217 protein-coding genes and 4 tRNA genes (2 of these 221 cut by a window edge) are annotated in these 227,576 nt (G+C 61.2%); 105 read left to right on the forward strand and 116 right to left on the reverse strand.

The genetic code is table 11. The features are described from left to right. From ACR0DA_RS03815 to ACR0DA_RS03845, 7 genes are all read right to left on the reverse strand, one after another. Positions 1-87 carry the beginning of an ABC transporter substrate-binding protein gene (locus ACR0DA_RS03815; protein ID WP_170357493.1) on the reverse strand. Its footprint begins 1,653 nt before the window's first position, so the window shows 87 of its 1,740 coding nt (coding positions 1-87); the start codon lies at positions 85-87; its stop codon lies off the left edge, out of view. A 319-nt stretch (positions 88-406) separates the two neighbouring features. Then, positions 407-481, reverse strand: a tRNA-Glu gene (locus ACR0DA_RS03820). A gap of 24 nt (positions 482-505) precedes the next feature. Next, positions 506-580: transfer RNA gene (locus ACR0DA_RS03825), tRNA-Glu, on the reverse strand. Between the two features lie 109 nt (positions 581-689). After that, on the reverse strand, positions 690-2,432 hold the full coding sequence (recJ, locus tag ACR0DA_RS03830; RefSeq protein ID WP_480753012.1) for a single-stranded-DNA-specific exonuclease RecJ: 1,743 nt from the start codon (positions 2,430-2,432) through the stop codon (positions 690-692). 68 nt (positions 2,433-2,500) lie between these two features. Then, the gene (gene glpX / locus ACR0DA_RS03835) at positions 2,501-3,484 is read right to left on the reverse strand and encodes a class II fructose-bisphosphatase (RefSeq protein ID WP_480753013.1); all 984 of its coding nucleotides are present in this window, start codon (positions 3,482-3,484) and stop codon (positions 2,501-2,503) included. Positions 3,485-3,556: 72 nt separating this feature from the next. Then, entirely contained in the window at positions 3,557-4,843 is a 1,287-nt protein-coding gene (locus ACR0DA_RS03840; protein WP_170371483.1) for a homoserine dehydrogenase, read from the reverse strand. Positions 4,844-4,975: 132 nt separating this feature from the next. After that, the gene (locus ACR0DA_RS03845) at positions 4,976-5,224 is read right to left on the reverse strand and encodes a hypothetical protein (RefSeq protein ID WP_170339166.1); all 249 of its coding nucleotides are present in this window, start codon (positions 5,222-5,224) and stop codon (positions 4,976-4,978) included. 100 nt (positions 5,225-5,324) lie between these two features. Here ACR0DA_RS03845 and ACR0DA_RS03850 point away from each other — a divergent pair, with 100 nt between their 5' ends. After that, positions 5,325-5,912 (forward strand): TetR/AcrR family transcriptional regulator, encoded by a 588-nt coding sequence (locus ACR0DA_RS03850; RefSeq protein WP_170339745.1) that lies wholly within the window; start codon positions 5,325-5,327, stop codon positions 5,910-5,912. A 31-nt stretch (positions 5,913-5,943) separates the two neighbouring features. Here ACR0DA_RS03850 and ACR0DA_RS03855 read toward each other — a convergent pair whose 3' ends face one another. After that, entirely contained in the window at positions 5,944-6,855 is a 912-nt protein-coding gene (locus tag ACR0DA_RS03855) for a pirin family protein (protein ID WP_170368282.1), read from the reverse strand. A 158-nt stretch (positions 6,856-7,013) separates the two neighbouring features. Here ACR0DA_RS03855 and ACR0DA_RS03860 point away from each other — a divergent pair, with 158 nt between their 5' ends. Beyond that, positions 7,014-7,484, forward strand: coding sequence for a hypothetical protein (locus ACR0DA_RS03860; RefSeq protein ID WP_170371479.1), 471 nt, complete (start codon positions 7,014-7,016; stop codon positions 7,482-7,484). A gap of 3 nt (positions 7,485-7,487) precedes the next feature. Here the strand turns inward: ACR0DA_RS03860 and ACR0DA_RS03865 are convergent, their stop codons facing one another. The 3 genes from ACR0DA_RS03865 to ACR0DA_RS03875 are packed head-to-tail and all read right to left on the reverse strand — an operon-like array spanning position 7,488 to position 10,283. Further along, positions 7,488-8,072: a TadE/TadG family type IV pilus assembly protein gene (locus tag ACR0DA_RS03865; protein ID WP_093961744.1), complete on the reverse strand. Its 585-nt coding sequence runs from the start codon at positions 8,070-8,072 to the stop codon at positions 7,488-7,490. Further along, positions 8,059-8,565, reverse strand: coding sequence for a TadE/TadG family type IV pilus assembly protein (locus ACR0DA_RS03870; RefSeq protein WP_254430266.1), 507 nt, complete (start codon positions 8,563-8,565; stop codon positions 8,059-8,061). The genes ACR0DA_RS03865 and ACR0DA_RS03870 overlap by 14 nt, the downstream gene beginning before the upstream one ends. A gap of 50 nt (positions 8,566-8,615) precedes the next feature. Then, positions 8,616-10,283: a Tad domain-containing protein gene (locus ACR0DA_RS03875; protein ID WP_480753015.1), complete on the reverse strand. Its 1,668-nt coding sequence runs from the start codon at positions 10,281-10,283 to the stop codon at positions 8,616-8,618. Positions 10,284-10,713: 430 nt separating this feature from the next. Here ACR0DA_RS03875 and ACR0DA_RS03880 point away from each other — a divergent pair, with 430 nt between their 5' ends. From ACR0DA_RS03880 to rpoD, 9 genes are all read left to right on the forward strand, one after another. Further along, positions 10,714-12,144, forward strand: a complete 1,431-nt coding sequence (locus tag ACR0DA_RS03880; RefSeq protein WP_093961747.1) for a Glu/Leu/Phe/Val family dehydrogenase — start codon at positions 10,714-10,716, stop codon at positions 12,142-12,144. Between the two features lie 198 nt (positions 12,145-12,342). Then, positions 12,343-13,143 carry a hypothetical protein gene (locus ACR0DA_RS03885; RefSeq protein WP_480753016.1) on the forward strand — a complete coding sequence of 267 codons (801 nt, stop codon included), beginning with the start codon at positions 12,343-12,345 and terminating at the stop codon, positions 13,141-13,143. A 134-nt stretch (positions 13,144-13,277) separates the two neighbouring features. Next, positions 13,278-14,531, forward strand: coding sequence for a sarcosine oxidase subunit beta family protein (locus ACR0DA_RS03890; RefSeq protein WP_480753017.1), 1,254 nt, complete (start codon positions 13,278-13,280; stop codon positions 14,529-14,531). Between the two features lie 53 nt (positions 14,532-14,584). After that, entirely contained in the window at positions 14,585-14,848 is a 264-nt protein-coding gene (locus tag ACR0DA_RS03895; protein WP_480753019.1) for a sarcosine oxidase subunit delta, read from the forward strand. Next, positions 14,845-17,778 (forward strand): sarcosine oxidase subunit alpha family protein, encoded by a 2,934-nt coding sequence (locus ACR0DA_RS03900; protein ID WP_480753020.1) that lies wholly within the window; start codon positions 14,845-14,847, stop codon positions 17,776-17,778. Before ACR0DA_RS03895 ends, ACR0DA_RS03900 begins: the two co-directional genes overlap by 4 nt. Next, positions 17,771-18,316, forward strand: a complete 546-nt coding sequence (locus ACR0DA_RS03905; protein WP_170598152.1) for a sarcosine oxidase subunit gamma — start codon at positions 17,771-17,773, stop codon at positions 18,314-18,316. The genes ACR0DA_RS03900 and ACR0DA_RS03905 overlap by 8 nt, the downstream gene beginning before the upstream one ends. A 33-nt stretch (positions 18,317-18,349) precedes the next feature. Then, on the forward strand, positions 18,350-18,646 hold the full coding sequence (locus ACR0DA_RS03910) for a hypothetical protein (RefSeq protein WP_480753021.1): 297 nt from the start codon (positions 18,350-18,352) through the stop codon (positions 18,644-18,646). Between the two features lie 80 nt (positions 18,647-18,726). Further along, on the forward strand, positions 18,727-20,679 hold the full coding sequence (gene dnaG, locus ACR0DA_RS03915) for a DNA primase (protein WP_480753023.1): 1,953 nt from the start codon (positions 18,727-18,729) through the stop codon (positions 20,677-20,679). 114 nt (positions 20,680-20,793) lie between these two features. Continuing rightward, the gene (gene rpoD, locus ACR0DA_RS03920) at positions 20,794-22,782 is read left to right on the forward strand and encodes an RNA polymerase sigma factor RpoD (protein WP_170357505.1); all 1,989 of its coding nucleotides are present in this window, start codon (positions 20,794-20,796) and stop codon (positions 22,780-22,782) included. A 187-nt stretch (positions 22,783-22,969) separates the two neighbouring features. On the opposite strand, the gene ACR0DA_RS03925 is transcribed toward rpoD, so the two are convergent. Continuing rightward, positions 22,970-23,947, reverse strand: coding sequence for a helix-turn-helix domain-containing protein (locus tag ACR0DA_RS03925; RefSeq protein WP_480753025.1), 978 nt, complete (start codon positions 23,945-23,947; stop codon positions 22,970-22,972). A gap of 454 nt (positions 23,948-24,401) precedes the next feature. Here ACR0DA_RS03925 and ACR0DA_RS03930 point away from each other — a divergent pair, with 454 nt between their 5' ends. The 4 genes from ACR0DA_RS03930 to ribD all read left to right on the forward strand — a co-directional run bounded on the left by ACR0DA_RS03930 (position 24,402) and on the right by ribD (position 26,927). Then, on the forward strand, positions 24,402-24,803 hold the full coding sequence (locus tag ACR0DA_RS03930) for a hypothetical protein (RefSeq protein ID WP_170363710.1): 402 nt from the start codon (positions 24,402-24,404) through the stop codon (positions 24,801-24,803). A gap of 22 nt (positions 24,804-24,825) precedes the next feature. Continuing rightward, entirely contained in the window at positions 24,826-25,239 is a 414-nt protein-coding gene (locus tag ACR0DA_RS03935; RefSeq protein WP_170340078.1) for a secondary thiamine-phosphate synthase enzyme YjbQ, read from the forward strand. Between the two features lie 120 nt (positions 25,240-25,359). After that, a complete protein-coding gene (gene nrdR, locus ACR0DA_RS03940; RefSeq protein ID WP_039534475.1) occupies positions 25,360-25,830 on the forward strand; it encodes a transcriptional regulator NrdR in 471 nt (156 codons plus the stop codon). Continuing rightward, positions 25,827-26,927 carry a bifunctional diaminohydroxyphosphoribosylaminopyrimidine deaminase/5-amino-6-(5-phosphoribosylamino)uracil reductase RibD gene (gene ribD / locus ACR0DA_RS03945; protein ID WP_480753027.1) on the forward strand — a complete coding sequence of 367 codons (1,101 nt, stop codon included), beginning with the start codon at positions 25,827-25,829 and terminating at the stop codon, positions 26,925-26,927. The genes nrdR and ribD overlap by 4 nt, the downstream gene beginning before the upstream one ends. 9 nt (positions 26,928-26,936) lie before the next feature. Here the strand turns inward: ribD and ACR0DA_RS03950 are convergent, their stop codons facing one another. The 3 genes from ACR0DA_RS03950 to ACR0DA_RS03960 form a co-directional block, all read right to left on the reverse strand. Continuing rightward, entirely contained in the window at positions 26,937-28,937 is a 2,001-nt protein-coding gene (locus tag ACR0DA_RS03950; RefSeq protein ID WP_480753028.1) for a capsular polysaccharide biosynthesis protein, read from the reverse strand. A 3-nt stretch (positions 28,938-28,940) separates the two neighbouring features. Next, positions 28,941-30,074, reverse strand: a complete 1,134-nt coding sequence (locus tag ACR0DA_RS03955) for a polysaccharide biosynthesis/export family protein (RefSeq protein ID WP_480753029.1) — start codon at positions 30,072-30,074, stop codon at positions 28,941-28,943. 92 nt (positions 30,075-30,166) lie between these two features. Further along, positions 30,167-31,465: a capsule biosynthesis protein gene (locus ACR0DA_RS03960; RefSeq protein ID WP_480753030.1), complete on the reverse strand. Its 1,299-nt coding sequence runs from the start codon at positions 31,463-31,465 to the stop codon at positions 30,167-30,169. A 152-nt stretch (positions 31,466-31,617) separates the two neighbouring features. Here ACR0DA_RS03960 and ACR0DA_RS03965 point away from each other — a divergent pair, with 152 nt between their 5' ends. The 6 genes from ACR0DA_RS03965 (at position 31,618) to ACR0DA_RS03990 (ending at position 35,810) form a co-directional block, all read left to right on the forward strand. Next, on the forward strand, positions 31,618-32,205 hold the full coding sequence (locus ACR0DA_RS03965; protein WP_480753031.1) for a riboflavin synthase: 588 nt from the start codon (positions 31,618-31,620) through the stop codon (positions 32,203-32,205). Between the two features lie 116 nt (positions 32,206-32,321). Next, positions 32,322-33,443, forward strand: coding sequence for a 3,4-dihydroxy-2-butanone-4-phosphate synthase (gene ribB / locus ACR0DA_RS03970; RefSeq protein WP_170357514.1), 1,122 nt, complete (start codon positions 32,322-32,324; stop codon positions 33,441-33,443). Between the two features lie 2 nt (positions 33,444-33,445). After that, positions 33,446-33,997: a 6,7-dimethyl-8-ribityllumazine synthase gene (locus ACR0DA_RS03975; RefSeq protein WP_480753032.1), complete on the forward strand. Its 552-nt coding sequence runs from the start codon at positions 33,446-33,448 to the stop codon at positions 33,995-33,997. Further along, positions 33,994-34,476, forward strand: coding sequence for a transcription antitermination factor NusB (gene nusB / locus ACR0DA_RS03980; protein WP_170363703.1), 483 nt, complete (start codon positions 33,994-33,996; stop codon positions 34,474-34,476). Before ACR0DA_RS03975 ends, nusB begins: the two co-directional genes overlap by 4 nt. 67 nt (positions 34,477-34,543) lie before the next feature. Continuing rightward, complete coding sequence (locus ACR0DA_RS03985) at positions 34,544-34,840, forward strand: hypothetical protein (RefSeq protein ID WP_170441908.1); 297 nt, start codon at positions 34,544-34,546, stop codon at positions 34,838-34,840. A 538-nt stretch (positions 34,841-35,378) separates the two neighbouring features. Further along, positions 35,379-35,810 (forward strand): MmcB family DNA repair protein, encoded by a 432-nt coding sequence (locus ACR0DA_RS03990; protein ID WP_170357518.1) that lies wholly within the window; start codon positions 35,379-35,381, stop codon positions 35,808-35,810. 2 nt (positions 35,811-35,812) lie between these two features. Here the strand turns inward: ACR0DA_RS03990 and ACR0DA_RS03995 are convergent, their stop codons facing one another. Next, positions 35,813-36,001 (reverse strand): DUF6324 family protein, encoded by a 189-nt coding sequence (locus ACR0DA_RS03995; protein WP_093961768.1) that lies wholly within the window; start codon positions 35,999-36,001, stop codon positions 35,813-35,815. A gap of 70 nt (positions 36,002-36,071) precedes the next feature. On the opposite strand from ACR0DA_RS03995, the gene ACR0DA_RS04000 reads away from it, so the two are divergent. From ACR0DA_RS04000 to ACR0DA_RS04030, 7 genes are all read left to right on the forward strand, one after another. Further along, positions 36,072-36,563: a GNAT family N-acetyltransferase gene (locus ACR0DA_RS04000; protein ID WP_480753034.1), complete on the forward strand. Its 492-nt coding sequence runs from the start codon at positions 36,072-36,074 to the stop codon at positions 36,561-36,563. Between the two features lie 47 nt (positions 36,564-36,610). After that, positions 36,611-36,687 (forward strand) — tRNA-His (locus ACR0DA_RS04005). A gap of 364 nt (positions 36,688-37,051) precedes the next feature. Then, positions 37,052-38,035, forward strand: a complete 984-nt coding sequence (locus ACR0DA_RS04010) for a glycosyltransferase family 2 protein (RefSeq protein ID WP_170598120.1) — start codon at positions 37,052-37,054, stop codon at positions 38,033-38,035. A 5-nt stretch (positions 38,036-38,040) separates the two neighbouring features. Next, complete coding sequence (locus tag ACR0DA_RS04015) at positions 38,041-38,976, forward strand: hypothetical protein (protein ID WP_480753035.1); 936 nt, start codon at positions 38,041-38,043, stop codon at positions 38,974-38,976. Then, positions 38,973-40,967 (forward strand): hypothetical protein, encoded by a 1,995-nt coding sequence (locus tag ACR0DA_RS04020; RefSeq protein ID WP_480753036.1) that lies wholly within the window; start codon positions 38,973-38,975, stop codon positions 40,965-40,967. The genes ACR0DA_RS04015 and ACR0DA_RS04020 overlap by 4 nt, the downstream gene beginning before the upstream one ends. Before the next feature lie 164 nt (positions 40,968-41,131). Then, entirely contained in the window at positions 41,132-42,112 is a 981-nt protein-coding gene (locus ACR0DA_RS04025) for a glycosyltransferase family 2 protein (protein ID WP_480753037.1), read from the forward strand. Between the two features lie 44 nt (positions 42,113-42,156). Continuing rightward, positions 42,157-42,978, forward strand: a complete 822-nt coding sequence (locus tag ACR0DA_RS04030; RefSeq protein WP_480753038.1) for a hypothetical protein — start codon at positions 42,157-42,159, stop codon at positions 42,976-42,978. A gap of 8 nt (positions 42,979-42,986) precedes the next feature. Here the strand turns inward: ACR0DA_RS04030 and ACR0DA_RS04035 are convergent, their stop codons facing one another. Then, positions 42,987-43,289, reverse strand: coding sequence for a DUF6476 family protein (locus ACR0DA_RS04035; RefSeq protein ID WP_480753040.1), 303 nt, complete (start codon positions 43,287-43,289; stop codon positions 42,987-42,989). Between ACR0DA_RS04035 and ACR0DA_RS04040 the strand changes: the two genes are divergently transcribed. Next, the gene (locus ACR0DA_RS04040) at positions 43,288-44,331 is read left to right on the forward strand and encodes an RluA family pseudouridine synthase (RefSeq protein ID WP_480753041.1); all 1,044 of its coding nucleotides are present in this window, start codon (positions 43,288-43,290) and stop codon (positions 44,329-44,331) included. The two genes, ACR0DA_RS04035 and ACR0DA_RS04040, sit on opposite strands and share 2 nt — an antisense overlap. A gap of 124 nt (positions 44,332-44,455) precedes the next feature. Further along, positions 44,456-45,352: an RNA polymerase sigma factor RpoH gene (gene rpoH, locus ACR0DA_RS04045; RefSeq protein ID WP_170339682.1), complete on the forward strand. Its 897-nt coding sequence runs from the start codon at positions 44,456-44,458 to the stop codon at positions 45,350-45,352. Between the two features lie 60 nt (positions 45,353-45,412). Here rpoH and ACR0DA_RS04050 read toward each other — a convergent pair whose 3' ends face one another. Beyond that, positions 45,413-46,591 (reverse strand): dipeptidase, encoded by a 1,179-nt coding sequence (locus tag ACR0DA_RS04050; RefSeq protein WP_480753043.1) that lies wholly within the window; start codon positions 46,589-46,591, stop codon positions 45,413-45,415. 147 nt (positions 46,592-46,738) lie between these two features. On the opposite strand from ACR0DA_RS04050, the gene ACR0DA_RS04055 reads away from it, so the two are divergent. From ACR0DA_RS04055 to ACR0DA_RS04065, 3 genes are read left to right on the forward strand one after another with little or no spacing between them, the layout of a single operon-like run. Beyond that, the gene (locus ACR0DA_RS04055) at positions 46,739-47,713 is read left to right on the forward strand and encodes a Gfo/Idh/MocA family protein (protein WP_480753045.1); all 975 of its coding nucleotides are present in this window, start codon (positions 46,739-46,741) and stop codon (positions 47,711-47,713) included. A gap of 57 nt (positions 47,714-47,770) precedes the next feature. After that, the gene (locus ACR0DA_RS04060) at positions 47,771-48,040 is read left to right on the forward strand and encodes a DksA/TraR family C4-type zinc finger protein (protein ID WP_170339110.1); all 270 of its coding nucleotides are present in this window, start codon (positions 47,771-47,773) and stop codon (positions 48,038-48,040) included. Beyond that, complete coding sequence (locus ACR0DA_RS04065) at positions 48,037-48,924, forward strand: DMT family transporter (protein ID WP_480753046.1); 888 nt, start codon at positions 48,037-48,039, stop codon at positions 48,922-48,924. Before ACR0DA_RS04060 ends, ACR0DA_RS04065 begins: the two co-directional genes overlap by 4 nt. Positions 48,925-48,942: 18 nt before the next feature. On the opposite strand, the gene ACR0DA_RS04070 is transcribed toward ACR0DA_RS04065, so the two are convergent. From ACR0DA_RS04070 to ACR0DA_RS04085, 4 genes are all read right to left on the reverse strand, one after another. After that, positions 48,943-49,179 carry a hypothetical protein gene (locus ACR0DA_RS04070; protein WP_480753048.1) on the reverse strand — a complete coding sequence of 79 codons (237 nt, stop codon included), beginning with the start codon at positions 49,177-49,179 and terminating at the stop codon, positions 48,943-48,945. Beyond that, complete coding sequence (locus tag ACR0DA_RS04075) at positions 49,176-50,996, reverse strand: M3 family oligoendopeptidase (RefSeq protein WP_170371431.1); 1,821 nt, start codon at positions 50,994-50,996, stop codon at positions 49,176-49,178. The genes ACR0DA_RS04070 and ACR0DA_RS04075 overlap by 4 nt, the downstream gene beginning before the upstream one ends. 70 nt (positions 50,997-51,066) lie before the next feature. Continuing rightward, entirely contained in the window at positions 51,067-52,044 is a 978-nt protein-coding gene (locus ACR0DA_RS04080) for an alpha/beta hydrolase (RefSeq protein WP_480753050.1), read from the reverse strand. Beyond that, positions 52,044-52,334: an SCP2 sterol-binding domain-containing protein gene (locus tag ACR0DA_RS04085; protein ID WP_093961784.1), complete on the reverse strand. Its 291-nt coding sequence runs from the start codon at positions 52,332-52,334 to the stop codon at positions 52,044-52,046. Before ACR0DA_RS04085 ends, ACR0DA_RS04080 begins: the two co-directional genes overlap by 1 nt. 68 nt (positions 52,335-52,402) lie before the next feature. Between ACR0DA_RS04085 and ACR0DA_RS04090 the strand changes: the two genes are divergently transcribed. The 6 genes from ACR0DA_RS04090 (at position 52,403) to ACR0DA_RS04115 (ending at position 58,257) form a co-directional block, all read left to right on the forward strand. Then, a complete protein-coding gene (locus ACR0DA_RS04090; RefSeq protein WP_261392081.1) occupies positions 52,403-52,972 on the forward strand; it encodes a tetratricopeptide repeat protein in 570 nt (189 codons plus the stop codon). Positions 52,973-52,992: 20 nt separating this feature from the next. After that, entirely contained in the window at positions 52,993-55,794 is a 2,802-nt protein-coding gene (locus ACR0DA_RS04095; protein WP_480753052.1) for a helicase-related protein, read from the forward strand. Between the two features lie 6 nt (positions 55,795-55,800). Further along, positions 55,801-56,172 carry an RNA-binding S4 domain-containing protein gene (locus tag ACR0DA_RS04100; RefSeq protein ID WP_480753053.1) on the forward strand — a complete coding sequence of 124 codons (372 nt, stop codon included), beginning with the start codon at positions 55,801-55,803 and terminating at the stop codon, positions 56,170-56,172. 66 nt (positions 56,173-56,238) lie between these two features. Continuing rightward, entirely contained in the window at positions 56,239-56,577 is a 339-nt protein-coding gene (gene fdxA, locus ACR0DA_RS04105; RefSeq protein ID WP_093961788.1) for a ferredoxin FdxA, read from the forward strand. A 282-nt stretch (positions 56,578-56,859) separates the two neighbouring features. Beyond that, positions 56,860-57,369, forward strand: a complete 510-nt coding sequence (locus ACR0DA_RS04110) for a CarD family transcriptional regulator (protein ID WP_093961789.1) — start codon at positions 56,860-56,862, stop codon at positions 57,367-57,369. A 126-nt stretch (positions 57,370-57,495) separates the two neighbouring features. Continuing rightward, positions 57,496-58,257: an ion channel gene (locus tag ACR0DA_RS04115; RefSeq protein ID WP_170357534.1), complete on the forward strand. Its 762-nt coding sequence runs from the start codon at positions 57,496-57,498 to the stop codon at positions 58,255-58,257. Here the strand turns inward: ACR0DA_RS04115 and cobS are convergent. Next, positions 58,254-59,018, reverse strand: a complete 765-nt coding sequence (gene cobS, locus ACR0DA_RS04120) for an adenosylcobinamide-GDP ribazoletransferase (RefSeq protein ID WP_480753054.1) — start codon at positions 59,016-59,018, stop codon at positions 58,254-58,256. The genes ACR0DA_RS04115 and cobS overlap by 4 nt on opposite strands. Before the next feature lie 79 nt (positions 59,019-59,097). Between cobS and cobT the strand changes: the two genes are divergently transcribed. Continuing rightward, entirely contained in the window at positions 59,098-60,111 is a 1,014-nt protein-coding gene (cobT, locus tag ACR0DA_RS04125) for a nicotinate-nucleotide--dimethylbenzimidazole phosphoribosyltransferase (protein WP_170538331.1), read from the forward strand. A gap of 27 nt (positions 60,112-60,138) precedes the next feature. Here the strand turns inward: cobT and ACR0DA_RS04130 are convergent, their stop codons facing one another. Both ACR0DA_RS04130 and ACR0DA_RS04135 read right to left on the reverse strand, forming a co-directional pair. Next, positions 60,139-62,016: a monovalent cation:proton antiporter-2 (CPA2) family protein gene (locus ACR0DA_RS04130; protein ID WP_170339088.1), complete on the reverse strand. Its 1,878-nt coding sequence runs from the start codon at positions 62,014-62,016 to the stop codon at positions 60,139-60,141. Positions 62,017-62,035: 19 nt separating this feature from the next. Next, a complete protein-coding gene (locus ACR0DA_RS04135; protein WP_093961793.1) occupies positions 62,036-62,491 on the reverse strand; it encodes an Lrp/AsnC family transcriptional regulator in 456 nt (151 codons plus the stop codon). Positions 62,492-62,636: 145 nt separating this feature from the next. Here ACR0DA_RS04135 and hppD point away from each other — a divergent pair, with 145 nt between their 5' ends. Further along, complete coding sequence (hppD, locus tag ACR0DA_RS04140) at positions 62,637-63,734, forward strand: 4-hydroxyphenylpyruvate dioxygenase (protein WP_170339652.1); 1,098 nt, start codon at positions 62,637-62,639, stop codon at positions 63,732-63,734. A 61-nt stretch (positions 63,735-63,795) separates the two neighbouring features. Here the strand turns inward: hppD and ACR0DA_RS04145 are convergent, their stop codons facing one another. Continuing rightward, positions 63,796-65,820 (reverse strand): hypothetical protein, encoded by a 2,025-nt coding sequence (locus ACR0DA_RS04145; RefSeq protein WP_480753056.1) that lies wholly within the window; start codon positions 65,818-65,820, stop codon positions 63,796-63,798. Between the two features lie 164 nt (positions 65,821-65,984). Between ACR0DA_RS04145 and ACR0DA_RS04150 the strand changes: the two genes are divergently transcribed. Beyond that, a complete protein-coding gene (locus ACR0DA_RS04150; protein ID WP_480753057.1) occupies positions 65,985-66,680 on the forward strand; it encodes an SIMPL domain-containing protein in 696 nt (231 codons plus the stop codon). A gap of 2 nt (positions 66,681-66,682) precedes the next feature. On the opposite strand, the gene ACR0DA_RS04155 is transcribed toward ACR0DA_RS04150, so the two are convergent. The 3 genes from ACR0DA_RS04155 to ACR0DA_RS04165 form a co-directional block, all read right to left on the reverse strand. Beyond that, positions 66,683-67,393, reverse strand: coding sequence for a GNAT family N-acetyltransferase (locus ACR0DA_RS04155; RefSeq protein WP_480753058.1), 711 nt, complete (start codon positions 67,391-67,393; stop codon positions 66,683-66,685). A 6-nt stretch (positions 67,394-67,399) separates the two neighbouring features. Next, positions 67,400-68,692, reverse strand: a complete 1,293-nt coding sequence (locus ACR0DA_RS04160) for an O-acetylhomoserine aminocarboxypropyltransferase/cysteine synthase family protein (RefSeq protein ID WP_480753060.1) — start codon at positions 68,690-68,692, stop codon at positions 67,400-67,402. Positions 68,693-68,764: 72 nt separating this feature from the next. Next, a complete protein-coding gene (locus ACR0DA_RS04165; protein WP_480753062.1) occupies positions 68,765-69,760 on the reverse strand; it encodes a hypothetical protein in 996 nt (331 codons plus the stop codon). Positions 69,761-69,911: 151 nt separating this feature from the next. On the opposite strand from ACR0DA_RS04165, the gene ACR0DA_RS04170 reads away from it, so the two are divergent. The 3 genes from ACR0DA_RS04170 to preA all read left to right on the forward strand — a co-directional run bounded on the left by ACR0DA_RS04170 (position 69,912) and on the right by preA (position 73,413). Next, positions 69,912-70,544, forward strand: a complete 633-nt coding sequence (locus ACR0DA_RS04170; protein ID WP_480753063.1) for a cupin domain-containing protein — start codon at positions 69,912-69,914, stop codon at positions 70,542-70,544. 160 nt (positions 70,545-70,704) lie between these two features. Then, positions 70,705-72,039 carry an NAD(P)-dependent oxidoreductase gene (locus ACR0DA_RS04175; RefSeq protein ID WP_480753065.1) on the forward strand — a complete coding sequence of 445 codons (1,335 nt, stop codon included), beginning with the start codon at positions 70,705-70,707 and terminating at the stop codon, positions 72,037-72,039. A gap of 69 nt (positions 72,040-72,108) precedes the next feature. Further along, positions 72,109-73,413, forward strand: a complete 1,305-nt coding sequence (gene preA / locus ACR0DA_RS04180; RefSeq protein ID WP_170437211.1) for an NAD-dependent dihydropyrimidine dehydrogenase subunit PreA — start codon at positions 72,109-72,111, stop codon at positions 73,411-73,413. A gap of 43 nt (positions 73,414-73,456) precedes the next feature. Here preA and ACR0DA_RS04185 read toward each other — a convergent pair whose 3' ends face one another. Then, a complete protein-coding gene (locus tag ACR0DA_RS04185) occupies positions 73,457-74,065 on the reverse strand; it encodes a TetR family transcriptional regulator C-terminal domain-containing protein (protein WP_170538338.1) in 609 nt (202 codons plus the stop codon). Positions 74,066-74,236: 171 nt separating this feature from the next. Here ACR0DA_RS04185 and ACR0DA_RS04190 point away from each other — a divergent pair, with 171 nt between their 5' ends. The 10 genes from ACR0DA_RS04190 (at position 74,237) to ACR0DA_RS04235 (ending at position 83,535) form a co-directional block, all read left to right on the forward strand. Further along, on the forward strand, positions 74,237-75,487 hold the full coding sequence (locus ACR0DA_RS04190) for a Zn-dependent hydrolase (RefSeq protein ID WP_480753067.1): 1,251 nt from the start codon (positions 74,237-74,239) through the stop codon (positions 75,485-75,487). Between the two features lie 72 nt (positions 75,488-75,559). After that, positions 75,560-77,014: a dihydropyrimidinase gene (hydA, locus tag ACR0DA_RS04195; RefSeq protein WP_480753068.1), complete on the forward strand. Its 1,455-nt coding sequence runs from the start codon at positions 75,560-75,562 to the stop codon at positions 77,012-77,014. A gap of 51 nt (positions 77,015-77,065) precedes the next feature. Then, positions 77,066-77,863: an ABC transporter ATP-binding protein gene (locus ACR0DA_RS04200; protein ID WP_480753070.1), complete on the forward strand. Its 798-nt coding sequence runs from the start codon at positions 77,066-77,068 to the stop codon at positions 77,861-77,863. Continuing rightward, positions 77,863-78,294 (forward strand): GNAT family N-acetyltransferase, encoded by a 432-nt coding sequence (locus tag ACR0DA_RS04205; protein WP_170439568.1) that lies wholly within the window; start codon positions 77,863-77,865, stop codon positions 78,292-78,294. The genes ACR0DA_RS04200 and ACR0DA_RS04205 overlap by 1 nt, the downstream gene beginning before the upstream one ends. Then, complete coding sequence (locus tag ACR0DA_RS04210) at positions 78,291-79,208, forward strand: ABC transporter permease (RefSeq protein WP_480753071.1); 918 nt, start codon at positions 78,291-78,293, stop codon at positions 79,206-79,208. Before ACR0DA_RS04205 ends, ACR0DA_RS04210 begins: the two co-directional genes overlap by 4 nt. After that, a complete protein-coding gene (locus ACR0DA_RS04215; RefSeq protein WP_480753072.1) occupies positions 79,205-80,050 on the forward strand; it encodes an ABC transporter permease in 846 nt (281 codons plus the stop codon). Before ACR0DA_RS04210 ends, ACR0DA_RS04215 begins: the two co-directional genes overlap by 4 nt. Before the next feature lie 63 nt (positions 80,051-80,113). After that, positions 80,114-81,103, forward strand: a complete 990-nt coding sequence (locus tag ACR0DA_RS04220) for an ABC transporter substrate-binding protein (RefSeq protein WP_170450296.1) — start codon at positions 80,114-80,116, stop codon at positions 81,101-81,103. Between the two features lie 153 nt (positions 81,104-81,256). Beyond that, complete coding sequence (locus tag ACR0DA_RS04225; protein WP_093961810.1) at positions 81,257-81,970, forward strand: ABC transporter permease; 714 nt, start codon at positions 81,257-81,259, stop codon at positions 81,968-81,970. Then, complete coding sequence (locus ACR0DA_RS04230; RefSeq protein ID WP_170445467.1) at positions 81,963-82,697, forward strand: ATP-binding cassette domain-containing protein; 735 nt, start codon at positions 81,963-81,965, stop codon at positions 82,695-82,697. Before ACR0DA_RS04225 ends, ACR0DA_RS04230 begins: the two co-directional genes overlap by 8 nt. A gap of 19 nt (positions 82,698-82,716) precedes the next feature. Continuing rightward, on the forward strand, positions 82,717-83,535 hold the full coding sequence (locus tag ACR0DA_RS04235; RefSeq protein ID WP_480632946.1) for an ABC transporter substrate-binding protein: 819 nt from the start codon (positions 82,717-82,719) through the stop codon (positions 83,533-83,535). A gap of 6 nt (positions 83,536-83,541) precedes the next feature. Here the strand turns inward: ACR0DA_RS04235 and ACR0DA_RS04240 are convergent, their stop codons facing one another. The 10 genes from ACR0DA_RS04240 to ACR0DA_RS04285 form a co-directional block, all read right to left on the reverse strand. Continuing rightward, positions 83,542-84,414 carry a helix-turn-helix transcriptional regulator gene (locus ACR0DA_RS04240; RefSeq protein WP_170437233.1) on the reverse strand — a complete coding sequence of 291 codons (873 nt, stop codon included), beginning with the start codon at positions 84,412-84,414 and terminating at the stop codon, positions 83,542-83,544. Next, entirely contained in the window at positions 84,415-84,540 is a 126-nt protein-coding gene (locus tag ACR0DA_RS04245) for a hypothetical protein (RefSeq protein ID WP_261392079.1), read from the reverse strand. A 13-nt stretch (positions 84,541-84,553) separates the two neighbouring features. Continuing rightward, positions 84,554-85,816, reverse strand: a complete 1,263-nt coding sequence (locus tag ACR0DA_RS04250; RefSeq protein ID WP_170598071.1) for a c-type cytochrome — start codon at positions 85,814-85,816, stop codon at positions 84,554-84,556. Continuing rightward, a complete protein-coding gene (locus ACR0DA_RS04255) occupies positions 85,817-87,025 on the reverse strand; it encodes a formate dehydrogenase subunit gamma (protein WP_170339053.1) in 1,209 nt (402 codons plus the stop codon). Positions 87,026-87,096: 71 nt separating this feature from the next. Then, positions 87,097-87,690 carry a formate dehydrogenase FDH3 subunit beta gene (gene fdh3B, locus ACR0DA_RS04260; RefSeq protein ID WP_005983764.1) on the reverse strand — a complete coding sequence of 198 codons (594 nt, stop codon included), beginning with the start codon at positions 87,688-87,690 and terminating at the stop codon, positions 87,097-87,099. An 11-nt stretch (positions 87,691-87,701) separates the two neighbouring features. Then, on the reverse strand, positions 87,702-90,596 hold the full coding sequence (locus ACR0DA_RS04265) for a formate dehydrogenase subunit alpha (RefSeq protein ID WP_480753073.1): 2,895 nt from the start codon (positions 90,594-90,596) through the stop codon (positions 87,702-87,704). Between the two features lie 129 nt (positions 90,597-90,725). After that, entirely contained in the window at positions 90,726-90,914 is a 189-nt protein-coding gene (locus ACR0DA_RS04270; protein ID WP_005983760.1) for a twin-arginine translocation signal domain-containing protein, read from the reverse strand. Between the two features lie 61 nt (positions 90,915-90,975). After that, positions 90,976-91,587: a TorD/DmsD family molecular chaperone gene (locus tag ACR0DA_RS04275; RefSeq protein ID WP_149775837.1), complete on the reverse strand. Its 612-nt coding sequence runs from the start codon at positions 91,585-91,587 to the stop codon at positions 90,976-90,978. A gap of 4 nt (positions 91,588-91,591) precedes the next feature. Beyond that, complete coding sequence (locus ACR0DA_RS04280; protein WP_170450288.1) at positions 91,592-92,161, reverse strand: DUF3306 domain-containing protein; 570 nt, start codon at positions 92,159-92,161, stop codon at positions 91,592-91,594. Beyond that, entirely contained in the window at positions 92,158-92,712 is a 555-nt protein-coding gene (locus ACR0DA_RS04285; RefSeq protein WP_170339045.1) for a DUF3305 domain-containing protein, read from the reverse strand. Before ACR0DA_RS04285 ends, ACR0DA_RS04280 begins: the two co-directional genes overlap by 4 nt. 252 nt (positions 92,713-92,964) lie before the next feature. Between ACR0DA_RS04285 and ACR0DA_RS04290 the strand changes: the two genes are divergently transcribed. Continuing rightward, the gene (locus ACR0DA_RS04290; protein WP_480753074.1) at positions 92,965-94,920 is read left to right on the forward strand and encodes a 4Fe-4S binding protein; all 1,956 of its coding nucleotides are present in this window, start codon (positions 92,965-92,967) and stop codon (positions 94,918-94,920) included. Here the strand turns inward: ACR0DA_RS04290 and ACR0DA_RS04295 are convergent. Beyond that, on the reverse strand, positions 94,914-95,642 hold the full coding sequence (locus tag ACR0DA_RS04295) for a c-type cytochrome (protein WP_480753076.1): 729 nt from the start codon (positions 95,640-95,642) through the stop codon (positions 94,914-94,916). The genes ACR0DA_RS04290 and ACR0DA_RS04295 overlap by 7 nt on opposite strands. A 64-nt stretch (positions 95,643-95,706) precedes the next feature. On the opposite strand from ACR0DA_RS04295, the gene ACR0DA_RS04300 reads away from it, so the two are divergent. Genes ACR0DA_RS04300 through ACR0DA_RS04315 form a run of 4 tightly spaced genes read left to right on the forward strand, consistent with a single transcriptional unit; the run spans position 95,707 to position 98,133 of the window. Next, entirely contained in the window at positions 95,707-95,904 is a 198-nt protein-coding gene (locus ACR0DA_RS04300) for a DUF6494 family protein (RefSeq protein ID WP_170339600.1), read from the forward strand. Continuing rightward, entirely contained in the window at positions 95,901-96,962 is a 1,062-nt protein-coding gene (locus tag ACR0DA_RS04305) for an Mrp/NBP35 family ATP-binding protein (protein WP_480753078.1), read from the forward strand. The genes ACR0DA_RS04300 and ACR0DA_RS04305 overlap by 4 nt, the downstream gene beginning before the upstream one ends. Further along, positions 96,959-97,657: a biotin/lipoate--protein ligase family protein gene (locus ACR0DA_RS04310; protein WP_480753079.1), complete on the forward strand. Its 699-nt coding sequence runs from the start codon at positions 96,959-96,961 to the stop codon at positions 97,655-97,657. Before ACR0DA_RS04305 ends, ACR0DA_RS04310 begins: the two co-directional genes overlap by 4 nt. Then, entirely contained in the window at positions 97,654-98,133 is a 480-nt protein-coding gene (locus ACR0DA_RS04315) for a DUF6505 family protein (RefSeq protein WP_170437244.1), read from the forward strand. The genes ACR0DA_RS04310 and ACR0DA_RS04315 overlap by 4 nt, the downstream gene beginning before the upstream one ends. On the opposite strand, the gene ACR0DA_RS04320 is transcribed toward ACR0DA_RS04315, so the two are convergent. The 8 genes from ACR0DA_RS04320 to acs all read right to left on the reverse strand — a co-directional run bounded on the left by ACR0DA_RS04320 (position 98,134) and on the right by acs (position 107,540). Further along, positions 98,134-98,634: a flavin reductase family protein gene (locus tag ACR0DA_RS04320; protein ID WP_480753080.1), complete on the reverse strand. Its 501-nt coding sequence runs from the start codon at positions 98,632-98,634 to the stop codon at positions 98,134-98,136. It abuts the gene before it with no gap. A gap of 86 nt (positions 98,635-98,720) precedes the next feature. Next, on the reverse strand, positions 98,721-100,133 hold the full coding sequence (locus ACR0DA_RS04325) for a 3'-5' exonuclease (protein WP_480693965.1): 1,413 nt from the start codon (positions 100,131-100,133) through the stop codon (positions 98,721-98,723). Between the two features lie 2 nt (positions 100,134-100,135). After that, the gene (locus ACR0DA_RS04330) at positions 100,136-100,654 is read right to left on the reverse strand and encodes a hypothetical protein (protein WP_480753082.1); all 519 of its coding nucleotides are present in this window, start codon (positions 100,652-100,654) and stop codon (positions 100,136-100,138) included. Positions 100,655-100,684: 30 nt separating this feature from the next. Next, positions 100,685-102,508: a DUF294 nucleotidyltransferase-like domain-containing protein gene (locus ACR0DA_RS04335; protein ID WP_480753083.1), complete on the reverse strand. Its 1,824-nt coding sequence runs from the start codon at positions 102,506-102,508 to the stop codon at positions 100,685-100,687. A gap of 109 nt (positions 102,509-102,617) precedes the next feature. After that, the gene (locus ACR0DA_RS04340) at positions 102,618-104,402 is read right to left on the reverse strand and encodes a sodium:solute symporter family protein (RefSeq protein ID WP_170357571.1); all 1,785 of its coding nucleotides are present in this window, start codon (positions 104,400-104,402) and stop codon (positions 102,618-102,620) included. 15 nt (positions 104,403-104,417) lie between these two features. Continuing rightward, positions 104,418-104,702 (reverse strand): DUF4212 domain-containing protein, encoded by a 285-nt coding sequence (locus tag ACR0DA_RS04345; protein WP_093962930.1) that lies wholly within the window; start codon positions 104,700-104,702, stop codon positions 104,418-104,420. A 182-nt stretch (positions 104,703-104,884) separates the two neighbouring features. After that, on the reverse strand, positions 104,885-105,568 hold the full coding sequence (locus ACR0DA_RS04350) for an adenylate kinase (protein WP_480753085.1): 684 nt from the start codon (positions 105,566-105,568) through the stop codon (positions 104,885-104,887). 7 nt (positions 105,569-105,575) lie between these two features. Beyond that, positions 105,576-107,540: an acetate--CoA ligase gene (gene acs / locus ACR0DA_RS04355; RefSeq protein WP_170371215.1), complete on the reverse strand. Its 1,965-nt coding sequence runs from the start codon at positions 107,538-107,540 to the stop codon at positions 105,576-105,578. A 429-nt stretch (positions 107,541-107,969) separates the two neighbouring features. Here acs and ACR0DA_RS04360 point away from each other — a divergent pair, with 429 nt between their 5' ends. The 3 genes from ACR0DA_RS04360 to ACR0DA_RS04370 are packed head-to-tail and all read left to right on the forward strand — an operon-like array spanning position 107,970 to position 111,081. Continuing rightward, positions 107,970-108,986: a C4-dicarboxylate TRAP transporter substrate-binding protein gene (locus ACR0DA_RS04360; RefSeq protein ID WP_170340073.1), complete on the forward strand. Its 1,017-nt coding sequence runs from the start codon at positions 107,970-107,972 to the stop codon at positions 108,984-108,986. Positions 108,987-109,044: 58 nt separating this feature from the next. After that, positions 109,045-109,674: a TRAP transporter small permease subunit gene (locus ACR0DA_RS04365; protein ID WP_170371412.1), complete on the forward strand. Its 630-nt coding sequence runs from the start codon at positions 109,045-109,047 to the stop codon at positions 109,672-109,674. Between the two features lie 3 nt (positions 109,675-109,677). Continuing rightward, positions 109,678-111,081, forward strand: coding sequence for a TRAP transporter large permease (locus ACR0DA_RS04370; protein ID WP_170339016.1), 1,404 nt, complete (start codon positions 109,678-109,680; stop codon positions 111,079-111,081). 170 nt (positions 111,082-111,251) lie between these two features. Here ACR0DA_RS04370 and ACR0DA_RS04375 read toward each other — a convergent pair whose 3' ends face one another. From ACR0DA_RS04375 to rocF, 3 genes are read right to left on the reverse strand one after another with little or no spacing between them, the layout of a single operon-like run. Next, complete coding sequence (locus tag ACR0DA_RS04375) at positions 111,252-112,292, reverse strand: ornithine cyclodeaminase (RefSeq protein ID WP_480753087.1); 1,041 nt, start codon at positions 112,290-112,292, stop codon at positions 111,252-111,254. A 10-nt stretch (positions 112,293-112,302) separates the two neighbouring features. Next, complete coding sequence (ctlX, locus tag ACR0DA_RS04380; RefSeq protein ID WP_480753089.1) at positions 112,303-113,223, reverse strand: citrulline utilization hydrolase CtlX; 921 nt, start codon at positions 113,221-113,223, stop codon at positions 112,303-112,305. Further along, positions 113,223-114,143, reverse strand: coding sequence for an arginase (rocF, locus tag ACR0DA_RS04385; protein ID WP_170437258.1), 921 nt, complete (start codon positions 114,141-114,143; stop codon positions 113,223-113,225). The genes ctlX and rocF overlap by 1 nt, the downstream gene beginning before the upstream one ends. Before the next feature lie 86 nt (positions 114,144-114,229). Between rocF and ACR0DA_RS04390 the strand changes: the two genes are divergently transcribed. Beyond that, complete coding sequence (locus tag ACR0DA_RS04390; RefSeq protein WP_093961837.1) at positions 114,230-114,658, forward strand: Lrp/AsnC family transcriptional regulator; 429 nt, start codon at positions 114,230-114,232, stop codon at positions 114,656-114,658. A gap of 101 nt (positions 114,659-114,759) precedes the next feature. Continuing rightward, on the forward strand, positions 114,760-117,369 hold the full coding sequence (gene mprF, locus ACR0DA_RS04395; RefSeq protein WP_170339570.1) for a bifunctional lysylphosphatidylglycerol flippase/synthetase MprF: 2,610 nt from the start codon (positions 114,760-114,762) through the stop codon (positions 117,367-117,369). A 3-nt stretch (positions 117,370-117,372) separates the two neighbouring features. On the opposite strand, the gene ACR0DA_RS04400 is transcribed toward mprF, so the two are convergent. The 6 genes from ACR0DA_RS04400 to ACR0DA_RS04425 all read right to left on the reverse strand — a co-directional run bounded on the left by ACR0DA_RS04400 (position 117,373) and on the right by ACR0DA_RS04425 (position 122,138). After that, the gene (locus tag ACR0DA_RS04400; protein WP_480753091.1) at positions 117,373-118,965 is read right to left on the reverse strand and encodes an efflux transporter outer membrane subunit; all 1,593 of its coding nucleotides are present in this window, start codon (positions 118,963-118,965) and stop codon (positions 117,373-117,375) included. 2 nt (positions 118,966-118,967) lie between these two features. Then, positions 118,968-120,113 (reverse strand): HlyD family secretion protein, encoded by a 1,146-nt coding sequence (locus ACR0DA_RS04405; protein WP_480753093.1) that lies wholly within the window; start codon positions 120,111-120,113, stop codon positions 118,968-118,970. A 21-nt stretch (positions 120,114-120,134) separates the two neighbouring features. Next, on the reverse strand, positions 120,135-120,494 hold the full coding sequence (locus ACR0DA_RS04410) for a DUF3302 domain-containing protein (RefSeq protein ID WP_093961840.1): 360 nt from the start codon (positions 120,492-120,494) through the stop codon (positions 120,135-120,137). A gap of 34 nt (positions 120,495-120,528) precedes the next feature. Then, entirely contained in the window at positions 120,529-121,098 is a 570-nt protein-coding gene (locus ACR0DA_RS04415) for a disulfide bond formation protein B (RefSeq protein ID WP_170339003.1), read from the reverse strand. Positions 121,099-121,110: 12 nt separating this feature from the next. After that, entirely contained in the window at positions 121,111-121,266 is a 156-nt protein-coding gene (locus ACR0DA_RS04420; RefSeq protein WP_480753095.1) for a DUF5993 family protein, read from the reverse strand. 110 nt (positions 121,267-121,376) lie between these two features. Then, complete coding sequence (locus ACR0DA_RS04425) at positions 121,377-122,138, reverse strand: DeoR/GlpR family DNA-binding transcription regulator (RefSeq protein ID WP_480753096.1); 762 nt, start codon at positions 122,136-122,138, stop codon at positions 121,377-121,379. A gap of 218 nt (positions 122,139-122,356) precedes the next feature. Here ACR0DA_RS04425 and glpD point away from each other — a divergent pair, with 218 nt between their 5' ends. After that, positions 122,357-123,952, forward strand: coding sequence for a glycerol-3-phosphate dehydrogenase (glpD, locus tag ACR0DA_RS04430; RefSeq protein ID WP_480753098.1), 1,596 nt, complete (start codon positions 122,357-122,359; stop codon positions 123,950-123,952). A gap of 55 nt (positions 123,953-124,007) precedes the next feature. On the opposite strand, the gene ACR0DA_RS04435 is transcribed toward glpD, so the two are convergent. The 10 genes from ACR0DA_RS04435 to ACR0DA_RS04480 all read right to left on the reverse strand — a co-directional run bounded on the left by ACR0DA_RS04435 (position 124,008) and on the right by ACR0DA_RS04480 (position 137,298). Continuing rightward, a complete protein-coding gene (locus tag ACR0DA_RS04435; protein WP_170357584.1) occupies positions 124,008-127,145 on the reverse strand; it encodes an efflux RND transporter permease subunit in 3,138 nt (1,045 codons plus the stop codon). Positions 127,146-127,148: 3 nt separating this feature from the next. After that, complete coding sequence (locus ACR0DA_RS04440; RefSeq protein ID WP_170339557.1) at positions 127,149-128,327, reverse strand: efflux RND transporter periplasmic adaptor subunit; 1,179 nt, start codon at positions 128,325-128,327, stop codon at positions 127,149-127,151. Between the two features lie 239 nt (positions 128,328-128,566). Next, positions 128,567-130,285, reverse strand: coding sequence for a methionine--tRNA ligase (gene metG, locus ACR0DA_RS04445; RefSeq protein ID WP_480753099.1), 1,719 nt, complete (start codon positions 130,283-130,285; stop codon positions 128,567-128,569). Between the two features lie 69 nt (positions 130,286-130,354). Further along, positions 130,355-131,578: an MFS transporter gene (locus tag ACR0DA_RS04450; RefSeq protein ID WP_170363635.1), complete on the reverse strand. Its 1,224-nt coding sequence runs from the start codon at positions 131,576-131,578 to the stop codon at positions 130,355-130,357. A gap of 76 nt (positions 131,579-131,654) precedes the next feature. Continuing rightward, entirely contained in the window at positions 131,655-132,254 is a 600-nt protein-coding gene (locus ACR0DA_RS04455) for a YceI family protein (RefSeq protein ID WP_170338990.1), read from the reverse strand. Then, on the reverse strand, positions 132,251-133,465 hold the full coding sequence (locus ACR0DA_RS04460; protein ID WP_170339548.1) for an MFS transporter: 1,215 nt from the start codon (positions 133,463-133,465) through the stop codon (positions 132,251-132,253). The genes ACR0DA_RS04455 and ACR0DA_RS04460 overlap by 4 nt, the downstream gene beginning before the upstream one ends. 66 nt (positions 133,466-133,531) lie before the next feature. Continuing rightward, the gene (locus tag ACR0DA_RS04465) at positions 133,532-134,152 is read right to left on the reverse strand and encodes an ImuA family protein (RefSeq protein WP_170366968.1); all 621 of its coding nucleotides are present in this window, start codon (positions 134,150-134,152) and stop codon (positions 133,532-133,534) included. A 51-nt stretch (positions 134,153-134,203) separates the two neighbouring features. Next, on the reverse strand, positions 134,204-134,785 hold the full coding sequence (locus ACR0DA_RS04470; RefSeq protein WP_480753101.1) for a retropepsin-like aspartic protease family protein: 582 nt from the start codon (positions 134,783-134,785) through the stop codon (positions 134,204-134,206). Between the two features lie 42 nt (positions 134,786-134,827). After that, positions 134,828-135,448 (reverse strand): MarC family protein, encoded by a 621-nt coding sequence (locus tag ACR0DA_RS04475; RefSeq protein ID WP_093961850.1) that lies wholly within the window; start codon positions 135,446-135,448, stop codon positions 134,828-134,830. Next, the gene (locus ACR0DA_RS04480) at positions 135,445-137,298 is read right to left on the reverse strand and encodes an ABC-F family ATP-binding cassette domain-containing protein (RefSeq protein WP_170433047.1); all 1,854 of its coding nucleotides are present in this window, start codon (positions 137,296-137,298) and stop codon (positions 135,445-135,447) included. The genes ACR0DA_RS04475 and ACR0DA_RS04480 overlap by 4 nt, the downstream gene beginning before the upstream one ends. A gap of 106 nt (positions 137,299-137,404) precedes the next feature. On the opposite strand from ACR0DA_RS04480, the gene ACR0DA_RS04485 reads away from it, so the two are divergent. Both ACR0DA_RS04485 and ndk read left to right on the forward strand, forming a co-directional pair. Next, a complete protein-coding gene (locus ACR0DA_RS04485) occupies positions 137,405-138,607 on the forward strand; it encodes a multidrug effflux MFS transporter (RefSeq protein WP_480753103.1) in 1,203 nt (400 codons plus the stop codon). Positions 138,608-138,726: 119 nt separating this feature from the next. Beyond that, entirely contained in the window at positions 138,727-139,149 is a 423-nt protein-coding gene (gene ndk, locus ACR0DA_RS04490; RefSeq protein WP_027237357.1) for a nucleoside-diphosphate kinase, read from the forward strand. Between the two features lie 60 nt (positions 139,150-139,209). Here the strand turns inward: ndk and ACR0DA_RS04495 are convergent, their stop codons facing one another. Continuing rightward, on the reverse strand, positions 139,210-139,557 hold the full coding sequence (locus tag ACR0DA_RS04495; RefSeq protein ID WP_170339541.1) for a TfoX/Sxy family protein: 348 nt from the start codon (positions 139,555-139,557) through the stop codon (positions 139,210-139,212). A gap of 142 nt (positions 139,558-139,699) precedes the next feature. On the opposite strand from ACR0DA_RS04495, the gene ACR0DA_RS04500 reads away from it, so the two are divergent. Then, positions 139,700-140,878 (forward strand): cytochrome P450, encoded by a 1,179-nt coding sequence (locus ACR0DA_RS04500; protein WP_480753905.1) that lies wholly within the window; start codon positions 139,700-139,702, stop codon positions 140,876-140,878. A 25-nt stretch (positions 140,879-140,903) separates the two neighbouring features. Here ACR0DA_RS04500 and ACR0DA_RS04505 read toward each other — a convergent pair whose 3' ends face one another. The 9 genes from ACR0DA_RS04505 to ACR0DA_RS04545 all read right to left on the reverse strand — a co-directional run bounded on the left by ACR0DA_RS04505 (position 140,904) and on the right by ACR0DA_RS04545 (position 152,439). Further along, positions 140,904-142,274 carry a sensor histidine kinase gene (locus tag ACR0DA_RS04505; RefSeq protein ID WP_170363629.1) on the reverse strand — a complete coding sequence of 457 codons (1,371 nt, stop codon included), beginning with the start codon at positions 142,272-142,274 and terminating at the stop codon, positions 140,904-140,906. After that, positions 142,267-142,947, reverse strand: a complete 681-nt coding sequence (locus ACR0DA_RS04510; RefSeq protein WP_093961855.1) for a response regulator transcription factor — start codon at positions 142,945-142,947, stop codon at positions 142,267-142,269. The genes ACR0DA_RS04505 and ACR0DA_RS04510 overlap by 8 nt, the downstream gene beginning before the upstream one ends. A gap of 165 nt (positions 142,948-143,112) precedes the next feature. After that, entirely contained in the window at positions 143,113-144,549 is a 1,437-nt protein-coding gene (locus ACR0DA_RS04515) for a DegQ family serine endoprotease (RefSeq protein WP_170598016.1), read from the reverse strand. Positions 144,550-145,293: 744 nt separating this feature from the next. Next, positions 145,294-145,899, reverse strand: a complete 606-nt coding sequence (locus ACR0DA_RS04520; RefSeq protein ID WP_170598013.1) for a nucleotidyltransferase family protein — start codon at positions 145,897-145,899, stop codon at positions 145,294-145,296. A gap of 32 nt (positions 145,900-145,931) precedes the next feature. Further along, positions 145,932-148,349 (reverse strand): GcvT family protein, encoded by a 2,418-nt coding sequence (locus ACR0DA_RS04525; protein ID WP_480753105.1) that lies wholly within the window; start codon positions 148,347-148,349, stop codon positions 145,932-145,934. 94 nt (positions 148,350-148,443) lie between these two features. Beyond that, positions 148,444-149,751: an HlyC/CorC family transporter gene (locus ACR0DA_RS04530; RefSeq protein ID WP_170339536.1), complete on the reverse strand. Its 1,308-nt coding sequence runs from the start codon at positions 149,749-149,751 to the stop codon at positions 148,444-148,446. A 69-nt stretch (positions 149,752-149,820) separates the two neighbouring features. After that, positions 149,821-150,771 carry a site-specific tyrosine recombinase XerD gene (locus ACR0DA_RS04535; RefSeq protein WP_170433032.1) on the reverse strand — a complete coding sequence of 317 codons (951 nt, stop codon included), beginning with the start codon at positions 150,769-150,771 and terminating at the stop codon, positions 149,821-149,823. A gap of 2 nt (positions 150,772-150,773) precedes the next feature. Continuing rightward, positions 150,774-152,300, reverse strand: a complete 1,527-nt coding sequence (locus tag ACR0DA_RS04540; protein ID WP_480753107.1) for a hypothetical protein — start codon at positions 152,298-152,300, stop codon at positions 150,774-150,776. Continuing rightward, on the reverse strand, positions 152,290-152,439 hold the full coding sequence (locus tag ACR0DA_RS04545; RefSeq protein WP_170338962.1) for a hypothetical protein: 150 nt from the start codon (positions 152,437-152,439) through the stop codon (positions 152,290-152,292). The genes ACR0DA_RS04540 and ACR0DA_RS04545 overlap by 11 nt, the downstream gene beginning before the upstream one ends. Before the next feature lie 79 nt (positions 152,440-152,518). Between ACR0DA_RS04545 and ACR0DA_RS04550 the strand changes: the two genes are divergently transcribed. Together ACR0DA_RS04550 and aroB are read left to right on the forward strand one after the other, a co-directional pair. Then, on the forward strand, positions 152,519-153,106 hold the full coding sequence (locus tag ACR0DA_RS04550; protein WP_170528350.1) for a shikimate kinase: 588 nt from the start codon (positions 152,519-152,521) through the stop codon (positions 153,104-153,106). Beyond that, positions 153,107-154,219 carry a 3-dehydroquinate synthase gene (aroB, locus tag ACR0DA_RS04555; RefSeq protein WP_170338959.1) on the forward strand — a complete coding sequence of 371 codons (1,113 nt, stop codon included), beginning with the start codon at positions 153,107-153,109 and terminating at the stop codon, positions 154,217-154,219. It begins immediately after the preceding gene. Between the two features lie 9 nt (positions 154,220-154,228). Here aroB and ACR0DA_RS04560 read toward each other — a convergent pair whose 3' ends face one another. Both ACR0DA_RS04560 and ssb read right to left on the reverse strand, forming a co-directional pair. Continuing rightward, the gene (locus ACR0DA_RS04560; RefSeq protein ID WP_170363622.1) at positions 154,229-155,299 is read right to left on the reverse strand and encodes a site-2 protease family protein; all 1,071 of its coding nucleotides are present in this window, start codon (positions 155,297-155,299) and stop codon (positions 154,229-154,231) included. An 18-nt stretch (positions 155,300-155,317) separates the two neighbouring features. Beyond that, complete coding sequence (gene ssb, locus ACR0DA_RS04565) at positions 155,318-155,815, reverse strand: single-stranded DNA-binding protein (protein WP_170338954.1); 498 nt, start codon at positions 155,813-155,815, stop codon at positions 155,318-155,320. A gap of 204 nt (positions 155,816-156,019) precedes the next feature. Here ssb and ACR0DA_RS04570 point away from each other — a divergent pair, with 204 nt between their 5' ends. Continuing rightward, entirely contained in the window at positions 156,020-156,598 is a 579-nt protein-coding gene (locus ACR0DA_RS04570; protein WP_093961864.1) for a lytic transglycosylase domain-containing protein, read from the forward strand. 51 nt (positions 156,599-156,649) lie between these two features. On the opposite strand, the gene ACR0DA_RS04575 is transcribed toward ACR0DA_RS04570, so the two are convergent. The 5 genes from ACR0DA_RS04575 to miaA all read right to left on the reverse strand — a co-directional run bounded on the left by ACR0DA_RS04575 (position 156,650) and on the right by miaA (position 164,400). Then, on the reverse strand, positions 156,650-158,737 hold the full coding sequence (locus tag ACR0DA_RS04575) for a dipeptide ABC transporter ATP-binding protein (RefSeq protein WP_170366978.1): 2,088 nt from the start codon (positions 158,735-158,737) through the stop codon (positions 156,650-156,652). Positions 158,738-158,831: 94 nt separating this feature from the next. After that, on the reverse strand, positions 158,832-160,295 hold the full coding sequence (locus ACR0DA_RS04580) for an ABC transporter permease (RefSeq protein ID WP_170357600.1): 1,464 nt from the start codon (positions 160,293-160,295) through the stop codon (positions 158,832-158,834). 13 nt (positions 160,296-160,308) lie between these two features. Beyond that, entirely contained in the window at positions 160,309-161,355 is a 1,047-nt protein-coding gene (locus tag ACR0DA_RS04585; RefSeq protein WP_170339518.1) for an ABC transporter permease, read from the reverse strand. Positions 161,356-161,492: 137 nt separating this feature from the next. Beyond that, a complete protein-coding gene (locus tag ACR0DA_RS04590; protein ID WP_170338949.1) occupies positions 161,493-163,163 on the reverse strand; it encodes an ABC transporter substrate-binding protein in 1,671 nt (556 codons plus the stop codon). A gap of 340 nt (positions 163,164-163,503) precedes the next feature. After that, entirely contained in the window at positions 163,504-164,400 is an 897-nt protein-coding gene (gene miaA / locus ACR0DA_RS04595) for a tRNA (adenosine(37)-N6)-dimethylallyltransferase MiaA (protein WP_480753110.1), read from the reverse strand. Positions 164,401-164,498: 98 nt separating this feature from the next. Between miaA and pyrH the strand changes: the two genes are divergently transcribed. Then, a complete protein-coding gene (gene pyrH, locus ACR0DA_RS04600) occupies positions 164,499-165,251 on the forward strand; it encodes a UMP kinase (RefSeq protein WP_170338945.1) in 753 nt (250 codons plus the stop codon). 206 nt (positions 165,252-165,457) lie between these two features. Continuing rightward, positions 165,458-167,044: a BCCT family transporter gene (locus tag ACR0DA_RS04605; RefSeq protein WP_480753112.1), complete on the forward strand. Its 1,587-nt coding sequence runs from the start codon at positions 165,458-165,460 to the stop codon at positions 167,042-167,044. Between the two features lie 50 nt (positions 167,045-167,094). On the opposite strand, the gene ACR0DA_RS04610 is transcribed toward ACR0DA_RS04605, so the two are convergent. Next, on the reverse strand, positions 167,095-167,478 hold the full coding sequence (locus ACR0DA_RS04610; RefSeq protein WP_170437302.1) for a VOC family protein: 384 nt from the start codon (positions 167,476-167,478) through the stop codon (positions 167,095-167,097). Positions 167,479-167,735: 257 nt separating this feature from the next. Here ACR0DA_RS04610 and ACR0DA_RS04615 point away from each other — a divergent pair, with 257 nt between their 5' ends. The 8 genes from ACR0DA_RS04615 (at position 167,736) to ACR0DA_RS04650 (ending at position 177,102) form a co-directional block, all read left to right on the forward strand. Then, the gene (locus tag ACR0DA_RS04615) at positions 167,736-168,962 is read left to right on the forward strand and encodes an aminotransferase class V-fold PLP-dependent enzyme (RefSeq protein ID WP_480753114.1); all 1,227 of its coding nucleotides are present in this window, start codon (positions 167,736-167,738) and stop codon (positions 168,960-168,962) included. Between the two features lie 45 nt (positions 168,963-169,007). Further along, positions 169,008-170,432, forward strand: coding sequence for a cryptochrome/photolyase family protein (locus ACR0DA_RS04620; protein ID WP_480753115.1), 1,425 nt, complete (start codon positions 169,008-169,010; stop codon positions 170,430-170,432). Between the two features lie 69 nt (positions 170,433-170,501). Then, the gene (locus tag ACR0DA_RS04625; RefSeq protein ID WP_480635968.1) at positions 170,502-171,710 is read left to right on the forward strand and encodes a class I SAM-dependent methyltransferase; all 1,209 of its coding nucleotides are present in this window, start codon (positions 170,502-170,504) and stop codon (positions 171,708-171,710) included. A gap of 17 nt (positions 171,711-171,727) precedes the next feature. Then, on the forward strand, positions 171,728-172,168 hold the full coding sequence (locus ACR0DA_RS04630) for a TrgA family protein (protein WP_093961876.1): 441 nt from the start codon (positions 171,728-171,730) through the stop codon (positions 172,166-172,168). 21 nt (positions 172,169-172,189) lie between these two features. Next, positions 172,190-173,305: an NUDIX domain-containing protein gene (locus ACR0DA_RS04635; protein ID WP_170597990.1), complete on the forward strand. Its 1,116-nt coding sequence runs from the start codon at positions 172,190-172,192 to the stop codon at positions 173,303-173,305. 69 nt (positions 173,306-173,374) lie between these two features. Continuing rightward, the gene (locus ACR0DA_RS04640; protein ID WP_170338935.1) at positions 173,375-174,409 is read left to right on the forward strand and encodes a cysteine synthase A; all 1,035 of its coding nucleotides are present in this window, start codon (positions 173,375-173,377) and stop codon (positions 174,407-174,409) included. Beyond that, complete coding sequence (locus ACR0DA_RS04645; RefSeq protein ID WP_170597988.1) at positions 174,409-176,853, forward strand: DUF3772 domain-containing protein; 2,445 nt, start codon at positions 174,409-174,411, stop codon at positions 176,851-176,853. The genes ACR0DA_RS04640 and ACR0DA_RS04645 overlap by 1 nt, the downstream gene beginning before the upstream one ends. Positions 176,854-177,012: 159 nt before the next feature. Next, positions 177,013-177,102: transfer RNA gene (locus ACR0DA_RS04650), tRNA-Ser, on the forward strand. 131 nt (positions 177,103-177,233) lie between these two features. Here ACR0DA_RS04650 and ACR0DA_RS04655 read toward each other — a convergent pair. The 13 genes from ACR0DA_RS04655 to ACR0DA_RS04715 form a co-directional block, all read right to left on the reverse strand. After that, complete coding sequence (locus ACR0DA_RS04655) at positions 177,234-178,295, reverse strand: 2Fe-2S iron-sulfur cluster-binding protein (RefSeq protein ID WP_480753117.1); 1,062 nt, start codon at positions 178,293-178,295, stop codon at positions 177,234-177,236. A gap of 38 nt (positions 178,296-178,333) precedes the next feature. Then, positions 178,334-178,810, reverse strand: a complete 477-nt coding sequence (locus ACR0DA_RS04660; protein ID WP_480753119.1) for a hypothetical protein — start codon at positions 178,808-178,810, stop codon at positions 178,334-178,336. Positions 178,811-178,898: 88 nt separating this feature from the next. After that, a complete protein-coding gene (locus tag ACR0DA_RS04665) occupies positions 178,899-180,062 on the reverse strand; it encodes an aromatic ring-hydroxylating oxygenase subunit alpha (protein ID WP_480753121.1) in 1,164 nt (387 codons plus the stop codon). Between the two features lie 18 nt (positions 180,063-180,080). Continuing rightward, complete coding sequence (locus ACR0DA_RS04670) at positions 180,081-180,341, reverse strand: hypothetical protein (protein WP_170339481.1); 261 nt, start codon at positions 180,339-180,341, stop codon at positions 180,081-180,083. Continuing rightward, positions 180,338-180,928, reverse strand: a complete 591-nt coding sequence (locus tag ACR0DA_RS04675) for a TetR/AcrR family transcriptional regulator (RefSeq protein ID WP_480753122.1) — start codon at positions 180,926-180,928, stop codon at positions 180,338-180,340. Before ACR0DA_RS04675 ends, ACR0DA_RS04670 begins: the two co-directional genes overlap by 4 nt. Before the next feature lie 152 nt (positions 180,929-181,080). Then, entirely contained in the window at positions 181,081-182,169 is a 1,089-nt protein-coding gene (locus tag ACR0DA_RS04680; RefSeq protein ID WP_480753123.1) for a glycosyltransferase family 4 protein, read from the reverse strand. Between the two features lie 159 nt (positions 182,170-182,328). Further along, entirely contained in the window at positions 182,329-182,973 is a 645-nt protein-coding gene (otnC, locus tag ACR0DA_RS04685; protein WP_170597972.1) for a 3-oxo-tetronate 4-phosphate decarboxylase, read from the reverse strand. Next, positions 182,970-184,199, reverse strand: a complete 1,230-nt coding sequence (otnK, locus tag ACR0DA_RS04690; RefSeq protein WP_480753124.1) for a 3-oxo-tetronate kinase — start codon at positions 184,197-184,199, stop codon at positions 182,970-182,972. Before otnK ends, otnC begins: the two co-directional genes overlap by 4 nt. After that, a complete protein-coding gene (locus tag ACR0DA_RS04695; protein ID WP_170371355.1) occupies positions 184,196-184,993 on the reverse strand; it encodes an N-acyl homoserine lactonase family protein in 798 nt (265 codons plus the stop codon). Before ACR0DA_RS04695 ends, otnK begins: the two co-directional genes overlap by 4 nt. After that, complete coding sequence (locus tag ACR0DA_RS04700) at positions 184,990-185,277, reverse strand: putative quinol monooxygenase (protein WP_170597966.1); 288 nt, start codon at positions 185,275-185,277, stop codon at positions 184,990-184,992. Before ACR0DA_RS04700 ends, ACR0DA_RS04695 begins: the two co-directional genes overlap by 4 nt. Beyond that, on the reverse strand, positions 185,277-186,788 hold the full coding sequence (locus tag ACR0DA_RS04705) for a tripartite tricarboxylate transporter permease (protein ID WP_170338914.1): 1,512 nt from the start codon (positions 186,786-186,788) through the stop codon (positions 185,277-185,279). Before ACR0DA_RS04705 ends, ACR0DA_RS04700 begins: the two co-directional genes overlap by 1 nt. Positions 186,789-186,792: 4 nt before the next feature. Next, entirely contained in the window at positions 186,793-187,542 is a 750-nt protein-coding gene (locus ACR0DA_RS04710) for a hypothetical protein (RefSeq protein WP_480753126.1), read from the reverse strand. A 57-nt stretch (positions 187,543-187,599) separates the two neighbouring features. Continuing rightward, the gene (locus ACR0DA_RS04715; protein ID WP_480753127.1) at positions 187,600-188,607 is read right to left on the reverse strand and encodes a Bug family tripartite tricarboxylate transporter substrate binding protein; all 1,008 of its coding nucleotides are present in this window, start codon (positions 188,605-188,607) and stop codon (positions 187,600-187,602) included. A gap of 131 nt (positions 188,608-188,738) precedes the next feature. Between ACR0DA_RS04715 and ACR0DA_RS04720 the strand changes: the two genes are divergently transcribed. From ACR0DA_RS04720 to ACR0DA_RS04745, 6 genes are all read left to right on the forward strand, one after another. Next, entirely contained in the window at positions 188,739-189,830 is a 1,092-nt protein-coding gene (locus ACR0DA_RS04720) for an isocitrate/isopropylmalate dehydrogenase family protein (protein WP_480753128.1), read from the forward strand. Then, entirely contained in the window at positions 189,827-190,858 is a 1,032-nt protein-coding gene (locus tag ACR0DA_RS04725) for a Gfo/Idh/MocA family protein (protein WP_170363598.1), read from the forward strand. Before ACR0DA_RS04720 ends, ACR0DA_RS04725 begins: the two co-directional genes overlap by 4 nt. Further along, entirely contained in the window at positions 190,855-191,532 is a 678-nt protein-coding gene (locus tag ACR0DA_RS04730) for a GntR family transcriptional regulator (RefSeq protein WP_170419124.1), read from the forward strand. Before ACR0DA_RS04725 ends, ACR0DA_RS04730 begins: the two co-directional genes overlap by 4 nt. Before the next feature lie 114 nt (positions 191,533-191,646). After that, positions 191,647-192,501, forward strand: a complete 855-nt coding sequence (locus ACR0DA_RS04735; RefSeq protein ID WP_480753130.1) for a glycosyltransferase family 25 protein — start codon at positions 191,647-191,649, stop codon at positions 192,499-192,501. Between the two features lie 133 nt (positions 192,502-192,634). Then, a complete protein-coding gene (locus ACR0DA_RS04740) occupies positions 192,635-193,003 on the forward strand; it encodes a group I truncated hemoglobin (RefSeq protein ID WP_480753131.1) in 369 nt (122 codons plus the stop codon). Then, a complete protein-coding gene (locus ACR0DA_RS04745; protein ID WP_093961896.1) occupies positions 193,000-194,058 on the forward strand; it encodes an adenylate/guanylate cyclase domain-containing protein in 1,059 nt (352 codons plus the stop codon). The genes ACR0DA_RS04740 and ACR0DA_RS04745 overlap by 4 nt, the downstream gene beginning before the upstream one ends. Positions 194,059-194,061: 3 nt before the next feature. On the opposite strand, the gene ACR0DA_RS04750 is transcribed toward ACR0DA_RS04745, so the two are convergent. The 9 genes from ACR0DA_RS04750 to guaA all read right to left on the reverse strand — a co-directional run bounded on the left by ACR0DA_RS04750 (position 194,062) and on the right by guaA (position 203,402). Then, complete coding sequence (locus ACR0DA_RS04750) at positions 194,062-194,676, reverse strand: TetR/AcrR family transcriptional regulator (protein WP_093961897.1); 615 nt, start codon at positions 194,674-194,676, stop codon at positions 194,062-194,064. A gap of 123 nt (positions 194,677-194,799) precedes the next feature. After that, entirely contained in the window at positions 194,800-195,669 is an 870-nt protein-coding gene (ppk2, locus tag ACR0DA_RS04755; RefSeq protein WP_170592742.1) for a polyphosphate kinase 2, read from the reverse strand. 49 nt (positions 195,670-195,718) lie between these two features. Continuing rightward, positions 195,719-196,648, reverse strand: coding sequence for an alpha/beta fold hydrolase (locus ACR0DA_RS04760; RefSeq protein ID WP_170597939.1), 930 nt, complete (start codon positions 196,646-196,648; stop codon positions 195,719-195,721). Between the two features lie 13 nt (positions 196,649-196,661). Beyond that, positions 196,662-197,579: a homoserine O-acetyltransferase MetA gene (gene metA, locus ACR0DA_RS04765; protein WP_093961900.1), complete on the reverse strand. Its 918-nt coding sequence runs from the start codon at positions 197,577-197,579 to the stop codon at positions 196,662-196,664. Positions 197,580-197,616: 37 nt separating this feature from the next. Continuing rightward, positions 197,617-198,489, reverse strand: a complete 873-nt coding sequence (locus ACR0DA_RS04770; protein WP_480753133.1) for an ATPase — start codon at positions 198,487-198,489, stop codon at positions 197,617-197,619. A gap of 49 nt (positions 198,490-198,538) precedes the next feature. After that, positions 198,539-199,435, reverse strand: coding sequence for a DMT family transporter (locus ACR0DA_RS04775; protein WP_170357630.1), 897 nt, complete (start codon positions 199,433-199,435; stop codon positions 198,539-198,541). 130 nt (positions 199,436-199,565) lie between these two features. Next, positions 199,566-200,696: an OmpP1/FadL family transporter gene (locus ACR0DA_RS04780; protein WP_480753134.1), complete on the reverse strand. Its 1,131-nt coding sequence runs from the start codon at positions 200,694-200,696 to the stop codon at positions 199,566-199,568. Positions 200,697-200,838: 142 nt separating this feature from the next. Beyond that, complete coding sequence (locus tag ACR0DA_RS04785) at positions 200,839-201,744, reverse strand: DMT family transporter (RefSeq protein WP_170371167.1); 906 nt, start codon at positions 201,742-201,744, stop codon at positions 200,839-200,841. Positions 201,745-201,842: 98 nt separating this feature from the next. Continuing rightward, positions 201,843-203,402: a glutamine-hydrolyzing GMP synthase gene (gene guaA, locus ACR0DA_RS04790; RefSeq protein WP_480753135.1), complete on the reverse strand. Its 1,560-nt coding sequence runs from the start codon at positions 203,400-203,402 to the stop codon at positions 201,843-201,845. Between the two features lie 82 nt (positions 203,403-203,484). Here guaA and ACR0DA_RS04795 point away from each other — a divergent pair, with 82 nt between their 5' ends. Both ACR0DA_RS04795 and ACR0DA_RS04800 read left to right on the forward strand, forming a co-directional pair. After that, on the forward strand, positions 203,485-203,922 hold the full coding sequence (locus ACR0DA_RS04795) for a GNAT family N-acetyltransferase (RefSeq protein WP_480753136.1): 438 nt from the start codon (positions 203,485-203,487) through the stop codon (positions 203,920-203,922). Positions 203,923-204,062: 140 nt separating this feature from the next. Then, the gene (locus tag ACR0DA_RS04800) at positions 204,063-205,607 is read left to right on the forward strand and encodes a trimethylamine methyltransferase family protein (protein WP_480753138.1); all 1,545 of its coding nucleotides are present in this window, start codon (positions 204,063-204,065) and stop codon (positions 205,605-205,607) included. Here ACR0DA_RS04800 and ACR0DA_RS04805 read toward each other — a convergent pair. After that, positions 205,600-205,908 carry a DUF6477 family protein gene (locus ACR0DA_RS04805; protein WP_093961906.1) on the reverse strand — a complete coding sequence of 103 codons (309 nt, stop codon included), beginning with the start codon at positions 205,906-205,908 and terminating at the stop codon, positions 205,600-205,602. The genes ACR0DA_RS04800 and ACR0DA_RS04805 overlap by 8 nt on opposite strands. Positions 205,909-206,146: 238 nt before the next feature. Between ACR0DA_RS04805 and ACR0DA_RS04810 the strand changes: the two genes are divergently transcribed. Beyond that, the gene (locus ACR0DA_RS04810) at positions 206,147-207,250 is read left to right on the forward strand and encodes a DUF6456 domain-containing protein (protein ID WP_480753140.1); all 1,104 of its coding nucleotides are present in this window, start codon (positions 206,147-206,149) and stop codon (positions 207,248-207,250) included. Between the two features lie 60 nt (positions 207,251-207,310). After that, positions 207,311-208,234, forward strand: a complete 924-nt coding sequence (locus tag ACR0DA_RS04815) for a LysR substrate-binding domain-containing protein (RefSeq protein ID WP_170357636.1) — start codon at positions 207,311-207,313, stop codon at positions 208,232-208,234. Between the two features lie 48 nt (positions 208,235-208,282). Here ACR0DA_RS04815 and ACR0DA_RS04820 read toward each other — a convergent pair whose 3' ends face one another. Then, positions 208,283-208,831, reverse strand: a complete 549-nt coding sequence (locus ACR0DA_RS04820) for a peroxiredoxin (RefSeq protein ID WP_170338873.1) — start codon at positions 208,829-208,831, stop codon at positions 208,283-208,285. A 266-nt stretch (positions 208,832-209,097) separates the two neighbouring features. On the opposite strand from ACR0DA_RS04820, the gene lipA reads away from it, so the two are divergent. Together lipA and ACR0DA_RS04830 are read left to right on the forward strand one after the other, a co-directional pair. After that, on the forward strand, positions 209,098-210,048 hold the full coding sequence (gene lipA, locus ACR0DA_RS04825) for a lipoyl synthase (protein WP_005983549.1): 951 nt from the start codon (positions 209,098-209,100) through the stop codon (positions 210,046-210,048). Further along, positions 210,045-211,199 (forward strand): amidohydrolase, encoded by a 1,155-nt coding sequence (locus tag ACR0DA_RS04830; protein WP_480753141.1) that lies wholly within the window; start codon positions 210,045-210,047, stop codon positions 211,197-211,199. Before lipA ends, ACR0DA_RS04830 begins: the two co-directional genes overlap by 4 nt. On the opposite strand, the gene ACR0DA_RS04835 is transcribed toward ACR0DA_RS04830, so the two are convergent. Next, positions 211,189-211,362: a hypothetical protein gene (locus ACR0DA_RS04835; RefSeq protein WP_005983545.1), complete on the reverse strand. Its 174-nt coding sequence runs from the start codon at positions 211,360-211,362 to the stop codon at positions 211,189-211,191. The genes ACR0DA_RS04830 and ACR0DA_RS04835 overlap by 11 nt on opposite strands. Before the next feature lie 23 nt (positions 211,363-211,385). Then, positions 211,386-211,928 (reverse strand): hypoxanthine phosphoribosyltransferase, encoded by a 543-nt coding sequence (gene hpt, locus ACR0DA_RS04840; RefSeq protein ID WP_480753143.1) that lies wholly within the window; start codon positions 211,926-211,928, stop codon positions 211,386-211,388. Between the two features lie 75 nt (positions 211,929-212,003). On the opposite strand from hpt, the gene ACR0DA_RS04845 reads away from it, so the two are divergent. Continuing rightward, positions 212,004-212,450: a type II toxin-antitoxin system RatA family toxin gene (locus ACR0DA_RS04845; protein ID WP_170445678.1), complete on the forward strand. Its 447-nt coding sequence runs from the start codon at positions 212,004-212,006 to the stop codon at positions 212,448-212,450. Between the two features lie 38 nt (positions 212,451-212,488). Further along, positions 212,489-213,784 (forward strand): MmgE/PrpD family protein, encoded by a 1,296-nt coding sequence (locus ACR0DA_RS04850; RefSeq protein ID WP_480753145.1) that lies wholly within the window; start codon positions 212,489-212,491, stop codon positions 213,782-213,784. Here the strand turns inward: ACR0DA_RS04850 and pyrC are convergent. Then, complete coding sequence (gene pyrC, locus ACR0DA_RS04855) at positions 213,781-214,818, reverse strand: dihydroorotase (protein WP_480753146.1); 1,038 nt, start codon at positions 214,816-214,818, stop codon at positions 213,781-213,783. The genes ACR0DA_RS04850 and pyrC overlap by 4 nt on opposite strands. Before the next feature lie 144 nt (positions 214,819-214,962). On the opposite strand from pyrC, the gene ACR0DA_RS04860 reads away from it, so the two are divergent. Both ACR0DA_RS04860 and ACR0DA_RS04865 read left to right on the forward strand, forming a co-directional pair. Next, positions 214,963-215,871 (forward strand): AAA family ATPase, encoded by a 909-nt coding sequence (locus tag ACR0DA_RS04860; protein ID WP_480753147.1) that lies wholly within the window; start codon positions 214,963-214,965, stop codon positions 215,869-215,871. Positions 215,872-215,908: 37 nt separating this feature from the next. Next, positions 215,909-217,165 carry a vWA domain-containing protein gene (locus tag ACR0DA_RS04865; RefSeq protein ID WP_480753149.1) on the forward strand — a complete coding sequence of 419 codons (1,257 nt, stop codon included), beginning with the start codon at positions 215,909-215,911 and terminating at the stop codon, positions 217,163-217,165. 2 nt (positions 217,166-217,167) lie between these two features. Here the strand turns inward: ACR0DA_RS04865 and ACR0DA_RS04870 are convergent, their stop codons facing one another. Beyond that, entirely contained in the window at positions 217,168-217,668 is a 501-nt protein-coding gene (locus ACR0DA_RS04870; RefSeq protein WP_170338859.1) for a hypothetical protein, read from the reverse strand. A gap of 256 nt (positions 217,669-217,924) precedes the next feature. Between ACR0DA_RS04870 and ACR0DA_RS04875 the strand changes: the two genes are divergently transcribed. From ACR0DA_RS04875 to ACR0DA_RS04895, 5 genes are all read left to right on the forward strand, one after another. Continuing rightward, positions 217,925-218,893, forward strand: a complete 969-nt coding sequence (locus tag ACR0DA_RS04875; protein WP_480753150.1) for an XdhC family protein — start codon at positions 217,925-217,927, stop codon at positions 218,891-218,893. Beyond that, on the forward strand, positions 218,890-219,894 hold the full coding sequence (locus ACR0DA_RS04880) for a molybdopterin-binding protein (protein ID WP_480753151.1): 1,005 nt from the start codon (positions 218,890-218,892) through the stop codon (positions 219,892-219,894). Before ACR0DA_RS04875 ends, ACR0DA_RS04880 begins: the two co-directional genes overlap by 4 nt. 148 nt (positions 219,895-220,042) lie before the next feature. Then, the gene (locus tag ACR0DA_RS04885) at positions 220,043-220,528 is read left to right on the forward strand and encodes a (2Fe-2S)-binding protein (RefSeq protein ID WP_170357646.1); all 486 of its coding nucleotides are present in this window, start codon (positions 220,043-220,045) and stop codon (positions 220,526-220,528) included. Positions 220,529-220,609: 81 nt separating this feature from the next. Next, positions 220,610-222,970, forward strand: coding sequence for a xanthine dehydrogenase family protein molybdopterin-binding subunit (locus ACR0DA_RS04890; protein ID WP_480753152.1), 2,361 nt, complete (start codon positions 220,610-220,612; stop codon positions 222,968-222,970). Between the two features lie 100 nt (positions 222,971-223,070). Then, on the forward strand, positions 223,071-223,862 hold the full coding sequence (locus ACR0DA_RS04895; RefSeq protein WP_480753153.1) for an FAD binding domain-containing protein: 792 nt from the start codon (positions 223,071-223,073) through the stop codon (positions 223,860-223,862). A gap of 44 nt (positions 223,863-223,906) precedes the next feature. On the opposite strand, the gene ACR0DA_RS04900 is transcribed toward ACR0DA_RS04895, so the two are convergent. After that, positions 223,907-224,809, reverse strand: coding sequence for a MurR/RpiR family transcriptional regulator (locus tag ACR0DA_RS04900; protein ID WP_480753155.1), 903 nt, complete (start codon positions 224,807-224,809; stop codon positions 223,907-223,909). A gap of 88 nt (positions 224,810-224,897) precedes the next feature. Here ACR0DA_RS04900 and ACR0DA_RS04905 point away from each other — a divergent pair, with 88 nt between their 5' ends. Next, positions 224,898-225,659 carry a beta-keto acid cleavage family enzyme gene (locus ACR0DA_RS04905; protein WP_170600660.1) on the forward strand — a complete coding sequence of 254 codons (762 nt, stop codon included), beginning with the start codon at positions 224,898-224,900 and terminating at the stop codon, positions 225,657-225,659. Between the two features lies 1 nt (position 225,660). Beyond that, complete coding sequence (locus tag ACR0DA_RS04910) at positions 225,661-226,977, forward strand: aspartate aminotransferase family protein (RefSeq protein ID WP_480753156.1); 1,317 nt, start codon at positions 225,661-225,663, stop codon at positions 226,975-226,977. Between the two features lie 79 nt (positions 226,978-227,056). On the opposite strand, the gene infC is transcribed toward ACR0DA_RS04910, so the two are convergent. After that, positions 227,057-227,576 carry the 3' portion of a translation initiation factor IF-3 gene (gene infC, locus ACR0DA_RS04915; protein WP_311201685.1) on the reverse strand. The gene runs 56 nt beyond the window's last position, so only the last 520 of its 576 coding nucleotides appear in the window; its start codon lies beyond the right edge, outside the window; its stop codon occupies positions 227,057-227,059.

The following is a 227,576-nucleotide window of genomic DNA, read 5'->3' on the forward strand; positions in this document are numbered from 1 at the left end:
CTGTGCTGCGGCTTCGTCGGCCCAAACAGGACCGTGCCCCGCAATGACGGCAGCCGCCGCCACTGCGGACAAAAGATGTTTCCGCATCTTTCTCCTCCCAAAATTTATGGTTCTCCGGCGCGAACCGGATGACGAACAGCATCAGCGATTTTTCGCGAGTCTGTCAAACTAAAAAATTAGTAAATGGCGAAATTGGCCTGTTCGACCCAGCGAATTCAACGACTATAGCCTTGAAAATATATGGTTTTTAACCCACTCGACGTGGCGTCATCGGCTAGGTGAAAAGAGCATGCCGATGACCCTTCACTATGGGTTTTTCAGCGTCACCGCTTGGTCGAGCTGCAAATTTCGATGCATAAAGGCGCCGCAGTGGTAGCGCGCGATTTGCGTTTCTCGGGGGTGAAAATGGCAGCCCGTAGGGGAATCGAACCCCTCTTTCCAGGTTGAAAACCTGGCGTCCTAACCGATAGACGAACGGGCCACGTCAGCATTGCCCAAGCACAAGTGGCAGCCCGTAGGGGAATCGAACCCCTCTTTCCAGGTTGAAAACCTGGCGTCCTAACCGATAGACGAACGGGCCACGCTGGCTTGTGGAGGGCCTTTTACGGATTACGCCCCCCACCCGCAAGACGAAAAACGCACCGCCAGGAAACTTTTTTGCGGGTCAAAAAAGGCAGTGGCGTCAGCGGTCAATTTGCTTCGGCCGCGTCTTCTAGGCGCAACTGCACGCTTTGCCTGCCACCCCATGTATTGACCTCGAGCCGACCGGCAAAATGGAACCGCGCGCCACCGTGATTTGACAGCCTTTCGCCCAACGGTCCGTCAAAGGCACCAAATGCAATCGCGTCCAGCCCACCGCCCATTCCGTCGGAGAGCGACAGCTTCAAATGGGTTTCTCCGACCCGCTTGGCAAAGCGAACCTGCAGGTCGGGCATTGCAAATCGAGGGGCAGGGGCCCCGGCGCCAAATGGGCCGGCCTGCTCGATCTTTTCGATCAGATCAACCGAGGCCGCCCCTGGCATCAGCGCGCCATCCAGCTTGAGGTCGGCCGGACCGGCTTGGCCCGCCCCCTGTTTTGCCAGCAACTCCGAGAGCCGCTCCATCGCCGGTTCCAACTGGTCGCGCATCACGGTCAGACCTGCGGCCATCTTGTGACCGCCGCCCTTGACCAACAAACCCTCGGCGGCCAGCCGGTGGATTGATGCGCCAAGATCGACACCCGAGACCGAACGGCCCGAGCCTTTGCCTTCGTCACCGTCGAAACCAATCACGACGGCGGGACGGTTCGACGCTTCTTTAAGGCGAGCCGCCACGATCCCTACGACGCCGGGATGCCAGCCGTCACCTGCGGCCCACACCAGCGGCGCATCCAGTCCACGTTCTTCGGCCTGCGCCAGCGCCGCGGCTCGGACCGCGTTCTCGATGTCGCGCCGTTCGGTGTTCAGGTCATCAAGGCGCCGGGACAAGGCCTCGGCCTCGGTCACCGAGTCGGTGCTGAGCAGCCGCGCGCCGAGGTCTGCTTGCCCCACCCGACCGCCGGCATTGATGCGCGGCCCAAGCAGAAAACCCAGGTGGTAACTGTTGGGCGCCGAATCCATGCGTGCCACTTCGGACAGCGCAACCAAGCCGGGGCGTTGCCGCTGCCCCATCACTTTCAAGCCCTGCTGAACTAGCGCCCTGTTGACCCCGATCAGGGGTGCGACGTCCGCCACGGTCGCCAGCGCGACCAAATCCAGCATCGCCATCAGGTCCGGACCTTGGGCGTTGGCCTCGCGCAGTTGGCGCCCGGCCTCGACCAACATCAGAAAGACAACGGTTGCAGCACACAGATGGGCCAGGTCGCCGCTTTCATCCTGGCGGTTGGGATTCACCACGGCCACGCAATCCGGCAGCGTTTCGGCGCCCAGGTGGTGATCGAGAACGATCACATCGGCCCCCTTGGCTGCGGCAATTGCTTCGTGGCTGAGCGTGCCGCAGTCCACGCAGATGATCAGATCATGCGTTTCAGCAAGCTGGCTCATGGCGGGGGCGTTGGGGCCATAGCCCTCGTCGATACGATCAGGCACATACAAGGTCGCCTGACGCCCCATCTGCCTGAGCCAAACCAGCAACAGGGCTGCCGAGCTTCCACCGTCGACGTCATAATCGGCGAAAACGGCGATGCGCTGGTTGTCCCGCACCGCTTTCAGGAACCGCGTTGCGGCGATCTCCATGTCGCGCAGGCTGCGAGGATCGGGAAGAAGGTCGCGCAGTTTTGGAGACAGAAAGCTCTCGGCCTCCATCGGCGGGACACCTCGCCGTGCCAGCACCTGGCACAGGGGGCGGGGCAGGTCGGTCTGCTGGGCCAGCATCTCGGCGGCCCGGTCCAATTCAGGCGATGGACCAATCCACCGGCGGCCCGTCAAAGACTGTTCAACACCCAGAAAGCTCAATCCACTTCTCCTGAAAAGGGCCGAATCCTGTCGGACCCGGCCCTTGAATGGTTGTGTCTGCGGGCCGCTCAGCCTTCGACATGCGGCCAAATGGGGGTGCGGTAGGACATGCGCCGCACCGATCCGGTTTTCGAGCGCATCAGCAGGGTCGTCGTCTCGACCCAACCCGGTTCCCGCTTGATCCGCGGCAGCAGCGACCCGCCGGTGACACCGGTCGCCGCAAAGATCACATCTGCGGTGACCATCTCGTCGCGGGCATAGACACGATCCAGATCGGCAATACCGGCTTTGGCCGCCCGACCGCGTTCGTCCTCATTGCGGAACATCAGGCGTCCAAAGATCTGGCCACCCATGCATTTCAGCGCGGCGGCCGCCAGAACGCCTTCGGGCGCGCCACCCTGGCCCATGTACATGTCGATGCCGGTCGTCTCGGACTCGGCACAGTGCATGACGCCAGCAACGTCCCCGTCGGTGATCAGGCGGATCGCAGCGCCGGTTTCGCGCACCTCGGCTATCATCGCCTCATGGCGCGGACGTTCCAGTATGCAAACGGTAATGTCCTCGGGGGTGCATCCTTTGGCTTTGGCCAGCGCCTCAACCCTTTCCCGCGGGGACATGTCCAGTGTCACCACGTTATCGGGGAAGCCCGGCCCGATCGCCAGCTTGTCCATGTAGACGTCCGGCGCGTGCAGCATCGAACCGCGCGGACCCATCGCGATGACGGTCAAGGCGTTGGGCATATCCTTTGCGGTCAGCGTCGTACCTTCGAGCGGGTCCAGAGCGATGTCCACGCCGGGGCCGTTGCCGGTGCCGACCTCTTCGCCGATATACAGCATGGGCGCTTCGTCGCGTTCGCCTTCACCGATGACTACCACGCCAGCGATATCCAGCAGGTTCAGCTGTTCACGCATCGCGTTGACCGCGGCCTGGTCGGCGGCTTTCTCGTCTCCGCGTCCGACCAGCGAGGCCGAGGCCAGAGCGGCCTGCTCAGCCACGCGCGCAAGTCCTAGGGACAGAAGGCGGTCGTTAAAATCGATTTTGGCAGCGCTCATGCGATGTAATCCTTTGGTAAAGCGAAGACGTCCTGACTGGCATAGCCTGCTCGTAGCGCAGGCCGCAAGGGTTCAAACCTGCTCGATACGCAGAGCTACCGGTTCGCCCGCAACCACATCCGTGGTGCGCAAGTCCTCCAACGCAACGTCCAGCGTGGCGCGTGTGGTCTTGTGCGTAACGATCAGTACCGGCGCCGTATCTTCGGCATGTGCGTATTGGCGCATCCGGTCGATCGACACGCCGGCATTGCCCAGAATGGCGGCCACCTTGGCCAGCGCACCTGGTTTGTCCAGCAATGCAAGGCGCAGATAATATGGGGCGGGCAGGCCGGTGATTGCGGGCTTGGAGTCGACCAGCGACGTGGCGGGTTGACCAAAGGTGGAAATCCGCAGGCCCCGCGCCAGGTCGCAAACATCCCCCATCACCGCACTGGCCGTCGGGCCTTCGCCTGCACCGGGTCCCCGCAAAACGATCTGTTCGACGGCGTCGCCCTCAATGACCACCATGTTGGTGCCGCCTTCCAGCTGCCCCAAAGGCGAGTCACTGGGTACCAGGCAGGGTTGCATCCGTTGTTCAAGCCCGCGCGGCGTGCGCTGCGCAACGCCAAGCAGTTTGATGCGGTAGCCCATATCGTCGGCCTGATGGATGTCGTCCAGGCTGATATGCTGAATGCCCTCGATCTCGATCCCGTCGAAATTCGGCTTTGTTCCAAACGCGATCGAGGCCAACAGCGCCAACTTGTGCGCCGCGTCGATGCCGCCGACGTCAAGGTTGGGATCCGCTTCGAGATAACCCAACTGAGCGCACTCCTCGAACAGGGCGTTGTAGCCCAATCCCTGTGACTGCATTCGGGTCAGGATATAGTTGCAGGTGCCATTCATCACGCCCATGACGCGCTTGATGTCATTCCCGGCCAGCCCTTCGGTCAGGGATTTTATGACCGGAATTCCCCCAGCCACGGCAGCCTCGAACCGGATCACGCGGCCTGCGGCCTCGGCCTGTTCCGCCAATGCCTGGCCGTGAATGGCCAGCAGCGCCTTGTTTGCGGTGACCACATCCTTGCCGCTGGCCAATGCTGCCTCGACCGAGGCCTTTGCCGGGCCGTTTTCACCGCCCATCAACTCGACGAACACATCGATGTCGTCTCGTTTGGCCAAGGCCACCGGGTCGGTTTCCCACGCGAAGCCGGACAGGTTCACCCCGCGATCTTTGGCGGCGTCGCGCGCCGAAACCGCAACGATCTCGATCGGTCGACCAGTGCGTGCTTGGAGCAATTCGGCATGACGGCGCACGATCTTGACGACGCCCACCCCCACGGTTCCCAAGCCAGCAATTCCAAGCCGTAGCGCCTGTGTCATTCCGTGGGTTCCTTTCCGCTCGAAGTCTGCCTGTTGGACGCAAGGTCCTTTGTCGGCTGCCATAGCTGGTTCAACGCGGCGGTGCAATCCGTCAGGGACAGAGTTGTTGCGCAGTGGGCGAGCGTACGGGGCTTACTGGGTCTCGGCGTTCTGGAGTGCCTGTGCCTTTTGCGACAGCCGCTCGGCCCGTTGTTCCAATTCTTCTTCCACGGCGGCTGCCTCGTTCACCGGGTCGACGGGCGGCACGTTGACCTGGGTCAACGGGATCAGCTTGGGGTAGGGCGCGGCCTTTACCGAGGCCGCTTCGCTTCCCTCCAACTCGGGAATATCTGCGCACGCGGCCAAGAGAAGCAGCGGCAGGATGACGGAAACAGCTTTCATTTCGCGACCCGAACAGTGAGGAACCTGAACGTGATGCACTTTTTGCATGAACGGTTCAAGCGGGGTTCTATATGAACGTACGTTCATATACGATGGATCCATGGCACGTACTCAAGGCTCTCATTCCGATATCACCGGGCCCCGCATTCGCGAGGCCGCCTTGGGATTGTTTGCACGGCATGGCTATGCCGCTGTTTCCATGCGCCAAATCGCGGGGGAGGTCGGAGTGCAGGCCGGTGCGCTTTACAATTACACTCCGGACAAGCAAAGCCTTCTGTTCCGCCTGATGCAGGACCACATGCAAGAGCTGCTGGCGGCCTATGAAGCGTTGGAACCACAGGCGGATGCATTGGGTGCCTTGCGGCAATTCGTGGGTTTCCACATCCGGTTTCACATGCAGCGACCCGACGAAGTGTTCATCGCCTACATGGAGCTGCGAAATCTGACGCCTGAAAACTTCGCCGAAATCGAAAAGCTGCGCCGACGATATGAGGATGCGTTACAGAGCATCCTGCTGGCCGGCCAGAAGGACGGTCTATTCTCTGTTCAGGATGCGAAGATCGCGACGCTAGCGGTGATTGCCATGCTGAATGGTGTCATGACGTGGTACAGGGCCGGTGGACGGCTTTCGCTGGACGAGGTCGAGCAGATTTATTGGGATATGGTACGCAAGGCGGTCGCGGCCTGATTGGCCGCGCCACGTTACCGGTTGTCTGGAGTCAGTGCGCCGGCTTGATGAAAGTACCGTTGCGCAACTCCCGAAACGCCTGCTCGAGTTCGGCACGCGTGTTCATCACGATCGGGCCATGCCATGCTACCGGTTCATTGATCGGCGCACCCGAGATCAACAGGAATCGCACGCCTTCAGGCCCGGCCTGAACGGTTATTTCGTCTCCGGTGCCAAACCGCACCAGCGTCCGGTTGCCCGACATGTCGCGAATGTTCAGCTCTTGCCCGGCGACTTCCTTCTCAAGCAGAACGCCGGTCGGCTGCGAGGCGTCGGCGAAAGCGGCCTGCCCATCGAAAACATAGGCGAAAGCACGGCGATAAGTGTCTATCTTGAATGTCTTTTTCACCCCTGCAGGAATCGATACGTCCAAATATTGCGGGTCCGCGGCGATACCGTCCACCGGCCCGGTCTTACCCCAGAACTTGCCGACGATGACCCGCACCGTGGTGCCATCATCATCGATCACTTCAGGAATGTCCTTGCCCTGAACGTCCTGGTACCGAGGCGCCGTCATCTTTTGAGCCGAGGGCAAGTTGCCCCACAGCTGAAACCCATGCATCTGCCCGGATGCATTCCCCTTGGGCATTTCCTGATGCAGAATTCCGGACCCCGCCGTCATCCACTGGACGTCTCCGGCACCCAGTTGGCCGCTGTTGCCCAGCGAGTCGCTGTGATCGACGGTTCCTGACAATACGTATGTGATGGTTTCAATGCCGCGGTGAGGGTGCCAGGGAAAGCCGGCCTGGTAGTCCTGCGGGTGCTCGTTGCGGAAGTCATCAAACAACAGGAATGGATCCAGTTCGGACGGATCCTGAAATCCAAAAGCGCGGTGCAGCTTTACACCAGCGCCTTCCATCGTCGGAACGGCCTTGCGGGTTTCGAGTGTTGGTCTGAGCGACATGTGGATCTCCTGTCTCTGGACCCGTTATCTAATTTTCGCTGAAGTACGGTCAATTCGCGAGAAAGCACTGCTTCTGTGCAAAAATGCGCCGGGTGAGTCTTGGCCTGTTGCTTGTCGCTGAAAGCGGGTAAGGGGAGCAGGCAAAGGCGGAGTTGGAAATGCAAGAAGACGTACTGGCAACGATTCAGGCTTCATCGGCACGGCGGTGGATGGGGGTGGGAATGCTCGTTACCGTAGGTGTGTTCGTGACTTATGTCGCCCTGGCCGCACCGCCAGCGCCGGAATGGCAGCTGTTCCTGTTCGTGGTCGGAGGTGGCGCGCTTTGGCTTGCGCATCGCGTCTGGCATGCGACAGCGGACCGGATCGAGCTGACGCGCACGGAACTGAGGACAGGCAGCGGCAAGCTGATTGCCGAGGTTGGTGAAATCGAAGGGGTGGATCGGGGTGTATTTGCTTTCAAGCCGTCGAACGGCTTTCTGCTGACGACCCGTAGCAAACGGGGCAGGGCTTGGGCCCCGGGCCTTTGGTGGCGCGTCGGGCGACGTATTGGCGTCGGCGGCATGACGTCCGCCGCCGAGACCAAGTTCCTGTCAGAAATGCTTTCCGCGATGCTGGCCGAGGCCGAATAGCTCTCAGCACCCGCCCGGTGCGTCGATCTTGTCGTAGACGCGCGGGTGGGTGAATACGAAATTGTCCATGGCAAATTCGTTTTCGCCGTATCCGATGCGGAAGGGACGGCGATAGAAGTCCTTCACTTCGACCAGGATCATCTTGCCGTTGTCCGGCATGATGGGCAGCTTGTCTCGGATTTCGCTGATGGTGCCATCGGTCCAGGCCTCAAAGCTTTCGCCGCGAATACAGGACCACTGCACATAGTGCCGGTCATCCGGCAGGTCGAAGCGAAGAAACGAGATGCGCATCGACACGTCGGAGCGGTCCGACATCATCTGCTGCAGCAGGTCGTACAGCGTATCCATATAGGTCGCGTTGATGTCATTGCGTTCGCGGGAAATGACGTCGGCGATCGCATAAGACGCCTTGAGATTCCGCGAGCTCTGCTTGTACCCGTCGAAGAACGTGTAGGACGCACACATGCCCCAGAAGAGCAGGGGATAGATCATCACGGCCTCGACACTGATCACGCCGGATTCCTTGCGGGAAAACCGTTTCAGATACCGGACAGCCAGCGAGAAGATTGAGCGATCAGGTCGGTTCATAGACAAACACCGTTGTTGCGTGCAGTTCGTACATACCGTTGGGCTTTTTCCGCGCGATGGCGCCCAGAATGGTACCCCACCACAGCGGCTTTACCTCGACGCAGGCGCGGACGATCATCAGTTCATCCGACGTACCCGGCTCGAAGATCTGGCTGTTGCGGATCGTTGCGGGGGTATCGATGCAGTAGGGGTTCGGATCCAGCGTGTTGCCCATAAACGGGTCAACGCGGGTCATTTCCAGGATCAGGTTTTCCTTGCACTCAGGAATGTAGCCTGCCTTGTCGCAGACGATGTCCTTCAACAGAGTGTGGGTCCAGCCATCCTGAACGTTGGTGGTATACTTGTCGAGGTTGTTCAGGCGAACGTCACGGATCGTTTCGTCCAGACCACGCTCGAGATTGGCGTGGTTGAAGGCCCCGATTCCGACTTCGACGGCCGAATAGGTCGTCATGATGAAGATGGGGAACCAGAAGACGAACTCGATCGTCGCCATCCCATCTTCTCTCCGCCGGAACGTGCGGAATTGATGAAGCAAACGCTTGATCATTGGGTCAGCCTCAAATTGCGGATGGTCGATCCGATCGATGCAAATACGTCGACGATTTCGTCACCGGTCGCCTCGTAGTAGGCGCCATCATCGCTTTTGCAGTCTTTCAGAAGGGCCTTGCCCTGATCGGGAGCTTCGAAAGCGATAGTGAAGACTACGATGCCATTGGCGCGAGCGGCGGCACACATCGCGCGCGCGCGCGGATCCTTGGTGCCCGACCCGATCGAAGTGACCGCGTTGTTGTACCAGGTGTTGCCCTTCGTGTTCCCCAGTGCTTCGCGGAACAGGTCACGGATCGCGCGACGGGTCGTGCGCTCCCAGACCTGAGCCCAGGTCAGGTTGACCGATGTCGCCGGGTCGCCATTGTTGTCCAGAACAGTGCGGGTCTCGCTTCTGCTGTAGTCAAAGTTGTAGCAGACGCCGCCGGACCGGTAGGTGCAGCGATAGACAGTATACTCGTCGTTGCCGTAGGGATCGTCCTGCCAGATCTCGCGACCCCAGTACCAACCCTTGCTGCTGTCCCATTCGGTATAATCGACGTCGTGCCAGAAGTACTTCTCGGTCTCGTAGTCATAGGTCGAATAGGTCGACTTCTTGGCGTTCCACCACAGAATGGACGTACCCTCACGGTAGGGGTCGTTTACCATGTATTGAGTGGTGTTCGCGCCGTCCGTCATCAGCACCAGAACCTTCATCGAGTCGTTGCTGGAGTAGCTGTTGGGACGGGTAGCGAACTCTGCAGGCACTTCGTCGCCCGCCAGACGTGCGATCACCGGCTGAATGCTTTCGTCAAGCAAGGCAAGGCCCCACTTCAGACCGACGTCGATCGAAGTGTTGCCGCCGGCCGTAAAGCTTTCGATGTGATCTTTGAGAACCTGCGGATCCTTCTGCAGGACCGAGACTTCACGGTTGGCGAGTTCGTCACAGACTTCGCTGTAGACGTAGCCGTTGCTGGGGCGCCGGTCATAGGTGCTCCACGGCGTGAAGTGCAGTGTGCGTTGGCGGATCGTATCGGGGTCCAGCGCGGTGGTGTTGAACTCGCTGCTGGTGAAGTTGATGCAGTTTGCCCGGTTATTGGTGCCGGTCGTGCTGAATTCGTCCATCAGATAGTCGGGCAGCGACACCTGAGTTGCGTAGGGGATGATCGAGATCGACAGCTTCCCGTCCTCGGTCTTGTCCGACATCTCTTGCACGAAGTTTTTGGCCGCCACTTTTAGGTTAGCCAGGCGATTGTAGCTGTTCATCGAGCCAGAGACGTCGAGAACCAAAGAAATCTCAACGTCATCAATGGCTTCTTCGGCAACGCTGGTTGCTGCGCTCGCGATCGAGTCAACATCCCACCACTGCATGAAGTGCATGCCGACATCCATCTGGGCGCTCGCTTCGACCTTGCGGTAGCCTTCGATCGTAACGGCGGTCGCGCCGCAGACATTGGGTTCCACGATCGGGTCACCAACCAGGTACTGGTCCAAGCCTTCCTTCGCGAGGTAGTCGACAACCACGTCCTTGGGGCAAAGGTCCTGATCCAGGTCTGCCGCCGCCAGTACGGCGCGGTCCAGAGCATATTGCAGGCGCGCACGTTCGCGATCGTACCGCATCACGTCCACGGCGAAGCCCGCCGCGGTGAAGATGATCATCAGAAGGAAGAGGGCGAAGATGGTCATCGTCCCGCTTTCCGAGGTCACGAAAGACTCGACGGCGCCCCGGCACCGGTCTGCCTGGCGCGGTTTCTCCGACCGTGTCGATGTCCATTCAAAATTGCGCATAACGAAATCCTTTTGCCGGCCAAAAGCAGCGAAGCCAGTTCTTCGGAACTTTAATAATTTAGATGTGGATCGTGGCGAGAATTGGGCGTGATCGTCACTATGGTGCTCTTTTTGAATGAAAAACGGCGGCAGTCTGGCCGGGAAGGGTGGCTTTGTTTCGTTGCTCGGGACAATTTCCGCAAATTGTAAACGTCCGCGACTCGGCTCGGATGGTCGAAACGCGCTGTTCATAAATTGATGAAAAAAAGTGCAAATCGCGATTGCAGCTGCTTGCCAAGGGTGCGACAAAACGTCATGACGCTCGACGTCAACCGGCATGGAGGATTTTATGACGGCCATCAAGGAACCCAGCTTTCGGGAGAGTGTAGATCTGATGTTCAACAGGGCGGCTGCCCTGATGGATCTTCCGCCCGGGCTTGAGGAAAAGATCCGGGTCTGCAATGCGACCTACACCGTTCGGTTTGGCGTGCGTCTGCGGGGGCAGATCCATACTTTCACCGGCTATCGCTCGGTTCACTCCGAGCATATGGAGCCGGTAAAGGGCGGTATCCGCTATGCGATGGCCGTGAACCAGGACGAGGTCGAAGCGCTTGCTGCGCTGATGACCTACAAATGCGCTTTGGTCGAGGCTCCGTTTGGCGGGTCCAAGGGCGGTCTGCGTATCGACCCGCGCAAATACGAAGAGCATGAGCTGGAGCAGATCACCCGTCGTTTTGCCTATGAGTTGGCCAAGCGCGACCTGATCAACCCGTCGCAGAACGTCCCGGCCCCCGACATGGGCACCGGCGAGCGTGAAATGGCATGGATGGCTGACCAGTATGCGCGGATGAACACCACAGACATCAACGCGCGGGCCTGTGTGACCGGTAAACCACTGAATGCGGGCGGCATCTCCGGCCGGGTCGAGGCGACGGGGCGTGGCATCCAGTACGCGCTGCGCGAGTTCTTCCGGCATCCGGAGGACGTCAAGAAGGCTGGCATGTCAGGCTCGCTGGACGGCAAGCGGGTCATCGTTCAAGGCCTCGGCAACGTGGGTTATCACGCGGCCAAGTTCCTGAGTGAGGAAGACGGCTCTCTGGTTGTGGGCATCATCGAACGTGACGGTGCGATCTATAACCCCGAGGGGATCGACGTCGAAGCGGTGCACCAGTGGATCGTCAAACATGGCGGCGTGAACGGCTACCCGGATGCAACGCACACCGCCGAGGGCACTGCTGTTCTGGAGGAGGAATGTGACATTCTGATCCCGGCCGCGCTGGAGGGCGTGATCAACCTGTCCAATGCCGAGCGCATCAAGGCGCCGTTGATCATCGAGGCCGCGAACGGTCCGGTGACTGCCGGGGCCGACGAAGTGCTGCGCAAGAAGGGCACCGTGATTATTCCTGACATGTATGCGAACGCTGGCGGTGTGACGGTCTCGTATTTCGAGTGGGTCAAGAACCTCAGTCACATCCGTTTCGGTCGGATGCAGCGCCGTCAGGAAGAGGCACGGCACGAGCTGATCGTGAAAGAGCTGGAGCGGCTGGACCGCTACCTTGGCGATGCATGGTCGATGTCTCCGGACTTCAAGGCCAAATACCTCAAAGGCGCGGATGAGCTTGAGCTGGTGCGCTCGGGCCTGGATGACACGATGCGCATCGCCTACCAGGCCATGAGCGAGGTCTGGCACGATCGCGACGACGTCGATGACCTCCGCACCGCGGCTTACATCGTGTCCATCGACCGTGTCGCCAAGAGCTATCGGGCCAAGGGCCTCTGACGTCTCGGAAACCGGGTAATCGGGCTTTGACAAAAAGTCCGGTTGCCGCACATCCTGCGCTGGAGTTCAGGCAGTGAAACCAGCGAGGATCTCATGCAAATTACCCGTTCTGTAGCTTGGGCCGCGGCGATAGGGTCCGCGATCTTGGCGCTTGCGACTGCTGCCATTGCCCAACCCCGGCAGGGATGGACGCCGACTGTGGAAGGGTTGGCAATCTATCAGGGCAGCGCCGATCTTGAGGACGGCGGTGATTTCAGCGCATCGCGTGCATTTCTGCGGGCAGGCGGCATTTACAGCTATGGCGACGGGTCCTTTGTGGGTTTGCTGGCGAGTTTCGGTCAATTCTCATACGATTTCGGGTTGCCCGGAAACCAGCCGTGGGACGACATCCGCGACATTCGCCTGAGCGTTCCATTGCGCTTCACTCTGGACAACGGGGCTGCGGTGATCGTCTCGCCCCAATTGCGATGGGATTACGAGACCGGCGCCAGTGCCTCGGACGGCTTCACCTATGGTGCCTTCGCCGGCATTTCATGGGCGGTGAACCCCAATCTGCGCATCGGCCCGGCATTTGGCGTGTTCTCTGAGGTTGGAACCGATGACCTCGAAGTCTTTCCCGCGCTTCTGGTGGACTGGACCTTTGCCGAGCGCTGGCGTCTGAGCACCGGAAGCGCGCTGGGGGCCACTCAAGGCCCCGGCGTCACGCTGGAATACAAGGCTTCGGAAAGTGTCAGCGTGGGGCTTGCCGTTCGGTCCGAGAGGGTCCGCTTTCAGTTGAACGACAACGGGTTGGCACCGGGCGGCGTGGGCGAGGACAGCAGCATTCCGGTTGTTCTGTCGGTCGAATACGCGCCAAACCCCGGAGTTTCGCTGTCGGCATTTGCAGGCGCCGAGTTTGACGGCGAGTTGCGCCTGGACAACGCGGCAGGGCAAGAGGTCAGCCGGCAGGGCTATGATACCGCTCCGATCGTTGGCTTTGCCTTCCGTCTGCGGTTCTGAGGGCGAACTTGATTGCGACCGGTTTGGTCGCGCGTTGACAAGTTCTTGTCGAAAACGGATGCGGAGCCCCGAGCCCGGATTGCTACTCCTGTTGGAAGTTGGTTTGATGCCAGCAAACCCGCAGGGAGATCTGAATGCGCTTTTCCGGCTTACGCGTCCTGAAGGAAGGACTGACGGGCAACAAGGGTTGGACGGCGCATTGGCGTGACCCCGAGCCCAAAGCCGAGTACGACATCGTCATCATCGGTGGTGGGGGGCACGGTCTTAGCACCGCGTACTATCTGGCGAAAGAGCACGGGCTGACAAATGTCGCCGTGCTGGAAAAGGGCTATATCGGCGGCGGCAATGTGGGGCGCAACACGACGATCGTGCGCGCCAACTATTTTCTGCAAGGAAATTCCGAGTTCTATTCGCATTCCCTCAAGCTTTGGGAGGGGTTGGAAGAGGACCTGAACTACAACGTGATGCATTCGCAGCGGGGCATCATCAACCTGTTCCATTCGGACGGGCAGCGGGACGCGGCCGCGCGGCGGGGCAACATGATGATCAGCCAGGGCGACGATGCCATCCTGCTGGACCGCGATGCGCTGCGCGAGATGCTGCCCTATCTGAACTATGACGATCTTCGCTTTCCCATCTATGGCGGCCTGTACCATCCGCGCGGCGGCACGGCCCGGCATGATGCCGTGGCCTGGGGCTATGCCCGCGGGGCGGATCAGCGCGGGGTGGATCTGATCCAGAATTGCGAGGTCACCGGCATCGACATCGAAAACGGCGCCGTGCGCGGGGTGCAGACGACGCGCGGGGCGATCCGGGCCAAGAAGGTAGGGATTGTGGTTGCGGGCCGTTCGGGGCTTGTTGCCGGCATGGCCGGGATGCGCTTGCCGATCGAAAGCCATGTGCTGCAGGCCTTCGTGACCGAGGGGCTGAAGCCTTGCATCGACCACGTCGTGACCTTCGGCATGGGGCATTTCTACATCAGTCAATCCGACAAGGGTGGGCTGGTGTTCGGCGGCGACCTGGATTTCTATGCCTCCTACGCGGCGCGGGGCAATCTGCCGACGGTCGAAAGCGTGATGGAGGCCGGTGTGGCCCTGATGCCGATGATCGGCAAGGCCCGGGTACTGCGGTCCTGGGGCGGGATCATGGACATGTCGCCGGACGGGTCGCCGATCATCGACCGCACCCCTATCGACGGGCTGTATCTGAACTGCGGCTGGAACTACGGCGGGTTCAAGGCGGTTCCGGGCTCGGGCAACGTGTTTGCCCACCTGATGGCCACCGACCGGTACCACGAGAACGCGACAGGGTTCCGGCTGGATCGTTTCCGCACCGGGCGCGGGATCATCGATGAAGAGGGCAAGGGCTCTCAGCACAATCTGCATTAGGGGCGGGCCGGGATGTTTCGTTCGAAAATTTGTGAAGACCAGGAGGCGCGGCCATGAGGATCACCTGTCCCTATTGCGGCGAGCGTGACCGCCGCGAGTTCTACTATCGCGGGGCCGCCGTCGATCTGGACCGGCCCGCCCCGGATGCCGGGCCTGACGCTTGGGACGATTTCGTCTATCTGCGCGACAACCCGGCGGGCGAGACGCGGGATCTGTGGTATCACGAGGGCGGCTGCGGCGCATGGATCGTAGTGACCCGAAACACGCTGACCCACGAAATTTCGACGACCGAACCTGCGTCCGGGGGCAAGCGATGAGGGTCGCGGGCAGGGGGCTGATCGACCGCGGCACTCCGGTCGAGTTTTCCTTTGACGGAATCCGGTATTCGGGCTTTCAGGGCGATACACTGGCCTCGGCGCTGCTGGCCAATGGCGTGCGCCTGATGGGGCGGTCGTTCAAATATCATCGCCCGCGCGGCGTCCTGACCGCCGGCAGCGAAGAGCCGAACGCGCTGGTCACCATCGGCCGGGGCGCCGCGCAGGACCCGAATGTGCGGGCCACGATGCAAGAGATCTATCCGGGCCTCGAGGCGCGCAGCCAGAACCGCTGGCCCAGCCTGAATTTCGACGTGATGGCGGTGAACGATCTGGCCGCGCCCTTCCTGGGGGCGGGCTTCTACTACAAGACCTTCATGTGGCCCCGCAGCTTTTGGGAGAAGCTGTACGAACCGATGATCCGCCGCGCCGCGGGGTTGGGCGCGCTGTCCGGGCAGGCCAACGCCGACAGGTATGAAAGCGCCTATGCCTTCTGCGACCTGCTGGTGATCGGGGCTGGCCCGGCGGGTTTGATGGCTGCCTTGACGGCCGGCCGGGCCGGGGCGGATGTCATTCTGGCCGATGAAAGCAACCAGATGGGCGGGCGGCTGCTGGCCGAGACGCTCGAGGTGGATGGCAAGCCGGGTCACGTCTGGGCAGACGAGGTTCTGGCCGAGTTGCGTGCGATGGACAATGTGCGGTTGATGACCCGCACGACCGTGGCGGGTGCCTACGACCAGGGCACCTTTGCCGCGCTCGAACGGGTCATGCACCATACGGGCGACTGTCCCGCCGGTGCGCCGCTGGAAACCTATTGGAGGATCGCCGCCCGCCGCTCGGTTCTGGCGGCCGGGGCGCTGGAACGCCCGGTGGCGTTTCGAAACAATGACCGGCCCGGCATCATGACCGCCGGTGCCGTGCGGGCCTATCTGAACCGCTGGGGCGTCGCCGCTGGCCGGAGTGTCACGATCTTCGGAAACACCGATGACATCCACCGGACGGCCCGTGATCTGCTGGCCGCCGGGGTCCACGTTGCCGCCGTGATCGACAGCCGCCATGACGGGCCGGTGTCGACCGACTATCCGGTGCTGCGCGGGGCGCAGGTCTGCGGCAGTTCGGGGCGCAAGGGGCTGGAGTCGATCACCGTGCGCCGGGCCAGCGGAGAAGAGCGCATTCAGACCGATTGTCTGGCGATGACCGGCGGATGGAACCCCTCGGTCCACCTGACCTGCCACATGAACGGGCGACCGACCTGGCGGCGTGACATTGCCGCCTTCGTGCCCACGCCGGGCGCCGTGCCCGGGATGCGCCCGGCCGGGGCCTGCAACGGCGCGTTTTCCACCGCCGCCTGTCTGCGCGAGGGCATTTCGGCTGCGACCGAGGCGCTGGGTGATCTGGGCCTCAAGGCGCCCAAACTCGAGCCGCCGCAGGCCGAGGATCAGCTCTATGAAATCGCGCAGCTGTGGGCGGTGCCGGGCAAGGGGCGCGCGTGGCTGGATTTCCAGAACGACGTGACCGTCAAGGATGTCAAACAGGCCGCGACCGAGAACTTCCGCTCGGTCGAGCACATGAAGCGTTATACCACGCAAGGCATGGCCACCGATCAGGGCAAGAACTCGAATGTCGCGGCGCTGGCCATTCTTGCGGATGCCACCGGGCGGGCGATCCCCGAGACCGGAACCACCACCTTCCGCCCGCCTTACGCGCCGATTGCCATCGCCGCGCTGGGCGCGGGGGCCGAGGGGGCGGGGTTCAAGCCGCAGCGCTTCACCACCTCGCACAAGGCGTCAGTGGCGCGCGGGGCGCCGATGGTCGAGGCCGGGCTGTGGTATCGGCCCAGCTATTTCCCGCAGCCGGGCGAGACCACGTGGCGCCAGTCCTGCGACCGCGAAGTGCAGATGGTGCGCACGGCGGTCGGCGTGTGCGATGTCTCGACCCTGGGCAAGATCGACATTCAGGGGCGCGACGCCGCGCAGTTTCTGGATTTCGTCTATACCAACACGTTTTCGACACTGAAGGTCGGGCGCGTGCGCTATGGGCTGATGCTGCGCGAGGACGGGTTCGTCATGGATGACGGCACCACCGCGCGATTGAGTGACAGTCATTTCCTGATGACCACCACGACCGCCGCCGCTGGTGACGTGATGAAGCATCTTGAATTCGTGCGTCAGGGTCTGCGGCCCGATTGGGACGTGTCGCTGGTTTCTGTGACGGAGCAATGGGCGCAATTCGCCGTGGCCGGCCCCAAATCGCGCGAGGTGCTGAACGGCCTGCTGGACACCCCGCTGGATGATGCTGCGTGGCCGTTCATGGCCTGCGGGCCGGTTTCGGTTCTGGGGGTGCCGGGGCGTCTGTTCCGGATCTCGTTCTCGGGCGAACACGCCTACGAGATTGCGTTGCCTGCGCGGTATGGGGCCAGCCTGTTCGACATCCTGACCCGACAGGCCGAGGCGCTGGGCGGTGGCCTCTATGGGATGGAGGCGCTGAACGTCCTGCGGATCGAGAAGGGGTTCATCACCCATGCAGAAATCCACGGGCGGACGACGGCCTTTGACATCGGGATGGGCCGGATGGTGTCGCAGAAAAAGGACTGTATCGGCAAGACCATGTCCGAACGCCCGGGGCTTGAGGAGCCGGGGCGCGAGCGGTTGGTCGGCCTCAAACCCATCGGGGAAAGCCGCCAGTTGCTGGCCGGCGCCCATCTGTACAACGAAGAGGACGCGCCGGTGCGCACCAACGATCAGGGCTATGTGACCTCGGTCTGCTACTCGCCGACGCTGGGCAGCATGCTGGGGCTGGCGTTTCTGGCCGATGGCCCCGACCGTCATGGCGAGATCGTCAAAATGGTCGATCATCTGCGCGGCGTGACCACGCTGTGCGAGGTGACTGACCCGGTGTTTTTTGACCCAGAGGGAGAGCGTGTACGTGGATAAGCTGATTGCCCAGACCCCGTGTGACGGGCTGCTGCCGCTGACCATCGGAATGGTCTCGGTCACCGAGGTTGATCCGGGCGCGATACATGCGGTTTCGGCTTCTCGAGGGCAGACCAAAGCACTGTCCGAGGCGATGAAGGCGGCGCATGGCATGGCGCTGCCGGCCCCGAACCGGGCCACCGGGAAGTCGGGCGCGCGTGCGGTCTGGTTCGGCCCGGGTCAGGTCATGCTGATCGGCTCCACGCCGGACCCGTCGCTGTCCGCCCACGCCGCGGTCGTCGACCAGTCCGATGCCTGGGCCGTGGTGCGGCTTGAGGGCGACGGGGCCGAGGATGTACTGGCCCGTCTGGTGCCCGTCGATCTGCGCCCGCAGAACTTCAAACGCGGACATACGGCGCGCACGCTCCTGTTCCACATGACCGCGTCGATCACTCGGGTTGGCGAGAAAGCCTTTCAGATCATGGTGTTCCGGTCGATGGCCACATCGTTGGTGCATGATCTGCAGAGGGCAATGGAAGGTGTGGCGGCACGCGGTTAGACTGTTGCAAAGAACTGATTCCAAGGGGACCTTATGCTGCGCATCGCACTTGCCGCCACACTGCTTGCCACACCGCTGGCTGCCGCTGAAACCAAGGAGCAAAGCTGCCGCTATCAAGCAGACGTTGTGGCGGCGGTTCAAAAAGCCCGTCTTGATCGCGTGAAAGAAAGGGATGTTCCTGAAGCGGTGGCCAAGGCCGGCCCAACTTGGCCCGAGAACTACAACGCTGCAATCCCGTTGATCACCCCATGGGTCTACGAGCAGAAGATGCGCGACATCCGCAAAAAAGACCTTGGCGCCGCCTGGATGGAGCTGTGCCTGCAGCAGTAATCCACAGTGCCGCGAATTGGCTGTGGACAAAGGCCTGCCGCGCCCTTGGCGGGCGGCCCGGTTTCTGCCATGTATGACACATGTCTTTGCCCCCTGGATTTCTGGATGAGCTGCGCACCCGTCTGAGCCTGTCTCAGGTCGTCGGGCGCAAGGTCATGTGGGACAACCGCAAGTCCAATCCGGGCAAGGGCGACATGTGGGCGCCATGCCCGTTTCATCACGAAAAAACCGCCTCGTTCCATGTGGATGACCAGAAGGGGTTCTATTACTGCTTCGGGTGCCATGCCAAGGGCGACGCGATCAGCTTCGTGAAGGAAACCGAGAACGTCTCGTTCATCGAGGCGGTCGAGATCCTGGCCCGCGAAGCCGGATTGCCGATGCCCGCGCGCGACCCAAAGGCGCAGGAAAAGCAGGACCATCGGGCGCAATTGGCCGATGTCATGGAGCAGGCGGTACAGTTCTTTCGCCTGCAACTCAAGACCGGGGCAGGGGCCGAGGCGCGCGCCTATCTGGACCGCCGCGGTCTGGACGCTCAGGCGCTGGACGGATGGGAAATCGGGTTTGCGCCCGACGGCTGGCAGGCGTTGTGGGACCATCTGCGCGGCAAGAACGTGGCCGAGGACCTGATCCTGGGCGCCGGTCTGGCCAAGCCGTCAAACAAGGGTAAAAAGCCCTATGACACCTTCCGCAACCGCATCATGTTCCCGATCCGCGATCCGCGCGGCCGGTGCATCGCGTTCGGCGGGCGGGCGATGGACCCCAATGACAACGCCAAGTATCTGAACTCGCCCGAGACCGCGCTGTTCGACAAGGGGCGAAGCCTCTACAACCACGGACCGGCCCGTCAGGCGGCAGGCAAGGGGCAACCGCTGGTCGTGGCCGAGGGCTATATGGATGTGATTGCCCTGTCCGAGGCAGGTTTCGGCGCCGCCGTCGCACCGCTGGGCACCGCGATCACCGAACATCAGTTGCACATGCTGTGGCGCATCGCCGACGAGCCGATCATCGCGCTGGATGGCGATACGGCCGGTCTGCGTGCGGCGATGCGGGCCATCGACCTGGCGTTGCCGTTGCTGGTGGCCGGCAAGTCTCTGCGGTTTGCCCTGATGCCCGAGGGCAAGGACCCCGACGATCTGCTGCGCGCCGAAGGCCCGGCGGCGGTTCAGGCGGTGCTGGACGCGGCCATTCCGATGGTCAGGCTTCTGTGGCGGCGCGAGACCGAGGGCAAGGTGTTCGACAGCCCCGAGCGCAAGGCGGCCCTCGACAAGGCGCTGCGCGAAAAGATCCAACTGATCCGCGATCCTTCGATCCGGTCGCATTACGGGCAGGAAATCAAGGATCTCCGCTGGCAACTCTTCCGCCCGCAGCGGCAAGGGGCAGGGGCTCGAAACTGGCAGCCGAAAGGCAAATGGCAACCGCCAAAACCGTCGGCAACGCCCGATGCGCGGGCCTCGTTCCTTGCGTCCTCGGAGAATGCGGATATCCAACTGCGTGAAGCGGCAATCCTTGCGATTGCAATCCTGAACCCCGAGGTGGTCGTGCAATTCGAGCACCAACTGGAAGAGATGGAATGCCTGAACCCCGATCACGCGGCCCTGCGCGATGCGATCCTGCGGCACGCGATCGACGATCCCGACAACCTGAAAGAGCACATTGTTCAGTCTTTGGGGCCGGCCCCTCTTGAAAACCTGCTGGCCCTTCGCCATGTCGCTGTAATCCCCTGTGTGCACAAACCGGGCGACGTCGAAAAGGCACAGATGACTCTGGCCGAGGAACTCGCAAAAATCAAAGCGCTCCGGGGGCTGGATGCCGAGATTGCCGAAGCCGAAGAGGAGTTGTCCGAACTGGCGGACGAAGCGTTGACGTTCCGGTTGGCCCAGGCCGCCGAAGAGCGCAACCGTGCAAGCCGCAGCCAGAACGAGGACAGGGCCATTTTCGACATTGCGGACAACGGGGCGCGAATCAATCGTGACGAGAAAGACGCGTTTCAGGCGATCATGTCCGGTATCAAGTTCGAGCGGAAACGCCGCTGATGTGGTGTTTTCATAAAGCACTGGAAAAGAAAAACGGGTAAACGGGTGGCCGAATCACTTCTACGCGCTAATGATTCGGTTCCATCGAATCACCCATCCCTGCAGGAGCACTGAATGGCCGCCAAGGATACCAACGAGGAACGGAAGTCCGACGACCAGGAACAGGAAATCTCGCTGGACATGAGCCAGGCCCAGGTCAAGAAGATGATCGCCGAGGCTCGCGAGAAAGGCTACATCACTTACGATCAGCTCAACCAGGTCCTGCCGCCGGATCAGGTCAGTTCGGAACAGATCGAGGACGTGATGTCGATGCTGTCCGAGATGGGCATCAACATCATCGAAGACGAAGAGGCCGAAGAGGAAGAGCAGAAGGGCTCGACCGATCTGGTCACCACCGACAGTAACCGTGAGGTTGCGCTGGCCGGTGCGCAAACCGAAAAGCTGGACCGGACCGATGACCCGGTGCGCATGTATCTGCGCGAGATGGGGTCGGTAGAACTGCTGAGCCGCGAGGGCGAAATCGCCATCGCGAAACGGATCGAAGCCGGTCGCAACACCATGATCCTCGGGCTTTGCGAAAGCCCGCTGACCTTCCAGGCGATCTCGATCTGGCATGACGAACTGTTGTCCGAGGACATCCTGCTGCGCGATGTCATCGATCTGGAAGCGACGTTCGGCAATCAGATGGACGAGGATGGCGACGTAGAAGAGCCGGTGGTGGATACTTCGGCTGTCACGGCCGCCAAGCCCGCCAAGGACACGGGTCCCGAACTGGATGCCGACGGCAACCCGATTGCCAACGACGATGACGATGATGAAGACGATCAGGCGAACATGTCTTTGGCCGCGATGGAAGCGGCACTGAAAGATCAGGTTCTGACTCAGCTTGAGCGGATCTCGACGGATTTCGCAAAGCTCTCGGAGATGCAGGACAGCCGGATCTCGGCAACTCTGAACGAGGATGGGTCGTTCAGCGACAAGGATGAGCAGACCTATCAAAAGCTGCGCGCCGAGATCGTTGAACTGGTGAATGGCCTGCATCTGCACAACAACCGGATCGAAGCCCTGATCGATCAGTTGTACGGCATCAACAAAAGGGTGATGTCGCTGGACAGCGCCATGGTGAAGCTGGCCGACCAGGCCCGCATCAACCGCCGTGAGTTCATTGACGAGTATCGCGGTCGTGAACTTGATCCCAACTGGCTGTCCGACATGGCCCAAAAGCCGGGTCGCGGCTGGCAGATGTTCATCGAACGCTCGTCCGACAAGGTCGAAGAACTGCGCAACGACATGGCGCAGATCGGTCAGTATGTCGGTCTGGACATCAGCGAATTCCGCCGCATCGTGCAGCAGGTCCAGAAGGGCGAGAAAGAGGCGCGTCAGGCCAAGAAGGAAATGGTCGAGGCCAACCTGCGCCTGGTGATCTCGATCGCCAAGAAATACACCAACCGTGGCCTGCAATTCCTTGATCTCATTCAGGAAGGCAACATCGGCCTGATGAAGGCGGTGGACAAGTTCGAATACCGCCGTGGCTACAAGTTCTCGACCTATGCGACCTGGTGGATCCGTCAGGCGATCACGCGCTCGATCGCGGATCAGGCGCGCACCATCCGTATTCCGGTGCACATGATCGAGACGATCAACAAGCTGGTGCGGACCGGCCGCCAGATGCTGCACGAGATCGGCCGCGAGCCGACGCCGGAAGAACTGGCCGAAAAGCTGCAGATGCCGCTGGAAAAGGTCCGTAAGGTGATGAAGATCGCCAAGGAGCCGATTTCTCTGGAAACTCCGATCGGGGACGAGGAAGACAGCCAACTGGGCGATTTCATCGAGGACAAGAATGCCGTGCTGCCGCTGGACAGCGCCATTCAGGAAAACCTCAAGGAAACCACCACGCGTGTACTGGCCTCGCTCACCCCGCGCGAGGAGCGTGTTCTGCGGATGCGTTTCGGCATCGGCATGAACACCGACCACACGCTGGAAGAGGTTGGTCAGCAGTTCAGCGTGACGCGCGAACGTATCCGGCAGATCGAAGCCAAGGCCCTGCGCAAGCTGAAACATCCCAGCCGAAGCCGAAAGCTGCGGTCCTTCCTGGATCAGTGATCAAAAAGGCGCCTCGACCGAGGCGCCTTTTTTCATTTGAGCTGCGGTTTGGTTCACGACGGCCAAACGTGAATTCAGTTTGGCGGGAATTCGCAAGTGGTCAGAGCTTTCGCGGACCATATCGCTTGTGTCCACTCATGGGACAGGTCGGGGCGAGGCGGCAACGCTGATGACCCCCGGCCGCTTGTCAGGCAAGCATTCTGCGCCGGGACTTATCCTTGTACGCGCTGGGAGATTGCCCGGTCCAGCGTTTGAAGGCAGTCGAAAACGCCGCCTGGTCTGCGTAGCCAAGGCTGTATGAGATCTCAGATAGGCTCATGTCGTTCTTCAGAAACGTTCTGGCGAGGTCACAGCGCAGGTCGTCGACAATTTCGCGAAAGCTGGTGCCTTCCTCGGTCAGGCGCCGACCGAATGTCCGCGGGCTCATGCCCAGATCCTTGGCGACCTGTTCGGCGCGGGCGATGGCTCCCGGAAGCGATTGGGTGATCCGCCCTTCGACCCGCGACCGCAATGTCTGTTTTTCGTCACTGTTTTCACGCAGAAGACGGTCACCATATTCCATCAGGTGCTGTCGCAAGCTGGGGTCGTAGGTCGGGACAGGCACGTCGAGCGTTGATTGCGGCAAAATGATCTCGAGCTTTTCCGCGCCAAACACCACCGGGAATTTGCCGAGTTTGGAATAGTCTTCCTCTCGCGCGCCGACCTTGTGCTGAAACCGTAGTTCGATCGGTTGGATCGGGATCCCCGTCAGAGCACGCAGGCGGGCAATGCAGGCAAACATGAGGAACTCGGTTCGCCGGTGGTACCGCGAAAAGCTTGGGTCCTTCCACCTGGCCTCGATGGTTGCCGAATTTCCGGACTCATGCAGCCTCACGGCGATGGCCGGATCAATCAGCCGGTGGAAGTGGTTGGCGTTCTCCAGTACCTGCCGGAGATCCCGGGAATACTTGCTGATATAAGCGGTCAGGCTAGAAGTTGCGCTGAACTGCAAGCCCGTTCGCGCGCCGAACAGGATGTCGTTGAGTTCATCGCAAGCGTGGCGGGCAAACAAGGCCTCGCTATGGGCACTGTACAACTTTGCAGGCGGCGCGAGGTCTTGCGCACTCAGCCCGCTTTTGGCGAGGACTCGAACGACCGTATCAGTATTCCCTGCCTGATCCTGCAACGCGGACGCCAGCAGCTGAATTCTGGCGATATCGACTTGCATGCCACGCTCCGGAACCCACTGAATTGGCCGGATTATGTAGCGAATTTTGTCATTTGCATAGTTTTTGTGAGGTGACCGTTTCCACACAGGGTCAGACACGGCGCACTTACGTGCACCGGAAATGGCTTCAGATCACAAAGACGTGGCCGGGCAAAGAAAGACTCGATGGTACGGCCGTCATAGATCAGCCGCGTGCCGGGTCAGTCCCGTGGGGATCGGGCAGAGCCGAAGGATTTGGTTACACCAACCGATCTGTGGCTCCCCGGCACACATTGAATGCATGTCCCAGTTCCCCGGACGCAAGGCACCACTCGCGTGCGCACTGTTCCTGAAATCATCGTGAACGACGCTGTTCTGGGCTTGGTGAAAAACTAGGCTATGATGCGTGTCGAAATCAGGGAAGATATTTGCAATGAAACATATTCTGACATGCGCCGCGTTGGCGGCAATGGTTGCAGCCGCTCCGGTCGAGACTGACGCCGCCCCGAACGGGTACCGGACCGAGCCGATGAACAGCACCGATTTTGAGGTCATCCCCCGCGCCCGGCAGGACGTTGATGGGTATTGGTGCGCGGCGGCGGATTTTGCTCGGCGCAAACTGGGGGCCGGCTGGCAGCAGCGGATTTACGTTTTGCGCGGCTATGGGCCCAGTGTGACAACCGGGCGTCGGACCGCCGTGCAGTTTTCGATCAAACCGCCGACAGGCGGCGTGCCACAGCAACCCAGCGTAGTGGTTTCTGGATTTCAACCGGGCTACAGCATGTCGGTCCAAGGTGCGAATGCCCGGTGCAACGTGCGCCCATTCTTCAACTGACGCAAACAGGGCCACCCGGTTGATGCAGGCCGAATTCACCATCGAAACCCGAGGGCAGGGGCTGTACGAGTTCACCTCCGACATCCGTGACTGGCTGTCCTCAAGTGGGGCCGACGGATTGTTGACGCTGTTCGTCCGCCACACATCCTGTTCACTCTTGATACAGGAAAACGCGGATCCCGAGGTTCAGACGGACCTGCAGGCATTTTTCTCGCGGCTGGTTCCGCCCACAGATCATCCGTCGATGTCTTATCTGAAACATACGTATGAAGGGCCCGATGACATGCCGGCCCATATCAAGGCGGCTATGATGCCGGTCTCGCTTTCGATCCCGGTCCGACGTGGGCAACCTGCCTTGGGAACATGGCAGGGTATCTACCTGTTCGAACACCGGACCGCGCCCCATGTTCGCCGAGTTGCGGCGCATTTTGGGTGACCCTGCATATAGCGGTTGAAATTTCCGACTACCCAAACTCTAGCGGCTGCCCTATAGTTGTGGATAAGTCGGCCACAGCGCTGACAAAAAGAGGCGGAACAAGGGACGAGGAGACGGCGGATGCGCTGCCCGTTTTGCGGAAATATCGATACTCAGGTCAAGGACTCACGTCCGGCAGAAGATCACGTGGCCATCCGCAGGCGTCGGTTCTGCCCCGCGTGTGGGGGCCGTTTCACCACCTATGAGCGGGTCCAGTTGCGTGACCTTGTGGTCATCAAGACAAATGGCAAACGCGAGGATTTCGACCGGGACAAACTGGAACGGTCAATCCGTATTTCGATGCAGAAGCGCCCGATTGATCCGGACCGCATCGACCAGATGATATCCGGCATCGTGCGGCGCCTGGAAAGCATGGGTGAGACGGACATTCCGTCCAACAAGATCGGCGAGATCGTCATGGAAGCTCTGGCGCGGATCGACACCGTCGCCTATGTTCGCTTTGCGAGCGTATACAAGAATTTCCAGGCGGCCGATGATTTCGAGGAGTTCGTCCACGAACTGCGCCCGCCGCAGCCATCGACTGACGAGTGACCGAAACAGACAAGCGATACATGGCGCTGGCCCTGTCCTTGGGGCGGCGCGGACAAGGATCTTGCTGGCCCAACCCCGCGGTTGGATGCGTTCTGGTGAAAAACGGCAGGATCGTCGGGCGCGGTTGGACGCAGCCCGGCGGTCGCCCTCATGCGGAAACCGAGGCTTTGGCCCAGGCCAGCGAACAGGCGCGTGGCGCGACCGCTTATGTCTCGCTGGAGCCTTGTTCGCATCACGGCAAGACGCCACCTTGTGCCGAGGCTTTGATCAGCGCCGGAGTGGCCCGCGTGGTTTCGGCGATCGAGGACAGTGATCCGCGCGTCGCGGGGCAGGGTTTTGCCATGTTGCGCGATGCCGGGATTGAGGTCACGACCGGGGTTCTGAGCGATCAGGCGGCAATGGATCACGCGGGCTTTTTCATGAAGACCGAGCAAGGCCGACCGTTCGTGACGCTGAAACTTGCCAGCAGCTTTGATGGACGGATCGCAACCGAGACCGGGCAGAGCAAGTGGATCACCGGCGCCGAGGCCCGTCGGGCGGTGCATGCCATGCGTGCGCGGCACGATGCGGTGATGGTCGGCGCGGGCACCGCGCGGGCCGACGATCCTTCGCTGACGGTTCGTGATCTGGGTATCGACCGGCAACCCGTGCGTGTCGTGGTTTCACGTCACCTCGAATTGCCTTTGCTCAGCCAGTTGGCCCGAACCGCGTCTGATATTCCCGTTTGGCTTTGCCATGGCCCGTCGCCCGACCCCGAGCGTGCCGCGGCGTGGCAGGGACTGGGCGCTCGGCTGATATCCTGCGCGTTGCAGGATCACCGGATCGATGCTGCAGACATGCTCCACCAATTGGGGCAGGCCGGTCTGACCCGGGTGTACTGCGAGGGGGGCTCGGCATTGGCCGCGTCTCTGCTGGCAAATGATCTGGTCGACGAGTTGGTCGGTTTCAGCGCGGGCTTGGCCATCGGGGCCGAAGGCTTGCCCGCCATTGGCGCCATGGGGCTTGAGGAACTGGGCGACGCGCCCCGTTTTTCGCTGGTTGAAACCCGGGACTTGGGTGGCGATGTTCTGCATGTCTGGCGCAGGCCAGTGCGTTAGCGTCGCGCCCTAGCGCCACAGGTTCGCATGTGTTGCAAAAGCCCCCTGAAGCTTGGCCAGCAGCCGGATTGCCGGCCCAGCAGGTGAAATCGGGCCATGCGCCAAACGGTCTGCGACAACCTCCGCCGGGCAGGCATCGCGAGTGACTGGATCGAAATACCGTGGATAGTCGATGAGCGTGGCGTAGGCCAGGCCCAGTACCGTCGGTCGCGCGCCTCGTCGGGCCGGGACCGATCCAAGGTCCGTCGTCAGGCCCCAGCCGGCGTAGAACGGAGCCCCAAGCGTAGTGACCTTTATCCCGCGCAGCAAAGCTTCGAACCCAAGCAGTGAGGTCATAGTCCAGACCTCCTGAACCTCCGGCAGAACCAGTGCCGGGTCGACCTCGTAGAGGACGACATCGGCCAAACCCTCGGCGTCTATTCGACCGTCCCGAAGCCCGGCCTCAACATCCGGATGCGGTTTGTAGATCAGAACTGCGTCGGGATTGGCCGCGCGAACGGTGCTCAGCAACTCGAGATTTGTGCGGACCGTGCTGGTGCCCAACCGGATCGAGGCGTCGTCCTCTACCTGGCCAGGTACAAGAATTCGATGCCCGTCCGGCAGGGGCGGGCAACTGCCGCCCGTATTGTATTTGCTTAGTCCCGCCGCAGTTAGTTGCGTCACCAGGCGGCGTATCCGTATCTCCTGATCGGGTCGCAACTCTTCGCGAGCGGTGATCAGTTCTTCCAGACGGCTGGGTCGGGTGGGGTCGTAGTAAATTCCAAGGTCGTCGGTCACCAGTGAAAGCGGCGGCACAAGGTTGGCCCCCAACCCGCGCGAGCGCAGAAAACCATCTTCGACGCGGACCACATCTTCGGCATCCAGATCACGATTGGCCCAGACCATATGAGGCCTGTCGGATGCCGAGGGCCGTTCCGGTACGAAACGGACTTTTTTCCACTTCCCGAAGGTTTGCTGAATATGCCTGCGTTTCCACAAGCGCATTCCAGACGCTGTCCAGCCGTGCCTGTCCTGTCTCCAGGCGCGGCTCTGGGCCTCAAGCGTATCCAGCACCGTTTCAAGTTCACACAGCTGGTCGCGATAGGGATCGTACCACGTCGGGTACAGTATCATGGCGGCAGCGAATAGTTGAGCGCGGGTCAGATTGCGCTGCCGGCGCGGCAGCGGCATCTCGTCCTGCGTCAGACCCCACCCGGCATAGAAGGGTTGCCCAAAAACCCTAGGTTTGTGACCGGCCAGAATGGCCTCAAACCCCAGCTGCGAAGACAGGGTATAGACCCCAATCGCGCCTTCCAGCAACGACCAGGGGCTGATCTGATTCGCCAACAGGGAGACACGGTCAGTTTCGTCATCCGCCGAGAAAAAACCGCGCCGATGGCCCTGCAGTGTTTCTGGGTGGGTCTTGATGATCACGCGCGCGCCGGGGTTTTCCTCTTGGGCCATGATCAGCATTTCCAGAAACCGCGCCGGGTCGCCCCGGCTTGCCGTAACCGCCGCGTCGCCCTGTATCTGATCGACAACCAATACATAGCCCGGATCCGGGGGCGCGATATCCGGGTCGCATGCCGAATACTTGCTCAGATGCGATTCCTTCAACCGTGCGATCGCGCCGCGCGCCCGATCCAGCAGGGCGGTGTCATCCAGCGGGTGCGTGGCCAGCAGAGTTTCGAGGTCCGACGGCTGTGACGGATCGAAATGCATCGCACGTCGTTCCAGCAGCAGGCCAAGTGGCGGCTCGTTATCGCGCCCCGGCAGCAAGGATCGCAGGAATGCATCCTCGACCCGCAACAGCGGGATATCCCGGTCCTTTGCTACTCGGGTTCCGCGGTGCGCGGTCGGGCTTTCGCCCCAGATGCCCACCATGTCGCCCGAACGCGGAAGCCCAACGCGAATGTCGAATCCTGCCAGCGACAGGATGCGTCTGACCCTGCGTTGGGTCAGAAACCCGCCATTGTAGACATACAGGCGCGTTCGATCCTCGGCGTCCGCAGTGTCGGCGCCGGGATTCATGCCTCAGTTTCCGGTCAGCGTGGCGACGTTTGCAACGGGTGTCAGACCACCGGCAATCAGCGAAATCGACTTGGTCCACTGTGCATACGGGGCTTCGGTCACGTAAATCGTGTCGTCGTCGCGGATCACGAAATCACGTGCTACAAACAGACCGTTTGGCGCCGTGAGGTTCAGCAGGTAGATCACGCGTTGTTCGCCCTGAAGGTTCGGCTGGCCCAGCACTTTGCGTGCGATATCTTCACGCTCGTCCCTCAGAACGAAGATCCCCGTGGGATCCGAGGACAGCGATTGCAAGCCGCCGACCTGCGCCAGCGCTTCCAGCGCGGACAGATCCTGACTGTCGAAGGCGACCCGGGATTGCCCACCCGTGGCCCCCAGCGCGATATACGACCGGGTGTCCTGTTCGACCAGGATGCGATCACCACCGCGCAGTGCGATGTCGGTTTCAGGATTGCGGAACAGATCGTCATACCACACGGTGCCACGCTGATTGCCACGGATCACCGTGACCAGCGCAATATCCGGGGCGACCGCCACGCCGCCGGCCCTGGCAAGCATCGTCGACAGCGTGCGGGTCGGGCGCTCGATCGGATAGATGCCAGAGGCGCCGATCGTGCCGGTTACCGAGACCGTCGCACCGTCACCCGCCACGCGGCGGATCTGAACCTGCGGATCAGGCGTCTGCTCGCGCAGCTTTTCCGCAATCAGCGAGCGTAGCTGCTCGGGGGTATTGCCCGAGGCGCGCAAGCGGCCAGCATAGGGCACGAAGATAAAGCCTTCGCTGTCGACCTGAACCTCATCGAGATTGGTCGATGGGCCGGTTTCACCAGCCAGCAGACCGTCGTCGACGTTTTCCCAGATGGTCAGGCCAAGCACGTCGCCGGGACGAATGGTGTCGGATGTTACGCTTTGTGCTGACCGGAAGGCAGGGGGAAAGCCAAACTGTGGAACCGCAGAGCTGACGTGGGCCACCCGGTCATCAACTTCGACCACGTGGGCGTTGCCGCCATTGACTGTCGAGCCCGCAAGAATTTCGGTTTTGTTCGGCCCGGCCTTGGGCAGTTGGCACGCTGCCAGAAGGCCAATGGCTGCAACGAGGGACAACCCTCGTATCCATCGAGTAGGGAAACGCTGCACTGCCGAAATACCTCGAGTTTCGTATGTAGTCTTTTGGTTTGCGGTCAAACTAGCGGTTTCAAACTTCAAGTTCCAGCCAGCGAAGCACCGTGTCATTCAACGATTTTCAACTGTGGCGTGATGGTCGCGATTCCGGTCAGCGCGGCCTGATAAGGGTCGCGAGCCTGCAGCATCATGTCAGCGACTCGCCGCAGCAACTGGCGCCGTCCGCCGCGCGAGTAATAGCCGCCCGGCACCTGGCTGGTTTCCAACAGGAATTGGCGGTATGCCCGATAGGCCTCCGTGTCAGGTTTTTGCGGGTGCCTGAAAAATTCGTCAATCGGTTGATGCGAGACCAGTTCAGGCTTGTCGTAGACCGACTTTCCAAAGACACGCAGAGGGATGCCACGCCACAGAGCCTGCTGTCCGGCGGTGGAATTGATAGTCAGGGCCGAGCTCGCGTGATCCAGAAGTCGCGCCAGCTTTCCCCCGGGCACGTAATGCACGCGATCCGAGATGCCCAGTTCGCGCGCAAGTGCTTGGACGCGTCTTCTCAGCGGCTCGCGCTGGTTCTCAAGGGGATGTTCCTTGATGACCAGGCGGTGGTGGGACGGTGCGCCCTTGGCGAACCCTTCCATCACCGGGGTGATGAAATCGGCCATGCATGAAAAATCCGAATGCGCCTGGACCGAACTGTCGTGCCCCAGTTGCAGCAGCACCAGATGATACGGGAACCCGCCGCGCCTTACACGCCAAGTGGCGAGAACGCGCTGCAGTCGATGGATTGGCATGAGCGCCAAACGTTTGAAATACAGTTTGAATTCCTTTGAGACAGGCACTTCTCGGTGCGGGCGGAAATTCCGGTACCCGCGGTTCGCACACAGAACGAACCAATGGTACAGAGCGCCGTAGAAAATGTGTTGCCGCATATCCCCCCAATGTGACGGGGGTGGGGGCGTTTTGGCGCCCGAGCTTTGCAACGCTTGTTGCATCTGGGCGATTTCCAGATCCATCAGGCGAGAATGTCCGTTTGACCCATTGCGCTCATAGGTGACCCACCAAGGTCGAAGGTACCCTTCCTCGAACACATGAACACGAATGCCGTGGTGTCGCGCCGTACGGATCGCGTCGGCGTGCACCGGGCGAACATCGCCATAAAGCACGATGTCGGTAACACCGCGCGACAGGATGATGTTCGTCAGGCTTTCCGGCCAGTCGTCGAGCCGGCCGCGATAGGGGATATAGCTGGCGCGATCGAACCAAAAGTCCTGGTCCCCGGCGTTGAACCCGACACGCCACACCTGCGCGCCAGCCGCGCGCAACATGCGACCCAGGCCGCTGAAGAACGGCCCATGCGGCCCCTGCAGAAACAGGAATACGCGACTGTCGGTGGTGGCCTTCGGTTGCCTCATGCCAGATGCTCGAATTCTTGTTGCCCGTGTTTTGTTGAGCAAACTATGCCTTTTTGCGGCCAGCCGGGCAAGGCAGGGCTTGCTCCGCCCGCCACTTGGCCTTACCTCGGCGTGGATTGCATGGCACAGCTTAGGCGCAGAGGGTTAACGGAATGTTTACTGGGATCGTCACCGATATCGGCACAATCATCGAGTTGGAGCAGCAGGGCGATTTGCGTGCGCGCATTCGGACAGGCTATGATACATCCGGCATAGATATTGGTGCGTCGATCGCCAGCGACGGGGTTTGCCTGACCGTCATAGCGCTGGGTGATGACTGGTACGATGTTCAGATCAGCGCCGAGACCGTTTCCAAAACCAATCTGGACGGCTGGAAGGTGGGCTCAAGGGTCAACCTTGAACGGGCCTTGAAGGTGGGTGACGAATTGGGTGGCCATATCGTATCGGGACACGTGGATGGCGTCGCAGAGATCGTCGCCATGGCCGAAGAAGGTGACAGCACCCGCGTGACCCTGCGCGCGCCCAACGATTTGGCGCGCTTCATCGCGCCAAAGGGCTCGGTTGCTCTGAACGGCACTTCGCTTACGGTCAACGATGTCGACGGTTGCGATTTCGGGGTAAACTTCATTCCTCATACCAAAGAGGTGACGACCTGGGGCGCGGCGAAGGTCGGAGATCGGGTCAATCTGGAAATCGACACGCTGGCCCGGTACGTGGCCCGTCTGGCCGAGGTTTCGTGATCACCAGCGAAGAAATTGCGTCGCGTTAGGTACGGCCCACTTCGTTTGCGGACTGGCCTTTGCGCGCGCGCTGGTCTATCCCGCGATGCAACACCTGCTCTGTGAAAGGCTGCCCCATGAGCTTTGAAACACCCGGACCGGTCGAGGCCCAGCTGCGCGACGCGATCAGCCCGATCGAAGAGATCATCGAAGAGGCGCGCCAAGGCCGGATGTATATCCTGGTTGATCACGAGGATCGCGAGAACGAAGGTGACCTAGTGATCCCGGCGGAATTCGCCGATGCCGCAGCGATCAATTTCATGGCCACCCATGGCCGCGGGCTGATCTGCCTGCCGATGACGGCCGAGCGGATCGACCGTCTGGGCCTGCCGATGATGGCCGTGAATAACTCGTCGCGGCACGAAACCGCCTTTACCGTTTCGATCGAGGCGCGCGAAGGCGTCAGCACCGGGATCTCGGCCGCCGACCGGGCGCTGACCATCGCCACCGCGATCAACGAGCAGAACACCATGGCGCATCTGGCCACGCCCGGCCATGTCTTTCCGCTGCGCGCCAAGCGGGGCGGGGTGCTTGTGCGTGCCGGCCACACCGAGGCCGCCGTGGACATTTCGCGCCTGGCCGGGCTGAACCCCTCGGGCGTGATCTGCGAGATCATGAAGCCCGACGGCACCATGGCACGACTGCCCGATCTGGTCGAATTCGCCAAGGAGCATGGGCTGAAGATCGGCACAATCAGCGACCTGATCTCGTACCGCGCGCGCCACGACAATCTTGTGGTCGAGACCGCGCGCCGGATGGTCACGTCGGAATATGGCGGCGAGTGGGAGATGCGGATCTTCACCGATCAGACCCACGGGATCGAACATGTGGTGATGATCAAGGGCGACATCAGCACGCCCGAGCCCGTCCTGACCCGCACCCATGCGTTGCACGAGGCCTCGGACATTCTGGGCCTTGGTCCGAAGTCGCCGCAGGAACTGCCGCGTGCGATGGAAAAGATCGCCGCCGAGGGGCGTGGCGTGGTCTGCCTGTTCCGCAACCCGCGCAACTCGTTGTACGCGGCCGAGGACGAAGGCCCGCGCACCATCAAGCAAACCGGTCTGGGCGCGCAGATCCTGTCCAAGATGGGCATCAAGGAACTGGTGCTGCTGACCGACTCGCCGCAGACGAAATACCTGGGTCTGGACGCCTTTGGCCTGTCCATCGTCGGGACCCGCTCGATTCTCAAGGATGACTGAGCATGGCTGAGCAAGACAAACACGGCGTTCTGCCGACCCCGAAATTCGATGACCCGGTCAAGCTGCTGATCGTCGTGGCCCCGTTCTATCGTGCCATCGCCGACGACCTGGTTCGCGGCGCCAAGGCCGAGATCGAGGCCGTCGGCGGCAGCTGCGAGGTGGTCGAGGTGCCCGGCGCGCTCGAGATTCCGACCGCGATTGCCATGGCGGACCGCCAGTGCAACTTCGACGGCTATGTGGCGCTGGGCTGCGTGATCCGGGGCGAGACCACGCATTATGAAACCGTCTGCAACGATTCCAGCCGCGCGATCCAGTTGCTGGGCCTGCAGGGGCTTTGCATCGGCAACGGCATCCTGACGGTTGAAAATGACGCGCAGGCCGAAGTACGCGCGAATCCGGAAAAGATGAACAAAGGCGGCGGCGCGGCGGCTGCGGCCTTGCATCTGATCGCACTCAGACGTAAGTGGGGCGCTTCGAAAAAGGGCGTCGGATTCAAGCCGCCGTCCGAGTCCATCCTCGTGGCGGGCGACAGCAACGGATCAACGACAGCATGACCCAGACAGACACGCCGAAACCGGCAAACCGGAAACGCCTGATGAAATCCGCCGCGCGGCTGTATGCCGTGCAGGCGCTGTTCCAGATGGAGCAGTCGGGCCAGACGACCGAGCAGGTGGTCAACGAGTTTCTGGATCACCGGTTCGGCGCGGTCTACGAGGGCGACGAGATGCTGGAAGGCGACAGCTCGGTCTTCCGCAAGCTGGTGGATGACGCGGTGAACTATCAGGCGCCGATCGACCAGATGACTGACCGGGCGCTGGTGGCCAAGTGGCCGATCTCGCGCATCGACCCGACCCTGCGGGCGCTGTTCCGCGCGGCGGGCGCCGAGCTGAGCCAGAGCGACACGCCGCCCAAAGTGGTCATCACCGAATTCGTCGACGTGGCGCGTGCCTTCTTCCCCGAAGGCAAAGAGCCGAAATTCGTCAACGCGGTTCTGGATCACATGGCCCGCGAGGCCAAGCCCGAGGCGTTCTGACGCGCCACGGGCGATTTTACCCGGCATAAAATTGCGCTAGACTCCTGTCGTGTGAAGGAGGTGCGTCATGCCGAAACTGATCCGTCTTTACATCACCCAGGTCGCGCTCGGCTTTGTGATCTCGGCTGTGTTTGTCGCGGTGCTGCTGCTTTTGAACGTGGCCAACCTGCGTCACCTCATCACCGGGTCCGACATCGGTTTCGTCGCGCTGATCATGATCTGGTTCATGAACGGGATCGTCTTTGCGGGTGTTCAGTTCGCCTATGCGATCATGAGCATGGCCGAAAAGCCCAAAGGCCCGCGCGGCGGTACCTCGGTCGCGGTCAAGTTGGAGCCCGTGCGCGTCGAAGCGCGCAGGTCGTGATGGGCCAGAGCCGCTTTGCGCTTGTTTTGACCAATTTGTCGACAGCCACAGCCCTTTGCGCGTGAACACTTTCGCATCTTTAGAGCCGGAACTGTCGCAATCGAGTGCTCAATTGTTCCCGGAAGAAGACTGAGGAAACCTCTCAACGGCGGGACTTCTCGCGCGTCGGGTTTGAAGGACATGCCCTGATCAGAAGGCGGCGGGACCACCAGGCAACCGTGCGGTTTTGATTCCCGAGGACCTGTATGTACAGGTGGGCGCCAGGTAAACGGGCCAGGACCCGAACAGAGCCAGCTCCCTCGGAATTGCTTAAGGCCACCGGAATGCTACCAGTCACGAGAAGGGCAGAACCCGCCAAGCGCCTAAGTAGGGCGCAACACTCAGTTGCACAAGGGGCATGCTCAACAGTTTTTGGTCTGGGTCGTGCGGAAGTTGATTGTAGGGGCAAATCTTGGGCATGCGGGCCGGGTCAGATCCGGGATGATGATCAAAACCTGCCAACTTGACAATTTGTTCACTAATTGTTCACACTCTGCGCATGACAGTTGAACTTCAGCCCGGACAAAGACTGGCCAGGGGTGTCTCTAGACACCTAGTGACGCACGGCTTTGTTTCGATTGAGGAATTCGTCCCGACCCGCGGGTTGCGCGTTGACGTCATGGGGTTGGGGCCAAAGGGCGAGCTTTGGGTGATCGAGTGCAAGTCAAGCCGGGCCGACTATATGTCCGATTCGAAGTGGCAGGGTTATCTGGATTGGTGCGACCGCTTCTTCTGGGCGGTGGACACGGACTTTCCCACCGAGCTGCTGCCCGCTGAAACCGGACTTATCATTGCGGATGCTTATGACGCCGAGATCATCCGCATGTCCCCCGAGACCAAGTTGGCCGGGGCAAGACGCAAGAAGATGATCCAGAAATTTGCCATGGACGCCGCGCGACGGTTGCACGGCCTGCGTGATCCGCGGCTTTGATTTCAGCCTTTGACGGCGCGTGCGGCTTGTGCTGCGGCGCGGATCTCGTCGGCGATTTCCTCGGCTTCTTCCGGGTCGAAATCCATGGGGATTTCAAGCTCGCCCGCCTCGATGAACAGGCGCACCATTCCATGGTCGGTCGGACCGATCTGAAGGTTCGCTTCGATGTCACGTTCGGTATTGATGCCCATTCTCGCCTCCGGGGACTGAGCGTTTCTGCTAGCCTGCAACGCAATGGGAATCAAGCGGAGTGTGTGGCCGATGCTGCAAGGGGACAATGCTGAGATCCGGCCGTTTTGCGAAGATGACCGCGATTGGCTGGTCGAGCGCCACGGAACACTTTACGCGCGGGATGAAGGATTTGACGAGAGCTTCGCTCCGCTGGTGGCCCGTATTCTGGACGAATTTGTCGCCGGGCATGATCCCCAACGCGAGAGGGGATGGATCGTTGAAAGTGACGGAAAGCGCCTTGGTAGTATTTTCTGTATCGCGCAGGATGAAACTACCGCCAAACTGCGGCTTTTTTTGCTGGAACCCGACGCGCGGGGCAGGGGACTTGGGGCGCGGCTTTTGATGACATGCATGGATTTTGCACGATCCGCGGGCTATGCGTCGATGGTGTTGTGGACCCACGAAAGCCACAGGGCTGCCTGCAATCTGTACCAAGCGTATGGATGGCGCCTGACCGACAGCAAACCGGTTCATTCCTTCGGCGTCGATCTCATCGAACAAAGCTGGTCAATTCGACTTTAAGGCTCTTGCAATCCCCGAACGCGTTCGTTAAATCGCCCCTCACGAGTGCCGCCTTAGCTCAGTTGGTTAGAGCGCTGGATTGTGGATCCAGAGGTCCCCTGTTCAAGCCAGGGAGGCGGTACCATCTCCCCTCGACAAGACTGCTCGTCCGCCGCTTTTGACGTGCGCTGTTTTTCCGTTAGTAGGGTTGGGATTAACGAGGCCGGTCGCAAGAGATTTGCGGTGCAACTGGCGGAATTAGTTTGGTTTTTACTGGTCCCTTTTACGCCGTAACCCAAAATTCTGGGATTATTTGAGAGGGCAATCGACTCCAGATGGGACCTGTCGTCTGCTTCCGCGGTGCTTAGGGCGCTTGCGTCCGAAGGCCGGTTGCACGTGTAGCGGTGCACCAGTGGGCCCAGACATTCCCTCGTACGGAATTCGACCCTCGCAGCATTGGTGCGGTTTGTGTAAGAAGAAGGTCAAAGGCAGTTCGGGAACAGGCGTAAATGTCTCAGACCATTACCGTATTCACGACGATGAAAAACGAAGGCCCCTACATGCTGGAGTGGGTCGCGTTTCATCGGACTTTGGGCGTCGATCATTTTGTGATCTTCACCAATGACTGTGAGGACGGTACCGACAGAATTGCACAACGCCTTGAGCAGATGGGTTTGGCATCCCACGTCCCGAATGCTGTACCTGAGGGTGGAAACCCCCAGCACCAGATGCTCCGGCGGGCACGGCGACATCCCAAGATCCAAGAAGCCGATTGGCTGATGTGCCTTGATGTCGATGAGTTTTGGAACATTCGATGCGGCGACAACAGCTTCGCGGCCTTGATTGATGCCGTCGAACAGAAGGCAGGACAATCGGTGGACGCCATTTCGTTCGCATGGCGGTTGTTTGGGACGTCGGGCAATATCAGTTTTGACGACACGCCCGTGACACGGTCATTTTGCATGGCCGATCAGGAGTTTCCCTATCATTCCGGTCGCGCATATGGTCTGAAAACGCTGTTTCGGAACAATGGCAAGTTCACTCGGTTCGGACCGCATAGACCCAAGGGCATCGAAGAGGGCAAAGAGGCCGAGGTCGCATGGTCGGACGCGGGTGGGAATCTGTTTCCAGCCCAGAATGTCGGTTGGCGCGCCTGGCGGAATTTCGACCATTCCTTCGGACGGCTCCATCATTATTCCGTTCGATCTCTGGATGGCTTTCTTATCAAGCGGGACCGGGGGCGGACCAACCACGTAAAGGTGGATCAGGGGCAATCCTACTGGTCGGACATGAATGCTAACAAGGTTCAGGACACCTCGATCCAGCCGATCGCCCAGCGTGCAGCACCGTTGCTTGACGAACTCAAATCGGATCCCGAACTGCGCGAATTGCACGAACAGGCCTGCGAATGGCACCGCGCCAAAATCGCCGAGATCAAGATGCGCCCCGATTGGGTGGAATTCCGGTCTTGGCTGGCCGACAATCTGGTGTGACGGCCATGGCGGACGATCTGACCAAAGCGCAGCTGCAACCTGATCACCCGGATCGGAAGACCGGCTATGAACGCATTCTGACCGATCCGCCTCCGCCTTGGTTTGTCGAGATTTACCCCGGCGGGGACGGGACGGGGTTTCTGCAAAAGCTCGACCGCCATTCGGTTCTATTCCACCAGCGTGACCCGGCGCGGCTGGTCATCAGTTTTGACAATATTGCAAATGCCAATGACCTGTCCTTTGCCCGCGAGCCGTGGGGCTGGAAGTTTTTCCGGGACGAGGGGTGGTCCCATCTGGGCGTGATCGCCCGCACAAAGGCATGGTATCGCGACCCCGAAATCATCGGTTATTTCGAGGACAAGGCGCGCGAGGGGTTTTTTGACAAGTTCGATCAGGTCGTGTTTGCCGGGGCGTCCATGGGAGGGTTCGCCGCGTTGACCTTCTCAGCACTGGTTCCGGGTGCGATCGTCATTGCTTTCAATCCGCAAACCACATTGGACGAGCGGCGGGTCCCCTGGGAAACTCGCTATCGGTTCGGCCGTGTCCAGGACTGGGATCTGCCGCTGAGTGACGCTGTCGAAACCGTTCAGGCCGCCGCCCGGGCCTATGTGTTTTACGACCCGTTCTTTGACTTGGACAGGCATCAGGTCACACGGCTGCAGGGCGGCAATGTCGTTCTTCTCAAAACCTGGTTCGCCAACCACTTTGCCGCGCCCATGCTGCGGAAACTCAATCTTTTGAAACCGGTGATGCAGCAGGCGATGCGTGGGACCCTGGAGCCGTCCGAGTACTACAAGATGATGCGTGCCCGACGGAGACTGCCGATCTACATGCGCGGTATTGAAGCCGTGGGCGAAGAACGTCACCCAAAGCTGGTAATGGCCGCCCGCCAGCGGTTCCGGGCCATGCGCCGGGCTATGGCGGCAGGGGACGCGTCATGACGCCCAAACGGGGCGTGTTCATCGGCCAGCGCAAGGACCGCATGGGTGCCCGACTGCTGATGATGCTGACCTGCATACGCCTGGCCGAGGATTTTGACGCGGATTATCGGGTCAACTGGTTTCCACCGGGGGCCGATGCCCCAGAACTGGACAACCCGGAAGAGCTGTTCGATCCCGAATGGATCAAGTCTCACTTTCTGGATCAGAAAACCCACGATCGGCTGTCGAAGAATGGGCTGCCGGTCTGGAGCTTTTTGGGCGACGCGACGCCCGATCGGCTGACGGCGCATCTGGCCGCTGGCCGCTCGGTCTTGGTCGAAGAGGGGTTCGAAGTCCTTGCCTTTCCTTGGGAGGATATTGAGGCGATCCGCCCGCGCTACCGCGAGTTCATTCACCGTATCGGGTTCACTCCGCAAATCCGGCACATCATGGAGCTTGCCGATGCAAGGCTCTCGGGGCAGGGCGTTTCTGCCTACCATGTCCGGCGCGGTGACATCCTGAACGCGCTGCCCTGGAAGCACACTACCTGGCCGGCAAAGGTCGAGCCGGAAGAACTCTACGATATGCATCTTTCCAAGAGGCTGGACCGGCCCGCGATCATGTTCTCGGACCAGCCCGAGCTGATTGCGCGGTTTCAAAAGCGTTATCCGAACCTGATGCAGATGTCCGACATTGCGGACCTGTCTGGAATGACCCGAGCACAGCGCGACTTTCTCGAGCTTTTTGCCATGTCCCGGGCCGAACAGGTGATCGCTCCGTTCATCTCGGCCTTTTCCATGGCGGCTGCACGGATATCGGGGCAGCAAAGACTGGTATTCCGCGATGTCCTGACCGAGGCCGAATTGGACGAGGCGAACGAAACCGTCATCCGGCGCGTGGCGCAAGGCCCCGAGACTTTTCTGAACCCATCCGAGGCCGCCCATGTCTATGCCAAGGCTGCGCAATATCTGTGCGCCCAGGATCGGTGCCAAGAGGCTTTTGATCTGGGCCAGCCGATCCTCGATGCCGGGGCGGACAACGCTTTTCTGCCCCTGCTGCAGGCGTTGAACGCGTTCTATCTGGGCAAGTGGAAGGAAAGCGAGCAACTGGCCCGGGACGGGTTGGAAAACCCGCATCTTTGGCCCGAAGATCACGCGGTTCTGACCGCATTGCGGGGGGCCATTCTTGGCGCCAGAAAGAAACGCTGGGCTGCCGGGCGTCACTTTGCAAAAGCGTTTTGGGCCAAGCCGTTGCGACCCGATGTTGTGGTTTTGGGTTCGCGCATGCTGTACCGCGATCAACTGCCCGTTCGACTGTTTCCGCCCGTGGATTGGGCCCTGCAGCGAAAGTTGCGCCAACGTCGGTTTCCGCCGTTCAACAACCTGTACCTTGTCCAGCACAAGGTGATCGTGAGGGCGCCCTGCAATTTCGACATGATCCTGCTTGATTGGTCCGATCTTTCCCTGGACCAGCGCGCCAGGCGGCTGCAGGACAGCGGTCCGCGCCTGCAAGCTTTGTGGGCCGGGCTGACTGCGATCGACGACGTGCCAGAACAGGACCCCGCTGTGGAAAGCCTGTCATCGTTGCTGCAATGGCGCATGGGCGAGGTTGCCGTCGAGTCGGCAATTGATGCCGCCCGGGACGTGGTTCTGCGGTGCCCTGACAACCCCTTGTACCACAAACGTCTTGCCGAGCTTTATGCGGATGCGGGTGACCGACGACAGGCGCGATTGACTATGGCCGAGGCGCTGGCTTGTGACCCTGACAGCGCGTTTCTGGTTTTCGCGATGGGGCAACTCTTGGCGCGCATCGGCGCCGAAGAACAGGCCGAGGCGCAGATCCTTCACGCGGCCGAGCTGGACGACATCACCGCTGCCATTCAAGGGGCCGCGGGTCAGATTTGCCTGAAGCGTGGTGAAAAACAGCGGGCGCAAGTGTTTCTGCAACGGGCCAAGGCGTTGTGCCCAACCTACAAACGGTTTTCCAATCAACTCAAAAGGGCAGAAGGGTAACATGCGGGCCTTTCGCGATATCCAGCACCATTCAGGGTCATCTGTGTGCAAACACACCCAAGGTTTCGGCTTGGTCACCGCCTGCAATGGAATTAGTCTGCCGGGCAAACACTGGTCTTGCGTGCCCGCGTCCGGCCTGCATGGCACCAAAAACTGAGGCAAAAATGGTCGATCAGCCCCCCCGCTTTGTCAGCGTTACCCCGATGAAGAACGAAGGCCCGTTCGTTCTGGAATGGGTCGCGCACAATCAGGCTATTGGCATCGACCAGATGGTCGTGATGACGAATGACTGCACGGACGGGACGGATGCGCTGCTCGAGCGGCTCGACCAGCGCGGAGTTCTGATCCATGTGGACAATAACTCGAATAGACGGCGGACCAGCCCACAGCGACGGGCCTATCGGAAGTTTTTGGAAATGGAAGTGGCCGGCCCGAAGGATTGGGTTATACCCATCGATGCCGACGAGCAGATTTTTGTCAAAACAGGTGGCAACACGTTGCGGGATTTGACGGGTGCGGTTCCGCAAGCGCGCATGATATCAATGACATGGCGGATATTTGGAAATAGCGGCATTATTAAGTACGAGGATGCCTTCGTTTCGGAACAATTCCGTATGGCGGCTGCCGAGGGCTCACACAAACCGCCGCAGGCTTGGGGGATGAAGACTATGTTCCAGCTAGAACTCTGGGGCGTGCTGGGTGTTCATAGACCGAAGCTACCAAGGGTGGAAACCATTGCAGAATGCCATTGGTATAATGGGTCAGGGCAATTGATGCCTGATCGGTATTTCAACGGCAGTTGGCGGTCGGCCCGCGATTCAGTTGGCTATGATTTGGTACAGCTAAACCACTACGCGCTGAAATCGTGCGAGAGCTATCTGGTAAAGAAAATGCGCGGCCGTTCAAACCATATTGGTGATGAAATGGGGCTAGATTATTGGAACACCATGAACCTCAATCACGTCGAAGATAAGGGTATTGATGCTATTCTGGAGCGGAAAAAGCAGTGTTTCTCTGAGTTGCTATCCGACCCAATCACCGCAGAGTTGCACCATAATTGCTGCAGTCTGCATAGGCGGATCATAAAACAAATTCGGAAGACTCCGGATATCGAACAGCTTTGGGCTCAGATGACTATTAAATAACGAATAGTGTTCTTTGCGCAATGCGGTGAAATAGGGAAAGAAACATGAGCAGTATTTCGCAACGAAGTACACCGGCGTCGCTCTGGATCGGCAATCGATTGAGCTTCTTAGACCTCCTTTGCCTAAAGTCTTTCGCCGACATAGGGCAGCCCATAACCCTATACACGTACGGTGATGTTGGAAACCTACCCGACTATGTCATCCATGCGGATGCTCGCGAAGTGTTTGATCCTCCGGAAGTACTGCGCCAGAAAGTGGGAAGGCGACATCTTGTTGGCAGCCCAGCAATTCATGCAGACATATTCCGGATCCGCCTGCTGGGCATGACCGATCACTTTTGGGTCGATACTGACGCGTATGCAGTTAGGCCCTTGAAACCTAACGAGGGGTATCTGTTTTCGAGAGTTGGCGGGTACGTGCCAAATGGTGTATTGTCGCTTCCAAAGTCCAGCCCTGCATTGAGAAAGCTATCAGACTTCATGTCGCAACCGGGCTCAATACCCCCTTGGTGGAGCGAAGAAGAAGAACTAAGTTTTGTAAGATCGGGTGCGCCTTTGGACTTTAGGTTCATGAAGTGGGGTACATTGGGGCCCATCGCTCTTGGCTACTTTTTGTCGGAAACTGGGGAGGTTCGAAAATCGTCAAGTGCAGACGTACTTTACCCGATTCGTGCTCGCCACAAACATCGGTTTTTTGAGCCCGGATGGATCGATCTTCCATCGCACGTTCAATCAATCCACCTGTACGCATCAGGGCTAAGGCAGATTCTGAAAGATGATTATTGTGGCGTGCCGCCAAAAAACTCTCTGCTGGCCGAGATGTGTAGCAAACATAAGATTGATCCGCTGGCCTCGGCTCTAGAATAACGACTGCGTCATTCGATTGGAAAGTCTTGGCGGAGGCTACCCGTGGTCTTGTCGAAGATCAGGATGCGGTTGTCATCGGTCACCACGGCGAACCAGCTGTTTCCAATGGTCACGGCTTGGGCCTTTGCACCGTCCGGCAGTTCGATCTGATCGGGCAGGGTGGGGGTCCGGTCGGATAGACGGATGACAATCAAAGCGAATGTCACTAGAACCCCGCCAATCATCACCGCGGTCAGCAACATGACCATGCGGCGCAGAAGGCGCAGCTGAGGCGTTTCCTGCGGTTCTTGGGGATCTGAAGGGACAGTCATGGGCACCCGGCAAATAGACTTCGTTATCGCGGACGCTCCGCCGCCCCGCCTTGATAAGGCGCTTTCGCGGGATGTTCCAGCAGATGAAAACCTGTCGCGTACCCGGCTGGCCCGGCTGATCGAAGAGGGCGCGGTTCTGGTCGACGGCAAGGTCGTGCTCGACGCCAAAGCCAAAGTGCCGGAAGGCGCCGTTGTGTCCATAACCGTCTCCGAAGCGGACGAGAGTCACATCGGGGCCGAGGACATTCCGCTGGACATCGTGCATGAAGACGCTGACCTGATCGTGATCAACAAGCCTGCGGGCATGGTCGTCCACCCGGCACCGGGATCGCCCAACGGCACTTTGGTGAACGCCCTGCTGCACCACTGTGGCGAGGAATTGTCGGGGGTAGGCGGGGTCAAGCGGCCGGGCATCGTGCACCGGATCGACAAGGATACCAGCGGGTTGCTGGTGGTTGCCAAATCGGACGCCGCCCACCAGGGGCTGGCGGCCCAGTTCGAGGCGCACAGCGTCGAGCGCTACTATCGCGCGGTCTGCTATGGCGTTCCGGATGCCAATGACCCGCGGCTGCGCGGTGTCAAAGGCGTGAGTTTTGAGCCCGGCAACGTGATGCGCATCACAACGCAACTGGCCCGGCACAAACATGATCGGCAGAAACAGGCGGTGCTTTTCCATGGCGGGCGCCATGCCGTGACGCGTGCGCGCGTCGTTGACGTGTTCGGACAACCCGGTGCGGTATCATTGATCGAGTGCTGGCTGGAAACCGGACGCACCCACCAGATTCGGGTGCACATGGCACATGCGGGCCACGGCTTGGTGGGCGACCCGATCTATGGCGGCAAGCGTAGACTGTCGGCCCGGTCGTTTGATGCAGACGCTGTGGAGGCGGTGCGTGCGTTCCCGCGCCAAGCCCTGCACGCGGCCGTCCTGGGCTTTGTTCATCCCGTTTCCGGCGAGGAAATGCGTTTTGAGGCAGCATTGCCGCGAGATATCGAGGCACTCATCTCGGTTCTGAAACAACCTGCAAAGTCTCGTGACTAAGACTTTCTTAGCTTTCCTTTATCGTTCCTTAATCCCAGACTGTTAACACCTGCTCTTGAATGGTCCTGAACGTGGCCCCATATCCATGTTAAGGGCGTAAACATTTGTCCAAGGGACGTGATACATGGCAAATTACAAAAATCTTCCCGTGCCTACGCCAGAAGGTGGGCTGAACCGGTATCTGCAGGAAATCCGCAAATTCCCCCTGCTGGAGCCGGAAGAGGAGTACATGCTGGCCAAACGTTGGGTCGAAGAGCAGGACACCGAAGCGGCGCACAAGATGGTCACATCGCATCTGCGGCTGGCCGCCAAGATCGCCATGGGCTATCGCGGCTATGGTTTGCCGCAGGCCGAGGTGATTTCCGAGGCCAATGTGGGCCTGATGCAAGCCGTCAAGCGGTTCGATCCGGAAAAAGGCTTCCGTCTGGCGACCTATGCGATGTGGTGGATCCGCGCCTCGATCCAGGAATACATCCTGAGATCCTGGTCGCTGGTGAAACTGGGCACCACCTCGGCGCAGAAAAAGCTGTTCTTCAACCTGCGCAAGGCGAAAGCACGGATTGGCGCGTTGGAGGAGGGCGACCTGCACCCGGACAATGTCAAGCGGATCGCCAATGACTTGGGCGTGACCGAAGAAGAGGTCATCAGCATGAACCGCCGCATGTCGGGTGGGGATGCGTCGCTGAACGCCACGGTCGGGTCCGAGGGCGAAGGCACCATGCAGTGGCAGGACTGGCTGGAAGACGAAGATGCCGACCAGGCCGGCGACTATGAGGCCCGCGAAGAGCTTGAGGTTCGTCGCGAGTTGCTGACCGAGGCGCTGGACGTTCTGAACGACCGCGAAAAGGACATCCTGACCCAGCGCCGGTTGATGGATCAGCCCGTGACGCTCGAGGAACTGAGTACGCAGTACAATGTCAGCCGCGAACGCATCCGTCAGATCGAGGTGCGCGCCTTTGAAAAGCTGCAGAAAAAGATGCGTGAGTTGGCGCGTGAAAAGGGCATGCTGGCCACCGCCTGATCACGGCAATCCGATGAACAAGCGGCCCGGGGAAACCCGGGCCGTTTTTTTTGTCATGTCCTACTGCAGTTGCTGGCGGAATACCCGTACCATGTTTTCGCCCATGACCTTGCGGATCTGAGCTTCGGTCAGGCCCTCGTCCAACAAGGCCGAGGTCAGCGCCGCCAGTTCCGACGTGTCGAATGCGGTCTCGACCGAGCCGTCATAGTCGGACCCCAGTGCCACATGGTCTTCCCCGACCGTCTCGATGGCTGCTTTGATCATTTTTGCAATTCCCGCCGGGGCGATGTCGCCGCAGGTGACGTCGGCCCAGTATCCCATCCCGATGACACCGCCGGTCGCCGCGATTTCCTTCATCAGGTCATCGGGATAGTTGCGCTTGACCGGGCAGAACCCGTGCAGTCCGCCGTGGCTGACGATCAGCGGTTCGTCCGTCATGGCCAGCACGTCGCGCGCCACTTGCGGGCTGGAATGAGCCAGGTCGATCACCACAGGGCGCTTGGCCAGTTCGGCCACCACCTGCCGTCCGAATTCGGTCAGGCCCGTGTTCCCGGTGCCGTGCAGCGAGCCGCCAAGTTCGTTGTCAAAGAAATGCTGCAGCCCGAACACCCTGTGGCCGGCATCGAATATCGGGTCGAGATTGGCCATATCGCCCTCCAGCGGATGGGCGCCTTCGATCCCTAGAATGCCGCCTACGACCTGTTCGCCGCGCGCGCGGGCGTCGAGCACCGCATCCAGATCCGCGCGGGTCTTTATGACCTTGAGATGTCCGCTTGAGGCGGCCTCGAACCGGTGCAGTTTCTCGGCCTGATAAATCGCGCGTTCCTTCAGGCTGTCCCAGGTGCGCAGCGGCCACAGCTGACCGATGGCCAACAGCGTGATGTTGTCGAATGCCTCGGCCGAGTTCGCCTCGTAGTTCTGCCCGGCCGGAGACTTGGTCACGGCGGTGAACACCTGCAGGGCCACGTTGCCTTCGATCAGCCGGGGAATATCCACCTGGCCGCGGGTTCCGCGCTCGGTCAGGTCGCGGCTCCACAACAGCGGATCGGCATGCAGGTCGCCCACGATCAGGGTTTCGTGCAGAGCCGCGGCAGTGTCGGACACCGGATATGGGTCGTGGTCGATCACGTTGTTGCGCGCGTTTTCGACATATGGCGGCACTACCACGAAAAATATCACGGCCCCGATGACGACCACAGCCGCCGTGAGGCCTACCAGCCATTTCAGAAATCTTCTCACGTTAGTCCCTCCCGTTTGTCATGCGCAGATTACGGGTGTCCCGCGCACAGAAAAGCCTGACTTGGCGTCGCTTGGCTGATACAGAAGGCGCAACAGATGTTGGCGCAAACATTTCAGCGCGGAACATGGTCAAATACGGAGGAAACCATGCACAATCCGGTTCAATGGGGCATTCTGGGGGCGGCGAAATTCGCACGCCAGTTCATGGGTCCGGCGATCCATGCGGCCTCGGGCGCGCGTTTGTCTGCTTTGGCGACTTCGGATCCGGCGAAAGCCGGTCCATTCCAGGACTTCTGCCCGGACCTTACGGTCTTTGACGACTATGACGCGCTGCTGGCTTCGCCCGAAATCGAGGCGGTCTATATCCCTCTGCCGAACCACCTGCATGTGGAATGGAGCTTGAAAGCGCTGGACGCTGGCAAGCACGTTCTGTGTGAAAAGCCCATGACCATGCGCGCCGAGGAGTTCGAGACCCTGATCCACAAGCGTGACCAGACCGGGTTGCTAGCGGCCGAGGCCTACATGATCGTGCACCACCCGCAGTGGCAGCATGTGCGCGACCTGATCGCCGACGGCGCCATCGGTGATCTGGTGCATGTCACGGGCGCATTCAGTTTCGACAACCGCACCGACACTGGCAATATCCGCAACCGCGCCGAAACCGGCGGCGGCGGGCTGCGCGACATCGGCGTCTATGTCATCGGGTCGGCCCGTTTTGCGACGGGGCAGGAACCGGACGCCGTGCAATCGGCCATCCGCTGGGAGGATGGCATCGACGCGTTCACGGAAATCCGCGCGCAGTTTCCGGGCTTTACCTATTCGGCCTATGTCTCGATCCGCATGCATCCGCATCAGGAAATGGTCTTTCACGGCGAGCGCGGCCTGATCCGCCTGACCGCGCCGTTCAACGCGCGGGTTTTTGGTGAGGCCCGGGTCGAGCTGCATCGCCCAGGTTTGGAAGTTCTTGTGACGCGCTTCCCGGCCGACGATCATTACAAGCTGCAGGTCGAGGCGTTTTGCCGGTCCGTTCGCGCGGGCGACGAATACCCGTGTCCGCTCGAATTCTCGCGCGGAACTCAGGCGATGATCGACCGGGTGTTCGACGGCGCAACACCGCTCTGACTTGCGTGATCAGCCACCCCGCGCCTAAACTGGAGAGCACCTGAACAGGAGGGGGCCATGGCCGGAGGCTGGGCGCGTGACGGCGCGGTAAGTGAACAGATCGAGGCTTCGATTTCAGACGAGCTGGCACGGATGCAGGCGAAAAAGCGTCCGGTCGGTGAAAGCCTGACCCATTGTGCAGAGTGTGACGAACCGATCCCCGAAAAGCGCCGACTGGCGATCCCCGGGGTCAAGCTGTGTCTGGATTGTCAGCAAGAGCGTGATGGTGCTTTCAAGGCCCGCGGCGGTATCAATCGGCGCGGCTCCAAGGACAGCCAGCTCAAGTGAAGGGGCCCGGCAAAGACGGCGGCTCCCTTTTTCAGAATGGCCTGTTTCTTGGGTTCATGGCCGCATTTCTTTGGGGCACGCACAGTGTCATCGTGCGCTACCTGACCGGAGATCTGGGTGGCATGCAAATTGCCACAACCAGGCTGTTCATAGCTGCTTTGGCTATCTATGGCATGTTGCGTGCGATGAATGCGCCGGTTTCCGTTCAGTTCCGGGATTGGAACTTCCGTCTTGCGGTTTTGGCGACGGTCATCAACTACATTCTGTTCCATATCGGGCTTGAACACACCGGTGCAGGCAGCGCGATGGTGTTGGAAAATACCGCGCCGTTCTTTGTTCTGGTTTTCTTGTATTTCTTCGCCGACACCCCTGTTGGAAGAACCGATGTTCTGGCGACCCTTCTGGCCATCTTCGGGGTTTTTCTTACGGTTTTCCGCGATTTCGAAGGCGGCGGGGACCCGGTTCTGGGGGATATGATGGAAATTGGGGCCGGGGTCAGCTGGGCGGTGTTCCTGATCGCCAGCAGCCGGGCCATGCGCGCGTCGAAATCGACGGCCGAGCGTCTGAATTTCCTGTTTGGTGTGTTCCTGTGCTCGGCCGTAATTCTGCTTCCGCTTTCCGTTTTTGCGCTGCGGATGCCATCCGGCAGCGATCTGGTGTTTTTGGTTTTGCTGGGCGTTTTCCCGACTGCGCTGGCCTATTACCTTTGGTACGAGGCCGCCGCGCGAGTGTCGACGTTGACCGCGACCCTTTTGTTCGCCGCCTCGGTGGTGTTCACCTTCGTCAATTCGGCAATTTTTCTTGGGGCGCCGATCACCCCATTAGCTGCGATTGGGGCGGGATTGATCGTATTCGCGGTGTTCCTCACGACCAAAAAAAACTAGGCGACAGCCGAAGCGGGGTTACCGGCGGCGCCACCAGCGCCGCAGCAGGTTGACGTCCATGGCGGCAACCATGATGCCCAAGGGGATCATCCAAAATCCCAGAACAGGAAGGAAGCCGAAGACGCCGGCGACGATCAACAAAAGTCCCACGATAAATCGCAGCCCCCGCGGGACATTGCGGCGGATCCGGGCGAGAACAGGGCGCAGGCGGTCCTTGATGGCCCGCCAGCGCCCCTTGTCGGTTGGGTCTGTCACCCCTCCAGGGCCTCCAGTTCGTCGATCATTCCCGAGATCATCGACAGGCCCTTGTCCCAGAATTTCGGGTCGCTGGCATCCAACCCGAACGGGGCCAGCAGCTCTTTGTGGTGCTTGGAGCCGCCCGCGCGGAGCATCTCGAAGTACTTTTCCTCGAACCCGTCCGCGCCGCTTTCATAGACCGAGTAGAGCGCGTTCACCAACCCGTCGCCGAAAGCATAGGCGTAGACATAGAAGGGCGAATGAACAAAGTGCGGGATATAGGCCCAGAAGGTCTCGTACCCGTCCATGAATTCAAACGCCGGGCCAAGGCTTTCGGCCTGAACGCTCATCCACAAGGCATTGATGTCGTCCGGCGTCAGTTCGCCCTCGCGGCGTGCGGCGTGCAGCTTGCATTCAAAGTCGTAGAAGGCGATCTGGCGGATCACCGTGTTGATCATGTCCTCGACCTTGCCGGCCAGCAGAACCTTGCGCTGCTCGGGCGTTTCGGCCTGATCCAGCATCTTGCGGAAGGTCAGCATCTCGCCGAAGACGCTGGCAGTTTCGGCCAGCGTCAGGGGGGTCGAGGACAGCATCTCGCCCTGACCGGCGGCCAACACCTGGTGCACGCCGTGGCCCAACTCGTGCGCAAGCGTCATCACGTCGCGCGGTTTGCCCAGATAGTTGAGCATCACGTAAGGATGCACATCGGTCACGGTGGGGTGCGCAAAGGCGCCCGGAGCCTTGCCCGGTTTCACCGCCGCGTCGATCCAGCCTTTCGAAAAGAACGGTGCTGCAATCTCGGCCATGCGGGGATCGAAAGCGGCATAAGCCTCCATCACGGTCTTCTCGGCGTCCTCCCACGACACGGTGCGGGTGTCTTCCATCGGCAGCGGCGCGTTGCGGTCCCAGACCTGCATCACATCCAGACCCAACCATTTGCGCTTGAGCTCGTAATACCGGTGGCTGAGCTTGGGATAGGCGGCCACCACCGCCTCGCGCAGGGCTTCGACCACTTCGGGTTCGACATCGTTCGCCAGGTGCCGCGCGGTCTGCGGGGTCGGCATCTTGCGCCAGCGATCGATGATTTCCTTTTCCTTGGCCTGCGTATTGTGGACGCGGGCAAAGGTTTTGACGTTGTCTTGGAACACGCGGGCCAGTTCGCGGGCCGCGGCCTCGCGTTTGGACCGGTCCTGTTCGGTCAGCAGGTTCAGGGTGCCTTCGATGTTCAGCTCTTCACCGTTCACGGTAAAGGTCAGCCCGGCGATGGTTTCGTCGAACAGCCGTTCCCACGCGTCGCCGACCACCCCCAGATCATGCAGGAATTTCTCCAGCTCGTCCGACAGTTGATAGGGCTTCATCGCGCGGATGCGGCGGAAGACGGGCTCGTACCGGGCCAGGTCCGCGTTGGCCTTGAAATGAGCGGCCAGCACGTCGTCGTCGATGCGGTTGATCTCGAGCGTGAAGAACACCAGCGGCGTGGTGAACAGCGTGACCTTCTCCTGCATGTCCGACAGGAACTTGGCGCGCTCGGCATCGGTGGTCAGTTGGTAATAACGCAGCCCGGCAAAGGACATGATGCGCCCGGCGACGGCGTTGATCTTTTCGTTGCGCTGGACACAGGTCAGCAGGCCCTGCGCATCCAGATCGGCCAGCTTGCCTTCGTAATCGGCGGCAAAAGCCGCGCATTCCTGCTCCAGCCACTCAAGATCGCGAGTCAGTTCCGGCGCGTCCTGTCCCTTGTACAGATCGTCCAGGTTCCATTCCGGCAGGTTGCCAAGGTTGTCGGCGCCGCCACCGGCATTTGCGTCTCGGACGGGGAAGGGAAGCTCGTGCATGGAACACCTCGATTGTCTGCGTTGGATCACATCTAGGCGCAGGGCGCGCGGATCACAAGCAGCCGAGGTGTCAGCGCGTCATCGCAAGCTCGGGCGTCTGCCCGTTGGCGGCGGCCGAGAAATGCGCGGCCATCTCCTCGAACACCGGGCCGCGGACCTCGGGCGGTTCCATCATCACCTCGTGTTCGCCGTCGGGGATCTCGACCAGTCGTCCGCTGGGCCAGTTCGCCATGCGCGCCCGGATCGCCTTGCGGTCCACGATCTGCTCGTGGCTGCCAAGATAGGTCAGACAGGGAATGTCGGGGGCGGTCTGCGCCATCAGCCAGGCGCATTCGTCCAGTGCCTCGCGTAGCCAGATGGTCGACGGCGCACCCAGGGCCAGTTCGGGATGCGCTTTCAACTGATCCTGCATCATCCGGTACATCCCGGGATCGCGGGTCAGTGCGTTGCCCGCGAAAGGCTGGATCAGAACATAGCTTTCCAGTGACGTGGTCGGAGGCGTCTTTTCGCCCAGCCCGATCCGCGGCCCCCAATAGGCGGTCAGACGGCTGAGCGGTTTCATCAGTGGGGTAAAGAAAATGCCCCACATCGGGCCGGTGAAGGCACAAGAGGCAAACAGGCCGGTTTCCAGAACCGCGCGCATCCCGATCGCGCCGCCCATCGAATGGCCGATCACGTGCCAGGGTTTCGGCAGGCCAAGCTGCTCGGCCAGTTTCAGCGTTTCGCGCACGTCCTGCTGATAGTCGGTAAACTTGTCCACATGGCCAACGCGCGGATCTTCCAGCAATCTGTCAGTCAGACCCTGTCCGCGCCAATCCACGGCCAGTACAGCAAAGCCGCGTTGTACGAACTCACCCGCTGCATTGCCATATTTTTCAATATATTCCGTGCGGCCGGGAAAGATCATCACCGTCCCGGTCGCCTCACCTTCGGGGCGCCAGTGGCCCACGCGAATGCGTGTGCCGTCGCTTGTGGTCAACCAGTGCGCGGCGCCGCCGGCGGGACCGCCGGCCACATCTTCAAAGAACGGGGCCGGCGACAAATCCATCAGGCCAGCACCGAGGCAAGCTTCATGGCAACACCCATGTCGCCGTCGACGCTCAGCTTGCCGGCCATGAACGCGCCCGTGGGGTTCAACTCACCGCTTAGGATTTGCTCGAACGTTTCCGCGTCGGCGCTCAATGTAACTTCGGCGTCCTCGTCGCTGACCCGCGCACCGTTTTCATCCAGCACGATCGAGCCGAGGTCGGCGATGGCGAATTTCGCCGACGAATCGAAATCGCCGCCCGACAGTTTTTCGTTTAGCGCGGCTGCCGCTTTTTCCAGAGTGTCGCTCATGGTCTTCCTCATTTGTTAGTGCGCCGTGAATGGACATCCGCGGTCGCAACGCTACACTGATCATTGTTATGAGCATTGCAATCAACAATCTCAAAGGTACCGTTGCGGCATTTGCCCTCCTAGTCATGTATTCCACCACTGGGATTGCGCAACAGGCCGATTTGCGGGACGAAGCCGAGCTGCTGCGGCAGCTTGCCGAAGCGTCGCCCGAGCAGGCAGCCGGTCTGGATCGGCAACTTCAGTCGCTGTGGTCGCAATCAGGGTCTGCCTCGGCTGATCTGCTGCTTGAGCGCGGACGCGAAGCACTGGACGATGGCAATGTCGAAGCCGCGTTGGATCATTTGACGGCACTGACGGACCATGCGCCCGATTTCGCAGAAGGTTGGCATGTGCGCGCCTCCGTGTTTTTTGGGCTGGAGCGGTTCGGCATGGCGGCTGCCGATCTTGAGCACGCGCTTGCGTTGAACCCTAACAATTACGAAGCCATCTACGGGCTTGGCCTGATCTTTGAGGTGCTGGGTCAGCCCGAACAGGCCTATGACGCCTATTCCCGCGCGCTGGCTATACATCCCCATCACGAAGAAGTAACCAATGCCGTGAATCGGCTGAAACCGCAGATTGCGGGCAAGGCGCTGTAAGGTCCGGGCAGGGGGCAAAGGTGAACGGGGCATCCCGAATCGTGGCCGTACTTGGCCCGACCAACACAGGCAAAACCCACTATGCCATCGAACGCATGCTGGGGCACCGGACCGGTGTCATCGGCCTGCCGCTGCGGCTGCTTGCGCGCGAGGTCTATGACAAGATCGTCGCCATCCGCGGCCCCTCGGTGGTGGCCCTGGTGACGGGCGAGGAACGCATCGTTCCGCCGCGCACGCAATACTGGGTCTGCACGGTCGAGGCGATGCCCGAGGGAATGGGCACCGATTTCGTGGCCATCGACGAAATCCAGCTGTGCGCCGACCCCGAGCGCGGTCATGTGTTTACCGACCGGCTGCTGCGGATGCGTGGGACGCACGAGACACTTTTTCTGGGTGCCGACACGATGCGCGGCCCGATCGCGGCGCTGGTGCCGCAGGCGCAGTTTGCTCGGCGCGAGCGGATGTCGCAACTGGTCTACACCGGGTCCAAGAAGATCAGCCGCATGCCCCCGCGCAGTGCCATCGTCGGGTTCTCGGTCGAGAACGTCTATGCCATTGCCGAGCTTCTGCGGCGGCAAAAGGGTGGGGCGGCCGTGGTCATGGGCGCGCTCAGTCCGCGCACGCGGAACGCGCAGGTCGCGCTGTACCAGAATGGCGAGGTCGACTATCTGGTCGCGACCGATGCCATCGGAATGGGGCTGAACCTCGATGTGAACCACGTCGCGTTTTCGTCCCTGTCCAAATTCGATGGCCGGCGCATGCGGCCGCTGGCCCCGAACGAACTGGCCCAGATCGCCGGGCGCGCCGGGCGCGGCATGTCGGATGGCACCTTCGGCGTGACGGGCGAGGCGTCGCCGCTGGACGAAGGCGTGGCGCAGGCCATCATGGACAGCCGGTTCACGCCGATGAAAAAGCTGAACTGGCGGAATGCCGCCTTGCGGTTCGGCTCGGTCGATGCGCTGATCGACTCGCTCGAGGCCAGCCCGGACAACGAGCATTTGGTCAAAGCCCGGCCCGCAGACGACCTGAACGCGCTCAAGTCGCTGGCCCAGGTGCCCGAGGTTGCGGCCCGTGCCAGCGATGGTCCGTCGATCCGCCTGTTGTGGGATGTTTGCCGAATCCCCGATTTTCGAGGCATCAGCCATGCGGAACATGCCAGCCTGCTCGAATCGATCTTCGGACATCTGCACGAACGCGGCACGATCCCCGAGGATTTTCTGGCGCGCCAGATCCGCCGGATCGACAGAACCGACGGCGATATTGATGCACTGTCCAAAAGGTTGGCATATATTCGCACGTGGACATATGTTGCGCAACGAAACGGCTGGGTGCGCGACGAATCCCATTGGCGCGCGGAAACCCGCGCTGTAGAAGACAGGGTGTCAGACGCTTTGCATGAATGTCTGACGCAAAGATTTGTGGACCGGCGTACATCTGTTCTGCTGCGCCGGCTCAAACAGAAGGAGGCCCTTTTGGCCGAAGTGAATGACAAGGGTGAAGTGACCGTCGAAGGCGAATTCGTCGGTCGTTTGGAAGGGTTCCGGTTCATCCCGGACAAAAGCGCGCAGGGAACCGAGGCGAAAGCGCTCAAATCGGCCTCACTGCAAGCACTCGCGCCGCAATTCCATCTGCGTGCCGATCGCTTCTACAATGCGCCCGATACCGAAATTGATTTTACCGATCAGGGTGGCCTGATGTGGGGCGAATATGCCGTGGGCAAACTGGTTGCCGGGGCCGAACCGCTCAAACCGATGGTCGAAGTGTTCGTGGACGAGGCCGCAGGGCCGGAGGTTGAGCAGAAGGTGCAGCGCCGCCTGCAACACTTCATTGACCGCAAGATCGCGGCGCTGTTCGAGCCCCTGCTGAACCTGTCGCGCGACGAAGAACTGACCGGGCTGGCCAAGGGATTTGCCTTCCGCATGGTCGAGGCGTTGGGCATCCTGCCGCGTGCCGGAGTCGCACAAGAGGTCAAGGATCTGGACCAGGACGCCCGTGGCGCGCTGCGCAAGCATGGCATCCGGTTCGGCCAGTTCACCATCTTCATGCCGCTGCTGCTGAAGCCTGCCCCGACGCGCCTGCGTCTGGTGTTGTGGGCCCTGGCAAATGGACTTCAGGAGTTTCCCGAAGCGCCGCCGCCGGGCTTGGTGACGGTGCCCGTCGCCAAGGGCGCGCCCGAGGGCTATGACACCATGTGCGGCTACCGCAATGCGGGCGAGCGTTCGATCCGTATCGACATGTTGGAGCGTCTGGCCGACATGCTGCGCGCCGAAGACAGCCGGGGCGGTTTCGAAGCCAAGGCGGACATGTTGTCGATCACCGGCATGACGCTGGAGCAGTTCGCCGACCTGATGCAAGGGCTGGGCTACAAGGCCGAGCGCGGTGAACGGACCAAGATCAAACCGGCTCAGCCGACCGAGCAACCACCGGCAGCAACCGCCGAAGCTCCGACCGAGACCGCCGAAACAGAGGCGCAGTCGGATGTGGCCGTCGCCGCCGAGGCGCCAACCGAGGCTACCGACAGCACCGAGGCTGAAGCCGAGGCCACGGCCGCAGACCCTGCATCGGACGAACCCGAAGTCGAGGTGTTCTACACCTTTACCTGGGGCCGTCAGGCCAACCGGGGGCCACGTGGTGACCAACGGCAGGGTCGGAGCAAACCGGGCGGGAAGCCTCGGGATGGTCGCGGCAAGCCGCAGGGCAAGAAGGGCGGCAAACCGCAAGGGGCCAAGACCTTCTCGTCCCGGCCGCCCAAAAAGGAAAAGGCGATTGATCCCGACAACCCGTTTGCCGCTGCGCTGATGGGTCTGAAGGACGGCAACTGATCGCTGATGGCCGACGCACCGGCCAAGCTGCGGATCGACAAGTGGCTGTGGCATGCGCGGTTTTTCAAGACCCGCAGCCTGGCCGCCAAACAGGTCAACGCCGGGCATGTGCGCATCAACGGTGACCTTGCCCAGAAGCCGGCGCAAACCGTCGGGCCCGGTGACGTTCTGACTTTCGCTCAGGGGCGGGTTATTCGCGTGGTTCAGGTCGAAATCCTGGGCGCGCGACGCGGCCCGGCGACCGAGGCGCGGACGCTGTACACGGATTTGACTGAAGAGAAGGATAATCCGCCACAAAATCCGGGTTTCGAAGGAAAAGGTCGTCCGACCAAGAAGGATCGGCGCGCGCTTGATCTTTCTCGCACCCCCAAGGGCTGATCTTCTCTTGAAGATGGGGGCAGACTGAATTAGCTAGTCGGCCAAACCTCTGACGGGAATTGGACCATGACCTACGTTGTCACCGAGAACTGTATCGCCTGCAAATACACCGACTGCGTCGAGGTATGCCCGGTGGATTGCTTCTATGAAGGTGAAAATACCCTGGTCATCCATCCGGATGAATGCATCGATTGCGGCGTGTGCGAGCCGGAATGCCCGGCGGACGCCATTCGCCCGGATACCGAACCGGGAATGGAGCAGTGGGTCGAATTCAACCGCAAATACGCGGAACAATGGCCGGTTATCGTAACCAAGAAAGACCCGCTTCCGGGCGCCGAGGAGCGCGACGGTGAAGAGGGCAAGATGGAGAAATACTTCTCCGAGGCACCGGGCGAGGGCGGCTGAGCGATTCGGGTCGCAAAGCCCGTAAGACAGCTGTAAGTTTTTGCCTTAATGCGCTGAAAAAAGTCACAAATTCCGAGCCGAAGGCCCCGTCCGCTTTCAGGTGTCTTAATTTTGTGATATACTCATGTGGCAAATGATGATCGAGATGGGGACGACTCCGTAAGTATGCTCACTTTGGAGTTCTGAGTTTTTGACATGTAATCAGCCTGACAGGGGTCGCGGGTGACCCCGGTTAGGTTTTTTGTCGCTTTTTTCCCGCTCTGCAACCAAGGAAACACGTGCATGACAAAGTCGAAGAAGCTTGAGTTCCGTCCGAACGACTATGTTGTCTACCCTGCACATGGGGTCGGGCAAATCATATCGATTGAAGAACAGGAAGTCGCTGGATACTCGCTCGAGCTGTTCGTCATCTCATTCGAGAAAGACAAGATGACCCTGCGGGTGCCGACCAACAAGATCACTGAATCCGGTCTGCGCTCGCTCAGCTCGCCCGATGTGATCAGCCAGGCGATGAAAACGCTGAAGGGCAAAGCCAAGGTAAAGCGTGCCATGTGGTCGCGCCGGGCGCAGGAATACGAACAGAAGATCAATTCGGGTGACCTGATCTCGATCGCCGAGGTGGTGCGTGATCTGCACCGCACCGACGACCAGCGCGAGCAAAGCTATTCCGAGCGTCAGCTCTATGAAGCCGCGCTTGAGCGTCTGACGCGCGAAGTTGCGGCCGTGTCCGGTTCGGACGAAATCGCAGCGGCCAAGCAGGTGGACGAAGTCCTGACCTCGCGCGCGGCCTGATCGGGCTTTGAAGCAACACCAAAGGGCCGCTCTGGTTTCAGAGCGGCCTTTTTCATGCCCGATCGCTTGGTTCGCGCCGCCTTTCCCGCTAATTTCCCAGTCATTGGAACCGTATACGGGTCAGTCATGAAGCAGACGGTCAAGGCACTCTATATCGGCAGAGGGGCGGTTTCAGTCTGGTTCCGGTACTGTCTGATCCTGTTCGACCTTGCCTCGATCGTGTTTTTCGTGGCGACGGCGAACATTCCGCACGGCCCCGGATTGATTGCAGTCAGCTGGGCGGTGGGGCTGATCATTCTGCTGGATTTCTCGGCTCGGATGTGGATCGCGAAAGACCGCAAGAAGCTGCTGTTCAAAATCTACACGCTTGCGGATCTGGTCGTGATCGCCTCGCTGATCCTTGACCCTTTCCTGACCGGCAGCCTTGCGTTCCTGCGGATTCTGCGCGCGCTGCGGCTGATCCATTCCTATCACCTGTTGCATGATCTGCGCCGCGACAGTGAGTTTTTCCGAACCCACGAGGATGCGGTCATCGCGGCCGTGAACCTGCTGGTGTTCATTTTCGCGACATCCACCGCCGTACTGGTTTTCTATATCCCCGAGGACAGCCAGACCCCGTATATCGATGCGCTGTATTTCACGATGGCGACACTGACCACGACGGGTTTCGGCGACATCACACTGAACTCTCCGGGCGGCAAGCTGTTTTCGGTCTTCATAATGGTGGTCGGTGTGGCGCTGTTCGTGCGGCTGGCTCAGGCCATTTTCATGCCGCAGAAAGTACGCCACAAATGTCCCAATTGCGGGCTGTTTCGGCACGACCCGGATGCCGTACACTGCAAGCATTGCGGTGAGACACTACGGATCAAGACCGGCGGCGTCGGCTAGAGCAGGGCGGCAACGGCCAGCAGGAAAGCAACCTCGGACAGCTGTTGCGATGCCCCCAGAATATCACCGGTCTGACCGCCAATCTTGGCTTTGGCTATGATTGCCAGACCCACGGTTGCGGCTACCGCACAGGCGACGGGCAGAAGGGCGGTCCAGCCTAGAAGAGCCAGAGAGAAAACGAAAGCCAGCCCGAGACCGGCTGCAACCGACAAAGGCGGAGGAGCGCCGACGCTATGGCTCAGCCCGCTGCCGCGGGCGTTCGGCAGGCCCGCCATCAATGGTGGCATCAGGGCACGGGAAAACCCAGCCGCCGCCAGTATTCCGGCCGGACTTCCTGCCGCCAGTAGTGTTGCGACCGCCGAGATTCTGAGCAGTTGAATGACCAACAAGGCCAACACCCCGTAGGTGCCGATATGGCTGTCCTTCATGATCTCGAGTCTGCGTTCGGGTGTATATCCACCCCACAGCCCGTCCGCGGTGTCGGCCAGCCCGTCCTCGTGCATGGCGCCGGTTGCTGCGATCAGAACGGCGACAGCAAGGACAGCGCTGACTGTCCCGGAAAGGCCCACGGCCATCGCAGCCCAGCCTACGGCACAGCCCAAGCCGCCAACGACCAGCCCGGCCGCAGGATAGGCCCAAGCGGCTCTGGACTGCCGCTCAAAGAGCGATTTGGGCAGCACGGGCAATGGCAGCCGCGTCAAAAGAACCAGAACCAGCGGCACGTCCCATGGCGAAAAGGTTCGAGTGTCGTTTTTGTGCACTTGCGCGCCTTTCGAGGGGTTGTTGCTTTGCCTGCTTCGGTTAAACACGCAGGACCACTCCGATGCAACGAGGCTTTGAATGCTGCCTGAACTCAATGATCTGAATACCTTCCGCGACGCCTTGCGCAATGTCCCGGGCCCGGATGAGGCTGCAAAGCAAGGGGCTGCCGACCGCAACGGACAGCTGACCAAGCCGCCGGGTGCGTTGGGCCGGCTCGAAGATCTGGCGATCTGGTATGCCGGTTGGCGCGGGGATGCCCGACCGCAGATTAAGGCACCTCAGGTGATTGTATTTGCCGGCAATCACGGCGTGACTGCGCAGGGTGTCTCGGCCTTTCCGCCCGAGGTTACGGTTCAGATGGTCATGAACTTCGAGCACGGAGGCGCGGCCATCAACCAACTGGCCAAGGCGGCCGGGGCCAAGATGACGGTACACGCGCTGGACCTGGATCGGCCGACGGCCGATTTCACAAAGGCCCCGGCAATGTCCGAGGCCGAGCTTCAGGCCGCTCTACAGACCGGCTGGAGCGCCGTTGATCCCACCGCAGACCTTCTGGTCGTGGGCGAAATGGGCATTGGCAACACCACCCCTGCAGCGGCCATCGCCTGCGCGTTGTTCGGCGGAGAAGCCGCCGATTGGACCGGGCGCGGAACCGGTGTGGACGATGCTGGCCTTGCCAACAAGACGCGCGTCGTGGCCCAAGGTGTTGCGCTGCACGGAGCATCGGACGACGGGCTTGAGATCCTGCGGTGTTTGGGAGGGCGCGAGATCGCGGCCATGGCAGGGGCCATTGCAGCCGCCCGAATTCTGCGCATCCCGGTCATTCTGGATGGGTTCATCTGCACCTCGGCTGCGGCTTGCCTCGATCGTCTGGCGCCGGGCACGCTGGACCATGCCGTTGCCGGCCATCAGAGTGCGGAAGGTGCGCACGCGGCCATGCTGACCAAGCTGGACAAAGCGCCCTTGCTGAGCCTCGGGCTGCGGCTGGGCGAAGGGTCGGGGGCTGCGCTGGCCATCAACATCCTGAAAAGCGCCGTCGCTTGCCATTCGGGTATGGCCACTTTTGCCGAAGCCGGTGTGTCGGACGGTTGAGCTCGGCTGACCCGGGAGATCCCCGGGTCAGGCCGACTTCTTTTCGTTCTTTTCGGCCAGTTCCAGCAGGGCGGTCTCCAGGTCTTTCTCCAACTCGCGCGCGCGTTCGATGTACTTCTTATTCTCGGCTGTCGGCATGCCGGGAACCCAGAGTTCGGCCAGTTCGCGAATTGCCTGCCGATCGTGATGATAGAAGGTCTGCTGTGCTTGCGCGGCCTCGTATTCGCTCAGACCAATGTTCTCCAGCACATAACGCCCGGCCCGCAGAGAGCTGTCGAACAGCTCGCGCACGATGTCATCAGCGCCGGCCTGATACAGCTCGTACACATGAGTCCGGTCATGCGCGCGGGCGACGATGTGAAGGTCAGGGCGCTGCCGGCGGGCGTAGCCCACCAATCGGGTCACTTCCTTGCGGTTGTCCATCGCGGCCACCAAAACGGAAGCCTTTTCAAGGCCCGCAGCCCGCAGCAATTCGGGGCGCGTCGGATCACCCAGGAAGCCTTTGACGCCGAACCGACGCATCAGTTGGATCGTTTCGATATTGTGGTCCAGCACCACCGTCTTGAACCCGCTGGCGCGCACCAGCCGATTGACGATCTGTCCGAACCGCCCAATTCCCGCAATGATGACGGGACCTTTTTCGTCTATTTCCTCGGGTTCAACCTCGGGTGAGTTGTCGCGGATGTGGCGCGAAAGGTAGTCATAGATGATGAACAGAAGCGGTGTGATCAGCATGGTCAGGGCAATGATCATCAACAGCTTCTGCGACAGGGCCGGGGGAATGACATTCTGCTTGGTAGAAAAGGCCAGCAGTACAAAGCCGAACTCACCCGCCTGAGCCAAACCCAGCGTGAACAGCCAATGGTCGCGGCCGCGCAACTTGAATGCACGACCAACGGCATACAGGATCAGGCCCTTGACCAGGATTACCAGCAGGGCCAGCCCGATCAGGTCGAACGGATCGTTGAAAAAGTACCCGACGTCGATCCCGGCCCCGACCGTGATGAAGAACAGGCCCAGCAGCAATCCCTTGAACGGCTCAAGGTCGCTTTCCATTTCGTGCCGGAACTCGGAACTGGCCAGAACAACGCCAGCGAGGAAGGCGCCCAACGCCGGGGACAGGCCCACCAGCGTCATCAGGAACGAGATCCCGACCACGATCATCAGGGCCAACGCCGTGTACATCTCGCGCAGGCGGGTGGTATGGATGAACCGGAACAAGGGACGGGTCAGGTAGACGCCGACCACGATCACGAATGCGATCGCACCCAATGTGACCAGCGTCACCGCCCATCCGGGCAGGCCGTCGACCAATGACAACGTATGGTGCGCGTCGCCGTGCCCGTCGCCGCCGCGCGTGATTGATCCGTCATCTTCGATGAAGATGCTGGCCGGCATGGCCAGCAGCGGCAGAAACGCCAGGATCGGAATCACGGCGATATCCTGCGTCAGAAGGACCGAGAACGTGGATCGCCCGCCGTTTGTGCGCATCAAGCCTTTTTCCGACAGCGTCTGGAGCACGATGGCGGTTGAAGACAGGGACAGTGTCAGGCCCACGGCCAAGGCAACTGACCATGGTTGACCCGTGTAGAAGGTAACCGCTGCAATCACGACCGTAGAGAGCGAGATCTGCAGTCCACCAAGCCCCAACAACCGGTGCCGCATATCCCAAAGCGCGCGGGGTTCCAGCTCGAGCCCGATCAGGAACAGCATCATGACGACACCAAATTCCGCGACATGCTGCAAGTCTTTGGTTTCCGCACCGACGAGCCCAAGGATCGGACCGATGGCGATGCCGGCGGCGAGATATCCGAGGACAGACCCCAGCCCAAGCCGCGCCGACAGGGGGACGGCGATCACGGCGGCTGCCAGATAGATCGAAGCCTGGTACAGGAACTCGTTCATCTTCTTCCTTTCCTTGCCGTCAGGTCGGCAGCGGGGCGTCGCGTTTCAGCTGGTCCATCACGATCTGGCTTTGCACCCGTGCCACCGCAGGATGGGGCAGTATCACCTCGTGAAGCAAGGTGTTGAGCGCGGAAAGATCCTCGCAATAGACATGGAGCAGATAGTCTGCCTCGCCAGTCATCGTCCAGGCGCTGGTGATTTCCGGGCGGGTTTCCACCATGCGCGCAAAACTGGATGATTGTTCGGGGCCGTGGGTGCCGAGGTGAACCTGTACGAAGCCCTGGACCTGCAGGCCAAGTTTGCGCGGGTCGAGCCGCGCCGCGTAGCCAGTGATATAGCCCTCGGCCTCCAGCCGCTGACGGCGGCGCCCGGCCTGACTGGGGGACAGGTTCAGCATTTCGCCCAACTGATGCGCGGTCAGGTGCGCGTCTTTTTGCAGCGCGGCCAGAAGGCGAGTATCGGTTGCGTCCAACATGTGCGGAGATTCTCACAATTTTCGGGTTCTGGTGCGGAGTTTTCGCAGGCTTCTGTAGTTTACATGAAAAGAATGCGCAAAAACAGCGCTGAAAAAGGCGTATTCTTGAATCAGCAAAGAATTTCCTGTTTCAAGAGGACAAGCCATGGGCCCTTTCCCGCACAACGCCCCGAAATCCGTGATCAGCGCCGAGAACCCCGCCGGCACAGATGGGTTTGAATTTGTTGAATTCGCGCATCCCGAACCGCAGGAGCTGCGCGACCTGTTCGCCAAGATGGGTTTTGAAAAGGTTGCGCACCACAAGACCAAACCGCTGATCGAGCTGTGGCAGCAGGGCGATGTGACCTACATCCTGAACGCGGACCCCGACAGCTTTGCTGCGAAATTCGTGGAAGAGCATGGCCCCTGTGCCCCGTCGATGGGCTGGCGTGTCGTGGATGCGCAAAAGGCCTATGACCATGCGGTGTCGAAGGGGGCAGAACCCTATGATGCGGCCGACAAGACCATGGATGTGCCCGCGATCAAGGGTATCGGCGGGTCGCTGATCTATTTCATCGACCAGTATTACGAAACCTCGCCCTACAATCAGGAATTCGAGTGGCTGAAGCAGTCCAAACCGCGCGGCGTCGGTTTCTATTACCTCGATCACCTGACGCACAATGTCTTCAAGGGCAACATGGACAAGTGGTTCAAGTTCTACGGCGATCTGTTCAACTTCCGCGAAATCCGCTTCTTCGACATCCAGGGCAAATATACCGGCTTGCTCAGCCGTGCATTGACCTCGCCCTGCGGCCGTATCCGGATTCCGATCAACGAAGACCGCGGCGAGACCGGTCAGATCGTATCCTACCTGAAGAAGTACAAGGGTGAGGGCATCCAGCACATCGCCGTCGGCAGCGAGAACATCTATGACTCGACCGATGCAATCGCCGAACGAGGGCTGAAGTTCATGCCCGGTCCCAACGATGCCTATTATGATATGTCCTTCGACCGCGTGAAGGGCCATGACGAGCCGGTGGATCGCATGAAGAAGCACGGCATCCTGATCGATGGTGAAGGCGTGGTGGACGGCGGCGAGACCAAGATCCTGCTGCAGATCTTCTCGAAAACCGTGATTGGTCCGATCTTCTTCGAGTTCATCCAGCGCAAGGGCGATGACGGCTTTGGCGAAGGCAATTTCAAGGCTCTGTTCGAATCGATCGAGCGCGAACAGATTGAATCCGGAGAGATTTCTGCCGCCTGAAGAAGACCCAGAATTTGGAACCCGGCCTACCGGGTTCCAATTTTCCGAAACGCGGCGCGCTTTACCCGCGCGGCATCTTCAACGTGACGTTGCGGCCGCCTTTCTGATAACGAAGCTCGCTGTCGCCAATCGCGACGACTTTGCCGCCGTCAATCCGATCTCCCACTTTCAGCTTCTTGTACCGACCGCTTGGTAGCCGGACCAAGGCACGCCGATTGGCCGGCGTACCGTAAACGCCGATCAGGTTCAGACGCCGCAGATTCAAAGCATTGTCAATCGTGGCTTGGCGCGCCACCGAGGCCCGGCTGGGTATCTTGGGTGCGACGGTTGTGGGTTTGAACGATCCCGCTTCATCGTCATCCGCCTTTGCTACCGCTGCGGTCGACCCCAGAGTGGCTGAGCCGGTTGTTGCTTTTCGGGCCGCCAGAGCGGCCACGGTCGACGGACGAACGCGGGGGCGAGGGACGCGCACCACGGCCAATGCGGTGGGCGTGCGGTCCACAGCCTCGCGCTCTTGGATCGACGCCGGCCTGGATTTCGGGCGGATGACCGCCAGCTCGTCCACCGTCCGGCCGCCCAGCTGCCCACGCTCAAAGTTCTCAACCAGCGTTTCCGGGCGCAGGCGCGGACGCAGGCCAGCCAGCCTTGTGTCGTCGTCTGTGGCAGTCGGGTCGGTTTCGAACCTGACCGGCACCTGGGGCGGAACCGATGAAGGGCGGCCGAGGAACACGAGGATGCCGTCAGGGTTCAACGTCCCCTCGGGTGTCGGAGTGACAAGGCCACGGTCATCAAGGTCAAAACGACTGCCCGCGGCATTGGGCAGACCGACCGTAGCCACGGGCTCGTCGGTATCAAAGCTCTCTTCGGCCGGAAGCGCCACGGCATCCTGCGACAGCTCCGCGTGATCGACGGACGACAGGTATACGTCCTCGGGCACCTCGGGGTCTGGCACCGGCAGCGGATCGGGCGCGGTGTTCGTCAGGCCAGAGGCTTCTTCGAAATCCTCGACACTTTCCGGATCGCGTTCGACCTGCTCGACGGGCGAGGGCGCAACATTCAATGCTTCCAGAATTGCCTGATCCGTTGGCGTCAATTCGGGGGGCGTGGGTGTCTCCGGCTCGACCAGGGGCGTGCTGGCTTCAAACGTCAGGTCTTCGTCGGCCAATGCCTCGGGGTCGGGCGTGTCCTTGGGCTCAGGAGCGACTCCTGCCAGCCCTTCGGTCTCGGTCATCGGTGGGGCGGTGATAGAAACTGGCGCAGGTGCCGTTTCGACGACCGGCGCAGTCGCCACCGGGCTGCCAGTTTCGTCTGACCCCGACCAGATCAATGCGACAACGGCCAGCACGACGGCGCCCGCCGCAGCGGCGCCAATGTAGCGAACCGGTATGCCGGAATCTGATGCCCCAGAATTCTGTGAGGCGGTTTCAGTCGCTTCTATCGGCGATACGAATACGTCCGGCTGAGCGGGTTCAGCAATCGGATGCGCCTGTGGCGAGGGGGCCGGATCGGGTTCCGATGCCTGCGAAGCCTGAGGCACGGGTTCTGCGTCCGGGGCCGGCGGGACAACAGCTATCTCCTCGGCCGGTGGCACAGTTGGCAGTGTGGCGGATGTCGCGCGCTCGGCAAACTCGAACTCTCCGGTACCTGTCCAAGGCGCATCGGGGGCCAATGTTGCAGCAAACCGAACAGGCACGAACCCGTAGCGACTGGCAAAGGCTCGGGCCTCTTCTACTGTCTCTTTCGCCACGGCAGCGACCAGAAGATCCGACCCATCCGCACGGAGGTCATACATCAACTCGGCAATCTCACAGCCAGTGGCCTGAGCCAATTCCGCCTCGACCACCTGTGTCACGTCGGAGTCGTCTGGGCTGGCGACCGTGAGGTAGCGCACGTGGTCCGAAGGAATCACGACCGTACAGCTGAGATCATTGGCCAGCGCGAAACCACGACCGCGAAGCTCGTTCAGCTGTTCGGAAAAATCCGGCGCGTCCAGTGATACGGTGCCGATGCCAAACCATTCGTCATCCGAATAGTGCAGCAGAGTGATCCCGTTATCCGAAAGAGACAGCGCAAAAGCGGGTTTCATTATTCAAGGGTGCCGTAATTGTCTGAACCAAAGCAAACGCCCTTGCGTCCGCGCATCGAGATTAAAGCAGGAACCCGCCGAGGGAAAGGAAAAGGCAAAATCTCCCCTTGTCCGGCGAAGGCTTGCCAACCCATCTTTGATCTCAGAAAACGGGAGAGATCACATTGAAGACATTTGCTTTTTTTGCGGCGGTATTGGCGGCGACAGTTGCCGTGGCCGCCCATGCGGAAGAACGTCGCATCCAGGTTTACGGGACCGGAACAGCCGAGGCCGCGCCGGATATGGCAACCGTCACGGTGGGGGTGACAAATCAAGACGCGCAGGCTTCGGCAGCAATGCAGGCGACCTCGGACGCGGTTGCCACCGTCCTGAGCCGCCTGAGTGAGATGGGGATCGAATCGCGCGACCTGCAGACCCGCGATCTGTCCCTGTCCCCGGTCTGGTCCGGACAGGGCAACGCGGATGGCGAAGCACCGAAGATCACGGGCTTCGTTGCGTCGAACCGTGTGTTCGTGCGGGTCAGAAATCTGGATGATCTGGGACAGATCATGGATGCGGTCATTCAGGATGGGGCGAATGATTTTGGTGGTTTGACCTTCACGATCCAGGATCCCAAGCCGCTTGAAGCGAAGGCGCGCGCCCAAGCCGTCGCCGATGCGACAGCCAAGGCCGAACAGTTGGCTCAGGCTGCCGGTGTCACCTTGGGTTCAGTCGTGTCGATCAACGAGCAGGGCGGGGGCATTCGCCCAATGCCCCAGATGCGCGAGATGGCCATGGCCGATTCGGGCGGGGTCCCGGTCGCCGGTGGCGAGGTTTCGGTTTCGGTCACCGTGTCGATGGAGTTCGACATTTCCGAGTGACCTCAGCTTTCGCTGCGGGCCATCAGCGGTTCCCGCTGTTGGCCCGTGGCATCGAAATTCTCGGGTGACAGCCAGGTTTCGAATGCCTTCCGGATGGTCGGCCACTCCGTATCGATAATCGAGAACCACGCCGTGTCGCGGTTGCGCCCCTTGTAATGGGTAGCTTGCCGAAATTCGCCTTCGAAGACAAAACCCAGCCGTTCGGCGGCCCGGCGCGACGGGGCATTCAGCGCATCGCATTTCCATTCGTAGCGGCGATAACCCAGGTCATCGAACACGAGGCGCATCATCAGGAACATCGTTTCGGTCGCGACCGGCGTGCGTTGCATCAACGGCGAAAAGTGGATGTGTCCCACCTCGATTGCGCCGGCATTGCCGTCGATACGCAGGTAGGACGCGATCCCGACGGGCTGTCCGTCTTGGTCCAGAACCGTGTGGAACAGCGGATCGTCCCCCGTGCAGGTTTGGGCCAACCAGGCGGCGAACTCGGCTTGCGAGTCGAACGGGCCGTAGGGCAGGTAGGTCCAGTTGCGCCCGTCGGTATCGGCGGCAAACGCCCGGAACAGGCCGGGCGCATGCGCATTCACATCCAAGGGCACCACGCGGCAGAACCGCCCTTGCATGGGCGCGCGCGGTGGGGTCGGGCGCGGGAACTCCCCCGCAACCGGCAGGCCCACGGGCTGGCCTAACGCGTTGATCCTGTGCCCCGGCATTTCGGACTAGGCGCAGGCCTTGGACAGCGCCTGATCAAGATCGGCGATCAGGTCGTCTGCATCCTCGATCCCGATCGAGACCCGCACCACGTTCGGCCCGGCACCGGCGGCCTCTTGCTGTTCGGGGGTCAGTTGCCGGTGCGTGGTCGAGGCCGAATGGATGATCAGCGACCGCGCATCACCCAGGTTGGCGACGTGGCTGAAGATCTCAAGCGCGTTCACCAGCTTGACGCAGGCGTCATAGCCACCCTTGACGGCAAAGGTGAACAAGGCCCCGGCGCCTTTGCGGTAATGCTTCTTGACTCGGTCGTGATAGGGCGACGAGGGCAGGCCCGCGTAGGTCACATAGTCCACGCGGTCGTCTTTCTCGAGCCAGGTGGCGATCTTCTCGGCGTTTTCGACATGGCGCTGCATGCGCAGGCTCAGCGTCTCGATCCCCATCAGCGTGTAATGCGCCGCCTGCGGGTTCATCGTCATGCCCAGATCGCGCAGGCCCACGGCGATACCGTGGAAGGTGAAGGCCAGCGGGCCGAAGGTTTCGTGGAACTTGAGGCCGTGATAGGCAGGCTCCGGCGCGCTGAGCGAGGGAAACTTGTCATTGGCGGACCAGTCGAACTTGCCCGAATCCACGATGCAGCCGCCGGTCACCGTGCCATTGCCGGTCAGGTACTTGGTGGTCGAATGCACGACCAGCGTCGCACCATGCTCGATCGGGCGGCACAGATAGGGCGTGGCCGAGGTGTTGTCGACGATTAGCGGAATACCGGCGGCATCGGCCACATCGGCCAGTGCGCGGATATCGGTGACATAGCCGCCCGGATTGGCGATGGATTCGCAGAACACCGCGCGGGTATCGTCGTCGATGGCGGCCTTCACCGCATCCAGATCATCGGTATCGACGAACTTGGCTGTCCAGCCAAAGCGCTTGATGGTCTGGCTGAACTGCGTGACCGTCCCGCCATACAGCCGGGTCGAGGCGACCACGTTGCAGCCCGGCCCCATCAGCGGGAACAGCGCCATGATCTGCGCCGCGTGCCCCGAAGAGCAGCACACCGCGCCAACGCCACCTTCCAGCGTCGCCACCCGTTCCTGCAGAACTGCCACCGTGGGGTTGGTCAGGCGCGAATAGATATAGCCGACCTCTTGAAGGTTGAACAAAGCGGCCGCGTGATCGGCATCGCGGAATACATACGCAGTGGTCTGATAGATCGGGGTCTGGCGCGCGCCGGTCGCCGGATCAGGGCGGGCGCCCGCGTGAATTTGCAGCGTGTCAAAACCATAGGTGGGGCCGTCGGACATCCGTCACTCTCCTGTTGGGAATATGCGTCGCAGAATCTCTAGGCGATTGCCGGGCCCGGCACAATGTCCGCGTCAGCGCAGCCACAGCCCCTTGTTCTTGATGACCTTGCGGATGGCCTGTTCGCGCTGGGGCAGGTTGTCCCGGTCGAACATGGCGCGGATCTTGGCGCCCTTGCCCTGATAGACCAGCCGTTTCAGCGGATCATAGTTCTTGAGCACCTTCTTGACCTTGTTGGGCGCGGCAACGGTTTCCAGCACCTCGACCACCCGGTCGCTTTCGCGCGCATAGAGCAGCGGGAACAGGCGATAGTGGCAGCTGACCGAGCCATCCAGCAGGCCCGAGGGCAGAACATCGCGCCCGCCGCCAAGCGCGTGGACGACCAGCGGCAGCGCCGCCTGGTCCAGCCACGGGTCCAGGTTCTGGCCGGTCAGGGCGGGGATCTCTTCATCCCGGATGGTGCGGGCATAGTCCAGAAACCGTGCGCCGAATTGGCGGGGGCATTTGTAGAAGAAATAGCCCGCATTGAAATACAGGTACCGCCGCCAGTATTCCGCCGGTTGGGTCGGGTCGATCGAGCTTTGGAAATCCAGCCCGAACCGGTCATAAAGCGCCCGCCAGATGCCGTCGAAGCCAGGCCCGTACAGGGTTGGCTTGGGCCAGGTGCCCTCGACCTTCTGCGATGCGCCGGGCCGGTCGAAATCGAACGGCACCGCGGCTAGGTCGCCGGTGATCAGCGTGTCGGTGTCGAAGAACACAAAGGGCTCACCCTCGGGCAGGGCAGCCAGCGCTTCGATCTTGTTGCCGTAGGGATAGCTTTCGCCGAACACCTCGGACGAAAAGGGCAGGATCTCGGCATCGAGCTGTTTCAGCGCCTTCAGAACATCCTCGTTGCGGATGCTCGGGTCCTGACTCCAGCGCGGGCCGGGTTGTGGAACGCCCACGAACAGGCGGCCCGAAAATCCGGGCGCGGAATGGCGCAGCGAGGCGGCGAACAGAACGGCTTCGTATTGTAGGCGGTTGTTCTGCCCGATGATCAGGATGTTGAATTTCTGCCGGTCTGCCTGCATCTGCGCCTTCCGTTCGGGGCGCTTGCCCGCCCCTTGCCGTTGGTTTCGACCTACAGCATCGCTGAACCTGCGTCAAAACCGTTGACACCGCGTGTTTGAAATCGGGCCCGGCGCGCCCATGTTGATGGAGAGGATCAGACAGGAGCGCGACATGCGGATCAATGCGGATTTCACCCAGCGGGTGGCGGTTCACTTCGACCAGACCGAGTGGGCGGCCTCGCCCGCCGAGGGGGTCGAGCGCAAGATGCTGGACCGGATCGGCGACGAGGTGGCGCGCGCCACGACCATCGTGCGCTTTGCCCCCGGCAGCGCCTTTGCCGCCCACACCCATGACGGGGGCGAGGAATACCTGGTTCTGGACGGCGTTTTCCAGGACGAGACCGGAGATTTCCCGGTGGGCAGCTATGTCCGCAACCCGCCGACCTCGTCACATACGCCCTCGGCCAGCCAAGGCGCGACGATCCTGGTCAAACTGCACCAGTTCGACCCGAACGACCGAACCACCGTGCGCCGCTCGATCAACGGTGCGGACCATGTGCCGCTGTTCAAGGACGACCATGAAACGGTCGAAATGCGCAGTTGGCCGCCCGGTCAGGTCGTACCGATTGACGCACCCGGCGGGGCCGAGGTCTTTGTGATCGACGGCGGTTTCACCGAACAAGGCGAGGATTTCGCGCGATGGGACTGGCTGCGTCTGCCGCCCGGAACGCGCACCGAATTGCGGGCAGGACCGGATGGCGCCCGCGTCTGGATGAAGTCAGGGCACCTGTCCGGCATGGTCTGAGGCCGGTTCCGCCTGAAAAACGGGCAAATGCCACCAAAAAACCGGGTCATTCGGCCCGGTTTTCGCTTTTTTGACCATTTGGCAAATTTTACCAATTGATAAAATTTTTGTTTGTGGCAAGCTGGTCTCAATAACAAACATATCTACAGGGAGTAGAGTGATGGCACAGGGCCAGATGGCACCCGGCATCGTCGCCGGGCGGCTTTCCAGCGATGAGCTGACCTCGAATTTCACCGATCTGCATCCGCCTCTGGCGCCGCACGAGGCCGCCGTGGCCGCCGATCGGTGTTATTTCTGCTATGACGCGCCGTGCGTGACGGCCTGTCCGACCGATATCGATATTCCGCTGTTCATCCGGCAGATTCAAGCAGGACAACCGGAGTCGGCGGCGAAGACGATCCTCGATCAGAACATCCTGGGCGGCATGTGTGCCCGTGTGTGTCCGACCGAAACGCTGTGCGAGGAAGCCTGTGTGCGCGAAACGGCCGAGGGCAAGCCGGTCGAGATCGGGCGCTTGCAGCGGTATGCGACCGACACGCTGATGCAGGCCGGTGTGCACCCGTTCACACCCGCGGCCCCCACTGGCAAGACCGTTGCCGTAATCGGGGCAGGGCCGGCGGGGCTGGCCTGTGCGCATCGGCTGGCGATGCTGGGCCATGACGTGGTGATCCATGAGGCGAAACCCAAACCCGGCGGGCTGAACGAGTACGGGATCGCCGCATACAAGGCGACCAATCACTTTGCCCAGGCCGAGGTGGACTGGCTGCTGAAGATCGGCGGCATCGCGATTGAAACCGGCTCGGTTCTGGGCGACACCATCTCGTTGGACGGATTGTTGGAGGCCTACGACGCAGTCTTCCTGTCAATCGGCCTTGCAGGCGTCAACGCCTTGCGCGCGCAAGGGTCGGACAAGGACGGCGTCAGGAACGCTGTCGACTTCATCGCAGATGTTCGGCAAGCATCCGATTTGGCAAAACTGCCGGTAGGCCGAAACGTGGTGATTATCGGCGGTGGAATGACGGCCGTGGATGCCGCGGTGAAATCCAAGCTGCTGGGGGCCGAACATGTGACCATCGCCTATCGCCGCGGTCGAGACGCAATGGGCGCCAGCCGCTACGAACAGGATCTGGCGGCATCCCACGGTGTCCGAATTTTGTGCAACGTTCAGCCGGTGGCAATTCACGGAAACGGAGCGGCGGCCGAGATCGAATTGGAGTATACTGCCACCGTAGATGGCACGTTGACCGGCACGGGCGAAACCATTCGACTGCCTGCGGATCAGGTTCTGAAGGCGATCGGTCAGACCTTGGATGGTGCTCCGGAAGGGTTGGAACTCGACGGCAACAAGATCGCCGTTGACGCAACCGGGCGCACCTCGGTTCCCGGGGTCTGGGCCGGCGGAGACTGTGCCGCGGGCGGCGAGGATCTGACCGTGACCGCCGTGGCCGAGGGCCGCGATGCCGCGATGGACATTCACGCCAGCCTGAGTGCCTGAGCAGGGCGTCGGCGCGTGAATATGTGTGACAAGACGAAGATGCATCTTCGCATCAGGGAGGCCGGATAAATGGCTGATTTGAAAACGAACTTTTTGGGTATCGAAAGCCCCAACCCCTATTGGCTGGCCTCGGCGCCGCCGACCGACAAGGAATACAACGTCCGGCGTGCCTTCGAGGCCGGATGGGGTGGCGTCGTGTGGAAAACGCTGGGGTCCGAAGGGCCGCCGGTGGTCAACGTGAATGGCCCCCGGTACGGGGCGATCTACGGGGCCGACCGGCGTCTGCTGGGCCTCAACAACATCGAACTGATCACCGACCGGCCGCTCGAGGTGAACCTCGAGGAGATGGCCCGCGTCAAGGCGGATTACCCGGATCGCGCCCTGATCGCCTCGATCATGGTGCCGTGCGAGGAGGAGGCGTGGAAAGCCATCCTGCCGCGCGTGGCCGAAACCGGCGCCGACGGGATCGAGCTGAACTTCGGCTGCCCGCACGGGATGAGCGAGCGCGGCATGGGTTCGGCCGTGGGGCAGGTGCCCGAATACATCGAAATGGTCACCCGCTGGTGCAAGAAATACTATGACCGCCCGGTGATCGTGAAGCTGACGCCCAACATCACCGACATTCGCAAGCCGGCGGCTGCGGCCAAGAACGGCGGGGCCGACGCGGTGTCGCTGATCAACACGATCAACTCGATCACCAGCGTCAATCTGGACACGTTCAGCCCCGAGCCCTCGATCGACGGCAAGGGCAGTCATGGCGGCTATTGCGGCCCGGCGGTCAAGCCCATCGCCCTGTCGATGGTCTCCGAGATCGCCCGCGCCGAGGCGACCCAAGGCCTGCCGATCTCGGGCATCGGCGGGGTGACCACATGGCGCGACGCGGCCGAGTTCATGGCGCTGGGCTGTGGCACGGTGCAGGTGTGTACCGCGGCGATGACCTATGGGTTCAAGATCATCGACGAACTGACGGCGGGCCTGTCGCAGTGGATGGACGAAAAGGGCTACTCCAACGTCTCGGACATCGTCGGGCGCGCCGTCCCGAACGTGACCGACTGGCAGTATCTGAACCTGAACTACGTCGCCAAGGCCAAGATCGATCAGGATCAGTGTATCAAGTGCGGCCGTTGCTATGCGGCCTGCGAGGACACCAGCCACCAGGCCATTTCCATGTCGCCCGACCGCGTGTTTGAGGTGATCGACGAGGAATGCGTGGCCTGCAACCTGTGCGTGGATGTCTGCCCGGTCGAGGGCTGCATCTCGATGGTGCCGATGGCGGCGGGCGAGGTTGATCCGCGTACCGGCAAGGTGGTGCAGCCGGACTATGCCAACTGGACGACCCACCCTAACAACCCGATGGCCAAGGCCGCCGAGTGACCGGCGTCAGATCACCAAAAGGGGCCGCGCTGCGGCCCTTTTTTCATGGGGTCAGCAGTTTTCGGTACAGGGTGTCGATAAAAGGCGCGGCCCCTTCGAACGGGTCTTCGTCGCCCAGGATCGCGCGCACCTGAACATCGAAATCCGCATAATGCTGGGTCAGTGCCCAGATCGAAAAGATCAGGTGATGCGGGTGCAGGCGGGCGATTTTGCCCTGGTCCATCCAGTGCGTCAGAACGGCCGCCTTCTGATCGACCAGCGCCTTCAGATCGTTCGACAGGGCGTCATGGATGCGGGGCGCGCCCTGCACCAGCTCGTTCGCGAACAGGCGGCTTTCGCGCGGCAACTCGCGGCTCATCTGCAGCTTGCGCTTGACGTACGAGAGGATCTCCTCCATCGGCTCGCCGTTTTCATCAAGGTCGTGCAGCGGCGCTAGCCAGGTGTCCAGAAGGCCGGACAGAAGCGCGGTGTGGATCGCCTCTTTGGACGGGAAATAATACAGAAGGTTCGGCTTGCTCAGCCCTGCTTCGGCTGCGATCTGATCGACGGTCGCCCCGCGAAAGCCGTGGGCCGAAAACACGTTCAGCGCGGCCTCGAGAATCGCGGCGCGGTTCTTTTTCTGAATTCGGGTCGGGGCGCGGTCTTTGGGCATGTATGCAGAACGTCTCTTTTTCGAACAAGCAGGTGTTGAATATGCCGATTTCTGCATCGGTGCGATGCAATTTCTTGACTGATGTCGAACCCGTGATAGCGTGAGTTTGACCAGATGGTCAAATCAAGACACCAAAAGCGAGCCAAATCGCAAGCAACAGGGAAGACGAACATGGCAGCTCCGGCGCAGAATCTCAGGATCAATGGCGACAGGTTGTGGGACAGCCTGATGGAGATGGCCAAGATCGGCCCGGGCGTTGCCGGCGGCAACAACCGCCAGACCCTGACCGACGAGGATGCCGAGGGCCGCGCGCTGTTCCAGAAATGGTGCGAAGAGGCGGGCTGTACCATGGGCCTTGACCAGATGGGCAACATGTTCGCCATGCGCCCCGGCACCGACCCCGAGGCGCTGCCGGTCTATGTCGGCTCGCACCTGGATACGCAGCCGACCGGCGGCAAGTATGACGGGGTGCTGGGGGTTCTGGGTGCGCTCGAGATCATTCGCACACTGAACGATCTGGGCATCAAGACCAGACACCCGATCGTGGCCACCAACTGGACCAACGAAGAGGGCACGCGCTTCGCCCCCGCCATGCTGGCCTCGGGCGTGTTCGCGGGAATGCACACGCAGGATTGGGCCTATGACCGCAAGGATGCCGAAGGTAAGAAGTTCGGCGACGAATTGCAGCGCATCGGCTGGCGCGGCGACGAAGAGGTCGGGGCCCGCAAGATGCATGCTTTCTTTGAGCTGCATATCGAACAGGGCCCGATCCTCGAGGCCGAAGGCAAGGATATCGGCGTCGTTACCCATGGGCAGGGCCTCAGCTGGACCCAGGTGACCGTGACCGGTAAGGACGCGCATACCGGCTCGACCCCGATGCCGATGCGCAAGAATGCCGGGCTGGCGATGGCGCGCATTCTTGAAAAGGTGGACGAGATCGCCTGGTCGCACGCGCCCCATGCCGTGGGGGCTGCCGGGCATATCGACGTCTATCCGAACTCGCGCAACGTGATCCCGGGCAAGGTGGTGTTCACGGTCGATTTCCGCTCGCCCGAGTTGGACGTCATCAAGGACATGGAGAACCGCCTGCGCGTCGCGGCCGAGGACATCGTGGATGAATTGGGCCTGCAGGTCGAGTTCGAGAAGGTCGGCGGGTTCGACCCGGTGAAATTCGACGAAACCTGCGTCGCCGCCGTGCGCAACGCGGCCGAGCGGCTGGGCTATTCGCACACCAACATCATCTCGGGCGCGGGGCACGATGCCTGCTGGATCAACCGCGTGGCGCCGACCGCCATGGTGATGTGCCCCTGCGTGGATGGCCTGAGCCACAACGAGGCCGAGGAAATCAGCAAGGAATGGGCAACCGCCGGGGCGGATGTTCTGTTCCACGCGGTCGTCGAAACCGCCGAGATCGTGGAATAGCCGGGACCGCGCGCCCCCAATCCACCGGAAAACCAACAGAGGCGCAACAGACGCGCCCGCAGGGAGTTGAACATGAGCACAGTCATCAAGAACGGAACCGTCGTCACTGCGGATCTGACCTACAAGGCCGACGTCAAGATCGAAGGCGGCGTGATCACCGAGATCGGGCCGGATCTGAAGGGGGACGAGCAACTGGACGCGACCGGCTGTTACGTCATGCCCGGCGGGATCGACCCGCATACGCATCTGGAAATGCCGTTCATGGGAACCTATTCCAGCGATGATTTCGAAAGCGGCACCCGCGCGGCGCTGGCCGGCGGCACGACTATGGTGGTGGATTTTGCGCTGCCGAACCCGGGCGAAAGCCTGCTGGATGCGCTCAAACGCTGGGACAACAAATCAACCCGCGCCAATTGCGACTATTCTTTCCACATGGCCGTGACGTGGTGGGGCGAACAGGTGTTCGACGATCTGAAAACCGTGATCGAACAGCGGGGCATCAACACGTTCAAGCATTTCATGGCCTACAAAGGCGCACTGATGGTCAATGACGACGAGCTGTTTGCCTCGTTCAAGCGGCTGGCCGAGCTGGGCGGGATCGCGATGGTCCATGCCGAGAACGGCGACGTGGTGGCCGAGTTGCAGGCCAAGCTGCTGACCGAAGGCAATACCGGCCCCGAGGCCCATGCCTATTCGCGCCCGCCGCAGGTCGAGGGCGAGGCCACCAACCGCGCCATCATGATCGCCGACATGGCCGGTGTGCCGCTCTATGTGGTGCACACCTCGTGCGAAGAGGCGCATGAGGCCATCCGCCGGGCCCGGATGCAGGGCAAGCGCGTCTGGGGCGAGCCGCTGATCCAGCACCTGACGCTGGACGACAGCGAATATGCGCATCCCGATTGGGACCACGCCGCGCGCCGGGTGATGAGCCCGCCGTTCCGCAACAAGCAGCACCAGGACAGCCTGTGGGCGGGGCTTCAGTCTGGCTCGCTGAGCGTGGTGGCCACCGATCACTGCGCCTTCACGACCGAGCAGAAACGGTTCGGCGTGGGCGATTTCACCAAGATACCCAACGGCACGGGCGGCCTTGAGGATCGGATGCCGATGCTGTGGACCCATGGCGTGGCGACCGGGCGGCTGACGCCGAACGAATTCGTGGCCGTAACTTCAACAAATATCGCCAAGATACTGAATTGCTATCCGAAAAAGGGTGCCGTGCTGGTCGGCGCAGATGCCGATCTGGTGGTGTGGGACCCGGACAAGACCAAGACCATCAGCGCGGCGACGCAGCAGTCGGCGATCGACTACAACGTCTTCGAGGGGCACGAGGTCAAGGGCCTGCCGCGCTTTACCCTGACCCGTGGACAGGTCGCGGTGCACGATGGCGAGATTCGCACGCAGGAAGGTCATGGCAAATTCGTCGCGCGCGAGGCCAACACCACCGTGAACAAGGCGCTGAGCACCTGGAAAGAGCTGACCGCCCCGCGCCCGGTAGAGCGGTCGGGCATCCCGGCGACGGGGGTATGATGCACGAAGGTTACCGAACGGGCAAAAAAGCCAAAACTTCAAGGCAGTAGGATGACATCGGAAAGCAATACCCAGCCCGTGATCGAGGCAAAGAACCTCGACCTGACCTTCCAGACCAATGACGGACCCGTGCACGCCCTCAAGGACGTGAACCTGGCGGTCGACAAGGGCGAATTCGTCAGTTTCATCGGCCCTTCGGGCTGCGGAAAAACGACCTTCCTGCGCTGTGTCGCTGCGCTGGAGTCACCTACGGGCGGCACGCTGACCGTCAACGGCATGACCCCGGACGAGGCCCGCCGGAACCGGGCCTATGGCTATGTGTTCCAGGCGGCGGGCCTGTACCCGTGGCGGACCATCGCCAAGAACATCAAACTGCCGCTCGAGATCATGGGATATTCGGCTCAGGAACAGGAAGAACGTGTGAAGAACGTTCTGGAACTTGTTGATCTAGCAGGGTTTGGTGCAAAATTTCCCTGGCAGCTATCGGGTGGGATGCAGCAACGGGCCAGCATCGCGCGGGCGCTGGCTTTCGACGCCGATATCCTGTTGATGGACGAGCCTTTCGGCGCGCTGGACGAGATCGTGCGCGATCACCTGAACGAACAGCTTCTGGCGCTGTGGGCGCGAACCGGCAAGACGATCGGTTTCGTCACCCACTCGATCCCCGAGGCGGTGTATCTGAGCACCAAGATCGTGGTGATGAGCCCGCGCCCCGGGCGGATTACCGATGTGATCGACAGCCCTCTGCCCAAGGAACGGCCGCTGGACATTCGCGACACGCCCGAATTCATCGAGGTCGCGCATCGCGTGCGCGAAGGGCTGCGCGCCGGGCATGGGGACGATGTGTGATGGGCAGGGATGACATCAGACGCGCGACCGAGGCGGATGTGCCAGCCTGCGCGGCGGTGGTCTCGGCCTGGGTCCGCCAGACCGAGTGGATGACGGATGAACTGCCCCAGCAGGAATTGGAGGCGCTGATCGCGCAAGCTTTCCCGGACCGCGAGATGTGGGTCGTGGGCGAACCCGTCGATTGCTACATGTCGGTCGATCCCGCGGCGCGGAAGGTCGGCGCGCTCTATTGCCAACGGACCGGGCAGGGCATCGGCAAGCGCCTTCTGGATCGGGCAAAACAGGGGCGCAGCTTTCTGTGGCTGACGGCCCATCAACCGAATGCCGCCGCGCAACGCTTCTATCGTCGAGAGGGTTTTGTCGAAACCGGGACCGAGGCCGCAACGCCGCCCGAGACCGTTCCCGTGGTGCGGATGGAGTGGCACGCATGAAGCAGCTTGTTGCCGTTCTGACCGTTTTGCTGGCCATCGTCGTTATCTGGTACGCGGCCTGCGTTCCGATGAACATCAAGGGCGTCCTGACCGAACAGGAACGCGCCGGGGCCGAAGTGGTTCCGCCTTCGGCCAAAGACCGCCGCGACATGGGGGAAATCGGTCTGGCGCTGCGCAACAGCTTTGCCGTTCCGGCGACTTGGGCGCAGGATCGGCCGCGTCTGCCTGCGCCGCATCAGGTGGGCATCGAGCTGTGGGAGACCACGGTTCAAAAGAAGATCACCTCGAAACGGTCGCTGGTCTATCACGGCTGGGTGACGCTCAGCGCGACGATTCTGGGCTTTGCCATCGGCACGGGGCTGGGCATCCTGCTGGCTGTGGGGATCGTGCACAGCCGGGTGATGGACCTGTCGGTCATGCCTTGGGCCATCGTCAGCCAAACCATCCCCATCATCGCGCTGGCGCCGATGATCATCGTGGTGCTGTATTCGATCGGCATTCAGGGAATCATCCCCAAGGCGGTGATCTCGGCCTATCTGAGCTTCTTCCCGGTGGTCGTGGGCATGGTCAAGGGCCTGCGCAGCCCTGATGCGATGCAGTTGGACCTGCTGCGCACCTATAATGCAAGCAACGGGCAGGCGTTCTGGAAACTGCGCCTGCCGGCCTCGATGCCCTATCTGTTCGCCTCTCTCAAGATCGGGATCGCCGCGTCGCTGGTGGGGGCCATCGTCGGCGAACTGCCGACAGGCGCCGTGGCGGGGCTGGGCGCGCGTCTGCTGGCTGGCAGCTACTACGGCCAGACGGTGCAGATCTGGTCGGCGCTGTTTGCCGCGGCCATTCTTGCGGCCTGCCTGGTGGGCCTGTTGGGCCTGATCGAGCGGGCGGTGTTGAAACGCATGGGGATGGCGCAATGATGATGGTCGGTCTTGCAATCCTTTTGTGGCTGGCCGGTTGGTGGCTGAACACCCGCCTTGCCAGCGGACCTTATGCCGACACGCGGGCGGTGCGCATTCTGGCGCCGCTGATCTTCGGCCTGACCGTCATCGGGGTTTGGGAATTGCTGGTGCGCGGGCTTGAGGTGCCTCTGGTCATCCTGCCCGCGCCTTCGGTGATCTGGGAGCGGTTCTGGGACAGCTTGCCGATCCTTTGGGCCGATTTCGTGCAGACCATCATCAAGGGCGCGCTCAGCGGCTATGTCATCGGATGCGGCGCCGCCTTCCTGATGGCAATCGCCGTGGACCGGTGGGACTTCCTGCGGCTGGGCCTGTTGCCGGTGGGCAATTTCGTGGCCGCGCTGCCGATCGTAGGCACCGCGCCGATCCTTGTGATGTGGTTCGGGTTCGACTGGCATTCGAAGGCGGCCGTTGTGGTTGTGATAGTCTTTTTCCCGATGCTGGTGAACACGGTGGCCGGCCTGCGCGAAGCCACTGCAATGCAGCGCGACCTGATGGAGACCTATGCCGCAACCTATTGGCAAAGCTTTCTGAAGCTGCGGTTGCCCGCGGCCATGCCGTTTATTTTCAACGGGTTGAAAATTTCCACCACGCTGGCCCTGATCGGCGCTATCGTGGCAGAGTTCTTCGGCTCGCCCACTTTGGGCATGGGGTTCCGGATCTCGACCAGTGTCGGGCAATTGTCGCTGGACATGGTCTGGGCGGAAATCGTGGTCGCGGCTCTGGCCGGAACCGCGTTCTATGGTCTGGTCGCCATGATCGAGAAATTGGTGACCTTCTGGCACCCGTCACAACGCAGTTAAGCGGAACAACAATTCAACAGACCCCGATAACGGGGCAGCACTAGCAACTAGGAGAAGATGAAGATGAACAAGCTACTGACCGGGGCCATAGCCGCCTTAGGATTCGCCGCAAGTTCGGCCTTTGCCGCAGACGAGGTGACGCTGCAATTGAAATGGGTCACGCAGGCCCAGTTCGCAGGCTACTACGTCGCCAAGGACAAAGGATTCTACGAAGAAGAGGGACTGGACGTCACCATCCTGCCCGGCGGCCCCGACATCGCGCCCACGCAGGTGATCGCGGGCGGTGGCGCTGACGTTACCGTGGAATGGATGCCCGCCGCGCTGGCCGCACGCGAAAAGGGCCTGCCGTTGGTCAACATTGCGCAGCCCTTCAAAAGCTCGGGCATGATGCTGACCTGCTGGAAGGACGCGGGCATTTCCTCGCCCGAGGACCTCAAGAACCGCACGCTGGGCGTCTGGTTCTTCGGCAATGAATTCCCGTTCATGAGCTGGATGAGTCAACTGGGCATCGACACCGGCGGCAAGAGCGAGAACGGTGTCGAGGTTCTGAAGCAGGGCTTCAACGTCGACCCGCTGCTGCAGCGCCAGGCCGATTGCATCAGCACCATGACCTACAATGAATACTGGCAGGTGATCGATGCCGGCGTCAGCCCCGACGAATTGGTGACCTTCAAGTATGAAGATCAGGGCGTAGCCACGCTGGAAGACGGGCTCTATGTGCTCGAGGACAACCTCAGCGACCCGGCCTTCGTCGACAAGATGGAACGCTTTGTGCGCGCTTCGATGAAAGGCTGGAAATACGCCGAGGAGAACCCGGACGAAGCCGCTGAAATCGTGTTGGAAAACGATGCGACCGGTGCCCAGACCGAAGAACACCAGAAGCGCATGATGGGCGAGATCGCCAAGCTGACCGCAGGTTCGAACGGCGCGTTGGATCCGGCGGATTTCGAGCGCACGGTGAACACGCTGCTGGCCGGCGGCTCGGACCCGGTGATCACCAAAAAGCCGGAAGGCGCGTGGACCAGCCAGATCACGGATGCAGCCCTGAACTGATTGGCTGTACCATGACAACAATTCAGCGCGGCCCCCTGCGGGCCGCGTTTGTTTTTGCGGATGTCGGAATTTAACTGTCTTCAAAAGCAGTTTCCTCTATTATTCCTGTAAGATTTTGCGACCCCTACGAAATTCGGTGGATGCGGGAATAAAATGCAGGATTTTGCATCACAATTCAGCCAAGCGGGCCACCTGATCCTGACAGGGGATCCGGACCTTTGGGCGATCGTGATGCTGTCGCTGCAAGTTTCGGTGCTGGCTGTGTTGATTTCAGCCGTGATCGGGATGCCGGTCGGCGCGGCCTTGGCGGTGGCCCGCTTTCCCGGACGGCGCGCGTTGATCATTCTGATGAACGCTCTGATGGGCTTTCCCCCGGTTGTCGTCGGCCTGCTTGTCTACCTGATGCTGTCCCGTTCGGGTCCGCTGGGTGTGCTGGAGCTTTTGTATACGCCGACCGCCATGATCATAGCTCAAACAGTGCTGGTGACCCCGATCGTCGCGGCGTTGACGCGGCAGGTGATCGAGATGCTGGCCGAGGAATATTCGGAACAGTTGCGCTCGTTGGGAGTGTCGCGGCTGGCGTCAGTTCCCGTGCTGTTGTGGGATGCGCGTCTGGCGTTGGTGACTGCCTTGCTGGCCGGGTTCGGACGAGCCATCGCCGAAGTCGGCGCGGTGATCATCGTCGGCGGCAACATCAACCACGTGACGCGGGTCATGACGACGACGATTGCGTTGGAGACCTCGAAGGGAAATCTGGCCTTGGCGCTGGCCTTGGGGACGATCCTGATCGGAATTGCCGTAGCCGTGAATGCGGCAGTCAGCGCCCTGACGCTTCGGACCGAGCAGGAAGGGTTGCGCCATGCGTGATCTGATGCCGGACATGCCCAATTGTCTGCAGGCCGATGGTCTGCGAGTGGAACGCAATGGCAAGCTGTTGCTGGATGTTCCGCAGCTGATGATGGATGGTCCGGGGCCGACTTTGATCCTTGGGCCAAACGGTGCTGGCAAAAGCCTGCTGCTGCGTTGCCTGCATGGTTTGATCAAGGCCGATGCGGGGCAGGTTCTGCAGGATGGCGGAGTTCTGAATGCGGCCCACAAGGCCCGGCAGGCCATGGTGTTTCAGCAACCGGTTCTGCTGCGCCGCTCGGTGTCTGCCAATCTGGACTTTGTTTTGAAACGGCTGGGGCTCGGCAGGACTGCTCGGAAAAACCGGATCCAGGAGCTTTTGGCCGAAGGAGGGCTTGAGACCAAGGCCCGGCAGTCGGCGCGCTCGCTGTCGGGTGGCGAGGCACAGCGCCTGGCAATCCTTCGCGCGCTTGCGCTTGGCCCCGAGACCCTGTTCCTGGACGAGCCCACCAGCGCCCTCGATCCCGCGGCGACCCAAATGATCGAGGCGATGATCCTGCGCGCCTCGGCCCGGGGGGTGCGGATCGTGATGGTTACTCACGACGTCGGGCAAGCCCGTCGGTTGGCGGCGGATATCGTGATGATGCAGGGCGGACGCGTGGTCGAGCATGGCGCCGCCAAACAGGTGCTGGAAGCGCCACAATGCCAGGCATCGCGCCAGTATTTGGCGGGCTGGCTGGTCACATAACAACAACCGGAGGCAATCCATGTTTCGCGCAGCAATCAAAAGCGCAATGATCCTGTTCGGGCTGTTCGCAGGTCCGGCAGCGGCCGAAGAACCGTTCATTGTCGTGCAGTCCACGACATCGACGCAGAATTCCGGCCTTCTGGACTTTATCCTGCCGGGGTTCGAGGCGGAAAGCGGGATCGATGTCCGTGTTGTGGCCGTGGGGACGGGGCAGGCGATCCGAAACGCGATCAACGGCGACGGTGACGTTCTGCTGGTGCATGCCAAGCCAGCGGAAGAGCAATTCGTGGCCGACGGCTGGGGTGTTGAGCGGCGGGACGTGATGTACAACGATTTTGTCTTGGTGGGCCCGAAATCGGACCCGGCCAAGATCAAAGGCGACGACGACGCAGTGGCCGCGTTGGCAGCGATCGCGCAGGCCAAAGCTCCGTTCGCGTCGCGCGCAGATGACAGCGGGACCCACAAGGCGGAGAAGGCTCTTTGGAGTCTGTCCGGAACCGACCCGACCTTGTCGTCGGGCGAGTGGTACCGCGAGACCGGATCGGGCATGGGTGCAACGCTCAACCTGGCTGCGGGCATGGATGCCTATGCCCTGACCGACAGGGCCACATGGCTGTCGTTCGGCAACAAGGGAAACCTTGAGGTTCTGGTCGAAGGCGATCCACGGCTGTTCAATCAATACGGCGTAATTCTGGTGAACCCCGAAAAGCATCCGCGGGTCCGGGCGGCCGCGGGAAGAAGGTTCATCGACTGGCTCACTGGCCCCGACGGTCAGGAAGCAATTGCGGCGTACAAATTGAACGGAGAGCAGCTCTTTTTTCCGAACGCGCAGCAATAGGGCCGGTCAGTCACTTGCGCCGTTGTGATGGATCTGTCCCAAGCCGGACAGATCGTATCCGCCCAATTCATCGGCGCGACGCCTGAATTTGTCTGTACCCAGAAAAGTCAGTAGTTTCTGCATCGGGGGATCGAAACAGGACCGCCGCCAGATGGCGAGGTCGAGACGTTCGGAGTGGGTCGGAATGAAGCCCAACCCGTAGAGACGCGCCAAGGCTCCGATGCCGAATCCTGCCTCGGCCTTCCGGTCATGCAGAGCGATTGCAAGTTCTTCTTCGGTGCGGGCGCAAGTCGGCAGGGCGTCAAGATCGGCGCGGCTCAGACCGCAGCTCTCCAACTGGGCATCGAACAAGTGCTGACTGGCGGCACTGTCCTGGCGCAGCACGACACGGCGGCCCTTCAGGTCACCAAATTCGGAAATTCCCTGAACCCCGGGGGCCAGCAACAGGCCGCGCTGGCGGCTTGCGACCTCGTACAGTACCACGGGCGCCTCTCCCAGCGCATCGCGGACGGAATTGACGTTGAACCCGCCCGGTTCATGGATGTGCAGTACCGCGGCTTGTGCGTCACGTCGCGCAAGGCGGTTCAGCCCGTCGAATGAGCCGTCGTAATAGGTGGCCAACCCCGAGCCGCTTTCGCGGAGTGCCCAATCCAAAAGGGGGTCATGGCTGCCAGCCACGATGTCGGGCAGGGGCGGTTTGACCGTGTCCGGCCCAGTACGCGACGCATTGAGCCAGGCCAGTACCTCGGCCCGGGGAAAGAGAAGTTTTCCCATCGCTTTCACGCAGGGAACTTCGCCCGAAGACGCCAGATCATAGGCCTTGCGTTCGCCAATGCGCAGCAGGTCCGCCAACTCTCGTGTGGTCAGGAATTCGGACATTCAGTCTAGTCGCACCGAGGAGCCGGTCTGTGTCTCGGCCGCTGAGTGTCCGAGTTGCTGCAATACCATCGGTGCGGCGGCAGTAATGACGACCATTGCGGCGGCAGCTGCAAGAAAGGCTTTCATCTTATCCTCCGGCTTAGTCTACGGGCGCTGTCGCGCTGCGCAGAAATTCAATCAGGTCGGTGCGGTCCTGCGCCTGCGCGATCCGCTGCATCGGCATCTTCGATCCCGGAATGTAGTGGTCCGGTCCCTGATCGAAAAGAGCGTTTATCGTCTGTTCGTTCCAAATGATATCAGACCCTTGCAGCGTTTCCGAGTAGATGTAGCCGGGCAGTGTCCCGGCCTGACGCCCGAATACGCCATGTAGGGTCGGTCCGGCCCGGCGCTGATCGTCCGGCGTCAGGCTGTGGCAGATCGAGCATTTCCGGGCGAACTGCCGTTCTCCGTTTTGCATTTCGTCGGGGTCCTTCAGGAAACTCGGCTCTTGGCCGGCCATCCGTTCCTGCGACCCCAGCGCGGCCACCGGCCAGCTGTACATGGCCTGATCCAGCCCTCCTGCGTGCAGGTTCTCTCCATCGGGGGAAAAGGCCAGTGCCCAGACCGGGCCGCGCAGCGTTGCCCGGAAATCCTGCGCGATCCGCCAGTCCTGCGTGTCGATGACCATGATGTAGCCTTCGCCATCGCCAACCGCCAGCAGCGACCGATCCGGGCTGAGGGCGAGCGCGAGGATCGGGCGACGGTCCAGCGTGAAATCGCGCTCGGCCCCGGTGGTCAGGTCCAGAATGCGGGTCACGCCATCGACCGCGCCATAGGCGATCCAACCGTCTTGCGTGTTCAGGACCAGTTCGTTGATGCCGAAACCATGCTCGACCAGTCGCGCGGTTTCGGCCCCGGTCGTCACGTCCCAGACCCGCAAGCTGCCGTCTACCCCGGCGGAGTACAGCGACCGCCCGTCTGGCGCGAAGGCCACCGCATTGACGCCGCTGCCTGTAGGGCCCAGCAGCTTGGCCGCACCGCCCTCGGTTGGCCACAGGCCGATGGTCCCATCCCAACTGGCAGTCGCCACAAGCGTTTTTGAGGCAGCGAGACCGACGACCTTGCCCTTGTGCTGACCTACGACCTGTCCACCGGGCCAACGGCGCAGGGTGAAGTCGTCGCCGGCCGAATAGATCGCGGTGCCGTTGAAAACAACCGCGTTCACGGCAGCCTCGTGACCTTCCAGCCAGTCCGGCTGCTGCCCGGACCACAGTCCCACGGAATTGTCGAAACTGGCGGTGGCAATGCGCCCGTCCGGGGCTGCGGCGATGTCCATGATCGGTCCGCCATGGCCCTTGAGCGTGTAGAAATCCGCCGCCAGCGGCAGCGGCAGCAGGGCCAGCGCCAAAGCCAGCCCGCGCATCTATTCGGCAGGCGAGGCCGCGCCGTCGCTGGCCTCCTGTGCCTTTACCTCTTCCAGCCACAGCGAATGGTGCTCGCGCGCCCATTGCTCTTCGACCTCGCCGGTGCCCATGGCGTCAAACGCGCCCTCCATGCCGACCGAGCCGAGGTAGATATGGGCCAGAATGATGGCGATGAAGGCATAGGCGACCATGACGTGCCAGATCTGGGCATATTGCATCTCTTCCTGCGGAGACATCTGCGTGGGCAGGTCCAAGCCCATCAGTTGGGGCAACCCGGTCGCGTTGGCGATCGAAAACGTCTTGGCGAACATCGGAAGCTCGAATGGGAACAGCAGCGACAGACCCGACAGGCTGATCGAGACGCCAAGCAGAATGCACAGCCAGAAAATGATCTTTTGACCGGCGTTGAATTTCTTGGCCGGGGGGTGGCTGCCTTTGGTGAACAATCCGCCGCCTGCCGCCAACCATTTCAGGTCGGTCCGGTTGGGGATGTTGTGGGCGATCCAGTTCACGGTGATGATGACCAATCCCAGCATGAAGGCCCAGGCCAGATTGTTGTGCAACCACTTGCAGCCTTGCGCGATGGTGGCGAACCCTTCCTTGCCGAACAGTGGGATCAGGAAATCCCGGCCATAGAGCGTCAGCAGACCGGTCAATCCAAGTATCAGGAACGAGCCGGCAAACAGCCAGTGCCCGAACCTTTCAAATCCTGAAAACCGGGTGACCGTGCGGCCTGTTTTCTCACCATCGATGCGGATGCGGCCGCGGATCAGGAAAAACAGAAGCAGAACGACCAGCATCCCGCCCAGAATGTAGGTTCCGTATTCACGCAGCGGACCGGTGCGGAAAGTCCACCACCACATGCCGCCATCCTGGATCAACACGCCGGCAGCAGGCCCCTTGGTCGAAACGGTGACATCGGCTGAGCCATAGCGGATGGCGCGATACACGTCGCTGTCCGAGGCGACGCCGCGCGTGCCCAACTGACCCAGCAGCCCTTCGGCATTGCCTTGCCCGGTATTCTGTGCGCGATAGCTGTTGTCGACCTTCTCGCCGCGTTGCCGGGCCAGAATATCCTCGAGCGTCGTGGCGCCACCGGTCTGCGCGCGCGGGGCGGCGGTTGGTTCGTCTGTGCCGGTCGTGTCCTGTGCAAGCGCGCCGTGCGCGATCCCAAGTGTCAACGTCAAAGCCAGAAAAATGCGCAGCATCGGAACCTCGGTATCAATCCAAAATCGGGTGACCCACCTGCGCGGGTCACCCGTGTTGTCAGGCTGAGGTCTCAGCCGTCCTTCTGGTCGTAGGCCGTGCCCCAACCCCAGGCGCCCGAACCAAACCCGCGCGCCACGACGCGTTCGCGGTAGATGGCCGAGACCACGTCGCCGTCACCGGCAAGCAGGGCCTTGGTCGAACACATCTCGGCGCAGATGGGCAGTTTGCCCTCGGCGATCCGGTTGCGGCCGTATTTGGCGAACTCTGCGGTCGAGTGCGTTTCCTCGGGGCCGCCGGCGCAGAAGGTACATTTGTCCATCTTGCCGCGCGATCCGAAGTTGCCGGCCTGCGGGTATTGCGGCGCGCCGAACGGGCACGCATAGAAGCAATAGCCGCAGCCGATGCACAGGTCCTTGGAGTGCAGGACGACGCCTTCTTCGTTCTGATAGAAGCAGTCGACCGGGCACACCGCCATGCAAGGCGCATCCGAACAATGCATGCAGGCAACCGAGATCGAACGTTCACCCGGTTTGCCGTCATTGATCGTCACCACCCGGCGGCGGTTGATGCCCCACGGAACCTCGTGTTCGTTCTTGCACGCGGTCACGCAGGCGTTGCACTCGATGCAGCGTTCAGCGTCGCAGAGAAACTTTGCTCTAGCCATTGTCGTCCTCCTTACGCTGCCCAGATCTTGCAGAGAGTCGCTTTGGTCTCCTGCATCTGGGTCACTGAATCATAGCCATAGGTCTGGGCGGTGTTGGTGCTTTCACCCAGCACGTACGGGTCGGCGCCTTTCGGGTATTTCTCCCTCAGGTCCGCGCCCTGGAAATGGCCGCCAAAGTGGAAGGGCATGAAGGCCACGCCGGCACCGACCCTTTCGGTCAGCATCGCCATCACCTTGACCTTGCCACCCTCGGGACCTTCGACCCAGACCTGCGATCCGTCGCGAATGCCAAGGTTGTTGGCGTCACGCGGATTGATCTCGACGAACATGTCCTGCTGCAGCTCGGCCAGCCACGGGTTCGACCGTGTCTCGTCGCCGCCACCTTCATATTCGACCAGACGACCTGACGTTAGGATTATCGGGTAATCCTTTGAAAAGTCGTTCTTCTGGATCGAAGCATACAAGGTCGGAAGGCGATAGGCCTGACGGTCCTCGTAGGTGGGATAGTCGGCCACCAGGTCACGCCGCGGCGTGTACAGCGGCTCGCGGTGCAGCGGGATCGGATCCGGGAAGGTCCAGACCACGGTGCGGGCCTTGGCGTTGCCGAAGGGCGCACAGCCATGCTTGATGGCCACCCGCTGGATGCCGCCCGACAGGTCGGTCTTCCAGTTGGTCTTGGGCCCGGCCACTGCGTCGATGGCCGCGCGTTCTTCGGCCGTCAGGTCGCCATCCCAGCTCAGATCCATCAGCATCTGCATCGTGAACTCGGGGTATCCGTCCTGGATTTCCGAGCCGACGCTGTAGACCCCTTCGGCCAGCAGGTTCTGACCGTCACGCTCGACGCCGAAACGCGCGCGGAAGGTCAGGCCGCCCTCGGCCACCGGTTTGGACATGTCATAGAGGTTCGGCGTCCCCGGATGCCCCATCTCGGCGGTGCCCCAGCAGGGCCACGGCAGACCGTAGTATTCGCCGTCATTCGGACCGCCCACCGCCTGCAGCGTCGTTCTGTCGAACGTGTGCTGGTTGGCCATATGGCTTTTGATCCGCTCTGGCGACTGACCGGTATAGCCGATCGTCCACAGCCCCGCGTTGAACTCGCGTGTGATGCTTTCGACATTCGGGGTTTCGGGGTCCTCCATCTCGATATTGCGGAAGAACCGATCCGCCCAGCCGAATTTGTTGGCGAACTTGGCCATGATGACCTCGTCCGGCAGGCTTTCGAACAGCGGATCGACCACCTTGTCGCGCCACTGCAGCGAGCGGTTCGAGGCCGTGACCGAGCCACGGGTTTCGAACTGCGTGCAGGCCGGCAGCAGATAGACGCCATCGGTCCGGTCATGCAGGACGGCGGAAACGGTGGGATACGGGTCGATCACAACCAGCATGTCCAGCTTTTCCATCGCCGTCTTCATTTCGACCATCCGGGTCTGCGAGTTGGGCGCGTGGCCCCACAGAACCATGGCGCGGACGTTGTTGGGCTGATCCATGTTCTCGGGATCTTCCAGAACACCGTCGATCCAGCGCGAAACCGGGATGCCCCGTTCGTTCTGCAGCGACTTGTCCTTGCCGTCCTTGTCCTTGACCATTGCGAACTGGCCAGCCAGCCACTCCGGTTCCTCGCCCCAGACGCGGGCCCAGTGACCCCATGCGCCTGCGGACAGGCCGTAATAGCCGGGCAGGGTGTGGGACAGAACGCCCAGATCGGTTGCGCCCTGCACGTTGTCATGGCCGCGGAAGATGTTCGTACCGCCGCCCGAGGTGCCCATGTTGCCCAACGCCAGCTGCAGCACGCAATAGGCGCGCGTGTTGTTGTTGCCGTTGGTGTGCTGGGTGCCGCCCATGCACCAGATCACGGTGCCGGGACGGTTGTTGGCCAGCGTCCGCGCCACGCGCTTGAGCTGCGATCCCGGCACGCCGGTAACGCGCTCGGTCTCTTCGGGTGTCCAGTTGGCGACCTCCTCGCGGATCTGGTCCATGCCCCAGACACGGGTGCGGATGAACTCTTTGTCTTCCCAGCTGTTGTCGAAAATGTGCCACAGGATGCCCCAGATCAGCGCCACGTCGGTGCCGGGGCGGAAGCGGACATATTCGTCGGCATGGGCCGCGGTGCGCGTAAAGCGCGGATCGCAGACGATCAGCGGGGCGTTGTTCTGCTCTTTCGCGCGCAGAACATGCAGCAGCGAGACGGGGTGCGCCTCGGCCGGGTTGCCGCCGATGATGAAGATCGCCTTGGAATTGTGGATGTCGTTGTAGCTGTTGGTCATGGCGCCGTAGCCCCATGTATTCGCAACACCCGCAACGGTGGTCGAGTGGCAGATCCGCGCCTGGTGGTCCACGTTGTTGGTGCCCCAGTAGGCCGCGAACTTGCGGAACAGATAGGCCTGCTCGTTGTTGTGCTTGGCCGAGCCCAGCCAATAGACGCTGTCAGGCCCGCTTTCCTCGCGGATGCTCATCATGCCGTCGCCGATCTCGTCGATCGCCTGTTCCCAGCTGATGCGCTTCCACTCGCCACCCTCTTTCTTCATCGGGTATTTCAGGCGGCGTTCGCCATGGGCGTGTTCACGGACAGCGGCCCCCTTGGCACAGTGAGCGCCCAGGTTGAACGGGCTGTCCCAACCGGGTTCCTGCCCGATCCAGACACCGTTCTGCACTTCGGCAACCACGGTACAGCCGACCGAGCAATGCGTGCAGACGGATTTGATGTTCTCGACAGCCGTGTTGGCTGCGGTCTGGGCGCTGGCGGGCGACACGGTTCCACCCGTGGCGCTGATCGCGGCCAGGCCGCCGATCGTCAGGCCCGAGCCACGCAGGAACGCGCGGCGATCGACGCTCTTTTCGCCGATTTGGGACAGGATACTTGTCCGCTGGGGGCGTCTCGCAACCCCGTTGGTCTTTTTCCTAAGCATTTCCTTCCTCCCTTGCTGGCCATGTTGATCATGGCTGGCTTGGTGTTTCGAAATCGACGTCAGGGCCAATCGCAACCGTCAGCCGAGTGTGACCACGTCCGGACTTGCGCCGGGCGTCGCCGGGGCGGCTTAGAAGCGCGCGCTGTCGAAATAGGCGCGGGTATGCGCCGTGTCCTGAATGCGGGTCTCGTCCGAGGGTTGCTCGGCCGCTTCGGCCTCGGTTCCCAGGCTGGCCGCTGCAACGGCTGCCGGGGCCGCGGTACCCGCCAGTTTCAGGAAGTCGCGGCGGCTGGCGCCGGTTTCCTTGGTCTTGCTCATGGGATCCTCCTTTCCCATTTGCGGTTCAGCGCCCGCCGGGGCGCCAGCGAATGACGGCCGCCTAGTGCGTCGTCATGCGGAAGGCCTCGCGTTCGATCTCCATGAAGACCCGGCCGGCGGTGCCGACCGAGGCATAGAGAACCGAATGTTCGGCTGCTTCCAGGTCCGAGAAAAAGTGCTCGGCCCAAGGGCCGATATGCTTGTTCCAGAACGTCTTTTGATCTTCCAGCGTGGCCGGGCCGCCGAAACGGCCGACGATCATGCCACCCATCATCTCCATCAGCGAGGCGATGTTGTCTTCGGGTTCGAACACGTTTGCCGCCCGGGTGATGCCCCGCGCCGCCATGTCGTTGCGCAGCTGCGCCAGCGGTTTCTCGTTCAGGAACCCGGTCAGGTAGAAGCTGGCATAGGGCAGCAGTTCTCCGCGCCCCAGCCCGATGAACAATGCGTTGAACTCGCGCTCGGCCGCTTCGGGCTTGGTCACTTTGGCCACGCGGGCCATGGCCTGAATGGCCTGGCCCAGATCTGTCTCGTCCCCCGACAACGCCGCGATCTGGCTCAGCAGGGTCTGGTCGGGCGGTGTGGCCAGAAGCAGGCCCAGAAAGTTGTAGAAATCCGCGCGCAGACGGTCCTCGGGGGAAATCTCGAACGTCTGCGGGTCGCGAATGTTCATCGGGTCATCCTTCGAATTCGAATTTCATGCGCCGCGGGGCCGGGGGGCGTTCGTCCTCATCCGGTTGGATGGCGTCTGCCACTTCGACAAGGGGCGCGGGCTCGGCTTCAGGCTCGGGCGTTTCGGTTTCCGGCTCGGCTTCGGCCTCGACCGGGTGTTCATCGGTGTCCGTCTGCTCGGCCAGCGCCTCGATATGGCGCAACATGCCTTTGCCCACCTGATACGCCGTCTGCAGGTTTTCGACCACGCAGGCGGCGTCGGTGTAATCCTCGCCGTAATCGACCAGCCCGTCCACATTCGCCAGCACAGGGTTCAACCGCCACAAGCGCCGCAAGGCACGGCGGCGCAGACGGTCCGGCACGGCCTTGGCCATGAAGCCAGAAACATCGTCGCCCGACTGCAGCAGGTCAGGGTCGGGAAGGTCAAGCTCGGCCAAAATCTCGGCGTCGGTCTTTTCTTCCAGTTCGGCCTGCTGTGCGGCGATCTCCTGCGCGGTCAGGGCCTCTTGTTCGGCATGTGCTTCGGCCTGCACGGCGGCCTTGCGGCGAGACCAGAAATCCTGTCGGGCGCTCATTGCAGGGCCCTCCGCGGGGCGCGGTAGACATCCGAGGTCTGCCGGATGCGCGCATCGCCCTTGCCGTCTTCCACAAGATCCACCCGTTTCTTGTCACGACGGCGTTTGACGAACACCTCATCGTGGTGATGGGCCAGAGTGAAATCGCGCACCCAGGCGATCAGGCCTTCGGTCATCGGGATCTTTTCCACGATCTCTTCGCCGGTATCGGCATAGTCCTGCCCCTCGTAGGGCGAGGCGGTGATCAGAAACGCGTTCAGCGGGCGATCACCTTCTGCATCGTCACGCAGGACAAGATACAGCGATGGCTGGCTGTCCGAGAGATTCGCCATATAGGCCTCGGTCTCATCGGACCAGAGTTTCAAGGGCAGGGTGGCGGCGTGGTATTCGACCGCATCGCCCTCGCGGCGCAGTTCAACCCAGTCAGCCGGCGGGGCGCCAGGCAGCACCGCGACCGCGCGCCAATTCCACCGGGCCCAGCGGGTGACCCCCGGTGTCTTGCGCACGACGACGCCAACCGGCATTTCGATCTGTTTTGCGGCCTCGGCCACTTTGATCCTCCCCGGAAAAGCTCTCCCCTGCCTTCCCTTAGGTTCACTATGGTACACAAATGGGCCACGTGCCAAGTCCGCAGCGGCCTGAAATGGTCGTGATCTGGAAAAAAATCGTCGCAAATGGGTCGCGGCGACGATCAGCCGACTTTGGCGGGCGAGGCAGAGTTTCTGACCAGAACCGGCCGCCACACGTTGCATGGGCGGCGTTTGGGTCTAAGGTTAGGGGCAAGGAAGAGATGCGGGGGGAACATGGTCACCAAATTGGTCTTGTGCGATTGCGCCGGAAGTCAGGCCCCGGACGGGCAGGGGATATCGGACGCCTGCGGTGCTAAATGCAGCAGGGTCCACACGGCGCTGTGCACCACCGAGCTGACCGCTGCGGCCAAGCTGATGCAGTCGGATGACCAGATCGTAATCGCCTGCGGGCAAGAGGCCCAAGTTTTTCAAGAACTGGCCGAGGAACTGGGCGTGGATCACCCCGGCTTTGTCGACCTGCGCGACCGGGCCGGCTGGTCCGAGCAGGGGCGGTCGGCGATGCCCAAGATGGCGGCGCTGGCGGCCGAGGCTCTGTTGCAACAGCCGATCACGCCCAGCGTGGATGTCATCAGCGAAGGCACCGCCTGCATCATCGGGCCGGGTGAGGTTGCGTTTGACCTTGCACAGCGACTGTCGGACACGATGGCGGTGACAGTGGTCGTCACCGATGAGGCGCAGCCTGACAGCCGGGCCTATGACGTGGTGCGCGCGCGGGTCCGGTCGGTCTCGGGGGCGCTGGGCGGGTTCAACCTGCGGTTGGATGCGTTGCAGCAGATTGATCCGGCAGGGCGCGGCGCGTTTGCCTGGACCCCGCCGCGCGACGGAGCGGCGTCGGCCTGCGATGTGCTGATCGACCTGGCGGGGGGTACGCCCTTCGTGACGGCCCCCGACAAGCGCGAAGGTTACCTGCGCGCCGATCCGCGCGATGCGGTGGCGGTTGCCCGGTTGGCCTTTGACGCGGCGCAGCTGGTCGGGACCTTCGAAAAGCCGCTGTATGTCCGGCTCGAAGAGACCCTGTGCGCCCATTCGCGGGCCGACCAGGTGGGCTGTTCCAACTGTCTGGATATCTGCCCCACCGGGGCCATCACCCCGGCCGGAGATCACGTGGCCATCGACCCGATGGTCTGCGCGGGCTGCGGTGAATGCGCGGCCCTGTGCCCCTCGACCGCGATCAGCTACGAGGATCCGCCGGTGGCGGCCCTGCTGGCGCGGATGCAGACCTTGGCGGCGACCTACCGTCGGGCCGGAGGGAGCGCCCCGCGCCTGTTGGTACATGATGCCCACGGGGCCGAGATGATCCGGCTGGCCGCGCGGTTCGGGCGCGGGCTGCCCGCCGATGTGATTCCGCTGGAGCTGGGTGTGGTGTCCGGCTTTGGACATGCCGAGATGCTGGCTGCCTTGGCTCATGGCTTTGCCCGGGTCGACATCCTGCTGGCCCCGACGACCGAGCGGGATGCGTTGGAGCGCGAACTGCCGCTGGCGCTGGCCATCGCCGGAGCGGACGTTGTCGGAGTGATCGACGAAGCCGATCCGGATGCGCTGGCCGATCTGCTCTATGCGCAGGACGTGCCGCAGCCACTGGCCCAGCCGGTTCTGCCGCTGGGCAACCGGCGCCAGATCACCCGGCTGGCGGCGCAGGCGCTGCGCCCCGATGCGTCCCAGCCGCTGCCTCTGCCGGAACACGCGCCCTATGGCGCGGTGGCGGCGGACACCGAAGCCTGCACCCTTTGCCTGAGTTGCGTTTCGCTGTGCCCGTCAGGCGCATTGATCGACAACCCCGACATGCCTCAGCTGAATTTTCAGCAGGATGCCTGCCTGCAATGCGGGCTTTGCAAGACCATCTGTCCCGAAAGCGCGATCACCCTGGTGCCCGAACTGGACCTGAGCGACCGTGCGCTGTCGCCGCGTGTTCTGAACGAGGAAGAGCCCTTTGCCTGCATCGAATGCGGTGCTCTGTTCGGGGTGAAATCGACGGTCGAGCGGATCATGGAGAAGCTGGCGGGCAGCCACCCGATGTTCGCCTCGTCCGAGCAGGCGAAGATGATCCAGATGTGTGACGATTGCCGTGTGCAGGCGCAGTTCCACAGTCAGGACAACCCATTTACCTCAAAGCCCAAGCCCAAGGTCGTCACCACCGATGACTACTTCAGCAAGCGCAAGGATCACTGAAGCTTGAGCGGGGCCCCCAGATCGGCCGCGCGGATGACCGAGACATAGGCGAGGATCGCCTCAACCTCGTCCTGCGTGAGCGTTACCGGATGAATGGGCGGGGGGCGTTCGGGGTCGAAGGGCGCAGTGATCCCTTCGATCTGGGTAAAGGACGGATGCGGATTCAGGACAAAGAACGCCTGGAACCGGTTCGACCAATCCGGCATCGCGCGCAGCACCGCAAAGGACGGCGTCGAGCCCAACCCGTTCATCCGGTTCTGCGGGCCGATCACATGACAGCGCCCGCAATGGGTCAGCGACAGCTTTTCGCCCAGCACGGCGTCGCCTTCGATGGCATCCGACTCGGGCGCAGCGACCGTTTGGAAACTGGCCGAGAACGGGCCGCCCACGGTCGGTGCAAAGCTTTCGACGGTGCGCTTGCCCACGTCGGACAACAGCCAATCCTGAAAGCGGGCCTGCCGCGGATCGTCCTGAATGCGCAGGTGATAGATGTCGCCGCCGCGCTGAAACACCGGCTGCCCCGGTGGCCCGACCGCCAGAACCATCGCGCCCGCATGATCCGCGACAACGCGGATTCCGGTCTTGAGCGAGAAGCGCGGAAGAATATGTTTCAAAAGACCCGAGCGTGCGACATCTTCCGGCGCGGCCAGACCAATCTCCTCCTGCGACCAAGAGGGGCTGGCGAAGAGCGTCAGGCTCAGGCACAAAAGAACAAAGCGCATGGCCCAGCCTAACGGTGACAGGGCGAATGCGTCAAATGAACGAACAAGACGGAGACACACGGCGATGAGCGGCGATTACAACATGTCGATGCGCAAATTCCTCAAACAGGTTGGCGTGACCAGCCAGCAGGCCATCGAAGATGCGCTGCGCAAGGCGGGCGATCCGGCGGGCAAAAGCTTTGAGGCCAAGATGGTCCTGACGATCAACGGGCTGGATGTCGAACACGTGGTGACAGGCCAGATCAAGGACGGCGACGCATGAGCATCCGCGACGCGGTTCTGGCGAACCTGAAAAAGATCACCGACCCGGTTTCGGGGCAGGACATCGTCAGCGCGGGCGTGGTCCGCGCGCTGAATATCGAGGGCGACACCGTGCGCTTCGTTCTCGAGATCGACCCCAAGAACGCCGAAAAGATGGAGCCGGTGCGCGCCACCGCCGAAAAGGCGGCGCAGATGGTCGGCGGGGTGGCCAAGGTCTCGGCCCTGCTGACCGCGCATTCCGACAAGGCGCCGCCGGATTTGAAGCCCAAGCCCAAGCCGTCGCAGACCGGGCCGCAGGCGGTGCCGGGGGTTGACCGGATCATCGCCGTGGCCTCGGGCAAGGGCGGGGTCGGAAAGTCGACCGTTTCGGCCAACCTGGCCTGTGCACTGGCGGCCGAAGGGCGGCGCGTTGGATTGCTGGATGCTGATGTCTACGGCCCTTCGCAGCCGCGCATGCTGGGCGTGTCCGGGCGACCCGCCAGCCCCGATGGCAAAACCATCCTGCCGCTGCGTAATCACGGCGTCACCATGATGTCGATGGGGTTGATGACCAACGAAGGTCAGGCGGTGGTCTGGCGTGGCCCGATGCTGATGGGCGCGCTGCAGCAGATGATGAGCCAGGTGCAGTGGGGCGCACTGGACGTGCTGATCGTCGACCTGCCGCCCGGCACAGGGGACGTGCAGCTGACGCTGAGCCAAAAGTTCAAGGTGGACGGGGCCATCGTCGTCTCGACCCCGCAGGACGTGGCCCTGATCGACGCGCGCAAGGGCATCGACATGTTCCGCCAGCTGAAGACGCCGATCGTCGGCATGATCGAGAACATGTCCACGCATATCTGCTCGAATTGCGGGCACGAGGAACACGTGTTCGGCCATGGGGGCGTCGCCGCCGAAGCCGCCGAATTGGGCGTGCCGTTGCTGGGGGAAATCCCGCTGCATCTGGACATCCGCGTGGCCGCCGATGGCGGGGCGCCGATCGTGGTCAGCAAACCCGACAGCCCGCAGGCCGAGGCCTTCCGCAAGATCGCCCGCGACCTGATCGCCGCGGGCAAGGCATGACACAGCCGGTCTTTCCCCCATTGCTGTTCGGGCACCCGGTGCAGGGTGGGGAAGACCCGTTCGACCATGCGCAGGCCATGGCGGCGCTGGGCTGCGATGCGGGCAGCGTCGTCTACAACATCCAGGCGGATCGCCTGCGCGCGGCCATCGTATTTGCGCCCGAGGTGCCCTTGCAGGACGCCCTGGCCATGCTGCCGCTGTGCGCCGTCGGGTTCCAGAACGCGCTGGGCGCGCTGGCTCCGCCCGAGGTGGCGGTTCATCTGGGCTGGGATGGTCCGATTTTCGTCAACGGGGCCCGGTGCGGCCGGTTTCGTGTGGCCGCGTCGACCTCGGATCCGGAAACCGTGCCCGACTGGCTGGTCGTCGGCTGGGAGCTGGCCTTGCTGCAAACCGGGGACGAGCCCGGCAAGTCGCCCGATGTGACGGCCCTGTATGACGAAGGCTGCGCGGACGTGTCCCCGGTGCAGCTGGTCGAAAGCTGGTCGCGTCACATGCTGACCTGGCTGAACCGCTGGTCCGAGGATGGCAACGCGCCGCTGCACGGGGAATGGATGGGCTTGCTGCAGGGCGTCGGAGAGCCCTATGCTGATCGCGGCGTGTTTCTCGGGGCCGATGAGCGGTTCGGCATGCTGTTGCGGAACGGGGCGGACACGCAGATTGTTCCTTTGACCCGTCTGTTGGAGGACGTCCATTGAACCTGGCCCGCGCCATTCATTTCGACGAAAGCGACCTGAACGTCTTTCACTCACCCGCCCGAACGGGCGAATGGTGCATCTCGGGCGGGTTCGAGTTTTCGAACTGGGGCGAGGCAGACCTGGCCGGCAAGGCGCGTCAAGCCTTTGCCAACGGGTGGCTGGGGCTTGAAACCTTCGGGCGCGTGACCTTTGTGGCGGTGACGCAGATCGAACCGGCCGAGATGGAGCGGCTGGCCACCAACCTGGCCGAGCATTTCGTGCGCCTTTACGGCGCGCCCTCGGTCGAGGCGGCGCTAGACGTGGCCCGGGCCGAGCTGGCCCATATGTCCGAGATGTGTGACGATCATGCCCCCAACACCCTGCTGACCGTTGCCCGCAGCCTGACCGAGTCCGGCGTTCACGAGGCGTTTCGCGTGATCACGCCGCAAGAGGCCGAGTTGGAGGCCTTTGCCGTGCACGGGTCATTGGACGAGTAATTACAAAAGGTCGGCAAAACCGCCGAACTGTCCGCGCTTGAAGATCAAGCCTTTGCCGGTGCGGTACATGACCTGTTCGACCTCTCCCACGAGAATCAGATGATCCCCGGCCTCGTGGCGGGCAGACAATGTGCAGTCAAATCGGGCCAGACACTGGCTCAGCTGCGGCCGACCTTTGTGATCCGGGGACCAGTCTGCATGCGAGAAATCGAGGCCATTGCGGGCAAAACGAAGGGCCAGATCCTGCTGATCCTCGGCCACGACATGGATCGAGTAATGTTGCGCTGCTTGAAAGGCCCCGTAACGGTTCGACTCTTTTGCCAGACACCACAGGACCAATGGTGGATCCAGCGACACTGATGCAAACGAGTTGACGGTGATGGCCGAGGGACTGTCCGGGGTGCTGGTCGTGACGACCGTCACACCAGTGCCAAAGCACCCGAGAGCCTCGCGGAAGGCCATGCTTTGATCGGGTCCGGGTTTGAATGTTCTTTCGGTCATCGCGCGCTCGTTTGGTGGCCGGGCACGGGGTGCCATGCCGCAGCAGAATTGTCCACGAAAAGCTGTATCGCGATCAATAGGCTGATTCAGTTCAGGTCTTCCAGCAGCCGACCGTGCTTGCGGGTTTCTGCGATCACGTCGCCGAATGTCTGCATACCGCGCGCAGCCAGCATCGGCAGCATGCGCACCAATGCTTCAGCCGTCGCAACCGCATCCCCCAAGGCCGTATGGCGGAGCGTCTCGGGGATTTCCACGCCCAGTCTTTCGCACAATGCGTCGAGCGTATGGGTTTCGCTGGCTCCGAAAAGGACCGCCGACAGCAGAACCGTGTCCAGGATGGGGTGATCCCACGTCACTTCCATGCGCTTGGCATGACGGCGCAGAAACGCCATGTCGAATGGTGCGTTATGCGCCACGATCACGGCATCACGGGCGAAGTGGTGGAACATGCGCCCGGCTTGCGCGATATCGGGCGCGTCCTGCACCATACGGTCACTGACCTTGTGAACCTTGGTCGAAGCGGGTGGGATCGGAATGCCCGGATTGACCAGCGTGTCCAGCCGCTCGCCCTCGACGATGCGCCCCTTGACGACACGGACGGCGCCGATCTGCACGATCTCGTCCTTGTGCGGCAGCAAACCGGTGGTTTCGGTGTCGAAGACCACAAAGCACAGTTGCGATAGCGGGCGGTTTTCGAACGCCTCGTCGCCTGGGGTGTCCAGAAGATCGAAATCATAGACCAGAGGGCGCGCGGCCTCTGGCGGAATGCGGGCGACGCTGTCTTCGAAGATCAGCATATAGCCCGGCGCATCGCCCAGCGGTTTCATGCGTGCCGTGTAGGTTTGGCGCCCGTCCACGCTGGCCAGGGTGCAATAGACATCCATGCCGGTTTTCCCCAGCTTCTCGTAAGCGTCCAGCAGAGGTTTGCGTTCGAGATAGTCGAACAGCGAGGCGTTCAGGCGGGGATGGGCGATCTGCGCCAGAACCTCGGCGGCCTGCGCGTCGTACAGAACGATCTGGTGGTTTGGCCCCGCGAGCAGCATCGCGACCGGGATCTCGGACAGAAGCGCGGTCAGACGTTCCTTCTCTGACGCGAGATGCGCGGTTTCGGCAGCCACAGCCTCGGCCGTGGACAGGGCGGTGGTGGCCAGTCGCTCGGCAAGGCTGGCGGCGGCGGGGGCCAGATCACCCAAATAGCGTGCCGCCTGCAAGTCGAGATCGGTATCCACCCCCGCATGTGCACGCGCACGCAGCTGCGCCGACAGGCGTTCGATCGGTTTGGCCACGTTGTCGTCGAACAGCAGCCAGACACCGACAACCAGCCCCAGCAAGCCAAACGAGATCAGCAGGCCGCTGAACACGAAGGCGCTGGTTAGATCATTCGGATCCGCGCGTTGCAGGCCAAGCCAAAGGGCGATCACGGTGATGGCGATGCCACCCGCCGCAAGCAAGCAGAAGAACAGAAAAATTCTCAGGCGCAGGCTCAGGCGGGTCAGCATGGTCAGGCCTCGCAAGTGGCTGAGACCACCGGATCATCCTCGCCAACCGGCACCCAATCGGCACCGACCAGACGCCCGTCATCCGAGAACTCGGCCCCATCCGCCAGACTTGACCGGCTGTGCTCGGCGCAGTTCACCGCGATTGGCATCTTGGACACCGGCGCCCAGCGGCCAAAGAAGTACAGGTCGATCAGGCGCTGATCCGGCACCTGCGCATTGGTCCGCAACGAGGCGGTATCGACGGCCGCGAACCGGTCGACATAGGGCACCGCATAGGTCCAGGGGCGATAGAGCGCGCGGCTTTCGACCTCTTGCACGACGGTCAGGCCGTCGGGCAGGGCGTCCCGGGTGCGGTCGTACCAGGAATACTCGCTGATGATCGTGACCGCGATCATGCCCAAGCCGGCCGCAACCGGAGCCGACCATTTCGGCAGATGGCCACCTGTCAGCCGGTTCAAACCCATCACGAGGCCCGCGATGGCAAAGCCCGCAAAGATCGTGCCGATCAGCTCAAGAAACATCTTCCTCCTCCGTTCTTACTGCCGGGGTCTTTACCCCAGCATCCCCTTGCCGTGCCCGACCGCGGATTGCATCGTCTTTACCACGACAAACGCGTCCCGAAGATGACTTCGCTCAAAGTCCGACAATTCAGACGGCGCAAGATAGTTGTCGGGCTTGTCGCCATTCCTGATCTGTTTGACCTGATGGTTCAACCGGGTTTCCGCGATCAGGTCATAGGCATCCAGCAGGTCCCGCGCGCCCGACGGGCTGAGCACCCCGGCGGCCTCGGCGGACTTGAGGCGCGCGCGGGTGTTCACCTCGGTCAATTCACCCTGCAGGCTGTAGACGCGGCCCAGATCGACCACGGGAACCACGCCGTTGTGCTTGAGGTCCAGCGTGTTGCGATGCTCGCCCGAGCGGATCGTGGCGATCCCGCGCAGCAGGCCCAGCGGAGGCGTGTGTTTCAGAGAATTCGAAATCATGTGCGCCACGAAGATCGAGTTCGCCCGGGCCGCGCGCAGAGTTTCGGCCTGCAGGTCGGAAAACAGATCGAACCGGCCACCGATGGGGCGCAGGTCGAACATGACCGAGGCCAGCATCTGCGCCTCGGGGTTGGGCTTGGCGATCCAGCCGTTGAAATAGTCGCGCCAGACCCGGACCGGCTGCCGCCAGCGCGGATTGGTCGCCATCATGTCTCCGGGGCAATAGAAATACCCGCAGGCATCCAGCCCGTCGGACACGAATTTGGCCAGCGCCTCGAAATAGGGCAGGTCGGGATCGGTGACGCTGTCATCCAGCATCAGGCAATTGTCCTGGTCGGACACGCCTGTCTGCTCCTGCCGGCCTTGCGAGCCGCAGGCCAGCCACAGATAGGGCACGGGTGCCGGGCCGAGTTTCTGCTCGGCCAGCGCCAGAAGCCGGCGCGTCGCGGCGTCGGCGATGTCGGTGATCAGGCGGGTGACGATCTCGTGCCGGTTGCCGCCCGCCACCAGTTGCACCAGCAGGTTCGGGATGTCGGCCGTGACCGCGGCCATCTCGGTCGCCGATCCGGCCCGGGCGATGCGGCTGACCAGCTCGGCCGAGCTGACGGCCTGGAACCGGGTCAGGTCGGTTTGGGTGACCATTCCGACCAGACGCCCACCCTCGGAGATGGGGATATGGCCGATACCGCGTTCCAGCATCGCGTGCAGCACGTCCGAGCCGATGTCGCCGGGCGACAGGGTCAGGGGGTCCGGGGTCATGATCTGTGACACCAGGGTCGTCGGGGGCAGGGCGCCCGCCACGACCTTGCCCGACAGGTCTCGAACCGTGGCAATGCCGCGCAACGCGCCGCGCTCGGTGATGCAGACCGAAGAAATGCCCCGGTCGCGCATCAGGCGCGCGGCTTCCTGAACGGTCGTGTCCGGGGTGCATGTGGCCGGCTTGCGCGCCATCAGGGTCTCGACTCGGGTGGTGGCCAGCGATTGCTGTTCAGGTCGCGCGGGGCGGGCCCGGTTGAAGAATCTGGCGACGACGACGTGACGCTGGAGCAGATCGGAAAAAAGGTCGGTGGGGATGATCAGCAGAACCGAGGGCGCGTCAGTCGTTGCTGTGGTCACCGCGCGCCCGTCGCGCATCAGACCACGTTCGCCGAACGAGTTGCGCAGGCCCAGATGGGATACGACCGCGCCGTTTTCGTCGGTGATCTCGACCTGGCCTTCGTAGATGATGAACAGGCCGGGCAACTGCGCGCCACGGCGATAGAGGACGGCGCCCTTTGCGATTTCGCGCGCTTCGATCCGGGCTGCGATGTCGGCCAGTTCCTCGACCGGCAGCGCGTCATAGGGGTGCACGGATTTCAGAAACCGGGTGATCTGATCAGGTGAAAGCGCCATGGGGCCGCCTATCCGCTTGAATGAAAAAGCCCCGCCCGGGGGTTAGCCGGGCGGGAAAAGCTGGTCGAGGGAAACGGCCCGTGATGCATCATCGCGGACCGCATCCGGCTCAGTGGTCCTGAGCCGCGCCCGCACCACGGGGAATGCGCACGCTTTCGACCAGATCCTTGATCTCCTGCGGGGTTTCCTTGGTCATGCCAGCAACCACATAGGCGACGCCGAAGTTGACCATGGCGCCGATCGCACCGAACGAGGTCGATTTGATCGGACCCAGCAGCGGGTCTGCATCGGTGAACGAGTTGGTGCCCGGAATGAACAGCCAGCCCTTGTGCAGGAAGATGTAGACCAGGGTGACGGTCAGACCAGCCAGCATGCCCGCGACCGCGCCGGTGTTGTTGATGCGGGTCGAGAAGATCCCCATCATCAGTGCCGGGAAGATCGAGGCCGCCGCCAGACCGAAGGCCAACGCCACGGTTTGCGCCGCAAAGCCCGGAGGGTTGAGGCCCAGATAGGTGGCAACCACGATGGCCACGGCCATTGCGATCCGCGCCGCCAGAAGCTCGCCCTTCTCCGAGATGCTCGGGTTGATCGAGCCCTTGATCAGGTCGTGCGACACCGCCGACGAGATTGCCAGCAGCAGGCCCGCAGCGGTCGAAAGCGCAGCCGCAAGACCACCGGCCGCGACCAGACCGATCACCCAACCCGGCAGGTTGGCGATTTCGGGGTTGGCCAGAACCAGGATGTCGCGGTTGAACTTGGTCAACTCGTTGCCGACCCAGCCCTTTTCTTCGGCAAGCGCCTGCATGTCGGCATTCTTGTCGTTGTAGTACTGGATCTTGCCGTCGCCGTTCTTGTCTTCCCAGTCCAGCAGGCCGGTTTTCTGCCAGGTGGCCATCCAGTCATACCGGGCATCGTTGTCGATCTGCTCAAGCGAAACAGCGCCGCCTTCGATGCCGCCGTTCGGCCACATCATGTCGGTGATATTCAGACGGGCCATGGCACCAACCGCAGGGGCGGTCAGGTACAGCAGCGCGATGAACACCAGCGCCCAACCGGCCGACCAGCGGGCGTCCGACACTTTGGGAACGGTGAAGAAGCGCATGATGACGTGCGGCAGGCCGGCGGTGCCGATCATCAGCGACAGGGTGAACAGAACCATGTTCAGCGTGTTCGAATGATGAGCGGTGTATTCCGCAAAGCCCAGCTCGGCCACGATGGCATCCAGCTTGGTCAGCAGCGGCTCACCGCCGGCGGTGTCGCCGAACAGGCCCAGGGCCGGGATCGGGTTGCCGGTCAGCTGCAGCGAGATGAAGATCGCCGGAATGGTGTAGGCGGTGATCAGCACGCAGTACTGAGCGACCTGGGTATAGGTCACACCCTTCATACCGCCGAACACCGCATAGGCGAACACGACGCCCGCGCCGATCAGCAGACCGGTGGTGTTCGACACTTCCAGAAAGCGGCCGAAGGCCACGCCCACGCCGGTCATCTGGCCGATCACATAAGTGACCGAGGCCACGATCAGACAGATCACCGCCACGACGCGCGCGGTCTGGCTGTAGAAGCGATCGCCGATGAACTCGGACACGGTGAACTTGCCGAACTTGCGCAGATAGGGCGCAAGCAGAAGCGCCAGCAGCACGTAGCCGCCGGTCCAGCCCATCAGGAACGAGCTGTTGTCATAGCCGGTAAAGGCAATCAGGCCCGCCATCGAGATGAACGAGGCCGCCGACATCCAGTCTGCTGCCGTGGCCATGCCGTTGGTGACCGGGTGAATGCCGCGTCCGGCGGCATAGAATTCCGATGTGGATCCCGCCCGGGCCCAGATCGCGATGCCGATGTAGAGCGCAAAGGACGCGCCCACAAACAGCAGGTTGATGGTAAACTGATCCATTGTCCCCTGGCTCCCTTATTCTTCTTCGACGCCGTATTCGGCATCCAGTTTGTTCATGCGCCAGGCGTAGAAGAAGATCAGCGCCAGAAAGACCAGGATCGATCCCTGTTGCGCGAACCAGAAGCCCAGGTCGGTGCCGCCGACGGCGATGCCCGACAGCAACGGGCGCAGCAGAATGCCGAACCCGAAAGACACCAGCGCCCAGATGATGAGGCTGATGTAGATGAGACGCAGGTTTGCCTGCCAATAGCCCTTGTCGGACTCGGCAGTCTGCGCGGAGTTTGTTGAATTATCCGCCATTGCGGTTTCCTCCTTGGTTCCTCCAGGGCGGCCCGGTGCATTTGTCCTCCGGCGTAGGGCCGCCATTCGATTGCGCCGAGCGCCGCGATGGCGCCAGGCAAAGCTTCTCCGGTCCGCCAGAGCGGTTCCGTTGAAGAAACTCGTGTCGGGGTCAGTGCCCGCTTTGGGGAGTCCTCTTCCCCTTACCGCATCGCGTCGCCCACGATGCTTTCCAGGCCACGGGCGATCTGATCGATCTGCCCCATGGCATCCAGTTTTCTGAGTACGCCGCGATCCTTGTAGTAGTCGATCAAAGGCGCGGTTTGTTCGTGATAGGCCTCCAGCCGGGACGCCACGGTTTCGGCATTGTCATCGGCGCGGCGGCTGAATTCGGTGCTGCCGCACTTGTCACAAACACCGTCAACCTTCGGCTGCTTGTACTGATCGTGGTAGCCTTCACCGCACATTGCGCAGGTGTAGCGTCCGACGATCCGGGTGACCATCTCGGCGTCCTCGACCTCGAGGCTGATGGCCGCATTCACCTTCTGTCCGTTTTCGGCCAGCAGCTTGTCCAGCGCTTCGGCCTGAACCGTGGTGCGGGGAAACCCATCCAGGATGACACCACGCGCGCAGTCTGGTTCGGCAATGCGATCGCGCAGGATTGCGATGACGATATCATCGCTGACCAGGTCGCCGGCTTCCATCACCGCTTTCGCGGCCTTTCCGGCCTCGGTTCCGGCAGCAACTGCGGCGCGCAGCAGGTCGCCCGTGCTGAGTTGCACAAGGCCGAATTTCTGTTCCAGCATTCGCGCCTGTGTGCCCTTCCCGGCGCCCGGAGGGCCGAGAAGGATCAGGACAGCGGGCTTTGTGATTGTTTCAGCCTGCATCACGCCCTCACTTGTTGGCCCGGTTGGCGATCAGATCTTCGACGACGGACGGGTCGGCCAGGGTCGAGGTATCGCCCAGCGAGCCGAAGTCGTTCTCGGCGATCTTGCGCAGAATGCGGCGCATGATCTTGCCCGAACGGGTCTTGGGCAGGCCCGGAGCCCACTGGATCACGTCGGGGCTGGCGATCGGTCCGATTTCTGTCCGGACCCATGTGCGCAGCTCTTTCAGCAATTCATCCGAGGGCTCTCGGTCATTCATCAGGGTGACGTAGCAATAGATGCCTTGGCCCTTGATTTCATGGGGATAACCAACGACGGCCGCTTCGGCGACGGCGGCGTGAGCCACCAGTGCGCTTTCGACTTCGGCGGTACCCATGCGGTGGCCAGACACGTTGATGACGTCATCGACGCGGCCGGTGATCCAGTAATCGCCATCTTCGTCGCGGCGGCAGCCGTCACCGGTGAAGTAATACCCCTTGTAGTCCGAGAAATAGGTCTTCTCGAACCGCTCATGGTCGCCCCATACGGTGCGCATCTGGCCCGGCCAGCTGTCCTTGATGCACAGCACGCCTTCGACCCCGTTGCCGGTGATCTCGACGCCCGACTGCGGATCCAGCACGACGGGTTGAACGCCAAAGAAGGGTTTCATCGCCGAGCCGGGCTTGGTCGCATGCGCGCCGGGCAGGGGGGTCATCATGTGGCCGCCGGTCTCGGTCTGCCACCAGGTGTCGACGATCGGGCATTTCCCCTTGCCGACCACCTCATTGTACCAGTTCCAGGCCTCGGGGTTGATGGGTTCGCCCACCGTGCCGAGCGTTTTCAGGGAACTCAGGTCGCATTTTTCTACGAACTCGTTGCCCTGACCCATGAGCGCGCGGATCGCGGTGGGGGCGGTGTAGAACTGGTTGACCTTGTGCTTCTCGCAAACCTGCCAGAACCGCGAGGCGTCGGGATAGGTCGGCACGCCTTCGAACATCAGTGTGGTCGCGCCATTGGCCAGCGGGCCATAGACGATATAGCTGTGGCCGGTGACCCAGCCCACGTCCGCCGTACACCAGTAGATGTCGCCGTCATGATAGTCGAAGGTGATTTCGTGGGTCATCGCGGCGTAAACCAGATACCCACCCGTGGTGTGCACCACGCCTTTCGGCTGTCCGGTCGAGCCCGAGGTGTAGAGGATGAACAGCGGGTCTTCGGCGTTCATCTCGGCCGGCGCACAATAATCGTCGGCCTCCAGCGCCATTTCGTTGTAGTCGTAGTCGCGCCCGTCGATCCAGGTGGTCTGGCCACCAGTACGCTTGACCACCAGACACTTTACCGTGTCCTTGCAGTGCAGCAGGGCGGCGTCGGCGTTCGATTTCAGCGGAGTCTTGCGGCCGCCGCGCGGGGCCTCGTCGGCGGTGATTATGACCTTGGCGTCGCAACCGTTGACCCGAGCGGCCAGCGCGTCGGGCGAGAAGCCGGCAAACACGATCGAGTGGATCGCGCCGATGCGGGCACAGGCGAGCATGGCATACGCGGCCTCGGGGATCATCGGCAGATAGATGACGACCCGGTCGCCTTTGCGCACGCCCATCGATTCCAGAATGTTCGCCATGCGGCAGGTGCGGCGGTGCAGCTCGGCATAGGTGATGTGCTGGGCTTCGTCGTTCGGATCATCCGGTTCCCAGATGATCGCGGTCTGATCGCCGCGGGTCTTCAGGTGACGGTCCAGGCAGTTGGCCGAGACGTTCAGCGTGCCGTCGGCATACCAGTTGATCTTGACCGAGCCGAAATCGTAGTTGACGTCCTTGACCTGGGTGTAGGGCTTGATCCAGTCGATCCGCTTGCCATGCTCACCCCAGAATTTCACGGGGTCGTTGACAGATGCCTCGTACATCTGGGTGTATTTTTCGGCATCGACATGAGCGCGAGCGACGGTTTCTGCGGATGGCGGAAATACCTTGGCTTCTGCCTGGGCAGCGGTGGTCATTCTGAGGCTCCTCCCTCTGACTGGACTTCGGGTGGATCGAGTTTGCCCAATTGATTGGCATTGTCGATCCGTTTCCTCCCCGGTCGGGATAATACGCCTTCGAGAAAAGAAAGAAATAAATTGCCGTAATCCTTGGATTTGTTTGTAAACAAGTTTCCGTTTCTCGAGCCATTTTGTAAATTCGACCGAGTTGAGTTTGCGATAACATGTTAAAAAACAAACACTTACAGATTATGGAGTTGTTAACGGCCCAGTGTGACACCTTTTCTCCTGTGGGTCGAACGTGTCGGCGGGGCTTTCTGGGCCGTGCAGAAATCAACGCTTTCACGGGTGCACCATTCGGGCGGCGGGGCTTGGCACGTGTCGATGTTGGCGCTAGCTTGACTCTCAAGCGCCCCGGGAGGGGGTGCACCAATGGGAGAGATCATTATGAACAAGATGTTGAGCGGAGCGGCCATCGCCGCCCTTGGCGTTGCTTTTGTCACCGAGGCGGCTGCGACCGAGTGGAATGCCTCGGTCTGGGGCAAGCGCCGCGCCTTCACCGAACATGTTGAGAAACTGGCCGAACTGGTCAGCGAGAAAACCGATGGCGCGTTCACCATCAACGTCAGCTATGGCGGCCTTTCCAAGCCCAAGGAAAACCTGGACGGCATCGAAATCGGCGCCTTCGAGATGGCCCAGTTCTGCGCTGGTTACCATCGCGACAAGAACCGCGCGATCACCGTCCTGGAACTGCCGTTCCTGGGTGTGAACACACTGGATGAGGAAGTGGCCGTCAGCCACGCGGTCTACGATCACCCTGCGGTCAAGGAAGAGATGGCTCAGTGGAATGCTCGGATCCTCATGACCTCGCCGATGCCGCAGTACAATCTGGTCGGGACAGGCGAGCCGCGTGACGAACTGGCAGAGTTTGAAGGTATGCGCGTTCGTGCGACCGGGGGCCTTGGTCAGGCGTTCGAGGCCGTTGGTGCCGTTCCGACATCGGTTCCGGCGACCGAAGCCTATAATGCGATGCAGTCCGGTGTTGTGGACACCGTCGCATTTGCTCAGCACGCACACCTGTCGTTCGGCACCATCAATGAGGCCGACTGGTGGACCGCGAACCTGAACCCCGGCACGGTGAACTGCCCAGTGGTCGTGAACATCGACGCCTATGAAGCACTGCCGCCCGAGCACCGTGAGGCGCTGGACAGCTCGATCGACGAGGCGATTGACCACTACCTGACCAACTACGGTGAGCTACTGAAAAAGTGGGATGGCGTGCTCGAAGAAAAGGGCGTTCAGAAAGTGATGATCGATGACTCCGTTCTGGACGAGTTCCGTGCCAAGGCGGCCGACCCGATCCGCGACCAGTGGATTGCTGACATGTCCGCCCAAGGCCTGCCGGCGCAGGATCTTTACGACCTGGTGCAGGCAACGCTGAAGCAGCAGCGCGGCGGCAACTGATAAAAAACAGCCGGGGGCTGAAACGCCCCCGGGATCATCTGGAACAGGGGACAACCGGATGGCAGGACACGCCACGGTATTGGAGGACGGCAGCCTCCTGAGCCGTCTCGACCGGCAATTGCTGCAACTTGAACGATTTCTGGCCCTTCTCAGTGGAATCGCCGTTTTCGGATTGATGGTGTTGGCTGTTGTGTCCGTCAGCGGACGCAACGCGATCAACGCGCCATTGCCGGGCTATGTCGACTGGATCGAGCAGGCCATGCCTCTGATCGCGTTTCTTGGCATTTCCTATGTGCAGCGAGACGGCGGGCACATCCGCATGGACATCGTGATCGCGCGGCTGCACGGGCGCGCAATGTGGTTGTTCGAGCTGATTTCGGTCGTGCTGATCCTGGTCCTGATGTTGGCTTTGGTCTGGGGCAGCTGGTCCCATTTCGATCGATCGTTTGATTTCGGCGCACCGATGTGGAGCCGTGACAGCTCGATCGACATCGGTATTCCGATCTGGCCCGCCAAGCTGTTGGCGCCAGTTGCCTTCTCCGTTTTGTGTCTGCGGTTGTGCCTCCAGATCTGGGGGTATGGTCGGGCGTTCCTGTTGGGTCTGGAGTCTCCGGTTGCGGTGCCGCTGATTCAGGACGCCGCCGCGCAGGCCGCGGCCGAAGCCGAGCAGTTTGAGAGGCAGGACTGACAAATGGACACGATTGAAATCGGCCTGTGGGTCACGGGCGGCCTGCTGGTTCTTGTCGTCGCGGGCATGCGCGTTGCGTTTGCCGCAGGCCTCGCAGGGCTGGTAGGGCTGGTCTGGATATTCTGGGCCAAATTCGGATACGACCCGGATCGGTTTGGCAAGGCTTTGACCGTTGCCGTCAAGACGGCGGGGCAGGTGCCGCATTCCAAAGTGGCTTCGCACACGCTCAGCCTGATCCCAACTTTCATCCTGATCGGATACCTGGCCTATTACGCAGGTTTGACCCGGGCGTTGTTCGAAGCGGCCAAGCGCTGGGTCGCCTGGGTGCCGGGCGGTTTGGCGGTGTCCACGGTTTTCGCGACCGCCGGTTTTGCAGCCGTGTCAGGCGCGTCGGTGGCTACGTCGGCCGTCTTTGCCCGCATTGCCATCCCCGAGATGCTGGACGTCGGCTACAACAAAAGGTTTGCCGCAGGCGTCGTGGCCGCTGGCGGTACTTTGGCGTCGCTGATCCCACCTTCCGCGATCCTCGTGATCTATGCGATCATCGTCGAGCAGGACGTGGGCAAACTGCTGCTCGCCGGGTTCATCCCCGGTGCGTTTTCAGCGGTGATCTACGGACTGCTGATCATCGGTATCGCGGTTTTCTTCAAAAATGTGGGTCCGCCGGTGCGTGGCTTTACCTGGAAACAGCGCTTTGCCGCGTTGCCCGGTGCGCTACCGATCTTCGCGGTAATCCTGATCATCATCTGTTTTGTCTACAACCCATTTGGTGACAAGGCGTGGGGAACGCCGACCGAGGGCGGCGCAATCGGTGCATTCATCGTGTTCTGCTTTGCGCTGTTTCACGGCATGCGCTGGACCGAGCTGAAGTCGGCGTTGTTGGAAACCGCCAAGCTGACGGCGATGATCTTCTCGATCATCTGGGGTGTCTTGATCTACGTGCGCTTTCTGGGTTTCGCCGACCTGCCTGGGGCGTTCTCGGATTGGATCACCTCCCTCCATATGTCACCCATGCTGATCCTGATCTGTATCCTGTTGGCCTATGCCGTGCTTGGCATGTTCATGGATGCAATCGGGATGCTGCTGCTGACTCTGCCGGTGGTCTATCCTGCCGTCATGGCCCTGAACGGGGGCGAGGCGGTAAGCGCGGCCGACAGCACATTCGGCATGTCGGGCCCCATGTGCGCGATCTGGTTTGGTATTCTGGTGGTCAAGATGGCCGAGTTCTGTCTGATCACGCCGCCAATCGGCCTGAACTGCTTCGTGGTCGCTGGCGTGCGCCCGGACCTGAGTGTTCAGGATGTGTTCAAGGGCGTGGCCCCGTTCTTCGTCGCTGATGCGGTGACGATTGCGCTGCTGGTCGCGTTTCCGGCGATCGTTCTGTATCTGCCATCGCTTGCCGGCTGAGGTTTTGGGCAATCCAGGCACGGGCTGTGATGCATGGCTCTGCCGCGCGCATAGAAAATTCGGGCGGCACGAAGTCTCGGTGCCTCAGTGGACCCAATACCTCAGTGTCGCAAAGACTGAACGGGGGCAGCGCCCCCATCCGGCCTAACCGCAAAACAGGGCGATACGGCTCACTTGGCCCGCATGAGCATGCCAAACAGGTCGCGCGGATCGTCCGGGTCCGCCAGCATGTCCAGGGGCTCGAAAAACTCGGTTCCCTCGATCGCGCGCTTGACGTAGCGCAGGGCCGAGAAGTCCTCGATCGCGAAACCAACGCTGTCGAACAGAGTGATCTGCCGGTCGTCACGGCGACCTTCCGCCTGGCCGGTGATGACCTGCCACATCTCGGTGACCGGGTGGTCAGGGTCCAGCGCTTGAATTTCACCTTCGATCCGGGTCTGCTCGGGGTATTCCACGAAGATGTCGGACCGCAGAAGAATGTCGCGATGCAATTCGGTCTTTCCGGGGCAGTCGCCTCCGATCGCGTTGATGTGCACGCCCGGGCCGACCATGTTGTCGGTCAGGATGGTGGCATATTTCTTGTCGGCGGTGCAGGTGGTGATGATCTGCGCACCCTCGATCGCCTCTTCGGCCGAGCGGCACGAAAACACCTTCAAGCCGGTCCCTTGCAGATTGGCCGCGCATTTCGCGGTGGCGGCGGGATCAATGTCATAAAGGCGAACGGTATCAATCCCGCACATGGCCTTGAAGGCCAGGCATTGGAATTCGGACTGCGCGCCATTGCCGATCATCGCCATCGTGGACGCATTCTTGGGGGCTAGGTACTTGCCGACCAGCGCCGAAGTGGCCGCGGTGCGCAGCGCCGTCAGCATCGTCATCTCGGTCAACAGGGTCGGATACCCGGTGTACACGTCCGCAAGCAGGCCGAACGCCGTGACGGTCTGCAGGCCCTCGGATGTGTTCTTGGGGTGGCCGTTCACATATTTGAACCCATAGGCCTCGCCGTCCGAGGTCGGCATCAGTTCGATCACGCCATGTGGGGAATGGGCCGGGATGCGCGGGGTCTTGTCAAAGCTCTCCCAGCGTTTGAAATCGTCCTCGATCTGGGTGGCGATCTCGATGATCATTCTTTCGACACCGATGTGGTGGATCAGCCGCATCATGTTGTTGACGGATACGAAGGGAACAAGCGCCTTGTCGGAAGGTTGCATGGGGTCTCTCCTAGCGGCGTGACAGGTGGATGCCTGCGATCATGCAGCGCACCGACCCGCCGGCGGTTTCGATGGTGGGAACGGACAGCGGCAGGGGCGTCGCGCTGTCCTGGATGATGTCGATCTGATCCGGGCGCAGCGCGGCCAATGCCCGGCTGGACAGCGCCAGAACCAGCCCGTCGCGGCCTGTCAGTTCGATGGCGTTACCGGCAAATTCGGCGATCTGGTCGTGGGTCAGGTCGATCACCGTGCGGCCGGATTCCTCGAGCCGCGCCCGAACGGTCGCGCGCCGCTCGGGGTCGGTGATCATGTCCAGACAGATCAGGGCGTAATGCGTGCCGATCCCCATCAATACATTGGTGTGATAGACATCGCGGCCTTGCGCGTCGCGGGCCTCGAAGGCGATGGGCTCGTAGTTGAAATGGGTGCAGAACCGTTCCAGCAGCACCGGGTCGGCGCGGTTGGATTTGACGGTATAGGCAATGCGCCCGACGTGATCGAGCACCATCGCACCGGTGCCCTCCAGCGCGAGGTTGTCCTGCTCGAGCCCGGAATAGTCGATCACGTCCTGTACGCGATAGTCGCGTTTCAGCATCTTGATCACATCCATCCGCCGTTCGCGCCGGCGCGAGGGGACGAACATCGGATAGATCGCCACGTGTCCGCCCGGATGGGTCGAGAACCAGTTGTTCGGAAACACGCTGTCGGGCGTGTCGTTGTCACCGAAATCGTCGAACACATGCACGGTCACGCCGGCGTTGCGCAGTTGCTCGACCGCGCGGTCATGCTCGTCGCGGGCTGCGGCCGAGGTCGCCTTGGCCGAGCGGTTGGCCAGCGTCTGGAACGCATTGTCGTCACGGGTCTCGGGGTTCGAGGCAAAGGCGTGTGGCCGGATCATGACCACCGCCGAAGGGGCCTGAAGGGAATGCATCAGAAGCTCCGGGTAATGCGGTCGAAGATGCGGCGCCCAAGCAGCGAGGCGGCCAGGTCGACCATAAGTTTCGCGGTGCGGCCGCGTTCATCGAGAAAGGGGTTCAGTTCGACCAGGTCCAGCGAGCAGACCAGCCCGCTTTCGTGCAGCAGTTCCATGACCAGATGCGCCTCGCGTTCGGTCGCGCCGCCGGGAACGGTGGTGCCGACGGCCGGCGCGATGGCGGGGTCAAGGAAATCCACGTCCAGCGAGACATGCAGAATACCGTTCGCGGCGCGGACGCGGTCCAGAAAGGCCATCAGCGGAGCTTTGATGCCGTGTTCGTCGATGCTGCGCATATCGGCCAGCATGGCGCGGTCTTTCTCCAGCGCGGCGCGCTCGGCCGGATCGACCGAGCGCAGGCCGATCATGCCGACGCGGTCCGTGGGTATCGGAGCATCCAAAGCTGGGAAAGCGTCGAACCCGGGCTGGCCGGTGAAATAGGCGACCGGCGTGCCATGCAGGTTGCCACTGCCGGTGCTGTTGGGCGTGTGGAAATCGCTGTGCGCGTCCAGCCAAAGCACGAACAACGGGCGCCCGACCTTCTGCGCATGGGCGGCCATGCCAGAGACCGTGCCCATCGACAGGGCGTGGTCGCCCCCCAAAAAGATCGGCAGACCTTGTTGGGCCGCCTGTTGCGCAACCCGTTTCAAAGCCCGCGTCCACCCTACGCACTCGGGTAGGGCAAAGAGGTGATCATGTTGCGGCATGTCGACAGTGTCCGGGCGGGTGTCGCCAAAGTCTGTGACCGTGTGCCCGAGGTCGGACAGCGCCTCGGCAATTCCGGCCACGCGGTACGCGTCGGGTCCCATCCGGCAACCCTGTCGCCGCTTGCCGACGTCCATGCCGGCACCAACGAGAATGACTGATTTGGTATCCATACGTTCATTTAGCGGTGCAATGCGGGTTGCGTGAAGGAGGCAAAATGCTCAAAATGAAATCCGAAAATCCAAAATGGAAACATGGAATGGACGATCTGGACAGCCGCTTGCTCAGCGCCCTTCACCGAGACGCTCGCGCGTCCCTGTCAGAGCTTGCAGAAGTGCTGGGTGTAACGCGGACGACCGTGCGCAGCCGGCTGCAGCGGCTCAAGCAATCGGGTGAGATTGTGGGCTTTACTGTCCTGACCCGTCGGGACGTCGCGCAAAGCCCGGTGCGCGGGCTGATGATGCTGGAAATCGAAGGGCGCGGGACCGAGCGCATCATGGCCCGGATCGCGGCGATGCGGCAGGTGCGGGCGGTGCATTCCACCAATGGCGGATGGGACCTGATCGCCGAGATCGGGACCGAAACGCTGGCCGAACTGGACGAGGTTCTGTTCCAGATCCGCCGCATCGAAGGCGTGACCCGCTCCGAGACCAATCTGCTTCTGTCCACCCGAAAAGGCCGCTTTTGAACCGCCCGCCATTCACCAGCGCGGCATAGCTTTGAATACCAAACGATTTGTGCAAGAGTTTTCCCGCAGGCTTGATCAAGCCCATGGGCAGGGAAATCAATATGAGCACAGCAGACCCAGGCGAAAACTCGCGGGCGGAAATCCTGATTGCCCGGGTGACCGGTCTGTTGGAGCAGCCGGTCGTCAGGCTTGCGATACCTGTGGTGATAACGCTGATCGCGTTGACGGTGCTGCACGACCTGTCGAGCCATGTGAAATGGTCGGACGTGCAATCTGACATTGCCGGAACGTCTTGGCGGGTAATGTTCCTTGCAGTGTTCTGGACGGCCTTCAGTTTTCTGTCTCTGTCCTTCTATGACGTCTTCGCCGTGCAGAGCGTGGCCGGGGGAACGGTCCCGCTTCGCATTGCGGCCATGGCCGGGGCCAGCGGCTATGCGGTGTCGAATTGCCTCGGATTTTCGTACATCACGGGCACTGCGATCCGCTATCGGATCTACGCGTCTCTGGGGTTGGATCTGGGACGGGTCGCTGGTGTGATCGCCACATCATGGGTGGCTTTCTGGATGGGCCTCATCCTGATCCTCGGCGGAATGATGACGCTTCATCCAGACGGGATCGCCCAAGCGCTGCCGATCAGTGGAACGCTTGAAACGGTCATCGGGGTTGCCCTGCTGGTCGGTCTGCTGGTTCTGTTTGTATGGCTGGCCAAAGGCGGGCGTCGGCTGGCCTTTGGCGGAGTGGGATTTGACCTGCCCGGAGGCAAGTTGGCCAGCCTTTTGACACTGGCCGCAATCGGGGATCTGTTCGGCGCGTCGATGGCTCTTTATGTTCTGATGCCCGACGATCTAGGCGTCGGTTATCCGTATTTCTTCACCATCTATATCTGCGCAATCGCAGTTGGGATTCTCAGCCATGCGCCGGGCGGAATCGGTGTGTTCGAAGCCACTTTGATCGCAGGGCTGGGGGCCTCGGGTCGGTCGGACGTGATTGCCGCCTTGCTGCTCTACCGGGTTGTCTACACGTTTTTGCCATTTGCCATCGCAAGCCTGTCGATCGCCGTCGCTTCGGCGCTGGCACACCGGCATCACATCAGCGGCGCGGCTACTTGGTTCTATCGGGCCGTCCGGCCAATCGTGCCGATGGTGGCTGCCGGTATCGCGGCAGTGGCCGGTGTGGTTCTTCTGGTGTCCGGCACCTTGCCTGCCAGCTCGACGAAGCTGGGGATCCTGCGCGAGTTTCTGCCCTTGTCCTTCGTCGAGGCATCGCATCTGGCCGGAAGCGCCATTGGCGTTCTGCTGCTGCTTGTGGCGCGGGGGCTGTACCGCAAGCTGTACCGGGCATGGATCGTTGCCATGATCCTGATGCTGGCCGGGTTCTTTGCGTCACTGGCCAAAGGACTGGATACGCATGAGGCCATCGGAATGCTTGCAGCCATCGGTTTGTTGGCCCTGTTTCGGGGGGCTTTCTACCGGGTCAGCGGCGCCTCCATCTTCCGACTGAACATTCCCTGGCTGGTCAGCCTGATCGCGTTGCTGGCGGTGATCTTCTGGATCGGGTTGTTCGCCTATTCCCATGTCGAATACGAAAATGCGTTGTGGTGGGAGTTTGCATGGAATGGCGATGCCTCGCGGTTCCTGCGCTCCAGCATGGTGGTGGCGGTCATCGTCGGGGTGGTGGCCGTGAACTCGTTGTTCGGACGTACGATCCCCGCACGTCAACGCACCGAAATCCCTGCGGCGGTCGAACGTTTGTCGCTTGCCAGCGAAGACACCGAGGCGCAGATCAGTCTGACCGGCGACAAACAGTTCCTGATCGCGCCAGATGAAAGCGCCTTTCTGGCCTATGCCGATTCCGGCAACGCGTTGATCAGCAAGGGCGAGCCTGTCGGCGATGAGGCCGCCGGCCAGCAGCTGATTTGGCAGTTGCGCGAAATGGCCGATGCCGAAGGCAAGCTCTGCGCATTTTACAGCGTGTCCACCAAGTATCTGCCTACGTTTCTGGACCTCGGGCTGTCGATCCTCAAGATCGGTGAAGTCGCCCGCGTTCCGCTGAAGGACTTCACGCTGGACGGCAAATCCCGCAAGCGGTTCCGTCAGGCCCGGAACCGGGCCGAGCGTGAAGGATATGTCTTCGAGATCATTCCCAAAGAACAGCTTGCACCGGTCCTGCCCGAGCTGCGCCAGATCTCGGATCACTGGCTGGAAGGCAAGGCGGGCGCGGAAAAGGGTTTTGCCCTGGGCGGGTTCGACGAGCAGTATTTGTCCTACTTCGATCATGCGGTTCTGAAGAACGGCGAGACAGGCAAGATCGTGGCTTTTGCCAACCTGTTTCAGGGCGGCAACAAGTCGGAATTGTCGCTGGATCTGATGCGGTACGAGCCCGACTGCCCCAGCTTTGTCATGGACGCTCTGTTCGCCGAGATGATGAACTGGGGCGCCGGCCAAGGGTTCCATTGGTTCTCATTGGGGGCCGCGCCGTTTTCCGGGATCGAGAACCGGCAACTCGCCTCGCTCTGGAACCGGATCGGCGGCTTCGTTTACGAGCACGGCGAGCAGTTCTATCACTTCGAGGGGCTGCGCGCCTTCAAGCAAAAGTTCGACCCGGAGTGGAGCCCCAACTATCTTGCCAGCCCAGGCGGTCTGGCCGCGCCGCGCATCCTGTACGAGGTGAACATCCTGATCTCTGGCGGCCTGACGGGCCTGACGAAATAGCGCCTAGTTCAGACTTGCCCGTGTCGGATCCTGCTGCAGCAGGTCACCCCAATCGGTGCGATAGGACATCTCGGCCAGTACGGTTTCCGGCAGGAACTCCTGATTTTGACGGATCTGCCAGCCCCCGCCCAGACCTTTGTAGACCGCGACCAGATTCGACGAAACCTGCTGGCGCGCCTCGATCAGGTTGGCTTGCGAGCGCAGAAGCGCGGTCTGCGTGTTTAGCACGCGGGAATAGTCTGCGATGCCGTCGCGATACTGGCTGACGGCGATGTCGGCAGCTTTGCGCGCTGCGTCGACGCTGCGTTGGTAGAACGTCACCTGTTTGCGCGCCTGGGCATAGGCGACCATGGCGCTTTCGACCTCGGAATAGGCGGTCAGCACGGTGTTCTGATAGTTGGCGATCAGCGCCTGATAGGCGGCGTCCTGCGCGCGCACGTTGTTCTTGATCCGCCCATAGTTCAGAACGTTCCAGACCACGCCGGCGCTGGCCAGACCCGTGGTGCTGTTCGAGCTGAACAGGTCGCGCCCGCCCGACGCCTGCAGGCCGATAGAGCCCGACAGGATGAACTGCGGATACAGGTCCGCCATGGCGATGCCCACCTGCGCCGATTGCGTGGCTGCGGCCAGTTCTGCCGCGCGAACGTCGGGGCGGCGGCGCAGCAATTCGGCCGGAACGCCGACGGCGACGTTCGATCTTGCCGACGGAATCCGTCCAGACGTTCCCAGCAAACCGGTCATGCGCGACGGTGTCGTGCCCAGCAGAACCGCCAGCGCGTTCTTGGCCTGCTGCAAATCGCTTTCCAACGTCGGCACCAGCGCCTTGGTGTTGTTCAGCAAGGCGGTGGACTCCTGCACATCCAATTCCGTCGTCACACCATTGTTGAACCGCAACTGGGTCAGATCATTGGCTTCCTGCTGCAGCTTGATGTTCTCGCGCGCGACGGCCAGCGACTCCTGCAGGGCGCGGATGTTGATGTACAGCGCGGCCACATCGCCCGTCAGCGTCACCAGCGCATCGTCATAGTTGGCGACCTGTAGCGCCAGGTTCGATCGCGCCGCCTGCACGCCGCGCCGCTGCGCGCCCCAGACGTCCAGTTCCCACTGGGCGTCAAATCCCACCTGCGACGTCGAAAACTCGGTATCCAGCGGAATGATCCGGTTGATATCGGCAATGGGACCGAGGTTGTCGCTGATCCGGCGCCGCTCCAATGATCCGCCCACGGCCTGAGATTGCGGATAGAGCTCGCCGAATGCGATGCCCAGTTGCGCGCGGGCCTGCAACACGCGCGCGCCTGCGACCTGAAGCGTCAGGTTCTGGGCATAGGCCTCGGCCACCAGCTTGTTCAGGGTCGGATCATTGAAGCTCTGCCACCATTTGACCACGGGGGCGCTGCGTGATGTCAGACCGCTGGCCTGGCTGGCGCTGGGGCTGTTGGCCTCCATCCACTGTTTCACGACCGGCGAGTTGGGGCGCACGAAATCCGGCCCGACCGGGGTGCAGGCAAACAGCAGCGCGGCGCTCAGCGCGGTGCCGATCAACATGCAGCGGCGGTTTCGTGGCCTGCGCGGATGGTCCGGGTTCATGTGTGTCATGCTCAGATATCCAGCGGTCGGATGAAGTTGGCGAAGGAATAGAGGCGAATGTTGATGCGCCGCAGAAACTCAAAGCTTTTCCCTTGCCCGGTATAGATGGCCACGGCCGCGTGCCCGCCAGCGGGGAAAGTATGCCCTTCGGGGACGTCGACCGAAATCTGCACCGCGATGCGCCCGGGAATTTTGGGAATCTCGAACCCCGGCAGGCGGCCGGAGGGCAGGTATTGCCCTTGCCGTGTGGCCCACCAGATGGCCTCGACCTTGCCGGTCAGAATTTCACCCGGATAAAGATCCAGCGCGACTTCGACGGGCTGACCGGGTTCGACGAATTTCAGGTTCTGCTGGCGGTATGTGGCCAGGATATAGGGCGAATCCTCAGTCACGAAGCTGGCGATGGCCCCAAGTCGGATATCACCGACCACAAGGCCGGGACGGGCCTGTTGCGAGACGATCATGCCGTTTTCAGGAGCGTAGATCGTTGTATTGTCGAGGAAATACTGTGATTCGGCCAGCTGCGCCTTGGCCTGAAGGATACCGGTGTTCACTCCGTCGATCTGTGATTCCTGCGCAAGTTGCGCCTTTCTTAGATTGGCCTCAGCCTGTTTGACCGCAGCCTGATCTTCGGTCACTTGTTCGTTCCAGCGGTCCAGTTCGTCCTGACGCGCGCCCCCGGCAGGCACCAGGTTTTCATAGCGCGCCTTCTGCGTCATCGCATAGGCCAGCTGGGCATTGGCACGCTCCACCGCCTCGGTCGCGGCGATCACGTCCTGTTCAAGGATTTTGGCGTTCTGCTCGGCAGCCACCAGTTGGGCCTGCGCGTTCTCGACGGCCAGCTTGAACACCGTGTCATCAAACCGGTACAGCGGATCGCCCTTGGTGATGGGCGTGTTGGGTTCGACCAAGACCTCGGTCAGGATGGTCGGTTGGGTCAGTTTCGGGACGATCTGGATGGTGGACCGCACCACGTGGCTGTCGATTGAGAAGGGTTGGAAGAACCGCAGCGCGACCAGGAAGATCAGCAGCAGATGGGCGCCAACCCAGAACGACACGATCCCCCAGACAATGTTGAACTTGAGCCATTGTGCTTTGAAGAAAATGAACCAGACAAAAATGATGTAGAAAAGCGTGATGCCGAGGGCGACGAACATAGTGGTGGATTTCCTTCGGCGTCAGGTTTTCTGTGGGTCGTCTGCAGCAGGGGCCCGGTACTCGTCCTTGACCTGCCCGCCAAGGCGCTCGATCTCCTTGCGGATCGCTTCGCGCTCGCCCTCGGGCAAGCGGCGGATGTCCACGGTCATGCCATCATGATAGGCCCAGATAAAGGCGTGCACCCAGGGGATGATCGCCAGAAACCCCATCCATCCCATCAGTTTGACGGCTTCGGCATGGGGGTGGTTGCGCTTGATTGCGATGCGGCCTGGCAGGCCCATGATGAACAGAAACAAGGCCATGACCGCCGCCAGCAGCAGGATCAGCGCGACGAATGTCAGGTAGTCATAATAGCCCAGCGGCTGCCCCAGTAGTCCCATCGTCGCGCCTCCTGTCTGGACGGTTGCCCCATCCTCAGTTGTTGGTGTCCAGTTCGTCAATCAATTTGTAGCTGGTCGGCGGGTCGGCGCAGATGCCCGGACCGCATTCCAACAGCGTCGAACCGGCGTTCAGCACCGCAAGACCCAGCATGATGAAGAACGCAACCTTTGCCAATGTGCTGCCGCCAAAACGTGGTTCCGCGCGCGTGTCCGAGACATACTGTTTTTCGAACATCAGCATGATCGCGGTGCCCAACAGGATCAGGAAAAAGCAGATGGCAGCCCAAGTATAGTAGTGCAGGCCCAACACCGGAGAGCCATAGTGCCCGGTTCCCGGCACGATGTGCAGAAGGATCTGCCGCACCGACACGCTGCCGCCGTAGAGGGCCGCAATCAGCATGATCGCATAGTGTTGGGGCCGCGGGCCATAAAGCAGGTTCAGGCCCAGACCAACACCAACCGCGACGAAGCCAACTCGCTGCAACAGGCAGAGCGGGCAGGGCAGTTCGTACAGCTTGAGCTGGTAGACATAGGCCAGCAGCAGAACAAGGCTGACGGCCAGCATTCCCAGGGCATTCAGAGTACGGGACAGTTCAGGTGTCATGATCGTCCCTTTCTACAACTGAATTGTCAGTTGGCTGGTGGCGTGAAACTTGAGCCAATAGACGCTCAACGCCAGCGTGAGAAAGAAAACCACGGTTCCGGCTTTTGTCCGTCCAAAGTAGTTCAGCGCCATAACGGCTGTAAGTAACGCAAATAAAAGCGCGATCATGGCTCGGTCCTCCCCTCCCGTGCAACGATTGCAATGGTGGTGATACTGTCAGGCCCGCTGCCATCTGGCAAGTTTTGGGATCGTCCGTTCGCCTTAAGTGCGAGCGAACCCTAGCCGCACACCACCAATTGAGTCTGCCATTCGTGGCAGCACGCAGCCAGTTCGGATGTGACGGGTGCGTCTGTATAGAACGTGTCGATTTCGGACAATGACGTGATGCGGGCCGGGGCCGACCGCTGGAATTTCGAGTGGTCGGCAACAAGGCTGGTATGCCGCGCCTGCGCGATGATTGTCTGGCTGACGTTCACTTCCTGAAAATCGAAATCCAGCAGATCGCCTTCGCTATCCAACGCAGAACACCCTATGACCGCGTAGTCAAACTTGAACTGGCGAATGGTCGAGACGGTCAGATTTCCGATCAGGCCTCCATCGGAGCGGCGCAGAACACCACCAGCGACCACGATCTCGCATTCAGGGTTTTCGACCAGAATGTTGGCCACGTTCATATTGTTGGTCACGACCATCAGGTTCTTATGGGTCAGAAGTTGCCGCGCTACGGCCTCGGTCGAGGTGCCGATATTCATGAACACCGATGCTCCGTCCGGTATGTCGGCGGCACACCGTTTGGCAATGCGTGTCTTGGCTTCGTCGTTCAGTCCGCGGCGGTCTTCGTAACCGATATTCGAAACGCCCGACCTCAGAACCGCGCCGCCGTGAACGCGGTCCAGCATCCCGGCATCGGACAGTTCCGACAGGTCCCGACGAATGGTCTGAACAGTGACATTGAACCGCTCGGCCAGATCTTCGACCGCGACACGCCCGTTTTGCTTGGCAAGGCTCAGGATGTCGGATTGGCGAAAGGACAGGGACATATTCGGCTCCGCGGGTGTGGCTCTGTTCGTTTTTGTTCTTTTTAGCCATCGAGCGCAAGCCTGATGTTTTCTTGACTGGGTTCCGAAGAAGAAAGAAGTGAACGACGATCAAGTTGCACGGGATGCGACAAAGCGAACAAAAACGAAAATCGAAATTGACTAAACGAGTGTCGGTCGCGTTAATGCGCGCGACCCTTTTGCAAATGGAATCATCAAACATGGAACAGTCGGACACCCAGATCACCGATCTTTTCATCATCGGTGGCGGCATCAATGGCTGCGGCATCGCGCGCGACGCGGCCGGGCGCGGGTTGAGCGTCACGCTTGCCGAGATGAACGATCTGGCCTCGGCCACCTCGTCAGCCTCGACCAAGCTGTTTCACGGAGGGCTGCGCTATCTGGAGTATTTCGAGTTCCGTCTGGTCCGCGAGGCCCTGATCGAACGTGAAACGCTTTTGCGTGCCATGCCGCATATCAGTTGGCCGATGCGGTTCGTTCTGCCGTATCACCCGGACATGCGGTTTGACTCTGAAACGCCCACGTCGCGCTTGTTGGGGACGGTCATGCCGTGGATGAAGGGGCGGCGGCCTGCCTGGCTGATCCGTTTGGGGCTGTTCATGTATGACAACCTAGGCGGCCGGAAGATTCTGCCGGGAACAAGTTCATTGAACCTGCGCACGACGCCCGAGGGTGCGCCGCTGCAGGACAAGTTCGAAACCGCGTATGAGTATTCCGATTGCTGGGTCGAGGATTCAAGGCTGGTGATCTTGAACGCACGCGATGCAGAGGCACGCGGCGCGCGGATCTTGGTGGGCACCAAGGTTCTGTCGGCCGAACGCAGCGAAGATGTTTGGCAGATCACCGTGCAGGATTGCGAAAGCGGTGAAACCCGTGAACTGCGCGCGCGGATGCTGATCAATGCGGGCGGGCCGTGGGTTGGAGACATCATTCGGACCAAGATCCGTTCGAACTCACGCGAGGGCGTGCGGCTGGTGCGCGGCAGCCATATCGTGACGCCGCGTCTCTACGACCATGACAAATGTTACTTCTTCCAAGGTGAGGACGGGCGCATCATCTTCGCCATTCCCTATGAGCAGGACTTTACACTGATCGGGACCACTGATCAGGACCACCCCGATCCGTCCGAGCCGCCCGTCTGCACCGAGGCCGAGCAGGATTATCTGTGCGCCTTCGCGTCCAAATACTTCAAGAAGCCGGTCTCGCGTGACGACATTGTCTGGACCTACTCCGGCGTGCGCCCGCTGTATGATGATGGCGCCCAAAGCGCCACGGCAGCTACGCGGGACTACACATTGAAAGTGGACGCCGAGGGCGGCGCGCCGGTCCTCAACGTGTTTGGTGGCAAGATCACAACCTATCGCCGCCTTGCCGAAAGCGCGATGGAGAAGGTGGCCGAGCACTTCCCAGACCTCTCTGGCCCTTGGACTGCGGGAGTTGCTCTGCCGGGCGGGGATTTCCCGGTCGACGGGGTCGAGGCACTGGTTGCCGGATTGAAGGCCAACTACGGATTCCTCACCGACAAATGGGCGCACCGTCTGGTACATGCGTACGGCACCGAAGCACGCATCATCCTCGGGAACGCGGTCCAAGCCGATGATCTGGGCGTCGATTTTGGCGCGACCCTGACCGAGCGTGAGCTCGAATGGCTGATGGACAAGGAATATGCCCGTACAGCGCAGGATGTGATCTGGCGTCGAAACAAACTGGGACTGCGCCTGAAACCCGAGGAGGTTGAGCAGATCGAGGCCTGGATGCAGAAGCGTCGTCGGCAAAAACTAAAAACCGGTCAGTAACCCACCAAAGAAAAACGCCCCGCGGATGTCGCGGGCCGTTTCTTTTTTCTGTCGGTCAGGCCGCCTTTTCAGAAGGATCGGGATCCTTGTTCGTGCCCTTGATCCACTCTCGCATGCTCTGCATCACCGCATAGAGGACCGGCACCAGGATCACCCCGAACAGTGTCGCGGCGAGCATCCCGCCAAATACGGCCACACCAATCGCCTTCTGGCTGGCGGCACCAGCACCGCTGGCTGCCAGCAGGGGCACAACGCCCAGCAGGAAGGACAGCGCGGTCATCATGACGGCCCGGAAACGCTGATGCGCGGCCTCGGCGGCAGCGTCCTTGACAGACAGCCCCTTGGCTCGCTGCTCCATCGCGAATTCCACGATCAGGATACCGTTCTTTGACGCAAGCCCCACCAGCATGATCATCCCGATCTGCGTGTACAGGTTGATGTCACTGCCCACGATCGCCACCGCCGCAACCGCGCCGAACAGGGCCACGATCACCGACAGCAGGATCGAGACCGGCATCGTCCAGCTTTCGTACTGTCCGACCAGGAACAAATACCCGAATAGGATCGCCAGCCCCAGGATCACCACGACCAGCCCGCCGGATGCCAGCTGTTGTTGGGCGGTTCCGGTCCATTCAAAGGCATATCCCGGGGGCAGGGCGGTCGCCGACTCTTCTGTCATCACGGTGATTGCGTCACCGGTCGACAGACCTTCTGCCGGAACCGCCGTCACCGTCGCGGAACGGAACAGGTTGTGGCGTTTCAACAGAACCGGGCCAAGCACGTTTTCGACGTCGATGAGCGTTCCCAGCGGGACCATCTCACCGGTGTTCGAGCGGACGTACAGGTTCGAGATGTCCTCGACATTGTCACGATACGACCCTTCGGCTTGGATCATCACGCGATAGACGCGGCCGAACAGATTGAAGTCGTTCACATAGTACGAGCCAAGCTGAGCCTGCATGGTCTGGAAGATTTCGGCGACCGATACGTTCAGAGTTTTTGCCTTTTCCCGATCCAGATCCACGAACAGCTGCGGGACGTTGGCCCGGAAAGTCGTGTAGGCTTGGCCGATTTCAGGCCGCTGGTTGGCAGCGTAGACAAAGGATCCCACGGCCGAGGCCAGATCCTGCGGCGAGCCGCCTCCGGTTTGCTGAACCTCCATTTCGACGCCCGCCGACATGCCAAGACCTTGGATCGGCGGCGGGTTGAATGCGACGATCGAGGCGGCGGATTCGCCGTTGGCGATGGCCAGTACCTTCTGCAGGATGGCGTCCGCCGTCAGATCCTCGTCTTGCCGTTCGTCCCAGTTGTCGAGGTTGACGAACACTGCCGCACCGTTGGTGATGGTTCCGTTCAGCAGTGAGAAACCGTTGATCAGAACGGTATTCGCCACGCCCGGGATCTCGCGGATCTGGTCATCCACGCGTTTGGATACCGCCTCGGTTCTCTCCAGTGTGGCCGCGTCGGGCAATTGGATGTCCACGAAAAGATAGCCGTTGTCTTCAAGCGGCAGGAACCCGCTGGAGGTGTTCGACATGATAGTCACGCCGCCAAAGGCAAAGCCCGCGATGATCCCGAGCGAGACCACGGGGACGATCAGCAGCTTGCGCACGATGGACACATAACCTGCGCGCATCGTCCCGATGAATTTCTCGAACACCGCCAGCAGACCCTTGGGCGGGCCTGAACGTGCCTGAAGGACCAAACCGCACAGCGCTGGCGACAAGGTCAGCGCATTGATGGACGAGATGACGACGGCGGTCGAGATCGTAACCGCGAACTGTGAATACAGTCGCCCCGAGATACCGGGCATGAAGGTCACAGGGACGAACACGGCCAGCAGAACCAGAGTTGTCGCAATGACCGGGCCGGTAATCTGCCCCATGGCCTTGCGGGTCGCTTCGGCCGGCGGCAGGCCTTCCTCGGCAATGATCCGTTCCACGTTCTCGACGACCACAATCGCGTCGTCAACCACGATCCCGATGGCCAGCACGAGTGCAAAAAGCGAGATTGTGTTCAGCGACATCCCGAACAGCAGCAGGAACGCAAATGTCCCGATCAATGAGACCGGAATCGCCACGGCCGGAATGATGGTCGCCCGCCAACTTCCCAAGAAGATGAACACGACCGAGATCACCAGAATGAAGGTCAGGATCAGCGTCGACACCACATCGTTCAGAGACTGTTCGACGAAGTCCGTAGTGTTGAAGGGAACCGCATACTCCACATCGGTCGGGAACGACCGTGAAAGACGCTCCAGTTCGGCTTCGACGCGGTCGGACACGGCCAGCGCGTTGGCGCCCGGCGCTTGGTAGATGCCGATTACCGTCGCCGGAACGGCCTGAAAATAGCCTGATGCGGCATAATATTCCGCCCCCAGTTCGACGCGCGCGATGTCACGGACCCGCACGATGGACCCAGCATCGCCGGTCCGAATGACGATATCGCCAAACTCTTTGGCCGATGTCAGGCGGCCTTTGGTCTTGATCGTGTACTGAAAGGTCTGGCCTTCAGGCACCGGCGGGGCGCCGATCGAGCCAGCGGAAACCTCGATGTTCTGTTCGCGAATGGCCGAGATCACGTCACCCGGCGTGATGGAAAGGGCGGCCATCTTGTCGGGATCCATCCAGATCCGCATCGCGTATTCCAGGTTGGTCAGAACGTCGGCCTTGCCCACGCCCTGCACCCGTGCCAGCGCATCCTTGAGGTTGATCGACGCGTAGTTCGACAGGAACACGCTGTCATAGGTGCCGTTGGGCGAGGTCAGGGTGACCAGCAACAGCATGTTGGTCGACGCTTTCTGCGTCACCACCCCCGACGAGGTGACTTCGGTCGGCAGCGAGGACATGGCCTGCGCCACACGGTTCTGCACATTGACCGATGCGATGTCGGGGTCGGTGCCCACCTCGAACGTGATGTTCAGCGAATACGAGCCGTTGTCCGAGGATGTGGACGTCATGTAGATCATGTCATCCACGCCGTTGACCTGCGCTTCGATCGGCGCGGCAACCGTGTTTTCAACGGTTTCGGCGTTAGCGCCAGTGTACGTCGTCGTGACGCTGACCACCGGCGGGGTAATGTCCGGGAATTGGGCAACCGGCAGGACCATGTAGCCGATCGCCCCCATGATTGTCAGCACAAGCGAGATCACAAGTGCCAGCTTGGGCCGGCTGATGAACAGGGCGGAAAACATCAGTTATTCTCCCGGCTGTTCAGAGGCGACAACGGCGTCAACGGCAACACCCGGGCGCACCCTTTGCAGCCCTTCCACGATGACGCTTTCGCCCTCGCGCAGACCTTCCTTGACGATCACGGCAGAACCGACCGTGTCGCCGGTCGTGATGTAGCGCTGTTCGACCATCTGCTTGTCGTTGACGACCAGCACAAACTCTCCGCGTTGATCTCGCTGCAGGGCAGCTTGAGGGATCAGCACTTCAAGCGTGGGTTCAAGCGCTTCGATGTGAACGTTCAGAAAGGCGCCATCCACGATCAGACGTTTGTCGTTTGCAAACTCGGCGCGCAGGGTGATCGCGCCGGTCAACGGGTCGATCCGGTTGTCCACGAACACGATCTTGCCGGTTTCTTCTAGCTCGGTACCATTGGGCAGCGTAAGCCGGACAACCGGGCTCTTGTTGCTTTCAGCAAGGGTGGAGGCGGTCTCACCAACGGTCTGAAGAACGGAGGTGAACTGCTTCTCATTCAACGAGAAATTAACGTAGATCGGCGCTTCGCTGATCAGGTTGACCAGCGGTTCCGTGTTGGGGCCGACCACGTCGCCGACGCTGGTGCTGATCCGACCGATCCGGCCGGAAAACGGCGCGTGGATCTGCGTGTAGTCCAGATCAAGCTGCGCCTGTTGAATGGCTGCGTTGGCCGCTTTGACTTCGGCTTCGGCGACCAGCTCGTTCGCGCGGGCAATGTCGCGCTCGGATTCCGGCGTTGCGTCGCGCCTGTACAGTTCTTCCTTGCGGGCCAGGTCGACCTTGGCCAGTTCCAGATTGGCTTCGGCCCGATCAAGATCCGCTTTTCGGGCGTCCAGCGTGGCCTGGTACAGGTCGGGCTCAATGGTAAACAGCAGATCACCCTCGTTGACCAACGAGCCTTCTTCGACATTCCGGCTTTCCAGGAAGCCGCTGACTCGTGCGATGATATCCACGTTGTCCGTGGCTTCGGCCCGCCCGATAAAAACAGCCTCCTCGGTGATTTCCTGTGTGTATGCGGCCGCAATCGAAACCTTGGGCGGCGGTGCATCCGACTGATCCTGGGCAAATGCGACCGGTGTAAACGCAAGGCATGCCAGCAGTGTCGCGCAAAGGCCGAGACGCGAGAGCGTTCGATTGCTGGTCGTGTGGGTAAGCGTCTTTTCAACGGTCATTGCGAGTGCCTCATTCAAACCGGGATTTGGGTCGAGCCGGACCGTTCCTGAAGCCCGAGTCGACTAAACTCCAAGTCAGGATGGAGGCATTGTTGAAAATTCTCAAGTATTTGAATTTTAAACGCTCGAACCCTGTCCGGGGATGTCTCGGCCGTCGAACCAATTTCGTCCGACGATTTCATCGGATCGGTCGGGTCAGTTGGCTGAAAAAAAGGGGGCCGCCGGCCCCCTTGCTGTACTCAGCTCCGCACTCCGGCAAAGTGTGTTTGCCAATCTTCGCGCTGTTCGTCGGTGATCTTGGCGAACAGAACGTCCGGCACCGTGAATGCGTGTCCGGCGGGCAGGGCGTTCAGCGCGGCCTCCACGTCCTCGGGCCAGCTGGTATCGAGCGTGTTCATCGCGCTCAGCATTCTGGCCGAAGTTTCAGGGATGAACGGCGCGCTGAGTACCGCATAAAGCCGGATCAGGTTCAGGCCCAGCCGCACCTGCGCGGCGGCCTGTTCCGGGTCTTCTTTGAAGGTGGACCAAGGCGCAGCGGCCTGCAGGTATTCGTTGCCCGCAACCCAGATCGCACGCAGTTCCTGCGCCGATTTGCGGACCTCCATCGCCTCCATGTGCGCCTCGTAGGCGCGAATGCGCTTGGTCAGTTCCTCGATCAGCGCCTGTTCGCGTTCACCGTATTCGCCACCGGACGGAACCTCTTCACCGAATTTCGAGCGGCAGAACTTGGTGATCCGGCTGACGAAATTGCCCAACACGTCCGCCAGGTCCTTGTTGACCGATTGCTGGAAGTTCTCCCAGGTGAATTCGCTGTCGCTGCTTTCGGGCGCATGGCTCAGCAGCCACCAGCGCCAGTAGTCGGCGGGCAGGATGTCCAGCGCCTGGTCCATGAAGACGCCGCGGCCCTGGCTGGTCGAGAACTGTCCGCCGTCATAGTTCAGATAGTTGAACGACTTCAGGTGATCGACCAGCTTCCACGGCTCACCCGAGCCGAGGATGGTGGCCGGGAAGGACAGGGTGTGGAACGGCACGTTGTCCTTGCCCATGAACTGCACGTAACGCACGTCGTCGGCGCCCTTGTCGGTGCGCCACCAGCGTTCCCATTCCGCATCCGACTTGCCGTGGGCGTCGGCCCATTCCTTGGCGCAGGCGATGTATTCGATCGGCGCGTCGAACCAGACGTAGAAGACCTTGCCCTCCATGCCGGGCCAGTCCTCGTCGCCCTTCTTGACCGGGATGCCCCAGTCCAGATCGCGGGTGATGCCGCGGTCCTGCAGGCCGTCGCCGTCATGCAGCCATTTCTTGGCGATCGAGGTGGTCAGCACCGGCCAGTCGCTCTTGCTGTCGATCCAGGCGTCGAGCTGATCCTTCATCGCCGACTGGCGCAGGTACAGGTGCTTGGTCTCGCGCACCTCAAGGTCGGTCGAGCCGGAAATCGCGCTGCGCGGGTCGATCAGATCGGTCGGGTCCAGCTGCTTGGTGCAGTTCTCGCACTGGTCGCCGCGGGCCTTTTCGTAACCGCAGTTGGGGCAGGTGCCTTCGATGTAGCGGTCGGGCAGGAACCGGCCATCGGCGTTGGAATAGACCTGCTTTTCGGTCACTTCGCGGATCAGCCTGGCCTCGGCCAGCTTGCCGGCGAAATGCTGGGTCAGCTTGTGGTTCTGCGGGCTGGACGACCGGCCGAAATGATCGAAGCTCAGGCCAAAGCGTTTGGCGATGTCGGCCTGCACCTCGTGCATCTCGGCGCAGTATTCGGCCACCGGTTTGCCCGCCTTGGCCGCGGCCAGCTCGGCCGGGGTGCCGTGTTCGTCGGTGGCGCACAGGAACATGACCTCGTTGCCACGGCCGCGCTGGTAGCGCGCGAACAGATCCGCCGGCAGCTGCGAGCCGATCAGGTTGCCAAGGTGCTTGATCCCGTTGATGTAGGGAATTGCCGAGGTAATGAGAATCCGAGCCATGTTTGGTTTCCGCCTAACTGTCTGCGCGCGCTCTATCAAACCGGATCGGGAAATCCCAGCCCCAGAATGCTATCGCCCTTCGCGCGAGCGTTTCAGCAGGCGGCCGATGGTGAAGGACGTGCGCGGCGCGTAGACGTAGTTGGTGCGTTCCTCAGGTGTCGGGCGCGAGCGCATCCGCGCCAGTCCAAACACGATCAGAACCGCGTGGCCCAATGCCACGAAGGCAAACAGCGCGCCGGGGCCGAATTGCTCGATCAGCGTCGAGGAAACATAGGGCGAGGCGATAGCCCCCAGCGCATACCAGAACATCAGCGCCGCCGACAGTTCCACCCGCTGCTCGGTGGTGGCGAAGTCGTTGGCATGCGCGGATGAGATCGAGAATATCGGAAAGGTCGTTATTCCGAACAATCCGGCGGCCAGCATGACGCCCACAGTGCCCGTGCCGCTGGCGGCCATGGTGATGCTGCAACTGACAACGGCGGCAATCGACATCCAGATCAGCACCCAGCGCCGGTCGTATTTGTCGGCCAGCCACCCGACCGGATACTGCGCCAGCGCGCCGCCCAGTACAAAGGCGGCCAGAAAGAACGCGATCTGATCGACGCCCAGCCCAACCTCTTGTCCGTAGACGGGACCAACCATCCGAAACGAAGCAGAGCTGATGGCCGAGACGATCACTCCAGCCACCGCCAAGGGCGAGCAATGCCAGGCCAGCTTGGGCCGCAAACGCGGTGCGTCCGGGGTTTCGGGCTGGCTGGCGCGCGTCAGGGTCAGCGGCAGCAACGAGGCACAGCACAGGATGGCCAGCAGGTTGTAAGAGACATAAGAGGCAGGCGGCAGAACGGCGATGATCAACTGCGCGCTGAGAGAGGCTCCCATATCGGCCAACCGATATGTGCCCATGGCGCGGCCGCGGGTTTCGTTGGTGACTTTGGCGTTCAGCCAGGCCTCGATGACGGTATAACAACCCGCTACGCAGGTGCCCGAGGCAATGCGCAGCGCGGCCCAGGCATAGGGGTTTTCGGTCAGCGTGTGGCCAATCAGACCCATCGCGCCCAGAGCCGTGCAGACCGCAAAGGCGCGCGAGTGCCCGATGGATCCCATCAGTCTTGGCGCCCACCAGCATCCTGCGAAAAAGCCCAAAAAGTGAGCCGAGCCCAAAAGGCCGATCTGTTCGGTCGAAAACCCCAGCGTCAGGCCGGATATCGCGTCCAGGGGACCCACGCCGCCCGTGGAAAGCTGCAAAAGAATGACCGAAAGAAAAAGGGCGGCGAATGAGATGATGGTACGCATGGGTCCAGTAGATGTCCGAATGGCGCATGTCGATGCGCGCGGCTATTCGACTTTGTGGTGTCGTTTTCCGCCAGTTTCAGGGTTTTCTGCGAATTTCGGTTCGTATGTTCAATCCCACAGTTTCGTCGACCAGGTCCGCATAGCCGGTGGCGCCGAAATCGTTCCGGTTCAACGCGCCGGTCAAATGGATGAACAGCCGGTCCAGATCGTCCTTTGCGGAACCCGGCGGGCGATAAAGCGCGGCATCGAGAGTGATCGGACGAGTCACGTCGCGCACCGTCAAATCGCCGGTGACGGTCGCTCCGTCGGAAATGCGTCCGCCGGGGCCAAGGCTGACGGCCGTCGAGACGAAGTGGATAGATGGAAACCGCGCGGCATCCAACACGGATCGGCTTAGCATCGGGCCGCGTGCAAACGGCAGTTTCGTGCGTGCCTCGGCGACGTTCAGGACGACGTCGACCATGCTGTTGCGCAGGTTTTTCGTGTCCACCAGAACGTCAGCGGTCTGGATCGGCATGGTGCCGGTCTGGGCCGAGCCAGCCAGACCGAATGTGAATTCGATCAATGTCCCTTGTGTTTCAAGTATATACGGAACCGGGGCGGCCACGGCGTGCCGCACCAAGGGCAGCGATGCCAGCCCCGCCAGTACCAGAGTTCGGCGGGTCAGGCGGCTCATGCCGGAACCCGCCCCTGGCGCGGCCGCGAGCGCATCAGCAGTGTCGCAATAATGGCGATGTTCAGCCCGTTCCACAGGATCCCGTTCACGAAGGCCAGTTCATACTGCCCGGTCACGTCATAGATCCAGCCGGACATCCAGCCACCCAGCGCCATGCCCATGATCGTCATCATCATCACGAAACCGACCCGTGCCCCGGCTTCTTGCGGGGGCATGTATTCGCGGACGACCAGCGCATAGCTGGGCACGATGCCGCCCTGCGCCAGTCCGAACAACAGGCTGATGACATAGAGCGACACCATCCCGTCATAAGGCAGGAACAGGAACAGGGCGATGCATTGCAGGATCGACCCGATCAGCAACGTGTGAACGCCGCCCAACTTGTCTGCCACCAGCCCCGAGATGATCCGGCTGACGACACCGCCCATCAGCATGAGCGACAGCATCTCGGCCCCGACCGCCGGGCCATAGCCCAAGCCTACGCAGTACGAGACGATGTGGACCTGCGGCATCGACATTGCGACGCAGCAGCCAATTCCGGCGAGGCCCAGAACATATTGCAGGGTCCGCGGCGACAGGCCGACGCTGCGCGCGTTGATCTGCGCGGCGGCTGCGGCGGTGCCATGCGCCTCGGCCGGGACCTGCCGGCGCAGCAGCAGCGACAGCGGGATGACAACGATCAGGGTGATGACCGCCAATGTCAGATAGACCTGCTGCCACCCGTCGCGGGCGAGGATACCGGACAGGAGCGTGGGCCAGATCGCGCCGGACAGATAGTTTCCGCTGGCCACCAGCGCCACGGCGATCCCGCGTCGGCGCAGGAACCAGTGCGAGATGTCGGCGATCAGCGGGCCGAACCCGACGGCGGTGCCCAGGCCCAGCAGCAGATGCGCCACCGACAGCATCGTGATCGTCGGCGCCCATGTCGCCAGCAGATAGCTGAGCGCGCTGAGGCCTGCGGCACCGATCAGCGCCTTGGTCACGCCCAGCCGGTCCACCACCTGACCCAGCCACATGTTGCCAAGCGCAAATCCGATCATGGCCAGCGTGTAGGGCATCGAGGCCTCGGCCCGGCTGGCGCCGAACTGGGTCTCGATCGCGGGCATCACCACGATCACCGCCCACATGCCCACATTGGCCACCGCCGCAATGGCCAGCGTGACCAGAAGGCGAAGCCAGGAATAGCGGCTGTCGTGGATCGGATGGGTCATTTCGGCACGCTAGGGGGCGGGATGCAGTTTGACCAGTCACAACTTGCGTGATCCGGGGCCGGTCGGTCAGGCGCAGGTTTCCTCGGCGCCGATCCGTTGCAGGTGCAGCCCGGCGCGCGGCGCGGTCTGGGTGGCGTGCCAGCTGACCGGGGGCAGGGCGCGGGCGCGGCGGCGGGTCAGGGTCCAGCGGCGGGTCTGGCCCGTGTGCGCCGGGGCCATGTGCCAGCGCGTCTCGATCCCCTGCGCGCCGCCGTCGCCCGGGGTCAGCAGCAGCCCCAGCGGGGCCTGACCCATCGTGCCCCCCTGTTCGGCGGCCAGATGCATCCGGCGCACCGGCGTCAGACCCGGTGCCCCCGGCAGATCGCCGACCACCAGCGGCACCGCCCCGCTGCGCAGCGCCTCTTCGATGCACCACAGCAGGTCCTCGGCCCGGGTGGGGCGGACGAACAGGAAACGGGCGGGATCGGCAAAGGGCATCATGCCGTCGGGGTTCAGCTGATCGGCCTCCCACGCGGGCGAGATCCACAGAACCGGCCCCTGCGCCTGACCGGCCAGCCACATGGCAAAGCTGCGCCGCGCGGGGCCGCAGGCCTCGTGCACGCGGGCCAGTTGCAGCGAAATCTCATCATGCAGGGTCAGCCCCGGCGCCGCGCGCGCCGGTTTGCGGCCAAGAAGATGCGTGGACATGGCCGAATGCTAGCATGTTCGTACTTTGTTCTCAATCCCGAAAGCCGCCATTCAGCGCGACAGGATCATCCGGCCGTCAGAAAACTGGATGTTGGAAAAACGGTGCAGGTAATCCATGCCCAGCAGGGACTGGTCCAGATCTCCTCCGTTGATCCATGCCGCAACATTTCGGTCCGTGATGGGCCCCAACGCCAGGCTGTCGAGGCGCACAGGCGCAGTCTGGACCACCCCATTTGCGGTCGAGGCACGCCCGTGAAAGGTCAGCTGACCGGTATCGAATCCGACGCGCTCCGCGTCCTGCGGGCTCAGCACGATCTGGCTGGCCCCGGTATCCACCAGGAATGTCACCGGTTTGCTATTCACCAGCATCGGCAAGTAGTAGTGCCCGTCGAACGAGCGGGGTACTTCGATCACATCTCCGGTCACGGACATCTGCGGAGATACGCCAACGGTCGAGCGGATGTCGCCCCAAAGGCCGACAACGGCAATGATCCCGAAGAAGATGAAGACCCAGGCCATAGCCATCTGCAGGGTCTTCCCCAACGACTGCCGATTGTGAGTGAAGAACCACATCAGCAGTGCGGCTCCCAGCAGAACCAGATAGGCCAACCGTCCAAAATCGTTACCATCCATGCGGGCACCCGAAACCTTCTTTCATAAGGTCAATATGGGGTTTCAGGACGCGAACCCAAAGGCCTTGAGCCCGTCAAGAATGAACTGAACCGACAGCGCGGCCAGCAACATGCCCAGAAGGCGGGTCAGCACGGTCAGGCCGGTCTTGCCCAGAATGCGCGCGATCAGGCCGCTGGACAAGAAGAACAGCAATACAACCGCCATCACGGCAAGCATCACGCCGACAGCGGCAGCGATGCCCTGAATGCCGGGGTGCTCACCGGCCAGAAGGATGATCGTTGCGATCGATCCGGGCCCGGCCACCAGCGGAATGGCCAGCGGAAAGACCGAGGGGTCAGGGTGCTCTTCTTCTTCCGCTCGGTCCTCGCGCCGCTTGTTGCGCCGCTCGAACAGCATGTCGAGCGCGGTCAGAAACAGCAATGCGCCGCCAGCGACCTTGAAAGCCTCCATCGAGATGCCGACAAAGCCGAGAACCGCCTCTCCGAAAGCGGCGAAGGCGATAAGGATGCCCGAAGCGGTCAGGCACGTGCGGTAGGCGACGCGGCGACGGGTGGCCGGGTCCATTCCTTGTGTCAGCGCGACGAAGATCGGTGCGGTGCCAAAGGGATCGATCACAACGAACAGGGTTGTGAACGCGGTTATGAAGAATGCCATTTCGATCATGCGGCGGCCTCTGCGCTTTCCAGCCGCTCGGCGGCGGCGACCCACAGCGCCTCGGCGCGGGACATGGCCTCGACCACCTCGGCGAATTTTCGGTTCCAGGTTTCCAGATCAGCGATCCGGTCATCTTCGTACAAGGCCGGGTCGGACAATTTGGCCGAGAGCTTTTCGTGCATGTCCGTCAATTTCTCCAGCCGTTCCTCGCATTTCCGCAGGTCGGCCCGTAGCGCGAGAATGGTATCGCGAGAGGCGCGTTTGGGTTTGGCGGCCGGTTTTTCCCGGGCCGGTGGTTTGTCGCGCGCCAGCAGCATCTGGCGATAGGCTTCCAGGTCGCCGTCAAAGGGTTTGACCGTGCCGTCCGAGACCAACCACAGCCGATCGGCCACCAGCCCCAGCAGGTGCATGTCGTGGCTGACCAGAACCACAGCACCGGAATAAGCGGTCAGCGCCTCGACCAGGGCCTCGCGGCTTTCGATGTCCAGATGATTGGTCGGCTCGTCGAGGATCAGCATGTGCGGCGCGTCGATCGTCGCGATCAGCAGCGACAGGCGCGCTTTCTGGCCGCCTGAAAGCCGGCCCACCTCGGTTTCGGCCTGATCCGCGCCCAACCCGAAACCGGCCAGACGCGCGCGCAGCTGGGCCGGGGTCTCGGTCGGGCGCAGGCGCCGCAGGTGATCCAGCGGTGTTTCGTCCACATGCAGCTCATCCACCTGATGCTGGGCGAAATACCCGATGCGCAGCTTGCTGCTGCGAGTCATCTTGCCAGCCATCAGGGGCAACCGGTCCGACAGCAGCTTGGACAGTGTCGATTTTCCCTGACCGTTCTTCCCCAACAGCGCGATCCGGTCGTCCTGATCAATGCGCAGGTTCAGCCGGCGCAGCACCTCGGTGTCGCCATAGCCGGTGACGCCGCCCTCAATCTGAATGATCGGGGGCGACAGTTCCTCGGGCTCGGGGAACGAGAAGGCGCGCAAGGCGGCCTCCTGCGGGGTCGAGATCAACTGGATCCGTTCGATCATCTTCAGCCGCGATTGTGCCTGAACGGCCTTGGACGCCTTGTAGCGGAACCGGTCAACGAAGCTTTGCAGATGGGCGATGCGGGCCTTGGCCTTGGCGTTTTCGGCCTCGGCCTGAGCCAGACGTTCGGCGCGGCGTTCGGCGAACTTGTCGTAGGGCACCGCGTAATAGGTCAGCTGGCGGTCTTCCAGATGCAGGATCGAGCCGACCGCCCGGTTCAGCAGGCCCCGGTCGTGGCTGATGACGATGACCGTATGCGGATATTTTGCCAGATAGCTTTCCAGCCACAGCGCGCCTTCAAGGTCCAGATAGTTGGTCGGTTCGTCCAGCAGCAGCAGGTCGGGCTGTGAGAAAAGAACCGCCGCCAAAGCGACCCGCATCCGCCAGCCGCCCGAGAAATCGGAGCAGGGCCGCTGCTGATCGGCATCGTCAAAGCCCAGCCCCTTGAGGATCGTAGCCGCTCGGGCTTCGGCCGACCAGGCGTCGATATCGGCCAGCCGGGTCTGAATCTCGGCAATCCGGTCGGGGTCGGTGGCCTGCTGCGCCTCGGCCATCAGGGCGCTGCGCTCGGTGTCGGCGGCGAGGACCGTGTCGATCAGCGACACATTGGACGAGGGTACCTCTTGCGACACGCCGCCGATCCGCGCGCGGCGGGGCAGGGTAATGCTGCCCGATTCCAGCGCCAACTCGCCCCGGATCAGGCGGAACAGAGTGGTCTTGCCGGTGCCGTTGCGGCCGACCAGACCGACCTTGTGGCCTTCGGGAATGGTCGCGCTGGCGCCCTCGAACAGAGGGCGGCCTTCGACCGAATAGGTGATGTTCTCGATCCGTAGCATGGGCCGCTCTTAGCAGAGCGATACTGGCACCGCCAGACGCAAGCCATGTGCAAACCGCATGTGCTGTGCTAGCGCTTTTGCAGATGAACGAAATTCGGATGTTGGGATGCGGGCGGCACAAACTCCACCCTCTTTGGTGACCCTTGTTCTGGCGACGGGGCTGTCCGTGCTGTCATTGAACATGTTCCTTCCGTCGCTTGCGAACATGGCGGTCGATTTTCGGGCGGATTATGCGCTGGTGAACCTGTCGATCGCGGCCTATCTGGCCGTGTCCGCCGTGCTGCAACTGATCCTGGGCCCGATGTCCGACCGGTTCGGGCGCAGGCCGGTTCTTTTGACCTGCATGGCGGTCTTTGTGACCGCGTCACTTGGCTGTGTTTTGGCGGAGTCGATCTGGACCTTTCTGGGGTTCCGTCTGATGCAGGCCGCCGTGGTTGGGGGCTCGGTGCTGTCTGCCGCGTCGATCCGCGACCAGTTTCCGCCCAACGAGGCCGCAAGCAAGCTGGGATATGTCGCCATGGCAATGGCTTTGGCGCCGATGCTGGGCCCGATGCTGGGCGGCACTTTGGAAATGCTGTTCGGCTGGCGGGCCGGGTTCGTCTTTTACACGGTTGCAGGGGCGGCGCTGCTGACGCTGCTCTGGGCGGATATGGGCGAGACCAACCACAACCGCTCTGCCACCTTTGCCGCGCAGATGCGCGAATACCCGCACCTGTTCCGTGCCCGGCGGTTCTGGGGCTACGCGTTGTGCGCGGCATTCTCGATCGGGGGGTTCTACAGTTTCATCACCGGGGCGCCCCTGGTGGCCGCCGCCTGGTTCGATCTGAGCCCCGCCACACTGGGCCTGGGGATCGGCATCATCACCGGCGGTTTCATGGTCGGCAATTTCGTAACGGGTCGGATCGCCGCGCGTACTCGGCTGACGACGATGATTCTGGCCGGGCGCATCATCGCCTCGGTCGGGCCGTTCTGCGGGCTGTTGCTGTTTTTAGGGGGGATGGGGTCGGTCTGGGTGTTTTTTGGATCAGCCATATTTGTTGGTTTTGGAAACGGTTTGACGAACGCCAACGCGTCTGCGGGCGTCATGTCGGTTCGACCGCAACTGGCCGGCAGCGCGGCGGGCCTGTCGGGCGCTCTGATCGTCGCGCTCGGTGCGGTCATCACTTCGATCACCGGAGCTGCGGTCAGCCCCGAAAACGGCCCGTATCTGGTGCTGTCGATGATGGCAGGCAGCAGCTTTCTGGGCCTTTTGGCCGTTCTGTATGTCCGTTGGGTGGATGCACGGGACCCGCTTCCCGACGCAATCTGACGCCCAAAGGCGCGATCGCGCCATCATTCCACTTTTCACGGGCGAAATACCGTGTTAGGCGGCGCGCGATGAATTTCGCGCGGCCCAGCCCGCGCCGTCAGACCAAGGAGAGGCCCGATATGGCACTGGAACGCACTTTTTCGATCATCAAGCCCGATGCAACCCGCCGCAACCTGACCGGCAAGATCAACGCCAAGTTCGAGGAAGCCGGCCTGCGCATCGTCGCGCAGAAGCGCATCCACATGACCAAGGAACAAGCCGGCAAGTTCTACGAAGTTCATGCCGAGCGTCCGTTCTATGACGAACTGTGCGAGTTCATGTCGTCGGCACCGGTTGTCGTTCAGGTTCTGGAAGGCGAAAACGCCATCGCCAAGAACCGTGAAGTCATGGGTGCAACCAACCCCGCCGATGCGGCACCGGGCACCATCCGCGCCGAATTCGCCGAGTCCGTCGGTGAGAACTCGGTTCACGGCTCGGACGCGCCGGAAACCGCAGCGGTTGAGATCGCATATTTCTTCTCGGGCATCGAACTGGTCGGCTAAGCCGCACCACGATACCTGTCGAGATTGCCGCGTCCGATTTCGGGCGCGGTTTTTTGTTGGTCAGACGGATTTCAGATCGTCAGGGCCGACACGTACACCGATGGCATCCAGATCCGCGACGATCCGGGACGCCGGAGCTTGGTTTGTTGACGATTTCAAAGCATCGAACCTTGCGCGCAGGGCTTTCTTTTCTTCGCCCTTGCAATCGTTCCAGGGGCGGCCCTGCAAGCCCATGACCAACACGTAATAGCCGATGAAATGAGGCCGGGTTCCGGCCTGTATCAGCCGGGCATAAGCCGCATCGGCACCAAGTTCGCGTAGCTCTTCGGCCGAGTGGATGCCCGCACGGGCACAGGCCTGCTCGAAAGCAGGTCCAAGATTGCGGATGGAAGACACAGGTTCGGGCATGTTTCTTTCTTAGCTTTGCCAGGGCGTGCTGTCACTGCCCGCCGGAACGTTGTGCGACGAATTCCGTTGCGCTAGGCATTGAGCGACGGGTCCGTGCAGGAGGGGGAAGGAATTGACAAGCGACATCAGCAATCTGGACCTGATGAACCCGCCCGAGGGCTTCATCGACAATCCCTTCCCGTTTTATGATGCGCTGCTGTCTTCGGCGCCGGTTCTGGCGCAGCCCGATGGCTCGGTTCTATTGTCGCGGCACGCTGATCTGGACGGGATCTATCGGGACACGACCCTGTACTCGTCCGACAAAAAGGCCGTGTTCGGACCAAAGTTTGGTCCGGGATCACCATTGTTCGAGCATCACACCACCTCGCTGGTGTTCTCGGATCCGCCATTGCACACGCGGGTTCGCAAAATCATGACTTCGGCCCTGACCCCGCGCGCCATCGCCCGGATGGAGCCCGGTTTGATCCAGACCGTCGATCGTTTGCTGGATCGCCTGGAAGACAAGCGGCAAGTGGATCTGATCGAAGACTATGCCGCCACCATCCCGATCCAGATCATCGGAAACCTTCTGGACGTACCGGTGGACGAGCGCGAACCGCTGCGCGACTGGTCCCTGGCCATTCTTGGGGCGCTCGAACCGGCACTGAGCGCCCAGCAACTCGAGGACGGCCATGCGGCCGTTCGGGACTTCAAGGAGTATCTGGCCGATCTGGTGGCCCGGCGCAGGGCCACGCCCGGCGACCCCGAAACCGACGTCCTGACCCGGTTGATCCGCGGCGAAGGGGCCGACGAAAAGTTGAGTGAAATCGAGTTGCTTCAGAATTGCATCTTCATTCTGAATGCGGGTCATGAGACCACGACGAACCTGATCGGAAACGGGTTGGCCTTGCTGCATGACCACCCGGAGCAGCGTCAGCGGCTTATGGATGATCCAAGCCTGATCAATACGGCGGTCGAAGAGGTTTTGCGGTTCCGTTCACCCAACCAGTTCGGCAACCGGGAAACGACGGCTGACATCGTGATTGACGGGTGTCCGATTGCGAAGGGCACCAACCTTCATCTGTGTATCGGCGCTGCAAACAGGGATCCGGCCGTGTTCCCAGACCCGGGTTTGTTCGACATTTCGCGCAAACCGAACCGTCACCTTGCCTTTGCCGGTGGGCCGCACGTTTGCGCAGGTCTTACACTTGCGCGCCTTGAAGGGCGGGTCGCCCTGTCGCGGTTCGTGACACGGTTCCCAGATTTCCAACTGTCCGATGAACGTGTCAGAGGTGGGCGTATGCGGTTCCGCGGATATGCTTCCTTGCCCGCGTCCCTTTGATCGACAAAAGGGGTGGGGCGTTAACCTAGGGTTTTTGCGCCAGCTTCAGAACTGCCTTCAGCCCGGGATCCGCATTCTGGGCACTGAAGCCCCCGCCATGCATGCGGGTGATGGCCGCCACCAAAGCCAGTCCGAGGCCTGAGTTTCGGTCCGATCGCGCGGGATCGAGCGTGACGAAGGGCAGTTGAAGCTGCGACAGCATCTCGGCCGGCACGCCCGGGCCGCGGTCGCGGACACTCAGCAGGGCAAACGGGCCGTCTTCGCGCAGTTCGATGGAAATTGCAGTTCCTTCAGGGGCATAGCGCATGGCGTTTTCCAGAAGGTTCGACAGGGCCTGCGACAGCAAAGGGCGGTGCCCCATGATCGGAGCCGCCCGACCCGTGACCTCGAGGCGCACATCCTTGTCGGCCGCGACCGGTTCGTACAACTCCACGGCATCGTTGACCAAGCGCTCAAGATCCACAGGTTCAAACTGCTCCCGCCCCAACCCCGCCTCGGCGCGTGAGATTTCGGTCAGCTGCCCGAGAACCCGCAACACGTGATCGATTTCGGCCGTTGCCCGGGCGATGTCGACCTCACGATCCAGGTCGCTTTTGCCTGGCTCGGCCAAGGCGACCACCCGCTGCTTCAACCGGGACAGAGGTGACCGCAGATCATGCGCGATCGAATTTGACGTGGTGCGCAAGTTGCTAACCAACTCTTCGATCCGGTCCAGCATGTTGTTCAATGTGCCTGCCATCTGGTCGAACTCGTCGCCGGTGCCACGCTGTGGCATTCGTTGGGACAGGTCGCCGGACACGATGGTTTCTGCGGTGTCGGCGATATCCTTCAGCCGCGAAAACACCAGACGGGTCAAAAGCCAACCGGTCAGAATGCTCAGCGCAAGGGCCGCGCCCAGGGCCAGCGCCACCGAATGAAACAGCACCCGGTCGAACTGCTGACGGGCGAGGGCGTCGCGGCCCACCAACAGCCGTTCGCCGCCGGGCAGTAAGATCGATGCGGCGGAGATCGGGACCAGCTGATCCGTCTCGGTTCTGCGCAGTTCCAGATCCACCCACCCACTGCCAGCGGCGATGCCTTCGGGCCATCGCTTGAGGTTGCCGGCCAAGGTTTTTCCCGAGCGGTCAGCCAACAGGTAAAGCGCATCGCGCTCGGACGCGGTCGGAAGCCGGCGTTCGATGGCCACCATCAGGCCGACCAGCCCCAGGCGTTCGTACTCGTCCGCCAGCCCGGTCAGCTCGGCGGACACGACAGATCGGGTTTCGCCTTCGATCGTACGGTTGGCGGTGATATAGACCAGCAACAATACGGCCGCAGTCAGCAATGTGCTGAGCACCATGCTGGCCAGCACCAGCCGCGTCCTGGAGTCCTTGAACGACAAGGGCGACTTAACCATCAGAAACCATGTAGCCAGCCCCGCGCACGGTTTCGATCAGTGGAGGTTCACCACCTTCATCCAATTGCCGACGCAGTTTGGAGATGTGAACGTCGACGACGTTTGTGTTCGGGTCGAAATGATAGTCCCAGACACCTTCGAGAAGCATCGTCCTCGACACCACCCGGTTTTTCCGGCGAAGGAAGAATTCCAGAATCTGGAACTCTCTGGGCGTCAGGGTGATCTCGCGACCGTTGCGTGTGACCTTTCGGGTCAGCAGATCCATTTCAAGGTCGCGGCATTTGAGGGTCGGGGTTTCCTCGGATTCCTGAGGTCGGCGCAACAGGGCTTCGATCCGGGCATGAAGTTCCTGAAATGAGAAGGGCTTGACCAGATAGTCGTCGGCACCCGCATGCAGCCCTTTCACCCGCTCGTCCACGGCGCTCATGGCTGTCAGCATCAGAACCGGCGTCTTGACCCCGGCGGCGCGCATCGACTTTATCAGGGCCAGACCGTCCAGCCCGGGCAGCATCCTGTCCAGAACGACCGCGTCAAATCCGCCGTCGGTCGCGTGGTACAAACCTTCGCGGCCGTCCTCGGCGCATTCGACGACATAACCTTCCTCGCCAAATCCCTTGGCGATGAAGTCCCGCGTGTCTTCATCATCCTCAACGATCAACAGACGTCTGCTCATGGTCGGATTTCCTTTCACTCAGGATATAATCACGTATGGACAGGTAAAAAAACTGCCGGGTGCGAAATCCGCACCCGGCAATCCCGACAGCACGTGGACAAATCGTGTCCGTCAGGAGATGCGCGCACCGGATATCCCCATCATGCGGTGCGCGCGGGACGCAGGTCAGGCGATCTCGACGGCGACGAAGATCTGATTGCCGCCGCGGTTGATCAGCATCAGCGCCGGATCGGTCTTCTGATCTTCGAGCGCGGATTTGAGCGCCTCGGGTGTTTCCACATCCTGGTTGCCCAGCTTCACGATCACGTCGCCCTGCCGCAGACCGGCCTTGGCCGCCGGGCTGTCAGGCTTGAGCGAAGTGACGACCACGCCGTGCACGTTCTCGGGAACTCCGATCTGCGCACGAGTCGCTTCGGACAGCGGTGCTACGGTGACACCCAGCGTCTTGCCTGCCACCGCGTCATCGGTCGGTTCCGCGTTTGTCGCCATCTGGGCCGAATGCTGCCCGATCGTGACGTTCAGGGTCTCTTCCTTGCCATTGCGCAGGACGGTGACCTTGCTGTCTGTTCCGACGGCTGTGGTGCCAACAAGCACCGGCAGTTCACTGCTCGAGTCGACCTGTTCGCCGTTGAAGGCGATGATCACGTCGCCCTGTTGCAGCACGCCCTGAGCGGGGCTGTCCGGCAGAACCTCGGACACCAGTGCGCCGACAGTGCCATCGACACCCATCGCTGCTGCCAGCTCGGGGCTGATGTTCTGGATCGAGACACCCAGCCAACCACGGCTGACCTGGCCATCGTCACGCAGGTCCGCAGCGATATGCTCGACGATGTTCGAAGTTACAGCAAAACCCAGTCCGACCGACCCGCCACTGGGCGAATAGATGGCCGAGTTCACCCCGACGACTTCGCCGTCCATGTTGAACAGCGGACCGCCCGAGTTGCCTTTGTTGATGGCCGCATCGGTCTGAATGAATTCAGCGTAGGGGCCTTCCGAGATATTGCGTCCCTTGGCGGAAACGATGCCGGTCGTGACGGTCGAGCTCAGGCCGAACGGGTTGCCGATGGCGACCACGTCTTCGCCCACGCGGATGTCGTCGCTGTCCCCCAGCGGGACCGGCTGAAGCGCCTCATCCGCGTCGATCTTGAGCAGCGCGATATCGGTCAGGGGATCGGTCCCCACGACTTCAGCCTCGTACGAGCGATCATCGTTCAGGCGCACGGTGATCTTGCTGGCTTTGTCGACGACGTGGTGGTTGGTGATGATATAGCCATCTTCATCCAGTACGAACCCGGACCCCAGGCCCTGACTGGGGCCACGGCGCGGGGCATCAAAGCCTTCGGGAATCCCGAAACGCTTGAAGAACTCACCAAAAGGCTGGCCTTCGAAATCAAACTCCTGGCCGCTCGCTGGCAACGGGGCCGCGTCGATCGAGGCAATGACGGTTACCACGGACGGTGAAACGGTCTCGACCAGATCCGCCAGGGCTTCGTCGGCCTGCGACGGAATAGCGGTCGCGGCCAGCAACGCCGCGCTCAGCGCGGTGGCGCCAAACAGCCCTGAGGTACGAGGGAGAATAAGGGGGGATTTTCGGATGCTCATGTTGACTAGGTCTCCTTGGTTCGGCGCTTGTTGATGTGCGCTTTGCAGGGAACATGAGCCGTCAGTCTTTGCGTTTTCTGACTGATCAATTAATAAATCTTAATTTTGCCACATTGCAGGCGTCTGGTAGCGCTCGCAATCCCGGGAATCGGCCGTGGGAGTTGCCGGTCGAATCGGTGGATTGTTGCCGAAATGAGGGTCAAACTCGTAAAAGCATTGAATTGAATCAAATTTGTTAACAGTCCAGCGGCGGTTTTTGACCGAATTTTCACGGACACTCACAGGTTGCGCCACCGCCCTTTCAGAAGGTGGTATTTGTCTAATAGGTCTTTGCAAAAATGTCATTTTGATCGTTTAGCGCTAAAAATTTCTTGTCGTGGGTCATCAATGGCAAAGCGCAAGAACAACCTTGGGTAGATTTCCGTGACGCGCGTTGTTGCGGAAATACCATCACGAATCCGGCAAAATTAACCGATTCAACCAATTTTACGTTGTTTGCACTGAACTTATCGGTGACGATGAACGTGCCCAAGTGAAAGGGGGGCCTGACAGCATCAAGGGGGTGCTTGAAGGCAGATCTCAGTCACCGGAAGCGCTGAGCGGCATGTTAACGAGGGGGTCTTGTTTCGGTTCGGCAGCACATTGGTCTGATGTCTTGACGACATCCGGGCCGCGTTTTCGGGATTGGTGAAAGTGGTAGTCCTGTTTTGGGCAACCGGCCCGGTCGTTCTCGACCGGGCCGCGTTACTTTTGGGATCTTTTCTTTTTATGCCATTCGGCCCACGCTTGGGGCGTATCCAGATCCAGAATAGCGTTCTGACCCGGTAAAGGCTGTAGGTGCACCTGGTCCAGGTGCGCGCGTACGATGGCTTGTGCGCCGCCATCTCCGATCAATTGCGCCAGATCAGCAAAGAGACTTCGGTCGAAGATTACAGGATGGCCTGGAACTCCGTCCGAGGATGCTCCGCGCCAGATCAGCTTGTCAGGATGTTCGGTGACCGACCGGAGGACCGCGCGTAGATCGTCTGATGTCAGCTCTGGAAGATCGGCCAGCAGGATCATCGCTGCCCGGGCGGATACCGGCAGCTGCGCGACGGCCCTGCGCAAACTGGCATTCATGCCTTCATCCGCATCGGGAACTGAAACGACCTCCAAGTCCATCCCGCTCAGGGCGGTGTATCGCGAGTGAGGCGCCGGCGGCAGGGCGACGATGACCGGCCCGACAGCTCGTGCGTTTTCGGCCGAGCGCCGGATCAGTGGTTGACCGTCGACAATTTGCATCAGTTTGTCCACTCCGCCCATACGGCGAGAGCTTCCGGCGGCCAGCAAGATGATGGGGATATCCTCCATGCCGGCCACCTTGCCGCCAACCGGAACGGCTGTCACCCCCGCATACGCGCACCGTCGGGGTCAAATAGTGGACTGGTCAGCACACGGGCCTTGCGCATCTGGCCCAGGATTTCAATTTCGACCGCCAAGCCGTCGGCCGCCAGTTCCGTTGGCAGGAAGCCCATGGCAACTGATTTCTGTGCGAAATGCGAATACCCACCGGATGTACAAAACCCAACGACCGCGCCATCATGCCAGATGGGTTCGTAGGCGTTCACATCTGCGTCCTCGGCTTCGACCTCAAAGGCCACAAGCTTGCGGGCTGTTCCTTCAGCCCGCTCGGCCTCGGCGACAGCGCGCCCGATGAAATCGACGTTCTTGGAGAACGAGATGAAGCGGTCCAGCCCGGTTTCAGCGGCTGTGTAGTCGGGCGAGAACTCGCGCATCCACGAGCCGAAGAACTTGTCGAGCCGCAGGCTCATCATCGCGCGCATGCCGAAGGGGGTGATGCCGTGCGGTTGACCGGCCTGCCACAACGTCCACCACAGCTGGCGCTGCCCCATCAGATCGCAGTAGATCTCGAACCCCAGATCGCCGGTATAGCTGACCCGCTGCACGATGCAGTCGGTCATGCCGACGACCATCCGGCGCACGTCCATGAAGCGCATGTCACTGAAATCGGCGCGGGTGCAAGCGGCCAGAACCTCGCGGGCTTTGGGGCCGGCGATCTGGAACCCGTTGCGTTTGTCGCTGATATTCTCGACGGTTACGCCGTCTTGTTGATTTTGCCGGAACCAGCGCATGTGGACGTTCTGTGCGCCGTAGGAGGCGGTGAGCTGGAACTCCTCCTCGCCCAGGCAGGACACGGTGAAATCCCCGATCAGCTTGCCCTTGGGCGACAGCATCGGGGTCAGCGACAGGCGGCCCGGCTTGGGGATGCGCCCGGCCATGATCCGGTCCAGCCAGTCGCGGGCGCCGGGGCCTTTCACGAGGTATTTGCCGAAATTGTGCACCTCGTTGATGCCGACGCCCTCGCGCACGGCGCGAACCTCGCGGCCCGTTGCCTCGAAGGCGTCCGAGCGGCGGAAGGACGGGGTTTCATAACCCGGCTCGCCCTCTTGCGCGAAATAGTTCGGCACTTCCAGCCCGTATTGCTGGCCCCAGACCGCACCCAGATCGCTGAAGATGTCATACATCGGCGTGGTGCGGTTGGGCCGCGCGGCCGGCAGTTCCTCGTTGGGGTAGGCGACGGAGAAACGCTTCTGATAGTTCTCGATCACCTTGGGGCGGGTGTAGCCGGGGGTGATCCAGTCGCCGAAGCGGGCCACGTCCATGGCAAAGACGTCGCGCTCGGGTTCGCCCTCGATCATCCATTGCGCCAGCGTCAGGCCGACGCCGCCGCCCTGGCTGAACCCGGCCATCACGCCGCAGGCCGACCAGTAGTTGCGCACGCCGGGCACCGGCCCGACCAGCGGGTTGCCGTCGGGGGCAAAGGTGAACGGGCCGTGGATCACCGATTTCACCCCGGCCTCGGCCAGAACCGGGAAACGGCGATAGGCGAACTCGATCGAGTCGGTAATCTTGTCGAAATCGTCGGGCAGCAGCTCGTGCCCGAACTCCCAGGGCGTTCCATCCACGGCCCAGGGCTTGCAGGGTTGTTCGTAGAAGCCGATACACAGGCCGCGGCCTTCCTGCCTCAGATAACTTTCGCCGGCCGGGTCCATGACGTGCGGATGCTCGCTACCCGCGTCGATGATCGCCTCGATTTCGGGGATGGTGTCGGTGACGAGGTACTGGTGCTCCATCGGGTGCAGCGGGAAGTAGATGCCCGCCATCGCGCCAACTTCGCGTGCCCAGAGGCCGCCAGCGTTGACGATATGCTCGGCGTGGATGGTGCCCTTGTCCGTCACAACGTCCCACGTGCCGTCGGGGCGCTGGTTGGTTTCACGCACCATGCAGTGGGTCTCGATCGTGGCGCCGCCCATCCGCGCGGCCTTGGCATAGGCGTGGGTCGTGCCCGAAGGGTCGAGGTGCCCGTCCAGAGGGTCATAGAGCGCGCCGATGATGCCGTCGGTGTTGGTGATGGGGGCGATCTTTTTGATCTCGTCGGGGCCGACGATTTCGGTCTCCAGCCCCATGAAGCGGTGCTTGGCGCGTTCGGCCAGCAGCATGTCGAACCGGTCCTGATTGTCGGCCAGGGTGATGCCGCCCACATGGTGTAGCCCGCAGGACATGCCGGTGATCTCTTCCAGTTCCTTGTACAGCCTGATGGTATAGCCCTGCAGCGCGGCCATGTTGGTGTCGCCGTTCAGCGTGTGGAACCCGCCCGCCGCGTGCCAGGTCGATCCGCTGGTCAGCTCCGACCGTTCCAGCAGCATCACATCCGACCAGCCCAGCTTGGTCAGGTGATACAGCACCGAACACCCGACAACTCCACCGCCGATCACGGCAACCTGACACGTGGTTTTCATCCGCACCTCCTTGCGTCTGGCCCGAAGGTGCAGGGGTGCTGCGCCGGTATCTGTCACGAAAACGACCGAGTTTGTCGTTTCCGCCGGCCGTCCGTCAGAGCGGCCGCACCTTCAACCAGGTAATCCGGTTGCCCTCGCGTTCGACGACCTCGAACCGGAATCCGTGGAACGAGAACACCTGACCGACGGTCGGAATCATCTGCGCTTCGTGGATGACCAGCCCGGCAATGGTGTTGGCTTCGTCATCGGGCAGGGACCAGTCCATCGCACGGTTCAGGTCGCGGATGGTCATCGAGCCTTCGACCAGATACTGACCGTCTTCGGTTCGCGTAACCGTCACATCTTCGTCCACGTCGAATTCGTCGGCAATCTCGCCGACGATTTCTTCGAGGATGTCCTCGAGCGTGATCAACCCGCGCAGCGAGCCGTATTCATCTACCACCAGCGCAAAATGGCTGTGCATGCGCAGGAATTCCCGCATCTGATCGTCCAGCGTGGTGGTCTCCGGTACGAAATAGGGGTCATTTGCTACCTTGAGGATGTCAAATGACTTCAGTCTTTCCGCCCCGCCATCGCTACCGCCTGCCTTTGCGTACATGGCACGGAACAGATCCTTGGCGTGCACGACTCCCACGATGTTTTCGGGCTGGCCACGGAACACCGGCAGGCGCGTGTGACGGCTTTCGAGGCATTGTTTCAGGATCGATTCAGGGTCTGCGTCCGCGTCGATCATCTCGATATTCGAGCGGTGCAGCATGATTTCCTCTACCGTGCGGTCGCCGAGGTCAAGCGCGCCCAGGATGCGGTCGCGGTCCTCTTTTTCGACGACCCCCTCGGAATGGCCCAGTTGCAGAGCACCGGCGATCTCCTCGCGTACGGCAAGGATGTTGCTGTCGGGGTCGATCTGAACCCCGAACAGGCGTAGTACACCGCGCACCAGCAGGCGAACGGCAGCCACCACCGGCGAAAACACCGTAACGACGACACCGATCACCGGGGCGACCGCCGCGGCGGCCTTTTCGGCATTGGTAATCGCGTAGGTCTTGGGCAGCACCTCAGCAAAGACCAGAACAAGCAGGGTCATGACCAAGGTGGCCAGTGCCACGCCGCTTTCTCCGAAAAGTCGGGTGAACAAAGCCGTGGCCAGAGAGGCTGCAAGGATGTTGACGAGGTTGTTGCCCAGCAGAACCGAGCCGATCAGACGTTCGTTGTCGTCAGTGATCTCCAGCGCCTTTTGCGCGCCGCGCGATCCTTTGTCGGCTTGCGCCCGCAGTTTACCCCGCGAAGACGCCGTCAGCGCTGTTTCAGACCCCGAGAAGAAGCCGGAGAGTACCAGCAGAAGCAGAATTGAGGCCGTAGTCAGCCAGAAGGCGCCATCGAGAAGAGAAGGGTCAGAGTCCATCGGTCCGTTTCAGGTATTGTTGATGCAATGGTTATGGGGGCGCAGATGCGCGCGATCAAGGGTTTGGCCCTAGTCTCGACCGTCATCCTTGGCAAGCGGGTGATGCTGCAACACCAGTTCCGACAGGCGCTCGTCCAGGACATGCGTATAGATTTCTGTCGTCGCGACGTCGGCGTGACCAAGCAGGGTCTGGATCGAACGCAAATCGGCCCCATTGGCCAAAAGATGCGTCGCAAAGGCATGGCGCAGCGTGTGTGGCGTGACTTTGTCAGGAGATACACCACCTTGCACGGCCAGTTCCTTTATCAGTGCAAAGAACCGGTGTCGGGTCAGGTGCCCTGATTTTCCGCGCGAAGGAAACAGGAACCGGGACCGCTGGCCTCCGTTGGCGGCGGCTGCATCTTCGGCTTCGTCCCGGATCGTCAGCCATGCCGCCAAAGCATCGCGCGCAGGCGGTGACAAGGGCACCATGCGCTCTTTTCCGCCTTTGCCGAGAACCAGCAGCATGCGTGGGTCGCCCCGGGCGGATGAAACCGGCAGGGAAACAAGTTCGGTCACACGCATCCCGGTCGCATACAGAATTTCCATCAGGCAGGTGTTGCGCACCTTGTCCGCCGTACTGCGCCCTGTTTGCCTGGCGGCCTCAAGCAGGCGGTCGACTTCTGCCACGTCCAGCGTCTTGGGTAGCCTTTTCTGGCGTCCCGGGCCTTTGATCTGGATGGCCGGATTGGTCGAACGCCAGCCTTCTTCAAACGCGAAACGGTACAATTGCTTGATGGCAGAGAGGCGGCGGGCGCGGGTCGCGCGCGAAAGGCCTTGTGCGTCACAGTCAATCAAGTAGGCCTCGATTATACTTTGGTCGGCGGCCTCGAACCCGGCACTTCGCCGAATGAGCCACGCGGCAAAGTCCTTCAGGTCCCGCCCATAGGCCAGCAAAGTGTTGGTTGCCGCCCCAAGTTCTGCGGCCTGCGCCTCGAGAAACGCGGAAATCCACAAGTCTTGTGTCGCCGGAGCGGACACTGTCAGGCCCCCTTCAAAACAAGCAACTGCAAGGCGGCGCGGCGCGCCGTGTCTTCCAGGCCGACGTGTCGGAACACCGCGATGGCCGCAGTCAAGTCAACCAGATTGCCGCGCGCGCCATGCGCGAACATCTGCATGGCCTCAAGAATTGCCTCACCCAGACGGTTTGCTTCCAACATCGCGCGGATATCGGACGGGATCGGTGCCGACCATGCAAACCCTTCGGCGATGGCGTCAGCCATCGGTGAGAGCGAGTTCGAACGCTCGGGTTGGCCCGATGCCAAAGCAGCCAGAAAGGCATTGGCCTCGGGTCCGTCGGGGACAGATCGTGCGGCATCCTCGTACAACTCGGACAACAGCAGGACGCGCCAGCGCAGGTTCTCGGTGGTCGGGTCGGACAGCTTGATCGGCATCAGGCGCTCGGCGAACAGTTCGGCAAAGGGCACTTCGAGCCCGACCGAACCCATTTCTGCCCAGACTTTCGGCAGGGTCTTGGAAATCGCTTCGGGGCTTCCGGTCTCCAGCGCCGTTTCGAAACGCTGAACCGCCGAGACGCGATCCCAGACCGCGCCCGAAGCCGCAGGCGCGCGCTCGGTATAAAGGCCCAGCAGATGGTTCGGCGTAAGCGCGCCGATGCGGGTCAGGCGCTCGGCCGCTTCGATCTGGGCTTTCCAGCCGGCAACATCGCGCAGGTCGGCATTGGCAAAGGCCCGCGGCAACGAGGCGGTCGGAAGTCGCTCGCCGATCGCTTCGAACAGGCGAAACGTCAGCGGGTCAGGGTCTTCGGGCTGCGGCAGATATGCGGCGCCTTCGAACATCTCGGGGCTTAGGAAGCGATCCAGCAGATCGAGTTGCTCGGGCGGCAGTAATTCGAGCGCATGCGCCGCTTCGAGCGTCAGTGCGGCCGAAGCCCAGTCACCTCTGCGGGCCTTGCAGAAGACCTGCGCGGAATAATCCCTCGACAAATGCGGTTGCGCGATCAGCGCAGTGCAGCTGCGGTCTTCGTCGCCGGTCAGCAGAGTTGCGTCAAACCATCGTTTGAACCGCTCAGGCGTATCGGTGGGGCCGGCAAGCTGCACCAAGGATTGCGTCGGATCGGCGGCACCCAGCTGCATCAGGCGATCCAGCCGCGCCAGAAGGAGCTCGTCTGGCTCATTGGAATTTGCCGGCGCTCGGGCCTCGGTCAACAAAAGTGTGAACAACAGCCGCTGCATGGCAGGGTTCGATTTGACCGGCACGCGCGCGATAAGTTCGGCCAGCCGGGCCGGATCGCTGGGCAGCCACAGATCAACCGGCAGCCCGGTCGCTGACCCATCCACCAATCCCAACGGCGGCGACAGCGCCTCGAGCGGAGACACCTGGATGTCGGGCTGCAGGCCCGTATCGGTAACCGGCGGCTCGAGCAATACGGTCCCCGGCAACAGGTCAGGGGCCGTCTCCAGCCAGTCGATCGCGGATAGCGGCTGTTCGGTTTGTGCGGCGGCTTGGCCGGTCAGTGCAAGCGCCAGCACGACGGCCCTAGTTGACATCCAGAATTACCGGTTCGCTGATTTCGCTTTGCGGGGCCGAGAAGTCGGCGCCGAAGAATGGGCCAAGATACGCATAGGCCACCAAGCCGATGAAAAGCAGGCAAATTAGGTACAACAGGAATTTGATCAGACGGCCCATGGCTCAACGCTGCCTCAATTTTCGATTTTGGCCAAGTTATAACTGGCATTTTTCCCAAGATCACGTCATTCACAGGGAAATGAGCGAAATTAAGCATAACGTGGCGCCGGCCGGACAACGGCAGGTCTTTGACCTGCACAAAACGGTGGTTTTGGTCGGCATGATGGGCGCTGGCAAGACGGCCGTGGGGCGCGCTCTGGCCGCGCGCCTTGGTGTTCCATTCCTCGACAGTGACAGCGAGATCGAATCGGCTGCCAACATGACCATCCCCGAGATCTTTGAACGGGACGGCGAGCCGTTCTTTCGCACCAAAGAAAGCCAGGTCATCGGCCGTCTGCTGGACGAGAAAAAGGGTATCCTGTCGACCGGCGGTGGCGCTTTTCTGAGCAAAGAAAACCGGACGATGATCTCGGACCGTGGGGTTTCCGTATGGCTGTGCGCCGATCTGGAAGTGTTGTGGAACCGGGTGCGCCACAAAGACACGCGACCCTTGCTGCGTACGCCTGATCCGTATGCAACGCTGCGTGACCTGTACGAGGCCCGCGTGCCGTTGTACGCACAGGCTGATCTGGTGGTGAATTCGGACGGCGACACCGCGATCGAGGATATGGTTGACCGGGTTCTGGAAAAGCTGATGACACGCCCGGATGTATTGGAAGTCAAATAGATGCATCAGACAGTTAATGTTGATCTGGCCGAGCGGTCCTATGACGTGGAAATCGGGCCGGACCTGTTGGCTCAGGCCGGTGCGCGGATCAAACCCATGCTGCACCGTCCGCGCGTCGCGGTTCTGACCGATGAAACCGTGGCCGGTTTGCATCTGGATGCTTTGCGCAGCGGCCTGGCGTCCGCCGGGGTGGAAATGACCGCATTGGCTCTGCCCGCAGGTGAGGCGACCAAAAGCTGGCCGCATTTCGAGCGCGCCGTCGAATGGCTGCTGGCCGAAAAGATCGAACGGCGCGATATCGTCGTAGCCTTCGGCGGTGGAGTGATCGGCGATCTGGGGGGCTTTGCTGCGGCGGTGCTGCGTCGCGGTGTGCGCTTTGTGCAGATCCCAACCTCGCTTTTGGCGCAGGTCGACAGTTCCGTGGGGGGCAAAACCGGCATCAATGCTCCGCAAGGCAAAAACCTGATCGGTGCGTTTCATCAACCTTCGTTGGTTCTGGCTGACACCTCAGTGCTTGGCACGCTGACGGCGCGTGATTTTCTGGCTGGATACGGTGAAGTCGTAAAATATGGCCTTCTGGGGGATGCCGATTTCTTCGAATGGTTGGAGCGCAACGGCCCCGCGCTGTCGGCCGGGGACATGGCGACCCGGGTTCAGGCCGTCACCCGTTCGGTTCAGATGAAGGCCGACATCGTGGCCCGTGACGAGACCGAGCAAGGCGACCGGGCGCTGTTGAACCTCGGGCATACGTTCTGCCACGCGCTTGAGGCGGCGACGGGCTATTCCGACCGGCTGCTGCATGGCGAGGGTGTTGCAATCGGATGTGCCCTGGCGTTCGAGCTGTCGGCCCGCATGGGGCTGTGTTCCCAGGAAGACCCGAGCCGCGTCCGCGCGCACCTGAAGGCGATGGGCATGAAGACCGATCTGTCTGACATTCCTGGAGATCTGCCGGGCGCCGAAGATCTGGTCGACCTTATGGCTCAGGACAAGAAGGTCGTTGACGGCCAGCTGCGCTTTATCCTGGCGCGTGGGATCGGGCAGGCCTTCGTCACGTCGGACGTGCCACGCGATGCCGTTCTGTCCGTGCTGCAGGATGCCTTGGCAACGTGCTGATAAGCGGAGTCAGCGGCCCCGTATCACCATCAATTCGCCAATGTTTTCGCGGGTGATGTATCCGACCATCTGACCGGTCTTGGTGCAGACCGCCACGGCCGGTGCGCCACCATGGAGACCATCCAGAACGGCTTCGAGCCCACTGGTCAGGGCCACCCGGGGGATTTGCTCTTCCATGACCGAGGTCGCGGGTTCCGATCGGGGGTGATCGCCGGCTAGCGCGGCAAACAGCCGATTGCGGGTCACAAAGCCCAACAGCTGCCCGTCTGCGCCCAAAACCGGAAACTCGTGCTGCGTTGTCTGGATCACGGCCTGGGCCGCCGTTGCCAACGTGTCTTGGGGGGTCAGTGCGTGGAATTCGGTAATCATCGCGTCGCGAGCCAGCACGCGGCGCGCCACCGAGCGCATTGCTACATCCTGACTTTCTGCATTTGCTGCGATGAAGACGAAAACCGCGATCAGAACCAGGATCGGGTTGCCTGTGCTGAGCCCCAGAAACCCGAAACCGACGGCCACGGCCTGGCCCGCAAAGGCAGCGGCCCGTGTGGCCTTTACTCTGTCCATCTTCAGGCAGAGCAGGGCGCGGAACACGCGGCCGCCGTCCATCGGAAACGCGGGGATCAGGTTGAACACCGCGAGGAACAGATTGACGTAGGCCAGCCGGCTCAGCAGGTCGACGCGGGTCGAGTCGATTTGCGCCAGCGTTTCAACCTGCATTCCCGCGCCCAGAAGGACAAGTATGCCCCAGATGACGACGTTGACCGCGGGACCAGCCAATGCAACGGCAACTTCTTGCATCGGCTTTTCCGGCATCCTCTCGAGGCGGGCCAAGCCGCCGATGGGCAGCAGAGTGATGTCAGGAGTGCGAATGCCATATCTGCGGGCCATCAGCGCATGACCGAACTCATGAGCAACCACACAGGCAAACAACGCCAGAACAAAAATGATGTTGTCGATGGCTGCCGGCCACCCTCCGTCAGAGTAGGCGGCAAAGCCGACCCAGGCCAGCAGCAGGAAGAAGGTGACATGGACCCTCAGTTCCGATCCAAGCAATCGGCCGACGGCGAAGGACCATGTCATGACGTGCCTCGCTGGAGATTAGAACGGGATTTCGTCGTCGTCGATGCCGCCTGATGCCGGTGCCGGTGCGCTGGACTGTGCGGCGTAGGGCTCGGAGTATCCGCCGCTGTCCTGGCCTCCTCCGTAACCGCTGCTTTGGCCGCCACCGTATCCGCCGCCCTCATTGCGACTGTCCAACAGGGTCAGTTCACCGCGGTAAGGGCGCAGAACGACTTCGGTGGAATAGCGATCCTGTCCGGACTGATCCTGCCACTTGCGCGTTTCCAGTTGGCCTTCGATGTAGACCTTTGACCCTTTGCGCAAATACTGCTCGGCGATGCGGACGAGCGGTTCGGAAAAAATAGCGACTGTGTGCCACTCGGTCCGTTCGCGGCGTTCACCGGTATTGCGGTCTTTCCAGTTCTCCGAGGTCGCGATCCGTAGGTTGCAGACCTTGCCACCGTTCTGAAACGACCGCACTTCGGGATCGCGCCCGAGATTGCCGACCAGAATGACTTTGTTGACTGAACCTGCCATGGATTTCCCCGTTTTTTGACTAGCTTGATGGCGCCCGAATCTGACGCTGAGTTCACCTGAAACCCTATACGTCCTGCGCCCGGGTTGGAACACGGTTGATGCCCGGAATGCCACCCGGAAAATCAGTGTTTCCTTAACCAAGCTTTCATTTCTGCCTGAAATACCTATAATCCGAATGATTGCTGAACGAGCGGGATTGCTTGAATGCGTTGTCTGTTAAGTGGTTTTTCAATTGCATGCCTCGTTCTGGCGTCGACGCCGCTGAGCGCAGATGTGCTGTCGACCAAGAATCGCAAAGATATCTTTTTGAAGCAGGCCAAGATATTGGACACGCGGGCCGCCAGCCAGTATCGCGACTCTGAACGTCTGAAACCGAAGACGCCGGACGGCAGTTTCAAAAAGCGCTATTCCGGCAAGTACCGTGGTGAATACCTTGCCATGGCGCGCCAGGCAGCGCGCAAGCACAACGTCCCGGAAGAACTGTTCCTGCGTCTGGTTCAACAGGAAAGCGGTTGGAACCCTCACGCCAAGTCGCACAAGGGCGCTTTGGGCCTCGCGCAGCTGATGCCCCAAACCGCCAGGCTGCTGAACGTGAACCCGCATGACCCGAAGCAAAACCTTGAAGGCGGTGCGCGGTATCTTTCGTGGCAATACCGCAAATTCAAGTCCTGGCGCCTCGCGCTGGCAGCTTACAACGCCGGCCCGCAAGCGGTGGAAAAGCATGGGGGCGTGCCGCCCTATGCCGAGACGCAGAATTACGTCAAAGTCATCTGGGGCGGCTGATACAATAGCTGCTCAAAAAAACCGGTCCAAGGCCGGTTTTTCTTTGGGCGATCACTCAGCCGCTATTTTGATAACCGGCTCCATCTTCGCCAGTGTTTCGGTGGACAGATGACACTTGACCTGGTGTCCGTTAGCCAGCGTCTGGACCGGCGGAACCTCTTTTTCGCACAATCCGCCCGCAACCTCGGACTTCCACCGGCACCGGGTTTGGAACGGACATCCGGGCGGCGGGTTCATCGCCGAAGGAATGTCGCCTTCAAGGACGATGTGTTTCTTTTCGACCGAGGTATCGGCGATTGGAACCGCGCTCAGCAGCGCCTCGGTATAGGGGTGATAGGGCGGCGAGAAGACTTGATCGGTCGTGCCCAGTTCGACCACGTGGCCCAGATACATCACCATGACGCGGTCGCTGAGGTAGCGCACGATCGACAGGTCGTGGCTGATGAACAGCAGTGTCGTCTTGTGTTCGCGCTGGATCTCCATCAACAGATCGGTAACAGCTGCCTGCACCGACACATCCAATGCCGAGACCGGCTCGTCCGCGACGACGATCCGGGCGTCCCCGGCAAAGGCACGGGCTATCCCGACGCGCTGTTTCTGGCCGCCTGACAGTTGGCGCGGCATACGGTCGGCAAACGCGCGCGGAAGCTTCACCAAGTCCAGCAACTCGAGCATCCGTTGCTTGCGTTCGGCTTCCGAGTTTCCGACGCCGAAGATTTCCAGCGCGCGGATGATCTGACGTCCGACCGTCATCGACGGGTTCAGCGTATCGAATGGGTTCTGGAACACCATTTGGACTTCGCCGACGGTTTTGGCATCCCGTTCTTCGATCGGCAGATGCTCGATATTGCGGTTGTCCAGCAGGATCTGCCCGTCGGTCGCCGTCTCCAATCCCATGAGGACCTTGGCAAACGTGGATTTGCCGCAGCCGGACTCGCCAACGATCGCCAGCGTTTCCGATTCATGTGCGTCGAAGCTGAGGGTTTCGTTGGCCTTGACCACTTTCTTTTCGCCCCCACCGAACAGAGCGTTTGCGGCCACCTCATAGTATTTCTTGAGGTTGTCCATCTTCAGAACGGTCTTGCCGATCGGCGCTTTTTCTTTTTGCTCGGCAACCGTGATGGGTGCGTTCCAGTCGATTTCCTGGAACTTCAAGCAGCGCGTATGGTGGCGGTCATTGCCGGGGACCGGGAACATCTGAATGTCCTGCGCGTCACAACGCCCTTCCTCGAAATAGTCGCATCGCGGGCCGAAATTGCAGCCGGGTGGGCGTTCGTGCGGCAACGGGAAGTTGCCGGGGATTGCAACCAGCGGACGTGAATTCTTGTCCGCGCCGGGCAGGGGGATCGAGCGAAACAGCGCCTGGGTGTAGGGGTGCTGCATCTCGTCAAAGACATCGTGGATCGAGCCCCGTTCGACCGCCTCGCCGGAATACATCACGCACAAGCGGTCACAGGTCTCTAGAACCAGGCCCAGATTGTGCGAAATGAACAGCATCGAGGTGCCGTATTTCTTGCCCAGATCCTTGACCAGTTCCACCACGGCGGCCTCGACCGTCACGTCCAGCGCGGTTGTCGGTTCGTCCAGGATCAGAAGCGACGGCTTGGACATCAGGGCCATCGCGATCACGATGCGCTGCTGCTGGCCACCGGACAGCTGATGCGGAAAGCTGTTCAGCATCCGCTCGGGGTCCGGCAGGCGCACATCGGTCACCACTTCCAGAGCACGAGCATAGGCCTCCTCTTTGCTGACCCCTTCGTGGATCATCGGCACTTCCATCAGCTGTTTGCCGATCTTCATCGCCGGGTTCAAAGAAGCCATCGGCTCTTGATAGATCATCGCGATCTCATTGCCGCGAATATCCCGAAGTTCTTCCTTGCTCATCTCGCTAAGGTCACGGCCCTTGAATTTGATCGAGCCGCCAACGATCCGACCATTCTTGCCAAGGTCCTGCATGACACCCAAGGCGACCGTCGACTTGCCGCAGCCGGATTCACCGACCAGCCCGACAGCCTCGCCGGGCTGCACACTGACCGAAAAATCCATCACGGCCGGTATTTCCCGCAAGCGGGTAAAGAACGAAATCGAGAGCTTGTCGATTTCGAGGATCGGCCCGTCATAATCCGCCAGTTTGTTCATCTTGCTTGCTCCTCGCCAGCACTCGGGGAACCCCCTTCATCTGGCTAAAAATATCCTGGTGGGGGCCGGGGGCAGTCCCCCGGCCGCTTTCACATCAGTCCTTCAGGCTTTCTTCTCGCAGGCCATCCGCCAGCAGGTTCAATCCCAGAACCAGTGACAACAGCGCCAGTGCCGGCGGCAGTGCAGGGTGCAGGTAGATCGACAGCAGCTTGCGTCCTTCGTTGATCGTGGACCCCCAATCCGGGCTTTCCGGCGGCAGGCCCAGTCCAAAGAACCCCAAGGTCCCCAAGAGGATGGTCGTGTAGCCGATGCGCAGGCAGAAATCGACGATCAGCGGCCCGCGCGCATTGGGCAGGATTTCCCAAAGCATGATGTACCAGGGGCCTTCGCCGCGCGTCTGCGCCGCGGCCACGTAATCGCGTGTCTTGATGTCCATGGCCAAGCCGCGCACGATGCGGAACACCGTGGGCGAGTTGACGAAGACAACCGAAACGAACACGACCAGGATGCCGCCCGGAATGTCGAACAGATCCAGATAGGTCGGCAGACCCCAGATGCTGTAGTCGTCCGTGCGGATGACGTATCCCCCGGTCGAGATCAGCGACAGGTACAGCCAGATCGCGATACCCAAGACGCCGATCAGCAGCGGCGTACGGAATTTCGGCCGGGTGTAGTAGCGCGAATTCAGAAGGACACCGATGAAGAGGATCGGGAACACGAACAGGACTGCGGCCATATAGTTCGGCACGCCGGTCGCGACGATTTCCGGTGTGACCAGCAGGTAGAACAGCAGGATGACCGGGAACGCCAGGATCAGATTGGCGAGGAACGACAGAAACGTGTCCAGCCGCCCGCCATAATACCCGGCGGGCAAGCCCAGCGTGATCCCGACCATGAAGGCAAACATCGTGGCCAGCGGAGCAATCTGTACGACGATCCACGCCCCCTTGACCATGCGGCTGAATACGTCGCGGGCAAGGTTGTCGCCGCCCAGCAGGTACCAGGCGAACTCACCGTCCTCGGCATTGGGCAGGGGGGTGCCGGGCACCTTGTTCTTCATGCCGGAAACCTGGACCAACGGATCATGTGTCACGATCAGGTCCAAAGCCCCGAAGATGCCGGTGAAAACCCAGAACATGACCAGTCCAAAACCGATCATGCCGATCGGGCTGTCGAAAAGCTTGCCGTACAGGCCAAGGCGCCGTTTGAAGGCAACCGACATCGCGAAAAGAATGATCAGCGACAGCCAGACCGGCAGAAATTGCTGCGAGATCGCGCCGATAATCCCGGCCCCAGTGCCCAGGAATATTCCCAGCAGCAGGTAGGCGACCACCGTCGCGATGCTGGCCAGGAAAGAATACCACAGCGCGGATTGCGTCAGGTTCCTGAGGCCGCCGCCCGAACTGACGGTGCCATCCGCATTCACGCTGACTTGCGTCTCGGGCAGCAGAATGCTTGCCAGGATCCAGACAACGACGGATACGACCAGCGCAGCCAGGGCGATCATCATGATCGGGTTCAGAAAGGCGATAGAGCCAGTCCAGCTCAGATGTTCCATGGTCTATCCTCCCTTATGAAATGCGGATGCGCGGGTTGAGGTAGACATAGCCGATATCCGAGATCAGCTGCGTCACGAGCACCACGAAGACCGACACGACCGAGATCGCCAGCAGAAGCTGGATGTCGTTGTTCCCCGCGGCCTGCACCAGTGCCCAACCGAAACCCTTGTAGTTGAACAGGGTCTCGACGATCACGACGCCGTTCAGCAACCAAGGGAACTGCAGCATGATGACCGTGAAGGGCGCGATCAGCGCGTTGCGCAGGGCGTGCTTCAGAACGATATTCCCGAAGGACACACCTTTCAGGCGCGCGGTTCGAATGTATTGCGCGGTCATCACCTCGGTCATCGAGGCTCGGGTCATCCGCGCAATGTAGCCCATGCCGTAAAGGGCAATTGTCAGGACCGGCAGGAAGAAATTCTCGAAAGTCGGGTTTTCCATGGCCTGTGTGGCCGTGCCCTTGAACCATTTCAGACCCACGGTTGACGAGGTGAAGATAGCGATGAAGATCACGCCCGACACGTATTCCGGCGTGGCCGTCGTGATGATCGAAAACGTGGACAGGGACCGGTCCAACGCAGACCCCTCGCGCATGCCGGCCAGCACGCCAACCAATAGGGCGGTCGGGATCATCAGCACCAGCACCCAGAACATCAGGTAGCCGGTGTTGCCCAGCCGCTTGCTGACGATCGTTCCGACCTCGTCCTTGAAGACGGTGGAATAGCCCCAGTCGCCCTGAAGAATGCCGCAATAGCGCGGTGTCGTTTCCGGAGTAGAGCCGGGACGAGTGCAACTTCCCACGAACTGACCATCCGGTAGCGTGTTGGTGAAACCGGGCACCACCCCCAGCCATTGACCGTATTTGACCAGCGTGGGCTGCATGTATCCGCGGTTCTCAAGCCAAGTGACGACCTGCTCATCGGACATACGCTGGTTGCCCTGCGTCTTGGCCAGCTTTTCCAGGTTTGGATAGAGGTTGGTCAGGAAGAAGACCACGAAGGTCAGGCACAGCGCCGTCAGCAGCATCACGCCCAATCGTCGAAGGATGAAGAGTCCCATGTTGGCCCCTGTTGTTCGGGTTCTCCGCAGATCAGTGGACCATTTTCTGGCCTCGGACGTCCGACCCCGCGTCGGTGTGTCTGCGGCTGGAAAGGGGCGCCCGCATTCGGGCGCCCCTTGAAAGGTTCAGGTCGGGATCAGGCCGCCCAACCCCATTTGTAGTGATGGTGTTCGAACGACACATGCATGTCGGTTCCGACCAGACCGTCCTTCATGTGACGGTACAGCGACCGCCAATAGGGCTGGATGGTGACACCTTCCTCCTGGATCATTGCTTCGCCCTTGGCCACGATTTCGCGGCGCTTGTCGGCATCGGCAATGGCCAGAGCTTCGGTCAGCAGGGCATCAAACTCGGCATTGGACCAGCCGAACTCGTTCCAGGCCTCGCCGGTGCGGTAGGCCAGTGCCCAGATCTGAACGCCCAACGGACGGTGGTTCCAGTTGGTCGAGCTGTAGGGGTATTTCGCCCAGTCGTTCCAGAACGTGTTGCCCGGCAGAACCGTCCGCTTGACCTTGATGCCCGCGTCGCGCAGCTGGGCTGCCACGGCATCGGTGGTGTTGCGGCGCCAGTCATCGTCGATCGAGATCAGCTCGTGCTCGAAATCGGCCATACCGGCCTCTTCCATCAGCTTGCGCGCGCCTTCCGGGTCAACTTTCTGCGGCGGCAGTTCGTAGTAATCCGGGTGGATCGGGCCGACGTGGTGGTTTTCTGCAGGCGAGCCGCGACCTCCGTAGCCAAGCTCGAGGCAGACCGAGTTGTCCACGGCCATCTGCAGCGCCTGACGCACGCGTTTGTCGGCATAGACCTTCTTGCCGTCCACTTCCGCAAGCTGGTTCGGGCGGACCACGATGGTGTTCATCGTGACAACCTCGGACTTCACGTAGCCCAGGCTGTCCATCACGTCGATGAATTCACCAACCGATTCATACAGCATGTCGACTTCGTCCGATTCAAGAGCCGCCAGCCATGCCGACGGATCGGTGCCGTAGTCGATGTACTCAATGCGATCCAGGGCCGGACGACCGAATACGGCTTCGCCCCACCAAGTGTGGTTTTCGTTGCGAACAAGCGCGGCTTTCACACCCACTTCCAGCTCTTCGATCAGGTAGGGGCCGGTGCCCACGTTGTTTGTCAGGTCCGTTTCGCTGAACGAGCTGTGGATGATCGCGGCCGGATAGTCTGCCATGCCCGGGATCAACGAGATGTCCGAGTTCGGCAGGTTCAGCTTGACGGTGTGCGAGTCCACAACCTCGATCGCGCCTTCGATTGCCTGGCCGGTATCTGCGTCGACCAGCGTGGCAAAACGGCCCGCCATCGAGTTCGTTTCCGAGCTCTTGTCGCACCAGCGCGCGATGTTGCGTGCCACGTCTTCGGCAGTGAAATCGTCGCCGTTGTTCCACTTGACGCCCTGACGCACCTTCAGCGTGTAGACGGTCGCATCGTCGTTGACTTCCCAGCCCTCCAGCAGCATGCCGCGGAATGTGCCGTCCGAGTTGTACTCGACCAGGTATTCCAGCGTGCCACGGGTGACGTTGGCGATCTGCGACCAGTCATAGGTGCGCGGATCCTTCAGCGCGCGAACTTCCTGCTGAACGCGCAGGGTGCCACCTTCTTTCTTGGCGTCTTCGCCCGCGGCCTTGGCGGGTGCGGTCAGGCCGACCATGCCGTATGCGGCCGCGGCAGTGACACCAAGGCTGGTCGTGCGCGTCAGAAACTCGCGGCGGCTCAGCTTGCCGTCCCGATATTCCTGGGCGTGCATTTCGGCGGCCCAGTGCATCGGGGCTCCGGTCAATGTCTTGGTTTTCATGGATGTCTCCCTGTGAGATTATTATGGGTATTTGTTGGTCCCCGTCGAAGCCAGACAGCGCCGAGCAAGGTCATTTTGGATGTAGTTTTTTGAATTCTGTGCATCCCCATGGGTTCATTCGGCACCAGATTCCGATTTAGGTCAATGTTCGAAATCGTCATCAAGTGCACAAAAACGACATTTGCAGAGAAACCTGACCCGCGGTCGCCGGGGCTGCTATCGGCAAGTCTGATTCTGGAACTTGTGATTCCCTTTTCCGACGGGTTTCGGTCGAAAACCCCTTATGTGGCTGAAAATAAATGACTTCGGACGAAGTTTTGGCGCGATGTCAGTGATTCACTCAGCCTTGGCTCGGATCGACGTTATGCCATTGCTTCATCCGGGCACGGCACCACGTGCGCTGGCGTTTGGCGTACTGGCGTGTCGCAATCGTTGCTCTTTCGCGGGCATCGGCCAAGGTCATTCGCCCCTCGATATGGGCCATCAATTCAGGTACTCCGATGGCCTTGCACGAAGGCAGGTTCGGGTCGTACCTGTCGCGCATCGCCGCAACTTCGTCCAGGGCACCTGCCTGCAACATCTGGTCAAAGCGCGAATTGATGCGCGTGATCAGCCAGTCTCGCTCGGGCGTCACGACGATCGGAAACGCTTGATTCAGGGGCAGCAGCGGTGGCGGCGTGTCGTCCTGCCAATCCGCCAGGGTCCGGCCCGTGGCTTGCTCGACCTCCCAGGCCCGTTGCACACGGGCGCGGTTGCGCGTGTCGATCCGGTCCCGTGTCCTTGGATCAATCCCGGCCAGAAGCTCGGGCAGGGGAATCGCGTCCGCAGTCTTGCGCAACTCGGGCGGCGTTGCCGGGATGTCTGCCATACCTTCCGTCAGCGTCGAAAAGTAGAGACCTGTTCCGCCCACGATGATCGGACGCTGCGGCCCTGACAAAAAAGTCCGCACCTCGCGCAGCCAGTGGCCGGCCGAATAGTCTTGATCAAAAGCGACATGGCCATAGAGAGCGTGTGGAGCCCGAGCTTCTTCGTCGATCGCGGGTCGGGCGGAAATGATGCGCCAGCAGTCGTAAATCTGGCTGGCATCCGCATTGACGATGATCCCGCCCGCGTGTTCGGCAATCTCCAGTGCAAGGGCTGATTTGCCCGATGCGGTCGGCCCCATGATAAGGACCGGCAGATCGTCGGGAATGGGCGGCAGACTGTTCAGCAAATTGCGCGCTGTGTTTTCAGCCATGAGTGTTTGCCCTGTTCCTTGACCATCCGCATTGAACCCGCGGTGGTTTTGCTTCATTTTGCGCCGGAAAACAAACCCGTGCCAGCCCGGAGCGCAAGATGAGCCTTTCTTCCACCAACACAACCGCCGAAACCCCAAAGACAACGTACAAACGCGTCATGTTGAAAATCTCGGGCGAGGCGCTGATGGGGGATCAGGGATTCGGGCTGCATCCGCCGACGGTCCAGCGCATCGCGCAGGAAGTGAAGTCGGTGCATGATCTCGGGGTCGAGATCTGCATGGTCATCGGCGGAGGGAATATCTTTCGCGGCCTGTCCGGTTCGGCCCAGGGGATGGAACGGACCACGGCCGACTACATGGGCATGTTGGCGACCGTGATGAACGCGCTGGCCATGCAATCCGCGCTTGAGGGCCTGGGCGTCTTCACCCGGGTGATCTCGGCCATCCGCATGGACGAGGTATGCGAGCCCTATATTCGCCGCCGCGCTGTGCGCCACTTGGAAAAGAAACGGGTGTGCATCTTTGCGGCTGGAACCGGCAACCCGTACTTCACCACAGATACCGCAGCGACGTTGCGTGCCAACGAAATGACCTGCGAGGCCATCTTCATGGGCAAGAACGGGGTCGATGGCGTCTACGACAAGGACCCCAAGGCACATTCGGATGCCGTCCGCTATGACTCGGTGACCTATGACGACGTTCTCGCCAAGCGTTTGAAGGTCATGGATGCTTCGGCAATCGCTCTGGCGCGCGACAACAATCTGCCGCTGATCGTATTCGGACTGGACGAGCCCGGCGGGTTCCGCGGAATCCTGGCAGGCGAGGGAACCTATACCAAGGTTCAAGGCTAGCCAAAGACCCGACCCAACAGCCCACATTAGTTTGCCTGGCGCCCGGCTCGGTTCGGACGTTAGGTAACCCAACGCCTTCCGGTCTGCTGAAAATGCTCGGTGTGACCGGTATGCGTGTCGCTTTTGCCCGCCGGAAAGTCTCTGGCGGCTGACCGAAAAAGCGATCTTTCCCCGATCAAAAACGCATTAAAATGAGAGGAGAGAGAATGTCCGACAATTCAGATGCCGACTACGAGGTCGGCCAGGACAATATCCAGATCATGGGGCTGGATATTCATAACCCGGTATTTGCCGTGTCTGGCCTGACCATCATCGCCTTCGTCTTCTTTTCGTTGGTTTTCCGCGAGCAGGCTGCCGACTTCTTCGGCTGGTTGCGCCCCGCGCTGACCAACCAGTTCGACTGGGTATTCATGCTTTCGGCCAATATCTTCGTCGTGTTTTCGTTGCTGTTGATCGTGACGCCGCTGGGCAAGATCAGGTTGGGCGGCGACGATGCGAAACCGGACTACAGCTATGCGGGTTGGTTCTCGATGCTGTTCGCCGCTGGCATGGGGATCGGGCTTGTTTTCTGGGGCGTGGCCGAGCCGATCTCGCACTATGGCGCATCACTTGGCGGTGTCGCCGTGGGAGAGGACGGCCTGCGCACCGACTGGGCACCGTTGGGCGCCGGGCTGGAGGATCCCGACGCATCGCGGAAGCTGGCGATGGCAGCCACGATCTTTCATTGGGGCATGCACCCCTGGGCGATCTATGCGGTCGTTGCGCTGGCCTTGGCATTTTTCAGCTTCAATCGCGGGCTGCCCCTGACGATGCGCTCGGTCTTTTACCCGCTGTTCGGCGAGGCCACTTGGGGTCCGCTGGGGCATGTCATCGATGTGCTTGCGGTCTTTGCGACCATCTTCGGTCTGGCGACCTCGCTCGGCCTGGGGGCGACACAGGCGCTGGCGGGTTTGAATTATCTGTTTGATGTTCCGGTGACGGACGGGATGAAAGTGCTGCTGATCGGCTTGATCACGGTCTTCGCCCTGATTTCGGTGATCGCCGGACTGGACAAAGGTGTCAAACGCCTGTCCGAGGCCAACATGGTACTGGCGGCGCTTCTTTTGTTGCTGGTCCTGATCGTGGGGCCGACCATGGCGATCCTGACCGGGTTCTTCGACAGCATGATCGAATATGTCGTTGCGCTGCCGGGCCTGTCCAATTGGGTTGGGCGCGAAGACACGAACTTCATGCAGGGCTGGACCACCTTCTACTGGGCTTGGTGGATCTCCTGGTCACCGTTCGTCGGCATGTTCATCGCACGTATCTCGCGCGGCCGAACGATCCGCGAGTTCGTGACCTGTGTCATCCTTATCCCGACGCTTGTCGGCGCCCTGTGGATGAGCGTTTTCGGCGGAGCTGCTCTGGATCAGGTCATGTCCGGCAATGGGCAGGCTCTGTCCGATGCGGCGCTGGAACTGAAGATGTTCAAGATGTTCGAGGCTTTCCCGATGGCTGGACTGCTGTCGTTCGTCGGTATCGTTCTGGTGGTTGTGTTCTTCGTCACAAGCTCGGATTCGGGTTCGCTGGTGATCGACACCATCACGGCAGGCGGCAAGACCGATGCTCCGACGGCTCAGCGCGTATTTTGGTGCGTGCTGGAAGGGGCCATCGCGGTCGTACTGCTGCTGGGCGGTGGGCTCGGCGCATTGCAGGCCGCGGCCATTGCCACCGGCTTTCCCTTTGCGATCGTGCTGGTCTTGATGTGCGTGTCCATCTTCATCGGTCTGGTGAACGAACGCCGACGCAACTGAGCGTACCGCCACTGACAGTGGGCCCCGGTTACATCACCGGGGCCTTTCATTTATTTCGGACTGCCTTCGAAGAAGCCGACCGAATTGCCATCGGGATCGACCGCATAGAAGAACCGACCGGCCGGGATTTGGATCGGATCCGAGACAACCTGACCTCCGGCAACCTTGACCCTGGCCATGATCTCTTCAGCCGTGCCCTTTGCGGCCAGATGAAGGGTCGGGCCGGTACCATCTTTTGCTGGCTTTCCCGGATACAGATGCAAGGCAACGCCCGTTGCCGGGTCAGCGGGGCGGAACATGGCCATGGGGTTCGGGCCGGATGTGTCGACCGCAAGTTCTCCCCCTGTGGCGTGGGCATAGAATTCTACCGCCTTGTCCAAGTCGAAAACAGGCAGTTCGCCCCACACCAGAAAATCCTTTGGAAGATAACTCATCTGAAACCTCTCTTGTCTTGAGTGCCGTGAGTTTGGCATGTGCTGATGACAGAAGCTGGCATCAGACGCCCGGCTTGACCGCGCGGGGTTGACCGGGCTAACTGACGGCGTTTGGTCCCGTCATCCTCGTGCGGGCGGCCGAACTGCCGCGGCGATACCCGTGGCTGGCTGGAAGACCTGCCATGTATCGGAGTTGTCCGGTGTCATGCGCGGGCGGAACTTCGGAACATTGGGCATGACAACAGAAGGATTGTGCGATGGGCACTCTGGATATTGACTTCGTTCGGGCGCAGTTTCCGGCTTTTTCCGAACCCAGCCTGAAAGGGCAGGTATTCTTTGAGAACGCGGGCGGCTCCTATACCTGCAAACCCGTTCTGGATCGGCTGACCCGCTTCTATACCCAGCGCAAGGTACAGCCATATGCGCCCTACGAGGCCAGCCGTCTGGCGGGCGAAGAGATGGACGAAGCACGTGCCCGGATGGCGGCTCTGCTGGGCGTGGACACCGACGAACTGAGCTTTGGCCCTTCGACCACGCAGAACACCTACGTACTGGCGCAGGCATTTCGGCAGTGGATGAAACCGGGTGAAGCGATCGTGGTGACCAACCAGGACCATGAAGCCAACTCGGGGCCCTGGCGGCGCCTTGCCGAGGACGGCATCGAGGTTCGCGAATGGGAAATCGACCCGGAAACCGGTTCGTTGAATCCTTCCGATCTGGAAAATCTGCTGGACGAAAAGGTGCGGCTGGTTTGCTTTCCCCACTGTTCAAACGTTATCGCCGAAATCAACCCGGTCACCGAAATCACGGCGATAGCGCATGCGGCCGGGGCATTTGTCTGCGTGGATGGTGTGTCCTACGCACCGCACGGCTTCCCGAACGTGGGGGACCTTGGGCCGGATATCTACCTGTTCTCTGCCTACAAGACCTACGGACCGCATCAGGGCTGCATGGTGATCCGGCGCACGCTGGGCGAGTTGCTGCCCAATCAGGGGCATTTCTTCAACGGGGACGTGCTGTACAAGCGGTTCACGCCGGCCGGACCGGACCACGCTCAGATTGCCGCCAGCGCCGGCATGGCCGATTATGTTGAACTACTTTGCGACCACCACGGCGGCCCATCTTCGGGGGCTTCTGCGCGTGGTGCTTTTGTCCACGACCTGATGCGTGCGCACGAAGTTGAGCTTCTGCAGCCGGTTCTGGACGCGCTCAAGGATCGCAATGCGGTGCGCCTGATCGGCCCATCCGATGCCGAACGCCGGGCTCCGACCGTGGCCTTGGCCGTCAACCGCAACGCCGAAAGCGTGGCGGCTGATCTGTCCAAACACGGTATCATGGCCGGCGGTGGCGATTTTTATGCGGTTCGCCCGCTGACCGCCATGGGTGTCGATCTGGAGCAAGGTGTTCTACGGGTAAGTTTCACCCACTACACCTCGCGAAACGAGATCGACCAATTGCTCGAAGCATTTGACCGGGTTTTGTGATCCGGTAACAGTTCCGCCCCGTAGACATATGAAAACGGGGCGGAAATGGACAAAGAGCAGTCACCAATAATTTTGTGGTTCCGGCGTGATCTACGCCTGACTGACCATCCGGCTTTGGCTGCGGCCGCGCAGACAGGTCGACCTGTGATCCCTGTTTTTCTGCGCGATCAGCTGGTCGATGACTTGGGCGCGGCTCCGAAATGGCGACTGGGCCTCGGCCTTGCCGCATTGTCAGACAGCCTCGAGCGCAAGGGCAGCAAGCTGATCCTGCGAGGCGGCCCGGCGCTGGCCGCGCTTGAAGACCTGATACGGGAAACGGGGGCCACTGATGTCTATTGGTCGCGGGCCTATGATCCCGAATCCATCGGGCGTGATACCCAGATAAAGGCTGCATTGTCCGCGCAGGGCGTAACCGCCAAGTCTTTTGCCGGGCATCTTTTGTTCGAGCCCTGGACGGTCGCCACACAGGCGGGTCAGCCGTTTCGTGTTTTTACACCCATGTGGCGGGCTGTGCGAGGGAGAGAGGTCGACGCTCCCAAGCCGGCACCGTCGCGGATCGCGGCACCCCGATCATGGCCGCAGTCCGACGGGCTTGAGGCCTGGAACCTTGGCGCGGATATGCGTCGTGGCGCAGCGGTCGTTCGGGCTCATGTCGAACCGGGTGAGGCCGCCGCATTCGCGCAGCTGGACGAATTCACCGAACGGCTCGACGCGTATCCCGCAAAACGCGATGATCTGGGCGATGACGGCACGTCCGGACTGTCCGAGTACCTTTCGTTGGGCGAGATCAGCCCGGCAACCATCTGGCACCGGGTCCAGAGCGCAGGGTTTTCCGGTTCATCCGGGGCCGAGGGCTTCTTGCGCCAACTTGTCTGGCGCGAGTTCGCATATCACCTGATGTACCACACACCGCATCTACTTAGCGCGAACTGGAAGCCGGAATGGGATGCGTTTCCGTGGAACACCGACTCCGAGACCCCCGAGGTTCGAGCCTGGACAATGGCGCGAACGGGGATACCGGTGATAGATGCGGGCCTAAGGCAGATGTATGTCACCGGGCGGATGCACAACCGCGTCCGCATGATCGTCGCCAGCTACCTGACCAAGCACCTGATGACGCACTGGAAGATCGGCATGGATTGGTTTGCGGACTGTCTGGTCGATTGGGATCCGGCAGCGAATGCCATGGGGTGGCAGTGGGTTGCCGGGTCGGGGCCGGATGCCTCGCCGTTCTTTCGTATCTTCAACCCGCAGACCCAAGCGGAGAAGTTTGACCCCAAGGGCGCTTATGTCCGCCGATGGCTGGCCGAAGGACAAAAGAACCCGCCCGAGACGGCGCTTGCCTATTTCGATGCGGTGCCGGTGTCATGGGGACTGTCTCCGACGGATGCCTATCCTGATCCGGTCGTTGATCTGAAGGTTGGACGACAGCGGGCGCTTGCCGCCTACGAAGGCCGAAAACACCAGTAAGGAATTGAAAACTTGCCAGAAACGGAATCCCGTCCTAGCCTGCTCCGACCACCGCACAGGGGAGGGCGGATGATCCTGACGACGACAGAGGGGCAAAAAAACCTGCCCAGATATTTTTCGCAGGTCTTCAAGATGCTGCAGCGAATGGAGTCCGGACGGCTAGACATCGCGCTGCCGGATGGTCGCGTGTTTCGCAACGAAGGCGCCAAGCCCGGACCTGTCGCCCGCGTCGACATTCACGACCCGGATGTCTTCGCCCGGCTGATCCGTGAAGGCGAACTCGGCTTTTCCGACGCCTACCTTGAAGGTGGGTGGAGCACACCTGACCTGCGCGCCTTCATGGATCTTGTCCATCTGGGCACTGAGACGGTGTATGATGATTTCACTGGCAAGTTTTTGGTTCAGGCCTACGAGCGCCTGCGGTTCTGGCTGCACCGGAACAACCGAAAACAGGCCAAAAAGAACATTTCGTACCACTACGATCTGGGCAATGATTTCTACAGCCTTTGGCTGGATGAGACGATGACCTACTCCAGCGCGCTGTTCGAAACCGGTCAGGAAAGTTTGGAAAAGGCTCAGACGGCCAAATATGCCAGCCTGGTCGACGAGATGGGAGCAAAGCCGGGCGACCACATCCTTGAAATTGGCTGCGGTTGGGGTGGCTTTGCCGAATACGCCGCCAAGGAAAGAGACCTGAGGGTCACAGGCCTGACCATCAGTCAGGAACAGTTGAAGTATGCGACGCAACGTATAGAAAAAGCTGGGCTTTCCGACAAGGTAACCTTCAAGCTGCAGGACTATCGCGACGAGCGTGGGCAGTATGACGGCATTGCGTCGATCGAGATGTTCGAGGCCGTTGGGCAAAAGTACTGGCCGGTCTATTTTCAAACGATCCGCGACCGGCTGAAGCCCGGCGCACGGGCCACGCTTCAGATCATTACTGTGGCCGACCGCCGCTGGGACGTCTACAAGAACGGTGTTGACTTTATTCAGAAATACATCTTTCCGGGCGGCATGTTGCCAGCCCCGACGGTGCTGAGGCAGGAAATCCAGCAGGCCGGTCTGGATGTGGTCAAGTCGAAGGAGTTCGGCCCAAGCTATGACCTGACCTTGCGGCGCTGGTACGACACGTTCAACGACAAATGGGACCAGGTTGCTGCGATGGGCTTTGATGAGCGTTTCCGCCGCATGTGGAATTATTATTTGACCGCCTGCGGCGCAGCCTTTGACACGGGCAATTGCGATGTGACACAGATCACCGTAGCAAAACCCAACTAACACACGGAAATATCGGAATGCCGACAGCCTCACGTCTTGTTGCCGCGCTCAGTCTCATGGTGGTGGCTTTCCTTGTGTCCGGCATGATCATCGACAACGGCGAAGAGGGAAAGGACTACGGCTACTTTACCTATGTGAACCTGGTCCTTGGTTTTTTGTGTGGTTGGGTCATCATGGGCAAACGGGCGGGCCGCGGCTGGACTGCAGCCGTCAACAACGGCCTGACCGGAGTGGTTTCTCTGGTGTTTTGGGGCCTGTTCGTCCAGGGCACGTACGAGATGTTCCGGCTTGCGATGCGTCACCGCTATGACGGGCCATTCGAGGCATTGCTGGCCATTTTCCAGATCGGTGTGGATTTCGGCAAGCAACTGATCTCGCCCGAGATCATCGCGACTTTGGCGATTGGTGCGCTGCTGTCCGGCCTGTTTACCGAAGGCGCCTCGCGGCGCTGGAACTGACGCCCTAGTCACGAGCCTACGATGACCAATCTGTTTTTCTACGGCACATTGCGGTATTTGCCGCTGCTTGAACTTGTTTTGGGTCGCTCGGGACAGGATCTTGCGGCAGAGCCGGCGATGCTGCCGGACCACGCGGTTCACGCGGTGCGGGACCAGGCCTTTCCGATGATCCTTGAGACGCCCGGCGCAGCGGCACAGGGTATCGTGGTGCAGAACCTAACTGCGCAAGACATCGAACGGTTGGCCTTCTACGAAGGTGGGTTCGACTATGACCTGCACGTCAAAGAGGTCGTCCTTGAGAGCGGACCGAGCGTTTCCGCCCAAGTCTTCTTTCCCGCCCCGGGGTTATGGACGCCGGCCGATCCCTGGTCGTTGGAACAGTGGGTGTCCGAGTGGGGCGCGATGACCCTTTTGGCTGCGGATGAGGTCATGGGGTATTTCGGCAAGGTCGATGCCTCTCGGATCGCGCGCAGCTTTCCAGCCATTCGCATCCGGGCCTGGGCCAAGCTTGCGGCGCAGCAACGGAGAACCGGGGATGGTCGCAGTGTCCGCGATGATGTGATCGTGCACCGCCACACGCGCGCATACATCGACTATTTCGGGATGGAAGAAATCGAACTGCAGCACCGCCTATACGATGGGTCGATGGGGCCGGTTCTCAATCGGAATGGGTTGATGCAGGGTGCCGCGGTCGTGGTGCTGCCGTATGATCCCCTGCGCGATACGGTCCTTTTGGTTGAGCAGTTCCGAACCCCGGTATTCTTGATCGACGACCCCGAGCCTTGGATGTGGGAGCCGGTCGCCGGCATGATCGATCCCGGAGAAACCCCTGAACAGGCAGCCCACAGGGAAGCCTTGGAGGAGGCGCAGGTGTCGTTCTCGCGGCTCGAATATGCAGGTGGCGCCTATTCTTCGAGCGGATCTTCCACCGAATACATCCACCTCTATGTTGGGATTGGAGACCTCACCGCCTCGATCAACAATGGTGGCTTAGCGACCGAGGGGGAGGACATTCGCAGCAGGATTCTGCCATATGTCGAATTCATGGATATGGTTGACCGGCATGTCTTCAAGGACCTTCCTCTTTTGTCCCTGGCGCATTGGTTGGCACGCAACCGCGATCGGCTGCGGGGATGACTATCCCGCCTTGTGGTCGGCGCAGGGCACCTGTACATCTGCGAAAACGCCATTTTACAAGAGGGTGCCATGCGCATTGCACGAGACCTTGCTGACGCCGTAGGAAAAACTCCGTTGATCCGGCTGCGCCGTGTCAGCGAAGAAACCGGGTGCGAAATCCTTGGGAAGGCCGAGTTCATGAACCCCGGGCAGTCGGTCAAGGATCGCGCGGCGCTGTTCATCATTCGCGACGCCATTGCACGCGGCGATCTCAAGCCGGGCGGGACGATTGTCGAGGGGACGGCGGGCAACACGGGCATTGGTTTGGCGCTGGTCGGCGCGTCGATGGGGTTCAAAACCGTGATCGTCATCCCGGAAACCCAATCCGAAGAGAAGAAGGACATGCTGCGCCTCGCCGGGGCTCAACTGGTTCAGGTTCCCGCTGCACCTTACCGGAATCCCAACAATTTTGTGCATTACTCGCGGCGGCTGGCCGAGCAGTTGGCCAAGACCGAACCCAATGGTGCGATTTGGGCAAACCAGTTCGACAACGTCGCGAACCGTCAGGCACATGTCGAGACCACAGGGCCGGAAATCTGGGAGCAGACCGACGGCAAGGTCGATGGATTCATTTGCGCGGTCGGATCGGGCGGAACGCTGGCCGGTGTGGCCGAGGCTTTGCAGCCCAAGGGCGTCAAGATCGGTATCGCCGATCCGATGGGTGCTGGTCTCTATTCCTACTACACGACGGGTGAAATCGCGATGGAGGGTGGCTCGATCGCCGAGGGGATCGGCCAGGTCCGCATCACCAAAAACCTTGAAGGGTTCAAGCCCGACCACGCCTACCAGATTACGGACAACGAAGCGTTGCCCTACATCTTCGATCTTCTTCGCGAAGAGGGGTTGGTCATGGGTGGGTCCACCGCAATCAACATTGCCGGCGCCGTGAGACTGGCCAAGGAAATGGGTCCGGGTCACACCATCGTCACCGTGTTGTGCGACTATGGCACGCGCTACCAGTCGAAACTGTTCAACCCCGACTTCCTGCGTGAAAAGGAATTGCCGGTTCCAGAGTGGATGACCGAGGCCCCGCGCAGCATTCCGGGTGTTTTTGAGGACGTATGATGCTGCGGCAGTTTCTCGTTTTACTGGCATTTGCGTTTGTGGTCGCATTTGGCGTCGCAGGCGGAGCCTCGGCGCAGCTGACCGACCGTCAGAGCGAGTACTACCAGGGTTGGCTCAGCACCGCCGAGCGTGCCGAGAAGGTGATCGAAGCCAATCGGGCATCGAATGCCTCGATGGAGAAATTGCGCACTGAAATAAGTGGTTATCGGGACGACTTCAATCGCGCACGAAGTGCGAACACGGATCGCATTCAAACGCTGGAAAGCCAGCTCAAGGCATTGGGGCCCAAACCCGATGACGGATCTTCCGAACCCGAAGACATCGCCAGCTTGCGAGAGAACCTCGAGCAGCAACTCAACAGCCTGAAGGTGCCGCGGATCATCTCGGAAGAGGCCTACAGCCGTGCCAACGGCCTGATCAGCGAAATCGACAAGATCATCCGTGAACGGCAGCGGAAAGAGTTTCTTGAGCGCGGGCCATCGCCGCTCAACCCGGCGCATTGGGCGCCTGCCTGGGTGGACGTAACCGAAGCTGGCCGTGCATTGATGAACGAGACGAAGGCCAACATGCGTTCGGCTGTTGTCCGTGAAAAGCTGAAAGAGAGCGGACTTGCCATCGGTATTCTGCTCGCGGTGGCCGCGATCCTGCTGCTGTTCGGGCGATCATGGTCGGAGAAAGCAGGGGATTATCTGCGGCGGTTCGGAGGCTCCGGGCGTGGCGTATGGACATTCGTCGTGTCGCTGTTCCGGATCATCCTGCCATGGTTCGGGGTTGCCATCATCGTTCAGGCGGTGGTCATGACCGGAGTACCGGGGTTGCGCGGCACATTGCTGATCCAGGAAATTCCGTATTGGGCCGCGATCATCCTGTTTTACGACTGGATCGGTCGTCAGGTCTATTTGATGGGCGAAGAACGGGGTTTCAAAGTCCTGTCGGCAAATACGATCAAGGAACTGCGGGTTTATCTGGATCTGCTCGCGCTGATGCTGATCCTGCATGAACTGGGCCAATTGTTCGAACGGATCGAAAACACCTCTGAGGCTACTCGCGCCGTTGTCAGCTTCCCTGTGATACTCGTGACAGCCCTGTTGCTGCTGCGGATCCGCCAAATCCGCCGCCCCGAAGGGTCTGAGGACGAGTCTGAGCAGGGCCAGTCGACACGGGCGGCCGGGTTCAGCCAGCTGGTCGAACTGCTCCGTCGGGCGCTGTTTTTCCTGGGCATCGCAAGCGTTGTCCTGGCTGCCATTGGCTATACCAATGCCGCCGAAGCGATCGTGTTCCCATCGGTCAAAACGCTGGTCCTGATAACGGCCATCGTCATCTTCCAGCGGTTCATCAGCTCGATCTATGGCTGGCTGACGGGGCAGGGCGACGCGGCCAGCGACTCGTTGTTCTCGGTGCTGGTCGGGTTCGTTCTGGCCATTCTGTCGTTACCCATTCTGGCGCTGTACTGGGGGGCGCGCGACTCGGACCTGCGCGAGGCGTGGTCCCGGCTTCTGATGGGTTTTGACATCGGCGGCGTGACGGTCTCGCCCAGCAACTTCCTGACTTTCGTGGCCGTGTTTGCGATCGGTTACATGCTGACCCGACTGCTGCAGAGCGGTTTGCGTAACTCGTTGCTTCCAAAAACCAGCATCGATCCGGGTGGGCAGAACGCGATCGTCGCAGGAACGGGCTATGTGGGAATTTTCCTTGCGGCGCTGGCCGCGATCATTGTCGCGGGCTTTGATCTGTCGTCACTGGCGATCGTCGCGGGTGCGTTGTCTGTGGGTATCGGTTTCGGATTGCAGACAATCGTGTCGAACTTTGTATCGGGCATCATCCTGTTGGTCGAACGGCCGGTCGCCAAAGGGGACTGGATCGATGTCAACGGGATGATGGGTTATGTACGCGACATCTCAGTACGCTCGACGCGGGTGGAAACCTTTGACCGGACCGATGTGATCGTTCCGAACTCGGACCTGATCAGCGGTGTGGTGACCAACTATACCCGCGGCAATACCATCGGACGGGTCATCGTCCCCGTTGGCGTCGCCTATGGGACCGACACCCGAAAGGTCGAGAAGATCCTAAGCGAAATCGCGAATGCACATCCGATGGTTTTGGCCAACCCGGCACCCAACGTCGTGTTCCAGGGGTTTGGCGCGGACTCGCTGGATTTCGAAATCAGAGCGATCCTGCGCGACGTGAATTGGGTGCTGTCCGTAAAGTCGGACATGAACCACGAAATCAACCGGCGCTTCACCGAAGAAGGGATCGAGATTCCATTCGCACAGCGCGATCTCTGGCTGCGGAACCCCGAGGTTCTGGTGCAACCGGCCAACAAGGCAGCGAAGCCCCAACAGCCGGATCAACAGGAACCTGTGAAGACCGACGACGCAAGCTCGGCGCCGATGGGCCTGACCGAGGCGGACATGGACGGAGACAACGGCGAAGAGCTGTAGTCAGAGGACTACAGCACCATCTCGCCGGCTGGACGAGACCGAAGCGACCCCGCTCAATCGTTTGGCGCGGGGGCGCTTCAGGCAACTTGCGTATCCCTTGGATTTCCGCGCAATCGGCCCTTGCAAATCCCTGTTCGTTGGTCCAAATATCGCCGGCACGGAGAGGTGGCCGAGTGGTCGAAGGCGCACGCCTGGAAAGTGTGTAGGCGGGAAACCGTCTCCAGGGTTCGAATCCCTGTCTCTCCGCCATTCACCTTGAATACCCACAGTTTTTGCGCACCGCGCGGGATCGGCAGTGTTTTGGCCCGGACACCTTGGGCGAACATGTGTTGTGCGCTGGGATCCGTACTGCCGGGCGGTGAGGCGGTGTACCGGGATTGTTACGTATCGGGGAACTGCACGGCCAGTTCTGTGCTTTTAGGGACGGCTTGGCAGGTCAGAACTTCACCGCGTGCGATGTCGTTCTGATCGAGGGCCATGTGCGCCCGCATTTGAACCTGACCCTCTGTCCGAATTGCGCGGCATGCGCCGCAGACGCCTGACTGGCAGATGAAGGGCGGCGCCAGCCCCGCTGCAATGGCGGCCTCCAGGATCGTTTGCCCGGCCTCAATGGGCACATCGCGGGTTTCCCCATCAAGCGTCACCCTCGCTGTGGCCGCCATGCCCGACTGGATCGTGTCCTGAGCTGGGTTGGCGCCGATGCTTTCCATGTGGATGCGAGCATCGGGCACATCCAGCGCGTTCAGCGCTGCCCGGACGTCTGAGTTCATGCTGCCAGGGCCACAGACCCAATACTGGACGTCCTGCGCGATGGGGGGTGACTCTTCGATTGCCGCCTTGATCGCATCCGTATCAACGCGGCCGGCTCGCCAGGGGCTGAACCAGCTCAACAGCGATCGGGCAGACAAGACATGGCGCAGGGTGAACCGGTATGGGTTGGCCTCGACGAGGGCGTCCAGCGTTTCCCGAAACAGAATCTCATTCTCGAACCGGTTGCCGTAGATCAGGTGGGCGACGGAATGTGGCTCGTGGTCAAGCACGGCTCGGATCATCGCATAAAGCGGCGTCAGCCCGCTGCCCGCGCCAAAAAAGTAGTGGGTGCGTCGTGCAGTTGCGTTGGGTTCCAGCGTGAAGCGGCCAAAGGGTGGCATCGCCTCGACCGTATCTCCGGCGCGCAGGGTGTCGCCGATATGGTTCGACACCAATCCTTTGGAAACGCGTTTCACGGTGATCTGCAGCGCCTCGTTTGGCGGGTTGGAGATGGTGTAGCAGCGTCGCTGCTCTTTCCCGCTCAGGCCGAAGCGCAGTGTCAGATGTTGGCCGGGGGACCAGCGAAACAGCTCGGTCAGGGCGGGTGGTACGTCCAGCACGACGGTGGTTGCTTCGCCACTGATTTCAGGCCGGATTTCAGCCACGGACAAGGGGAAGAATTTACGGGTCACGTGTGGTCCTTTCCTGAGCAAAAGACGGCCATCTTCGGTCAGCGATAATCCATGGTGGTGTGCAGTGCGCGGATCACCCATTTTCGGCCTTTGCGCGTGAGCGAAAAGCGGTCGGTTTGCGCCATCGTACCTGCGTGCCCCTGCCAGTCGTACTTGACCGTGGTGACCGCTGTTGCCGTGGCGCTACTTGGCTCTTCCGTAATCACGATCCGCGGGGGTGAGCGCTCTTTTTCCACATACCCCTGCAGCTCTGGGACAGATTCAAAGCCGGGGTCGCCCTTTCGCTGGGCCCAATCGGCCACCGAATAGCTAAAGTGATCATCCGGCTGGCCCTGACCATATTTTACGGTGATCGTGTGGATCGCTTCGGGATTCCAGTCGCTCCAGGCGATCTGGGAGTCGGGGGCGGAGAGCTGACGTTCGGCAACCGCCTTCGGGTCGCTGCCGGGCGCGGCGAGAGCCAGTCCGCCTGCCAGGGCGATCCCAACCAAGCTGGCAAGAATGCGAAGGCTCACAGGATGACCTTTGGGTTCTGGGCAGTTGGGCGCGGGATGATTGGTGCCGGCCCAGGGATGGCGTTTGGGGAGAGTGTTTTGGGCCTGGTCATGTCTCGGCCTCAGCTTTCGTCATGAAGTCCATAACAACTTGCTGATGCTGCAAAACCGGGCCTTCTCCGACAGAGGCGGGGCCGACTTCAAACAACGGGCTTGCCAAGGATTTCTGTTGCTGTTCGCAGGCATAGACATCTTCGGTCGTGAAATCGCCCGAGGCCATCGGATCATCTTTGCCCAACGCATCATCGCCTTTGTATTTCGGGCCACCGAAGTCACGCCAGAACGCGTAAGATGACCATTGCTGCCGCGAGTACTCCCACGCCGACGCGCTGGCCAATCGGGTGCGGTTTTCCACTCGCGTTCGGTCGGGCGCGAGTGGCGTGATGATGAAGATGTTCCAGCTGTCTTCACTGCCTGCCAGGCCAATGCCCGGAAACAGCATCGGCACCCAGGCGCCAACGTGCGGTTTCGGGATTACTCGCGGAGTGGGCAGGTTTTTCTCGAGCGCGCGGGCATAGTCTGACGCGGGCGGCTCCCAAAAATGATAGTGTGGACCTTTCCAGCCGTATTCTGCGCGACCGTGGTCATACATGTGAAGCGTGTTCGAATGCAGGTGGCTCAGGTGGAAGACGTCGATGTAGTTCTCAACCACGATCTTCCAGTTGGCGCGGATCTCATAGCTTTGGCGGGCTTCGCCGTATTCGACCAATTCTTCGGGCTTGTGCGGGCCCAGCAACGGATCCACGGGCCCGAACCACTCCGCAAGGCTCGGCGCCTGCGGGTTAGGGTGCACGAAGATCATCCCGCGCCAGAGATCGACGCTTGCGGGTTTCAACCCGAGGCAAGATTTGTCGATGCCGTCAGGATATTCGCGGTTTTCATCCGGGACCGAGATCAGGTTGCCTTCCAGATCGTAGGTCCAATCGTGATAGGGGCAGGTCAGTGCCTTCTGTGTTTTGCCCACTGCACGGATCAATTGGGTTCCGCGGTGACGGCAGATGTTGTGGAACGCCCGCAGCCGACGGTCGCGCCCCATTACGACGAAGATGTTGTGCAAACCCGCCTGGACCGAGATGTAATGTCCGGGCTCGGGTACATCCTCGGCAAACCCGGCATATCGCCAGGTGCGAGAGAAGATCAGTTCTTGCTCGCGGCCGTACCAGTCCTGCGCTGTATAGGCAGAGGCGGGAAGCCGGTGATACATTCGTGTCATGAAAACCTCTCAGACCAGTCAGGCCGGATAGTCGGCCGGTGCGATGTCGGCGGTAACCATCAGGCCGCCAAAGACCATCCAAAGAACAGTAACGGTCCAGAACAGGAGTGGATCGGTTTCGCGGTTGACGGTATTGATCAGGAAAGCTTGGCCGCTGCGGATCGACGGTATGGCCCACCAGAGGAATACCAGCCCCCAGGGCCATTGGAGCCCCAGCCATGTGGCCACCAAAAGAACGGGTAGGGCTGCGTAGTTGATCAGTCTGGGGAGATTGATCATGCGTCACTCTCCAAGCTTGCAAGCAACGCCAGCGCCGCCGCCCTCAGATCGTCGCGCCACTGAGCTGGCGGTGAAATCGGGACAAGCGCGTCGATGTTCTGAGCGCAAGCGGTTACTCCATGGGCGACGGCCCGAATGCGTTCGGGAGGTGCCGATGGATAGGCGCGGGCCAGATTGCCTTCGATGACGGCCAGAAAGTCGGCGTAGCTTTGGGTCAGTTTGGGGCCCAGGTCAGGAATGCGTTCTGCGGCCGTTGCCAAAGCCTGCCAAGCCAGCATCAGCCGGGGATCATGGCCGTGCCCGTCGTCAAACAGGGCATCAATCAACTCAGATGGCTCACCCTGCGACTCGAATTGACCCGAGACCGCCTCTGTAACTTCGGCAAACGCGTTGATCACGTGGTCTGCCAATGCCGCCGTCATGTCATCCCGGTTTCCCAAGTAGTGGCGCAACAAGGGCCGTTTGACACCAGCCTCTGCCGCGATGCGTTCTTGTGTTGCGCCTTCCAATCCGAAACGGGCCACACAGGTCAGGTAGGCATCGAGTATTTCCGCGGATCGTTGGTCTTTGAGCTTAGGCCGGGGCATTGGGATTCCTTTATTGTCATCTTTGACAAATAACTACAGCGGATAAGTTGTCAATAATGAAAATTAACAGAACAGGGCTACGGACAGGCCAAAATCAGCCTGTCCCTGCTCAGGATTGGGCATGATGGGATGGTCGTCCGTGTCGGGTCTCGTCAGATCATACGACCGTTTCGCGCAACTGCGTCCGCGACGACGTTCTCCCACGCGGAGTAGACCCTCTCTGGAGAAAGAAGCGCCCTTAACTCATCGGATTCGTTTGCCATACCCGCGCGGGCCGTCGGGTCATTGATCAGACGAATGGCGGCTTCTGCCAGTCCGGTGACGTCGCCGGTCGGTACCAGATAACCATTTCGTCCGTGGCGGATGAATTCGGACGGACCATAGTCACAATCGAATGAGACGACCGGGATCCCGCTGACGACGGCTTCGGCGACAACATTGTGAAACCCTTCATACAGCGAAGACCCAACCACGATATCGGCGTCGTTGGCCCAGTCGCCGACCCGGGCCGTGTTGCCTGGCAAATGAACGCAGCCCTCAAGACCCAGAGACTTGCGCAATTGCTCGAGTGCGGGACGCTCGGGACCTTCACCGTAGATCGTCAGGGTGGTCCATGGGCACGCGGCATGGATCCTGGCCATGGTTTCCAGAAGAAGGTGAAAACCTTTCTGCGGCACCAGGCGACCGACCGAGACCAGGTGACGCGCTTTTTCGGAGTTCGACACCTGCGCGCGTGTGAAAGGCTCGATCGGGTTCGGTATAACCCGACCGCGACGGCGGAGCGGGCCGGGCAGATCCGCCAGACCTTTTTGCGTCAATGCAACGACAGCCTTCGACCTTCGGCCCAGAACGGATTGCAGTCGCGCCCATCCGGGGTGTGCGTCCTGCAGACGTGGGTTGTTCCGTTCCGAAATGATGACCGGCAGCTTGGAGTCCAGTGTGGCGATCAGGGTGATTACATTAACTTTGGTCAGAAACGAAATCACGACATCGGGTCGTAGTTCGCGAATGACAGAACGGACGTGCGTGATCCTATTGAACTGTCCGCGCCTGCCGGACAGCGCGCTGGTCCGCACTTTTTCGTTCATCGAGAAATAGGGACCGTTTTCCGGCATGCTGAACGCCGTTGCGTGAACCTCGCAACCGCGTTCTACGAAATGGTTCGACAACATGGCGATGACTTTTTCCGCACCACCCGGACCGAACCCTGCCTGCACAAAAAGCAGCTTTAAACCATTCAACGACACAGTCCCCCGCCGAAAATGGTAATTTGCGCAGGGTAATTGAGCAAGCTTGAGATGATCATTGCCACAAATGGACGCAAAAGCTGGCGACAATAGCCGAAATCCGGCCGATTGGACCGCAAGGCGTGTTGTCAGAGCAGCAGTTGTTCGAACCGGCTACTTGCTGTGGCCTGTAATGTCGTACAGGGCTGAAATCTGTTCAGCGCTCAGCTGGCGAGGATTCAGGCCTCGGGTCAGCAGGGCGAGTTTTGCGGTTTCCTCCAGTTCCTCCATTGCGAAACTGGCCGCCCAGATGTCTTTGCCGGCAACCACAGGGCCGTGATTGGCCAGCAGAACCGCACTGCGCTGTCCGGCCAGTCCGCGGACCGCATTTCCCATTTCAGGGTCGCCGGGCAGGAAGAATGGCAGCAATTTCACCCGACCGACCCGCATGATTGAATACGGGGTCAATGGCGGAAGAACGTCCTCGGGGTCAACTTCGGGAAGCATGGACCAGGCCACCGAATGCGTCGAGTGGAGGTGGACCACAGCCCCGGTCTGCTGCCTTGTGTCGTAGAAGGCCGAGTGCAGTGGGACTTCCTTGGTCGGCAAGTCGCCATCAATGTGCTGAAACCGGGCATCCAGATGGCTGATCCGTGCCGGGTCGAGAAACCCCATCGAACTGCCGGTCGGCGTAACCAGGATCGTTCCGTCGGACAGCCGGGCCGAGATGTTGCCCGACGCACCGCAGGTCAGTCCCCGGTCGAACATCGACCTTGCAAGCAGACAGATTTCTTCCCGTAGCTTCGCCGCCTCGCTCATTGTTGTTGCTCCATTCTGTTCAAGGCGTCCGCAAAGAAATCGGGGCCGCCGAAATTGCCCGATTTCAGCGCCAGTGCAACGGACGGGGTGGCGGGCAGGAGTACCATGGGAACGCCGGCGGCCAAGCGGGGGCCGATCTGCAACTGTTGTGCGCGCAGGCCCTGGACAACCGCGCCCGAAGTCTCACCCCCTGCAATGACCATCCGGCGGAAGCCCGCGGCCCAAAGGCTGCGGGAGAGATCGGAGAACAGGTTTTCGATGGCTGCAGATGCCTTTTCCTTGCCGAAGCAGTCCTGTGCTTGCCTCACGACTTGTGGATCGGCCGAAGAGTAGATCAGCGGCGCTTGTTTCTGCTCGAGCGCCCAGTTGACCAATTCTTCCACCGAGATCGAGCCGCTGACCGCGTCCCGCGCGGTGACTTCGCGGTGTGGGGCGATGTCCCGGTAGCGCGAGACTTGCTCTCGGGTAGCGCGACTGCAGGATCCTGACAGCACGATGCCGGGTCCGGACACTCCGTCCCACTGTGGGTGTCGCGGTTCGAACCCAAAATTTGCCGGCAACCCAAGCGCGATCCCGGACCCGCCGCAAAGGAGCAGGGTATCGCGGGCAGCCTTGCCGATTTCCAGCAGGTCTGCGTCGCGGATCGCGTCGACAATCGTATGACCTTTGGCAGGCAGGGCAGACCGAATGGCTGCAGCCCCCTGCATGACCACCAAGGCGGCCACATGATGAATCGGACGGGCGGACTGAGTGGCCAGCAGACGCCGGAGATCAGGGTCGGTCATCGGAGTCAGTGGATGGTTCTGCATGCCGCTTTCACTCAGCAACTTGTCCTGCACGAACAGGTGCCCTTGGTAGACGCTGCGCCCATTTTCAGGAAAAGCCGGGCAGACGATTGTGGTCGGAGCGTTCAGCCTTTCCGACAGCGCATCCAGAACCGGACCAATATTGCCCTTTGCGGTGCTGTCGAAGGTCGAACAGACCTTGAAGACGATTTGCTGCGCACCCTGGGACAGCAGCCAGTCACAGGCCGCCAGACTGTCGCGCACCGCCTCGTCAACCGGGGCCGTGCGCGATTTGAGCGCAACCACGGCCGCATCCAGATCCTGGTCCGTGTGGCCCTTTGGGATGCCAACAAACTGGCTGACGCGCATGCCGCCCTCAGCGAGGGTCAGGCCAATGTCGGATGCGCCGGTGAAATCATCGGCAATGACTCCGATCTTCATAGTCTGATCTCTCTGATTGGCCCCGTGTCCAAACGGTTGATGTGGTCGGCTGGTCCCGGGGGAAAAACGGACCGGACCAGCGGATCGTGGCCCGGGATGATCAGGCCGGGGGCGGACGCGAGGCTTTGCAGCTTGTCAAAGCCGTCCAGCATGTCCTGAAGGTCGACCACAATGGGAAATGGTTTTCGGGCCATGAAGTTCTCGTAGTAATGCGATGCGTCCGACGCCAAAACCATCCAGCCGCTGGCAGTCCGGACCCGTACGCATTGCAGCCCGCGGGAGTGGCCGCCGATGCAGTGGACCGTGACACCGTCGGCCAACTCGGCGTCGCCGTCGTGGAAAACCACTTTGCCGGAATAAAGCCGCTTGACCGCCTCGCAGATATGACCGGCCGAAAATGGCGCGCGCAGAGTGTCGTGGCACATGCAGGGACCCGTGGCAAAGGCCATCTCGGCCGACTGCATATGCAACGTGGCGTTTGGAAACAGGTGCAGACCCCCTGCGTGGTCATAGTGCAGGTGCGTGACGATCACTTGCTGAATGGCCTCTGGCGCGATCCCGAAAGGCAGCAAGGCTTCACGCGGATCCATGGCAATAGGCCGTCCGCGGCTCAGCCCTTCGTCGGTGTCATACCCGGTATCCACCAGAATGACCTGCGTGCCGCGCCTGAGCAGCCACAGGTAGTAGTCCATGGCATGAGGGGCCGCGTGATCGTCATCCAAAATGAAGCTGTCAGCGCGGGTGCGGGCATTTCTGTCCGCATATTTGATGGCATAGACTTCCCAGTCGTTCATCGCATGACCTCGGAGAACGTGTTGACCTGCTTTCGGACCACCATATCCGAAACCGCCAGATCAAATGTCTTGAAATGCGGACTATCCAAGTGGATCCTGAACGCGTCGGCGTTCGAGTAGATCTCATACAGAAAAACGATGGCCGGATCGTCCCCTGCGCAGACGTCGAATTGCAGACACCCGGGTTCGTCGCTCAACGACGTGCGCGCGTTGTCCAGCATCATCGGCAGGAAACGATCGCGTGTCCCGGGCTTCAACTCGAAGGTTACGGTGACGGCATACATCAGGCGGGGGCTCCTTTCAGACGGGCGAACAGGCGTTTGACCGGAGGCAGTTGGCTGAGGATCAGCGCCACGTTCAACACCAGCAGAATTGCTGCTCCGGGTCGAGAAACAAATACCGACAGATCGCCATCCGACAGGAACAGTGACCGGCGGAATGTCTCGTCGAACAACCCGCCAAGGATGACGCCAATGACCAGCGGCGCAATCGGATACTTCATCAGGTTCATGAAATACGCCACGAAGCCGACCCCCAGCATAAGGTAAAGGTCATTGATGCCGCCCCCCACACTGAACGACCCAATCGTGGTCAGAACCATCACGACGGGCAAGAAAACGGTTTGCGGGATTTTGAGAATCTTGATGAAGACCCGCGCGGTGAAAAGGCCCATCAGGAACATCGTCAACGATGCCAGCACCAGGATGGCCACGACCCGCAGGATGATTTCGGGGTCGATCGTGGGGCCGGGGATGACGTTGTTGATTTTGAACGCCCCCAGCAGCGCGGCCGCGGGTGGCGAGCCGGGGATGCCCAGTACCAACAGCGGGATCAGTGCGCCGCCGATGCAGGCGTTGTTGGCGGTCTCCGAACACAAAAGCCCGTCCAGTGAACCTTTGCCGAAGTTCTTCCCATCCTTCGAAACGGTTTTGCCGACACCGTAGCTGACCCATCCGGCAACATCCTCGCCGACGCCCGGCAGGGCACCAACGCCGGTGCCGATCACGCCGGACCTGCCGATGGTGGGCAGGTGACGGCGGACCGTCGAGAGATTTGGCAGGATCGAGCCTTTCAGAGCCATGACCTTGCCGGCTTCGACATGGCGCAGGCCTTCGATGATCTGAGGGATCGCGAAGGCCCCCATGAGAACGGGCACCACCTGGAACCCGCTCAGCATGTAGGACCAGCCGAAAGTGTAGCGGGGTTCGGACAGCAAGGGGTCAAGTCCGACCATGGCCATGGCAAGCCCGATCAGACCGGATATCCACCCTTTGAGTACCAGGTCCTCGCTCATGAGCGTGCCAGACAGAAGGATACCGAACAGGGCCAGTAGCGCCTTTTCCGGGCTTGCGATATTCTTTGAAACAAGCAGCAGTGCCCAGACGAAGATCAGGAGCGTGAGTGTGCCGATAATGGTCCCGATGAAACTGGCCGTCGTCGTCAATCCAAGCGCCTCACCTCCGCGTCCGGCCTTGGCAAGCGGGTGACCGTCCATTGCGGTGGCAGCGCTGGCGGCGGTGCCTGGGATGTTCAGCAGGATCGAGGGATAGGACCCGCCGTAAATCGCCCCCACATATGCGCCCAGCAGTGCGATCAAAGAGTAATCCAGCGGGATCTTGTTGCCGAAGAATCCGGTCAGAATGGTCACGGCAAGGGTCGCGGTCAGGCCGGGCAGGGCACCGAATGTTATGCCCAGAAAGACCGAAAAAACCAGATAGAGATAGGTCAGCGGATCGGCGACCAGCGCAGCGAAGGCATGGCCGAAACCCGCCAGCTGAGACAAGACGAACTCCATGGTCTTAGCCTTTCCAGATCGGGCGGAGCGTCACGTAATAGTGGTACTCGATTTGTTGAAACAGCAGGCCACCGCGCGCCGGAACATTCTGGCGAAACCCGAAGGCCATGGCGCAAACAAGAATAAACGGGGCCAGGACGGCAATGTAGGGAACAACCCGCAAAAGCCGCTCGGACCGGGCTTTGATCAAAACCGGGATCGTCAGGGCAACCCAAATGCCCAACGTGATCCAGTCGTCCGCATGTGCGTTCCAGTCGGCTTGAGCAGGGTAGAGCAACCAGGACGTGAACCCAGCCAGGCAAACGGCGCCGCAGGCGATCATCGCGCGCCGCGGGTGCCCGCCGTAGTACCCAAATATGAGAGCGGTAATCAGAAGGCCGGAACACAGGATGAAATCGACGCGCGGGACCAGCCCGCCCACATAAGCCAGAAGGATCAGGCCAATGGTGGAAAACCGAAATGCTTCGTCAGGGTTCCAGCCGATGCCAGCCGCACCAAGGGCGTGCCGCGCCCCGCCGGACCGGACCGAGATCACGAACAGCGCGATCGAGAGGCACAACAGGCCCACAAAGATAAACAACGGAACAATGGCTGCTGAGTCGTACCATTGGGTACCGCTGACCCCCGCCTTGTTTTCACCCCACAAGGGGATGTCCATGGTCTTCCACAGAAAGAACACCGATGTCGCCCCCAAAACCAGCGACGCCCAGAAATCCCGTGCGCGCAGGACCAGAATGTCCTCAGCCTTTTCCAACTTTGCCCTCCCGTGCAAAAAAGGGCGCGGAACCGCGCCCCCAAGATCGTTTGTCGCTCAGGGCTTCTCGATGCCCAGAGAGGCCGGATCGACGGTCGTCGCACCCAAATCTTGCAGGGTGTATGCAAAGGTGGATTCCAACGTCGAGAACAGCTTCTGCGCCTCGGGTCCGTACTGTCCGCCGATGTCATAATTGTTTGCCGCGGCCCAATCGGCCACGGCCTGCGAGGCCATGGCTTTCTGGAATGCTTCGGCCAGTTTTGCCTTTACATCGTCGCTTGCCGAATTGTGGACCGCAAAGCCGATTGCCTGTTTCAGTGGCAAATATTGGTCGAGCCCGTCATAGATGCCAAAGGCCGAAGGAACGGTCATTCCCGCGATTTCCGCGTTTTCAGGTGTCAGCATCGCCAGAGGGCGCAACTGTCCGCCTTCGATCAGCGGGGCCTGTTCCGCCAGCGAGGTCACGACCAGCGCAACTTCACCGGCGATGGCGGCCTCTTGCCCCGGAGCTGAGCCTTTGTAGGGGACGAATTTGAACTCGGCGCCCGAGCCCTTTTCGATGGCCAGCAGGTTCAGGTGGTGGATGGATCCCGCACCCGAGGCTGCCGCCGGGATGGTTCCGGGCGCGGCCTTGGCCGCGTCCACCAGCTCTTCAAGGCTGTTGTAGGGGCTGTCGGCGGGAACCGAGATCAAATCAGGCGAGCCGCCAACGATGAACGGATACCAGTAGTCGAACTTTTTGTCCCAGCCGCCCTGGACGGCGGCGGTCACGTTCGATTCGGAAAGTCCGACCAACGTATAGCCGTCATCAGGCTGGTTCATGACGTAGACCATTCCGTTTGAACCCGCCACGCCTCCGGTTTGGTTGATCACGTTGATCGACACCGGCAGGTGTTTCTCCATCTCGGCCATGATCATCCGGTTGATGGTGTCGGTACCGCCTCCGGCGCCCCAGACGACGGCGGTGGTAATGTCCCGGTACGGATATTCCTGTGCGCTGGCGAGCCCTGCGGCACCTGCCGTCAGTAGGGCGGCCGCTGCCAACCTTGCGATTTTCGACTTCATCTTTTCCTCCCAGATGCAGTGATGTGTTTGTTGTTGCATTTAATTGCGTATACGTTACACAATGCGTTGTCAACGACCGGAATTGATTTAAGGTCGAACGCAAGAACACAGGAAAAGGACGCAGGGCGCATATGGCCGAGAAACTAGAGATTGCAGTGTTCCATGGGGACGGGATCGGCCCGGAAATCATGGCTCCGACGCTAAGCATCCTTGCGCAGCTGTCTGAGCAGACCGAGGACTATACACTTGAGTTTCGGGAGGTTCCGGCCGGGGCAGCCCACTATGCGCAAACCGGAGAATCATTTCCGAAAACGTCAATGGATGCGGCGCGGCAGGCGGATGCCATTCTACTGTCCGCGATGGGTTTGCCGGACGTTCGGTACCCGGATGGGACCGAGATTTCACCTCAGATCGACCTCCGCAAGGCGCTGGGGCTGTTTGCCGGCGTGCGCCCTGTGCGGGTGAGAGCTGGGCAAGCAACACCGTTGGCCCTGCCGCCTGGCAAGGAAATTGACTTTGTTCTGATCCGCGAAAGCACTGAGGGGTTGTTTCACACCCAGGGGTGCGGAGAAGTGACCGAGGACGAGGCGCGCGAGACGCTGCTGATCACCCGAGAGGTCTGCGAAAAGCTGTTTCGGTTTACCTTCCAGTTGGCGCATGACCGAAAAACGTCCGGGCAGGGTCGGGGTCGTGTCACCTGTGTGGACAAGGCCAACGTCTTCCGCGCCTTTGCATTCTTCCGGGATCTGTTCGATGCCGAGGCTGAGCGTCACCCGGATTTGGTAGCGGATCATGCCTATGTGGATGCAACGGCCTTGTGGATGGTTCAAAAGCCTTGGGAATTTGATGTTCTGGTCACGGAAAACATGTTTGGCGACATCCTGTCTGACCTTGGGGCCGGTCTGATGGGAGGGCTGGGGCTGGCGCCCTCGGCTGACATTGGTCTGGATCATGCGGTGTTCCAGCCCTGTCACGGATCCGCCCCCGACATTGCCGGGGAAGGCATCGCCAATCCGTTTGCCATGTTCCAGTCGGCGGCGATGATGCTGGAATGGCTTGGGTTGCGGCATCAGAACCCCGCGTTGTCGCGAGATGGGCGACGGCTGCACACGGCAGTCGACAGCGTCGTGTCCGAGGGCCGAATTCTGACCCGTGATCTGGGCGGAGAAGCCGATACGCTGGCCGCGGCGCGAGCGGTGGCGGACAGGGTGTTTTTGGCGTGAGCAGCCAGCAGTTCATTCGGGTCGCCTGTGTCGGCGCCGGCTATTTCAGCCAGTTCCACTATGGCAGCTGGCGCCGCATACCGCAGGTTCAACTGGTCGCCGCATGTGATCGCGATCTCGAGAAGGCGGCCGCCACTGGATTGACTGCCTATGATGATCTGCCGTCGATGCTGGCCCAGGAAATGCCCCAGCTGTTGGACATAATCCTGCCGCCTGACGGTCATGCCGACGCAATTCGTGCCGCGCTGGACGCAGGTGTGAGTTGGATCCTGTGCCAAAAACCGTTTTGTCGATCTCTGGCAGAAGCGGAGGATGTACTGCAGGACGCTCGGGATGCCGGAGCCACCGTCGTTGTCCACGAGAATTTTCGTTTCCAGCCGTGGTATCGGCTGATGAAGGACGCCCTGACACGCGGGGATATCGGGATGCCGTTGCAGGCTACGTTCCGACTGCGCCCGGGCGACGGGCAGGGGCCTCGCGCCTATCTTGATCGGCAACCCTATTTTCAGGAAATGCCGCGTTTTCTGATCCACGAAACGGCGGTGCATTGGGTCGATACGTTCCGGTTCTTGTTCGGCAATCCGATCTCGGTTTATGCCGATCTGCGGCGGATCAACCCGGTCATTGCCGGAGAGGACGCAGGCTATGTCATCTTTGAGTTCGAAAACGGCTTGAGGGCCGTATTCGATGGCAACCGGAACCTGGATCATGCCTCGGACAATCTGCGCCGCACCATGGGGGAGGCCCTGATCGAAGGCACCGGCGGAACGCTGACGATGGATGGCTTTGGCGCCGTTGGGCTGCGTGAATTCGGCAGCCAGAGCAGCGTGCAGTTGCTTGCACCCGATAAATGGGAGGGTTTTGGTGGCGATTGCGTGCACGCGTTGCAGCAGCATGTCATATCCGGTCTTCTAAATGGTACGCATTTGGAAAATACTGGCCCGGACTATCTGGACGTTATCCGCATTGAACAGGCGATCTACAGATCTGATGCGGAGGGCAGGAAAATCGTTTTGGAGGCCGAATGAAAAACGAGACCGGCAAGGCTCTCTCGAATACCCAGCGCGCGGTGCGGGACTTGCGGCGGATGATCCTGACCGGAGAGTTGGCCGCCGGCACCGACCATCTGGAAACCGAACTGGCCGAGCAGTTGGGGATGTCGCGCACGCCGGTTCGCGAAGCAGCGCTTATGCTGGAAAGCAAGGGCCTGCTGGAAATGCGGCCGCGCAAAGGGGTGCGGATCCTGCCAGTATCTCCGGATGACATGCGCGAGATCTATGACATTCTGACCGAGTTGGAGAGCCTGGCAGCCGAACGCGCGGCCCAGGCCGGATTTTCCGAGCAAGACCTTCAGCCGTTGGCGGACTCGATCGCCCAAATGGATCGCGCCATCGGTGAGGAAGACCTGGAGGCGTGGGCCAAGGCCGACGACCTTTTCCACCGCGAGCTTGTCCGGTTGGGTGGCAACCGCCGAGTGGAAAGCATCGTGTCCATGATGAGCGACCAGGTCCGCAGGGCGCGGGCCTCGACCCTGTTCATACGCCCGTTGCCGGTCAAATCGAACGAGGATCACCGTGCGGTCTATACCGCAATCCGTGACGGCAAACCTGATGTCGCGCGCGACCGGCATCGCCAGCACCGGCTGCATGCCAAATCCGTCATCATCGACATCTTGGAAAAGCATCGGCTGAACAAGCTGTAGCCAGTCAGTTCGCTCAGCCCGCTGGCCGTAGATCTGCCGGCGGTGCAATCTGGACTTCCAGTCCCAACTGAGGATATGGCCAATAAAGCGGCGCGCGATGCGAAAGGACTTCCGGTGCAGATAACCCAGCAGATGGCAGGCGACAGCGTCTATTACATCAATCTGGACCGTGTGCCCGAGCGCCGAGCGTTCATGGAAGCGCAGTTTCTAAAGGCGGGCCTTGTGGGTGCACATAGGATCAGCGCCACGGATGCCAGTCAGCCAGGCGCGTTGGAGCAAAACGGATATGTCGCGGGAACGGGAACGCGCTGGGGTTTGACGACCAGCGAAATCGCCTGTTTCGAAAGCCATAGATCGGTTTGGCAACGGATCGCCGATCGGAACCTTCCAGCCGCTGTCGTCTTTGAGGATGATGTGGAAATGTCCTCTGACGCTGGCCGGGTCATCACCGAAGTGCTGAACCACGCGGAAGCCTATGATTGCGTCAAATTGGATTACTCGCCCCGGTCACTGCGCTTTGGGCCGGAGACCGGGATCGGAAATGTCCGCGTGCGCCCAATGCTGGAAATGGCGCCAAGTGCGGCGGCCTATGTTCTGTCACAGGCGGGCTGCCGCAAATTGTTGGCCTGGTCGCAGAGATATTCTGACCATCTCGATGACTTTCTGTCCTTGCCGCGCAGGGATTGGAACATGTTTCAGTGCTTTCCGGCCGTTGGTGTCCAGATGATCTGGTCGGGACGGCAGGAGCAGATCGACGAACCGGTCAAAAGCAGCGAACGAACCCAAAACGCAGCCACAAACAGCGGATTGGACAAGGGCCCCACGTGGTATCGGCTGCGGCGCGAGCTTCAGTCGGCCGGCCGAAAACTGAAATGGAAGCTGGGCGGTCAGGCGCGGCTTGTCCAGCGCGGCGGCATGGTGGACTTCATTCCCTGTGCCGACGATCTGATCGTGCGCCCTTGGTCCTGAAGTCTTTGTGCCAGTGGTGAAAAACCGAGCGGTTCCAATCATCCGCGCCGATCGCAAATTGCATAAACGTTAACAAAACTCTCGATTTGATATAATCTCGCAGTGTTATTGCGCGATTTTTTGGGGTTTTGGTGTGGGTCAAACGATTTACGAGAAATACGGCGGGTTCAAAACCATCAGCCGGATCGTGATGACATTTTACGAAATGGCATTGGAATCGGATGAGATCGGAGGCTACTTCGAAGATATCGACATGCCACGGTTGATCGATCACCAAACCAAATTCGTTTCGTCTCTGGTGGGTGGCCCAGCGTCTTTCAGCGATGATCGGATTGAGGCCGTGCATCGCCACCTCAACATCAGCCATGATGATTTCGACGAGATGGCTACGCTTTTCGGTGAAGCCCTTTCAATTCATGGAATGACCGAAGATGACGTGCAGGTCGCGCTGGCTGCGATCGAAGGCAAAAGGGCGATCATCGTTGCCCGGGATGTGGCATGAGCATCCTGGCCATCAACGAGCATCTGCTGCGTGCCATCGGGGTCGGTGTAGCGGTATTGCGGGCCTCGGACCTGACCTTCGTGTTCCACAATGGTCCATTTGCCGAATGGTTCGGCAAACCCGAGCCCGGCCAGACACTTTTGGATATATTGCCGGATCTCGACCAGCGCGAACTGGATGACGTCAAACAATCGGGCCTGCGATACTCGGCCGAGCTGCAGATGAAGCCCAAGCGCCGCACGCTGATCTTTGCGGTGACGATTTCCTTGGCCAACGGGATGGATGAGCAGGTTCTGGTTGTCGAATGTCAGAACATAACGAAAATTCGTGAGCTGGAAAGCATGATCGACAGCTATTCGACCATGGTCGAGCGCAACACCCGCGAGTTGGAAAGAGAAAAAGAAAGGGTCGAACGGCTTTTGCTGAACCTGATGCCGCGTGCGGTTTATGAGGAGTTCAAAACCTTCGGCGTAGTGACGCCTCAGCTGTATGATCAGGTTTCCGTGGTCATGCTGGATTTCGTCGGCTTTACGGATTTTGCGGCAAAAACCGACCCTACGGTCACCCTCAGCGAGTTGAATGACATCTTCACCGCCTTCGACCGGATCGTCGAACAGTTCGGGTGTGAACGGATCAAGACGATCGGAGACGCTTATCTTGCGGTCTCAGGCATGCCCGACGCCACGCCCGACCATGCCACGGCGGTTGCGCATTGTGCGGTCCGATTTCTGCGGTATCTGGAACGGCGCAACGAAAGTCATCCGCACAAATGGCAGGCTCGGATCGGGCTTGGCATGGGGCCTGCCGTTGGGTCCGTGGTAGGGATCCAGAAATACGTCTATGACGTTTTCGGACCGGCCGTGAATATAGCATCGCGGTTGCAGGTCTTTGCGAACCCCATGAACATCGTTGCCCCGGAAGAGATGAAATACGCCCTGATCGATGAATTTCAGGTCTCGGATCTGGGTCCGGTCGACATCAAGGGGATGGGCATGATGGATCTGATCAATGTCACCTCACGGCTGAACGCACCGCATGCCAGCCGGATGTTTTGACGATCATTCGTCGGGCGGAACCAGCCCCAACCCTCTGAGGTAAATGCCGATCCCGGATTCCAGAAGGTCTTCGGGCGGGAAGGGCGAACTGGCCCCCGCATTGCGGGCATAAAGCTCGACGACACCATGGCTCATCGCCCAGATATGCGCGCTGAACATAGACGCCGGTGGTCGCTTTTCCGGCGGGATGTGTTCTGAAAGATCGGCCGCAGCCATTTCCAGCACCTCCTTTGCCCGGTTGGCGGCCAGCGCCAGCTCGGGCGTCCGGTTGACCGAGATTCCGCTTTCGAACATCGAGATGTAGTGGCCGGGATGCTTGCGCGCAAACGCCAGATATGCGCGCCCGGTCGCTTCGAAAGCGGCCAGCGCCGAGGGCTGCCCCTTGTCGTAGGCATACTGCATGAGGTCCGCGAACATCTCGAACCCCTGACGGGCCGCTTCGGCGATCAGATCCTCGCGACCCTGATAGTGCCGGTAAACCGCGGCTGGGGTGACACCGGCCCGTTTCGCGGCCTCAGACAGGGTAAAGCCGGTCGGACCTTTTTCTTCGATCAGCGAGAGGGCGGCGTCGATCAGCGCCTGTTTCAGATTTCCATGGTGATAGCCGCGTTTGGTCATTCCGACGGCACCTGCCTGTGGTTGCGTGCTCTTTTACCAACCAGACATAATGCACGCGGCGCAGCAGGTCCAATCCCCGGGGCATGATCGGAGGGGCCACCGCTTGACCAAAGGCGCCCTAGACTACGCATCCCAGATTTCCGGTCCGCCACAAATCATCGGGTCGGGCTCTCCAACGGCTTCGGCGTCCTTTTCGTCATAGTCCAAGGTCGACAATACCGCCCGGATTGCCGCAAGCCGGGCACGCTTCTTGTCGTCCGAACGGATGATCGTCCAAGGGCACAGATCGGAATGGGAGCGTGTCAGAGTATCAGAAATCGACTGCGTGTATTCATCCCATTTGCCCAGACCGGCGATGTCTATAGGGCTCAGTTTCCATTGTTTCAGCGGGTCGTTCTCGCGCGCGAGAAACCGGCTGAGCTGTTCTGCGCGCCCGACGTTGAGCCAGAATTTGAACAGGTGAATGCCGTCATGAACAAGCCCGTTCTCCAGTGGCATGACCTGCCTGAAGAAGCGTTCCCGCTGGTCTGCGGTGCAAAATCCAAAGACGTTTTCGACGACCCCCCGGTTGTACCAGCTGCGATCGAAGAAAACGATCTCGCCAGCCGATGGCAGGTGCTGAATGTACCGCTGGAAGTACCATTGGCTGCGCTCGGCGTCGGAGGGCTTGCTGAGGGCGACATTGCGGGCGCCACGCGGGTTCAGGTTTTCCCGGAACCGCTTGATGGTACCGCCTTTGCCCGCTGCATCTCGACCCTCGAACACGATCGCGATGCGTTGTCCGGTTTCCTTGACCCATGCCTGCATCTTGACCAGTTCGATCTGCAGGGCCTCCATCTGCTTGTCATAGTCCTTGCGCTTCATCCTCTCCTGATATGGGTAGCTGGGGTTCAGGATGTCGCCTTTTTCAGCGTCTTCGATGGCCTTTCGCACGCTCTCGGGAGCGTCGTTCCGAAAGTAGCTGTTGATTGCTCGGTCCGCTGCACGGGTCATGAGTTGCCTCGCCATAAAATCCAGTTTCTACTATGGATTACGGGCGGGGTTAACGCAAACCCGCTCGTTCCGCGGCACGTTCGACCGCAGCAGCAACTTCTGGAGCGTCCACCACCTGCGGCATGTGCCCCATGCCTTCAAGTTCAATCAGCTCAGCGCCGGGGATTTGTTCGATCAGCCGCTCGGAATGCCAGCCCAGACCAACTGTCGTATCTGCCGTACCATGCACGATTTCGGTGGGCACCGATATCTCAGGGTAGCGCGGTTGCAGTTCGGCAACTTCGTCCAGGAGGTTGGCCCGTTGTTTTGCGTTGGCATGCATCGACGACCGGCGGAGCGTCAGGGCCGGGCCAAAGTGCTCGGCATAGCCTTCGGGTGCGGTCTGGGGGGCAAAGACCGTATCCAGGGCCTTGTTGACGTACCAGTCCGGAACGTAGGCGGTGATCAACGGCAGGACGAGAGCATTTCCCCAGGAGGTCGAGGCAATGCGGTTGAAGGAATCGAGCGGAGTTTCCCATGGCACTGCGGCCGGGGCGATCAGGACCAGAGCCGAGATGTTGTCAGGTCGCGTCACAGCCCAGGCCAGTGATACCGACCCGCCATAGCTTTGGCCGGCGACGATGGGTTTGTCGGCCCCCAGCATCGCGGCAGCTTTCTGCAGGATTTCTGCCTGCTCAACGATGGTTTCGCCATCCGCCGAGAAGCTCTGAGAATAGCCCAGCCCCGGCCGGTCGAATACAACGACCCGAAAGGACTTTGCCAGCAACGGCGCCAGAGCAAACGTCATGTCCCGGGTATTGCCGCTGGACCCGTGGATCAGGACGACATCCGGGCCTTCGCCCATGACGACGGCATGTACAGCAACGCCGTCGACATCCAATACCTGACCCTCTGGCGGAAACGCGGCCTCGGCCCGTGCCTCATGGCGTACGGCAAGCCAAGCCGTCAAAGCCCCAAAAAGGGCCGCAAACAGGCCCATGTATATCAACGACTTAATGACCAATTTTCGTCATGTCGAATGGAGTGGTCTGGTAGATCTCGTTGATCCAGTTCCCATACAGCAGGTGCGCATGGCTACGCCACCGGTTCTGAGGCGTGCGGGACGGGTCATCGTCGGGGTAATAGTTGATGGGCACATTGATCGGAGTGCCGTTGGCCACGTCCCGGTCGTATTCCTGTTTCAGCGTGTCACTGTCATATTCGAAGTGATTGAAGATATACAGCGCCCGGTTCTGCCGATCTTCAACAAGACACGGACCGACCTCGTCGCTGCCAAGAAGGGTCACAAGCCCTTCGGCAGCGTCGATTTCATCCTGACGGACTTCGGTCCAGCGACTGACCGGGATCACGCAGTCATCCGAGAAGCCTCGCAGGAAAGGCGAGGCCGGTGACAGGTTCCGATGCCGGAAACACCCAAACGCCTTGGCGTCCAACATATACTTTTTGACGCCATGAAAGTGATAGATCATCGCCATTCCACCCCAGCATACGCCGAAGGTCGAATGCACATTGGTTCGGGTCCATTCGAACACCTCGGTCAGTTCGTCCCAATAGGTGACGTCCTGAAACTCCAGATGCTCGATGGGGGCGCCGGTGATGATCAGGCCGTCAAATTTCTGGTCCTTCACGTCCTGAAAAGGGCGGTAGAACTCTTCCATGTGTTCGGCCGCGGTGTTTTTGGTTTGATGCTCAGTCATGCGGATCAGGGACAATTCGATCTGCAGAGGCGTCGCGCCGATCAATCGGGCAAACTGGTTTTCGGTCTGGATTTTTTTCGGCATCAGGTTCAGCAACCCGATCTTCAGGGGCCGGATGTCCTGCCGTGCGGCCTGATCCTCGGCCATGACCATGACGCCCTCTTTCGTCAGAACGTCAAAGGCCGGGAGGTCGGACGGAATCTTGATAGGCATGAGGCGGGTTTTTCCAGTTTCTTCTGAAGCGTTCTAGTTAGGACGCCGCGGCGCGGGTCTCAAGTGTGCTCTCGATCAACTCATCGAAATCACGGGCATCCCGCACCTTTACGATTGCGTCGGCGGTAACGGTGACCCCCCAATTCTCAGCCATGGATTGGTATCTGGGCTGACGGTGGGCCAAGGCGCGGGCATAGGTCCAGCGGATGAAGTCGTCGGGATTGACCTCTGCCTCGGCGCAGCCGTGCTGATCAAGGTATTCCTGCCAGGTGCGCGTCAGGAAATCGGCCTGATAAGACATCGGTTTGGGGGCCTTGTCGAACCGTCGGATCAGTTCGGCGGTGTGGTCGTCGTCGCCCTTGATCCAGACCATCAGGGTCTGGCGCGAGAGTTCCGACAAGACGTGGTCGGAAGGATTGTCAGGGTCCACCCATTCGCAGATTGACCCGCCGGTGTCACAGATGAAATGCGGGTACCCGTACAGACGCTGAGCGCGGTCAATGAAATATTCGGTGTCCAGCAGAGCGTGGATTTCGGCCTGCCGGAACTGCTCTTGTCTACGCCGATATTCCGGCATCGCCAGCCCACCCAGGGCCGGGTTTCCGGGCTTGCCCAGATAGGCGGCGACCGGCGTCAGGTTTTCGAACGAAATGTTGGATCCGATATAGATCGAGTCAGAGAGCAGCAGATCCCGCAGAAAGGGAACCTTCATTGCCTCAGCCTTGGCGTTGTCGGTGATGTATTCACCCATGTAACGCGTGCCAATTCGATAATCGATCGAGTAGTGGAACCAGTCGCCCGAGTCGCGAAGGATGTTCGACACGTAAGTCTTGCCCAAGCCGGACATGCCGAAAAACAGCACCTTTTTGCGCGCCGCTTCGTGCCAGTCCTTTGCCGACCTGTAGATCATGTGCAACCGTCCCTTGTTTTGTCCTAGCTAAATCGGCCCGGCGATGGCGTCAATCTCGGCCGCGGGCTCGGCTTAAGATCAATAACCCCAATGCAAGGATTGCAAAGCCGATGAAGGCATTCGGGGCAAGGGTTTCGTGCCGGACATAGGCGCCCAGCAGAATGGCGACCGGAGGGATGATCAGGGTGACCAGCAGCAGGTTGCCGCTGCCGGCAGCGGCCAGAACCCTGTAGTACAGCAGGTAGGCCCCAGCCGTAGCGACGAGTGCGTAATAAGCTACGGCGAGCCAAGTTGTCATAGGCAGGTCGAACGATGGCACGCCGTCGACGACCAGCATTACCGGCAGCATGACGATGGTTGACCCGCTCAGCATTCCCGCCGCCGCAACCTGCGGCGCCAGGCCTGACAAGCGCAAACGGGCCCAGACAGCCGCCAGCGCATAGGATACGGTCCCCGCCAGAATGGCCAACTGAGCAGCGCTTTGCAGGCTGAACCCAAGGAAATTGTGCAATCCGATTGCGGTGGAAACTCCGCCAAAGCCAAGCGCAACACCTACGGCTCGGCGTTTGGTCAGTCGCTCGTCGGGAAAGAACGCAGCCGCAACCAGAACACCGAAGATTGCCGTGGCAGCGTTCAAGATCGAGGTCAGACCGGTGTCGACATACAATTGGCCCCAGGCCATCAGCGAGAAGGGCAATACGTTGTTCAACAGACCCATGACCAGAAAAGCGCCCCAAATACGCGGGTCCCTCGGTATCGTTTCTCGGCGGAGGAGAACGACGGCCCAAAGCGCAAGCGCGGCCCAGAAAACGCGATGAAACACGGCCGTCATCACAGGTATCGTGTCCAGTGCGACGCGGATCGCCAGGAAGGACGCGCCCCAGATCAGTCCAAGAAGAATGAGCTCGAACCAAGCAAGGGCGGAGAGGGATTTTTGTTGCGTCATGGCTATTTCTTGCATGTTTCTGTTTGCCTCACGCGGAATACTTGCATTCGGCAATTCGGTAAGCGACCCGGATCATGCGAAAAACCCCGCCACAAGGGCGGGGTTTTCCAATTCTGTATGAGCGTATCCCTTAGTTCAGGGCGTAGGTCACCTGAATACCAACGCTCCACGCGCTGTTTCCAGAGAAGTTCGCCCGCGCCGCGGGGCCAGCACCGTCAGCGGTTGCGTCGCCCAGATCGGTATAGCGAACGCCGCCCGAAATCTTGGCGCGTTCCATCGAGTAGGTGCCGCCAAGGCCAATGCTCCAGAACCCGTCGGTCGGACCCAGGTTGGAAACGGGCTCATTGGTTGCCGATTCATAGCCAAGGGTCACTGCGCCCGAGAACTGTTCGGAGAACTGGTAGCCAAGACCCAGCGAATAGGTCCAGGTCGGATCGTCATAGTCCACCAGCGCGCTGGTCGGCGGATAGTTCGGGGGGTCGTATACCGTTTGCGGCCAGTCGACCCAGCGGATCGATCCGAACAGCAGTGTCTTGGGGGCAACGCCGGTCTGGAAGTCCAAGTTCACCGATTGCGGAGAAACGACCTCGCTGGAAGTGTCGAATGTCGCAACAAAACCTCCAGGGGCCGGGGGCGGAGGGTTTAGCGACTCGGTTTGCGACAAGTCATGCGAGATCTTCGAGTTGTAGGTCAGCGCAACGCGCGCTGCGATCTCGGGCTTTTCCCAAGCCACACCTACGACGTAACCCAGCGCGGTATCCTTGTCGGCATTCACCTCGTAACCAGCCGCCGCCGGCACAGCAACGTCAGCGCTGAGCCGCTGAATACGCAGACCACCGATGGCGCTGAAGCCGCCGTCGAACTTGTAGCGCAACAGGGCAGTAATTGCCTCTGTGTCGGCTTTCGCGCGCAGAACGTCAGTGCGACCGCCCGGGATCGGATTCTGCGAGAGCGGGTAGTTCGAACCGTAGGCGATATCGGCACCGAACGGTTCGTCATAGATCAGCGCAAAGTCGAGCTGGTCGGTGAAGGCGTGCTTGTACGCGAGATGAGGCGAGAAGAAGTCGTTTGCAACGTTGCCCGAGTCAACGCCCAGCATCGTGCCGCTTACGCTTGGGTTGGTGTAGCCCAGGCGAAACTGTACGACGGAACCTTCCTCAAAGATAATGTTGATGCCTTGCCCACTACGGTCGATACCGCCGGCATGAGCGGCGGTCGCCCCTGCACAGAGCACGCACGCCTGTAACAGCGCTTTCTTCATGTATTCCTCCCTTTTCACTATCCGGCGCCACAGTATTGTCTTGTGAGTGTCAGTGGCGGTGATTTCTGTGACCATTATTCACGGGGAGTTTAAAAAAACGTCAACCACTGACCATACGTTAGTTTCTGCCAGTGACCGAACGTCAGTTTTTGTGTGTGGTTTTTGCCAGAGTGCCCGATCCCGCGCGGCCTTCGGACCAGACATTCAGGAATATGCCCGAGAAAATCACGACGGCGCCCAGCATGGTCCACTGATCCAGGGGTTCGTGATACAGCAGCATCCCAACAATGGCGATCGTCGGCAGGCGCGCGAAATCAAAGGGAATAACGACCGTGGCCGGAGCGATGGCAAGCGCGTTTGTAATGCAGAAATGGGCCAGCAGGCCGGCCAGCCCGACCAGCAACAACAGGGGCACGCTTTGAGCGGTTGGCAGAACGATCTGCCCGTCCGCTCCGGCAACAGCAAGACCCATTGCGGCCTGCATCGTAGTCAGCCAGAAAACGATGCATCCGATGCTGGCGAACCCTGTCAGTTTCTTCGTCGAAATCGTTGTAAGCGCAAAGAAAACAGCCGAGGAGGCCGCTGCAAGAACACCGGGCGTGAGCGGTGTGGCTCCGGGTCGGGCGACGATCAATATGCCTGCGAAACCTATGATTGCCGACATGACCCGCGTGGGTGTCAGGCGTTCGCCCAGCAGAAGCGGAGACAGGAGTACGACCCATATCGGTTGCGTAAATTCCAACGCAAAAACCTGCGCCAGCGGGATGACGCTGACAGCGTAGAACCACAGGTTTTGGCCCGCAAAATGCAACGAGTTTCGAACCGCGTGCAGACCCAGACGTTGTGTCGATACCTGGTGCCATTTGCCGGTTGCCGTCAAAACGGCCGAAACGACGATGACGCCAACAATGCTGCGGTACATCATGATTTCAAACGTGTCGTGCGTCAGGCTAAGCTCGCGCCCGGCAACGGCCATTGACGAGAAAGAAGCGATCGCCCCGGTCATCCACAGCGCGGTTTTGGCAATCATCGATTTGCTATCGCGCATGTTTCGATCCTTGGGCTGAGCGTGCGTTTGGCCACCGAACCAAAACCGACGCCGGTTCACAACAACAAAAAAGCCGGGTCAGCGCCCGGCTTTTGGTGTCATTCCCATTCGATCGTGCCCGGAGGCTTGGAGGTGATGTCATAGGTGCAACGGTTGATGCCCTTGACTTCGTTGATGATCCGGGTGGCGGTTTCGCCCAGGAATTCGTGGGTGAACGGGTAGTAATCGGCCGTCATTCCATCAACCGAGGTCACCGCCCGCAAGGCGCAGGCATAGTCATAGGTGCGCCCGTCGCCCATCACGCCGACTGTGCGCACCGGAAGGATCGCGACGAAGGCCTGCCAGATCTCGTCATACAGGCCGTGCTTGCGGATCTGGTCGATATAGATCGCGTCGGCCTCGCGCAGGATTTCCAGCTTTTCGCGGGTGATCTCGCCCGGGCAGCGGATGGCCAGACCCGGTCCGGGGAAGGGGTGGCGGCCGATAAAGCTGGGCGGCAGGCCCAGTTCACGGCCCAGCGCGCGCACTTCGTCCTTGAACAGTTCACGCAGCGGCTCGACCAGTTTCAGGCCCATCTTTTCGGGCAGGCCGCCGACGTTGTGATGCGATTTGATCGTGACTGACGGGCCGCCGGAAAACGACACCGATTCAATGACATCGGGGTACAGCGTGCCCTGGGCCAGGAACTCGGCGCCCTCGATCGTGTCGGCGTGTTTCTGGAACACGTCAATGAACAGCTTGCCGATGATCTTGCGCTTGGTCTCGGGGTCCGAGACGCCCTCGAGCTCGCCAAGGAACAGCTCGCTTTCATCCGCGTGGATCAGTTGGATGTTGTAGTTGTCGCGGAACATCGAGACGACTTCCTGCGCCTCGTTCTTGCGCAGCAGGCCGTGATCGACGAAAACGCAGGTCAGCTGGTCGCCGATCGCCTCGTGGATCAGAATCGCCGCGACCGAGCTGTCGACGCCGCCCGACAGGCCGCAGATCACCTTCTTGTCGCCGACCTGTTCGCGGATCTTGCGGATCATCTCGTCGCGATAGGCGCCCATGGTCCAGTCGCCCTTGAACCCGGCCAGCTTCACGAAATTCTCGTACAGTTTTGCGCCCTTGGGGGTGTGGTGCACCTCGGGGTGGAACTGAACGGCATAGAAATGGCGGTCGGTATCGGCGGTGATCGCGAAGGGCGCGTTGGGCGAGGTGCCGAACACCTCGAACCCTGGTGCGATTTGGCTGACATGGTCGCCGTGGCTCATCCAGACCTGTTCGTTGCCATCGGTGAACCAGCCCTCCAAAAGGTCGAGCTTGCCGCGCGGCGTCACGAATGCCCGTCCGAACTCGGCGGTGCCGTGGCCGCTTTCGACCTTGCCGCCCAGCTGATGCATCATCACCTGCTGGCCATAGCAGATGCCAAGGATCGGAACGCCATACCCGAAGATCTCTTGCGGAACGCGCGGCGAACCTTCGCGCGTCACGCTGTCCGGCCCGCCCGAAAAGATGATGGCGCGCGGAGCCATGTCCCGCACGAAATCCATCGTGACGTTCTGGTAGGGGTGGATTTCGCAATAGACGTTCAACTCGCGCAGGCGGCGGGCGATCAGCTGCGTTACCTGGCTGCCGAAGTCGATGATCAAAAGGCGGTCATGGGATGTCTCGGTCATACCCGGCCTTTAGGTCGGAAGCCTTGCATGTGCAAGCGCCTTGACGTCATTTGGCGGGAAAGAGTGGCGCGGAGCACATTACATGACCGGAATTTCGCTCAGAAGGGCTGTGGTAACCGATGCGGAGCCCATCCGCCGATGCATCGAAGCGGCCTATGCCGCCGCGCGCCAGTCCATTCCCGACCTGCCGAATGTGACCGAGGGGGTCGTGGAGGACATTCGCGACCGGAACGTCGTTGTGGCTGTGGATGAAACATCCCTACAGGGTGTCGTGGTTTTTGGTTTCGAAAGAGAAACCGCGATGATCTTCAATCTGGCCGTTTCACCGGATGCGCAAGGGCGGGGCATTGCTCGGCAGTTGCTCGATTTCGTCGCGACAGAGGCTCGCGAAAACGGGGTTTGGCACATGCGCCTGACAACCCACCGCCTGATGGCGGACACCCGCGCGATGTACCGTCATCTTGGGTGGCAGGAGACCGGGCACGAGGGAAGCAAGGTCTATTTCAGCAAACCAACCTGACGCCTCGTAAGGCCTGTTGCTGGTGCTGGACGGCGCGGAATATGTCGCTTTTCCCCCTATTGCGCCGGAATCCACATCTGGTGAAGTCGCGGCATCTTGTAACAAGCAATCCAATCTAAACTTTCACACGGGATCATCTCATGACAGAGGCAAGCACCCGACGCAGAGCGCGTGGTGGCGGAGGCGCCGCCCGCCGGGCCGAGCGTACCGCGGTTCGGATCGAAACGGCGAAGTATATCGAACGCAACATTCCGAACTTCGAGATCCTCAATGACGAAGCGTTGGAGATCATCGAGGCCAATGCGGAAACCGTTCTGGAGGAAGTCGGCGTCAATTTCGTCGACAACCCCGCGGCGCTGGAACGTTGGCGCGATGCCGGGGCCGACATCGATGGTGAGCGCGTTCGCATTCCGCGAGGTCTGGCCCGCGAACTGATCAAGACCGCGCCCAAGGAGTTCACGCAGCACGCGCGCAACCCGGAAAAATCGGTGGTGATCGGCGGGCGCAACCTGGTGCTGGCGCCGGTCTACGGACCGCCTTTCGTGCGGGACGCACAGGGTGGCCGCCGCTATGCCACGATGGACGATTTCAACAAGTTCGTGAAACTGGCCTACATGTCCAAATGGCTGCACCATTCGGGCGGCACCGTCTGCGAACCCACCGACATACCGGTGAACAAGCGGCACCTCGACATGCTGATGGCGCATATGACGCTGTCTGACAAACCCTTCATGGGTTCGGTGACCGATCCCAGCCGGGCGCAGGATTCAGTCGAGATGTGCGAGATTCTGTTCGGCAAGGAGTTCGTTCAGGAAAACACCGTGATGACCTCGCTCACCAACATCAACTCGCCGATGACGTTCGACGACGTGATGATGGGGTCGCTGGAAGTCTATGCCCGCAACAATCAGGCCTGCATCATTTCGCCCTTCATCGTGGGCGGCGCGATGGCCCCGGTTTCGGTTGCTGGTACTCTGACGCAGGTGCTGGCCGAGGTGCTGGCCGGCATCGCCTACAGTCAGATCATCCGTCCGGGCGCACCGGCCATTTTCGGCGCATTCGTGTCGTCGATCGACATGAACTCTGGTGCACCGACCTTTGGCACGCCCGAAGCCGCGCACATCACCTATGGAGCCGGTCAGTTGGCGCGCCGTTTGGGTGTTCCCTACCGCTCGGCCGGGTCGTTCTGTGGATCCAAGCTTCCGGACGCGCAAGCGGCTTATGAGACTGCAAACTCGCTGAATATGGGTCTGCTGTCAGGCGTCAACTTCATGCTGCATGCATGTGGCTGGCTCGAAGGCGGTCTGGTCGCCGATTTCGAAAAGTTCGTCATGGATGCCGATCAGTTGGGAGCGCTTCATGCGTTGGCCAAAGGGGTGGCCTATGATGAAAACGCGCAGGCCATGGACGCGATTCGTGAGGTGGGGCCGGGTGGCCACTATCTTGGTTGTGCGCACACCCAGGCCAATTTCCAAAGCGCCTTCTGGAAGACCGACCTGCTGGACTACAAACCCTTTGAAACATGGGAAGAAGAGGGTGCGCGGGACACGCGCATGCTGGCCTCGGCCCGGGTCGAGCATCTGCTGGCCAACTACCAGCAACCGCAACTCGACCCGGAAAAACTGGCGGCACTAACCGCCTATGTCGAGGAAAAGAAAGCGTCCATGCCCGACGCCTTCACTTGACGACATGAAGTTCCGGGGCGCGGCTGGCTTGATGCAGTCGCGCCTCACCAATCAAAGCGATCAGTAGGTCCAGGTGGCGAACCAGCGAATACGCGGCGTCGCCCGAGCGTCGTTGGTCGTCGACGCTCCGCTCCATCTCCAACAGTCGCATCAAGGCCGCTCCGGTTCCCGGTAGCGCGCCATAGCCGAACAGGCGCTGCAAGTGGCGGTCACGGTCGTATTCCTGTGCTCCGACCTTGGCTGCCCGAGACAGCAGCCGCGGGCGGCGGAGGGCGGTGATCATAGTCATCAGGTCCTGCATTTCGGCGTTCCTCTGTTCAATTTTGCCTGCAGCAATTTTGCACAACCCAAGCGGGTGTTGCCGTGATTGGGCTCGCGCCGAACGATGGTTTCACGACTGTTTATCTTTTTGAATCAATTCTGGTCAGAGCCGTTGGAGGTTAACGAACGAGTAACGAAAGCAACTCTAGGTAGATTTGGTTAACACTTTATCCGACGGCGGACAGTGGCAGTTTGATTGTCGACGAGGGCGAATAACGATGGAAAACAGCACCGCATTCACCGTTCCAGCTTGGGTTCCCGAAGGGGCACAGCGATACCTGGCCCATACCGAGGCGGGACGGTCGATCCGGGATCTGGCGCGGTCGGCAGGGTGTCACGCGTCAACCATTCTGCGACAGATTCGAAGGATCGAAATGCGCCGCGACGATCCCTTGGTGGATGCAGCACTGCAGTCGCTGGCTGAAACACACTTTCCCGGTGCGGGGAATGAAGCGGCCTCTGATCCCTTGTTCGGCGTCGGCGATGATCCTCATCGCATTCCCAATGCCGAAGACCAGGCGTTCGAGCGTGAGGCTTTGCGGGTGCTGCGGCGCCTTTGCGAAACGGGTGCGGTTCTGGCCGTGGCCGAGGACATGGAAAAAGCGGTCGTTGTCCGCGACAGCGGCGAGGGCGGTACAACTCGGACCGCCGTTGTTGATTGCAAGACCGCTCAGGCCCTGGCTCTGAAGGACTGGATCGTTTGTGACAATCCGGGGCGTGTGTCGCGTTACCGGATCACGCAAATGGGCCGAACCGCATTAAGCCAGTTGATTGCCGATGCCGAAAACCGCGCGCGGACACAGACTGAATATGGCATGGCCGAGGCACCGGCGAAGTTCAAAACGCGCAGTCAAGCCGACGAGAAGCGTCCACGGCGCATCCGTTATTGCGCAGCGGAGAGCCCCCTGACTGCCTTGTCGCGCCGGCGCGACCGGGATGGAAAGCCGTTTCTGGACGAAAGCCTGGTGCGCGCCGGAGAGCGACTGCGCGAGGATTTCGAGCTGGCCCAGATCGGACCGCGGGTCACGCAGAACTGGGACCGGTTCCTTACCGCTGGCGGTCGTGCGGGTTTCGAAGGCGATGCTCAGGTTGCGCGCGGGTCGTCCGAGGCGCGTGATCGCGTGGCTCGGGCCTTGTCGGATCTGGGTCCGGGTTTGAGCGACGTTGCGCTGCGGTGTTGTTGCTATCTGGAAGGCCTGGAACTGGCCGAGAAACGGATGGGCTGGTCAGCACGTTCTGGGAAGATCGTGCTGCGCATTGCGTTGCAGCGCCTCAAGCGCCATTACGAGAAGCAAGCAGAGTGTGACAGATTGATCGGTTGATCCAACTTGAGTCCGATTGGCCGGAGTTGCGGAAAACGCAACAGGTGATAATCAAGGGTTATGAATTTTACCCTCAGACAGCTGCAATACTTCCGCGCCGTGGCCGAGCAGCGCAACTTTGGCCGGGCCGCTCAGGTGTGTCATGTGTCTCAACCGGCACTATCGGTGCAGATACGGGCTTTGGAAGACATCATGGGCGGGCCACTGTTTGAAAGGCGCGCCCGCGATGTTCTGCTGACACCGTTGGGGCGCGATGCGCTTGAGCACGCACGGCGCATTTTGGGCGCGGCCGAACGGTTGGATCGGTTTGCGCGTGACAACTCCACCGGGCATCGCAGTCTGTCGGTCGGTTTGATCCCGACGGTCGCACCGTATCTGCTGCCGGGTGTCTTGGCTGGTCTGCGGTCGGCGGATGTGTCCCTGCGCGTACAGGTACGCGAGGCACGCACCGAGCGGTTGCTGTCGATGCTGAAAGCGGGCGAGATCGACGCCGCCGTGCTGGCCCTGCCGGTGGGCGCGCGCGGCCTGGATGAGGTGCCCCTGTTCGAGGACCGTTTTCTGCTGGCTGGCAGCGAGACGCGCCTGAACAGCCTGACCGTCAGCCCCGACGCTCTGCGCCCGATCGACCTGAACGCGGCCCAACTGATGCTGCTGGAAGACGGGCACTGCCTGACGGATCAGGCGCTTGAGGTGTGCGGGCAGGACCGGACCAGCGCCCATATCAACATGGGCGCGTCGTCTTTGGCCACGCTGTCGCGGTTGGTGGCCGAGGGGTTCGGCCTGACCTTGATTCCGGAATTGGCGGCGCGTTCCGAGGCCGATGCCGTGCCGGGGCTGAAACTGCTGCGGTTCGGCGCCCCGGAGCCCGCGCGGCAAATCGGCCTCGTGCGGCGCGATTCGTCGGATGGGGCGGTGTGGTTTGATCAACTGGCCCAGGTGATCCGGCAGGTCGGCGAAAACATCGTTTCGGAAACCCGGAACTGAAAAGGGCTCGCACTTAGCGAGCCCTTCGAATGGAGGCTGGTTGAAGGCTCAGGCCATTTCGGGCTGTTGCGCTTCTTCCAGGTGCTTCATCAGATTTTCGGGCGACGAAACGCCATAGGGGTCCTCGGGGCAGTTGTCCATCAGGCCGGGCTCTTCGAACCACGCCTCGACCACACCGTCGTTGATGATGGCGGCATAGCGCCACGAGCGCATACCAAAACCCAGATTGGCCTTGTCGACCAGCATGCCCATCTTGCGGGTGAACTCGCCCGACCCGTCAGGAATGACCTTGACGTTCTTCAGCCCTTGATCCTGCGCCCATTTGTTCATGACAAAGCTGTCATTGACCGACATGCAGTAGATCTCGTCGATGCCCTTGGCCTTGAACGCCTCGTAGTTGTTCTCGAACCCCGGCAGTTGGTAGGTCGAGCAGGTGGGCGTGAACGCACCGGGCAGTGAGAACAGGATGACCCGCTTGCCTGCGAAGTAGTCGGCCGTGGTCTTGTCTTCCCAGCGGAACGGGTTGGGCCCTTCGATCGAGTCGTCGCGCACGCGGGTGTGGAATGTCACGTCGGGCAGCTTGGCGCCGGTTTTCATGGGGCATCTCCTGTGATTCACATTTGTTCTGACCGTGGGTTAAAACGATTCCAAACCGGCTTCAACACGGGATGTGCTGCGTTTGCGAATATCCTTTTATCTACGGAAATCATGTCGAAATTTGCATTGATCCCCTCGGAAGTCGCGCTCCTATTCTGCATCTGCGAAACGCTGACGCATGGCAGCTATGCATGGCTGGCGTAATACATCCGACCGGTTTATGTTATGCACCAACCAAATTGACCCAAAGTCAGGAAAACGGCCCCGTGCGCGATCTGAAAATCCCTGAACAACGTCACCCGGAAAAGGCGCATAAGCCCGACAATGCGCAGCCGAAAAAGCCCAACTGGATCCGGGTGAAAGCGCCCGGCGGCAAGGGCTATGCCGACACGCGCCGGATCATGCGCGACAACAACCTGGTCACCGTCTGCGAAGAGGCCGGCTGCCCGAACGTGGGCGAATGCTGGAGCCAGGGCCACGCGACCATGATGATCATGGGCGAGATATGCACCCGTGGCTGCACCTTCTGCAACATCGCTACCGGGCGCCCCGATGCGCTGGATGCGTTCGAACCGGGCCGGGTGGCACATGCGGTCGAAAAACTGGGCCTGAACCATGTCGTCATCACCTCGGTCGACCGCGACGACCTGGCCGATGGCGGGGCCGAGCATTTCGCGCAGACCATCCGCGCGGTGCGTCACCGCTCGCCCAAGACCACGATCGAGATCCTGACCCCGGATTTCCTGAAATGCGATCCGTCGGTTCTGGAAACCGTGGTCGCGGCCAAGCCGGACGTGTTCAACCACAACCTTGAAACCGTGCCGGGCCTGTACCCTGAGGTGCGCCCGGGCGCGCGCTATTTCCACTCGCTGCGTCTGCTGCAGAGGGTCAAGGAGTTGGACCCGTCGATCTTCACCAAGTCGGGCATCATGGTTGGTCTGGGCGAGAACGAACAGCAGGTGCGCCAGGTCATGGACGACATGCGCGCCGCCGATATCGATTTCCTGACAATCGGCCAGTATCTGCAGCCCACGCCGAAACACCACCGCGTGGACCGCTTTGTCACGCCCGAAGAGTTCGCGGCCTATGAAAAAGCCGCCTATGGCAAAGGGTTCCTGATGGTTTCGGCCACGCCCTTGACCCGGTCGTCGTACCATGCGGGCGATGATTTCGCGCGCCTGCGGGCGGCACGACAGAAAAAGCTGGGGCAGGCGTGACGCCCGAACGGCTCGCGCAACTGACTGCGCTGCGCCACGCTTTGCACAAACGCCCCGAGGTTTCGGGTGAAGAGGCTGAAACAGCGGCATTCATAGCCGAGCAATTGTGCGGTGTGACCGGTCGGGTTCTGACCGGGATCGGTGGGCACGGGGTCGCGGCCGTGTTCGACTCGGGCCAGCCGGGGCCCACCGTGGGCATTCGCTGCGAACTGGACGCACTGCCGATATTGGAAATGCCGGGCAAACCCTGGTGCTCGCAGGTTCCGGGCAAGGGTCATCTGTGCGGGCATGACGGCCATATGACGATGGTGTTGGGCGTAGCGCAGGAATTGACGCAAACGCCCGTGTCACGCGGTCGGGTCGTGCTGTTCTTCCAGCCCGCCGAAGAGACCGGACAGGGCGCACGCGACTTTCGGAACGATCCGCAATACGCTGAAATACAGCCCGATTTCCTGTTTTCTCTGCACAACCTGCCGGGGCTGGACCTGGGAGCGGTCGAGCTGTGCTCTGGCCCGGCCAATTGCGCCTCGCGCGGGATGCGGGTGCGGCTGACGGGCAAGACCTCGCACGCGGCGGCTCCGCAGGACGGCCTGTCGCCGGCCTCGGCCATGGCGCAGTTGATACCGGCCCTGACCGCCTTGGGGCCGGGCGGAGAGCTGACCGAGGATTACGCACTGACCACCGTCACCCACGCCCAACTGGGGGCCCCGACATTCGGGGTGGCGCCCGGCGAGGCCGAGATATGGGTCACGCTGCGCACCGTCTCGGACGCGCGTATGGGACAACTGGTCGATCAGGCCCAGGCGCTGGTCCGCAAGGCCGCTGCCGACGAGGGACTGGGTGTCGAGATCACCTATGACGACGTGTTCGACGCTTGTGTCAACCACCCCGAGGCCGTACAGTTCCTGGCTCATGCCTGCGCCCAGGCCGGGGTGCAACCGCGCCTTACCACCGTGCCGCAACGGTTCTCGGAGGATTTCGGGCAGTTCGCCAACGGGTCGAAAACGGCCATGTTCTGGCTGGGGGCCGGGGTCGACCATCCGCAACTTCACAACCCCGACTATGACTTCCCCGATGCGCTGATCCCTGTCGGCGCGGGTATATTTCTGGCGGCAATCCGTCAGGTTCTGGACGCGCCGGTCACGGCCTGAGCTTGCGCGGCTGGCTGGTTGCCCATTCGGGCCACCAGCCCATGTATTCAACGCCGGCAATCACCAGGCACAGCACGATCAGGCCCAGCACCAGCTTGACCCGCTGGTCCGAGGGCGGATTGCGCGCCCATCGGGACATTCGCAGAAGGTGGCGCAGGATCATGGGGCCTCGAATCCGCGGCGGGATCAGTCTTCGGTAAAGCGGACCTTGCCGATGAAGGGCAGGTTGCGGTTGCGTTGGGCATAGTCGATGCCATAGCCCACGACGAATTCGTCCGGGATTTCAAAGCCGATCCAGTCGGCGCGGAAATCGACCTCGCGGCGGCTGGGTTTGTCCAGAAGGGCAATCGACTTGAGCCGTTTCGGCTGGCGGCTGCGCAGCAGGTGGGTGACGTGGTTCAGCGTGTGCCCCGTGTCGACGATATCTTCGACCACCAGTACGTCGCGCCCTTCAATTGCGCCGCGCAAGTCCTTGAGAATGCGAACTTCCCGGCTGCTTTCCATTGAATCGCCATACGAGGACGCCTCGAGGAAATCGACCTCGATCGGAAGGTCCAGTTCGCGCACCAGATCGGCGATGAAGACGAAGCTGCCGCGCAGCAGGCCTACGACCACCAGCTTGTCGGTATCGCTGAATTCGCGGGTGATTTCGCGGCACAGTTCCTCGATCCGCGCCGCGATGGCCTTGGCCGAGATCATCTCATCTATCACATATGCGCGCTGGCTCATGGCTGCCCCCTTGATCTTTGGCGCGCAACATACGACATGACGCGCCATTGTCACGTTTCAAATGCCCAGGTTGCCATGCCCACTCATTCGGAAACCCGCCACCTCCCATACAGCGCGCAGCAGATGTATGATCTGGTTGCGGAAGTGGCGAAATACCCCGAGTTTCTGCCCTGGTGCGCGGCCGCGCGGATCCGGCGGACCTATGCGGCGGGCGAGGCGCAGGTGATGGAGGCCGATCTGGTGATCTCGTTCAAAGTGTTCCGCGAACGGTTCGGCAGCCGGGTGACGCTGTACCCCGAGCAGAAGAAGATCGACACCGAATACCTGGACGGTCCATTCAAATACATGAAATCCGACTGGCATTTCGAAGACGCCCCCGAGGGCGGCTGCAACGTATCCTTCCACGTGGATTTCGAGTTCAAGAACGCCGTGTTGCAGGGCATCATCGGCGTGGTCTTCAACGAGGCGATGCACCGGATCGTGCGCGCCTTCGAGCAGCGCGCGGTCAGCCTCTACGGCTGAGGGTTTACCCGGCGCGGGTGCACGTTAGACTGCGCCGCATGACTGAATTCACACGCACTCTTTCCGAATTCGCCGCAGGCCCGGTCAAGACAACCGCGCAAGCGCGGATCGTCACGTCTCTGTCCGCGCTCGACTGGCTGGCGGTTGGGCGCGCAGGGGTCAATGAGCCGGTCTCGCGCATCCTGCGAAGGATGGTGCTGGACGAAGGCGGGGCCAGACAGGCCACCCTGTTCGGCGGCGGGGCCGCGCCGATGCGCGCTGCGGCTTTGGTCAACGGCACGGTGTCGCATGCGCTGGACTATGACGACACGCATTTCGCCCATATCGGCCACCCCTCGGTGGCGGTGTTTCCCGCCGCGCTGGCCGTGGCCGAATGGCAGGATCAGCCCATCGTCGATTTGCTCGAGGCGGCCTTGGTGGGGATGGAACTGTCCATCCGCATTGGCCTGTGGCTGGGGCGGGGTCATTATCAGGTCGGGTTTCACCAGACCGCGACGGCGGGGGCGTTCGGAGCGGCCGTGGCGGCCGCCCGCCTGCTGGGATGCGATCCGGCGGCCATGCGCCGGGTTCTGGGGCTGACCGCGACCCGGGCGGCGGGCCTCAAGGCGCAGTTTGGCACCATGGGCAAGCCCTACAATGCGGGGCAGGCGGCTTCGGTCGGGGTCGAGGCCGCGCTGCTGGTGCAGCGGGGGTTCGTTCCCAATCCCGATGCCCTGACCGGACCGTTCGGATTTGGCGCGACCCATCACGGTACCGATGACACAGGCACAGCTTTGTCAGGAGTTGGGGATGAGTGGCTGTTCGAAAGCGTCAGCCACAAGTTCCACGCTTGCTGCCACGGGCTGCACGCCGCGCTTGAGGCTGCGCGCGATCTGGACATCGCCGAACCCGAGGTGGCCGAGATCAAAATCCGCACCCATCCGCGTTGGATGAGCGTCTGCAATCAGACCGCTCCGACAACCGGGCTGGGCGCCAAGTTTTCCTATCGGGCGGTGATCGCCATGCAGGCGCTGGGATACGAAACGGCCCTGCCTGAAAGCTACACGGACAAGGTCTGCGCCGATCCGCGCCTGCAATCGCTGCGCGACCGGATCACGGTCGAAGCGGACGAAACGCTGTCCGAGACCGAGGCCCGCGTGGCGCTGCTGCGGCGGGACGGAGTACGGCGCGAGGCGACCCACGATTTGGCCGCACCGATAGCCTTGTCCGACCGCGAGGATCGCGTACGCGGCAAGGCCGCCAAGCTGATCGGCGCGGACGAGGCCGATGCGGTCTGGTCGATGCTGCGCACCGGCGGGCGCGCAGCGGATCTGGCAAAACGACTGGTTGATTAGACCACGCGCCAGTGAAGCGGGAAGCCGGGGTCGAACACGGTGACCGGGCCATCGCGTGTTTCGATCTTGTCGGGGTAGCTGACCGGTTCGCCCTTCTGCAGGGTGATGGTCTGATCGTTGACGGGCAGCCGATAGAACCTTGGCCCGTTGACCGAGGTGAACCCTTCCAGCTTGTCCAGCGCACCCGCGCGGTCAAAGACCTCGGCCACCAGTGACATGGTGTTGGTCGCAGTGAAACATCCCGCGCAGCCGCAGGCCATTTCCTTGTTGGCATCCGTATGCGGGGCGCTGTCAGTCCCCAGAAAGAACCGTTCGTCGCCCGAAGTCGCGGCATCAACCAGTGCCGTGCGGTGCTCTTCGCGTTTGGCGACGGGCAGGCAGTAGTAGTGAGGCTTGATCCCGCCAACCAGGATGTGGTTGCGGTTGATGATCAGGTGATGTGCGGTGATCGTTGCGCCCAGGTCAGTTTCGTTCGCGCGCACATACTCCACGCCGTCGACGGTGGTGATATGCTCCATCACCACGCGCAGGCCCGGCGTGGCCTTGCGGATCGGGTCCAGAACGCGGTCGATGAACACCGCCTCGCGGTCGAAGATGTCGATCTCGGCATCGGTGACCTCGCCGTGCACGCAGAGCGGCAGGCCGATCTCGGCCATCCGGTCCAACACGGGGCGCACCTTGTCGAAATCCCGCACGCCCGAGGCCGAGTTGGTCGTGGCCCCCGCCGGGTACAGCTTGACCGCCTTGACCAGACCGCTTGCGTGGGCCGCGGCCATGTCGTCGGGGTCGGTATCCTCGGTCAGGTACAGGGTCATCAACGGCTCAAAGCTCATGCCTTCGGGCAGAGCGGCCAGGATACGGTCGCGGTAGGACGCGGCCTGAGCGCCGGTGACCACAGGGGGCACAAGGTTGGGCATGATGATGGCTCGCGCGAAATGGCGGGCGGTTTCGGGCAGGACGGCCTGCAGCATGGCGCCATCGCGCAGATGCAGGTGCCAGTCATCGGGGCGGCGGAGCGTCAGAGTATCGGTCATGGCGCCGGGCTAGCACAGGCCGGCCGCACGGGAAAGTGACAACAAACCTTGTCAGGCGACCAGATTGCCGCAAGTCCCGGAAAGATCACGGTCTTGACGCGCAGCGGCAGCCATGACCTGTTGTGCCAAGGGAGATTGAGACACATGAGCCAGCCAGATTCCATAGATGCCGTTCAGACGATGCTGGGCGAACAGGGCTATGTCTGTGGCCGCGCCCTGGCCACCGTGGTGTTCCTGTCGCTGAGACTGGGCCGGCCGCTGTTTCTGGAAGGTGAAGCGGGCGTCGGAAAGACCGAGATCGCCAAGGCCCTGGCCTCTGGACTTGGCCGCCGCCTGATCCGGCTTCAATGCTATGAGGGGCTCGATGCGTCCTCGGCCGTCTATGAATGGAACTTTCCCGCGCAGATGGTGGCCATCCGCACCGCCGAGGCGGTCGGCGGGTCCGACCGGAAGGGTCTGCAGGAGGAACTGTTCAGTGGCGACTATCTGATCCGCCGCCCATTGCTCGAGGCGATGGAGCCCGACCCGGCTGGCCCGCCGGTGCTGCTGATCGACGAGTTGGACCGCACCGACGAACCGTTCGAGGCCTTCCTGCTGGAGGCGCTGAGCGATTTCCAGGTGACAATCCCCGAGATCGGCACGATCAAGGCGCCCGAACCGCCCATCGTCATCGTCACGTCGAACCGCACGCGCGAGGTACATGACGCGCTCAAGCGCCGCTGCCTGTACCACTGGGTCGACTACCCCGATTTCGACCGCGAGCTGGAGATCCTGCACGCCCGCGCGCCCGAGGCCGCCGAGGCGCTGAGCCGTGAAGTGGTGGCCTTTGTCCAGCATCTGCGCACCGAGGACCTGTTCAAGAAACCCGGCGTGGCCGAGACCATCGACTGGGCGAAGTGCCTGCTGGCGCTGGACGTGATCAACCTCAGCCCCGAGGTGATCGGCGACACGCTGGGCGCGATCCTGAAATACCAGGACGACATCCAGAAACTGCAGGGCTCCGAGGCCAAGCGCATTCTGGATCAGGCCAAAGCCACGCTCGAACCGATCTGATGACGTCGCGGCGCCAAAACACTCCGGGGGCCTAGCGATGGCCGAGCAGCTTCCGCTGGATATCCCGGCCGATCCGAAACTGGCGCAGAACATCACCCATTTCGCTCGCGCCTTGCGCAAGGCCGGACTGCCGATCGGCCCCGGCCGCGTGGTCGACGCAATCCGCGCGGTGCAGGCGGCGGGCTTCACCCGCAAGCAGGATTTCTACTGGACCCTGCACGCCTGTTTCGTGAACCGGCCCGAGCATCGCACCGTGTTTGCCCAGATCTTCCGCCTGTACTGGCGCGATCCGCGGTATCTTGAGCACATGATGTCGATGATGCTGCCGGCCATTCGTGGCGTTCAGGAGGAACGCATGGCCGAAGCGGGCGAAAAACGCGCGGCCGAGGCCCTTTTGGACGGTGTCGAGCGGGATGAACCGCAAGGCGTCGAGCAAGAAGGCGAAAGCGAAATCGAGATTGACGCCACCCAGACCGCCTCGTCCGAGGAACGGCTGCGTTCGCTGGATTTCGAACAGATGAGCACCGCGGAAACCGCGCAGGCCAAGCGCATTCTGGCGCGGCTGCAACTGCCGGTGGACCCGATCGCCTCGCGCCGGGGACAGGCCAGCCATCTGGGCCAGCGGATCGACCGGGCGCGCACCTTGCGCGCGGCCATGCGTCAGGGCGGCGAAATGCACCAGATCGCATTGGTCAAACCGAAACCGCGCTGGCCCAATCTGATCGCGCTGTGTGACATCTCGGGGTCGATGAGCCAGTACAGCCGGATAATCCTGCACTTCCTGCACACGGTCTCGAACGCCAAGGGGGCTGGCTGGGCCAAGGTGAATGCGTTCACCTTCGGCACGCGACTGACGAACATCACGCGGCACCTGCATCAGCGCGACGTCGATGCCGCGCTGGCCGCCGCCGGGGCCGAGGCGCAGGATTGGGAGGGCGGCACGCGCATCGGCGAATGCCTGCACCAGTTCAACCGAGACTGGTCGCGCCGGGTGATGGGGCAGGGGGCTGTCGTGCTGCTGATCACCGACGGGTTGGAACGGGGTGACCCTGGTCTGCTGGAAAAAGAGATCGAACGCCTGCACCTGTCGGCCCGGCGGCTGATCTGGCTGAACCCACTGCTGCGCTGGGACGGGTTCGCACCCAAGGCGCAGGGCGTCGCCACCATGCTGCCGCATGTGGACAGCTTCCGCGCTGGTCATTCGATTGCATCGCTTGAGGATCTGGCCGCCGTGATTTCACGACCCGACGACCAGGGAGAGAAAGCGCGGTTGTTGGCCGCGCTTTCAGGCTGACGTTACTGCAGTTGCTTTTCGTTGCACTCGCGCGCCATTTCCATGGCCTTGTAGGTGCCGGTCAGATCGACGGTGAAGCCAAAGGACTTCTCGGGGAACACCGCCATGACCTTTTGCTTGGCCAGGTCGTCGGCGAATTGCGGGTCGTCCGACAGGACATAGCCGCCCGAATACCCCTTGGTGATGTTGCCCTTCATGCCGGTCGCCTCGCCGACATACAGGTTGTCGCCCAGCAGGATCGCGACGGCCTCCTTGTCTCCGCGCTTGATGTCGGTTTCCGCCTTGGTAAAGACACCGACATATCCAACGCTGCGGTCTTCGGTCAGACCCATCTGCACCACGTTCTCGGCATCATCGACCGCTTCGATCAGGCATGACTTCTTGTCCTTGTCGACAAAGACCTTCCAGCCCTCGACCTCTCCGTAGCGTTCGAAAGTGTCGGCCCAGGCGCTGCCTGCAATCAATGCCGCTGCGCCGATGGTTAGTGTAAATATCTGTTTCAAGACATTGTCTCCTTTGCGAAATCTCTTGCGTCAATTCGGCCGCAAGTCGGGCCTGACCGCAGGCTAGTCGGCGTCCGAAAAACAATCAAATGTTTGATTGTCTGTCGCGGACTTCGGCCGAAACCTGCCTTCTGCGTCACATGAAGAACCAAGTTGGCAGGGTCGGTGCCCGAGATAATCCACCCGAGAACGCGCTCCTTGCTTTTCATCGCGTCAATCCTGCTTATGTTGATGCGAACCACCGCGGGAGGGTCCGATGGACAGATTTGACAACAGTCCGGAAACGGCATTGGCGTGGTTTCGCGAGGGTCGCGGCGCGGTTCTGGCGACGGTCGTCGAAACCTGGGGCAGCGCACCCCGGAGGGTGGGGGCCCAGTTGGTCATTGCAGGTGATGGTCGAATCGAAGGCTCGGTCTCGGGTGGCTGTGTCGAAGGCGCGGTAATCGTCGAGGCGCTTGAAGCCATCGAAGAAGGCGAAGCGCGCCTGCTGGAATTCGGTGTCAGCGACGAGGATGCCTTTGCCGTCGGGCTGGCCTGCGGCGGCACGATCCGGGTTCTGGTCGAGCCGGTGGGCGCGGTCCTGCCCGAACCGATGCTGGCCGAACTGGTGGCGGCGCGGGCGCGGCGCGAGCCCGTGGCCTATGAGGTCAATGTCGAAACTGGCCACCGCGCGCTGCGGCGCAACGCCTATGCGGACCGGCTGCGCATGGATCGTTCAGGGTTCGAAGAAGACGGTCAGACCTTCGTGGCCGTGCACAACCCGCCCTTGCGGCTGATCGTGGTGGGCGCGGTGCATATCGCGCAGGCGCTGGTGCCGATGGCGCGGATTGCGGGTTATGACCCGATCATCATCGACCCGCGCGAGGCGTTTGCGTCGCAATCCCGCTTTCCCGGTGAAAAGCTGCTGACCGACTGGCCGGACGAGGCCGTGGCCAGCATTGGACTGGATGCGCGTACGGCGGTGGTGCTACTGACCCACGACCCCAAGCTGGATGATCCGGCCCTGCAGGCCGCGCTGAATTCGGAAGTGTTCTACATCGGCGCGCTGGGGTCGTCGCGCACCCATGCCAAACGGGTGCAGCGGATGACCGAGGCGGGTTTTTCGGCAGCGCAGTTGCAGCGCATCCACGGGCCGATCGGTCTGGACATCGGCGCGGCCGGACCGGCCGAGATTGCCGTTGCGATCATCGCGCAGATGACGGCGGTGCTGCGGGGCAAGGCATGAAATTCGGCCCTGTACCGGTTGCGGACGCGAAGGGCGCGATCCTTGCGCATTCGGTCATGGCTGGCAAGAAAAAGCTGCGCAAGGGAATGATGCTAGGCGACGCGCATGTTGCCTTGTTGACCGACGCGGGCGTGTACGAGGTGGTCGTTGCGCGGCTGGAACCCGGCGACTGTCACGAGGACGAGGCCGCGCGCCAATTGGCTGCGGCACTGACCCCGGATCCGAAGGGGGCCAACTTGCGCGTGACCGAGCCGTTTACAGGCCGCGTCAACCTAATTGCGGATCAAGCTGGGGTTGCCGCTCTGGACGTTGAGGCTCTGCTGGCGTTCAATCAGGTCAACCCGATGATCACTGTGGCCACCGTTCCTCAGCATCAGCAGATGGGTGCGGGTGGCATGGTCGCCACGATCAAGGTCATTTCCTACGCGGTGCCGCTGGCGGACGTTCAGCGCGCGTCGGAGCTGGCAAAGGGGGCCATTCGCCTGGCAGCGCCGAAGTTTGGCAGCGCCGGGTTGGTGGTGACCGACATTCCCGGCGGGCCGCCGAACGACAAGGGCATCGCCGCGATGCGCGGCCGGGTCGAGGCCCTGGGTCTGAGCCTGGAGGACGTGCAGATCGTTCCGCACGCGGTCGACGCTCTGGCGCAGGCATTGACCCGGATGAATGCCGATATCGTGATGATCCTTACCGGCTCGGCCACATCCGATGTCGAGGACGTGGCGCCTCAGGCTGTTCGGCGCGCGGGCGGGCAGGTGGACCGTTTCGGTATGCCGGTTGATCCGGGCAACCTGTTGTTTCTCGGGGTTTTGGGCAAGCGGCCGGTCATCGGTTTGCCGGGATGCGCACGTTCGCCCGCGTTGAATGGGGCCGACTGGGTGCTGTCTCGGGTCGCCTGCGGCATCCCGACCACGGGAGCCGATATCGCGGCGATGGGCGTCGGTGGTCTGCTCAAGGAAATCCCGACCCGTCCGCAACCTCGGGCCAAACGCAAAGTGACGTAACGGCAGTTTCGCCCCGTTGGCGGCCTGCAATACATGTTGGCAGTTTGCTCCTAAGGGACGGGTTGGAAACGGCCAAGTTTTTTGTTCTCAAACGACTTTTCCCGTGTTTAACTCGGGCCAAGGATAAATACGAAAATGGGAGGAACTTATGACACAGGTCTCAATGACCGTGAACGGAAAGACCGTGAGCGGTGATGTCGAAGGCCGGACGCTGCTGTCCAGCTTTCTGCGCGATCACCTGTCGCTGACCGGTACCCATGTGGGCTGTGACACGGCCCAATGCGGCGCCTGCGTGGTTCATGTGAACGGCGAGGCGGTGAAGTCCTGCAACATGCTGGCGCTCGAGGCGGACGGGGCCGATGTCGGCACCATCGAAGGGCAGGCCAACCCGGACGGCTCCTTGAATGTGATCCAGCAGGCGTTCCAGGATCATCATGGCCTGCAATGCGGTTTCTGCACGCCCGGCATGGTGATGTCGGCAGCGGCCCTGCTGAAGGATAACCCGCGCCCGACCGAGGCCGAAATCCGCAAATACCTGGAAGGCAACCTGTGCCGCTGCACCGGTTACCACAACATCGTCAAGGCGATCATGGCCGCGTCCGGCCAAGACGTCAGCCACATCGCCGCCGAGTGATGCCGCTGCGGGCGCAGAAGGACGCGCCCGTGGGATGACTGGGATGCACGCAAGCATCCGTTTATGGGAGGAGAACAAGCTATGCCCAAAGACAGTGGCATCGGAGCCAGTTCCAAGCGCCGCGAGGACGTGCGCTTTTTGACCGGAGCGGGCAATTACACCGACGACATCAACGTACGTGGTCAGGCCTATGTGTATTTCCTGCGATCCGACATCGCGCATGGCCGGATCAAAAGCATCGACACGTCCGCCGCCGAGTCCATGCCCGGCGTGGTCCGGGTGTTTACCGGCAAGGATTTCGAAGGCGTGGGCGGCATGCCCTGCGGCTGGGAGGTGACCGACAAGCACGGCGCGCCCATGCAGGAACCGCCGCACCCGATCCTGGCGCAAGGCAAAGTGCGCCATGTGGGCGACCCGATCGCGGCCGTCGTGGCCGACAGTCTTGAGCAGGCCCGTGACGCGGCCGAGGCGATCGACGTGGATATCGAGGAACTGCCCGCGGTTCTGGACATGAAAGCCGCCGCCGAAGAGGGCGCGCCGCTGGTCCATGACGATCTGAAAAACAACATCTGCTATGACTGGCAGTTGGGCGAGGCCGACGATGCCAAGGTGAACGAGGTGTTCGCCAATGCGGCGCATGTCACCACCTTGGAACTGGTGAACAACCGTCTGGTCGCCAACCCGATGGAACCGCGCGTGGCCGTGGCGGAATACAGCCGGGGCACGGATGAATACACGCTCTATACCACGTCGCAGAACCCGCATGTGATCCGGCTGTTGATGTGCGCCTTCGTGCTGGGCCTGCCCGAGCACAAGGTCCGCGTCGTGGCGCCGGATGTGGGTGGGGGTTTCGGCACCAAGATCTTCCACTACGCAGAAGAGGCGTTCTGTACCTTCGCGGCCAAGGCCTGCAATCGCCCGGTCAAGTGGACGGCCAGCCGTTCCGAGGCGTTCATGTCGGACGCACAGGGCCGCGACCATGTCAGCAAGATCGAACTGGCGCTGGATGCCGACAACAATTTCGTCGGGCTGCGGACAAACACTTTTGCCAACCTTGGGGCGTATCTGTCGACATTTTCCAGCTCGGTACCCACTTGGCTGCACGGGACGCTGATGGCGGGCAACTACAAGACGCCGGTCATTCAGGTGAACGTGCGGGCGATGTTCACCAACACCGTACCGGTGGATGCCTATCGCGGCGCAGGCCGTCCCGAGGCGACCTATCAACTGGAGCGCGTGATCGACAAGGCCGCGCGCGAGCTGGGCGTCGACCCGGTGGCGCTGCGTCGGCAGAACTTCATCACGCAGTTCCCCTATGACACGCCGGTGGCGCTGACCTATGACACCGGCGACTACAAAGGCACCATGGACAAGCTGGAGCAGGCCGCCGATTTCGCGGGCTTCCCGGCACGTCGCGCCGAAAGCGAGGCGCGTGGCAAGCTGCGCGGCCTGGGCGTGAACTGCTATATCGAGGCCTGCGGCATCGCGCCTTCGAACATCGTAGGCATGCTGGGGGCGCGTGCGGGCCTGTATGACGCGGCAACCGTGCGGGTGAACGCCACCGGCTCGATCAGCGTCATGGTCGGGGCGCACAGCCACGGGCAGGGGCACGAGACCGCCTTTCCGCAGGTCGTGGCCGACATGATCGGCATCGACGAGTCGATGGTCGAGATCGTGCACGGCGATACCTCGAAGATCCCGTTCGGCATGGGAACCTATGGCTCGCGCTCGCTGGCGGTCTGTGGTTCGGCCATGGTCAAGGCGACCGAGAAGGTGATCGACAAGGCCAAGAAGATCGCGGCGCATCTGCTGGAAGCCTCCGAGGCCGATATCGAGCTGAAGGATGGCCAGTTCACCGTGGCCGGCACCGACAAGTCGGTGGCCTGGGGGGATGTGACCCTAACGGCCTATGTGCCGCACAACTTTCCGCTGGAGGTCGAGCCGGGCCTGGAAGAGACTGCGTTCTATGATCCGGCCAACTTTACCTTCCCGGCCGGCGCCTATGCCTGCGAGGTCGAAGTTGACCCCGAGACCGGACAGGTGACCATCGAACGGTTCACCGCGGCGGATGATTTCGGCAACATCATCAACCCGATGATCGTTGACGGTCAGGTGCATGGCGGCATCGGACAGGGGATCGGTCAGGCCTTGCTGGAGAACTGCGTCTATGACGAAAACGGCCAGCTGCTGAGCGCGTCCTTCATGGACTATGCCATGCCGCGGGCCGATGACGTGCCGTTCTATACCGTCGATCATTCCAGCCAGACGCCATGTACGCACAACCCGCTGGGCGTGAAGGGCTGCGGCGAGGCCGGGGCGATTGGATCGCCGCCTGCGGTGGTCAATGCCGTGATCGATGCGCTGAACTCGGGTGGCAAGGCGGTGGACCACATCGACATGCCGGTCAGCCCGTCGCGTGTTTGGGCGGCGATGAACAGCTGAGTGGAGAGGTTGGTGTGCGAGGGGCCAGCCCCTCGCGCTCCCTGGTCAATCAAATGCCAGATGAAGGGCGGTTCCGCGCCTTTCGGAAAGGAAAAGCGAAATGTACAATTTCGAGTTCAAGAACCCCTCGACCATTGCTGATGCGGTTGCCGCGTTGGCGGGAGAGGATGCACAGGCGTTGGGGGGCGGTCAGACCCTGATCCCGACGATGAAGCAAAGACTGGCCTCACCCGCGACGCTGGTGAGCCTGGGTGCCATTCCCGAGTTGAAGGGCGTCTGCATCGAAGATGATGGGTCGATTTCGATTGGAGCGGCGACCACGCATGCCACGGTAGCAGCAGAAGTTGCGGGCAAGTATCCCGCGCTGGCTGATCTGGCGGGGCATATCGGTGATCCTGCCGTTCGCAACAGAGGCACGATAGGCGGGTCACTGGCCAACAACGATCCGGCGGCCTGCTACCCCGCAGCTGCATTGGGGTCAGGCGCGACCATTCGTACGAATGCGCGCGAAATCGCCGCGGATGACTTCTTTCAGGGCATGTTCACGACAGCGCTGGACGAGGGCGAGCTGATCACGACGGTCCGGTTCCCGGTACCGCAGGCAGCGAGTTACCAGAAGTTTCTGCAGCCTGCCTCGCGCTTTGCGCTGGTGGGTGTTTTCCTTGCCCGCTTCGCGGACGGGGTGCGCGTTGCCGTGACCGGAGCCAGCGAAGACGGCGTGTTCCGTTGGAGCGAAGCCGAGCAGGCGCTGAGCAAGGAATTCCGGCCCGATGCCCTTATGGATCTTCGGGTCAACCCGATGAACATGATCGGAGATCTGCACGGCAGCAAAGGCTACCGCGCGCACTTGGTGAGTGTCATGACCCGGCGGGCGGTTCAGGCCTGCATGTGACGCGGTCTCGGTGACTGCTTTGGGCCTCGGACGTGTTCCGGGGCCTATTTCTTTTTCGCGACACGCGGAAGCCTTTTGGGCTGCCAGTAGGCTCCCGCATCCTCGCGCGCTTTCTGATAGTCCTGAACCCGGTGATAAGTCGCGTCGCCCTTGACCGCGAAAAGGTGGCTCAGAAGAACTTCGAGAACGGCCATCGCTCCGGAGAAGCTGGAGAACTGATGCTGTGATCGGGTGCTGACGGTCAAGGTCACGTCCGCCTCGACCCCCGGAGCAATGACATCGCTGTCGGCCAGCAGAACAACACGCATACCCTTTTCCCGGGCAAACCGGATGGCACGTATCGTGTCGGCCGAATAGGGTTGAACGGTGATCGCGAACAGGCAGTCGGTTTCGCCCGCGCTCAGAAGATCGTCGATGGCCGATCCCATATGCCTTGGGATCAACTGCATTCCCGGGTGGGCCATACGTCCGGCGTAGTGGAAGTAATAGGCCAAGGCATAGCTTGCGCGGGTTGCGGTGACCAAGCACTGGGAAGCATCGGACATCAGGGTGACTGCGGATCTGACCTTGCCCGGATCCAGCTGGCGCAACGAACGTGACACCACGTTCATTTCGTTGCGGGCATAGCTGGCCTGTGCCGACGCAAAGGCATCGCCGGCATTCAACTGGGTCAGCCAATCCCGGCTGAGGCGGTCTTCGCTGTCTGTCACAAGATCCCTGCGGAAAGGGCGGCGAAAGGCTTCGAAGCCATCAAAACCAAGATGCTGTGCCAGACGAACGATCACGTTTGTGCTGACGCCGATCTTTTCGGCAGACACGCGGATGGAGTCGATTCCGAAATCGCCCGGATGGTCGATGATGTATTTTGTTGCGGCCTGCAATTGGGCCGGCAAATGGTCGATCTCTCGGCGCAGCCGATCCATCAGGTGGTGAGTTGAGGGTGTCATGATGGGAGAAAAACAAATGTTATGATTATTACAAGAGAAAAACATCCTCACACGAGCTAAGCACGCAAGAAACCGATAGGATGATTCAATGTCTGACACACAGGCTTCGTCGCTTCCGTATGTTTTGGTCGCACCGAACGGTGCGCGACGCAGTCATGCGGATCACCCCGCCTTGCCGGTTTCGACCGGTAAGATTGCGGAGACGGCCATTGCCTGCCACGCGGCCGGGGCAAACGGGTTGCACCTGCATGTCAGGGATGGGCAGGGCGCGCATTCTCTGGATGCAGGGCGCTATCGGGAGGCTATGGCCGAGCTTGCCCGAACCGTGCCCACTATGGATGTTCAGATCACGACCGAGGCCGCCGGTATCTTTGACGTTTCTGCGCAGTTGGAGTGCCTGCAGCAGGTGGCCCCGAAATGGGCCTCGATCTCGGTTCGGGAAGTTGCGCGCGCGCCCGATCTGGCCCCTCGGATTTATGGGCTGTGTGCGGAACAGGGAACTCGGGTGCAGCATATCCTCTACGATTCGACGGATGCGGATCTGTTGGAGCGATGGCAGTCGGATGGGGTCGTGCGGCGCGAGCAGGAAGACCGCTTGCTGGTGCTGGGACGCTATGCCACCGGGCAGGAATCCCAACCGGCGGATCTGGACGCCTTTCCCGCTGCTCGTACGCCTTGGATGGTTTGTGCTTTCGGGCGTCTGGAACACGCCTGTCTGGCGGCTGCGGCCGCTCGTGGCGGCGATGTCAGGGTCGGTTTTGAGAACAGCCTGACGAACTCGGATGGAACCCGATGGACGGACAACGCGGCCTCGGTTGCGGCTTTGATCGCTTTGCTGAAAGGACAATGATATGAGCCATGTATTTCCGCGCCACACCAAGGCGGAATTGCCGGTCGCTGTCGGCGGTGACGGGTGCTATTTGATCGACGCACAGGGCAAACGGTATCTCGACTGTGGGGATGCGGCCGTGTCGTGCCTGGGACATTCAAACCCGGCAGTGATCCACGCGGTGCAGGAGCAGGTTCAGAAGATCGCTTTTGCCCATACTGGCTTCATGACCTCGGAACCGGCCGAAGCCCTGGCAGATCTGCTGATCCAGCACGCGCGCGCATCGTTGGACCGGGTCTATTTCGTGTCCGGCGGGTCCGAGGCGACCGAGGCCGCGATCAAGCTGGCGCGCCAGTACTTCCTTGAAATCGGGCAACCCGAGCGGTCTCGGGTTATCGCACGGCGGCAGAGCTATCATGGCAATACGCTGGGCGCGCTTTCAGCGGGCGGAAATGCATGGCGACGGGCTCAATTCGCACCAATGCTGATCGAGATGAGCCATATCGCGCCCTGCTATGAATACGCCGAAAAGCCCGAAGGCGAGAGCAGCTATGACTATGGCCAACGCGTGGCGAATGAGCTTGAGGTGGAGATCCTGCGGCTGGGCCCCGAGACCGTGATGGCGTTTATGGCGGAACCGGTGGTCGGGGCCACGTTGGGCGCCGTCCCCGCGGTCGAGGGGTATTACAAGCGGATCCGCGAAATCTGTGATCAATACGGCGTGTTGTTGATCCTCGACGAGGTCATGTGCGGCATGGGCCGGACCGGCCATCTGTTTGCCTGCGACCACGATGGGGTGGCGCCGGATATTCTTTGCATCGCCAAGGGCTTGGGGGCTGGATATCAACCCATCGGTGCCACGCTGTGCACCGATCGAATTTATGACGCCATCCGAAATGGCTCGGGTTTCTTCCAGCACGGCCATACCTATGTCGGACACCCGGTGGCCACGGCGGCAGCCCTGGCTGTTGTGACAGAACTTACCTCGCGCGATTTGCCGGCCCGTGCCCGCGACATGGGTGACAAACTGCAAGCCAAACTCGAGGCGGCCTTTGGCCAGCATCCCAATGTCGGGGACATCCGTGGTCGCGGCCTGTTCCGAGGCATCGAACTGGTGGCTGACAGAGATACGCGCGAACCGTTTGACCCGGCCCGGGGAGTGGCGGCCAAGATCAAGAAAGCCGCCGTCGAAGCGGGTTTGATCTGCTATCCGATGTCCGGAACACGCGACGGCAGGAGAGGCGACCATGTGCTTCTGGCCCCGCCATTCATCATCGAAGAGCCGCAGTTGGACGAACTGGTGGACAAGTTGTCGGGTGCGATTTCCAAAGCAATCTGACACGCCGCCCTGACTTTGACCCACAAATAAAAAAGCTCCCTCGAACAAGGGAGCTTTGGTCACTCGGATCCATGTGCCGTCACTTCTGGGGAAGCGGTCCGATCATCATGATCATCTGGCGGCCTTCCATCTTCGGCATGTTTTCGATCTTGCCGATTTCCTTGACGTCTTCCGCCACGCGCTCAAGCAGTTCACGTCCCAGGTTCTGGTGCGCCATTTCCCGGCCGCGGAAGCGCAGGGTCACTTTGACCTTGTCGCCATTCTCGAGAAACTTGAAAACGTTCCGCATCTTGACGTCGTAGTCATGCGTATCGGTGTTGGGCCGGAACTTGACCTCTTTCACCTCGATGATCTTCTGTTTCTTGCGGGCTTCGCTTTCGCGTTTCTGCTGCTCGTACTTGAACTTGCCAAAGTCCATGATCTTGCAGACCGGCGGATTCGCGTTGGGCGAGATCTCGACCAGATCAAGACCGGCATCGGCTGCCATCTGCATGGCCTTGGCGGGATGAACCACCCCGACATTCTCACCTTCGGCGCCGATCAGGCGAATTTCGGGGGCACGGATCTTTTCATTGACGCGCGGGCCGGTATCACGTTGT

The sequence above is a fragment of the Ruegeria sp. CI8 genome (genome assembly GCF_056536865.1).

Coding starts and splice junctions, on each gene's coding strand:
- glpX (WP_480753013.1), bottom strand. CDS start 3,484: ATGAGCGCTGCCAAAATCGATTTTAACGACCGCCTTCTGTCCCTAGGA.
- ACR0DA_RS03840 (WP_170371483.1), bottom strand. CDS start 4,843: ATGACACAGGCGCTACGGCTTGGAATTGCTGGCTTGGGAACCGTGGGG.
- ACR0DA_RS03845 (WP_170339166.1), bottom strand. CDS start 5,224: ATGAAAGCTGTTTCCGTCATCCTGCCGCTGCTTCTCTTGGCCGCGTGC.
- ACR0DA_RS03850 (WP_170339745.1), top strand. CDS start 5,325: ATGGCACGTACTCAAGGCTCTCATTCCGATATCACCGGGCCCCGCATT.
- ACR0DA_RS03855 (WP_170368282.1), bottom strand. CDS start 6,855: ATGTCGCTCAGACCAACACTCGAAACCCGCAAGGCCGTTCCGACGATG.
- ACR0DA_RS03860 (WP_170371479.1), top strand. CDS start 7,014: ATGCAAGAAGACGTACTGGCAACGATTCAGGCTTCATCGGCACGGCGG.
- ACR0DA_RS03865 (WP_093961744.1), bottom strand. CDS start 8,072: ATGAACCGACCTGATCGCTCAATCTTCTCGCTGGCTGTCCGGTATCTG.
- ACR0DA_RS03870 (WP_254430266.1), bottom strand. CDS start 8,565: ATGGCGACGATCGAGTTCGTCTTCTGGTTCCCCATCTTCATCATGACG.
- ACR0DA_RS03875 (WP_480753015.1), bottom strand. CDS start 10,283: ATGACCATCTTCGCCCTCTTCCTTCTGATGATCATCTTCACCGCGGCG.
- ACR0DA_RS03880 (WP_093961747.1), top strand. CDS start 10,714: ATGACGGCCATCAAGGAACCCAGCTTTCGGGAGAGTGTAGATCTGATG.
- ACR0DA_RS03890 (WP_480753017.1), top strand. CDS start 13,278: ATGCGCTTTTCCGGCTTACGCGTCCTGAAGGAAGGACTGACGGGCAAC.
- ACR0DA_RS03895 (WP_480753019.1), top strand. CDS start 14,585: ATGAGGATCACCTGTCCCTATTGCGGCGAGCGTGACCGCCGCGAGTTC.
- ACR0DA_RS03900 (WP_480753020.1), top strand. CDS start 14,845: ATGAGGGTCGCGGGCAGGGGGCTGATCGACCGCGGCACTCCGGTCGAG.
- ACR0DA_RS03910 (WP_480753021.1), top strand. CDS start 18,350: ATGCTGCGCATCGCACTTGCCGCCACACTGCTTGCCACACCGCTGGCT.
- dnaG (WP_480753023.1), top strand. CDS start 18,727: ATGTCTTTGCCCCCTGGATTTCTGGATGAGCTGCGCACCCGTCTGAGC.
- rpoD (WP_170357505.1), top strand. CDS start 20,794: ATGGCCGCCAAGGATACCAACGAGGAACGGAAGTCCGACGACCAGGAA.
- ACR0DA_RS03930 (WP_170363710.1), top strand. CDS start 24,402: ATGAAACATATTCTGACATGCGCCGCGTTGGCGGCAATGGTTGCAGCC.
- ACR0DA_RS03935 (WP_170340078.1), top strand. CDS start 24,826: ATGCAGGCCGAATTCACCATCGAAACCCGAGGGCAGGGGCTGTACGAG.
- nrdR (WP_039534475.1), top strand. CDS start 25,360: ATGCGCTGCCCGTTTTGCGGAAATATCGATACTCAGGTCAAGGACTCA.
- ACR0DA_RS03950 (WP_480753028.1), bottom strand. CDS start 28,937: ATGAATCCCGGCGCCGACACTGCGGACGCCGAGGATCGAACGCGCCTG.
- ACR0DA_RS03960 (WP_480753030.1), bottom strand. CDS start 31,465: ATGAGGCAACCGAAGGCCACCACCGACAGTCGCGTATTCCTGTTTCTG.
- ACR0DA_RS03965 (WP_480753031.1), top strand. CDS start 31,618: ATGTTTACTGGGATCGTCACCGATATCGGCACAATCATCGAGTTGGAG.
- ribB (WP_170357514.1), top strand. CDS start 32,322: ATGAGCTTTGAAACACCCGGACCGGTCGAGGCCCAGCTGCGCGACGCG.
- ACR0DA_RS03975 (WP_480753032.1), top strand. CDS start 33,446: ATGGCTGAGCAAGACAAACACGGCGTTCTGCCGACCCCGAAATTCGAT.
- nusB (WP_170363703.1), top strand. CDS start 33,994: ATGACCCAGACAGACACGCCGAAACCGGCAAACCGGAAACGCCTGATG.
- ACR0DA_RS03985 (WP_170441908.1), top strand. CDS start 34,544: ATGCCGAAACTGATCCGTCTTTACATCACCCAGGTCGCGCTCGGCTTT.
- ACR0DA_RS03990 (WP_170357518.1), top strand. CDS start 35,379: ATGACAGTTGAACTTCAGCCCGGACAAAGACTGGCCAGGGGTGTCTCT.
- ACR0DA_RS03995 (WP_093961768.1), bottom strand. CDS start 36,001: ATGGGCATCAATACCGAACGTGACATCGAAGCGAACCTTCAGATCGGT.
- ACR0DA_RS04000 (WP_480753034.1), top strand. CDS start 36,072: ATGCTGCAAGGGGACAATGCTGAGATCCGGCCGTTTTGCGAAGATGAC.
- ACR0DA_RS04010 (WP_170598120.1), top strand. CDS start 37,052: ATGTCTCAGACCATTACCGTATTCACGACGATGAAAAACGAAGGCCCC.
- ACR0DA_RS04015 (WP_480753035.1), top strand. CDS start 38,041: ATGGCGGACGATCTGACCAAAGCGCAGCTGCAACCTGATCACCCGGAT.
- ACR0DA_RS04020 (WP_480753036.1), top strand. CDS start 38,973: ATGACGCCCAAACGGGGCGTGTTCATCGGCCAGCGCAAGGACCGCATG.
- ACR0DA_RS04025 (WP_480753037.1), top strand. CDS start 41,132: ATGGTCGATCAGCCCCCCCGCTTTGTCAGCGTTACCCCGATGAAGAAC.
- ACR0DA_RS04030 (WP_480753038.1), top strand. CDS start 42,157: ATGAGCAGTATTTCGCAACGAAGTACACCGGCGTCGCTCTGGATCGGC.
- ACR0DA_RS04040 (WP_480753041.1), top strand. CDS start 43,288: ATGGGCACCCGGCAAATAGACTTCGTTATCGCGGACGCTCCGCCGCCC.
- ACR0DA_RS04035 (WP_480753040.1), bottom strand. CDS start 43,289: ATGACTGTCCCTTCAGATCCCCAAGAACCGCAGGAAACGCCTCAGCTG.
- rpoH (WP_170339682.1), top strand. CDS start 44,456: ATGGCAAATTACAAAAATCTTCCCGTGCCTACGCCAGAAGGTGGGCTG.
- ACR0DA_RS04055 (WP_480753045.1), top strand. CDS start 46,739: ATGCACAATCCGGTTCAATGGGGCATTCTGGGGGCGGCGAAATTCGCA.
- ACR0DA_RS04060 (WP_170339110.1), top strand. CDS start 47,771: ATGGCCGGAGGCTGGGCGCGTGACGGCGCGGTAAGTGAACAGATCGAG.
- ACR0DA_RS04075 (WP_170371431.1), bottom strand. CDS start 50,996: ATGCACGAGCTTCCCTTCCCCGTCCGAGACGCAAATGCCGGTGGCGGC.
- ACR0DA_RS04080 (WP_480753050.1), bottom strand. CDS start 52,044: ATGGATTTGTCGCCGGCCCCGTTCTTTGAAGATGTGGCCGGCGGTCCC.
- ACR0DA_RS04085 (WP_093961784.1), bottom strand. CDS start 52,334: ATGAGCGACACTCTGGAAAAAGCGGCAGCCGCGCTAAACGAAAAACTG.
- ACR0DA_RS04090 (WP_261392081.1), top strand. CDS start 52,403: ATGAGCATTGCAATCAACAATCTCAAAGGTACCGTTGCGGCATTTGCC.
- ACR0DA_RS04100 (WP_480753053.1), top strand. CDS start 55,801: ATGGCCGACGCACCGGCCAAGCTGCGGATCGACAAGTGGCTGTGGCAT.
- fdxA (WP_093961788.1), top strand. CDS start 56,239: ATGACCTACGTTGTCACCGAGAACTGTATCGCCTGCAAATACACCGAC.
- ACR0DA_RS04110 (WP_093961789.1), top strand. CDS start 56,860: ATGACAAAGTCGAAGAAGCTTGAGTTCCGTCCGAACGACTATGTTGTC.
- ACR0DA_RS04115 (WP_170357534.1), top strand. CDS start 57,496: ATGAAGCAGACGGTCAAGGCACTCTATATCGGCAGAGGGGCGGTTTCA.
- cobT (WP_170538331.1), top strand. CDS start 59,098: ATGCTGCCTGAACTCAATGATCTGAATACCTTCCGCGACGCCTTGCGC.
- ACR0DA_RS04130 (WP_170339088.1), bottom strand. CDS start 62,016: ATGAACGAGTTCCTGTACCAGGCTTCGATCTATCTGGCAGCCGCCGTG.
- ACR0DA_RS04135 (WP_093961793.1), bottom strand. CDS start 62,491: ATGTTGGACGCAACCGATACTCGCCTTCTGGCCGCGCTGCAAAAAGAC.
- hppD (WP_170339652.1), top strand. CDS start 62,637: ATGGGCCCTTTCCCGCACAACGCCCCGAAATCCGTGATCAGCGCCGAG.
- ACR0DA_RS04145 (WP_480753056.1), bottom strand. CDS start 65,820: ATGAAACCCGCTTTTGCGCTGTCTCTTTCGGATAACGGGATCACTCTG.
- ACR0DA_RS04155 (WP_480753058.1), bottom strand. CDS start 67,393: ATGCCGGGGCACAGGATCAACGCGTTAGGCCAGCCCGTGGGCCTGCCG.
- ACR0DA_RS04160 (WP_480753060.1), bottom strand. CDS start 68,692: ATGTCCGACGGCCCCACCTATGGTTTTGACACGCTGCAAATTCACGCG.
- ACR0DA_RS04165 (WP_480753062.1), bottom strand. CDS start 69,760: ATGCAGGCAGACCGGCAGAAATTCAACATCCTGATCATCGGGCAGAAC.
- ACR0DA_RS04170 (WP_480753063.1), top strand. CDS start 69,912: ATGCGGATCAATGCGGATTTCACCCAGCGGGTGGCGGTTCACTTCGAC.
- ACR0DA_RS04175 (WP_480753065.1), top strand. CDS start 70,705: ATGGCACAGGGCCAGATGGCACCCGGCATCGTCGCCGGGCGGCTTTCC.
- preA (WP_170437211.1), top strand. CDS start 72,109: ATGGCTGATTTGAAAACGAACTTTTTGGGTATCGAAAGCCCCAACCCC.
- ACR0DA_RS04185 (WP_170538338.1), bottom strand. CDS start 74,065: ATGCCCAAAGACCGCGCCCCGACCCGAATTCAGAAAAAGAACCGCGCC.
- ACR0DA_RS04190 (WP_480753067.1), top strand. CDS start 74,237: ATGGCAGCTCCGGCGCAGAATCTCAGGATCAATGGCGACAGGTTGTGG.
- hydA (WP_480753068.1), top strand. CDS start 75,560: ATGAGCACAGTCATCAAGAACGGAACCGTCGTCACTGCGGATCTGACC.
- ACR0DA_RS04200 (WP_480753070.1), top strand. CDS start 77,066: ATGACATCGGAAAGCAATACCCAGCCCGTGATCGAGGCAAAGAACCTC.
- ACR0DA_RS04205 (WP_170439568.1), top strand. CDS start 77,863: ATGGGCAGGGATGACATCAGACGCGCGACCGAGGCGGATGTGCCAGCC.
- ACR0DA_RS04210 (WP_480753071.1), top strand. CDS start 78,291: ATGAAGCAGCTTGTTGCCGTTCTGACCGTTTTGCTGGCCATCGTCGTT.
- ACR0DA_RS04215 (WP_480753072.1), top strand. CDS start 79,205: ATGATGATGGTCGGTCTTGCAATCCTTTTGTGGCTGGCCGGTTGGTGG.
- ACR0DA_RS04220 (WP_170450296.1), top strand. CDS start 80,114: ATGAACAAGCTACTGACCGGGGCCATAGCCGCCTTAGGATTCGCCGCA.
- ACR0DA_RS04225 (WP_093961810.1), top strand. CDS start 81,257: ATGCAGGATTTTGCATCACAATTCAGCCAAGCGGGCCACCTGATCCTG.
- ACR0DA_RS04230 (WP_170445467.1), top strand. CDS start 81,963: ATGCGTGATCTGATGCCGGACATGCCCAATTGTCTGCAGGCCGATGGT.
- ACR0DA_RS04235 (WP_480632946.1), top strand. CDS start 82,717: ATGTTTCGCGCAGCAATCAAAAGCGCAATGATCCTGTTCGGGCTGTTC.
- ACR0DA_RS04240 (WP_170437233.1), bottom strand. CDS start 84,414: ATGTCCGAATTCCTGACCACACGAGAGTTGGCGGACCTGCTGCGCATT.
- ACR0DA_RS04245 (WP_261392079.1), bottom strand. CDS start 84,540: ATGAAAGCCTTTCTTGCAGCTGCCGCCGCAATGGTCGTCATTACTGCC.
- ACR0DA_RS04250 (WP_170598071.1), bottom strand. CDS start 85,816: ATGCGCGGGCTGGCTTTGGCGCTGGCCCTGCTGCCGCTGCCGCTGGCG.
- ACR0DA_RS04255 (WP_170339053.1), bottom strand. CDS start 87,025: ATGCTGCGCATTTTTCTGGCTTTGACGTTGACACTTGGGATCGCGCAC.
- fdh3B (WP_005983764.1), bottom strand. CDS start 87,690: ATGGCTAGAGCAAAGTTTCTCTGCGACGCTGAACGCTGCATCGAGTGC.
- ACR0DA_RS04265 (WP_480753073.1), bottom strand. CDS start 90,596: ATGCTTAGGAAAAAGACCAACGGGGTTGCGAGACGCCCCCAGCGGACA.
- ACR0DA_RS04270 (WP_005983760.1), bottom strand. CDS start 90,914: ATGAGCAAGACCAAGGAAACCGGCGCCAGCCGCCGCGACTTCCTGAAA.
- ACR0DA_RS04275 (WP_149775837.1), bottom strand. CDS start 91,587: ATGAACATTCGCGACCCGCAGACGTTCGAGATTTCCCCCGAGGACCGT.
- ACR0DA_RS04280 (WP_170450288.1), bottom strand. CDS start 92,161: ATGAGCGCCCGACAGGATTTCTGGTCTCGCCGCAAGGCCGCCGTGCAG.
- ACR0DA_RS04290 (WP_480753074.1), top strand. CDS start 92,965: ATGGTCACCAAATTGGTCTTGTGCGATTGCGCCGGAAGTCAGGCCCCG.
- ACR0DA_RS04295 (WP_480753076.1), bottom strand. CDS start 95,642: ATGCGCTTTGTTCTTTTGTGCCTGAGCCTGACGCTCTTCGCCAGCCCC.
- ACR0DA_RS04300 (WP_170339600.1), top strand. CDS start 95,707: ATGAGCGGCGATTACAACATGTCGATGCGCAAATTCCTCAAACAGGTT.
- ACR0DA_RS04305 (WP_480753078.1), top strand. CDS start 95,901: ATGAGCATCCGCGACGCGGTTCTGGCGAACCTGAAAAAGATCACCGAC.
- ACR0DA_RS04310 (WP_480753079.1), top strand. CDS start 96,959: ATGACACAGCCGGTCTTTCCCCCATTGCTGTTCGGGCACCCGGTGCAG.
- ACR0DA_RS04320 (WP_480753080.1), bottom strand. CDS start 98,634: ATGACCGAAAGAACATTCAAACCCGGACCCGATCAAAGCATGGCCTTC.
- ACR0DA_RS04325 (WP_480693965.1), bottom strand. CDS start 100,133: ATGCTGACCCGCCTGAGCCTGCGCCTGAGAATTTTTCTGTTCTTCTGC.
- ACR0DA_RS04330 (WP_480753082.1), bottom strand. CDS start 100,654: ATGTTTCTTGAGCTGATCGGCACGATCTTTGCGGGCTTTGCCATCGCG.
- ACR0DA_RS04335 (WP_480753083.1), bottom strand. CDS start 102,508: ATGGCGCTTTCACCTGATCAGATCACCCGGTTTCTGAAATCCGTGCAC.
- ACR0DA_RS04340 (WP_170357571.1), bottom strand. CDS start 104,402: ATGGATCAGTTTACCATCAACCTGCTGTTTGTGGGCGCGTCCTTTGCG.
- ACR0DA_RS04345 (WP_093962930.1), bottom strand. CDS start 104,702: ATGGCGGATAATTCAACAAACTCCGCGCAGACTGCCGAGTCCGACAAG.
- ACR0DA_RS04350 (WP_480753085.1), bottom strand. CDS start 105,568: ATGCAGGCTGAAACAATCACAAAGCCCGCTGTCCTGATCCTTCTCGGC.
- acs (WP_170371215.1), bottom strand. CDS start 107,540: ATGACCACCGCTGCCCAGGCAGAAGCCAAGGTATTTCCGCCATCCGCA.
- ACR0DA_RS04360 (WP_170340073.1), top strand. CDS start 107,970: ATGAACAAGATGTTGAGCGGAGCGGCCATCGCCGCCCTTGGCGTTGCT.
- ACR0DA_RS04365 (WP_170371412.1), top strand. CDS start 109,045: ATGGCAGGACACGCCACGGTATTGGAGGACGGCAGCCTCCTGAGCCGT.
- ACR0DA_RS04370 (WP_170339016.1), top strand. CDS start 109,678: ATGGACACGATTGAAATCGGCCTGTGGGTCACGGGCGGCCTGCTGGTT.
- ACR0DA_RS04375 (WP_480753087.1), bottom strand. CDS start 112,292: ATGCAACCTTCCGACAAGGCGCTTGTTCCCTTCGTATCCGTCAACAAC.
- ctlX (WP_480753089.1), bottom strand. CDS start 113,223: ATGCATTCCCTTCAGGCCCCTTCGGCGGTGGTCATGATCCGGCCACAC.
- rocF (WP_170437258.1), bottom strand. CDS start 114,143: ATGGATACCAAATCAGTCATTCTCGTTGGTGCCGGCATGGACGTCGGC.
- ACR0DA_RS04390 (WP_093961837.1), top strand. CDS start 114,230: ATGGACGATCTGGACAGCCGCTTGCTCAGCGCCCTTCACCGAGACGCT.
- mprF (WP_170339570.1), top strand. CDS start 114,760: ATGAGCACAGCAGACCCAGGCGAAAACTCGCGGGCGGAAATCCTGATT.
- ACR0DA_RS04400 (WP_480753091.1), bottom strand. CDS start 118,965: ATGACACACATGAACCCGGACCATCCGCGCAGGCCACGAAACCGCCGC.
- ACR0DA_RS04405 (WP_480753093.1), bottom strand. CDS start 120,113: ATGTTCGTCGCCCTCGGCATCACGCTTTTCTACATCATTTTTGTCTGG.
- ACR0DA_RS04410 (WP_093961840.1), bottom strand. CDS start 120,494: ATGGGACTACTGGGGCAGCCGCTGGGCTATTATGACTACCTGACATTC.
- ACR0DA_RS04415 (WP_170339003.1), bottom strand. CDS start 121,098: ATGACACCTGAACTGTCCCGTACTCTGAATGCCCTGGGAATGCTGGCC.
- ACR0DA_RS04420 (WP_480753095.1), bottom strand. CDS start 121,266: ATGATCGCGCTTTTATTTGCGTTACTTACAGCCGTTATGGCGCTGAAC.
- ACR0DA_RS04425 (WP_480753096.1), bottom strand. CDS start 122,138: ATGTCCCTGTCCTTTCGCCAATCCGACATCCTGAGCCTTGCCAAGCAA.
- glpD (WP_480753098.1), top strand. CDS start 122,357: ATGGAACAGTCGGACACCCAGATCACCGATCTTTTCATCATCGGTGGC.
- ACR0DA_RS04435 (WP_170357584.1), bottom strand. CDS start 127,145: ATGTTTTCCGCCCTGTTCATCAGCCGGCCCAAGCTGGCACTTGTGATC.
- ACR0DA_RS04440 (WP_170339557.1), bottom strand. CDS start 128,327: ATGACCGTTGAAAAGACGCTTACCCACACGACCAGCAATCGAACGCTC.
- metG (WP_480753099.1), bottom strand. CDS start 130,285: ATGGCTCGGATTCTCATTACCTCGGCAATTCCCTACATCAACGGGATC.
- ACR0DA_RS04450 (WP_170363635.1), bottom strand. CDS start 131,578: ATGCGTACCATCATCTCATTCGCCGCCCTTTTTCTTTCGGTCATTCTT.
- ACR0DA_RS04455 (WP_170338990.1), bottom strand. CDS start 132,254: ATGAGCCGCCTGACCCGCCGAACTCTGGTACTGGCGGGGCTGGCATCG.
- ACR0DA_RS04460 (WP_170339548.1), bottom strand. CDS start 133,465: ATGACCCATCCGATCCACGACAGCCGCTATTCCTGGCTTCGCCTTCTG.
- ACR0DA_RS04465 (WP_170366968.1), bottom strand. CDS start 134,152: ATGTCCACGCATCTTCTTGGCCGCAAACCGGCGCGCGCGGCGCCGGGG.
- ACR0DA_RS04470 (WP_480753101.1), bottom strand. CDS start 134,785: ATGGATGGTAACGATTTTGGACGGTTGGCCTATCTGGTTCTGCTGGGA.
- ACR0DA_RS04475 (WP_093961850.1), bottom strand. CDS start 135,448: ATGATCGAAATGGCATTCTTCATAACCGCGTTCACAACCCTGTTCGTT.
- ACR0DA_RS04480 (WP_170433047.1), bottom strand. CDS start 137,298: ATGCTACGGATCGAGAACATCACCTATTCGGTCGAAGGCCGCCCTCTG.
- ACR0DA_RS04485 (WP_480753103.1), top strand. CDS start 137,405: ATGCGGGCGGCACAAACTCCACCCTCTTTGGTGACCCTTGTTCTGGCG.
- ndk (WP_027237357.1), top strand. CDS start 138,727: ATGGCACTGGAACGCACTTTTTCGATCATCAAGCCCGATGCAACCCGC.
- ACR0DA_RS04495 (WP_170339541.1), bottom strand. CDS start 139,557: ATGCCCGAACCTGTGTCTTCCATCCGCAATCTTGGACCTGCTTTCGAG.
- ACR0DA_RS04500 (WP_480753905.1), top strand. CDS start 139,700: ATGAACCCGCCCGAGGGCTTCATCGACAATCCCTTCCCGTTTTATGAT.
- ACR0DA_RS04505 (WP_170363629.1), bottom strand. CDS start 142,274: ATGGTTAAGTCGCCCTTGTCGTTCAAGGACTCCAGGACGCGGCTGGTG.
- ACR0DA_RS04510 (WP_093961855.1), bottom strand. CDS start 142,947: ATGAGCAGACGTCTGTTGATCGTTGAGGATGATGAAGACACGCGGGAC.
- ACR0DA_RS04515 (WP_170598016.1), bottom strand. CDS start 144,549: ATGAGCATCCGAAAATCCCCCCTTATTCTCCCTCGTACCTCAGGGCTG.
- ACR0DA_RS04520 (WP_170598013.1), bottom strand. CDS start 145,899: ATGGAGGATATCCCCATCATCTTGCTGGCCGCCGGAAGCTCTCGCCGT.
- ACR0DA_RS04525 (WP_480753105.1), bottom strand. CDS start 148,349: ATGAAAACCACGTGTCAGGTTGCCGTGATCGGCGGTGGAGTTGTCGGG.
- ACR0DA_RS04530 (WP_170339536.1), bottom strand. CDS start 149,751: ATGGACTCTGACCCTTCTCTTCTCGATGGCGCCTTCTGGCTGACTACG.
- ACR0DA_RS04540 (WP_480753107.1), bottom strand. CDS start 152,300: ATGTCAACTAGGGCCGTCGTGCTGGCGCTTGCACTGACCGGCCAAGCC.
- ACR0DA_RS04545 (WP_170338962.1), bottom strand. CDS start 152,439: ATGGGCCGTCTGATCAAATTCCTGTTGTACCTAATTTGCCTGCTTTTC.
- ACR0DA_RS04550 (WP_170528350.1), top strand. CDS start 152,519: ATGAGCGAAATTAAGCATAACGTGGCGCCGGCCGGACAACGGCAGGTC.
- aroB (WP_170338959.1), top strand. CDS start 153,107: ATGCATCAGACAGTTAATGTTGATCTGGCCGAGCGGTCCTATGACGTG.
- ACR0DA_RS04560 (WP_170363622.1), bottom strand. CDS start 155,299: ATGACATGGTCCTTCGCCGTCGGCCGATTGCTTGGATCGGAACTGAGG.
- ssb (WP_170338954.1), bottom strand. CDS start 155,815: ATGGCAGGTTCAGTCAACAAAGTCATTCTGGTCGGCAATCTCGGGCGC.
- ACR0DA_RS04570 (WP_093961864.1), top strand. CDS start 156,020: ATGCGTTGTCTGTTAAGTGGTTTTTCAATTGCATGCCTCGTTCTGGCG.
- ACR0DA_RS04575 (WP_170366978.1), bottom strand. CDS start 158,737: ATGAACAAACTGGCGGATTATGACGGGCCGATCCTCGAAATCGACAAG.
- ACR0DA_RS04580 (WP_170357600.1), bottom strand. CDS start 160,295: ATGGAACATCTGAGCTGGACTGGCTCTATCGCCTTTCTGAACCCGATC.
- ACR0DA_RS04585 (WP_170339518.1), bottom strand. CDS start 161,355: ATGGGACTCTTCATCCTTCGACGATTGGGCGTGATGCTGCTGACGGCG.
- ACR0DA_RS04590 (WP_170338949.1), bottom strand. CDS start 163,163: ATGAAAACCAAGACATTGACCGGAGCCCCGATGCACTGGGCCGCCGAA.
- miaA (WP_480753110.1), bottom strand. CDS start 164,400: ATGGCTGAAAACACAGCGCGCAATTTGCTGAACAGTCTGCCGCCCATT.
- pyrH (WP_170338945.1), top strand. CDS start 164,499: ATGAGCCTTTCTTCCACCAACACAACCGCCGAAACCCCAAAGACAACG.
- ACR0DA_RS04605 (WP_480753112.1), top strand. CDS start 165,458: ATGTCCGACAATTCAGATGCCGACTACGAGGTCGGCCAGGACAATATC.
- ACR0DA_RS04610 (WP_170437302.1), bottom strand. CDS start 167,478: ATGAGTTATCTTCCAAAGGATTTTCTGGTGTGGGGCGAACTGCCTGTT.
- ACR0DA_RS04615 (WP_480753114.1), top strand. CDS start 167,736: ATGGGCACTCTGGATATTGACTTCGTTCGGGCGCAGTTTCCGGCTTTT.
- ACR0DA_RS04620 (WP_480753115.1), top strand. CDS start 169,008: ATGGACAAAGAGCAGTCACCAATAATTTTGTGGTTCCGGCGTGATCTA.
- ACR0DA_RS04625 (WP_480635968.1), top strand. CDS start 170,502: ATGATCCTGACGACGACAGAGGGGCAAAAAAACCTGCCCAGATATTTT.
- ACR0DA_RS04630 (WP_093961876.1), top strand. CDS start 171,728: ATGCCGACAGCCTCACGTCTTGTTGCCGCGCTCAGTCTCATGGTGGTG.
- ACR0DA_RS04635 (WP_170597990.1), top strand. CDS start 172,190: ATGACCAATCTGTTTTTCTACGGCACATTGCGGTATTTGCCGCTGCTT.
- ACR0DA_RS04640 (WP_170338935.1), top strand. CDS start 173,375: ATGCGCATTGCACGAGACCTTGCTGACGCCGTAGGAAAAACTCCGTTG.
- ACR0DA_RS04645 (WP_170597988.1), top strand. CDS start 174,409: ATGCTGCGGCAGTTTCTCGTTTTACTGGCATTTGCGTTTGTGGTCGCA.
- ACR0DA_RS04665 (WP_480753121.1), bottom strand. CDS start 180,062: ATGACACGAATGTATCACCGGCTTCCCGCCTCTGCCTATACAGCGCAG.
- ACR0DA_RS04670 (WP_170339481.1), bottom strand. CDS start 180,341: ATGATCAATCTCCCCAGACTGATCAACTACGCAGCCCTACCCGTTCTT.
- ACR0DA_RS04675 (WP_480753122.1), bottom strand. CDS start 180,928: ATGCCCCGGCCTAAGCTCAAAGACCAACGATCCGCGGAAATACTCGAT.
- otnC (WP_170597972.1), bottom strand. CDS start 182,973: ATGAGCGAGGCGGCGAAGCTACGGGAAGAAATCTGTCTGCTTGCAAGG.
- otnK (WP_480753124.1), bottom strand. CDS start 184,199: ATGAAGATCGGAGTCATTGCCGATGATTTCACCGGCGCATCCGACATT.
- ACR0DA_RS04695 (WP_170371355.1), bottom strand. CDS start 184,993: ATGAACGACTGGGAAGTCTATGCCATCAAATATGCGGACAGAAATGCC.
- ACR0DA_RS04700 (WP_170597966.1), bottom strand. CDS start 185,277: ATGTATGCCGTCACCGTAACCTTCGAGTTGAAGCCCGGGACACGCGAT.
- ACR0DA_RS04705 (WP_170338914.1), bottom strand. CDS start 186,788: ATGGAGTTCGTCTTGTCTCAGCTGGCGGGTTTCGGCCATGCCTTCGCT.
- ACR0DA_RS04715 (WP_480753127.1), bottom strand. CDS start 188,607: ATGAAGTCGAAAATCGCAAGGTTGGCAGCGGCCGCCCTACTGACGGCA.
- ACR0DA_RS04720 (WP_480753128.1), top strand. CDS start 188,739: ATGGCCGAGAAACTAGAGATTGCAGTGTTCCATGGGGACGGGATCGGC.
- ACR0DA_RS04730 (WP_170419124.1), top strand. CDS start 190,855: ATGAAAAACGAGACCGGCAAGGCTCTCTCGAATACCCAGCGCGCGGTG.
- ACR0DA_RS04745 (WP_093961896.1), top strand. CDS start 193,000: ATGAGCATCCTGGCCATCAACGAGCATCTGCTGCGTGCCATCGGGGTC.
- ACR0DA_RS04750 (WP_093961897.1), bottom strand. CDS start 194,676: ATGACCAAACGCGGCTATCACCATGGAAATCTGAAACAGGCGCTGATC.
- ppk2 (WP_170592742.1), bottom strand. CDS start 195,669: ATGACCCGTGCAGCGGACCGAGCAATCAACAGCTACTTTCGGAACGAC.
- ACR0DA_RS04760 (WP_170597939.1), bottom strand. CDS start 196,648: ATGGGCCTGTTTGCGGCCCTTTTTGGGGCTTTGACGGCTTGGCTTGCC.
- metA (WP_093961900.1), bottom strand. CDS start 197,579: ATGCCTATCAAGATTCCGTCCGACCTCCCGGCCTTTGACGTTCTGACG.
- ACR0DA_RS04770 (WP_480753133.1), bottom strand. CDS start 198,489: ATGATCTACAGGTCGGCAAAGGACTGGCACGAAGCGGCGCGCAAAAAG.
- ACR0DA_RS04775 (WP_170357630.1), bottom strand. CDS start 199,435: ATGACGCAACAAAAATCCCTCTCCGCCCTTGCTTGGTTCGAGCTCATT.
- ACR0DA_RS04780 (WP_480753134.1), bottom strand. CDS start 200,696: ATGAAGAAAGCGCTGTTACAGGCGTGCGTGCTCTGTGCAGGGGCGACC.
- ACR0DA_RS04785 (WP_170371167.1), bottom strand. CDS start 201,744: ATGCGCGATAGCAAATCGATGATTGCCAAAACCGCGCTGTGGATGACC.
- guaA (WP_480753135.1), bottom strand. CDS start 203,402: ATGACCGAGACATCCCATGACCGCCTTTTGATCATCGACTTCGGCAGC.
- ACR0DA_RS04795 (WP_480753136.1), top strand. CDS start 203,485: ATGACCGGAATTTCGCTCAGAAGGGCTGTGGTAACCGATGCGGAGCCC.
- ACR0DA_RS04800 (WP_480753138.1), top strand. CDS start 204,063: ATGACAGAGGCAAGCACCCGACGCAGAGCGCGTGGTGGCGGAGGCGCC.
- ACR0DA_RS04805 (WP_093961906.1), bottom strand. CDS start 205,908: ATGCAGGACCTGATGACTATGATCACCGCCCTCCGCCGCCCGCGGCTG.
- ACR0DA_RS04810 (WP_480753140.1), top strand. CDS start 206,147: ATGGAAAACAGCACCGCATTCACCGTTCCAGCTTGGGTTCCCGAAGGG.
- ACR0DA_RS04815 (WP_170357636.1), top strand. CDS start 207,311: ATGAATTTTACCCTCAGACAGCTGCAATACTTCCGCGCCGTGGCCGAG.
- ACR0DA_RS04820 (WP_170338873.1), bottom strand. CDS start 208,831: ATGAAAACCGGCGCCAAGCTGCCCGACGTGACATTCCACACCCGCGTG.
- ACR0DA_RS04835 (WP_005983545.1), bottom strand. CDS start 211,362: ATGATCCTGCGCCACCTTCTGCGAATGTCCCGATGGGCGCGCAATCCG.
- hpt (WP_480753143.1), bottom strand. CDS start 211,928: ATGAGCCAGCGCGCATATGTGATAGATGAGATGATCTCGGCCAAGGCC.
- ACR0DA_RS04845 (WP_170445678.1), top strand. CDS start 212,004: ATGCCCACTCATTCGGAAACCCGCCACCTCCCATACAGCGCGCAGCAG.
- ACR0DA_RS04850 (WP_480753145.1), top strand. CDS start 212,489: ATGACTGAATTCACACGCACTCTTTCCGAATTCGCCGCAGGCCCGGTC.
- pyrC (WP_480753146.1), bottom strand. CDS start 214,818: ATGACCGATACTCTGACGCTCCGCCGCCCCGATGACTGGCACCTGCAT.
- ACR0DA_RS04860 (WP_480753147.1), top strand. CDS start 214,963: ATGAGCCAGCCAGATTCCATAGATGCCGTTCAGACGATGCTGGGCGAA.
- ACR0DA_RS04865 (WP_480753149.1), top strand. CDS start 215,909: ATGGCCGAGCAGCTTCCGCTGGATATCCCGGCCGATCCGAAACTGGCG.
- ACR0DA_RS04875 (WP_480753150.1), top strand. CDS start 217,925: ATGGACAGATTTGACAACAGTCCGGAAACGGCATTGGCGTGGTTTCGC.
- ACR0DA_RS04880 (WP_480753151.1), top strand. CDS start 218,890: ATGAAATTCGGCCCTGTACCGGTTGCGGACGCGAAGGGCGCGATCCTT.
- ACR0DA_RS04885 (WP_170357646.1), top strand. CDS start 220,043: ATGACACAGGTCTCAATGACCGTGAACGGAAAGACCGTGAGCGGTGAT.
- ACR0DA_RS04890 (WP_480753152.1), top strand. CDS start 220,610: ATGCCCAAAGACAGTGGCATCGGAGCCAGTTCCAAGCGCCGCGAGGAC.
- ACR0DA_RS04895 (WP_480753153.1), top strand. CDS start 223,071: ATGTACAATTTCGAGTTCAAGAACCCCTCGACCATTGCTGATGCGGTT.
- ACR0DA_RS04900 (WP_480753155.1), bottom strand. CDS start 224,809: ATGACACCCTCAACTCACCACCTGATGGATCGGCTGCGCCGAGAGATC.
- ACR0DA_RS04905 (WP_170600660.1), top strand. CDS start 224,898: ATGTCTGACACACAGGCTTCGTCGCTTCCGTATGTTTTGGTCGCACCG.
- ACR0DA_RS04910 (WP_480753156.1), top strand. CDS start 225,661: ATGAGCCATGTATTTCCGCGCCACACCAAGGCGGAATTGCCGGTCGCT.